This window comes from Pedococcus soli, assembly GCF_054782575.1.
Genome location: NZ_BAAGSF010000001.1, coordinates 1 through 230686, shown reverse-complemented (window position 1 = coordinate 230686; position 230686 = coordinate 1). Strand labels below are relative to the sequence as shown.

At 71.3% G+C, this 230686-nt stretch carries 195 protein-coding genes and 1 other RNA gene (1 of these 196 cut by a window edge); 126 read left to right on the top strand and 70 right to left on the bottom strand.

All coding sequences use genetic code 11. The annotated features are described in order from the left end of the window. The 4 genes from ACYVKF_RS00980 to ACYVKF_RS00965 all read right to left on the bottom strand — a co-directional run. Positions 1-367, bottom strand: partial view of a glycosyltransferase family 2 protein gene (locus ACYVKF_RS00980; RefSeq protein ID WP_056916879.1) — the 5' portion only. It extends 572 nt beyond the left edge of the window; 367 of the gene's 939 nt are visible here — the first part of the coding sequence; the start codon lies at positions 365-367; its stop codon lies beyond the left edge, outside the window. A 138-nt stretch (positions 368-505) separates the two neighbouring features. Further along, positions 506-1942 (bottom strand): hypothetical protein, encoded by a 1437-nt coding sequence (locus tag ACYVKF_RS00975; RefSeq protein ID WP_460964200.1) that lies wholly within the window; start codon positions 1940-1942, stop codon positions 506-508. Beyond that, positions 1939-2829, bottom strand: a complete 891-nt coding sequence (locus tag ACYVKF_RS00970; RefSeq protein ID WP_460964198.1) for a glycosyltransferase family 87 protein — start codon at positions 2827-2829, stop codon at positions 1939-1941. Before ACYVKF_RS00970 ends, ACYVKF_RS00975 begins: the two co-directional genes overlap by 4 nt. Before the next feature lie 131 nt (positions 2830-2960). Next, a complete protein-coding gene (locus ACYVKF_RS00965) occupies positions 2961-3866 on the bottom strand; it encodes a DUF808 domain-containing protein (protein WP_460964196.1) in 906 nt (301 codons plus the stop codon). A 146-nt stretch (positions 3867-4012) separates the two neighbouring features. Between ACYVKF_RS00965 and ACYVKF_RS00960 the strand changes: the two genes are divergently transcribed. Both ACYVKF_RS00960 and asnB read left to right on the top strand, forming a co-directional pair. Then, on the top strand, positions 4013-4984 hold the full coding sequence (locus tag ACYVKF_RS00960) for a glycosyltransferase (protein ID WP_460964194.1): 972 nt from the start codon (positions 4013-4015) through the stop codon (positions 4982-4984). Between the two features lie 70 nt (positions 4985-5054). After that, complete coding sequence (gene asnB / locus ACYVKF_RS00955) at positions 5055-6938, top strand: asparagine synthase (glutamine-hydrolyzing) (RefSeq protein WP_460964192.1); 1884 nt, start codon at positions 5055-5057, stop codon at positions 6936-6938. On the opposite strand, the gene ACYVKF_RS00950 is transcribed toward asnB, so the two are convergent. Further along, positions 6913-8361: an oligosaccharide flippase family protein gene (locus tag ACYVKF_RS00950; protein WP_460964190.1), complete on the bottom strand. Its 1449-nt coding sequence runs from the start codon at positions 8359-8361 to the stop codon at positions 6913-6915. The genes asnB and ACYVKF_RS00950 overlap by 26 nt on opposite strands. Before the next feature lie 151 nt (positions 8362-8512). Here ACYVKF_RS00950 and ACYVKF_RS00945 point away from each other — a divergent pair, with 151 nt between their 5' ends. From ACYVKF_RS00945 to ACYVKF_RS00935, 3 genes are all read left to right on the top strand, one after another. Then, positions 8513-9769 carry a glycosyltransferase gene (locus tag ACYVKF_RS00945; RefSeq protein ID WP_460964188.1) on the top strand — a complete coding sequence of 419 codons (1257 nt, stop codon included), beginning with the start codon at positions 8513-8515 and terminating at the stop codon, positions 9767-9769. Positions 9770-9995: 226 nt separating this feature from the next. Then, positions 9996-11054, top strand: a complete 1059-nt coding sequence (locus ACYVKF_RS00940) for a glycosyltransferase (RefSeq protein WP_460964185.1) — start codon at positions 9996-9998, stop codon at positions 11052-11054. Positions 11055-11214: 160 nt separating this feature from the next. Next, a complete protein-coding gene (locus ACYVKF_RS00935) occupies positions 11215-11979 on the top strand; it encodes a class I SAM-dependent methyltransferase (RefSeq protein ID WP_460964183.1) in 765 nt (254 codons plus the stop codon). On the opposite strand, the gene ACYVKF_RS00930 is transcribed toward ACYVKF_RS00935, so the two are convergent. From ACYVKF_RS00930 to ACYVKF_RS00920, 3 genes are read right to left on the bottom strand one after another with little or no spacing between them, the layout of a single operon-like run. Further along, positions 11976-13040 carry a glycosyltransferase family 2 protein gene (locus ACYVKF_RS00930; RefSeq protein ID WP_460964181.1) on the bottom strand — a complete coding sequence of 355 codons (1065 nt, stop codon included), beginning with the start codon at positions 13038-13040 and terminating at the stop codon, positions 11976-11978. The genes ACYVKF_RS00935 and ACYVKF_RS00930 overlap by 4 nt on opposite strands. Beyond that, the gene (locus ACYVKF_RS00925) at positions 13037-13441 is read right to left on the bottom strand and encodes a DUF2304 domain-containing protein (RefSeq protein ID WP_460964179.1); all 405 of its coding nucleotides are present in this window, start codon (positions 13439-13441) and stop codon (positions 13037-13039) included. The genes ACYVKF_RS00930 and ACYVKF_RS00925 overlap by 4 nt, the downstream gene beginning before the upstream one ends. Beyond that, positions 13438-14148: a glycosyltransferase family 2 protein gene (locus ACYVKF_RS00920; RefSeq protein ID WP_460964177.1), complete on the bottom strand. Its 711-nt coding sequence runs from the start codon at positions 14146-14148 to the stop codon at positions 13438-13440. Before ACYVKF_RS00920 ends, ACYVKF_RS00925 begins: the two co-directional genes overlap by 4 nt. A 280-nt stretch (positions 14149-14428) precedes the next feature. Here ACYVKF_RS00920 and ACYVKF_RS00915 point away from each other — a divergent pair, with 280 nt between their 5' ends. Continuing rightward, on the top strand, positions 14429-15436 hold the full coding sequence (locus ACYVKF_RS00915) for a cation diffusion facilitator family transporter (RefSeq protein WP_460964175.1): 1008 nt from the start codon (positions 14429-14431) through the stop codon (positions 15434-15436). A gap of 14 nt (positions 15437-15450) precedes the next feature. On the opposite strand, the gene ACYVKF_RS00910 is transcribed toward ACYVKF_RS00915, so the two are convergent. From ACYVKF_RS00910 to ACYVKF_RS00900, 3 genes are read right to left on the bottom strand one after another with little or no spacing between them, the layout of a single operon-like run. Continuing rightward, positions 15451-15720: a hypothetical protein gene (locus ACYVKF_RS00910; RefSeq protein ID WP_460964173.1), complete on the bottom strand. Its 270-nt coding sequence runs from the start codon at positions 15718-15720 to the stop codon at positions 15451-15453. Positions 15721-15756: 36 nt separating this feature from the next. Continuing rightward, complete coding sequence (locus ACYVKF_RS00905) at positions 15757-16914, bottom strand: sensor histidine kinase (protein ID WP_460964171.1); 1158 nt, start codon at positions 16912-16914, stop codon at positions 15757-15759. Between the two features lie 22 nt (positions 16915-16936). Then, positions 16937-17611 carry a response regulator transcription factor gene (locus tag ACYVKF_RS00900; protein WP_056918738.1) on the bottom strand — a complete coding sequence of 225 codons (675 nt, stop codon included), beginning with the start codon at positions 17609-17611 and terminating at the stop codon, positions 16937-16939. 394 nt (positions 17612-18005) lie between these two features. Between ACYVKF_RS00900 and ACYVKF_RS00895 the strand changes: the two genes are divergently transcribed. The 11 genes from ACYVKF_RS00895 to ACYVKF_RS00845 all read left to right on the top strand — a co-directional run bounded on the left by ACYVKF_RS00895 (position 18006) and on the right by ACYVKF_RS00845 (position 38200). Further along, positions 18006-23390: an IPT/TIG domain-containing protein gene (locus ACYVKF_RS00895; RefSeq protein WP_460964168.1), complete on the top strand. Its 5385-nt coding sequence runs from the start codon at positions 18006-18008 to the stop codon at positions 23388-23390. A 114-nt stretch (positions 23391-23504) separates the two neighbouring features. Beyond that, on the top strand, positions 23505-24782 hold the full coding sequence (locus tag ACYVKF_RS00890; RefSeq protein ID WP_460964166.1) for a multicopper oxidase domain-containing protein: 1278 nt from the start codon (positions 23505-23507) through the stop codon (positions 24780-24782). Between the two features lie 14 nt (positions 24783-24796). Continuing rightward, the gene (locus ACYVKF_RS00885) at positions 24797-26110 is read left to right on the top strand and encodes a multicopper oxidase domain-containing protein (protein ID WP_460964164.1); all 1314 of its coding nucleotides are present in this window, start codon (positions 24797-24799) and stop codon (positions 26108-26110) included. A gap of 8 nt (positions 26111-26118) precedes the next feature. Next, entirely contained in the window at positions 26119-29340 is a 3222-nt protein-coding gene (locus ACYVKF_RS00880) for a multicopper oxidase domain-containing protein (RefSeq protein ID WP_460964162.1), read from the top strand. Then, positions 29337-29849, top strand: coding sequence for a hypothetical protein (locus ACYVKF_RS00875; RefSeq protein ID WP_460964160.1), 513 nt, complete (start codon positions 29337-29339; stop codon positions 29847-29849). Before ACYVKF_RS00880 ends, ACYVKF_RS00875 begins: the two co-directional genes overlap by 4 nt. Beyond that, a complete protein-coding gene (locus tag ACYVKF_RS00870) occupies positions 29846-31855 on the top strand; it encodes a copper resistance CopC/CopD family protein (protein ID WP_460964158.1) in 2010 nt (669 codons plus the stop codon). Before ACYVKF_RS00875 ends, ACYVKF_RS00870 begins: the two co-directional genes overlap by 4 nt. Positions 31856-31958: 103 nt before the next feature. Beyond that, positions 31959-33389, top strand: coding sequence for an adenosylhomocysteinase (gene ahcY / locus ACYVKF_RS00865; RefSeq protein WP_056918744.1), 1431 nt, complete (start codon positions 31959-31961; stop codon positions 33387-33389). Positions 33390-33540: 151 nt separating this feature from the next. After that, positions 33541-35322 carry a hypothetical protein gene (locus ACYVKF_RS00860; protein ID WP_460964156.1) on the top strand — a complete coding sequence of 594 codons (1782 nt, stop codon included), beginning with the start codon at positions 33541-33543 and terminating at the stop codon, positions 35320-35322. 192 nt (positions 35323-35514) lie between these two features. Further along, positions 35515-36030, top strand: a complete 516-nt coding sequence (locus ACYVKF_RS00855; RefSeq protein WP_460964155.1) for a TadE/TadG family type IV pilus assembly protein — start codon at positions 35515-35517, stop codon at positions 36028-36030. After that, positions 36027-36608, top strand: coding sequence for a TadE family protein (locus ACYVKF_RS00850; RefSeq protein ID WP_460964153.1), 582 nt, complete (start codon positions 36027-36029; stop codon positions 36606-36608). The genes ACYVKF_RS00855 and ACYVKF_RS00850 overlap by 4 nt, the downstream gene beginning before the upstream one ends. Further along, complete coding sequence (locus ACYVKF_RS00845; protein ID WP_460964151.1) at positions 36605-38200, top strand: pilus assembly protein TadG-related protein; 1596 nt, start codon at positions 36605-36607, stop codon at positions 38198-38200. Before ACYVKF_RS00850 ends, ACYVKF_RS00845 begins: the two co-directional genes overlap by 4 nt. Positions 38201-38465: 265 nt before the next feature. Here the strand turns inward: ACYVKF_RS00845 and ACYVKF_RS00840 are convergent, their stop codons facing one another. From ACYVKF_RS00840 to ACYVKF_RS00825, 4 genes are all read right to left on the bottom strand, one after another. Further along, positions 38466-39761 (bottom strand): TadE/TadG family type IV pilus assembly protein, encoded by a 1296-nt coding sequence (locus ACYVKF_RS00840; RefSeq protein ID WP_460964149.1) that lies wholly within the window; start codon positions 39759-39761, stop codon positions 38466-38468. Next, positions 39758-40264 carry a TadE/TadG family type IV pilus assembly protein gene (locus ACYVKF_RS00835; protein ID WP_460964146.1) on the bottom strand — a complete coding sequence of 169 codons (507 nt, stop codon included), beginning with the start codon at positions 40262-40264 and terminating at the stop codon, positions 39758-39760. Before ACYVKF_RS00835 ends, ACYVKF_RS00840 begins: the two co-directional genes overlap by 4 nt. Before the next feature lie 164 nt (positions 40265-40428). Continuing rightward, on the bottom strand, positions 40429-41640 hold the full coding sequence (locus ACYVKF_RS00830; protein WP_460964144.1) for a pilus assembly protein TadG-related protein: 1212 nt from the start codon (positions 41638-41640) through the stop codon (positions 40429-40431). Beyond that, complete coding sequence (locus ACYVKF_RS00825; RefSeq protein ID WP_460964142.1) at positions 41622-42071, bottom strand: TadE family protein; 450 nt, start codon at positions 42069-42071, stop codon at positions 41622-41624. The genes ACYVKF_RS00830 and ACYVKF_RS00825 overlap by 19 nt, the downstream gene beginning before the upstream one ends. Before the next feature lie 233 nt (positions 42072-42304). Here ACYVKF_RS00825 and mtrA point away from each other — a divergent pair, with 233 nt between their 5' ends. The 4 genes from mtrA to ACYVKF_RS00805 all read left to right on the top strand — a co-directional run bounded on the left by mtrA (position 42305) and on the right by ACYVKF_RS00805 (position 48044). Beyond that, positions 42305-42982, top strand: a complete 678-nt coding sequence (mtrA, locus tag ACYVKF_RS00820; RefSeq protein ID WP_056916911.1) for an MtrAB system response regulator MtrA — start codon at positions 42305-42307, stop codon at positions 42980-42982. Between the two features lie 2 nt (positions 42983-42984). Then, positions 42985-44787 (top strand): MtrAB system histidine kinase MtrB, encoded by a 1803-nt coding sequence (mtrB, locus tag ACYVKF_RS00815; RefSeq protein ID WP_460964139.1) that lies wholly within the window; start codon positions 42985-42987, stop codon positions 44785-44787. Further along, positions 44784-46553, top strand: coding sequence for an LpqB family beta-propeller domain-containing protein (locus tag ACYVKF_RS00810; RefSeq protein ID WP_460964137.1), 1770 nt, complete (start codon positions 44784-44786; stop codon positions 46551-46553). Before mtrB ends, ACYVKF_RS00810 begins: the two co-directional genes overlap by 4 nt. Positions 46554-46790: 237 nt before the next feature. Next, positions 46791-48044: a hypothetical protein gene (locus ACYVKF_RS00805; protein ID WP_460964135.1), complete on the top strand. Its 1254-nt coding sequence runs from the start codon at positions 46791-46793 to the stop codon at positions 48042-48044. Positions 48045-48053: 9 nt separating this feature from the next. Here ACYVKF_RS00805 and ACYVKF_RS00800 read toward each other — a convergent pair whose 3' ends face one another. Both ACYVKF_RS00800 and ACYVKF_RS00795 read right to left on the bottom strand, forming a co-directional pair. Continuing rightward, the gene (locus tag ACYVKF_RS00800; RefSeq protein ID WP_460964133.1) at positions 48054-49457 is read right to left on the bottom strand and encodes a hypothetical protein; all 1404 of its coding nucleotides are present in this window, start codon (positions 49455-49457) and stop codon (positions 48054-48056) included. After that, positions 49454-50923 (bottom strand): hypothetical protein, encoded by a 1470-nt coding sequence (locus ACYVKF_RS00795; RefSeq protein WP_460964131.1) that lies wholly within the window; start codon positions 50921-50923, stop codon positions 49454-49456. The genes ACYVKF_RS00800 and ACYVKF_RS00795 overlap by 4 nt, the downstream gene beginning before the upstream one ends. A 194-nt stretch (positions 50924-51117) precedes the next feature. Here ACYVKF_RS00795 and ACYVKF_RS00790 point away from each other — a divergent pair, with 194 nt between their 5' ends. Genes ACYVKF_RS00790 through ACYVKF_RS00760 form a run of 7 tightly spaced genes read left to right on the top strand, consistent with a single transcriptional unit; the run spans position 51118 to position 57910 of the window. Further along, positions 51118-51291, top strand: a complete 174-nt coding sequence (locus tag ACYVKF_RS00790; RefSeq protein WP_056916916.1) for a Flp family type IVb pilin — start codon at positions 51118-51120, stop codon at positions 51289-51291. Between the two features lie 52 nt (positions 51292-51343). Continuing rightward, on the top strand, positions 51344-51589 hold the full coding sequence (locus ACYVKF_RS00785; RefSeq protein WP_056916917.1) for a Flp family type IVb pilin: 246 nt from the start codon (positions 51344-51346) through the stop codon (positions 51587-51589). 49 nt (positions 51590-51638) lie between these two features. Then, entirely contained in the window at positions 51639-52412 is a 774-nt protein-coding gene (gene cpaB, locus ACYVKF_RS00780; RefSeq protein WP_056916918.1) for a Flp pilus assembly protein CpaB, read from the top strand. A 9-nt stretch (positions 52413-52421) separates the two neighbouring features. Then, positions 52422-53624, top strand: a complete 1203-nt coding sequence (locus ACYVKF_RS00775) for an AAA family ATPase (protein ID WP_056916919.1) — start codon at positions 52422-52424, stop codon at positions 53622-53624. Next, on the top strand, positions 53624-55000 hold the full coding sequence (locus tag ACYVKF_RS00770; protein WP_056916920.1) for a CpaF family protein: 1377 nt from the start codon (positions 53624-53626) through the stop codon (positions 54998-55000). The genes ACYVKF_RS00775 and ACYVKF_RS00770 overlap by 1 nt, the downstream gene beginning before the upstream one ends. 11 nt (positions 55001-55011) lie before the next feature. Then, positions 55012-56985 (top strand): VWA domain-containing protein, encoded by a 1974-nt coding sequence (locus ACYVKF_RS00765; protein ID WP_460964127.1) that lies wholly within the window; start codon positions 55012-55014, stop codon positions 56983-56985. A 10-nt stretch (positions 56986-56995) separates the two neighbouring features. Next, the gene (locus ACYVKF_RS00760) at positions 56996-57910 is read left to right on the top strand and encodes a type II secretion system F family protein (RefSeq protein ID WP_460964125.1); all 915 of its coding nucleotides are present in this window, start codon (positions 56996-56998) and stop codon (positions 57908-57910) included. A 116-nt stretch (positions 57911-58026) separates the two neighbouring features. Here ACYVKF_RS00760 and ACYVKF_RS00755 read toward each other — a convergent pair whose 3' ends face one another. Next, the gene (locus ACYVKF_RS00755; RefSeq protein WP_056916923.1) at positions 58027-58677 is read right to left on the bottom strand and encodes a response regulator transcription factor; all 651 of its coding nucleotides are present in this window, start codon (positions 58675-58677) and stop codon (positions 58027-58029) included. Continuing rightward, the gene (locus tag ACYVKF_RS00750; protein ID WP_056916924.1) at positions 58674-60293 is read right to left on the bottom strand and encodes a sensor histidine kinase; all 1620 of its coding nucleotides are present in this window, start codon (positions 60291-60293) and stop codon (positions 58674-58676) included. The genes ACYVKF_RS00755 and ACYVKF_RS00750 overlap by 4 nt, the downstream gene beginning before the upstream one ends. A 125-nt stretch (positions 60294-60418) precedes the next feature. Between ACYVKF_RS00750 and ACYVKF_RS00745 the strand changes: the two genes are divergently transcribed. The 5 genes from ACYVKF_RS00745 to ACYVKF_RS00725 all read left to right on the top strand — a co-directional run bounded on the left by ACYVKF_RS00745 (position 60419) and on the right by ACYVKF_RS00725 (position 65661). Continuing rightward, on the top strand, positions 60419-61180 hold the full coding sequence (locus ACYVKF_RS00745) for a ComF family protein (protein WP_460964122.1): 762 nt from the start codon (positions 60419-60421) through the stop codon (positions 61178-61180). A gap of 325 nt (positions 61181-61505) precedes the next feature. Further along, positions 61506-62174, top strand: a complete 669-nt coding sequence (gene hpf, locus ACYVKF_RS00740; protein ID WP_056916926.1) for a ribosome hibernation-promoting factor, HPF/YfiA family — start codon at positions 61506-61508, stop codon at positions 62172-62174. 90 nt (positions 62175-62264) lie between these two features. Next, the gene (locus ACYVKF_RS00735) at positions 62265-62969 is read left to right on the top strand and encodes a response regulator (protein ID WP_460964120.1); all 705 of its coding nucleotides are present in this window, start codon (positions 62265-62267) and stop codon (positions 62967-62969) included. 28 nt (positions 62970-62997) lie between these two features. After that, positions 62998-64236 carry a winged helix-turn-helix domain-containing protein gene (locus ACYVKF_RS00730; RefSeq protein WP_460964118.1) on the top strand — a complete coding sequence of 413 codons (1239 nt, stop codon included), beginning with the start codon at positions 62998-63000 and terminating at the stop codon, positions 64234-64236. Positions 64237-64308: 72 nt separating this feature from the next. After that, positions 64309-65661 (top strand): MFS transporter, encoded by a 1353-nt coding sequence (locus ACYVKF_RS00725; protein ID WP_460964116.1) that lies wholly within the window; start codon positions 64309-64311, stop codon positions 65659-65661. Positions 65662-65714: 53 nt separating this feature from the next. Here ACYVKF_RS00725 and ACYVKF_RS00720 read toward each other — a convergent pair whose 3' ends face one another. The 4 genes from ACYVKF_RS00720 to ACYVKF_RS00705 all read right to left on the bottom strand — a co-directional run bounded on the left by ACYVKF_RS00720 (position 65715) and on the right by ACYVKF_RS00705 (position 69047). Further along, complete coding sequence (locus ACYVKF_RS00720; RefSeq protein ID WP_460964114.1) at positions 65715-67127, bottom strand: hypothetical protein; 1413 nt, start codon at positions 67125-67127, stop codon at positions 65715-65717. 123 nt (positions 67128-67250) lie between these two features. Beyond that, positions 67251-68171: a hypothetical protein gene (locus ACYVKF_RS00715; RefSeq protein ID WP_460964112.1), complete on the bottom strand. Its 921-nt coding sequence runs from the start codon at positions 68169-68171 to the stop codon at positions 67251-67253. 67 nt (positions 68172-68238) lie between these two features. Next, a complete protein-coding gene (locus tag ACYVKF_RS00710) occupies positions 68239-68877 on the bottom strand; it encodes a cytochrome b N-terminal domain-containing protein (protein WP_460964110.1) in 639 nt (212 codons plus the stop codon). Further along, on the bottom strand, positions 68874-69047 hold the full coding sequence (locus ACYVKF_RS00705; RefSeq protein ID WP_460964108.1) for a hypothetical protein: 174 nt from the start codon (positions 69045-69047) through the stop codon (positions 68874-68876). The genes ACYVKF_RS00710 and ACYVKF_RS00705 overlap by 4 nt, the downstream gene beginning before the upstream one ends. Positions 69048-69180: 133 nt before the next feature. On the opposite strand from ACYVKF_RS00705, the gene ACYVKF_RS00700 reads away from it, so the two are divergent. Then, positions 69181-69468, top strand: a complete 288-nt coding sequence (locus tag ACYVKF_RS00700) for a GNAT family N-acetyltransferase (protein WP_460964106.1) — start codon at positions 69181-69183, stop codon at positions 69466-69468. Positions 69469-69659: 191 nt separating this feature from the next. Next, the gene (gene secA, locus ACYVKF_RS00695) at positions 69660-72647 is read left to right on the top strand and encodes a preprotein translocase subunit SecA (protein ID WP_460964104.1); all 2988 of its coding nucleotides are present in this window, start codon (positions 69660-69662) and stop codon (positions 72645-72647) included. A 104-nt stretch (positions 72648-72751) separates the two neighbouring features. Here secA and ACYVKF_RS00690 read toward each other — a convergent pair whose 3' ends face one another. Both ACYVKF_RS00690 and ACYVKF_RS00685 read right to left on the bottom strand, forming a co-directional pair. Next, positions 72752-73303 (bottom strand): Rv3235 family protein, encoded by a 552-nt coding sequence (locus ACYVKF_RS00690; protein WP_056916933.1) that lies wholly within the window; start codon positions 73301-73303, stop codon positions 72752-72754. Beyond that, on the bottom strand, positions 73300-74067 hold the full coding sequence (locus ACYVKF_RS00685) for a LysM peptidoglycan-binding domain-containing protein (protein ID WP_460964103.1): 768 nt from the start codon (positions 74065-74067) through the stop codon (positions 73300-73302). The genes ACYVKF_RS00690 and ACYVKF_RS00685 overlap by 4 nt, the downstream gene beginning before the upstream one ends. A gap of 181 nt (positions 74068-74248) precedes the next feature. Between ACYVKF_RS00685 and ACYVKF_RS00680 the strand changes: the two genes are divergently transcribed. Beyond that, positions 74249-74791, top strand: a complete 543-nt coding sequence (locus ACYVKF_RS00680; RefSeq protein ID WP_460964101.1) for a hypothetical protein — start codon at positions 74249-74251, stop codon at positions 74789-74791. 180 nt (positions 74792-74971) lie between these two features. Here ACYVKF_RS00680 and ACYVKF_RS00675 read toward each other — a convergent pair whose 3' ends face one another. Continuing rightward, positions 74972-75196 carry a helix-turn-helix domain-containing protein gene (locus tag ACYVKF_RS00675; RefSeq protein WP_056916936.1) on the bottom strand — a complete coding sequence of 75 codons (225 nt, stop codon included), beginning with the start codon at positions 75194-75196 and terminating at the stop codon, positions 74972-74974. A 321-nt stretch (positions 75197-75517) separates the two neighbouring features. On the opposite strand from ACYVKF_RS00675, the gene ACYVKF_RS00670 reads away from it, so the two are divergent. Further along, positions 75518-76123 (top strand): CpaB family protein, encoded by a 606-nt coding sequence (locus tag ACYVKF_RS00670; protein WP_460964099.1) that lies wholly within the window; start codon positions 75518-75520, stop codon positions 76121-76123. Beyond that, positions 76120-77412 carry an AAA family ATPase gene (locus tag ACYVKF_RS00665; RefSeq protein WP_460964097.1) on the top strand — a complete coding sequence of 431 codons (1293 nt, stop codon included), beginning with the start codon at positions 76120-76122 and terminating at the stop codon, positions 77410-77412. Before ACYVKF_RS00670 ends, ACYVKF_RS00665 begins: the two co-directional genes overlap by 4 nt. Before the next feature lie 6 nt (positions 77413-77418). On the opposite strand, the gene ACYVKF_RS00660 is transcribed toward ACYVKF_RS00665, so the two are convergent. Continuing rightward, positions 77419-78738: a hypothetical protein gene (locus tag ACYVKF_RS00660; RefSeq protein WP_460964095.1), complete on the bottom strand. Its 1320-nt coding sequence runs from the start codon at positions 78736-78738 to the stop codon at positions 77419-77421. Beyond that, complete coding sequence (locus ACYVKF_RS00655) at positions 78735-79217, bottom strand: cupredoxin domain-containing protein (RefSeq protein WP_082581033.1); 483 nt, start codon at positions 79215-79217, stop codon at positions 78735-78737. The genes ACYVKF_RS00660 and ACYVKF_RS00655 overlap by 4 nt, the downstream gene beginning before the upstream one ends. A 49-nt stretch (positions 79218-79266) precedes the next feature. Here ACYVKF_RS00655 and ACYVKF_RS00650 point away from each other — a divergent pair, with 49 nt between their 5' ends. The 3 genes from ACYVKF_RS00650 to ACYVKF_RS00640 are packed head-to-tail and all read left to right on the top strand — an operon-like array spanning position 79267 to position 82123. Then, entirely contained in the window at positions 79267-80691 is a 1425-nt protein-coding gene (locus tag ACYVKF_RS00650; RefSeq protein WP_460964093.1) for a WS/DGAT/MGAT family O-acyltransferase, read from the top strand. After that, positions 80688-81686 carry a patatin-like phospholipase family protein gene (locus ACYVKF_RS00645; RefSeq protein ID WP_082553030.1) on the top strand — a complete coding sequence of 333 codons (999 nt, stop codon included), beginning with the start codon at positions 80688-80690 and terminating at the stop codon, positions 81684-81686. The genes ACYVKF_RS00650 and ACYVKF_RS00645 overlap by 4 nt, the downstream gene beginning before the upstream one ends. Before the next feature lie 17 nt (positions 81687-81703). Continuing rightward, positions 81704-82123: a DUF6912 family protein gene (locus ACYVKF_RS00640; protein WP_056916943.1), complete on the top strand. Its 420-nt coding sequence runs from the start codon at positions 81704-81706 to the stop codon at positions 82121-82123. Positions 82124-82155: 32 nt separating this feature from the next. Here ACYVKF_RS00640 and ACYVKF_RS00635 read toward each other — a convergent pair whose 3' ends face one another. Then, positions 82156-82986: an alpha/beta fold hydrolase gene (locus ACYVKF_RS00635; RefSeq protein ID WP_460964090.1), complete on the bottom strand. Its 831-nt coding sequence runs from the start codon at positions 82984-82986 to the stop codon at positions 82156-82158. Between the two features lie 71 nt (positions 82987-83057). Here ACYVKF_RS00635 and pruA point away from each other — a divergent pair, with 71 nt between their 5' ends. Then, the gene (pruA, locus tag ACYVKF_RS00630) at positions 83058-84686 is read left to right on the top strand and encodes an L-glutamate gamma-semialdehyde dehydrogenase (RefSeq protein ID WP_460964088.1); all 1629 of its coding nucleotides are present in this window, start codon (positions 83058-83060) and stop codon (positions 84684-84686) included. Between the two features lie 84 nt (positions 84687-84770). On the opposite strand, the gene ACYVKF_RS00625 is transcribed toward pruA, so the two are convergent. The 7 genes from ACYVKF_RS00625 to ACYVKF_RS00595 form a co-directional block, all read right to left on the bottom strand. Continuing rightward, positions 84771-85262 carry a DUF2505 domain-containing protein gene (locus ACYVKF_RS00625; protein WP_460964086.1) on the bottom strand — a complete coding sequence of 164 codons (492 nt, stop codon included), beginning with the start codon at positions 85260-85262 and terminating at the stop codon, positions 84771-84773. Between the two features lie 64 nt (positions 85263-85326). Next, a complete protein-coding gene (locus tag ACYVKF_RS00620) occupies positions 85327-86235 on the bottom strand; it encodes a 5-oxoprolinase subunit C family protein (RefSeq protein WP_460964084.1) in 909 nt (302 codons plus the stop codon). Next, positions 86232-86939: a 5-oxoprolinase subunit B family protein gene (locus ACYVKF_RS00615; RefSeq protein ID WP_056916948.1), complete on the bottom strand. Its 708-nt coding sequence runs from the start codon at positions 86937-86939 to the stop codon at positions 86232-86234. Before ACYVKF_RS00615 ends, ACYVKF_RS00620 begins: the two co-directional genes overlap by 4 nt. Continuing rightward, positions 86936-87709 (bottom strand): LamB/YcsF family protein, encoded by a 774-nt coding sequence (locus ACYVKF_RS00610; protein WP_460964081.1) that lies wholly within the window; start codon positions 87707-87709, stop codon positions 86936-86938. The genes ACYVKF_RS00615 and ACYVKF_RS00610 overlap by 4 nt, the downstream gene beginning before the upstream one ends. Next, complete coding sequence (locus ACYVKF_RS00605; protein WP_056918774.1) at positions 87706-88224, bottom strand: hypothetical protein; 519 nt, start codon at positions 88222-88224, stop codon at positions 87706-87708. Before ACYVKF_RS00605 ends, ACYVKF_RS00610 begins: the two co-directional genes overlap by 4 nt. After that, complete coding sequence (locus ACYVKF_RS00600; protein WP_460964079.1) at positions 88221-88553, bottom strand: hypothetical protein; 333 nt, start codon at positions 88551-88553, stop codon at positions 88221-88223. Before ACYVKF_RS00600 ends, ACYVKF_RS00605 begins: the two co-directional genes overlap by 4 nt. 105 nt (positions 88554-88658) lie before the next feature. Continuing rightward, the gene (locus tag ACYVKF_RS00595; RefSeq protein ID WP_164488421.1) at positions 88659-88814 is read right to left on the bottom strand and encodes a DUF6131 family protein; all 156 of its coding nucleotides are present in this window, start codon (positions 88812-88814) and stop codon (positions 88659-88661) included. A 270-nt stretch (positions 88815-89084) separates the two neighbouring features. On the opposite strand from ACYVKF_RS00595, the gene ACYVKF_RS00590 reads away from it, so the two are divergent. Genes ACYVKF_RS00590 through ACYVKF_RS00580 form a run of 3 tightly spaced genes read left to right on the top strand, consistent with a single transcriptional unit; the run spans position 89085 to position 96168 of the window. Continuing rightward, positions 89085-93968, top strand: a complete 4884-nt coding sequence (locus ACYVKF_RS00590) for an NAD-glutamate dehydrogenase (RefSeq protein ID WP_460964076.1) — start codon at positions 89085-89087, stop codon at positions 93966-93968. Further along, complete coding sequence (locus ACYVKF_RS00585) at positions 93965-94660, top strand: MOSC domain-containing protein (RefSeq protein ID WP_460964075.1); 696 nt, start codon at positions 93965-93967, stop codon at positions 94658-94660. Before ACYVKF_RS00590 ends, ACYVKF_RS00585 begins: the two co-directional genes overlap by 4 nt. A gap of 14 nt (positions 94661-94674) precedes the next feature. After that, complete coding sequence (locus ACYVKF_RS00580; RefSeq protein WP_056916953.1) at positions 94675-96168, top strand: sensor histidine kinase; 1494 nt, start codon at positions 94675-94677, stop codon at positions 96166-96168. Positions 96169-96258: 90 nt separating this feature from the next. Here the strand turns inward: ACYVKF_RS00580 and ACYVKF_RS00575 are convergent, their stop codons facing one another. After that, positions 96259-96507 (bottom strand): WhiB family transcriptional regulator, encoded by a 249-nt coding sequence (locus ACYVKF_RS00575; protein WP_056916954.1) that lies wholly within the window; start codon positions 96505-96507, stop codon positions 96259-96261. A gap of 427 nt (positions 96508-96934) precedes the next feature. Here ACYVKF_RS00575 and ACYVKF_RS00570 point away from each other — a divergent pair, with 427 nt between their 5' ends. Next, positions 96935-97411 (top strand): hypothetical protein, encoded by a 477-nt coding sequence (locus ACYVKF_RS00570; protein WP_460964072.1) that lies wholly within the window; start codon positions 96935-96937, stop codon positions 97409-97411. Positions 97412-97514: 103 nt separating this feature from the next. Here ACYVKF_RS00570 and ACYVKF_RS00565 read toward each other — a convergent pair whose 3' ends face one another. Both ACYVKF_RS00565 and ACYVKF_RS00560 read right to left on the bottom strand, forming a co-directional pair. Then, positions 97515-97913 (bottom strand): PPOX class F420-dependent oxidoreductase, encoded by a 399-nt coding sequence (locus ACYVKF_RS00565; RefSeq protein WP_460964070.1) that lies wholly within the window; start codon positions 97911-97913, stop codon positions 97515-97517. A gap of 9 nt (positions 97914-97922) precedes the next feature. Then, a complete protein-coding gene (locus ACYVKF_RS00560) occupies positions 97923-102209 on the bottom strand; it encodes an FtsK/SpoIIIE domain-containing protein (RefSeq protein ID WP_460964068.1) in 4287 nt (1428 codons plus the stop codon). Between the two features lie 169 nt (positions 102210-102378). Here ACYVKF_RS00560 and ACYVKF_RS00555 point away from each other — a divergent pair, with 169 nt between their 5' ends. The 22 genes from ACYVKF_RS00555 to ACYVKF_RS00450 all read left to right on the top strand — a co-directional run bounded on the left by ACYVKF_RS00555 (position 102379) and on the right by ACYVKF_RS00450 (position 133522). Then, a complete protein-coding gene (locus ACYVKF_RS00555) occupies positions 102379-103602 on the top strand; it encodes a CpaF family protein (RefSeq protein WP_460964065.1) in 1224 nt (407 codons plus the stop codon). A gap of 10 nt (positions 103603-103612) precedes the next feature. Next, positions 103613-104521, top strand: a complete 909-nt coding sequence (locus tag ACYVKF_RS00550; protein WP_460964063.1) for a type II secretion system F family protein — start codon at positions 103613-103615, stop codon at positions 104519-104521. Then, a complete protein-coding gene (locus ACYVKF_RS00545; RefSeq protein ID WP_460964061.1) occupies positions 104518-105471 on the top strand; it encodes a type II secretion system F family protein in 954 nt (317 codons plus the stop codon). The genes ACYVKF_RS00550 and ACYVKF_RS00545 overlap by 4 nt, the downstream gene beginning before the upstream one ends. Before the next feature lie 22 nt (positions 105472-105493). After that, on the top strand, positions 105494-105694 hold the full coding sequence (locus ACYVKF_RS00540) for a hypothetical protein (protein ID WP_460964059.1): 201 nt from the start codon (positions 105494-105496) through the stop codon (positions 105692-105694). A 3-nt stretch (positions 105695-105697) separates the two neighbouring features. Then, positions 105698-106102, top strand: a complete 405-nt coding sequence (locus ACYVKF_RS00535; RefSeq protein WP_460964057.1) for a TadE family protein — start codon at positions 105698-105700, stop codon at positions 106100-106102. A 62-nt stretch (positions 106103-106164) separates the two neighbouring features. Next, positions 106165-106566 carry a pilus assembly protein gene (locus ACYVKF_RS00530; protein ID WP_460964055.1) on the top strand — a complete coding sequence of 134 codons (402 nt, stop codon included), beginning with the start codon at positions 106165-106167 and terminating at the stop codon, positions 106564-106566. Further along, positions 106563-107033, top strand: a complete 471-nt coding sequence (locus ACYVKF_RS00525; protein WP_460964053.1) for a pilus assembly protein TadG-related protein — start codon at positions 106563-106565, stop codon at positions 107031-107033. The genes ACYVKF_RS00530 and ACYVKF_RS00525 overlap by 4 nt, the downstream gene beginning before the upstream one ends. 402 nt (positions 107034-107435) lie before the next feature. Then, on the top strand, positions 107436-114215 hold the full coding sequence (locus ACYVKF_RS00520; RefSeq protein WP_460964051.1) for a hypothetical protein: 6780 nt from the start codon (positions 107436-107438) through the stop codon (positions 114213-114215). Further along, a complete protein-coding gene (locus tag ACYVKF_RS00515; protein WP_460964049.1) occupies positions 114215-117991 on the top strand; it encodes a hypothetical protein in 3777 nt (1258 codons plus the stop codon). Before ACYVKF_RS00520 ends, ACYVKF_RS00515 begins: the two co-directional genes overlap by 1 nt. Positions 117992-118128: 137 nt before the next feature. After that, entirely contained in the window at positions 118129-119331 is a 1203-nt protein-coding gene (locus ACYVKF_RS00510; RefSeq protein WP_460964047.1) for an acetyl-CoA C-acetyltransferase, read from the top strand. A gap of 60 nt (positions 119332-119391) precedes the next feature. After that, positions 119392-120354 (top strand): methylmalonyl Co-A mutase-associated GTPase MeaB, encoded by a 963-nt coding sequence (gene meaB, locus ACYVKF_RS00505; protein WP_056916964.1) that lies wholly within the window; start codon positions 119392-119394, stop codon positions 120352-120354. Between the two features lie 118 nt (positions 120355-120472). Beyond that, positions 120473-122074, top strand: coding sequence for a serine/threonine-protein kinase (locus tag ACYVKF_RS00500; protein ID WP_460964044.1), 1602 nt, complete (start codon positions 120473-120475; stop codon positions 122072-122074). 68 nt (positions 122075-122142) lie between these two features. Next, positions 122143-123822, top strand: a complete 1680-nt coding sequence (locus tag ACYVKF_RS00495) for an NAD(P)/FAD-dependent oxidoreductase (protein WP_460964042.1) — start codon at positions 122143-122145, stop codon at positions 123820-123822. Next, positions 123819-124259, top strand: a complete 441-nt coding sequence (locus tag ACYVKF_RS00490; RefSeq protein WP_460964040.1) for a DUF4265 domain-containing protein — start codon at positions 123819-123821, stop codon at positions 124257-124259. The genes ACYVKF_RS00495 and ACYVKF_RS00490 overlap by 4 nt, the downstream gene beginning before the upstream one ends. 3 nt (positions 124260-124262) lie before the next feature. Then, a complete protein-coding gene (locus ACYVKF_RS00485; RefSeq protein WP_460964038.1) occupies positions 124263-124847 on the top strand; it encodes a GNAT family N-acetyltransferase in 585 nt (194 codons plus the stop codon). Positions 124848-124894: 47 nt separating this feature from the next. Continuing rightward, positions 124895-125968, top strand: a complete 1074-nt coding sequence (locus tag ACYVKF_RS00480) for a GNAT family N-acetyltransferase (RefSeq protein WP_460964036.1) — start codon at positions 124895-124897, stop codon at positions 125966-125968. 86 nt (positions 125969-126054) lie between these two features. Continuing rightward, complete coding sequence (locus tag ACYVKF_RS00475; protein ID WP_056916970.1) at positions 126055-126363, top strand: thiamine-binding protein; 309 nt, start codon at positions 126055-126057, stop codon at positions 126361-126363. A 132-nt stretch (positions 126364-126495) separates the two neighbouring features. Further along, positions 126496-129588, top strand: a complete 3093-nt coding sequence (locus ACYVKF_RS00470) for an FtsX-like permease family protein (RefSeq protein ID WP_460964033.1) — start codon at positions 126496-126498, stop codon at positions 129586-129588. Further along, a complete protein-coding gene (locus ACYVKF_RS00465) occupies positions 129585-130430 on the top strand; it encodes an ABC transporter ATP-binding protein (RefSeq protein ID WP_056918785.1) in 846 nt (281 codons plus the stop codon). The genes ACYVKF_RS00470 and ACYVKF_RS00465 overlap by 4 nt, the downstream gene beginning before the upstream one ends. Next, positions 130423-131121: an ABC transporter ATP-binding protein gene (locus ACYVKF_RS00460; RefSeq protein ID WP_460964031.1), complete on the top strand. Its 699-nt coding sequence runs from the start codon at positions 130423-130425 to the stop codon at positions 131119-131121. Before ACYVKF_RS00465 ends, ACYVKF_RS00460 begins: the two co-directional genes overlap by 8 nt. Positions 131122-131131: 10 nt before the next feature. Next, complete coding sequence (locus ACYVKF_RS00455; protein WP_056918787.1) at positions 131132-131647, top strand: MarR family winged helix-turn-helix transcriptional regulator; 516 nt, start codon at positions 131132-131134, stop codon at positions 131645-131647. A 123-nt stretch (positions 131648-131770) separates the two neighbouring features. Continuing rightward, positions 131771-133522: an acyl-CoA mutase large subunit family protein gene (locus tag ACYVKF_RS00450; protein ID WP_460964029.1), complete on the top strand. Its 1752-nt coding sequence runs from the start codon at positions 131771-131773 to the stop codon at positions 133520-133522. A gap of 64 nt (positions 133523-133586) precedes the next feature. Here ACYVKF_RS00450 and ACYVKF_RS00445 read toward each other — a convergent pair whose 3' ends face one another. Continuing rightward, the gene (locus tag ACYVKF_RS00445; protein WP_056916976.1) at positions 133587-134234 is read right to left on the bottom strand and encodes a TetR/AcrR family transcriptional regulator; all 648 of its coding nucleotides are present in this window, start codon (positions 134232-134234) and stop codon (positions 133587-133589) included. A 146-nt stretch (positions 134235-134380) separates the two neighbouring features. On the opposite strand from ACYVKF_RS00445, the gene ACYVKF_RS00440 reads away from it, so the two are divergent. The 4 genes from ACYVKF_RS00440 to ACYVKF_RS00425 are packed head-to-tail and all read left to right on the top strand — an operon-like array spanning position 134381 to position 138436. Then, the gene (locus tag ACYVKF_RS00440) at positions 134381-135031 is read left to right on the top strand and encodes a hypothetical protein (RefSeq protein WP_460964027.1); all 651 of its coding nucleotides are present in this window, start codon (positions 134381-134383) and stop codon (positions 135029-135031) included. Next, complete coding sequence (locus tag ACYVKF_RS00435; protein WP_460964025.1) at positions 135028-136026, top strand: hypothetical protein; 999 nt, start codon at positions 135028-135030, stop codon at positions 136024-136026. Before ACYVKF_RS00440 ends, ACYVKF_RS00435 begins: the two co-directional genes overlap by 4 nt. Positions 136027-136080: 54 nt before the next feature. Next, a complete protein-coding gene (locus tag ACYVKF_RS00430) occupies positions 136081-137079 on the top strand; it encodes a tetratricopeptide repeat protein (protein WP_460964023.1) in 999 nt (332 codons plus the stop codon). Positions 137080-137125: 46 nt separating this feature from the next. Continuing rightward, positions 137126-138436 (top strand): ATP-grasp domain-containing protein, encoded by a 1311-nt coding sequence (locus ACYVKF_RS00425; protein WP_056916980.1) that lies wholly within the window; start codon positions 137126-137128, stop codon positions 138434-138436. A gap of 74 nt (positions 138437-138510) precedes the next feature. Here ACYVKF_RS00425 and ACYVKF_RS00420 read toward each other — a convergent pair whose 3' ends face one another. From ACYVKF_RS00420 to ACYVKF_RS00390, 7 genes are all read right to left on the bottom strand, one after another. Further along, positions 138511-138681 (bottom strand): hypothetical protein, encoded by a 171-nt coding sequence (locus tag ACYVKF_RS00420; protein ID WP_157581525.1) that lies wholly within the window; start codon positions 138679-138681, stop codon positions 138511-138513. 69 nt (positions 138682-138750) lie between these two features. Then, the gene (gene pgm, locus ACYVKF_RS00415; protein ID WP_460964020.1) at positions 138751-140394 is read right to left on the bottom strand and encodes a phosphoglucomutase (alpha-D-glucose-1,6-bisphosphate-dependent); all 1644 of its coding nucleotides are present in this window, start codon (positions 140392-140394) and stop codon (positions 138751-138753) included. Continuing rightward, positions 140391-140942 carry a VanZ family protein gene (locus ACYVKF_RS00410; RefSeq protein WP_056916982.1) on the bottom strand — a complete coding sequence of 184 codons (552 nt, stop codon included), beginning with the start codon at positions 140940-140942 and terminating at the stop codon, positions 140391-140393. Before ACYVKF_RS00410 ends, pgm begins: the two co-directional genes overlap by 4 nt. Further along, positions 140939-143494 (bottom strand): 1,4-alpha-glucan branching protein GlgB, encoded by a 2556-nt coding sequence (glgB, locus tag ACYVKF_RS00405; protein ID WP_460964018.1) that lies wholly within the window; start codon positions 143492-143494, stop codon positions 140939-140941. The genes ACYVKF_RS00410 and glgB overlap by 4 nt, the downstream gene beginning before the upstream one ends. Next, positions 143491-144927: a maltokinase N-terminal cap-like domain-containing protein gene (locus ACYVKF_RS00400; protein WP_460964016.1), complete on the bottom strand. Its 1437-nt coding sequence runs from the start codon at positions 144925-144927 to the stop codon at positions 143491-143493. Before ACYVKF_RS00400 ends, glgB begins: the two co-directional genes overlap by 4 nt. After that, positions 144920-146629 carry a maltose alpha-D-glucosyltransferase gene (gene treS / locus ACYVKF_RS00395; RefSeq protein WP_056916983.1) on the bottom strand — a complete coding sequence of 570 codons (1710 nt, stop codon included), beginning with the start codon at positions 146627-146629 and terminating at the stop codon, positions 144920-144922. Before treS ends, ACYVKF_RS00400 begins: the two co-directional genes overlap by 8 nt. Then, the gene (locus tag ACYVKF_RS00390; protein WP_460964014.1) at positions 146629-148731 is read right to left on the bottom strand and encodes an alpha-1,4-glucan--maltose-1-phosphate maltosyltransferase; all 2103 of its coding nucleotides are present in this window, start codon (positions 148729-148731) and stop codon (positions 146629-146631) included. The genes treS and ACYVKF_RS00390 overlap by 1 nt, the downstream gene beginning before the upstream one ends. A gap of 144 nt (positions 148732-148875) precedes the next feature. Between ACYVKF_RS00390 and glgP the strand changes: the two genes are divergently transcribed. Both glgP and ACYVKF_RS00380 read left to right on the top strand, forming a co-directional pair. After that, positions 148876-151464 (top strand): alpha-glucan family phosphorylase, encoded by a 2589-nt coding sequence (gene glgP / locus ACYVKF_RS00385; RefSeq protein ID WP_460964012.1) that lies wholly within the window; start codon positions 148876-148878, stop codon positions 151462-151464. 107 nt (positions 151465-151571) lie between these two features. Beyond that, positions 151572-152000, top strand: coding sequence for a hypothetical protein (locus ACYVKF_RS00380; protein WP_460964010.1), 429 nt, complete (start codon positions 151572-151574; stop codon positions 151998-152000). Here ACYVKF_RS00380 and glgX read toward each other — a convergent pair. Continuing rightward, positions 151976-154135 carry a glycogen debranching protein GlgX gene (gene glgX / locus ACYVKF_RS00375; protein ID WP_460964008.1) on the bottom strand — a complete coding sequence of 720 codons (2160 nt, stop codon included), beginning with the start codon at positions 154133-154135 and terminating at the stop codon, positions 151976-151978. The two genes, ACYVKF_RS00380 and glgX, sit on opposite strands and share 25 nt — an antisense overlap. 34 nt (positions 154136-154169) lie before the next feature. Between glgX and ACYVKF_RS00370 the strand changes: the two genes are divergently transcribed. The 7 genes from ACYVKF_RS00370 to ACYVKF_RS00340 all read left to right on the top strand — a co-directional run bounded on the left by ACYVKF_RS00370 (position 154170) and on the right by ACYVKF_RS00340 (position 159589). After that, complete coding sequence (locus ACYVKF_RS00370) at positions 154170-154655, top strand: hypothetical protein (RefSeq protein ID WP_056918794.1); 486 nt, start codon at positions 154170-154172, stop codon at positions 154653-154655. Then, positions 154652-155431 (top strand): enoyl-CoA hydratase/isomerase family protein, encoded by a 780-nt coding sequence (locus ACYVKF_RS00365; RefSeq protein WP_056916988.1) that lies wholly within the window; start codon positions 154652-154654, stop codon positions 155429-155431. The genes ACYVKF_RS00370 and ACYVKF_RS00365 overlap by 4 nt, the downstream gene beginning before the upstream one ends. Before the next feature lie 3 nt (positions 155432-155434). After that, the gene (locus ACYVKF_RS00360; RefSeq protein WP_056918795.1) at positions 155435-156370 is read left to right on the top strand and encodes a class I SAM-dependent methyltransferase; all 936 of its coding nucleotides are present in this window, start codon (positions 155435-155437) and stop codon (positions 156368-156370) included. A 79-nt stretch (positions 156371-156449) separates the two neighbouring features. After that, positions 156450-157043: an acyltransferase gene (locus tag ACYVKF_RS00355; protein WP_460964004.1), complete on the top strand. Its 594-nt coding sequence runs from the start codon at positions 156450-156452 to the stop codon at positions 157041-157043. A gap of 111 nt (positions 157044-157154) precedes the next feature. Next, complete coding sequence (locus ACYVKF_RS00350) at positions 157155-157676, top strand: DUF2231 domain-containing protein (protein WP_460964002.1); 522 nt, start codon at positions 157155-157157, stop codon at positions 157674-157676. Between the two features lie 21 nt (positions 157677-157697). Then, a complete protein-coding gene (locus tag ACYVKF_RS00345) occupies positions 157698-158381 on the top strand; it encodes a response regulator transcription factor (RefSeq protein WP_460964000.1) in 684 nt (227 codons plus the stop codon). After that, positions 158378-159589: a sensor histidine kinase gene (locus tag ACYVKF_RS00340; protein WP_460963998.1), complete on the top strand. Its 1212-nt coding sequence runs from the start codon at positions 158378-158380 to the stop codon at positions 159587-159589. Before ACYVKF_RS00345 ends, ACYVKF_RS00340 begins: the two co-directional genes overlap by 4 nt. Here the strand turns inward: ACYVKF_RS00340 and ACYVKF_RS00335 are convergent. Beyond that, positions 159573-161093 carry a 1,4-alpha-glucan branching protein domain-containing protein gene (locus ACYVKF_RS00335; protein WP_460963996.1) on the bottom strand — a complete coding sequence of 507 codons (1521 nt, stop codon included), beginning with the start codon at positions 161091-161093 and terminating at the stop codon, positions 159573-159575. The genes ACYVKF_RS00340 and ACYVKF_RS00335 overlap by 17 nt on opposite strands. Positions 161094-161144: 51 nt before the next feature. Between ACYVKF_RS00335 and arfB the strand changes: the two genes are divergently transcribed. Further along, a complete protein-coding gene (arfB, locus tag ACYVKF_RS00330) occupies positions 161145-161630 on the top strand; it encodes an alternative ribosome rescue aminoacyl-tRNA hydrolase ArfB (protein ID WP_460963994.1) in 486 nt (161 codons plus the stop codon). A gap of 8 nt (positions 161631-161638) precedes the next feature. Here arfB and ACYVKF_RS00325 read toward each other — a convergent pair whose 3' ends face one another. After that, the gene (locus tag ACYVKF_RS00325; protein WP_460963992.1) at positions 161639-162412 is read right to left on the bottom strand and encodes a class I SAM-dependent methyltransferase; all 774 of its coding nucleotides are present in this window, start codon (positions 162410-162412) and stop codon (positions 161639-161641) included. Between the two features lie 128 nt (positions 162413-162540). Here ACYVKF_RS00325 and ACYVKF_RS00320 point away from each other — a divergent pair, with 128 nt between their 5' ends. The 8 genes from ACYVKF_RS00320 to ACYVKF_RS00285 all read left to right on the top strand — a co-directional run bounded on the left by ACYVKF_RS00320 (position 162541) and on the right by ACYVKF_RS00285 (position 167866). After that, positions 162541-163476 carry a tyrosine-type recombinase/integrase gene (locus ACYVKF_RS00320; RefSeq protein WP_460963990.1) on the top strand — a complete coding sequence of 312 codons (936 nt, stop codon included), beginning with the start codon at positions 162541-162543 and terminating at the stop codon, positions 163474-163476. 58 nt (positions 163477-163534) lie between these two features. Further along, complete coding sequence (locus tag ACYVKF_RS00315; protein WP_460963988.1) at positions 163535-164083, top strand: hypothetical protein; 549 nt, start codon at positions 163535-163537, stop codon at positions 164081-164083. 632 nt (positions 164084-164715) lie between these two features. Continuing rightward, the gene (locus ACYVKF_RS00310; RefSeq protein WP_460963986.1) at positions 164716-165561 is read left to right on the top strand and encodes a hypothetical protein; all 846 of its coding nucleotides are present in this window, start codon (positions 164716-164718) and stop codon (positions 165559-165561) included. After that, positions 165558-165746 (top strand): hypothetical protein, encoded by a 189-nt coding sequence (locus tag ACYVKF_RS00305; protein ID WP_460963984.1) that lies wholly within the window; start codon positions 165558-165560, stop codon positions 165744-165746. The genes ACYVKF_RS00310 and ACYVKF_RS00305 overlap by 4 nt, the downstream gene beginning before the upstream one ends. After that, the gene (locus ACYVKF_RS00300) at positions 165743-165946 is read left to right on the top strand and encodes a hypothetical protein (protein WP_460963982.1); all 204 of its coding nucleotides are present in this window, start codon (positions 165743-165745) and stop codon (positions 165944-165946) included. The genes ACYVKF_RS00305 and ACYVKF_RS00300 overlap by 4 nt, the downstream gene beginning before the upstream one ends. Positions 165947-166044: 98 nt before the next feature. Next, a complete protein-coding gene (locus ACYVKF_RS00295) occupies positions 166045-166857 on the top strand; it encodes a phage major capsid protein (RefSeq protein WP_460963980.1) in 813 nt (270 codons plus the stop codon). Positions 166858-167050: 193 nt separating this feature from the next. Then, positions 167051-167623, top strand: coding sequence for a hypothetical protein (locus ACYVKF_RS00290; RefSeq protein WP_460963978.1), 573 nt, complete (start codon positions 167051-167053; stop codon positions 167621-167623). Positions 167624-167695: 72 nt separating this feature from the next. Continuing rightward, positions 167696-167866 carry a hypothetical protein gene (locus tag ACYVKF_RS00285; RefSeq protein ID WP_460963976.1) on the top strand — a complete coding sequence of 57 codons (171 nt, stop codon included), beginning with the start codon at positions 167696-167698 and terminating at the stop codon, positions 167864-167866. Positions 167867-168261: 395 nt separating this feature from the next. Here the strand turns inward: ACYVKF_RS00285 and ACYVKF_RS00280 are convergent, their stop codons facing one another. The 3 genes from ACYVKF_RS00280 to ACYVKF_RS00270 form a co-directional block, all read right to left on the bottom strand. Then, entirely contained in the window at positions 168262-169227 is a 966-nt protein-coding gene (locus ACYVKF_RS00280) for an Abi family protein (protein ID WP_460963974.1), read from the bottom strand. Positions 169228-169450: 223 nt separating this feature from the next. After that, positions 169451-170158, bottom strand: a complete 708-nt coding sequence (locus ACYVKF_RS00275) for a hypothetical protein (RefSeq protein ID WP_460963972.1) — start codon at positions 170156-170158, stop codon at positions 169451-169453. A 30-nt stretch (positions 170159-170188) separates the two neighbouring features. Further along, the gene (locus ACYVKF_RS00270; RefSeq protein WP_460963970.1) at positions 170189-170524 is read right to left on the bottom strand and encodes a hypothetical protein; all 336 of its coding nucleotides are present in this window, start codon (positions 170522-170524) and stop codon (positions 170189-170191) included. Positions 170525-170959: 435 nt separating this feature from the next. Between ACYVKF_RS00270 and ACYVKF_RS00265 the strand changes: the two genes are divergently transcribed. The 4 genes from ACYVKF_RS00265 (at position 170960) to ACYVKF_RS00250 (ending at position 175850) form a co-directional block, all read left to right on the top strand. Continuing rightward, positions 170960-171742 (top strand): electron transfer flavoprotein subunit beta/FixA family protein, encoded by a 783-nt coding sequence (locus ACYVKF_RS00265; protein ID WP_056916996.1) that lies wholly within the window; start codon positions 170960-170962, stop codon positions 171740-171742. Between the two features lie 30 nt (positions 171743-171772). Continuing rightward, positions 171773-172732 carry an electron transfer flavoprotein subunit alpha/FixB family protein gene (locus ACYVKF_RS00260; protein WP_056918800.1) on the top strand — a complete coding sequence of 320 codons (960 nt, stop codon included), beginning with the start codon at positions 171773-171775 and terminating at the stop codon, positions 172730-172732. Between the two features lie 229 nt (positions 172733-172961). Further along, positions 172962-175364, top strand: coding sequence for a molybdopterin cofactor-binding domain-containing protein (locus tag ACYVKF_RS00255; protein WP_460963967.1), 2403 nt, complete (start codon positions 172962-172964; stop codon positions 175362-175364). A 9-nt stretch (positions 175365-175373) separates the two neighbouring features. Beyond that, positions 175374-175850, top strand: a complete 477-nt coding sequence (locus tag ACYVKF_RS00250) for a (2Fe-2S)-binding protein (protein ID WP_460963965.1) — start codon at positions 175374-175376, stop codon at positions 175848-175850. Positions 175851-175942: 92 nt separating this feature from the next. Here ACYVKF_RS00250 and ACYVKF_RS00245 read toward each other — a convergent pair whose 3' ends face one another. From ACYVKF_RS00245 to ACYVKF_RS00235, 3 genes are all read right to left on the bottom strand, one after another. After that, a complete protein-coding gene (locus ACYVKF_RS00245; protein WP_460963963.1) occupies positions 175943-177385 on the bottom strand; it encodes a S8 family serine peptidase in 1443 nt (480 codons plus the stop codon). A gap of 146 nt (positions 177386-177531) precedes the next feature. Continuing rightward, positions 177532-178683, bottom strand: a complete 1152-nt coding sequence (locus ACYVKF_RS00240) for a hypothetical protein (RefSeq protein WP_460963961.1) — start codon at positions 178681-178683, stop codon at positions 177532-177534. Beyond that, a complete protein-coding gene (locus ACYVKF_RS00235; RefSeq protein ID WP_460963959.1) occupies positions 178673-179185 on the bottom strand; it encodes a SigE family RNA polymerase sigma factor in 513 nt (170 codons plus the stop codon). Before ACYVKF_RS00235 ends, ACYVKF_RS00240 begins: the two co-directional genes overlap by 11 nt. A 143-nt stretch (positions 179186-179328) precedes the next feature. Here ACYVKF_RS00235 and ACYVKF_RS00230 point away from each other — a divergent pair, with 143 nt between their 5' ends. The 5 genes from ACYVKF_RS00230 to ACYVKF_RS00210 all read left to right on the top strand — a co-directional run bounded on the left by ACYVKF_RS00230 (position 179329) and on the right by ACYVKF_RS00210 (position 184215). Continuing rightward, entirely contained in the window at positions 179329-180513 is a 1185-nt protein-coding gene (locus tag ACYVKF_RS00230; RefSeq protein WP_460963957.1) for a cysteine desulfurase family protein, read from the top strand. Further along, positions 180513-181598 carry a tRNA 2-thiouridine(34) synthase MnmA gene (gene mnmA, locus ACYVKF_RS00225; RefSeq protein WP_460963955.1) on the top strand — a complete coding sequence of 362 codons (1086 nt, stop codon included), beginning with the start codon at positions 180513-180515 and terminating at the stop codon, positions 181596-181598. The genes ACYVKF_RS00230 and mnmA overlap by 1 nt, the downstream gene beginning before the upstream one ends. Positions 181599-181603: 5 nt before the next feature. Continuing rightward, entirely contained in the window at positions 181604-182053 is a 450-nt protein-coding gene (locus ACYVKF_RS00220) for an MmcQ/YjbR family DNA-binding protein (RefSeq protein WP_460963953.1), read from the top strand. Between the two features lie 135 nt (positions 182054-182188). Beyond that, the gene (locus ACYVKF_RS00215; protein WP_460963951.1) at positions 182189-183175 is read left to right on the top strand and encodes a uroporphyrinogen decarboxylase/cobalamine-independent methonine synthase family protein; all 987 of its coding nucleotides are present in this window, start codon (positions 182189-182191) and stop codon (positions 183173-183175) included. Between the two features lie 5 nt (positions 183176-183180). Then, positions 183181-184215 (top strand): DMT family transporter, encoded by a 1035-nt coding sequence (locus ACYVKF_RS00210; RefSeq protein ID WP_460963949.1) that lies wholly within the window; start codon positions 183181-183183, stop codon positions 184213-184215. A 41-nt stretch (positions 184216-184256) separates the two neighbouring features. Here the strand turns inward: ACYVKF_RS00210 and ACYVKF_RS00205 are convergent, their stop codons facing one another. Continuing rightward, a complete protein-coding gene (locus ACYVKF_RS00205) occupies positions 184257-185756 on the bottom strand; it encodes a long-chain-fatty-acid--CoA ligase (protein WP_460963947.1) in 1500 nt (499 codons plus the stop codon). A gap of 166 nt (positions 185757-185922) precedes the next feature. Between ACYVKF_RS00205 and ligA the strand changes: the two genes are divergently transcribed. The 3 genes from ligA to ACYVKF_RS00190 all read left to right on the top strand — a co-directional run bounded on the left by ligA (position 185923) and on the right by ACYVKF_RS00190 (position 190145). Then, the gene (ligA, locus tag ACYVKF_RS00200; protein WP_460963945.1) at positions 185923-188091 is read left to right on the top strand and encodes an NAD-dependent DNA ligase LigA; all 2169 of its coding nucleotides are present in this window, start codon (positions 185923-185925) and stop codon (positions 188089-188091) included. Position 188092: 1 nt separating this feature from the next. Next, a complete protein-coding gene (locus ACYVKF_RS00195; protein WP_056917007.1) occupies positions 188093-188560 on the top strand; it encodes a mycothiol transferase in 468 nt (155 codons plus the stop codon). Between the two features lie 190 nt (positions 188561-188750). Beyond that, entirely contained in the window at positions 188751-190145 is a 1395-nt protein-coding gene (locus ACYVKF_RS00190) for an alpha/beta hydrolase family protein (protein WP_460963942.1), read from the top strand. 15 nt (positions 190146-190160) lie between these two features. On the opposite strand, the gene ACYVKF_RS00185 is transcribed toward ACYVKF_RS00190, so the two are convergent. Beyond that, positions 190161-190904, bottom strand: a complete 744-nt coding sequence (locus tag ACYVKF_RS00185) for a FadR/GntR family transcriptional regulator (protein ID WP_460963940.1) — start codon at positions 190902-190904, stop codon at positions 190161-190163. A gap of 177 nt (positions 190905-191081) precedes the next feature. On the opposite strand from ACYVKF_RS00185, the gene ACYVKF_RS00180 reads away from it, so the two are divergent. The 8 genes from ACYVKF_RS00180 (at position 191082) to ACYVKF_RS00145 (ending at position 200256) form a co-directional block, all read left to right on the top strand. Then, a complete protein-coding gene (locus ACYVKF_RS00180) occupies positions 191082-191609 on the top strand; it encodes a gluconokinase (protein WP_056917009.1) in 528 nt (175 codons plus the stop codon). Continuing rightward, positions 191606-193006 carry a GntP family permease gene (locus ACYVKF_RS00175; protein ID WP_056917010.1) on the top strand — a complete coding sequence of 467 codons (1401 nt, stop codon included), beginning with the start codon at positions 191606-191608 and terminating at the stop codon, positions 193004-193006. Before ACYVKF_RS00180 ends, ACYVKF_RS00175 begins: the two co-directional genes overlap by 4 nt. Positions 193007-193134: 128 nt before the next feature. Beyond that, positions 193135-194250, top strand: coding sequence for a peptide chain release factor 2 (gene prfB / locus ACYVKF_RS00170; protein ID WP_056917490.1), 1116 nt, complete (start codon positions 193135-193137; stop codon positions 194248-194250). Positions 194251-194478: 228 nt separating this feature from the next. Further along, complete coding sequence (gene ftsE / locus ACYVKF_RS00165; RefSeq protein ID WP_056917011.1) at positions 194479-195168, top strand: cell division ATP-binding protein FtsE; 690 nt, start codon at positions 194479-194481, stop codon at positions 195166-195168. 33 nt (positions 195169-195201) lie between these two features. Next, positions 195202-196107, top strand: coding sequence for a permease-like cell division protein FtsX (gene ftsX, locus ACYVKF_RS00160; protein ID WP_056917012.1), 906 nt, complete (start codon positions 195202-195204; stop codon positions 196105-196107). 175 nt (positions 196108-196282) lie between these two features. Further along, the gene (locus tag ACYVKF_RS00155) at positions 196283-197692 is read left to right on the top strand and encodes a M23 family metallopeptidase (RefSeq protein WP_056917013.1); all 1410 of its coding nucleotides are present in this window, start codon (positions 196283-196285) and stop codon (positions 197690-197692) included. Between the two features lie 114 nt (positions 197693-197806). Next, positions 197807-198289, top strand: coding sequence for an SsrA-binding protein SmpB (gene smpB / locus ACYVKF_RS00150; RefSeq protein ID WP_056917014.1), 483 nt, complete (start codon positions 197807-197809; stop codon positions 198287-198289). Further along, positions 198286-200256 carry a DUF2207 domain-containing protein gene (locus tag ACYVKF_RS00145; protein WP_460963937.1) on the top strand — a complete coding sequence of 657 codons (1971 nt, stop codon included), beginning with the start codon at positions 198286-198288 and terminating at the stop codon, positions 200254-200256. The genes smpB and ACYVKF_RS00145 overlap by 4 nt, the downstream gene beginning before the upstream one ends. Before the next feature lie 189 nt (positions 200257-200445). Here the strand turns inward: ACYVKF_RS00145 and ACYVKF_RS00140 are convergent, their stop codons facing one another. The 3 genes from ACYVKF_RS00140 to ACYVKF_RS00130 form a co-directional block, all read right to left on the bottom strand. Further along, on the bottom strand, positions 200446-200619 hold the full coding sequence (locus ACYVKF_RS00140; RefSeq protein WP_460963935.1) for a CsbD family protein: 174 nt from the start codon (positions 200617-200619) through the stop codon (positions 200446-200448). Positions 200620-200773: 154 nt separating this feature from the next. After that, positions 200774-204154 carry a pyruvate carboxylase gene (locus ACYVKF_RS00135; RefSeq protein ID WP_460963933.1) on the bottom strand — a complete coding sequence of 1127 codons (3381 nt, stop codon included), beginning with the start codon at positions 204152-204154 and terminating at the stop codon, positions 200774-200776. Positions 204155-204352: 198 nt separating this feature from the next. Then, entirely contained in the window at positions 204353-204967 is a 615-nt protein-coding gene (locus tag ACYVKF_RS00130) for an NAD(P)-dependent oxidoreductase (protein ID WP_460963931.1), read from the bottom strand. Between the two features lie 92 nt (positions 204968-205059). Between ACYVKF_RS00130 and ACYVKF_RS00125 the strand changes: the two genes are divergently transcribed. Beyond that, positions 205060-205470 (top strand): winged helix-turn-helix transcriptional regulator, encoded by a 411-nt coding sequence (locus tag ACYVKF_RS00125; RefSeq protein WP_460963929.1) that lies wholly within the window; start codon positions 205060-205062, stop codon positions 205468-205470. A 66-nt stretch (positions 205471-205536) separates the two neighbouring features. Here the strand turns inward: ACYVKF_RS00125 and ACYVKF_RS00120 are convergent, their stop codons facing one another. Next, on the bottom strand, positions 205537-206559 hold the full coding sequence (locus tag ACYVKF_RS00120) for an NADP-dependent oxidoreductase (protein ID WP_460963928.1): 1023 nt from the start codon (positions 206557-206559) through the stop codon (positions 205537-205539). A 269-nt stretch (positions 206560-206828) separates the two neighbouring features. Between ACYVKF_RS00120 and ssrA the strand changes: the two genes are divergently transcribed. After that, positions 206829-207195: a transfer-messenger RNA gene (ssrA, locus tag ACYVKF_RS00115) on the top strand. Between the two features lie 126 nt (positions 207196-207321). Continuing rightward, a complete protein-coding gene (locus tag ACYVKF_RS00110) occupies positions 207322-208185 on the top strand; it encodes a phosphatase PAP2 family protein (RefSeq protein ID WP_460963925.1) in 864 nt (287 codons plus the stop codon). Here the strand turns inward: ACYVKF_RS00110 and ACYVKF_RS00105 are convergent. Genes ACYVKF_RS00105 through ACYVKF_RS00095 form a run of 3 tightly spaced genes read right to left on the bottom strand, consistent with a single transcriptional unit; the run spans position 208125 to position 209800 of the window. Further along, positions 208125-208763 (bottom strand): hypothetical protein, encoded by a 639-nt coding sequence (locus ACYVKF_RS00105; RefSeq protein ID WP_460963923.1) that lies wholly within the window; start codon positions 208761-208763, stop codon positions 208125-208127. The two genes, ACYVKF_RS00110 and ACYVKF_RS00105, sit on opposite strands and share 61 nt — an antisense overlap. Positions 208764-208809: 46 nt before the next feature. After that, positions 208810-209184 carry a thioredoxin gene (gene trxA, locus ACYVKF_RS00100; protein WP_056917019.1) on the bottom strand — a complete coding sequence of 125 codons (375 nt, stop codon included), beginning with the start codon at positions 209182-209184 and terminating at the stop codon, positions 208810-208812. After that, entirely contained in the window at positions 209177-209800 is a 624-nt protein-coding gene (locus tag ACYVKF_RS00095; RefSeq protein WP_460963921.1) for an SIMPL domain-containing protein, read from the bottom strand. Before ACYVKF_RS00095 ends, trxA begins: the two co-directional genes overlap by 8 nt. Positions 209801-209931: 131 nt before the next feature. Here ACYVKF_RS00095 and ACYVKF_RS00090 point away from each other — a divergent pair, with 131 nt between their 5' ends. The 4 genes from ACYVKF_RS00090 to ACYVKF_RS00075 all read left to right on the top strand — a co-directional run bounded on the left by ACYVKF_RS00090 (position 209932) and on the right by ACYVKF_RS00075 (position 214183). After that, on the top strand, positions 209932-210636 hold the full coding sequence (locus ACYVKF_RS00090) for a class I SAM-dependent methyltransferase (protein ID WP_460963919.1): 705 nt from the start codon (positions 209932-209934) through the stop codon (positions 210634-210636). A gap of 18 nt (positions 210637-210654) precedes the next feature. Further along, positions 210655-211182 (top strand): hypothetical protein, encoded by a 528-nt coding sequence (locus ACYVKF_RS00085; protein WP_460963917.1) that lies wholly within the window; start codon positions 210655-210657, stop codon positions 211180-211182. Between the two features lie 134 nt (positions 211183-211316). Beyond that, the gene (locus ACYVKF_RS00080) at positions 211317-212690 is read left to right on the top strand and encodes an amino acid permease (RefSeq protein WP_460964682.1); all 1374 of its coding nucleotides are present in this window, start codon (positions 211317-211319) and stop codon (positions 212688-212690) included. A 17-nt stretch (positions 212691-212707) separates the two neighbouring features. Beyond that, the gene (locus ACYVKF_RS00075) at positions 212708-214183 is read left to right on the top strand and encodes a malic enzyme-like NAD(P)-binding protein (protein ID WP_460963915.1); all 1476 of its coding nucleotides are present in this window, start codon (positions 212708-212710) and stop codon (positions 214181-214183) included. Here ACYVKF_RS00075 and ACYVKF_RS00070 read toward each other — a convergent pair. Next, entirely contained in the window at positions 214148-215242 is a 1095-nt protein-coding gene (locus ACYVKF_RS00070; RefSeq protein WP_460963913.1) for an LLM class flavin-dependent oxidoreductase, read from the bottom strand. The genes ACYVKF_RS00075 and ACYVKF_RS00070 overlap by 36 nt on opposite strands. Before the next feature lie 68 nt (positions 215243-215310). Between ACYVKF_RS00070 and ACYVKF_RS00065 the strand changes: the two genes are divergently transcribed. The 6 genes from ACYVKF_RS00065 (at position 215311) to ACYVKF_RS00040 (ending at position 222402) form a co-directional block, all read left to right on the top strand. Continuing rightward, a complete protein-coding gene (locus tag ACYVKF_RS00065; protein WP_304438303.1) occupies positions 215311-215697 on the top strand; it encodes a VanZ family protein in 387 nt (128 codons plus the stop codon). A gap of 213 nt (positions 215698-215910) precedes the next feature. Then, positions 215911-218301, top strand: a complete 2391-nt coding sequence (locus tag ACYVKF_RS00060; RefSeq protein WP_460963908.1) for a DEAD/DEAH box helicase — start codon at positions 215911-215913, stop codon at positions 218299-218301. 128 nt (positions 218302-218429) lie between these two features. Next, entirely contained in the window at positions 218430-218984 is a 555-nt protein-coding gene (locus tag ACYVKF_RS00055) for a YqgE/AlgH family protein (RefSeq protein ID WP_056917022.1), read from the top strand. 77 nt (positions 218985-219061) lie between these two features. After that, positions 219062-219364 (top strand): DUF3039 domain-containing protein, encoded by a 303-nt coding sequence (locus tag ACYVKF_RS00050; protein ID WP_056917023.1) that lies wholly within the window; start codon positions 219062-219064, stop codon positions 219362-219364. Between the two features lie 156 nt (positions 219365-219520). Beyond that, complete coding sequence (locus ACYVKF_RS00045) at positions 219521-220507, top strand: zinc metalloprotease (RefSeq protein WP_056917024.1); 987 nt, start codon at positions 219521-219523, stop codon at positions 220505-220507. A 134-nt stretch (positions 220508-220641) separates the two neighbouring features. Then, on the top strand, positions 220642-222402 hold the full coding sequence (locus ACYVKF_RS00040) for a DEAD/DEAH box helicase (RefSeq protein ID WP_460963904.1): 1761 nt from the start codon (positions 220642-220644) through the stop codon (positions 222400-222402). Between the two features lie 24 nt (positions 222403-222426). Here ACYVKF_RS00040 and ACYVKF_RS00035 read toward each other — a convergent pair whose 3' ends face one another. Beyond that, the gene (locus ACYVKF_RS00035; protein ID WP_056917026.1) at positions 222427-222891 is read right to left on the bottom strand and encodes an Lrp/AsnC family transcriptional regulator; all 465 of its coding nucleotides are present in this window, start codon (positions 222889-222891) and stop codon (positions 222427-222429) included. A 107-nt stretch (positions 222892-222998) separates the two neighbouring features. Here ACYVKF_RS00035 and hppD point away from each other — a divergent pair, with 107 nt between their 5' ends. Further along, positions 222999-224207: a 4-hydroxyphenylpyruvate dioxygenase gene (hppD, locus tag ACYVKF_RS00030; RefSeq protein ID WP_056917027.1), complete on the top strand. Its 1209-nt coding sequence runs from the start codon at positions 222999-223001 to the stop codon at positions 224205-224207. A 99-nt stretch (positions 224208-224306) separates the two neighbouring features. Here hppD and ACYVKF_RS00025 read toward each other — a convergent pair whose 3' ends face one another. Beyond that, complete coding sequence (locus ACYVKF_RS00025; protein WP_056918820.1) at positions 224307-225779, bottom strand: amino acid permease; 1473 nt, start codon at positions 225777-225779, stop codon at positions 224307-224309. Positions 225780-225852: 73 nt separating this feature from the next. On the opposite strand from ACYVKF_RS00025, the gene ACYVKF_RS00020 reads away from it, so the two are divergent. Then, positions 225853-226875 carry an RDD family protein gene (locus tag ACYVKF_RS00020; protein ID WP_460963900.1) on the top strand — a complete coding sequence of 341 codons (1023 nt, stop codon included), beginning with the start codon at positions 225853-225855 and terminating at the stop codon, positions 226873-226875. A gap of 6 nt (positions 226876-226881) precedes the next feature. Here ACYVKF_RS00020 and fahA read toward each other — a convergent pair whose 3' ends face one another. Together fahA and ACYVKF_RS00010 are read right to left on the bottom strand one after the other, a co-directional pair. Continuing rightward, positions 226882-228114 carry a fumarylacetoacetase gene (gene fahA / locus ACYVKF_RS00015; RefSeq protein WP_460963898.1) on the bottom strand — a complete coding sequence of 411 codons (1233 nt, stop codon included), beginning with the start codon at positions 228112-228114 and terminating at the stop codon, positions 226882-226884. Between the two features lie 3 nt (positions 228115-228117). After that, the gene (locus tag ACYVKF_RS00010) at positions 228118-228987 is read right to left on the bottom strand and encodes a hypothetical protein (protein ID WP_460963896.1); all 870 of its coding nucleotides are present in this window, start codon (positions 228985-228987) and stop codon (positions 228118-228120) included. 101 nt (positions 228988-229088) lie between these two features. Between ACYVKF_RS00010 and ACYVKF_RS00005 the strand changes: the two genes are divergently transcribed. Next, positions 229089-230330, top strand: coding sequence for a homogentisate 1,2-dioxygenase domain-containing protein (locus tag ACYVKF_RS00005; RefSeq protein WP_460963894.1), 1242 nt, complete (start codon positions 229089-229091; stop codon positions 230328-230330). The last annotated feature ends 356 nt before the right edge of the window (positions 230331-230686 follow it).

The following is a 230686-nucleotide window of genomic DNA, read 5'->3' as shown; positions in this document are numbered from 1 at the left end:
CGTAGAACCGGTTGCCCTTGGTGAACTGCGCCTGCCCGGAGGCGATCGGGTCCAGCAGTGCGGGGAGGTAGTCGGGGTCCATCTGCGCGTCGCCGGCCATCACCACCGAGACGTCGGCGTCGAGGGCGAGGGCCGTCTCGTGCCCGGTGAGGACGGCGCCGCCGACGCCCTGGTTCTCGAGGAGCCGGATGACCTGGCAGCGGGAGTCGCCGACGGCTTTGGCGGCCTCGGCGGTGTCGTCGCTGCTCGCGTCGTCGACGACGATGATGTGGTCGACGAGCTCCGGCATGGTGCGGACCGTCTGGCCGATGAGGAGGTGCTCGTTGTGCGCCGGTACGACCACGGCGACGGTGAGTCCTCGGTACATGGGTCCTCCAGATTGGCAGTACTGCGAATCTAGGGTCCGGGTCGACGGGGTGGAACAGCCGCGGACCACATGCAGACGTTCACCCTGCTCGGCCCTGACCGAACGGACGATGGTGCGCGGTCGTGCTGCTCGGTACCCCTAGCCGCGCAGCAGCAGGACATAGCCGGCGTCGCGACCGGAGACGCTCCAGCCACGTGACTGCAGAGCCGTCGCGAGCCCGGAGCGCTCCTCCACGAGGGCTGCTGCCGGGTGGACGGAGTCGAACGGGTCCTCCCACCCCGGGCGCGCGTCGATCACGGTGAGGTAGTCGCGCGCCTTGACCGGTCCGTAGAGCTCGGCTCGGGTGTCGGAGGTGTGGGCGAGGTCGGGGTGGCTCCACATCAGCCAACCCCCGAGCAGGTCGCTGTTCCACACGACGGTGCCGGCCGGCAGCGACGAGAGCGTCGTGTCGAGTGCGGCCGGAACCTTCTGGGGGTCGGACGGACCGCCGACGGCGAGGATCGCGGCGAGCGCGATGCTGAGCACGGCGGCGCCGGCCACCACCGCGGCCTCCGACCGCGTCGTCGCGGTGCGTGGACGGCGTAGGGCGGTGTCGAGGGCCTGCGCGGCGAGCGGGGCGAGGATGATCGCGCCGATGGCCACGGTGCGCATCGAGCTGGCACCCCAGCCGACCCCGACCAGCCACAGCAGCAGCTGGACCCGGTCGGGGCGCCGGCGGGCGACGCACCACAGGAGGGGCACGGCGAGGGCCAGCCCGAGGGTGACCACGACCGACGGGCTGGTGAGCGTGGGCAGCCGCCACTCGAGGATGTACGGGCTGACCGCCCGCACCGTCGCAAAGCTCTCGTACAACCTCGGACCGAGCGGAGTGACCGCGGTGACGAGAGCTCCGGCGGCGACGACGGACCCCAAGCGGATCAGGTGTCGGCGCGACACCCTGCGGTCCATGGCCAGTCCGACGACCACCGCCGCACCGACGGTGACCCCGGCAACCCAGGTGCCGTGGCAGCACGCCCACAGCCACATGACCGCCACCAGCCACCAGCGGGTCCGTCCGTCCCCTGCGGTGCGCAGCCAGGCGAGCACGACGACACCGAGCAGGAGGAAGCCGACGAGCTGCGGCCTGGGGCTGAGGCTGTCGGCCGTGCCGAGCACTGCGGCGCTGGCCACGAAGGCGGCGGCCAGCGGCCCGGCGACGGAGCGGCACGCGACGAAGATGACGAGGCAGACCCCGACGCGGGCCACGTGGGTGACCCAGCTGACGGCGGCGAGGCCGCCGAGGTGGTTCGCCAGCGCCATACCGAGCTCGGGGAGCCACTGGTTGAGCACCCAGGGTTCGACCGTGAAGCGCGAGAGCGGGTCCGGGCCCGCGAACTGGTGGGAGTCCCACAGGTGGTCGCCGGCGAGGACGTGCCACAGGGTGTCGGGGTCGGAGATGCCCGAACCGGCATGGCGGGCCAGGCCCAGCAGGAGGACGCCGAACGCCACCAGGGGAGCCCACCGCACCATGCCGGAGGATCGCTGGACGTCGAGCTCGGTGTCATGAATTGCCGTCTGCGGGCCGGCGCCGCTCACGGTCGGTTCGCCGCGCCCTGCACGCGATCCCGCACGCGCGCGGCCAGGGGAGCGGGCTGGTCTCGCTGGTGCCGGTCCCGCTGGATGCGTGGGATGGCGGCCAGGACGACCCAGCAGGCGATGCTCGTCACCGGTGTGGCCACGACCATCGCGACGGGCAGCAGCCACCGGCGCCCGGTCAGCGCTCCTGCGACGACGAGCGCGAGGGCCAGGGGGAGGCGGACGACGAGGGGCAGGGAGAACGCCGACCCCAGGCCGTGGCCTGCTCCGCCGGCGTTGTCGGTCAGGAAGGTCAGCCACTGCGACCAGAGCTCGGGGGAGATGGCGTACGACACCGCCACCACGAGCGCCGTGGCGCCGACGCTGACGCCCAGCTGGCGCCACTCACGACGAACCGCGAACCACACGGGGCCCAGTGCCGGGGTCACCTTCGTCAGGGCCGGGACCGCCCACAACCACGGGTGCTTCAGGCCCCAGAGGGCGCAGAGGGCCAGGAGCCAGAAGATGTTGCCCGACAACGTCTCCGCCAGGCCGATCAGCCAGAGAGGGATGGCCCAGAAGGCCCCGAGCGGACGCAGGAGCCAGGCCAGGGCGCCAGCGGGAGCCGCGACCGTGATGGCACAGGCCACCGGCCACGGCAGCTGGGCCAGGGGCCAGAAGGCCTGGGCGAAGGCGGGGCTGTACAGGTAGGCGTCGACGGTGTTCGGTGCCGCGTCGTACATCGGTCCGTGCCAGGCCAGCCAGTAGGCGTGGGAGTCCCAGCCCAGCCCCAGGCGGCGCACCAGCTCGACGGAGAGGTTCACGGTGAGGGCGGCGACGAGCCAGACGGGGACGGCAACCAGGCACCTCACGAGCAAGGCGCGCAGTCGGGTGCTGTCCGAGGTCACCGCAGGATTATCGCGGTACAGGCGTGGCAGGAGGGATCCACGGCCCCACATCTGTCCGAAGGGACCATCGGGTCCGGGTCGGCGGGTCCGGGTTGGCGGGTCGGGGTTGGCGGGTCGCCTCCCGGTCGCGCTCAGTGCCCGGCGGCCGACCCGCCCCGACTCCGGTGGACGGCCTGGACGACCGCGACGACGACCGCTCCGACGACCAGGCCCAGGATCGCCGACCCCACCGTGTTGGTGAGCCAGCCCAGGACGCCCCCGAGGGCGCCGGTGGCGTCGTGCACCGCTTCCTCCGCATGGTGCACCCACCCGTATGGCGCGTGGAGACCGAGCTCGTCGAGGCCGACCAGGAGGATGTGGCCACCGACCCAGATCATGGCGGCGACACCGACCACCGACAGGGTCGACAGCAACGGTGGCATGGCGCGGACGAGACCGTTCCCGAAGCTCCGACCGGCGCTGGACCCCGACCGGGACAGGTGCAGCCCGACGTCGTCCACCTTCACGATCAGCGCCACGACGCCGTACACGAGCACGGTGATGGCCAGGGCGACCACGACGAGGATGACCGCGCGACTGACGAACGGCTCGGACTTCACCTCGTTGAGCGAGATCACCATGATCTCGCCGGAGAGGATGAAGTCGGTGCGGATCGCGCTGCTGGTGATCTGCTTCTCGTCCGCGACCCGCTCATGACCGGAGTGGACTCCCGCCTCGTCGTGGTGGGCGAGCCGTTCCCAGATCTTCTCGACGCCCTCGAAGCAGAGGTAGGTGCCACCGACCATGAGGAGCGGGGTGAGAGCCCAGGGAAGGAACTGGCTGAGCAGCAAGGCCGCGGGGAGGATGAAGAGGAGCTTGTTCCGCAGGGAGCCGATCGCGATCGTCCTGATGACGGGCAGCTCCCGCTTCGGGTCGATGCCCTCGACGTAGCGAGGAGTGACCGCCGTGTCGTCGACGATCACGCCCGCCGCCTTGGCGCTGGCACGACCAGCGGCGGCACCGACGTCGTCGAGGAGGGCGAAGAGTCCGCCGGCCATCAGGGACTCACGGTCGGGAGGGATGCGGACAGGAGCATGGGTGCGGCCACGCAAGGAGACTACCCGTGGCCGCCCGCGTCGCTCCGGCGCCGGACCCCGCCACCGGTAGGGTTCGGGACGTCCGTGTCCTGTGACCCCGGAGTGCCATGACCCAGCCTTCGACGCCCGGCGCCGTGGTGATGGCGGTCCACCGCCCCGACCACGCTCTGCTCGAGCGGCAGATGCGATCGCTGCAAGGCCAGGAGTGCACGGACTGGACCTGCCACGTCGGCATCGACGGACACGACCCCGCAACCCATGCCTTTGTGGTGGCGTTGGTAGGCGAGGACCGTCGCTTCCACGTCCACCACTTCGACGAGAACGTCGGTGTCTACCGTCACTTCGAGAGGCTTCTGGCTCTCGTGCCCACCAACGAGGTGGGTTGGGTGGCGCTTGCAGACCAGGACGACGACTGGCACGCAACCAAGCTGACGGCCCTCCTCTCGGCTCTGGGGGCACCTGGGGTCACTGCTGTGGTGGGGCGGGCCCGTCTCGTGGAGGACGGGCATGTGACGGGGACCACCGAACGACGGGTGGGGGGATTTGCATCGACACTGCTCGTCAACCACGTCACAGGGAGCCTGGCGGTCTTCCGGCCAGCTGTCGTGGCCGCGGCACTGCCGTTCCCACCGGGGAACGACGCAGCCATCCATGACCACTGGCTCGCCGTCTGTGCGGCCGCTGGCGGCCGGATCGTCCAGATCGACCGCGTGGTGCAGGACTACGTGCAGCACCGTGAGAATGTGATCGGCGAGCCGCGTCGTCACTCCTGGCGCGACGCGATGGACGGACTTCGGGTCTCCGGTGGCCCCCTGCGACTCGTGGACGAGTACGTCGGCGACCGTTGGGTGTGGCGGGTCGAGATGGCGCGTGCAGTCCGTGAGCGTCGGCTGCCGCCCGAGCTGGCCCCTGTGGCCCGAGCAGTGGCGACAGGGGCTCCGGCGGGGGTCCTGGTCCGCGCGGTCCTTCGGGCCGTGGCCCGTCGCGAGGTCACAGTCCTGGAGGGCGTCGCCCTGACGTCGGCTGCGGCGCGGTGGCGCCACAGGAACCTCGACGGCGCTCAAGGAAGACCTGGCTGACCCTGCGTCTCCGAGCCGTAGGTGTCTGCAAGAGTGTGGCCGGAGGGCGATCGACGACGGGGAGGACGACATGTGTGGCATCGCCGGGGTGTGCCGTCGACCTGGTCAGACGAGTGGGGTCGGTGCTGTCGAAGTGGCCCTGGGCTCGCTCAAACACCGCGGTCCCGACGACCTCGGTCTTGAGCGGCGTGACGTCGGAGGCTGCGAGGTGGTCCTGGGGCAGACCCGCTTGGCGATCATCGACCTCACCTCCGGCGGACACCAACCCATGGCCACGCAGGACGGCCGCTACGTGCTGGTGTTCAACGGCGAGATCTACAACTACCGGGAGCTGCGCGCGGAGCTGGAAGCTCAAGGGCGTTCGTTCGTGTCGCAGTCCGACACCGAGGTCCTGCTCGTGGCTTGGCAGCACTGGGGTCGGGCGTGCCTGCCCAAGCTGCGAGGCATGTTCGCCTTCGCCGTGCTGGACACGCTGGAGCAGACCCTCACCTGCGTCCGAGATCCCTTCGGCATCAAACCTTTTCACTACACCAAGGTCGACGGGATCTTCGCCTTCGCCTCGGAGCTTCCTGCTCTCATCGACCTGGTCGGACGCCCCTTCCGGGTGAACGACCGGCAGGTGTACCGCTACCTGCACCTCGGGTTTTACGACGAGTCCTCGGAGACCTTCGTCGACGGCGTCTCGAAGCTGCGGCCCGGGTCGATGATGGTGATCGACGTCGAAGCGGGTCGGGCCTCCGAGCAGGAGCGGTGGTGGTGGCCGTCCGTGGAGGAACGTCGCGACCTGTCGTTCGAGCAGGCGGCGGAGCGGCTCCGCGAGCTCGTCCTGGACTCCGTCCGCCTCCACCTGCGCAGCGACGTGCCGCTGGGTACCGCCCTTTCAGGGGGGATCGACTCGTCCGTGATCGTCGGCGCGATCCGCCACCTCGAGCCCGGCACCGACCTGCACACGTTCTCCTATGTCGCGCGCGACTCGTCGGTCGACGAGGAGCGCTGGGTCGACATCGTGAACGCCCACGTCGGCGCGGTCCCGCACAAGGTGGTGGCGACCCCGGAGGAGATGCTGCGCGACCTCGACGACGTGGTCCGAGCCCAGGGTGAGCCGTTCGCCAGCTCGAGCATCTATGCGCAGTACCGCGTGTTCCGTGCCGCCCACGACGCCGGGGTGACCGTGACGCTGGACGGCCAGGGGGCTGACGAGCTGCTGGCCGGTTACTCGGGGTACCCGGGATATCGCGTCCACAGCCTGCTCTCGCAAGGACGGTTGGGCGACGTCGCGCGCTTCGCCAAGGGCTGGATGGCCGAGCCCGGCCGCACACCCCGCGGACTGGCTATGGCCACCGCGGCTCAGGTCGTCCCGCGTCGTTCACGTGACCGTGTCCGGCTCGCGTCCACGCGCAACAGTGTGATGCGGCGCCCCGATGGGCTCGACGTGCGGAGCGCCGGCGTCCTGCTGGGTGACCCTCCGCGCGGCAGACACCTCGCCACCGTGCTGCGCGATGGCCTCACCGACAGGGGGCTCGAGGCGCTGCTGCGGCACGCGGACCGGAACTCCATGGCGTTCTCCATCGAGAGCAGGGTCCCCTTCCTGCACGTCGACCTCGCGGAGTTCTTGCTGACCCTGCCCGAGGACTACCTCCTCTCGCCCGGTGGCCAGACCAAGCGCCTGCTCCGGGCCGCGATGCGGGGGATCGTCCCTGACGCCGTGCTGGACCGCCGGGACAAGATCGGCTTCGAGACTCCGGAACGGAACTGGCTGAGGACGCTCGACCTTGATGTCGATGCGTGGCTCGAGGGCGCTCGCGCCTACGAGTACGTCGACGTGGACGAGCTGCGACCCCAGCTGCAGGACTGGCTCGAGGGCCGGTCCTCGTCGATGGGCCACGACCTCGTGTGGCGGTTGCTCAACTTCAGCCGGTGGTACGAGCTCATGGGCTCTCGGTTGAGGCGGTAGGTCGTACCCGCAGCACGGAGAGGACGCCCTCGAAGAGCCGGGCCCGATGCAGCAGGGCGAGGCACCCGAGGACGAGAGCCACCTTGACAACCAACCCAACCGGCTCCAACGGCTGCGACGCATTGCGCACCAGGACGGCCACCACGGACCCCGACGCCAACAGGCCGACTCCTCGTGCCAGAATGCGGTACTCGAGCGGGATGGGGTAATGCTTCTGGCTCACTTGGAACCAGAGGCCGAGGAAGGCACAGGACGAGGCGACCGTGGCGAGCGCCGCCCCCAGGGCGCCGAGCGTCGGCACGAGGGCGATGTTGGCTAGGACGTCCACCGCCGCGGCAGCGACCGCCACGCCGAGCTGGGCACGTGTCTTGAGGGCGATGCCCATCCCGGGCGCGAAGACGTAGAGCTGGCCCATCAGCAGTGCCGGCGCGATGAGAGCCACCAGTGGGGCGGACGAGAGGTACGCACGACCGGCGAAGACCGTCGTGAGGTCCGCGGCGAAGGCGTTGAGCCCCACCGAGACCGCGATGCACAGGCCGATGACGCCACTGAACATGTGCGCGAGCTGGCCAGGCGTCTCCTTGTCACGGTAGTGGTTGTAGATCAGCGGGGTGACGGCACTCTGCATGCCGACGATCAGCAGTCCGACGAAGCCGGCCAGACGTGCCGCCATCCCATAGCTGGCAACGTCGCCGAGATCGCCGAAGATGCGCAGCGCCACCCGGTTGAAGTACAGGGTGACGAAGACGCTCAGGCTTGCCGGGATCAGGGGCAGGGAGAAGGCCAGCATGCGGCGCAGGTGGGCGCGGTCCACGACCAGCCGCCAGCTTCCCCGCAGCAGCACCAGGCCGACAATCGTCGCTGCGACACCCGCGATGGTCTGGGAGAGCAGGACGCCGGCCAGCCCCAGGCGGTCGACTACGGTCAGGAGGACCGTCAGGCCGACCGCGACGATCGCGTAGAGCGAGCTGATGACGGCGTAGGTTCGGCTGCGCAGCTCCCAACGGAACTGGTTGAGCACCACGTTGTAGACGGCGGTCGCGGTCACGCTGAGGACGCCGAGCCGGACGGTGTCGGCGAGCCCCTCACGCCCGAAGAGCAAGGTCCCCAACGGATCGGCGGCTCCCAGTCCGACGGCGACGAAGACCAGGAACCCGGCGGCGCTCGTGACCCACGCCGTGCCCGTCATCCGGCGGCGCTCTTCGGCGCTCGCGTCAGCCCGTAGGCGTGCCAGTCCCTGCTGGATCTCCAGCGACATTACGATCGTCACGATGGGGGAGATCGCCAGCATCAGGTCCAGCGCACCGAACTCGTCCCGCGTTAGCACTCGCGCGTAGATCGGCAGCAGGACCAGGCCCAGTCCTTGCGAGAGCATCGCGGGCAGGCTGTAGGTGATGGTGTCGCGAAGCATGGCGCGCAGCACGTCAGACCTCACTTCCGCTGGCGCCGCCTAGGATATGCGCAGCCGTCGAGCGTGAGGGGGACGGCGCTCGCTACGGCGTCGATGATTTCGGGCAGCGGCGGGGGTGCACGACCTCCCTCATCACCCGCCGCGCGTAACCGAGGAGGCGCCCATGGCCCGTGCGAAGGTCTTGTTCATCTCGGACTTCGACCCGTCCGGCCCCTTCATCGGCGCCCTGCGGGTGGACCGGTTCGCCACGCACCTCACCGCGCTGGGCTGGTCGGTCCGGACTGCAAGCCCCGCGGGCATCACCGTCTACACCGAGGACGGCAAGGACGTCCCCGACGGGGCGGTGAGGACCCACTACGAGCGTCCGGTGCGTCGAGGTCTGGGCGGAGTCCTCTACCGAGTCCTCCTGTGGGTCTTCTACCACTGGGTGGCGCTGCCCGACCGCGGTGTGTTCACGGTGCCGAAGATCCTGCGCCACGTGTCGGACCTCGACGACTGGCGCCCCGACGTCATCGTCGTCAGCGGCCCGCCGTTCTCCACCTACCTCGCGGGTCGCCGGCTCGCCAAGCAGTGGGGGGTCCCGTGGGTGGCCGACTACCGTGACCTGTGGACCAACAGCAACTACTACCTCTGTGGCCCGATCCGCCGGCGCATGGACCGGGTCGTGGAGCGGTGGATCCTTCGGAGCGTCGCGTTCACCGTCACGGTCTCCGAGCCGCTCGCCGAGGACCTGCGCCGCGACTTCGGAGTCCGGTGCGAGGTGGTGATGAACGGCTACGAGGCCGACGAGTTCGCCGGCGCGCGGGCTGACCCCACGCCCGGGCTGCCGCTGCGAGTCGTGTATACGGGGGAGATCTACCAGGGCAAGCGCGACCCCACTGCACTGTTCGAGGCGATCAGCAGCCTTGGCGTCGGGCCGGAGACGCTCGAGGTCACGTTCCGCGGCATCACCGTGCTCCCGCTGGCCGACCAGGCGCGGGCTATGGGAGTTCAGGACGTCGTCCGTGTGGGCCCTGCTGTTCCTCGGGCGGAGTGCGTGGAGCTGCAGCGCACCTCGGACGTCCAGTTGCTCCTCATGTGGAATGACCCGCGCGAGGCCGGCAGCTACACCGGCAAGTTGTTCGAGTACCTCGGGTCGGGTCGACCGATCCTCATGATGGGCTACCCCGGTGGTGTGGCGGCCGACCTCATCCGTGAGCGCGATGTCGGGGCTGTGGCCAACAGCCCGACCGAGCTGGCTGCCGTGCTGGGCACGTGGATCGAGCAGAAGCGGGCGACCGGTTCTGTTCCTTCTACTGGGGACATGGCGATTGCCGGTCTGACTCGCCGCGACCAGGCGGCGGTCCTTTCAGGATTCCTCCACGAGATCGTGGTTCCCCAGACGCAGCCGTCCACTTCACCGGCGGATCAACACGGCTGAACCGGCCGGTCCAACTAAGGTGGCGCGCACATGGCGCGCTGGCCGCCAGGTGCCCGCACGCAGACCTTTGATCCGGACGAGGAGGGACGACCACGTGCTCGACCATCGGTGGTTCCGTGCGCTTCTGGCGCGGGTCCTCGACGCGCAGATGGTCGTCGTGCGAGTCAGTTACTCCCTGCACCGACTAGCGGCTCGGGGCCGTCGTCCCCGTGGGTACGTCGTGGGAATGGAGGAGATCGCCGGTCTCCTCTCGGCGATGAGTGCCTCCCTGGACGATGTCTCGACGGTCAACCTCGCATCCAACCCGCTCTACAACCACCGGTATGACGTCGAGTTCGACATCCGGGGGACATGGTCCCTCTACCGCCGAGTCCGCAGACTCGTGGTGGCGCCGTGGGTGATGGGTCGACTGGCCGCGCAGCGTCGCACCTTCATCTACGTAGGCGCCGAGGGGTTTCTCGTGTCCCTCGTCGACGGTCGTGACCGGGAGCTGGCCTTCCTGCGTGATCGGGGACGACTGGTGGTCTGCTACTTCACGGGCTCGGAGGTCCGGTCCCAACCGTTGATGAACGAGTTCGGCAGGAGGCTGGGACGTGACGTGCTCACGACCTACGAACCCTTGGTGTCACCAGGGATCGCGAGCGCGGCTGCCGACCGACACCGTCGCAACCTCGTGGCTGCGGCCGAGCGAAACGCGCAACTCATCTTCAACGCCACGGTCGACCAGATGTCGTACTTCGCGCTCCCTACAGAACCCAGCCCCTACTTCTTCCCGGATGAACGAATCGCACGACGACCCGACAAGTGGCGTGATGTGTCGCGCCCGGTTGTCGTGCACGCTCCCACCTCGCCGGTCATCAAGGGCACCCAGTTGGTTCGTGCTGCCGTGAAGGGGCTCCTCGAGGATGGCTTCGACTTCGAGTATGTCGAGCTGAGCAATCGGCCGAACGCGGAAGTGCTCGCCGCGTTGGAGAAGGCGCACATCGTGCTGGGGCACTTCTACCAGTTCATCCCCGGCATCATCGGCCTCGAGGCGATGGCCGCCAACTGCGTCCTGCTCTCGTCCGCCGACGGGACCATTGAAACCTCCTTGCCGGCCGGCGCCAACGACGCCTGGGTGGTGACCCCTTCGTGGCGTGTTCGCGACAAGCTCGAGGCCGCGCTCAGGCATCCGCAGGAACTGCAGGCTCAGGCTGATCGTGGAACCTCTTGGATGCAAGACCACTGCTCGCGTTCGGTAGATCAAGCGCGCTTGACGCGGCTGCTGAATGACATTGGGGCTTGAGCAACTGAATCCCTTGCTGCATTGGTGTAGTTATCCGCGGACAGTTGATCGGGTGGTTCACGAGTCGAGGTCTCATCCGTTCTGAGATCCTTCGCGGCTCCACGATCCCCGCTTCAGTGAGATAGCGTGCGCTCGATGTTGAGACCGAAAGGCGAGGGCTGTGCTGAATAACCACGGTGAGTATCGGCTGCCGAGGGTTCACCTTGGTAAGAAGCGACCACGCTCCTACGGGGGACTGTTGGAGCGCGCAGATTTGGGCCTACACGCCCAAATCGCTTCTGTTGTCTCTGCGAACGCAACGCCCGGCGCTCGCATCCTCGACATGGGAGCTGGGGAAGGGGCTTTGGCTAAGCGGCTTCGGGATCGGGGATTCGACGTGCGGGCCGTGGATGTCGACGTCGAAGGCTTCAAGGCACCGGGAGTGCCTTTCGAAGTGCTCGACTTCGATGACCCTGCTGCAGTCGACGGCTTCATAAATCGAAATGAAGGCGCCTTTGACGTCGTTCTCGGGATTGAGGTGATTGAGCACGTCGAGAATCAGTGGTCGTATGCGCGGCAGTTGTACCGGCTGCTGAAGCCGGGCGGATTAATGCTTGTTACCACACCCAATGTGACGTCGTGGTTGTCCAGAGCCACCTTCCTGTTCCGCGGTCGCTTCCACCAGTTTGCCGACGAAGATGTGAGCTACGGACACATCAGCCCCATCTCGGCTTGGGAGCTAGATCTGATGCTGACCCGTATCGGCTACCATGACGTGGAAATTCGATCGGCTGGCACCCTCCCGCCGGTCTTCATTACCGGATTCAACAGCGTGACCCTTCTCAGTCTGTTGTTTTTGCCTTTGAGGCCGTTGCTGCGTGGATTCCTCGACGGGTGGTGCATCATGGCAACGGCGCGTACGCCGTCGGCCCAAGAGATTCCCTAGCTGGGTGAGGCCTTCCGCCGCCTCCAAAGTGGATGATCGACCTCACCCGCTGTCGATGCATCGTGATCAGTGGGGGTCAACGCACGCCAGTATGCGGAGAGCCCGACGTTGAGGGTCGTCATGCCGCCCGGGTTCTCGGTGCTGCGCTGCACCACGACAGGTTCCAGCCGGGCGGCAACGCTCCGCCAGTCGACCCGGGCCGTTGCCTGGACGCGGGCACGTTTGGCCGCAAGGGGCTTCACGTTCCGCGCGACCCAGAGCCAGGACTGCAGCTTCTGGCGAGCCCAGCCTTGCCGGGCCGCCATGACGAGCAGGAGTGGCTCGGTGACCAGGAGCGCTGGGAGCACCCGCCGCAGCAGCGGTGCGGGATAGGTCGTCAGAACGGTGACGAGACGGTTCCGCTCCAGCAGGTACATCTTGTCGGGATTCTTGGTGAAGGCGTACGAGTGCGCTGCCACGGCCTCGGGGACGTAGACCACGCGGAGGCCGGAGAGCCAGCACCGCAGGCTGAGGTCCGCGTCCTCGTGGTAGAGGAAGTAGGACCGGTCGAGCCCGCCGAGCTGCTCCCAGACCGTGCGGCGGACCGCGAAGAACGCGCCGCTGATCGAGGCCACGTCGCGGGGCGCCTGGTGGCGCGACGAGGGCTCGCCAAAGCCGCCGGCCCAGCTGATACCCAGGAAGTGCACCGGGTTCCCGGCGGCGTTGACGACGGCGGGGTCGTCGGCCATCACGACCAGGCCGGTCGCGAGGCCCACCCCCGGGTCATGGACCGCGGACCTCATCGCGTCGAGCGCTCCGGGACCGATGACGGCGTCCGAGTTGACGAAGACCAGCACGTCACCGGCGGTGGCGTCCGCGCCGAGGTGACACCCGTCCGCGAAGCCGCCGTTGCCCGGGGCGGTCACGAGCCGGACGCCGGTGAGGTCGGGGAGGGCGGTGACGCCGTTGTCCACGAGGACCACGTCATCGCCTTCGGCCAGCTCCCTGCGGATGGCGGCCAGGCAGGCGGGCAGGTCCGGTTCGTCGCCGTAACCGACGACGACGACGCTGAGGGTGCTCACGTCGCGCGGACCGACTCCGCCCTCGGCGAGTCAGACGCAGCGGCCGAGGCGTCGCGCCGGGACAGCTGGTCGACAGCCGTCTTGAGCAGGGCCACCTCCTCGGCGAGGACGCGGGTGCGCTCCTGCAGCCGCCCCGCCTCGGAGCTCAGCTGCATGATCATCACGAGCATCACCAGCATGCCGAGGAACAGCAGCAAGTTGAACGGGACGGTGACGCCCAGCGCCGTGGCGGCGCGACCGAGGAGGTTCGGGAAGAGCGCCAGGGCTGCAGCGCCGGTGCCGAGGACGACCCACACGAGGGCGTACCTGCCGCGCAGGTACCGGCGGCGCACCATCTCGACGATGACGAGGACGATGAGGAGGCCGCCGGCGACTCCCAGCCAGTAGGCGTCGTGGGTCACTGAGCGCCGTCCGGGGCGAGGGACCAGTCGCGGACGAGGCCGAGGACCACGACGACGCAGGCGCGCGCGAGGTCGATCGTCGACCCGAGGATGCCGCGGCTCGGGTGGCCGCCGAGGCGGGGGAGCATGGCCACGGGCACCTGCGAGACCGTGAGCCCCGCCTTGTGCGCGATGACGAGGGTCTCGAGCGTGTCGCCGAGGTACTCCGCCGGGTAGTGCTGGGCGTACACGCGGATGGCGGCCGGCCCCGCAGCGCGGAACCCGGAGGTCGAGTCGTTGAGGCGCACGCCGAGGATCCACGTCATGACCTGCGCGAGCACCTGCATGGCCCACTGGCGAGGACCCCGGACGACGTAGTCGCCACTGCCGGCGAAGCGAGCGCCGATGACGACGTCGGACGTCGCCAGCCCGTCCAGCAGGACCGGGATGTAGGCGGCGTCGTGCTGGCCGTCGCCATCCACCTGGACGACCGCGTCGTAACCGTTGCGGGCGGCATACCGGAAGCCGGTCCTCATCGCCCCGCCGACGCCCAGGTTGAAGGGGAGCTTCGCGACCATCGCGCCCGCAGCCCGTGCCGTCGCCGCAGTCTCGTCCCTGGACCCGTCGTCGACGACGAGAAGGTCGGCGAAGGGGGCGTTCCGGCGGACATCGGCCACGACACCGGCGATGGCCGCGGCCTCGTTGTACGCGGGGACGACGACGAGCACTCGTGTGCCTCGAGGTGTCCCCGTGTGCATCGCCGGTCCCATCGCCGTGGCTGACTTCCGCGCCCGCGTATGAGGCGTGCTTGACACAGTGCCAGCAGGGGCCGTGCAGGGGGAGAGGCGGACGGTGGTTCTGACCGAACGGCTGAGGTACTGCGGCCGAACGGCACCAACCGTGACAAGTCGGACACGGCGAGCGAACGGATCACGCCTCGGTCGTGGGTCTGCCCGAGCGGCAGGACGCGGCGAGCGGGACCGCGGGCCCACGGATACGCTGACGGCCATGTCAGCCGAGGGTGGAACCACAGCGATCCTTGCGGCCCTGGCCGCCAACGTGGGGATCGCCGTCACGAAGTTCGTCGCGTTCCTGCTCTCGGGTTCGAGCTCGATGCTCGCCGAGTCCGTGCACTCCCTCGCCGACTCCGGCAACCAGGGCCTGCTGCTGCTCGGCGGGAAGAAGTCCAAGCGAGATGCGACCCCCGAGCACCCGTTCGGGTTCGGGCGCGAGCGCTACGTCTACGGCTTCATCGTCAGCATCGTGCTCTTCAGCCTCGGCGGGTTGTTCGCGCTGTACGAGGCGTACCACAAGTACCACGAGAGCCGGCTGCACGGGGGGGCGATCACCAGCTGGCAGTGGCTGCCCATCGCGGTGCTCCTGGCCTCGATCGTCATGGAGGGCTTCTCGTTCCGCACCGCTGTCCGGGAGAGCAACCGGTCGCGCGGCAGCCGGTCGTGGAGGGAGTTCATCCGGTCGGCCAAGGCTCCCGAGCTCCCGGTGGTGCTGCTCGAGGACTTCGCGGCCCTCATCGGTCTGGTCTTCGCCCTCATCGGTGTCTCGCTCACGCTCATCACGGGCAGTGGCGTCTGGGACGCCTTCGGCACCGGTGCCATCGGCCTGCTGCTGGTGACCGTGGCCATCGTGCTGGCGATCGAGATGAAGTCGCTGCTCATCGGGGAGTCAGCGAGCCCCCGGGCCCGCCGACGCATCGAGGACGCGCTCGCGTCCACCGACGGCATCGAGCGGGTCATCCACGCCAAGACCCTGCACCTCGGGCCCGAGGAGCTGCTCGTCGCCGCGAAGCTGGCGGTCTCTCCCGGGTCGGACGCGGCGGCCATCGCGGACGCCATCAACCGCGCCGAGGCAGCCGTCCGGGCCACCGAGCCCGACATGACCCTGGTGATCTACCTCGAGCCGGACATCGACCTCCGTGAGTCAGCGGTGCCGCCCGAGGGCGCCACAGCGGTGCCGCCCGAAGGCGCCACCCCTGCCACCCCGGCCGCCGCCGGCTGATCCGCCAAGGGTCCTCAGCCCGGGGCGTTTCCCTCAGGCATGCCGTCCTCGTCGGTGCCGGCCGGCACGTCCTCGGCGTCGGGGTCGACCTGGTAGTCGCTCTTGATCGCGTCCCAGGCCTCGAGCTTGTCCTCGTCGAGGTCGAGCTCGACCTTCTCCTCGGTGGCGGACGTCGAGGCGGGGGAACCGGCCTCGGCTGCGTCGGTCGTCGTCCCATCAGTGGCGGTCTCGTCCACCTGGGCGTCGGCGACCTCTCCGGGGACGTGGGTGCTCGGCTCGGTCATGGTGTCCCTCTCGCCTGGGTCGGGTGTGGGTCCTTCCTACTGCACGCCATACGGACTCGCACCCGCACGACCTGCCGGGAGGGGCTCCACGCCCCGGACAGGGGGCAGCGCCGGCCACGAGGCCATGGCCGCCCCAGCTCGCGCGGCGGCGCTCGCGGGGGAGTGGTGCGGGCGCAGCGCGTCGGGGACGTCGATGCTCAGCTCGGCACCGCCCTCCCGGGAGGTGCCGGCCACGAGCCACCCGCTGCGGACGCGGGCCAGGGCGTGCACCATGGCCAGGCCCAGACCGGTCTGGGAGTACTCGTCGCGGAACTCGTCGTCGAGCAGGGCCGCCCCGACGGCGGTGGCGGGTCGTTCGCGCCAGCCGTTGATGGTCTCGATCTGCGCCGGGCTCAGGCCCGGGCCCGAGTCGGCCACCCCGAACTGCACCCGCCCGGCGGAGCGGCGGGCGAAGAGGCGGATCGTGGCCTCGGGCCCGGTGTAGCGCAACGCGTTCTCGACCATGGTGTCCAGCACGGCGCGCAGCCGTTCGGGGGCGAGCACCAGCTGGCCGACGTCGCTGTCGAGCTGCCAGTTGCGGTCGGCGATGGTCGACCACCGGACGAGGACCTCCCTCATCGCGTCGTCGAGGTCCACCACCTCGCGGGTGGTCCCGCCCTCGAGCGAGATCGCCCGGACCAGCCGGTCGCACACCCGCTCCAGGCGACGCAGCTCGTCGTCGACGACGACGAGGTCGGCCAGGCGGTCGGAGCGGTACTCGCTGGCGGTGAGCAGGCCGAGGTAGCCCCGGGCGATGGTCAAGGGGGTCCGCAGCTCGTGCGAGGTGATCCGCGTCAGGCGCTCGCGGCTCGCGCTGAGGGCGCGCTCCTTCTCGGCCATCTCCCACACCTGCACCAGGGCCCGCTGCCTGCGCTGGATGTTGTGCATGACCATCCACATGAGGATCGCCAGCAACGGCAGCTCGGTGGTCTCGATCCAGTTGATCTCGCTGCGCATCGCGCTGAGGATGAACTGCACGGTGCTGATCAGCCAGAACAGTCCCAGCGTCGGCAGCGTCAGGCGCTGCTCGCCGAGCCCCAGCCCGTACAGGGTCACGAACACGACGAGTGCGATGTGGAACGGGAGCGTCTCGAAGCCGAGGTAGAGCGGCATCGCGCAGATGCTGGCGACCGCGGTCGCCAGCCAGGTGCCCATCAGCAGGCGCGGGTGGGCAGGCTCAAACGTTGGGGATGCAGTATCCGACACCACGCACCGTCTCTATCGGGGGATGGGGGGACAGCTTGGAACGAAGCCGGCCGATGCAGACCTCGACGAGGTTGCTGCCGGGATCGAAGTCGAGCCCCCACACGTCGTTGAGGAGCTCCTCGCGGGTGCAGACGTCGCCGGCCCGCCGCATGAGGTGGGCGAGCAGCGCGGACTCCCGCTCGCTGAGGACGACCCGGCGGTCGTCGCGCTCGACGATGCGCCGGTTGGTGTCCAGGCGCAGGCCCGGGGTGCCCAGGAACCGGTGGTCGCTGCCGGTCCGGACGTCGGAGGCACCCAGGTGCCGGTTGATCCGTGCGAGCAGCTCGATGAGGACGAACGGCTTCCCGACCACGTCGACCGCACCCTTGTTGAGCGCCTGCACCCGCGCCGACACGTCGTGCATCCCGGTGAGGACGATCACCGGCGGCGGCGAGGGGAGGTCGGGGAGCCGGTCGAGGACCCCCAGCCCGTTCGTGCGCGGCAGGACGAGGTCGAGCAGCATGAGGTCGAAGTCCTGGGCCCGCAGCTGCGTCAGCGCCGAGTCACCGTCGGGCACGCCCACGACCCGGTGACCGACGTCGGACAGGGCGCGCGACAGCAGGACGCGGATCCTCTCCTCGTCGTCCACCACCAGGATCGTGCTCACCCAGGTCCCCTGCTTCCTCGTCGTGCGCTGCCGTGCAATGCACTCCTGCCTGAGGATGACGCACGTCGGGGCATTGGAAATCATGCGTGTGGATGAGATCTGAACGTCTCCTGAGGGAGCAGATGCCGCTCTCTGACGGGTTCCTGACGACTTCATGACAGGTCGATGACGGCGACGTGTCGGGTGCTTGAGTCCCCGATGACGACATCCTGAGGCGGATGTGACGCGCTGCTGAATCTCCAGTGACCGCAATCTCTTTCGGTCGTGACGAAGTCGTGAGGGTTCGCCGGTCGGCGGGTGCAAACGGTCAGCGGCGGCGGAGTCTGTCCCTCGGGGGCGGTGTTCCCCACCGGTGGGGCGACCAGCTCGACCGGCTCGCTCGTTGGAGGTCCTCATGCGCACACGCACCCGCACCGTCGTGGTCGCCCTGCTGGCGATGGTGGCCGGCATCCCGGCAGCCGCACTGCCCGTCGTCGCGCACGCGGCGCCGGCTGCAGTTCCTGCCGCGGCGACGCCCGGAAGCATCACGCTCGCGGTGGCGAGCGCGCGGACCGTCCGGCCGCAGGCCGGCTTCGTCCACGAGGGTGATGCCGTCACGGCATACAAGTGGATCGTCAACGAGGACGCGACGGGCAATCCCGGCACCGCCACCGCCCCGCTCACCGACCAGTGCCTGCCCAGCAGGGCGACCGGCGGGTCGACCAACCCGAACTACGCCGACACCTGCCCCTGGCCGAGCACGCGCAGGACGAGCGGGTTCGCGCCGATCGTGGCCCAGGGCGACGAGACCGACCTCAGCCGCACCAAGGCCCTCGAGGGGCTGCCGCCGGGCAAGTACCTCATCTCGGTGACCGCCAAGGACTTCAAGATCGACGGCGCGCACTTCACCGTCACGCCGGGAGGGACCCAGCAGGTCTCGGTGGCCATGAACCCGACCCCGCTGCCCCTCAGCACCATCAAGATCCAGGTCTTCGAGGACAACGCCCCCGTCGACGGCACCTACGAGGTGGGCGCCGAGCAGGGCCGGGCCGGCTTCACCGCCAACCTCACCGACGTGTTCGGTCCCGTCTCGGTCGACTACTACGGCAACGCCCTCTGCACGGTCTACAAGCACCGCACCGCGAACGCCGCCAGCCCGATCCTCTTCGACGCGGACGACCGCCCGATCGTCGACACCACCCGCAGCACGGGCAAGTGCGTGAGCGACGCCTCCGGCGTCATCACCATCCCCAACCTCGGACCCAACCGGTATGCCGCGCTGGTCACCCCGCCGGCGCCGGTCGCCGGACAGACGTACCAGTGGGTGCAGACGACCACGCTCGAGGGCGCGCACGACCACGACATCTGGATCCAAGAGGGCTCCACCGGTCTGGACACCGAGATCGTCAAGGGCGCCGAGCCCGTGCCGGCGGTGCAGTTCGGCTTCGTCCGGACCAAGGCGCTCCCCTCCGGGACCAGGGCACCCAAGGGCGAGGTCAAGGGCAGCGTCGTCGCCGGTCTGCCCTACGTCGGCGGCCAGGGAGGGCAGGTCATCCCCGAGACCGGGTTCGCCGGGGCGAAGGTGGGCGGCCCGATCAAGAGCCCGTGGGTGGCCCTGTCCGACCTCGGCGCGGGCGACGCCGCGGTCTACGTCGGCCGTGGCGCGACGAACGGTTCCTTCGACATCAAGAACGTGCCCGACGGCGCCTACCAGCTGACCCTCTGGGACGACGACCAGGACTACATCCTGTGGAGCTTCAACGTCACGGTCGTGGGCGGCAACGTCGTCGACGTCGGGCAGAAGATGCTCGTGGGCTGGTTCACCCACATCTACGGCTCGGTCTTCATCGACAGCAACGGCGACGGGGTCCGTGACCCGGGGGAGCGTGGCGTCCCGGGCTTCGGCCTCACCCTGCGCGAGCGCGACAACTCCCTGATGGACCAGTACACCAACACGGTCTCGACCAACACCGAGGGCAGCTACGACATCCGCGAGGGCTACCCCCTGAGCAAGTGGCTGGTCCTCGAGGCGTTCAACACGCGCTACCGCACCACCGGCGTGACCTGGCAGGCCGAGAACGAGACCGAGCCGACCACCCAGCTCGGTGGCCTGGTCGACCTCAGCGTCCTGCCCGTCATCGGCCTCGGTGGCCGCGTCGACTGGGGTGTGGAGCCGGTCCCCGGCGCGGAGAACGGCGGCATCGCCGGCACGGTCACCTACGACGTCACCCGCAACGAGCTCGACCCCGCGGATGCCGCCACCGAGGGCTACCAGCCCGGCATCCCCGGCATCGACGTGCACCTCTACGCGAGCAAGCCCTGCACGGCGACCACCGACGAGGACAAGGCGAACACCTGCCGCCAGGGCAAGGAGATCGTCCCCCTCAAGGTGACCGGTCCCGACGGCACCCTGGTGGACAACCCCGACCCGCAGCGCGGGGCCCTCGCCCGCGGGCCGGAGCTCGCGGACTCGACCACCACGGAGGAGTACGCCCCGCCGCGCGGCTGCACGGCGCGCAAGTACAACGGCGCCGAGCTGACCGACCAGCAGGCCCTGCCGGAGTCGGGTGCCGCCGCGAACCGGATGTGCGTCGAGGCCCCGATGATGGGTTTCACGGCCGGTCCGAGCGACTCGACCGAGGGCGACGGGGCCCAGACCGTCAACGGCAACTACGGCTTCTCCGAGTCCAACCTCAACCTCTTCCCGGTGGGTGACGACCGCAACCCGGCGCCCGACCACGACCTTCCGCTGTACGCGAACCTCAAGGACGCCGGGTACCACCCGCAGCCCCTGACGGCCAGCGACTACATCGTCGGCGTCGACATCCCCGACAACCCGGTCGGCGGCAAGCCGATGTACAAGGTCACGTCCGAGGAGGACATCAACGTCTTCACCGGCGACACCTACCTGCCGCAGGAGAACTACCCCCCGGCCACCCCGGCCATCGCCGCGGACCCCGGCGACCCGCCGGCACCCGAGGTCACCCCTCCCAGCCAGGACCCGTCCCAGACCGGCGGCATCGTGTCCGGCTGCGCCGGACCCCTGCACAAGGTGAACGTGACCGACGAGGACTTCCTCGCCGGGGGCGGCAGCCCGTTCCAGGGACAGGACCGGCCCTCCTGCCAGGACAAGCTCGTCACGGTCCGGGCCGGACAGACCACGGCACCGACGTTCAGCCTCTTCACCGACGTGCCGATCCCGACCCACTTCTGGGGCCTGACGATCAACGACCTGGGGCTGTCCCTCGACAAGCGCAGCGCGAACTACGGTGAGGCGCAGGGGCTTCCGTACGTGCCCGTCGGCCTCTACGACTACGCGGGACGGCTGGCCTACACGGCCCACACCGACTTCAACGGCATGTACGAGGCGCTCATGCCCTCGACGGGCACCTACAACTGCCCCGTCCCGGCCGGTCCGTGCCCGAACATGTACCGGTTCACCGGCAACGACCCGGGTGTGCCCGGCGCGCTCAACACGGACTACAACCCGCGGTTCAGGACGATCTCCGCCACCTTCCAGGGCTGGCCCGGCCTCTACACGGTCACCGACACGGCGCCGACCCAGGTGGCGGCGACGGTGCTGACCCCCGACACGACGGTGGCCAACAACACCGTGTGCGACGTGGACCCCGTGACCCCCCAGCTGTTCGCGGTCGACAAGGTGTACGTCCGGCTCACCGACAGCAACGCCCAGCGGCTGGTCACCATCCGTGGACGCGGGTTCGGTGCCAGCCAGGGTGCAGGCTCGGTGCGCCTCGGGTCCGCCAACGCGAACGTCATCTCGTGGTCCGACGAGGTGATCACGATCCGCGTCGGGGCCAACGCCGCCGCGGGCGCGCAGCAGCTCGACATCACCGCGTCCAACGGCCAGCACGCGACCAACAGCCTGACCCTGCACGTCCTCGACGCCGTCGGCGCCGCGGGGACGACGCAGAACAACCCCCGCATCGCAGAGGTCGCACCCAGCGGTGCCAACACCTACCGCACGATCCAGGCCGCGCTCGAGGCCGCCCGCCCGACGAACGCGACGCCCTACTGGCTCGTCGTCGTCCGACCCGGGGCCGCGACCGCGGTCAACCCCCGCGGCGAGTACTCCGAGAACCTCATCGTGCACAACCGGGTCCAGGTCCAGGGCTTCGGTCCCGGTGGCTTCGCCGCCAACGGCAGCTGGGTGCCCGGCACCATCGTCGACGGCTCGAGCTTCAGCGCCGACCAGGACAGCGGTACAGCCTGGATCGCCCTGCTCAACAGCCTGTCGTACGCAGGTGCCCGAGCGGTTCCTGACGGCGCGGTGTTCACGGTGCTCTCGCCGAGCAGCAACGCGGTGCCCACCGCCTACCCGCTCATGATCGACGGGTTCCAGGTCACCGGGGGCATCCAGGTGGACCAGCCCACGAACGTCAACGTCATCACGGGCGGGGTCAGCACCCCGTACGGCGCCACCGGGGCGCTCATCGCCCAGGGCGGTGGCATCTACGCCCACAACGCCGTGATGGGCCTGAGGGTGACGAACAACGTCATCGTCGGCAACGGCGGTTCGTACGGCGGCGGCATCCGGATCGGGACGCCCTACGCGGGCAACAGCCGGAACTACGGACCGGTCATCTCGCACAACCAGATCCGGGACAACGGCGGCACCAATCTCGCCGGCGGCATCGGCCTCTTCGAGGGCAGCGACGGCTACTCGGTCGACCACAACGCCATCTGCGGCAACCACTCGTCGGAGTACGGCGGTGGGGTCTCGGCCTACGGCTACCAGGCGCACCCCGCGGCGACCAGCGCGGGCTACGGCCCGGGCGGATCGGTGGACCACAACACCATCTGGTTCAACAGCTCCTACGACGAGGGCGGCGGCGTGATGATCGCCGGCGAGCTCCCTGCGGACCCGAACACGCTGTCCGAGGGCACGGGGCCGGTGAAGATCGACTCGAACCAGATCCGGGCCAACCTCGCCAACGACGACGGCGGCGGGATCAGGCTGCTGCAGACCTCGGGGTCGCACATCTCGCAGTCCTCCCCGGAGACCATCTCCATCACCAACAACACCATCGCCAACAACGTCTCGGCCCACGAGGGTGGGGGCATCGCCCTCGACGACGCGGCCTTCGTCGAGGTGGTCGACAACACGGTGGTGAAGAACCTGACTACCGCGACGGCCATCACGAGCGACGGGACCCCGGCCGCGGCCGGTCTGTCGACGGCGAGCTTCAGCGACCCGCTCCTCAAGCGGCTGCGGAACACGAACCAGTTCCCCAGCGCACCGGGAGTGGCTGCAGCCGGGTTCGCCAAGCCGACCCTCCTCGACGACCTGTTCTGGGACAACCGGGCCGGGAGCTACGTGGGCGGCTGGGTCCGAGGGATCGGGGGCACGCTCCCCGACGGCACGACGAACGACACCAACAACTGGGACATGGGCGTCATGGACCTGCCGGGAGCGCAGCTCCACCCGGTCAACTCGGTCCTGCAGACCACCACGGGCACCGACGGTGGGGCCAGCACCAGGGTGAGCACCGACCCGAAGCTGCGGTCGCCGTACGACCTCACGGTGGACGTGCTCGCCGCACGGGCCTACCCCGCCTTCCGGCAGGCGGCCATCGTCACGACGAAGCTCCCGCTGACGCTGCTGGGTGACTACCACCTGGCGACCGGCTCGGTGGCGATCGGTGCCGGGGTCGCCAGCACCGCCGGGCCGCTGCCCGGCACCACCGTCGTGGCTCCGGGCACGGACATCGACGGTCGCAACCGGCCGACCAACCCCGGCAGAAGGTACGACGCCGGTTCGGCGCAGTTCGCCCCCTGAGACACCGGTGCGGGCCTCACCCCCTCACTTGGGGCCCGCACCGGCCACCACCCGAAGCACCACTCACCCGCACCACCACTCACCACCGCAGGACACGGACCAGAGGAGACCACCGTGAGCGACACAACGGCACCGGGCGCGAGCCGCCGGTCCTTCCTGCTCGGCGCAGCCGGCGTCGGAGCGAGTCTCGTCGTGGGGGCGCGCGTCATCGCCCCCAGCCCCGCCCGGGGAGCAGGCCTGCCGGCAGCAGCACCGGCGGCCTCGCCGGCGCGGGTCACCCGCAAGCTCCACCTCGTCGGCACCGACGGCTGGGCGGCCATGCCGGCCAGCGCCCCGGCCGACCTCCCGTTCTTCCCGGACCCGTTGGCCCCACCCGGGTTCAACACCTACACGTTCGGGTTCAGGGACGTGACCGGGATGACCCCCACCCAGGTGGCAGCCCAGCGCGGCAAGGCGCAGATCAGTGCCCCGACCCTGGTGTTCAACGAGGAGGAGGACATCACCATCACGTTGTCCAACCTCGGTCTGGTCCTGCGCCCCGACCTCTTCGACGGGCACACCCTGCACTGGCACGGGTTCGTCAACGCGATCCCGTTGTTCGACGGCGTGCCCGAGCTGTCGTTGGCGGTCCCGATCGGGCGCGACCTCGACTACTTCTACCGTCCGCACGACGCGGGCACGTACATGTACCACTGCCACTTCGAGGACGTGGAGCACGTGCAGATGGGCATGACCGGGATGCTGTGGGTCAAGCCCAAGCAGAACTCGACCCCGATCGGCAACGACCCGTTGGGCACGAAGTACGCCTACAACGACGGCGACGGGTCGACGAAGTACGACCGCGAGTTCGGATTCCTGCTCACCGAGCTGTGGTCGGCCGCGCACTACCGCGACGCCCACATCCAGGTCAGCGACTGGACCGACTACGACCCGTCGTTCTGGCTGATGAACGGCCGCGCCTACCCCGACACCCTGGCGCCGAACGGTGACCCGACCAGCACGGCAGCGGGTCGCCTGCAGTACCAACCGAACTCGTCATTGGTCACCTGCAACGCAGGGGAGCGCGTCCTGCTCCGAATGTCGAACCTCGGGTACCAGAGCCACACCATGACCGCCGACAACATCGACATGACGGTCGTCGCCAAGGACGGGAGCCTCCTGCGCGGCAGGGACGGCACCGCCAACTACCTGTCGACCACGTCGGTCGACATCGGTCCGGGTGAGAGCCGGGACGTGATCTTCCAGGCGCCCGGGCCCGGCGAGTACCTGCTGTACGACCGGCGCTACAGCTACCTCAACAACGGCGGCGGTGGCGGCTACGGCGGCATCATGACGCGGATCCGCGTCGGCGCCCCCGGCACCTACCCCGCCCAGACCAGCCCGAACGCGTGACGAGGGGAACCGTGATGACACCCACCCGCATCCCGAGGCCACGGCGGTCCGCCCGCTGGGCCGTCGGCGCCACTGCCCTGGCGGCCGCGGTCGTGACCGCCCTGCTCGGCGGTCCCGCCCCTGCGCAGGCCGCCGCAGACAACGGCCTGCTCTGCGACACCTCGCCCACGAACACGTTCACGCTCAAGGCCGACGACGACTACATCGCCACCCCCGACGGCAACAGCATCTACATGTGGTCCTACGCGAACGAGGTCCGAGGGCACTTCCAGTTCCCCGGGCCGACGCTGTGCGTGACCAGCGGCCAGAAGGTCACCGTCGTCCTGCACAACACCCTCCCCGAGGCCACGTCGATCGTGTTCCCGGGCCAGAAGGGGGTGGTGGCCAACGGGGCCCCCGCCCAACCGCAGTTCGACGGCGGCGGGTCGCTGACCTCCCTCGTCCAGGCGGCCCCCGCCAGGACCGGCACGGTCACCTACACGTTCACGGCCGGGTCGCCCGGCACCTACCTCTACAAGAGCGGCACGGACGTCTCCAAGCAGGTCCAGATGGGGATGTACGGCGCGCTCGTGGTCCGGCCCGACGGCCACCCGGACCGGGTCAACTCCCGCGCCGACTCGGCCTTCAGCCCCACGCACGAGTACCTGTTCCTCCTGTCCGAGCTAGACCCCGAGGCGCACCTCGCCGTGGAGCGCGGCGGCCCGATCGACTGGACGACGTTCAAGGCGCGCTACTTCCTCATCAACGGCCGGAGCATGCCGGACACGTTGGCACCCAACAACGCCTCGTGGCTGCCCAACCAGCCGTATGGCGCGTTCGTGCACATCCGCGCCTACGACGCGACCACCAACCCGCTGCCCGCGACGATCCGCTACCTCAACGCGGGAACGGTCGACTACCCGTTCCACCCGCACGGCAGTGACGAACGGGTCGTCAACCAGGACGGCCAGCCGGTGCAGGGCGACGGTGGGCAAGACCTGTCGTACCTCAAGTACGACATCGACGTGCAGCCCGGACAGAGCATCGACGTGCTCATGGACTGGCGGGACGTCGAGCACTGGAACGAGCTGACCAACCCGGTCCCGACGAACCTGCCGGCCATCACCGACCAGCTGCTGGTCGGGACGGACACCTGGTTCAGCGAGAGCCCCTACCTCGGTGTGAAGAACCCGCTCCCGGCGAACATCACCGACAACAACGTCTGCGGCGAGTACTACCACGTGGCCCACAGCCACGCGCTCCAGCAGGCCACCAACTACGGCGCCGCCTTCGGCGGGATGATGACGGTCTTCCGCATCGACCCCGTCGCCGGCTGCACGACGAACTGAGGTCGGCGATGAGCACCTACGGTCGAAGCACGAACGTCCCGTGGTCCGCACGCGGCGGGCGCTGGTTGGTCGGCCCCGTCGTGGTCGCCCTGGCCGTGTTCGGGACGGCAGGAGCCGCGGTGGCCCACGCCCCCGCGCACAACCCGGCGCCGAAGCCGGCCGGCTCGACGGTCCAGCGCAGCGGCGTCTCGCCGACGGCACCGACCCGTCGCACCGCGCCGGTCGCGCCGACCCTCGACGCCGCCGACAGGGCCGCCGTCGTCGGGTCGACCACCACCCAGCTGCTGCCCGCCACGGGGCGGGCCGCAGCGGCGGGCACCCTGAGCCCCAGCGGCTGCACGACCACCGGCACCGCCGTCGCGTGCGACCTGTGGTCGCTGCCCGGCACGACGAGCATCCTGGGCCGTTCCATCCCGATCTGGGGCTTCTCGCTGACCGGTGACGCGGGCTCGGCCACGGCCCCCGGTCCACGGCTGGTCGTCCGCACCGGCGACACGGTGACGGTCACCCTCCACAACGGGATCAGCACCGCGATGTCCCTGGCGTTCCCCGGCATCCCCAGCAGCTCGTTCACCTCCGGGTTGTCCGCGTCCGCCCAGGAGGACGGCGTCGCCACCGGCGGCACCGCCAGCTACACGTTCCAGGCGACGCGTCCCGGCACCTTCATCTACGAGGCCGGCCACACGGCCAACGGTTCGCGCCAGGTGGCCATGGGCCTCGCCGGTGCCCTGGTGGTGCTGCCCGGGGACGGGACGGCCTACGGCACCCCGGCCACGGCCTACGACGACGAAGCCGTCCTGGTGCTGTCGGAGATCGACCCGGGACTCAACGCCAACCCGCTCGGCTACGACCTGCGCTCGTTCCACCCGCAGTACCGGCTGATCAACGGCAAGGCCTTCCCGGAGACCGACGCCGTCCCCACCGACCAGGGCCACAAGGTGCTCCTGCGCATGGTCAACGCCGGATCGCGGACCCACGCCATGGGACTGCTCGGCGGCGACCAGGTGGTCGTCGGCTCCGAAGGGCACCGGGCGCCATACCCGCAGCGGCTCACGGTCGCCGCGGTGCCACCGGGGGAGACCCTCGACACCATCACGACCATGCCCACCGGCCCCGAGGCCAAGGTGGCCCTGGCCGAGACCGGCGACGTGCTCGCCAACGCCAACCAGACCGCGGCCGACCCCACCCAGACGGCCACGGGCGGCATGCTCACCTTCCTCGACACGGCTGCGCCCCCACCGGCGACCGACGTCGTCGGGCCGGTCACGACCCGTGTGGTCGCCAGCCCGAACCCGTCCAACGGACTCACCCCCGTCACGGTGTCCGCTGACCTGAGCGACGTCGCCCAGGGTGGCTCGAACATCGTCCAGGCGGAGTACGTCATCGACGACGCGGCCACCACTGGACCGGGCTTCGGCGTGCCACTGACCGGCACGTGGGGTACCTCCACGGTCGTCGGCGCCACGGGCACCATCGACACCACGGTGCTCGCCTCGCTCGACGCCGGTCGGCACCAGGTCTTCGTCCGCGCCCTCGACGCCGCGGGCAACTGGGGCGCGGTCGGTTCGGTCGTCCTCAACCTCCCCAAGACCGGCCCGTCGACCACCAACGGCTCGGCCAGGCCCAACCCTGCAGGAGCTGCCCTCGTCAAGGTCACGGCCACGGGCGACGACACCCTGGCGGGAGGCACCATCAACGGCGCCGAGTACTTCCTCGACACCGCCGGCGCTGCCGGAACGGGCACGGCGCTGACGAGGAACCGCACCGCCACCGTGGTCTCGCTGAGCGCGTCGCTGACCGCCACCAGCGTGCAGGCCCTCACCGAGGGCACCCACCACGTCCTGGTCCGCAGCCACGACTCGCTCGGCCTCTGGGGTCCACTGCTCGACATCCCGCTCGTGGTGGACCACACCGGTCCCACCGTCGACGGGGCCGCGGTCGGGCCGAACCCGACCAACGGCGTCCTCAGCGACCCGGCCAACCCCGGTTACCTGGTGGTCTCGGCCACCCTCACCGACCGCGACGCGGCACAGGGCCTGCAGAGCACCATCGTCGACGCCGAGGCGTTCCTCGACCCGACGTCGACGAACCCACCCGGTGACAGCGGCCTGCAGATGGTCGCCTCCGACGGGGCGCTCGACTCGGTGACGGAGACGGTCTACGGACTCATCCCGATCTCGCAGGTCACCTCCCTGGCCAACGGCCCGCACATCGTGTCGGTCCGCGGCAAGGACGCGGCCGGCAACTGGGGCACGCTGTTCCCGGCCACCCTCACGGTGGACAGGACCGCACCGCAGCTCAGCGCGCTGACGGCCTCGCCCAACCCCACCAACAGCGCCTCGACGCTCACCCTCACCGCGCCGACGAACGAGACGGCCTTCCGGTCCGCCGAGTACTGGCGCGGCACGGACCCGGGCGTCGGTCGCGGGACCACCGTCCCCGTGAGCTACGTCAACGGCAAGATCGTGGTCATGGTGCCGCTCGCCGGGGTGCCGGTCGGCTCGCAGTCCTTCGGGATCCGAGTCCAGGACGCCGCGGGCAACTGGAGCAACGCCCAGTCGACCACGGTCTCGGTGACCAGGGTGATGGCGATCTTCTCGGACAACTTCAACTCGGGCGGCCTCACGGCCTGGTCGGGGAGCACGGGTGGGGTCGCGGTCACGGCCTCGGCCGGGATCCCCAACGACGGGGTCAACCGTGGTCTCGCGGTGACGCTCGCGGGCCGGACCAACAACCGTCCCGGGTACGTCGTCGACTCCACCCCCGCAGGGGAGACGCTCTACGACGCACAGTTCGCGTTCTCCGCAGGCTCGTTGACGACCGGCACCGGCACCAACTCGATCTTCAACCTGTTCGAGGCCAGGACCGCGGCGGGTGGCCAGGTCTACGCCCTGCAGTACCGCGGGTCCGGCGCCACGGCCCAGGTGCGGGTCGTGCTCGACCGCACCGGTGGTCTGGCGGTGGTCAACGGTGGCTGGGTGACCCTCGGCGCCGGGTCGCACGTCCTGAAGACGGCGTGGCGGGCAGGTCCCGCGACAGGGGGCTCGCGCGGCACCCTCGTCCTCAGCCGTGACGGCACCGTGGTCACCACGGTGAACGGCCTCACCACCGGGCTCGCCGTCGACGACGCCTGGCTGGGCATCACCGGTGGGGTCACGGCAGGCAACAACTCCCCGATGGCGGGGACCGCCGCCTTCGACTCCTTCGCCTCCACCCGGGTCGGGCCATGAACCCGGGAACGACGCGGGCGGCCCGTTCAGGGGAGTGGGTCGCCCGCCCGGGCCGGGCAGTCGCCCGGCTCGGGCGCAGGGGCTGGGTCGTGGTGGCGGTCGTCCTCGCCCTCGTGGTCGCGGGTGCGGTGACCTCCCGGATGCTGTGGCACGACCCCGCACAGGCCGGTATGCCGCTCAACGTGGACCTCGAGCAGTCGGCCGGGATCCGCTTCACCCGGGTCGCCGTCGTCGCCGACGGCGGCCTCCTCGAGGCGAGCTACGTCGTCCTCGACCCGGAGAAGGCGACGCGGTTCCAGTCCGACCGCGAGCACCCGCCCGCGATCGAGAGCGAGGAACGTGCCGAGAGCACCAAGCGGGTCGCGCTGATGAAGCAGGGCCACCAGATGCGCGCCGGGCAGTCCTACTACCTCGTGTACAACAACAGCGGTGGCGTGGTCCGCTCCGGCGAGACGGCACGGATCGTCTACAACGGGTTCGTCCTCGAGCACGTGCCGGTGATCGGATGATCCCGCTGCTGCGCCGCTCAGTCGTCCCGGCCGTGGTCGTCGCGTTGGCGATGGCGGTGTTCGCCGGGGCCGGACCGGCGTCCGCCCACGCGTTCCTGGTCTCGAGCAACCCGGCCGACGGACAGGTCCTCGACTCCTCGCCGACGGTCCTGCGGATGCGGCTGAGCGAGTCGGTGCTGCTCGGCTCCACGTCGGTGACCGTGGTCGGCGGGTCGGTCCGCCACGAGCTGACCGGCCTGCGCCTCGTGGAGACCGCCGACGGCGGCGCGGCGGCGAAGGACGGGGCCGACCCGCTCACGCGTCCTCGGGCGGCTGCCTCCTCGGACGAGGCCCCGGTCGAGCTGGTCGCCCCGTTGCCAGCACTCGGTCGCGGCTCCTACCGCGTCTCCCTGGAGACCGTCTCGGCCGACGACCTGCACCGCACCGCGGCCGTCCTGGTGTTCGGCATCCAGCAGCAGGTCTCGGCCGCGGGTCGGCAGGAGGCCGCCCCACGCGTCGACGAGGCCCTGCTGCGCTGGGTCGTGCTCGCCGGCCTGTGCCTCGGCCTCGGGGCCGCACTCGTGCGCCGGCTCGCGACGCCGGCGCGGCACGGCAGCGTGGTCCGGGTCGCCCGCGCCTGCGACCAGGTCGCAGCCGCGGCGTGCGCGGTGGCCGCCCTGACCGCCGTCGGACTGCTCGCCGTGCAGCTGTCAGGGGAGGGGGCTGCCGGCCTCGGCACCCTGTTTGGTGCCTACGGTGCCCGCTGGCTGACCCGGGAGACCGGCCTCCTGCTCATCGGCGCCGCCGCGGTCCTCCGCTGGCGGCGGCTCGCACCCAGAACGGCCCGCCTGGCCGTGGCCTCCGGGGCGGTGCTGGCGACGACGGGCGAGGCCCTGCTCGGCCACGCGGGTGCGGGGGTGACCACCTCGTGGGCCAGGGTCGCCGCCACCGCGCTCCACGTCGGGGCAGCCGCGACGTGGGCGGGTGCCGCGGTCCTCCTCACGGGGTGCGCGCTGGTCCTGCGTCGCGAGGGGGTGCCCGGTCGGGCGCTCGCGCGGGCCCTGCTCCGACGCTTCGGTGTGCCGGCCGCCGCCTGCGTCTCGGTCATGGTCGTCACCGGGGTGGTCCTGGCCAGCAGCGTGGTCGCCTCCGTCGATGCCCTGCTGGTCACCGACTACGGGCGGGTGCTGCTCCTCAAGGTGGCGGCCACCGCAGTCGCCCTGGGGCTCGGACTGGCCCACACCCGCAGCCTGCACCCGAGGCTGCTGGTCGGCCGTCGTCGCGCGGCCACCGCGGCCGTCACTCCGGGCCGCTCCCTGGTCGTCGAGGGCGTCGCCGCGGGGGCAGCCCTCGCGCTGGCGGCGCTGCTCGCGGCCGGACAGCCCGCGGTCGGACCCGCACTCGTCGCCGACCCGGCCGCGCCCTTCGACCCCACGGTGTCCGCGTTCGCCGACGACCTGCAGGAACAGCTCTCGATCCAGCCGAACCGTCCGGGACCCAACGTCGCCGTCATCACGGTCTCCAGCACCCGTCGGCCGGACCCTGCACCGGTGACCGGCGTGACTGTGGCGGTGTACTCCAAGAACGGTGGCCTGCGATCCGCCGGCACCGGTGAACGCTCGGCCCTCGGGCAGTGGAGCGTGCCGGTGACCATGACGGAGGCCGGCGCCGCCGACGCCGTCGTCACCGTGACCCGCGTCGGCGTGCCGCCCACCGAGCTCGCGGTGGACTGGGTGGTCGCCCAAGCCGTCCCACCGCGTCCGGTGGTCTCGCTGGCCCCGCTCCGCGGATGGCTGCTCGCTGTCGCCTGCGTGCTCGCTGCGCTCCTCGCCTCTGCGTGGTCCGTCGCAGGACTGCGCCGCTGGCGCGGTCGCTCTCGGCGGCGCACGGGCCCTGCGGTGGAGTGGTCCGAGGTGCCCGCTGGAGCCCGCGCCACGCGCACATGGGCTGCGGCGACGGCGCTCGCGCCCGACCAGGACCCGGGGGCCCAGCCCGACCGAAGTGGACTCCCGGTACCCAGCCGGTAGACTGGGGGACTGCCGGCGTGGGTGATAACCCGCTCCTTCGATGTTCGCCCAGATGGGCTGCGCCGGGTCCGCAAACCAGCAAGTCAACTTCAGGAGTACTTCCATGTCCTTTGACTACAAGGTTGCCGACCTGAGCCTCGCCGAGGCCGGCCGTCACCAGATCCGCCTTGCCGAGCACGAGATGCCCGGCCTGATGTCCCTGCGCGAGGAGTTCGGGGCGGCCCAGCCGCTCAAGGGCGCCCGCGTCGCCGGCTCGCTGCACATGACCGTGCAGACCGCCGTGCTCATCGAGACCCTGACCGCGCTCGGTGCCGAGGTCCGTTGGGCCTCCTGCAACATCTACTCCACCCAGGACGAGGCGGCCGCTGCGGTCGTCGTCGGCAAGGGCACGCCCGAGGACCCCCAGGGTGTCCCGGTCTTCGCCTGGAAGGGCGAGACGCTCGAGGAGTACTGGGAGTGCACCGAGCAGATCCTCACCTGGCCCGGCGAGGGCGCCAACATGATCCTCGACGACGGTGGCGACGCGACGATGCTCGTCCACAAGGGTCGCGACTGGGAGGCCGCGGGCGCGGTCCCCGCGACCGACGAGCAGGACTCCGAGGAGGTCGGCGTCTTCAAGGAGCTCGTCCGCAAGACCCTCAAGGCCGACCCCACCAAGTGGACCAAGGTCGCCGAGCAGATCAAGGGCGTCACCGAGGAGACCACCACCGGTGTCCTGCGCCTCTACGAGCTCGCCGCCTCCGGTGACCTGCTCTTCCCCGCGATCAACGTCAACGACTCGGTCACCAAGTCCAAGTTCGACAACAAGTACGGCGTGCGCCACTCGGTCATCGACGGCCTCAACCGTGCGACCGACGTCCTCATCGGCGGCAAGGTCGCCGTCGTCGCCGGCTTCGGCGACGTGGGCAAGGGCTGCGCCGCGGCCCTCGCCGGCCAGGGCGCCCGCGTCATCGTCACCGAGATCGACCCGATCTGCGCGCTCCAGGCCGCGATGGAGGGCTACCAGGTCGCCCGCCTCGAGGACGTCCTCGAGACCGCCGACATCTTCGTCACCACGACCGGCAACTTCAACATCATCACCGCCGAGCACATGACGCAGATGAAGAACAAGGCGATCGTGTCCAACATCGGCCACTTCGACAACGAGATCGACATGGCCGGCCTGGCCAAGGTCCCCGGTGTCACCAAGACCCAGATCAAGCCGCAGGTCCACGAGTGGACGTTCGACAACGGGAACTCGATCATCGTGCTCTCCGAGGGTCGCCTGATGAACCTCGGCAACGCGACGGGTCACCCCAGCTTCGTCATGTCGAACTCCTTCGCGAACCAGACGATCGCCCAGATCGAGCTGTTCACGAAGAACGACGAGTACGACAAGCAGGTCTACGTGCTGCCCAAGCACCTCGACGAGAAGGTCGCCCGTCTGCACCTCGACGCCCTCGGGGCCAAGCTCACCGAGCTGACCAAGGAGCAGGCCGCCTACATCGGTGTCGACGTCGCCGGCCCCTACAAGTCGGAGCACTACCGCTACTGAGGCACCGCCTCACGGCACCAGCACCACCCGGTATGCCGCCCGCTCACCCGAGCGGGCGGCATACCTGTCTGTGGGTGCCGGCCACGGCCGAACGGGCGACTCGCCGCCCGTCGGCCACCCCCGGCCCGCCCCGATGTCTAGGCTCGCTGCCATGACGGTGGGGGAGAGGTCGGTGCCGCTGCGCCACCTCGTCGGCGCCCTCGGGCTGGTGTCGGTCGCCGTCGCGGCGACCGGGTGGTCCATCGCCTGGCTCGTCACCGCCGTCCTGCTGGCCGGGCTCTGCCGCCGCCGCGGTGCGTGCGGCCTGCCGGCCGCCCTGCCCGGTGCCTTCGTCGTCGTCACCGTGAGCGCCCTCGTCGCCGGCCTCCTGGCGAGCGCATCCGGGGTGAACCTCCTCGGCTCCGTCGCGGCGAGCCGGGCCGTGCTCGCACTCCTGTCCCTCGCCCTGGGCGTGCTCGCGTGGCGTGCGGCTGGCGACGACCCGGTGCGGCTGGCGCTGCCGTCCCGTGCCTCCGTGCTGCGACGCGGCTGGCTGGCCCCGACGCTCGTCACGGTCGCGCTGGGGGCCGCCCCGGTGCTGGGCCCGCCGTCGCGGTACGGGTGGATCTTCGCCGGCGACCACCTGCGGCTGATGCTCATGGCCGCCGACGAGTGGGAGGCCGGCGGCCTGACCTACGCGACCAACCCGTACCCCCGCGCGATCGTCACGCTGCAGGTGCTGTGCTGGACCGCCGGCGGTGGACGCGTCGACCAGGCCGGGCTCGTCTCGCTGAGTCGTGTCATGGCCTGCGTGCTCTGGCTGGTCCTCGTCATGGTGGTGCTCGGTGCCTCACTGGTCGCCCGGTCCGCGGCCCGCACCTTCGACGCTCCGCCCCGGGCGGCAGGGCTGGCGGGCTTCCTCGCCGGGTGGCTCGTCCTGCTGCCGATGTTCGCGGCGGACTACATGGCGCGGGGGTTCGAGAGCTCGCTGGTCGCGGTCGCGTGCCTCCTGGCGATCGCGGTCGAGGTGCTCAGGCCCGGGGACCAACGATCCCTCGTGGTGGCTGCGTCCGCCCTGGCCGTCCTGTCCCACACCTGGCAGCTCGTCCTGCCCGGGGCCGGCGTCGGCTTCCTCGTGGTGCTCTGGGGCACGGTGCGCGCGGGTTCGGCACGACGGCGCTGGTCCGCCGGGTTCGTCACCGTGGCAGGGGCCGTCGTCGCGCTCCCCGGGGTCCTCGCCCTGCTCAAGCCCGTCGGTGGGGTGCCGGTCAGCCATGCCGCGTCCGGGGGAGACGTCCCGACACCGGTGCTGGTGCCGCTGGCCGCGGTCGTCGTGGCGGTCGCGTACCTCGCGTGGTCGCGCCGTCGGCCGGCGCCGGTCGTGGTGGTCCTGCTGATAGGGGGTCTGACGGTGGGCCTCGCCTTCGTCCTCGCCCGCTCGGTGGGGGTTGCCATCTCCAGCTACTACCCGAACAAGATCCTGTGGGTCGGCGCCGACGTCCTGCTGGCGTTCGTGGGGGTCGCGCTCGCCGTCCTGCTCATGCGGCTCGACGGTGCGGTCGGCTGGCGCCGGGTCGGGCTGGTCCCGGTCGGTCTGGCCTCCGCGCTCGTGGTCGTGGTCGCCGGCCTGTCGATGCTCTCCGCGCCGCTCGGCTCCTGGTCCACGGTGGACGGCGACGAGGTGGTCCACGCCCTGCGCTCGCCGCGGGCCGGGCAGGCGGACGTCTTCCTCACGCGGGAGCCCGGTCCCTTCGAGCACACGGTCCAGATCATGCTCCGCTTCTTCCACGCGGGATCCCGGTATGGCGACCTGCCCACCGGCTCCGTCGCAGAACAGTGCGCGGTGCTCACCGCCTCCGACACGCCGACCGTGCTCACGACCCTCGACCCGCAGGTCGCCCGGGACCGCTTCTCCTGCGCCCCTGCCGTCCGAGTGGTCCCGGTGGACGGCTGAGCCGCACGCCCGAATTGTCCTCGTCCGAACGGCCGTTTTCGCTCATGAGTTCGTCCCCGCCGCCCCGGCTTCGGGTTCCTGGTCACGGTCTGGCGTTGGAGACTCGGTCGAGTACCTGAACTGTGTGGAGCGATCTGGGGGGATCCAGTGCGGCGGCAATGGCGTCGGCGGGGCAAGGCCGACCGGGGGGCGGTGGCCGTCGAGACGGCTCTGGTCTCCCTGCTGCTCATCACGATGCTCTACGGCATCGTCGAGACGTCCTTCGCCTACCGCGATGCGCTCGTCGTCTCTTCCGCCTCACGAGCCGGCGCCCGCACGGCCGCCGGCCTGCCGCGGGACCCGGCGTTCGCCACCAGTGCGGCAGCCCAGGTCACCAGTGCGCTCGGGTCGATGAACCTGTCCCGCGTCAACACGGTCTGGGTCTTCAAGGCCAACCCCGCCACCGGTCTCCCCGACTCGGGCAACTTCAGCACCTGCACGACCTGCGTGAAGTTCGTCCCCTCCGGGTCGACCCTGGTCGTCAGCGGGACGCCCGGCTGGACGTGGGACTCGCAGAACGCCTGTGCCGGAACGGTGGACACGCTGGGGGTCTACGTCCAGTACCGCTACCCGAGCCGGCTGGGGATGTTCTTCAAGAACACGGTGATGACCGAGTCCACCGTGATGCGGCTGGAGCCGTACGACCGCGTCGGGGCGTGCAAGCCATGAGGTACTTGAACGGTCGCGCCCGCGGTGGGCGTGGCGAGCGCGGTGCCTCGATGGTGGAGGCGGCGGTCGTGACGCCTGTCGTCTTCGCGATGCTCTTCGGCATCATGGAGCTCGGGATGCTGTTCAAGGACTACCTCGGCACCCAGGCTGCGATCCGGGCCGGCGTCCGGATCGCCTCGGCCTCACCGCGGAACTCGACCTTCGCCCAGCTCGCGGCCAACGAGGTCCAGGCCAAGAGCTCGGTGGTGAACCCCACCGACTTCCAGGAGCTCTGGGTCTACAAGGCCAATGCTGCCAACGACTTCCCGAGTGGCCGCACCGACTTCGGCAACTGCACCGTCTGCGTGAAGTTCACGTGGGACACCGGCACCGGCACCTTCCGGCCGAGCAGCGACACGTGGGCGGCCTCGGCCCAGAACGCCTGCACGACCGCGGCCGGCGGTCCCCCCGACCGGATCGGGGTCTACGCCAAGGTGCGCCACGGCGCGTTCACCGGCGTGATCCCGACCACGACCATCGCAGAGGGAACCAGCATGAACCTCGAGCCCTTCCCCGCGCTGTCCGGGTGCAAGCCGTGACCCCCTGGGCGTGGGCGGCGCGCCGACGTCGCGCGGCCGGTTCGGGCGAGCGAGGGTATGTCGCGATCATGGTCGGCCTGCTCCTCACGGTCCTGCTGAGCTTCTGCGCGTTCGCGGTCGACGTGGGCAACTGGTACTTCACCGGGCAGCGGGCGCAGCGTGCTGCCGACGCAGCGGCCCTGGGCGGCGTGCCGTACCTCCCCGGTGACCCCTCGTCGGCCTACACGACGGCGCGCGACCTGGCCGCCCGCAACGAGTTCGCGGTCGGCACGGACACCGCGGTGACCCCCAAGGTCGACGGACGACCGACGAGGCTCCGGGTCACCGTCTCGCGGACGGTCAAGAACCAGTTCGGCTGGATGCTCGGGCTGGACCAGACGACGATCACCCGGTCCTCGGTGGCCGACTACGCCGGGCCGGTCCCCATGGGCAGCCCGTGCAACGGCTACGGCGACGACCCGTACCCCGACGGACACCGCAGCTCCAACTGCAACGGCACCGGCCAGTTCTGGGCCAACGTCGGCTCACCCCAGGCACCCAAGTCGAACGGTGACGCCTACCAGAACAGCATGGGCAGCAACACCGACTTCGACACCAACGGGTACTTCTACAGCGTCACCGTCACCAAGCCGGTGGCCTCACTCACGATCGAGGCGTTCGACCCCGCCCTCATCGCTGTGGGCGACAAGTGCGACACGAACCTGTCCGGCGCGGACTCCCTCCCTGCCGCGAGGACCGTGGTTCCCGACCCCGCCACGCGCTACAAGGCCGGCGCGACGTCCGGCGTGTGCACCGGTGACGTCAGGTTCGGTGGCACGGGAGAGGTCGCGACCCAGTTCACGGTCCGCTCGCCCAGTGTCAACCAGTGGGACCCGCTCAGCTACCCGACGATCACGGGGTGCCAGACGACGTACGCGGGCTTCAACGGCAACCTCGGCAACGCCCTCGACAAGGCCAGCGGGTCGTTCAACGCAACCGTCGCCGACAACTTCCGGCAGTGGAAGCAGCTCTGCAAGATCACCGGGGGAGTGACCCCGGGGACCTACCTCATCCAGGTCAAGACCAACGGTGTCGGCAACGACGCGGCCAGCGGCCACAACCGCTTCAGCCTGCGCGCCTACACCGAGAGCAGCAGTGGTGACGACGGGGTCGCGGTCGCCGGCTACGCCAAGATGGCGATGTACGGCAACACCCCGGCCGGCACCTCGAAGTTCTACCTCGCCAAGGTCCCGAGCGGGGCGCGCGGTCAGCTCTTCACCGTCCGCCTGTTCGACATCGGGGACGGTGCGACGCTCGGCAGCACGGTCAAGGTCCTGCCGCCCTCCGAGGTCGGCTCGTCCTTCAGTGGCTGCACCGGCTCGGGAGTGCAGAACGGCGCCCTCACCGACTGCACGATCAACGTCAGCTCGGCCTACAACGGCCAGTGGCAGGAGGTGTCCGTGCCCATCCCGACGGACTACTCCTGCAACGACTCCTCGGCCGTTGGGTGCTGGCTCCGCCTCGAGTTCTTCTACGGCGCCGGGTCCAGCCCCGCGGACACCACGTCGTGGACGGCCAACGTGGCCGGCGACCCGGTGCGCCTGGTCGAGTAGGGCACGGGCGGTCCGTTCGAGCCCCTCGTCGGTCCGCCGGAAACGCGGATCGCCCAAGGGTCTCCGGACGACGTGGCCGCACCCACCATCGCACGACGGTTCCCTGAGCGTGGGTGGGGAGGGCTCCTTGGCGCTCTGCCGCCCGCCAACCTCAGAACTGGCCTTCGGCCCCGGACCCATGGGCTGTGGGAGACGTAGCTCGGGCTTCGAACACGTCAGGGCTGCAGCTCCGTGGCTGCAGCCCTGAGTGCGTGCCTCTCCCTGCCTACCTCGTGAGTCGGGTGGAGACCGGCGTGGGGGGCTGGTTGAACGCACCGTCGTAGGTGATGTTCAGCGTCGCGTTGTTCCCAGAGAAGGTCAGGTCCTTGACGACCAGCAGCGACGTCAGGGTGGTCGTGTCCCCGTTGCCACGGATGTCGAGCGTGGCACCGACGGTGTAGATGGTCCCGGTGATCCCGCCGACCGGGTTGCCTCGGAAGGACAAGGTGCCCGAGTAGCTGCGGTCGGCCAGGATGGCGATCTTCGGCACGCCACTGTTCACGGTGGTCGTGGGGGCAGAGACCCCCAGCGTGGCCTGGCCGGTGAAGTCTGCCCCGGCGCCCTCTCCTGCAGCGCATTGGCGGGGCATGCCCGAGGCGTCCGCGCACGTGAAGTAGAGGGTTGCACCCGTCGCCACGAGGTCCGTCTGGCCGGAGTAGTGGGTGCCGCCCGTGATGACGTACATCCCGCCGCCGATGTTGCACGGGCTCGTGTTGGGGGCGAGGCTCGCGTAGATGCCGGGCCCATCGCTGCAGATGTTGGTCTTCTTGGTCAGTCCGGCCATGCTGGGAGGCATGGGCAGGTCGGCCAGGGGATCGTCCATGGTGGGCTGCCCCTGCAGCGGCTGCGGGGTCCAGTCACCCTTGCTGGGGTAGAGCCACGTGCCCTCGATGCTGGTGGTCCCACCCGACGTGGTCACGTTGACCTCGCCGTTGGGACCGGACCCCGCGTTGCCGTTGAAGGCGACGTTGCCCGCATTGATCACGACGTTGCCGTTCTGGATGTCGTGGTTGTTGTTGCCGAGGATGCACAGGCCGCAGTCGGCCTTGGTGCTCAGCTTGAGCACGGACTGTGCGGAGCGGTTCGCCCGCAGGCTGTTCACCCCCACGAGGCCGCCGAGTGCGGTCGGCACCGAGGTGTCGACCGTGACGTCGGCGACCAGGTAGTTGCCCTGACAGGACAGGACCGCCGACACCTGGGACGACGGGACGCTCTCGCCGTACTGCGAGTTGCGGTTGATGTAGTTGACGGCCGTGGACTTGGCCGTGGTGGACGTCGGGTCGGTGGCCAGCACCGACGCACAGGTCGGGTACGCGCTCGGGTTGCCGAGCACCATCTGGCGCAGCTGGTTGGTGATGGCCAGGGCCCCGCTGTCGGCGCCGGAGGCGAGCGCCTGACGCTTGGCGAAGGTCATCCCGAAGTCGATCGTCAGGCCGGCCATGATGGAGACGGGGATGGCCAGCAGGGCCACCATCATCGCGACGGCGCCACGCTCACCGGTGGAGCGGCGACGGCGGCTCACTTGTACTCGCACGCGAACACCCCTGTGGACTGGAGGTTGATGTTGTTGAACACAGGCAGCGGAACCGGGGGCTTGGACTGGAAGGCGACGAGCACCGTCAGGTTGCCGTAGGACGTGTTGGTGCAGGGGTAGCTCGTCGTGGAGCCGGTGGCACTGGAGGCGCCACTCGCCAGCTGGCAGGTCACGCCGCCGGGTCCGGTCACGGTGACGTCAATGGTGTTGCTGTTCGTCGCGCCGATGCCGATGGTGCTCCCGGCGACCACCGTGCGAACCTGGCTGGCGACGTCGGAGCATGGCATCGGATTGCCCCCCAGCGGTTTGACGATGCCGGCGCGGGCGGCGTCCCGGGCGGAGCTGTTCAACGAGATCTGCTGCGAGAAGACGAAGCCGAAGGCGATGATCCCGTAGATGAACAGGAGCAGGACGGGGACGACGAGCGCGAACTCGACAGCGGAGGCGCCTGACTCCGACGTGCTGCGACGTCGAGCGGTCGGCCTGATCATCACGTAAGACTCCTGCAGTTCGCGTCGTGTATCGCCCAGGTAGTCCCCCAAGCACCTCAGTGTGCTTGGTGCCAGGGGCAGACCCCATCCTCCGAACGGTCAGTGGACTCCGGCGTAAGGCTGATGTGACGTGGCTCCGCCTGCGTGTCTGGACGCTCGGCGTCCTACTGGATGAGGGAGACCGTGCGCTGCAGGTCGCACGGAGCCCCGAGCGGACAGGTGGAGGCTCCGCCCTTGGGGAGCGTGGGGATGTCGACGAGCCGCATGAGGATGTAGTTGTCCTGGGACCCGCCGGTGGACGTCGTCAGCCCGCCCGGGTTGTGGGACGCGCACTCCCCGGTGAGGACGCCCGTTCCGTTGGGGCTCTTCTGGTTGCCGAAGTGGTAGCCGCAGACCTGCACGCCGACCAGGGCCTGGACGGGGTAGATCGCGTTGTTGCCGCCGGCGTTGACGACGGCGCCGGTGTCGCACGGCCCGGGAGGGGTCCCCCCGCAGAAGACCGGGAAGATGACGCGGCGCTGCTCGGCCACCAGGACGTTCCACGAGGTGAGCACCACACCGCCGATCTGCCCCGTGTTGGCGCTGAGACACGACGTCGAGCGCACGGCGCACGAGGAGATGAGGTAGGAGCGCAGGTCGGACGGCGTCCGCGGCGGCGCTGTCAGCTGGCCTGAGACGGGGACGACGTCGGAGGTGCAGCCGTCCAGGGTGGCGGTCGCCATGTAGGCGTTGCTGTTCGACGCGACCTCGGGGCAGTCGACGGACCACCAGTTCCCCGGGTTGGCCACCCCCGGGCACTGGGTGTTTCCCGAGCTCGGCAGGTCCATCTGCAGCACGGTCCCGAACGATGCCTCGGACAGCTGGGCGCCGCACACCGCATACGGACGGATCTTCCCGTTGCCCAGGGTCGAGAGGCGGGCTGTGGCCGTCCGGGTGGTGGTGTAGTCGCCGGAGCGCCCGAAGGCGCCCCCGAAGAAGCTCGGTGTCGAGCCTCGCGACGCATAGGTCACCTGCAGCGAACCGTCCGCCGTGCAGGAGGCCGTGTAGGTGGCGCGCGTGCTGGACGTGCGGTTCTGCTCACGGATCAGGTCGGCGGTGGCGCCTGCAGCGGTTTGGCTCGCTCCGAGGATCGTCGTGCAGGTTCCCGCCGTGCCTCGCAGGACGTTCGCTGCGGCCAGGGCCGCTGCGTCGGCGGAGGTCTGCAGCCGCCTGGTGTCCGCGAAGGACATGCCCAGGTCGACGCTGAAAGCACCGAGCCCCAGGAACGCCAGCATGAGCAGGCCCGCGACGACGGCGATCGCTCCCCGCTCACCGTCAGCTCGCCCGAGGGCCGGTCGCCGGAGGTTGGCCGGAAGCCTCAGGAGGTGAACTCGCATCGGAACACTCCGGTCGACTCGAGGTTGAACGTCGGTTGCATGAACGGCAGGTTGAGCTGGCTGGTGTACTGCAGTCGCACGTACACGTTGTCGCCAGGGGCACTGCCGTCGCAGGCCTTGGTCGTGGCACCGGTGCACGTTCCCGTCGACCACGACGGGGGCGTGGTCGTGGCGCGCTTGATCGTGACGACGACGTCGTTGGGGTTGAGCCAGATCGTCGAGGAGTCGGACTTCGCCTGGCCGGTGAGGTCCGTCCCGGCGTTCCCGGCAGCCTGTCCGGTGCCGCAGGCCGGACTCGACGGCACCACGGACTGCCGGGCCGCCTGCCGGGCCGCGTTGCCGAGGGACAGCTGTTGGGCGAACACGATCCCGAAGGTCATGATGCCGCTGACCAGCAGGACGAAGACCGGCATGATCAGCGCGAACTCCATGGCTGCTGCTCCTGATTCGCGGCGTCGCACGGGTCTGGTGGGGGGAGATGCACGCATGACTGCTCCTGCTGGCTCGCGCCGGGGACCGGCCCTGCCCAGTGTGTGGGCGACCAGGAGAAGTGGGATCCCGCAAAGGGATGAACACGTTGTGCGCGGTCCTGAGACCGGGGGGTGGCCCGTGTGTGATGATTCGGGAGGGAATCTTTACTCGATGTAGGGAGAGGGTTGACGCAGTGAAGGGTCGCGTGCTCATCGTCGATGACGATCTTGCGCTGGCGGAGATGCTCGGCATCGTCCTGCGCAACGAGGGGCTCGACGTGTCGCACGTCGCCGACGGTGGCAACGCCGTGGCGGCCTTCCGCGACAGCAAGCCCGACCTCGTCCTCCTCGACGTGATGCTCCCCGGTCTCGACGGCATGGAGGTCTGCCGCCGCATCCGTGCCGAGTCGGGCGTCCCCATCGTCATGCTGACCGCGCGCACCGACACCGTCGACGTCGTCGTGGGCCTGGAGTCCGGCGCCGACGACTACGTCGTGAAGCCCTTCAAGCCCCAGGAGCTCATCGCGCGCGTCCGTGCCCGGCTGCGCCGTGGTGACGAGCCCGAGCCGGAGAGCCTCGAGATCGGCGACCTCGTCATCGACGTCGCGGGTCACTCGGTCAAGCGGGCCAGCGAGCCACTGTCGCTGACCCCGCTGGAGTTCGACCTCCTCGTCGCCCTGGCCCGCAAGCCGTGGCAGGTGTTCACCCGTGAGGTCCTGCTCGAGCAGGTCTGGGGCTACCGCCACGCCGGTGACACCCGCCTCGTCAATGTCCACGTGCAGCGGCTGCGCTCCAAGATCGAGCACGACCCCGAGCACCCCGAGATCGTCGTCACCGTCCGCGGCGTCGGCTACAAGGCCGGTCCGAGCTGACGATGTCGGACTCGGCCGGACCCGGCCCCGACCGGACGCCGCCGGCGCGGCCCTCGGCCCACGGGGCGCAAGGTCCACCTGCCCTGCGCACCTTCGCGGTGCGCGCCCGCCGGGGGACCGGTAGGGCGCTGAGCCGGCTCGTGCACGCCTGGCGCCGTTCGCTGCAGTTCCGCGTGGTCAGCACGACGATGCTGCTCGGCCTGCTCGTCGTCCTCGGCCTCGGCTCCTACCTCTACTCCTCGATCTCCGACGGCCTGGAGCAGGACCGGATGAAGACGGCCCAGCTCGAGACGTCGCGGCTGACCAAGGTGGTGCAGGACAACTTCGACGGCAGCGGCCGCGCCAGCTCGGGCGACATCAACCTCCAGTCGCAGGACATCATCAAGGCCGCCGCCGCACCGGGCGGTGACAACGAGCGCTACCTCGTCTTCGCCCGCAGCCTCGGGAACACCTCCGACACCACGGTCCAGACGGTCCTCAGCGGGCGGATCGGCCTGTCGAGCATCCCGCGGGACCTCCGCGAGGCCATCCGGCTCGACCCGACCCACCAGCAGGTGACCCTGGTCGGCATCGACGACCCGCAGACCGGCCAGGCCGTCCCGGCGGTCCTCGTCGGGTCCCAGGTCCAGGTGCCCGTCGCCGGCAAGTACGACCTGTACGTCATCTTCCCCATGCAGCGCGAGCAGGCCACCCTCGACCTGATCACCCGCACCTTCGCGATCGGTGGGTTCGCCCTCGTGGCCCTCGTCGGTGCCATCGCGTGGGTCGTGACCCGGCAGGTCGTCAACCCGGTGCGCCGGGCGGCCATGGTCGCCGAGCGGCTCTCCTCCGGCCGGCTCAACGAGCGGATGCGAGCCCGGGGCGAGGACGACCTGGCGCGGCTGGCCGCCTCCTTCAACGAGATGGCCGACAGCCTCCAGACGCAGATCCGCCAGCTCGAGGGGTTGTCCCGCGTCCAGCAGCGGTTCGTGTCCGACGTCTCGCACGAGCTGCGCACGCCGCTGACCACGATCCGCATGGCCGGTGACCTGATCCACGACTCGCGCCGCGACTTCGACCCGACGGTCGCCCGGTCGGCGGAGCTGCTGCACAACGAGCTCGACAGGTTCGAGGAGCTGCTCGCCGACCTGCTCGAGATCAGCAGGTTCGACGCGGGCGCCGCGGCCCTCGACGTCGACCTGGTCGACCTGCGCGACACCGTCGCCCGGGCCGTGCAGTCCGCCCTGCCCCTCGCCGAGCGGTGGGGGAGCACGATCACCGTCACCGCGGAGGGGTCCTGCCAGGCCGAGGTCGACCCGCGCCGGGTGGAGCGGATCCTGCGCAACCTCGTCGTCAACGCCGTCGAGCACGGTGAGGGCCGCCCGGTCGAGATCGCGATCGGTGGCAACGACAGCGCCGTCGCCGTGGCCGTGCGCGACCACGGGGTCGGGCTGCGCCCGGGTGAGGCCGCCCTGGTCTTCAACCGCTTCTGGCGCGCCGACCCCGCCCGCGCCCGCACCACCGGCGGCACCGGCCTGGGACTGGCCATCTCCCTCGAGGACGCCCGGCTGCACGACGGGTGGCTGCAGGCCTGGGGCGAGCCGGGCGAGGGCTCCTGCTTCCGCCTCACCCTGCCCCGGACGTACGGCGAGTCGATCACCGAGGCGCCCCTGTCGCTGCGGCCGGACGACGTCCCCACGTCACGCCGTCGCACCGCCCGCGAGGCCAGCGACGCCCAGGCGCAGACGCCCTCGACGACCGGGCCGGGCGCGAGCACGGCGGTGACCCTGCGCCATACGCCGACGGCACCGGGGGCACCACGGTGAGGCGCCGCGCGGCCGTCGCGCTGGCAGCGGTGGCGGTGACCTTGCTGTCGGCCTGCGGGGGAGGCCTGTCGACGAAGTCCGCGGTCCAGCCCGGCCTCGAGGTGGGGTCGGTGCAGGAGAACGAGATCCGGGTCGAAGCCAACCCCATCCGCCCCGGAGCCTCGCCCGAGGAGGTCGTCGAGGGGTTCATCCGGGCCGCGGCGGCGAGCGATGACCAGTACCAGGTGGCGCGGTCGTACCTCACGCCCGATGCAGCCGGGAGCTGGCGCCCCGACACCTCGGTCGTGGTGTTCGGCAACGAGTCGGTCCTCGACACCAAGGCGTCCGGCGCGGGCCAGGTCGTGGCCAAGGCGACCGCAACAGCACGGGTCGACGGCACGGGTCGCTACGAGGAGCTGCCGACCACGAGCACGGTGGAGGCAGACTTCCGCGTCGTCCAGCGGTCGGGGGAGTGGCGGATCTCGTCGCTGCCCCAGAACTTCGGCACCTGGCTGAGCAACTCCGACTTCCTGCGCCTCTACGACCCGTTCCGCATCTACTTCCTGTCGGCCAGCCAGCGGCGCCTGGTCCCCGACGTCCGGTGGCTCCCGCTCGGCACGGGCCTGGCCACGCGGCTCGCGAGGTCGCTGCTCGCCGGGGCTCCCGACTACCTGCGTGGGGCGGTGCGCAGCGACGTCCCGCCCGGCACCCGCCTGGCGGTCGACGCGGTGACCATCGACTCGGGCACCGCCACGATCGACCTGACCGCGACCCGCTTGGCGGCCGACCCCGCTCAGCGACAGAACCTCGGCGCCCAGTTCCTCGCCACGGTGAGCCAGGCGCCCGGCGTCGACCGGGTCGCCCTCCAGCTGGAGGGGGCCGACCTGCGGGTCCCCGGGTTCGACGGAGCGCTCGACTCGCTCGCGGCCCTCGGGCTGGGCACGCCGGCCGACCCCGAGATCAAGCCCCTGCTGCGGATCGGCACCACGCTGGTGCCGGTCAGCCCCGACCAGGTCGGTGACCCGGTGGCGCGGCCGAGCCCCCCGCCGACCGCCGCCCTGCCCGCCCTCCAGCCCGGGTGGGCCTACCCCGCGGTGTCGCGCTCCGGCGGTGAGGTCGCGGCCGTCGGCGGCGACCGGGCCCAGCTGGCCCGGTGGCGCGGGAAGACCCAGGTCCAGCTGCTGACGTTCGGGTCGAACCTCACCCGGCCGACGTACGACAACCAGGACATGCTCTGGCTCGCCGGGCGGGACGACGACGAGGCCAGGGTCTGGGTCATCGACACCACGACGGACCCGGCGGACGCCGCGAAGGCCGCACCGCACGTGGTCACCGCCTCCTGGCTCGCGCAGCGTCGGGTCGTCAGCCTGCGGCTGTCACCGGACGGCCAGCGGGTCGCGGTGGTGAGCACCGACGCGTCCGGCAAGGTTCCGCGCCTCGACGTCGCCGGAGTCGTCCGCGGCGCCGACCACGTGCCGACCTCGCTGGCGACCCCCTTGACCCTGGCCCCCACCCTGACCCTGATGCGGGACCTCGTCTGGGTCGACGACGCCACCGTCGTCGTCCTCGGGCGCAGGAACCCCGGGCAGGTGCTGCGCCCGTGGACCGTGCCGCTCGGCGGCCAGATCACGGCCGGCCCCGAGATCTCCGGCGCGCAGACCATCACCACCATCAACGGCGAGCGCGGCCTGGTCGTCACCACCGACGCCCGCCAGGTGCTGCTGCGGGCCGGCAGCCGGTGGCAGCGGGTCGGCGAGGGCACCGACCTGCTGGTCGCCGCTCGCTGAGGGGGACCCACGCCGAGGGGGACCCTCCTTGAGGAGGACCCTTGCCGACCGTCGAGCCCTCGCTGAGCCCGGGTGACCCCGCGCTGCTGCGGGGTCACCCGAACGGACCGAATTCCCGGGGTGCCGTGCCCGCCCCGTGCGTGCGGGCCGCCTGCCCGGTTCGCCCGGCCTTGTCTGCTGCGCCGCGGGGGTGGCAGCGTGACGCGCGCCTGTGCAGCGACCCACCGGAGAGGTGACATGACCACGGCCAGCACCGCGACCCCGGCGGCTCGTCTCGAGCCGGCGGCGCCCGTCGTGCGCTCCCGGTGGCGGCCGACCCGTGCCACCTGGGTGCCGGTGCTCGTCTTCCTCGTCTCCAGGATCGTCGACGGCATCGTCCTGGCCGTCGCCGGGCACCGCCAGATCGCCCTCCCCGACCCGGCGCTGCAGCGGCTCGCGGCCGTCGACCACGCCACCCCGGCGGACCCGGGCTACCTCGAGCTCGTCTCGAACTGGGACGGCCAGTGGTACCAGTTCCTCGCCACGCAGGGGTACCACCTGCCGGCGCCCGGGGCGACGAACACCGCGGACGTCCTGTGGTCGTGGGCGTTCCCGCCAGGGTTCCCGATGACCGTGCGCGTGCTCCTCGAGACCACCGGCGTGCCCTTCCCGGTCGCCGTCACCCTCGTCAACCTCGTCGCCGGAGCCGTGGGCATGACGTTGCTGTACCGCCTCGTGGACCGCACCGCCGGGGCGTTCGCTGCAACGAGCCTCGTCGCGCTCACCTGCTTCGCCCCGACCGCACTGCTCTTCCAGGTGGCCTACAGCGAGTCGCTCGCCCTGGCGCTCCTGTGCGCAGTGCTGCTGCTCGTCCACCGCCGCCGCTACTGGTGGGCCCTGGTCGCCGTCGTCGCCCTCGCCCTGACCAGGGTCATCACCGCGCCGCTCGCCGTGGTGGTGGCGGCCCATGCCTGGTCACGCTTCCGCGGACCCGCCGACTCCCGTCCGTCCCGACGGGAGTGGTCCGGTATGGCGGCCCTCGGCCTCGCGAGCGCGGCCGGCGCGTTCCTCTGGGCCTTCGTCGTGGGGCTGGCCGTCGGAGAGCAGACGGGAGCCACCACACGGCCGGGGATGCTGTCCAAGCTCGGCTGGTTCTCCCGACTCGGCGCGGAGTTCGGGATCGGTGGCCCCGTGGTGCTGGCGGGGATCATCCTCGTGCTCGTGCTCGTGAGCCGCACCCCGCGGATCGCCGGCCTGGGGATCGAGCTGTCGACGTGGCTGTGGTGCTACCCGCTCTACATCTTCGGGGTGACCGAGATCCACACCGGCATCCTGCGCTACCTGCTCCTGTGCCTGCCCCTGCCGATGCTCTTCGTCCTGCGGCCGCTGACCGGCCGGGTCCGGCCGCACCACGTCGCGAGCCTGGCGGTGGTCTGCCTCGTCAGCCTCGGCCTCCAGGTCTGGTGGATGAGCCAGTCCTTCGTGGTGACGCGCGACTTCATCATGCCCTGAGCCGGGCGGTCAGGACCCGGGCGCCTTGAGCAGGACGAAGTCGCCCTCCCTGGTGACCACGGTCCAGCCGGCCCGCCCCTGCAGGGCGTCGCCGAGCGGCGACGTGGCCTGCACCAGGGCCATGCCGGCGCCCGTGCTGCGGACGTAGTCCTCCCACCCGGGGCGGACCTTCTCGGCACGGATGTAGCGGTGCAGGTAGTCGGCCGAGTAGATCTCCACCCGGAGGTCGACGACCGGACGCAGGTCGGGGTGCGCCCAGAGCAGCCAGCCGCTGACCGCGAAGTCGTTGAGCACCACCGTGCCGGCGGGGAGGCCGTCGAGGCGTGCGGAGACCGCGTCGAGCCGCCCGGGGTAGGTCTGGGCGACCGAACCCTTGGGTCCGGCCGCGGTGCCGGCGGCGAACAGCACGGCCACGACACCGGCGGCCACGACCGCGGGCCACTCCGTCCTGCCGCGACGCTCGGCGGGGCGCCCCAGGGCTCCTTGCAGGGCCTCGGCGAACAGGGGCGCCGCGAGGACGCATGCCAGCGGCACGAGCCGCCACATCCACAGGGCCATGGCCAGGGCGAGGACCAGGACCCCGTACTCCCACGGCGGCCGGGCCTGCGGTCGACGGATCCACAGGACCGCGGTGACCAGGAGCATCCCGAGCGTGGCGTAGGCGAACACGTTGTTGAGGGGAGTGGCCCGCCACTCCTCGGCGATCCACGCCGCGTTGCCCGCCACGTCGAACGGCACGGTGAGCAGCCGTGGGCCCAGCGGGGTGACGGCCAGGACGGCGGCGCAGGCGAGGTTCAGCAGGAGCAGGCCACGACGCCCCGGTCGCTCCCCGGCCGGCCGGAGGGCGAGGAAGACGGACAGGACGACCCCGAGGAGGAGCCCGAACATCCACAGCGGGTGGCAGCACCCCCACAGCCAGAAGACCGGCACGAGCCACCACCGCAGCCGCCGGTCGTGCAGGGTGCGCCACCAGGCGAGGTAGACCACGGCGAAGAGGACGAAGCTCACGAGCTGGGGCCGGGGGTTGAGGCTGGCCCCGGCGCCGAGGAGCGCCACCACGGCGGCGAGGCTCGCGGGCAGCCGGCCGGCGACCTGCCGGCAGAGCACGTAGAGGGTGAGGTACAGGGCGATGACGGCCACGGCTCGCAGCCACACGACACCCCAGGCGCCCACGCCGTTCACGGTCCAGGCCGCCACCGCCTCGGGCAGCCACTGGGTGGCGACGTAGGGGCGGTCGGCGAAGGACGCCCACGGGTCGGTGCCGACCAGCGACCAGGTCTTCAGGATGTGGTCGCCCTCGCGCAGGTGCCACCAGGTGTCGACCTCGCTGAACGGGGAGGTGCCCCAGGCGATGGCCACGAGGAGCCCGCCGACGAAGGCGACCTGGCCCAGCCTCGTCGAGATCCGGCTCACGACGCCTCCAGGAGCTGGTAGCCGTCGCCGCGGCCGACGACCGACCACCCGAGCTGCTCCACGAGCGCCAGGGCCAGGGGGGAGGACGCGGGAAGCAACGCGGCCCGGGTGCTGCCGTCGGCGACGAACTGCTCCCACCCGGGAGCGGCCTCCATGGCCGCGATGTAGCGCTTCACGTAGGCCGCGTCGTAGGACTCGATGCGCAGGTCGAACACCGGCTCGACCTGCGGTGCGGTGAAGAGCACCCAGCCCGTGACGTCCCCGTCAGCCACGAGGCGGGTGTGCGGGGGCAGCACTCGCAGCTGCTGCTGGAGGGCGGTGGGGACCGCGTGGACCGTGCCGGCCCGGCTGTCCGCGGGGGGGATCGCGACCAGGCAGGCGAGCACCAGCCCAGCGGCCCAGCACCCGAGCTCGCGACGCCGCAGGGCGAAGGAGGTGCGGTCGGGCCTCGGTGCCGCGGGCGAGCCGTGGCCCGAGCCGGCCCGGACCTCCCGGGCGCGGGCGCGGGCGGCGAGCAAGCGCTCGACCTGGCCGGCCAGCAGGGGAGCGGCGAGGAACGCGCCGACGGCGACGGTGCGCTGCATCGTCAGGATGAACCCGATGGCAGCGAGGAAGGGCAGGAGCTGCCACGTGGCGGGACGTTCGCGCAGCCGCAGCCACGCGGCATACGCGAGGGCCAGCATGGCCAGGGCGAGCATCACGTCGGGGCTGTGCACGGAGGAGGGGAACCACTCGGACACGAACTCGCGCCCGTTCGAGCCCACCTGGAAGGGGGTCAGCAGCAGGCGCGGGCCGATCGGCGTGAGCCCCGCGGCCAGGAAGGACACGACGAGGACGGCGACGAGCCGGCCCCACGTGCGTGCCGGCACGGCACGGTCCACGCCCAGCCCCAGGACGACCAGGCCGCCGACGACGAGGCCCAGCACCCACACGCCGTGCGTGCAGGCGCTGACCCAGGTGAGGGGGACCAGCCACCAGCGGGCCCGGTGGTCGACCCCCGTGCGCCACCAGGCGCCGATCGCCAGGACGAGCAGCACGAACCCCGCGAGCTGCGGGCGCTCGGCGAGCCCTCCCCACGCAGCGGCCACAGCGGCCACCGTCACTGGGACCGCGACCTCCGGGCGGCTCACCGTCCGGGTGAGCCACAGCAGGGCCACCACGAGGGCCACCACGGCCACCCCGCGGGCCCACAGGACGGCCGGCAGCCCGAACAGGTCGTACCCCTGCGCCACCACGACGGACGGCAGCCACTGGGTCGGTACGTAGCGGTGCGCGGCGAACGGAGCCCAGGGGTCCGGCGACCCGAACCGCCCACCGTCCCGGAGGAACTCGCCGACCTTCAGGTGGAGCCACGGGCTCGGGTCCGCGACCGAGCGCACCGTGAGCAGGGGGAGGAGTGCCAGCACCGCACCCTGCGCCCACGGACCCCACCGCCGTCGCAGCGCGAAGGTGGCGGAGTCGGGCATGCCAGCCATTCTCGACGCACGCGTGCTGGTTCGGTGAAGTGACTCACCGCATCAACCGAACGGTTGATGCCCATTCCTCGAAGGGCCCACGGGGTAGTGACGTGACAGCCGATTACCGCTGTTCGTGTCTGCTGACAATCTTTTGCCTGCAGGGGCGCCCGCCCCGGCCCGTAGGTCTCGAAAGGACACAACCCATGCTCAAGTTCGTCGCCAAGATCCAGACCCGCTTCGCCAACCGCGAGGAGGGCGCCACCGCGGTGGAGTACGGCCTCATGGTCGCCCTCATCGCGATCGTCATCATCGCGGCCGTGGTCCTCCTCGGCAACAACCTCTCCGGCCTGTTCAACAAGGCTGCTTCCAGCGTCTGACGAACTACCAGGACCGACGGGCGCACTCAGCCCGCGGACCAAGGAGGACTTGGTGAACGCTCGCTCCACATCCCGGAACGCCGTGCGCGGCGCCGGTTGGACGATTCTCGCGCGCTCCACTTCCTTCGTCGGCGAGCTGGACCGTGGTCGCCCCGGTGCACACCGGGGCGACCGCGGAGCCACCTCCGTCGAGTACGCGCTGATGGTCACGTTCATCGCCGTGGTGATCATCGCCGCGGTCACCCTGTTCGGACAGAACCTGATCCAGCTCTTCAACGTCCCGAGCAGCGCGCTCTGAGGCGCTCCATCGCCAGCTCAGCACGACAACCACGAGGACAGAACTCACCATGGGACGCAGACTCGTCGCCATCTTCGCCGCCGCTCTTGTCGCCCTGGTGGGCGTCACGGCGGTCCTTCTCTATGCGCGCGGAGCGGATGCACGTGCGGTGGCTGCCCAGCAGCCCACGAGCGTCTACGTCGTGAAGTCGCTCGTCCCGTCGGGGACCACCCTCAAGGACGCGGTCCAGAACGGGCTCATCATCAAGACCTCCGTCGCCGCGGCCGGTGTGCCGGTCGGCGCGCTCGCCGGCGTCGACGGCAGCAACGGCGGCCTCTACGCCACCACCGACATCCAGCCCGGCGAGTACGTGCTGTCGGACCGCTTCGGTGTCAAGCCCGTGGGGGAGAAGGCCATCACGGTCCCCGCCGGCATGGTCGCCGTGTCGGTGCAGCTCTCCGACCCGGCGCGGGTGGGCACGTTCCTCACCCCCGGGTCCAAGGTCGTCCTCTACGACACCTACTCCCCGGCCGCCACGGGTTCCGGCAACAGCGGGACCCAGGCCGCCGCGACGGGGCAGAGCACCCGCGTGCTCCTCGACGACGTGCTCATCATCGCCATGGGCCAGGCGTCGCTCACCCCCGCCGCCGCTCCGGCCGACGGCCAGGACGCCGCTCCGGCCCCGGTCCTCGGCGCCCTCATGACCGTCGCCGTCACCCCGGCCGACGCAACCCGGCTGGTGCACGGCATCCAGACCGGCACGCTCTACGCCGCCCTGCGCGGAACTGATGCGAAGATCGACCTCGGCAAGGTTGTTTCCGAAGCATCACTCTTCTCCAAGTAGGAGCACGCTATGACCCTGTTGTGGGACGCGGACCCCTCGGCCACGGATCGCTACGACTTCGCTGTCGGTCAGGTCACCCGGGTCGACACGCAAGCCGCCATGGTGCGAGCCCTCGAGGACGCACCCCAGGAGCAGCTCGTCCTGATCGGCCCCGAGGTCGACATGGAGAGTGCCTGCCAGTTCACGGAGTTCGCCCGGGTCGAGCGACCCGAGGTGGGTGTCCTGCTGCTGCGCCGGCGTCTGGACGTCAACGTCCTCGGACAGGCGCTGCGCTCCGGCGTGCGCGAGGTCGTCACGGCTGACGACCTCACCGGGCTCGCCGACGCGGCCCGCCGCAGCCGCGAGCTGACCAGCCGCGTCTCCGGCCACACGGTCGACAGCAGCGCGGGGACCCGGTCGGCGCGCGTGGTCACGGTGTTCTCCGCCAAGGGTGGCGTGGGCAAGACGACGTTCGCGACCAACCTCTCCACCTACCTGGCCTCCACCGGCTCCAAGGTCCTGCTCATCGACCTCGACCTCGCCTTCGGTGACGTCGGGATCAGCCTGCAGATGCTGCCCCAGAACTCGATCATCGACTTGGTGAGCATGGCCGGCCACATCGACGAGCAGGCCATCAAGTCCGTCGTCACCCGGCACGAGAGCGGCCTCGACACCGTCAGCGCCCCCTCGGAGCCCAGCGACGCTGACCGGATCCCCGGTTCGATCGTCGCGGAGCTGATCCGCGTCGCGAAGCGGCACTACGACTACGTCCTGCTCGACACCCCGCCGGCCTTCACGTCCCACGTGCTGGCGGCGTTCGACGACAGCGACGTCCTCGTCCTGATCGCCACCCTCGACATCCCGGCCGTCAAGAACCTCCGGCTCACCCTGGACACGCTGGACCTGCTCGGCAACGACAAGGACACCCGCCTCATCGTCCTCAACCGTTCCGACGCCAAGGTCGGCCTGCGCGCCGAGGACGTGGTCGCGGCGCTCAAGCAGGACATCGCGGTCATGGTGCCCAACAGCGCGGCCGTGCCGGCTTCGGTCAACCGCGGCGTGCCGATCATCCTGGACGAGCCGAAGCACCCGGTGAGCGTCGCCCTGCGCGACCTCGCGGAGCGTTTCCTGCGCGCCCCCGAACCTGCTTCGTCGACCGACGCGAGCGGCAAGTCCACCGACGGCCAGGGTGGCCGTTCCGGCCGCTGGTCGTTCTCTCGCGGAGGTAAGTGATGAGCCTCGCCGAACGGCTCGAGAACGTCCGACGGGGCCAGCAGGCCGCGTCCGGCGAGACCGGCGCGACCGCCACGGCGGCCGCGCAGGAGCGCCAGCGTGTCGTCGACCCCTTCTCCACGGTCAAGGCCAGCGTCCACCAGGCGCTGCTGGACTCCCTCGGGCCGCAGCTGTACGACCCGCACCTGGACCAGTCCGAGCTCGAGACCAAGGTGCGGCACACGCTGCAGGAGGTCATCGACCACGAGGAGACCCCGCTGTCCCTCGCGGACCGCACCCGGATCTCCCAGGAGGTCGCGGACGAGATCCTCGGCCACGGCCCCCTCGAGCCCCTGCTGCGTGACTCGGAGATCTCCGAGATCATGGTGAACGGCCCGGACTCCATCTACGTCGAGCGCGCCGGCAAGCTCTACCCCGTCGAGGCGCGGTTCAGCTCCGACGCCCACCTGCGCCGCACCATCGACAAGATCGTGGGTCGCGTCGGACGTCGTGTCGACGAGGCCAGCCCGCTCGTGGACGCCCGCCTCCCCGACGGCTCCCGCGTCAACGCGGTGATCCCGCCGATCGCCCTCGACGGTTCGCTGCTCACCATCCGAAAGTTCGCGACCGACCCGTTCACCGACAAGGACCTCATCGCCTTCGGCACGTTCACGCCGCAGGTGCGCGACTTCCTGTCCGCCTGTGTCCGCGGCCGCCGCAACATCGTCATCTCCGGTGGTACCGGTTCGGGCAAGACGACGCTGCTCAACGTGGTCTCGTCGTTCATCCCCGACGACGAGCGCATCGTCACCATCGAGGACGCCGCCGAGCTCCAGCTCCACCAGGACCACGTCCTGCGCCTGGAGTCCCGCCCGGCCAACATCGAGGGACGGGGCTCGATCCCCATCCGCGAGCTGGTCAAGAACTCGCTGCGTATGCGGCCCGACCGCATCGTCGTCGGTGAGTGCCGCGACGGCGCCGCCCTCGACATGCTCCAGGCCATGAACACCGGCCACGACGGCTCGCTCACCACCGTCCACGCCAACACCCCACGTGACAGCCTCTCCCGTCTGGAGACCATGGTCCTCATGGCCGGTGTCGACCTGCCGGTGCGCGCCATCCGCGAGCAGGTCGCCGGTGCCGTGGACATGGTCATCCAGCAGGCCCGCCTCAAGGACGGTTCCCGTCGCGTGACGGCGATCAGCGAGGTCGTCGGCATGGAGAGCGACGTCATCACCATGCAGGACCTGTTCACCTTCGACTACAGCGCCGGGCGCGACGAGCAGGGCCGCTTCAAGGGCACCCTCAAGAGCACCGGACTGCGTCCCAAGTTCGCCGCCGAGCTCCAGGACCAGGGCATCGAGCTCGCTGCAGACATCTTCGTCCGGGGGATTTGATGCTCGTTCGTATGCCGCGCAGGTGGGGTGCCGTCCTGGCCCTCACCTCTGCCGCCCTGCTCACGGGCACGGCCTCCGCGGGGGCCGCCTCCGCCCCGGTGGTGAACATCACCGGCATCGAGGCGAAGAACGGCAACCTCATCGGCCTCATCTCCGCAGGCGGCGGTGCCTCCATCGACCCGGGCCTGAAGGTCACCGTGTCGGGCAAGGACTACCCCGTCGACGCGATCACCTCGGGCCAGGGCACGCCGGTGGCGCGCTCGACCGTGCTGGTGGTCGACACGAGCGGGTCGATGGGCGAGGCCGGCATGGCAACCGTGCGTTCCGCCGTCGCCGCCTTCCTCAAGAGCGTCCCGGACGACGTCCGGGTCGGACTCGTCTCGTTCTCCGGCAAGGCCGTCGTCAAGCTGGCACCCACCGCCGACCAGGGCAAGGTGCAGTCCGCCGTCAACGACCTCAAGTCCGACGGTGAGACCGCCCTCTACGACGGTGTGACGCTCGCCGTGAAGACGCTGGGCGCCAAGGGGGAGCGCAGCATCCTCGTGCTCTCCGACGGTGGCGACACCGCCAGCAAGGCGACGCAGGCTCAGGCGGTCACCGCGCTGAAGAGTGCCAAGGTCCGCGCCGAGGCCGTGTCCTTCAAGTCCACCGAGGGCAACGTCTCGGTCCTCAAGGGCTTCGCCTCCGCCAGCGGTGGGTCGGTCGTCTCGGCCGCCAACGCGGGGGCGGTCGCCAGCGCCTTCACGACCGCGGCCAAGACCCTCGCGTCCCAGCTGACCTTCTCCATGCCGCTGCCGCCCGGGGTCACCGCGGTGCAGGACATCAAGATCTCCGGTCTCGCGGCAGGCAAGGCCTTCAGCACCTCCGCGCTGGTCGACTTCGGTGACGGCGTCTCGGCGGCGACCACCCCGCCTGCGGCGTCCACCGACCCGATCGTCGGGCCCACCGAGGACGTCATCAAGGCCGCCGGGACCCAGAGCACGCTGCCGATCCTCGGGGTGTCGCCGATGCTGGGCATCGGCCTCGGTGCCGTGTTCCTCGGGATCATCGCCATCGGCGTCGCCCTGTCCAGCGGCACCATGAAGTCCGGCCGCCAGACCCGCGTCGACAGCATCGACCAGTACGTCGCCCATGGCAGCAGGCCCGCCAAGGCCCCGAAGAACCGCCAGGCGGCGGTGTCGGAGAGCCTGGTCTTCCTCGGCGACAAGATCATGGAGGGCCGCGACTCCACCAGCAAGACGATGGCCCTGATCGAGCGCGCCGACCTGCCGCTGCGTGCCGGTGAGTGGTGGGTGATGCGGATCGTCAGCCTGTTCGTCGGCATCGCCGTCTCCACCCTGTTGCTGCGCGGCGGGCTCGGCATGACCCTGGTCGCCATCCTGATCGGGTTCCTGCTCGGGTGGTTCGCCCCCGCGTTCGTGCTGCGCTTCCTGGCCAAGCGCCGGGCGAACAAGTTCGACCACCAGCTGCCCGACGTGCTCACGCTCATCGCCAGCAGCCTGTCGACCGGCTTCTCCCTGCCCCAGGCCCTCGACGCCGTCGCGAAGGACGCCGCCGAGCCGTCGGCCAAGGAGTTCTCCCGGGCCCTGGCCGAGACGCGCATCGGCGCGGACATCGCCGAGTCCCTCGAGCGGATGTCCGACCGGATGGACAGCGGCAACATGCGCTGGACCGCCATGGCCATCCGCATCCAGCGCGAGGTCGGTGGCAACCTGGCCGAGACGATGCGCACCACGGCGAAGACGCTCCGTGAGCGCGAGGAGCTCGGGCGGCACGTCCGGGCCCTGTCCGCGGAAGGCCGGCTGTCGGCATACATCCTCATCGCGCTGCCGATCGGCATCTTCCTCTACACGATGCAGACCAACCGGGACTACGTCGAGCTCCTCTGGACGCGCCCCCTGGGCCTGGTCATGCTGGCCGGCGGCGTCGTCTCCCTCGGGATCGGGATGTTCTGGATGAACAAAGTCGTGGATGTGAAGGTCTGACATGGGAAGCATGCTGCTGATCGTCGGAGTCGTCGCCATCGCCGGCGCGCTCGTCACGCTGGTCGTCGCCCTGTCGGCAGGGGCCGGTCAGACGACCGGTGTCGCCCGGTCGCTCGAGCTGATCGAGAAGTCCGTCAACCACCAGGAGGTCAGCAAGTCCGACCTGCCGTTGATGGACCGCATCGTCCTGCCGGCCCTGGCCAGGACCAGGTCCCTCGCCGCGAAGCTCTCGCCCAACGGCACCCAAGACGGCCTCACCAAGCGCCTCGACCTCGCCGGCAACCCCGGCACCTGGACCGCCGAGCGCATCATGGGCGCCAAGGGTGCGGCCCTGATCGTGCTGGCCCTCATCGGGTTCGTCCTCGGCGGCCTGAGCGTGCGCGGACTGCTCTTCGCGGTGATCGGCGCGGCCCTCGGGTTCTTCCTGCCGGACCTGCTGCTCATGAACGCCGGCCAGAAGCGCCAGGAGGAGCTGCGGCTCGGCCTCGCGGACGCCCTCGACATGCTCACCGTCTGTGTCGAGGCCGGTCAGGGCTTCGACGCCGCGCTCATGCAGGTGGCCAAGTCCACCACCGGACCGATCGCGGGGGAGTTCGCCCGCGTGCTCTCCGAGATCCAGATCGGCAAGTCCCGTGGTGAGGCGTTCAGCTCGCTCGCCAGGCGCACCAGCGTCACGGAGGCGAAGACCTTCGTCAGCGCCCTGGTTCAGGCGGACCGCCTCGGCCTGCCCATCGGTGCGGTGCTGCGCGAGCAGTCCAACCAGATGCGTCTCGTCCGGCGCCAGCGGGCCGAGGAGAAGGCCCAGAAGGTGCCGGTGAAGATCCTCTTCCCGATGCTCCTGTTCATCTTCCCGGCGCTGTTCATCGTCATCATCGGCCCCGGTGCCATCCGCATCGTCGACACCTTCAGCGGTGGCGGCCTCTGAGCCCAGTCGCTCAGCCCCAGCACAGTGAAACGGCCAGGACCCGAGGGGGCTGGCCGTTTCACTGTGTCCGGGGTCGATGTCGTCGAGGGGGCCGGACAGACCCCTCGACGACCGGCTCAGCGGCGGGTCTGTCCGACCGCCTCGGCGCGGACCAGGCCCAGTCGCAGGGCCGACATGACGGCCGACGCACGGTTGTGGGCGCCGAGCTTCTCGTAGACCTTCGAGACGTGCGTCTTGACGGTCGACTCGCTCATGTACAGGCGCTTGGCCACGGCGGCGATGGAGTCGCCGGCGACGAGCCGGTCGAGCACCTCCGCCTCGCGGGGCGTGAGCTTCGGCTTGTCGCTGGAGTCACGGCGACGCAGCGCCTCGGCGAGACCGGTCGCCATGAAGGCGTCCGGCGCGACGGCGGCGCGACGCACGGCGGCGATGACCTCGTCGGACGGCGCCGACTTCAGGACCAGCGCCGAGGCACCGAGGTCGAGGGCCTCGAGCAGGGTCTCGTCGTCGTTGTGCATGGTGAGGACGACGATGCCCAGCCGGGGGGAGGCCTCCCGGGCTGCTCGCGCCAGCACCAGTCCCGAACCGTCGGGCATGGACACGTCGACGACGAGCACGTGGATGAGGCTCTGTGCCAGCACGTTGCGGCCCTCGGCGATGCCGCCGGCCTGGCCCACGACGGCGAGATCGGGCTCGCTGTCGATCATGCGGCACACGGCCTCACGGACAAGGGTGTGATCGTCGATCACGACGACGTTGATGGTCATGACGGCTGGGGGATCCTTTCGTTGGAAAGCGTGGCTGACGGCGAGGCGCCGCGGGCTCGCATGCGCATGCGGATGGCGACACCGTCACCGGCATACGGCTCGACGACGATCTCGCCCCCCAGGGAGGAGAGGGGGTGCTGGCTGAAGTCACGGATGCCCAGCGAGCTCGTGCCGTTGTGGGCGACCCACAGCTCCACCCGCGGCGCAGCGACGTTGAGGCGGACCTCGACGGTGTCGGCGTTGAGCGAGTGGCGTGCGTCGGCGAGGACCTGCAGGAACAGGCGGTAGATGAGCACCTCGGTGTGGGCGGGGAGGCGGAAGCCGTTCTCGCTGAGGTGCATGCGGGTGGTCACCCCGGAGGTGGAGCCGAAGTTCTGGAGCCGGGCGCCGATGAGGGCGCCGAGCCCGGTGTCGGGGCGCACGGCGATCCGCAGGTCGGCGATGTGCAGGCGCAGGTCGGCCAGCACGCGGGAGACCTCCACGCGCAGCCCGTCGAGGTCGTCGGCCAGCGGGGAGTCGGTGTTGCGGGCGGTGCGCCGCAGGGAGTCGATGCCGAACGCGAGCGCCACCATCTCCTGGGCGATGCCGTCGTGCATCTCGCGGGCGAGGCGCTCGCGCTCCTCCAGCCCGGCGCGCTCGCGCAGCCCGGCGAAGAGCACGGAGAGGTCGATGTTGGCCGCGTGACGTGACGCGACCTCGCCGGCTGCGGCGAGGTCGTCCTCGGTGAAAGGGGTGACCAGGGGGCGGTCGGCCACGAGCAGTCCGAGCCGGTCGCCGTTGTTGTCGTTCAGGGGCACGACGATCACCGAGCGTGCGACGAGGTCGTCGGCCCACTCCGACAGGGTCGGCACCCCGTCGCGCCAGGTGCGGGAGAGCACGGAGCTGGGCTCCATCGGGTCCGGCCACGGTGTGCGGTCGGCGCCGCGGATGGCCAGCGGCACCGCCGGGTCGTCGCCGTAGCCCACGAGGATCGCGCTGCGGGCTGCGCGCATCTGGGTGGCCAGGTCCTGCAGCGCCATCTCCGCCGAGGCGGGGGCGTCGAACCCGGTGTCGAGGGTCTCGGCGAGCTCGTGCAGGCGCCGCAGCAGCAGGCCGGCCTCCGCCGCGATGTTGGGGTCGACGACCGCCTCGTCCTCCTCCTCCTGCATCCGGTGCGACCAGGCACCGAGCAGGCCGAAGACGAGGGAGAAGACCGAGGCCAGCAGGATGCGCTGGGCCTCGCCCTCGGAGTAGCGGTCGAGCAGCAGCACCGTCCCGCCACCGGCGAAGAGGCCGACGAGGAAGACCATGAGAGCGCCGCGCCGCGAGAACCGTGCTCCGGCGTGGTACGCGGGGATGAGGATGAGCACCTTGGACCACGGCCCGGCATACCCCATCGCGATCCCGGCAGCCGCGGCATTGACGCCGAACAGCACCATCAGCTGCACCCGGCCGATGGCCCGGCCGCTGGAGCTGAGGTACTCGAAGCCCGAGGCGGCGAGGTCCAGGGTGATGATGAGCAGGATCCACGGCAGGCCGGTCAGGATCGCGTCGTCGAGGGCGGCGAACAGCACGGCGAGCATCGCGAGACCCAGACGCAACCGCGTGCTGACGGACAGGACCGACACCCAACGCATCCGCGGCCTCCCCTCTCATACTGGATCCCGGCGATTTGTCCACAGGTTGTGCCTCAGACTAGACCGCTCCACAGCGTTACGTGGGGCGAACGAGCACGAACACACCGTGTCGAGACCATCGGGGGGTGTTCGCCGGGCTCTCCTCCCTCGCCGCGGTGGCGTCCCTGGCCCTCCCTCGGACCTGCGCGGTCTGCCGGGCCGCCGACACCGCGCTCTGCCTCGGCTGCCGGGCGCAGGTCGACGCGAGCCGCTGGCTGGACGGACCCCGTCGCTCGAGACCGGACCCCGAACCGGGCGGGTTGCCCCCGGTCCTGACCTCGGGCCGGTTCGAGGGTGCGCTCGCCGCGCTCGTGACGGCCTACAAGGACGACGGGCGGCGCGACGTGGCGCCCGTGCTGTCGGCGCTGCTGGCCGAGGCGGTCGATGCCGCCGCCCGGCAGGACCCGCAGGTCCGCCGCGCTCTGGCCGCCGGGGACGGCCCCGTGCTCGTCGTGCCGGTCCCGTCGTCGGCCGCCTCGCGGCGCCGACGTGGTGACGCGCCCCTCGAGGCGCTCGCGCGCGCAGCGGTGGAGGGTTTCGGTCCGCACGAGGCCGTCGTCGCCGACGCGCTGCGCATGCGGCGACGGGTGGCCGACCAGGCCGGCTTGGGCGCCGTCGGCCGCCACCTCAACGTGGAGCACTCGATGGCCGTGAGGGAGCCGTGGCACGCCCCGCTGGACCGGGCCTCCTGCGTGGTCGTGGACGACGTCCTCACCACCGGTGCCACCCTCGCCGAGGCCGCACGTGCCCTGCGGGCAGCCGGTGCTGGGCCGGTGGTCGCAGCCGCCATCTGCGCCACGCAACGCCGCTCGCGACCTCCCAGCCGTTCCCCAGGAAGCTCACGGTGAACGTTCTGGCAGTCCCGCTGTCGCAACGGTCGGCGGTGGACTACCGTCGGTACATGGCCCCCCTGGCCCCCGTGCAGCACACGAGAACAGGGCGCCGCGGACACGGTCCGGCGGGCGCCCTGGCGCAGGGAGCGGAGCCGATCACGCAGCCGACGGCGACCTTCGTCAGGCTCACCGGCGCGGTCGTCCGACCGCCCATCAGCGGTCCCCTCGGGACCCGCTCGTCCACGCACGCGCCCCCCTCGGTGACAGGGCGGTGGTGCCGCGGTTGATCGGGGCTGTCGCGCCCGACTCTCACCTTCCACCACACCTTTTGGAGGACACCGTGGAGATTGTCGTCACTGGACGCCACATGCAGGTCTCAGACCGATTTCGTGACCACCTCGACGAGAAGCTGACCAAGATCGCGCAGCTCGCCCCCCGCGTGCAACGCGTCGACGTCGTCGTCAGTCACGAGCCCAACAAGCGGCAGGCCAAGTCCTGCGAGCGGGTCGAGATCACCTGTCACGTGAAGGGCCCCGTCGTGCGGGCCGAAGCCTGCCTCGACGACAAGTACGCGGCCCTCGACGTGGCCATGGACAAGCTCATGGAGCGGTTGCGCCGCGCCCACGACCGCAAGCGCGTCCACCGGGGACGCCACGCCCCGGAGTCGGTGTCCGCCGCGACGGCGCGGATCCAGGAGCCGTCGGCCGGCTCCTCCGAGGACCACGCGCACCCGGAGGAGGAGGGTGACCGGTTCGGCACCCAGGGCAACAGCCCCGTGGAGATCCGCGAGAAGATCCACGCCACCGTGCCGATGCCCCTCGACCAGGCGGTGGCCGAGATGGAGCTCGTCGGGCACGACTTCTACCTCTACCACGACGAGGACACCGACCAGCCGAGCGTCGTCTACCGCCGCCGCGGCTGGTCCTACGGCGTGATCCACCTCGACGTCGCCGAGCCCGGCGCGAGCAACGGCAGCGACGCGCCGGTGCCCGTCCAGAAGGTCTCCTGACCACCCCGATCCCAGCGCTGCGGACGGCGCCGGACAATCTGGACTCCCAGGTTGCTCGGCGCCGTCCGTGCGTCGTGCAAGGATGTGCTCGTGAGCAGCGGTTTCGACGACGTGACACCCGTGGTGCACGACCCCATCAGGGTCGTCATCGCGGACGACCACGTCCTCTACCGCCGCGGCCTGCAGATGGTCGTCTCGCAGGACGACGACATCGACATCGTGGGCGAGGCGGGCGACGGCAAGGAAGCGGTGGACCGCACCGTCGAGCTGCTGCCCGACGTCGTGCTCATGGACGTGCGGATGCCGCACACCTCGGGCATCGAGGCCTGCAAGACGATCAAGGCCCTGGTCCCGTCCACCAAGATCATCATGCTGACCATGTCCGACGAGGAGTCCGACCTCTACGAGGCGGTCAAGGCCGGCGCCAACGGCTACCTCCTCAAGGACGTGCCGGGCGAGGAGATCGCCGAGGGGGTCCGGGCGGTCCACCACGGTGACTCGCTCATCTCCCCGTCCATGGCGTCCAAGCTGCTGGCCGAGTTCGCCCAGATGAGCCGGCGCCAGGGTGAGCGTCCCAGCGCCGTCGGCGCCCCACGGCTGACCGACCGCGAGCTCGAGGTGCTGCGCCTCGTGGCCCGGGGACTGGCCAACAAGGAGATCGCGCACCAGCTGTTCATCTCCGAGAACACCGTGAAGAACCACGTCCGCAACATCCTCGAGAAGCTCCAGCTGCACTCGCGCATGGAAGCCGCGATGTATGCCGTGCGGGAGAACCTGCTCGAACCCGGCGAGTGAGCGCGGGCTCCTCCTCGGTGGTGCTGGCGTGACCCTGCCCGAGCCGGTGCGGCTCACCCGGCCCCAGGCCAGGCGGATCGCCCTGGCGGCGCAAGGGTTCCTCGACCCCCGGCCCGACCCGGGGACGGCCACGATGCGGCACGTGCAACGTGTGGTCGACCGCGTGCAGATCGTGCAGATCGACAGCGTCAACGTCGTCGCCCGCAGCCAGTACCTGCCGTTCTTCTCCCGGTTGGGCGACTACGACACGGCGTTGCTCGACCGGGCCCGTGACCGTGCCCCGCGCCGGCTCGTGGAGTACTGGGCGCACGAGGCGAGCCTCATCCCGCCGACGACGTGGCCCCTGCTCGACTTCCGGATGCAACGGGCGCACGCCGACGCGTGGGGCGGGATGCAGCGGGTGGCCCAGGAGCACCCGGGGCTGGTGGCTGCGGTCAAGGCCGAGGTCGTCGCCGGGGGACCGCTGACGTCGCGCCAGGTGGAGGCCGCCCTCGAGCACGACCTGCCCCGCGACCGCGAGCACTGGGGCTGGAACTGGTCCCTGGTCAAGAACGCCCTGGAGCACCTCTTCTGGGCGGGGGAGATCACCTCGGCCGGGCGGACCTCGCAGTTCGAGCGCCGCTACGCCTCGCTCGAACGCGTGCTGCCGCGCGAGGTCGCGTCGGTCGCCGTCGACCCCTCCAGCCGACCCAGCCACGAGCAGGCCTTCCGTGAGCTGATGATGATCGCGGCGCGTGCCCACGGGGTCGGCAGCGAGCAGTGCCTGCGCGACTACTTCCGGCTCAAGCCGGAGCAGGCCCGTCCGGCCCTGGTGTCGCTCGTCGCCGAGGGGCGGCTCGTCCCCGCCGCCATCGAGGGGTGGAAGCGCCCGGCCTACCTCCACCCCGAGGCGCGGCGTCCCCGGCGCGTGCAGGCCCGCGCGCTGCTCAGCCCCTTCGACTCGCTCATCTGGCAGCGGGACCGCACGGCGGCGATCTTCGGTTTCGACTACCGGCTGGAGATCTACGTCCCCGCCCCGGAGCGGGTGCACGGCTACTACGTCCTGCCCTTCCTGTTCGGCGACGAGCTGGTCGCCCGGTGCGACCTCAAGGCCGACCGGTCCGCCGGGGTCCTGCGGGTGCAGTCGGTGCACTGGGAGCCGGGCGCCCCCGCAGCCGCGAGGCCGGCGCTCTCCGAGGAGCTGGGCCTGATGGCGCGGTGGCTGGGCCTCGACACCGTCAGCGTCGGCGGAGTCATCGTCGGCGGTGTCGTCGGTGTCGGTGGCTGAGCTGGCGGGATCCCGTCGAGGGTTGACGAGATCGTGCTGGTCGCCCACGCGGCTGGCACATAGTCTGCGACGGTGACGATTCCTGCCACGGACCGGTCGCCGGCCCCCACCCGCACCCGCCGCGTCCACCGGGCCTGGTGGGTCACCGCGGTCGTCCTGGCCGCCCTCGTGTCCGCCGCGGGCTTCCGCTCCTCCACCGGGGCCCTGCTCGAGCCGCTCGAGTCCGAGTTCGGCTGGTCGCGCGCGACGACCTCGGGCGCCGTCACCGCCAACCTCGTCATCTACGGCCTCACCGCGCCCTTCGCCGCCGCCCTGATGGACCGCTTCGGCATCCGCCGGGTGGTCACCCTCGCCCTCCTGCTGGTCGCCGTCGGCAGCGGCCTCACCGTCGTCATGACCGCGCCCTGGCAGCTGTGGCTGCTGTGGGGCGTCGCGGTCGGGGTGGGCACGGGGGCGATGGCGCTCGTCCTGGGCTCGGTCGTCGCGAACCGGTGGTTCGTCGAGTCCCGTCGCGGCCTCGTCACCGGCGTGTTCTCCGCAGCCGGGGCGGCGGGACAGCTCGTCTTCCTCCCCGGGATCGCCGCGCTCGCGACCGGCCCCGGGTGGCGGTGGGCGGCGCTGGTCGTCTCCGGCGCCGCGGTCCTGCTCGTGCCGCTGGTCCTGCTGGTCGTGCGCGACCGCCCTGCCGACCTCGGCCTGCGTCCGTACGGCGCGGCGCCGGGTGAGGAGCTCGACGAGGCGCCCACGCGGCATACCGGGACGCAGGTGGGGCCGGCGACGCAGGCGATCCGCACGTTGCGCGAGAGCGTGCGCTCGAGGACGTTCTGGATCCTGTTCGGGACGTTCTGGATCTGCGGCTGGTCCACCAACGGGCTGATCGGCACCCACTTCATCCCCGCGGCCCACGACCACGGGATGCCCGAGACCACGGCCGCCGGACTGCTGGCCCTGGTCGGCGTCTTCGACCTCGTGGGCACCATCGCCTCGGGCTGGCTCACCGACCGGGTGGACCCGCGGTTCCTCCTGTTCGGCTACTACGGCCTGCGCGGGCTGTCGCTGCTGTTCGTGCCCGCCCTGCTCGGGCCCGACATCGCGCCCAGCCTCTTCGTGTTCATCGTGTTCTACGGCCTCGACTGGGTGGCCACGGTGCCGCCCACGATCGCGCTGTGCCGCAGGCACTTCGGCGTGCAGCGGTCGAGCATGGTGTTCGGGTGGGTGTTCGCCTCGCACATGGTCGGGGCCGGCGTCGCCGCCTCGTATGCCGGGTGGGTGCGGCAGAGCACGGGCGACTACTACACCGCGTGGCTCACGGCGGGCGGCCTGTGCCTCTTCGCCGCGATGGCGTGCCTGGCGATCTCGCGGTCCCCCGAGCGCGGGTCCTGGAACACCGAGGGCGAGCAGGCGGAGGTCGCCTCGGTGACCTGAGGCGTGCGGGGTGCGGTCAGCGGCGAGTGGTCAGGGCCGACGAGCGGCTCGGCTCAGCCGTTGCGGGCGAGCAGGACGTACCCGGCGTCGGTGCCCAACGCCGTCCACTCGCCGCTGCGGAGCAGCGCCGCCGACAGCGGCGCGGCGTCCGGGACCAGGGCGTAGGTGGCTCCGCTGTCGGCGATCGCCGTGTCCCACCCCGGTCCGGCGGCCAGCGTCGCGACGTGCCGCTGGACGTAGGCGAGGTCGAAGACCTCCACGCGCGGGTCGATGACCGGCGCCAGCTGCGGGTGCCGCCACAACAGCCACCCGCCCAGGCTGTACTCGTCGTACACGACGGTCCCGCGGGGGAGGCGCTCGAGCTGCTGGTCGAGGCCATGGGGCTGCAGGGGCTGGGCCGCGACGGACGGCAGGACCAGCCCGGCCAGGGTCAGGCTGGCCACGACGGCGGCACCGAGGCTGACCAGTTCGGCACGCCGTGACGGCTGCACGTCCTCGCGCTGCGCGGGCCACAGCGTGGCGAGCAGAGGAGCCGCCGTGAGTGCCCCGAGCGCCACCGTCCGCGAGTAGAGGAGGGTCCAGCCGACGGCGGTCGCGAACAGGAGCACGTGCGTCCACGGGACCGGTCGGGTCCGTCGGGCCCACAGGACGACGACGGCCGCGACGAGGGCGAGGGTCACGGCGACCGGAGGCGACGTCAGGGACGGCGGGTTCCACTCGCTGATCAGGCTGGTCGACTCGCCCACCCGGAACGGTGCCAGCAGGAGCTCGGGGCCCACGGGGGTGACGGCGCCGGCAGCGAACGACAGGACCACGACGGCGACCAGTCGGGCGGCTCCGCGCACGGACACCCGCCGGTCGAGCAGCAGGCCCGCCGTGACGGCGGCTCCGGTGGCGAGCCCGGCCACCCACAGGCCGTGGGAGCAGGCCCACACCCAGCTGAGCGGCACCAGCCACCACCGCGCCCGGAGGTCCTGGGCGGTGCGCAGCCAGGCCCACACCACGACCGGGAGCAGGAGGAACGTGGCGAGCTGCGGGCGCGGCGTCAGGCTCGCGGCGGACCCGAAGACCGCCGCGGTGGCGAGGATCGCGGCCGGGAGCACCGGAACCCAGGTGCGGCACACGGCATACACGGTGACGAACAGGAGGGCGATCAGCGCACAGGCGAGCCAGGCGACCCCCGGAAGGCCGCCCACCGCAGCCGCGGCGGCGAGGGCCAGCTCGGGGAGCCACTCGTGGAGCACCCACGTCCGCGTGCTGAACCGGGAGAACGGGTCCGGGCCCGAGAACTGCCACGTGCCCCAGAGGTGGTCGCCGGCCCGCAGGTGCCAGAAGGTGTCGGGGTCCCCGACGGGGTGCAGGCCCAGGCGCAGCAGTACGAACGGGACCAGCGCGAGCAGGACGAGGGGCAGCCAGCGGTCGCGGTTCGAACCCTTGGGCGGGTCACCGTCGCGGACCGTGCTCACGTCGCCCGCCTCCCCCCGTCCGGGGTGACCCCTGTGGCCACCGTGGTGGAAGGTACCCGCCGGACAGGGCCCGCGGCGCGATCCCGCGAGCATTCGAACCGTTCTCGCGAGGTGGCTGGGCGCCTAGCCCTTCGCGCGTGGGTGGGTGCGGTAGTAGTCGCGCCAGATGATCCGGTGCACGGGCACGAGGCGCGGGAGGTCACGCAGGCCGGGGACCAGGGGCAGGAACATCAGCCCCAGGGTCAGCACCATCATCAGGGCCCAGACCTGCGCATCGGCGTTGTCGGACGTCGAGAACGGCGGCACCTGGTACCAGAAGGTGTAGAGCCACATCCACGGCTGGCCGGGGTAGTTGCCCGTCTCGTTCATCATCCCCCACTGGTCGCCACCCAGCTGCTGGGCGCGCGCGGTGTCCTCGAGGTAGGCGCCGTCGCTGAGGAGCAGGATGGTCCGCGTCTGGTCACCGCCGTAGAAGGTGCCGTTCGAGACCAGCTGGCCCTCCAGCCCCCCGCTGCGGGCCGTGTCGAGGAACGACGCGGCGAGGACCGGAACCGTCCCGTAGTCGCCGGCCGCGACCGCGGCAGGGTCGCCGTCGGTGACCTTGGCCAACGCTTCCCCGTATGCCGTGGCCCAGGCGGTGCGCGTGGCCTCCGGGGCCGCCCGCCACCCGGCCACCGCCCCCTTCGTGGCCGCGTCGGTCCGCGTGGCGAGCGGGCCCAGGACCAGGTCCGCGGAGTCGACGGGGATCCGGACGCCACCCCACTTCTGCAGCGGCAGCCCGAGGACCTTCTGGCCCTCGGCGGCGGAGTTGTACGGCGCACCGTACGTGGCGCTCACGCTGGTGCCGGCCAGCTCTGCGGTGGCGGTCGCCACCACGTCGGCCGGAGCAGCCTTGGCCCACCCGGACAAGGTGATCGCGGGCTCGTCGGGGGAGGAGAACACCGCCGCCAGACCGACGGTCAAGAGGCTCACCGCGACGAGTGCGACGACGAACTCCTTGACCAGGTCGTAGGGCCGGGTGGCGAACGAGTGCGAGTCGGGCACGTCACCCTCCCGGTGCGGCCGATGGGGGCCGTGTGCCCTGGTCCGGGCAGGCGTTGCCGTGGCCATCTCACTCACCGTCCCGTGCGTCGATGGGGGGAACCACGCCGTGGCGACGCACCAGGACCACGTGCAGCACGGTGATGGCACCGACAGCGAGGGGCAGCAGCACGACGTGCCACAGGAGCATCTGTCCGGGGTTGAGCACGTTGAACCACGCACCGACGCCGATCGAGTTGATGCCGTCCTTGGCCTCTGCACTGATCCACTGGGAGTCGAAGTTCGACTGGGAGAGGTAGCCGGTGAACGCGGTGCCGATGGAGGTCACGAAGGCGACGACCCCGGTCACCCACGTGAGCAACCGGTTGCCGCGCCAGGCCGCCATCCAGAACTTGCCCCAGAGGTGGACGACCATGAAGGCGAAGAACAGCTCCACGCTCCAGAGGTGGAGCGAGTTCACGAAGTGCCCCAGCGACGAGACGTGCCACCAGGCGGAGCCGCCCACCGCCAGCACGCACCCCGTGGCGACGATGACGGCCAGGGCGGCCAGCGTCAGCACGCCGAACACGTAGATCCACGACGAGACGTACTCCGGTTGCCGGTCGGGGAGCGCCTGCCCGGGGGGCACGGTGTGCTCGATCCGGTCGCGCAGGGCCACCGTCCAGCTGTCCCGGGAGCGGGACGTGCGCGTCTCCCGCAGCTGGCTCACGACGGGTCCTTGACGTCGTCGGCACGATCACGGCCGAAGGGGATGACGAGGGCGAGGACGAAGACGACGACCATCGCCAGGATGATGAGGAGGTTGGCCAGCTCGATGCTGAACGACCCCCAGTGCAGGACGTGTGGTGCAGATGCCAGGCCCACCGCTGCTCCGACCATGTCGACCTCGACTCCTCGAGCGGGTGAACCCGTTCTACCCGTAGGACGATGCTGCGCTCTGCCGAGCCCCCGGCCACAGGGGAGAAGGTCCCGAGCCGGGGTCGTCGTTGACACCTGTGCTTGGCTGTCGGCCATGGCAGACGTCGTCGTGACCAACCACCCGGAGCTGAGCCGCTACGAGGCGCACGTGGATGGAGCACTCGCGGGCTTCGCGGCATACCGGATCGCCCGCGGCCACCAGGTCTTCACCCACACCGAGGTCGACGACGCGTTCGAGGGCCAGGGCGTCGGGGGAGCCCTCGCCCGGGGCGCCCTCGACGACGTCCGCGCGAAGGGTGAGCACGACGTGGTGGCGATGTGCCCGTTCATCGCCGCCTGGATCGACCGGCACCCCGACTACCAGGACCTCGTCGCCCCCTGACCGGGGTGGCCGCCGTGCGCTGGAACCGCGGCGGCGCCCGGCGCGTTCGGCGACCGGGGAGCATTCCCCGTGCCGTGCGTCCACGGGCGCGGACCGACTCGACTAGCCTAGGTCGGGCCGTTGCCACCCGGAGGTCGGCGGCTGCGATCGTCCGGGCGTAGCGGGAGATCAGAAACCTCAGGAGATATTGCGTGTCCAAGATCGTCGAACGACTGCTCCGTGCCGGTGAAGGCCGCATCGTCAAGAAGCTGCACGGCATCGCTGCCCAGGTGAACTCCATCGAGGAGGACTTCACCAAGCTCAGCGACGCCGAGCTCCGCGCCGAGACCGACGTGTTCCGCAAGCGCCTCGCCGACGGCGAGACGCTGGACGACATCCTTCCCGAGGCGTTCGCCGCGGTGCGTGAGGCGTCCCGCCGCACCCTCGGCAAGCGTCACTTCGACGTGCAGCTCATGGGTGGCGCGGCTCTGCACCTCGGCAACGTCGCCGAGATGAAGACCGGTGAGGGCAAGACCCTCGTCGCGACCCTCCCGTCCTACCTCAACGCCCTCGAGGGCAAGGGCGTGCACGTCATCACGGTCAACGACTACCTCGCGGAGTACCAGTCCGAGCTGATGGGCCGCGTGCACCGCATGCTAGGCCTCGAGACCGGGGTCATCCTCGCGTCGATGACGCCGGCCGAGCGCCGCGTCGAGTACGCCAAGGACATCACCTACGGCACCAACAACGAGTTCGGCTTCGACTACCTGCGCGACAACATGGCCTGGTCCATGGACGAGCTCGTGCAGCGTGGCCACAACTTCGCCATCGTCGACGAGGTGGACAGCGTCCTCATCGACGAGGCCCGCACCCCGCTGATCATCAGCGGTCCGGCCGACGCCGCGACCAAGTGGTACACCGAGTTCTCGAAGATCGCGCAGCGCCTGACGCGCGGCGAGTTCGAGTCCGGTGAGGGCGACTACGAGGTCGACGAGAAGAAGAAGACCGTCGGCGTCCTCGAGGCCGGTATCGCGAAGGTCGAGGACTACCTCGGCATCGACAACCTCTACGAGTCCGTCAACACCCCGCTCATCGGCTACCTCAACAACGCCATCAAGGCGAAGGAGCTGTTCAAGCGGGACAAGGACTACGTCAACCTGAACGGCGAGATCCTCATCGTCGACGAGCACACCGGCCGCATGCTCGCCGGGCGTCGCTACAACGAGGGCATGCACCAGGCGATCGAGGCGAAGGAGGGTGTCGAGATCCAGAACGAGAACCAGACGCTCGCCACGATCACCCTGCAGAACTACTTCCGCATGTACGACAAGCTCTCCGGCATGACGGGTACGGCCCAGACCGAGGCCGCCGAGCTCAACTCGATCTACAAGCTCGGTGTGGTCCCGATCCCGACCAACCGCCCCATGGTCCGCAAGGACCAGGCCGACCTCGTCTACCGCACCGAGGAGGCCAAGTACAACGCCGTCGTCGACGACCTGGTCGAGCGGTACGAGCACGGCCAGCCCGTCCTCGTCGGCACGGTCTCGGTGGAGAAGAGCGAGTACCTCTCCGACCAGCTGCGCCGCCGCGGTGTGCCGCACGAGGTCCTCAACGCCAAGCAGCACGAGCGTGAGGCGGCCATCGTCGCCCAGGCCGGCCGCAAGGGCGCCGTGACCGTCGCCACCAACATGGCCGGTCGAGGCACCGACATCATGCTCGGTGGCAACCCCGAGTTCATGGCCGTCGCCACCCTCAAGCAGCAGGGCCTGGACCCGGAGGAGACGCCCGAGGAGTACGAGGCAGCCTGGGACGAGGCACTCGCCAAGGCCGAGGCCGCCGTGCAGGCCGAGCACGACGAGGTCACCGAGCTCGGTGGGCTCTACGTGCTGGGCACCGAGCGCCACGAGTCGCGCCGCATCGACAACCAGCTGCGTGGCCGTTCCGGTCGTCAGGGCGACCCGGGCGAGTCCCGGTTCTACCTGTCCCTGCAGGACGACCTGATGCGCCTGTTCAACGCGGCCATGGTCGACCGGTTCATGACGACGGCCAAGATGGACGACGAGGTGCCGATCGAGTCGAAGATGGTCAGCCGCTCCATCCAGAGCGCGCAGGGCCAGGTCGAGGGTCGCAACTTCGAGATCCGCAAGAACGTCCTCAAGTACGACGACGTCCTCAACCGCCAGCGCACGGTCATCTACGACGAGCGCCGCCGCGTCCTCGAGGGGGAGGACCTGCAGGAGCAGATCCGCCACTTCATCAACGACGTCGTGGGTGGGTACGTCGACGCCGAGACGGCCGAGGGCTTCTCGGACGACTGGGACCTCGACCGCCTCTGGACCGCGCTCAAGACCCTCTACCCCGTGTCGGTCACGCCGGACGAGGTCGTCGAGGCCGCCGGTGGCCGGGGTGCGCTGAGCGCGGACTTCCTGCGCGAGCAGATCACGTCCGATGCGCACCACGCCTACGACTCGCGCGAGGAGCAGCTCGGCGAGGAGGTCATGCGCGAGGTGGAGCGCCGGGTCGTCCTCTCGGTGCTGGACCGCAAGTGGCGCGAGCACCTCTACGAGATGGACTACCTCCAGGAGGGCATCGGTCTGCGGGCCATGGCCCAGCGCGACCCGCTCGTGGAGTACCAGCGCGAGGGCTTCCAGCTCTTCGAGGCGATGAACGAGTCCATCAAGGAGGAGTCCGTCGGCTACCTCTTCAACGTCCAGGTCGACGTCGACCAGCCCGGCGAGCAGGCCCCCGCCGTGCAGCCGATGAGCGTCTCCGACATGCTCGGCGGCGCGAACCTCGCCGGTGACGACCACGCCGGTCACGACCACAGCCACGACGGTCACGACCACAGCCACGACGGTCACGACCACGACGGTCACGACCACGACGGTCACGACCACGACGACCACGAGGTCGTGCACGCCGAGGTGGGCGGCCCCGCCGCCGGAGACGACGAGTCCGGAGCCACGGAGCAGGCCGCCGAGCGCGCTGCCGTGTCCTTCCGGGCCAAGGGCCTCGAGCAGCCCGTCCGCCGCACCCAGGACCTGCAGTACTCCGCTCCCACGGAGACCGGTGAGGTCGAGCAGCGCGGTGGCTCGATCGACGACGAGCTCTCCGCCGAGCAGGTCGCCGGGGCGTCGCGCAACGGCCCCTGCCCGTGCGGCTCGGGCAAGAAGTTCAAGATGTGCCACGGCAAGGCCTGACCGAGCCGAACCGTCGAACGGCGCCGTCCACCCCCCGGGGTGGGCGGCGCCGTTCGCCTGTCCGACGGAAGATCCCGCCCAGCCGCGGTGCGGGTCCCGGACTCTCAACCGACCTGAAGGGCCTCCACCCGCCAGCGACCGTCGAGACCCACCAGCCGCATCGCCAGGGCGCGGACCCGGCCCCCGTCGACGACCACCGCACTCGCCTCGGCCACCCCGTCGGCGGGTTCGCACACGCGAAGGCTCCGCACGACCGTGCGACGTGTGGGCGGCATACCGCGTCGGGCGGAGACCGCCGCGCGGCGGGCGACCACGGCGTAGACCTCGGGGGTGGTCCACCGCAGCAGCTGAGGGGCGGGGCGGACCCCGGCCATCACCTCGACGAGCGCCTGGGCGATGTGGGCCGCCCAGTCGCGCGGGTCGGGGAGGTCGTCGCGACGCGTGGGCTGCTCCCCGAAGACCTCCTCGTCGGTGCGCAGGGAGAAGTCGACCGCGAGGGCGTCCTGCACGTAGGGGGACTCCGCGGACCGCTCGGGGGTCCAGTCGTCCTCGGTCTCGGCGATGACCGGGGGACGGATGCGGGGAGCCGGCACGATCGTGAGCGGCCGCAACGACGGCCGAGCCGCGTGCCGGGCCAGGGTCTGGGCGGCCCTCATCGCGTCGCCACCGCGCTCGTCGTGGGGACGGTCAGGACCTGTCCGGGCCGCAGCAGGTCGGGGTCGTCACCGATCACGGAGAGGTTGGCCCGGTGCCACCGCGGCCAGGCCGCGGCCACCTCGGCGTCCGTCGCGTCGGGGCCCAGGTGGGTGGCGGCGAGGCTCCAGAGCGTGTCGCCGCGCTGGACCACGACCTCGGGCGGGGCCGGGGTGCTCCCTCCGGACGTGACGAGGTCAGGCGTGACGACGGGGCGCTGCACCGGTCTGCTCGGTACCCATCCGGCGGGCGGTACGTCGGGCGCGGGGTCTCCGACAGGGGAGGTGGCGCTGAACCCCGGGAAGGGCGTCGCTGCCTGGGACTGGTCCTGGGACCGGACCCGGGCCTCGACCCGGGCCTGGGACTGGGACTGGGTCTGGGACGGGGACGGGGACGGGGACGGGACCTGGACCTGGGCCAGGGCCGTCGCGGGCCCGAACGCGCTCCCGACGGTGGCGCCGACGAGGACGGCGGCGACCCGACGCGTCAGGAGGGGAGTCCATCGGGCGGCGACGCGGTCCGCGCGGCGGCCGAGTCGACCCGGTGCATGGGCGAGGACCGCTGCGGCGCTCGTCACCAGGAGCCAGCCGCCGAGCGCCACGGCGAGGGAGGCGGCGAGGGCGCCCGTCACCTCGTCCACGGAGGCCGGTCCGGGCAGCATCACCTGGTGGGCGCGGTCGCGCGCCGCGACCACGAGGAGGAGCTCGAGGGCGGCGAGTGCTCCCACCGCGACCCCTGTGGTGACCCAGACCCTCAGCCGTCCGCCCATGGTGTGCTCCCCTCCTCAATACATGCGTTTGCATGCGTTTGCCTTCGATGGAAGGTACTTGTCGTTTCTCCTCTGCGCAAGGGTGGCCGTGACTAGGCTCCCCCGCAGATGCCGCGACCGCGGTCCGGGGGAGGTAGGGATGCGTTGGGACAGCTTGTTCGACGACCTCGCGGCCCAGTGGGAGGCGGAGGAGCGCCGCGAGCTCGATGCAGAGGTGGCCGACCGCACCCGACGCGAACGAGGGGTGCTCGGTCTCTACGAGCGGCTCGCCGCCGCCGGCCCGTCGCCCGTCGGGCTGACCCTGCGGACCGGTCTCGTGGTCTCCGGACAGGTGGCCGACGTCGGCGACGGCTGGGTGCTCGTGGGGGCGCCCGGCGGCGCCGTCTCACTTGTCCCGTTCGCAGGCGTGACTGCGGTGACCGGGCTGTCGTCCAGGGCGGCGGGGGAGTCGGTGGGACGGCGCTTCGGGCTGGGCTACGCCCTGCGCGGGCTGAGCCGGGACCGGGCGGTCGTCGCGGTGATCGACGCCGGCGGCGGTCAGGCGACCGGGACCATCGACGGGGTGGGGCGGGACGTGCTCGAGCTCACCGAGCACGCCCCCGACCTGCCTCGTCGCCCCGAGAACGTCACGGGGCGGCGGCTGGTCCCGTTCGACGCCCTCGTCCTCGTGCGACCAGCCTGACCGGGCTGCTCGGTCGGTGGTGTGCGAGGGGCCTCGACGGGCCGGGTCGGCGACCGGGTCGTCGAGGCTCGCGTGGGCCGTGCCGGGGGCGGCCACCCCGACACCAGGAAGGACCCGGAGCGTGTGCTCCGGGCCCTTCCTCGGGAACGTCGCGGGACCCCCACGGCCCGCGACGACGTCCTACTCGGTGCCCTGCCCGAACGGGTGGGCGGCCACGAAGGTCTTGGTCTCGGAGTACATCCGCTGGATGTAGCTCTCGAGCTCGGCCACCTCGACGCGCCACTGCCCGCGGCCGCCGACCTTGATGGCGGGAAGCTCGCCGGAACGCACGAGGGCGTACGCCTGGGCCGAGGAGATGTCGAGGACCTCGGACACCTCCGACAACTGGATGAATCGCTTGGCCACGATGTGCCGTCCTTTCCCTGCGGTGGTCCCTTGACCCGATCTTGGTGTCTCTTGACTAAATTTTTACCATCTTCGTGCGGCTGCGTCCGGTGGATCGCGAAATTGTCTCATCGTCAACCGTTTGGAGGAGTTGGCCTGCGGCGGTTGTGGATGATTTGCGGCGCTTTGTGGATGTGGGGGGCGAGCCTGCGCCTCGGTGGGCCATGATGACTCCGCTGACGGGGAAACCAGCCAAACCATGCCAAGGGGGACAACGACGTGTCGGACCTTCCAGTGCCCAGGGCCGCCCGGTTGCAACGACCTGCGTGGCGAGACGCCCGCTTGCTGATCGGCCTGGTGCTCGTGCTGACCTCCGTCGTCGTGGGTTCGACGGTGGTGGCGGCTGCTGACGACCGCACGGCGATGTATGCCGCCCGCGAGGCCCTCGTCCCCGGACAGCCGCTCACCGAGGACGACCTGGTGCGTGTGGACGTCCAGCTGGGCTCGCAGCGGGACCGTTACCTGTCGGCCGGGTCCGGGCTGGCTCCCGACCGCTACGTGCTGCGTGAAGTGGCTGCCGGCGAGCTGGTGCCGGCCGTGGCCGTCGGGAGCCTGGACCAGGTCACCGTGCAGGCCCTGACGTTGTCCGTGGACGCCGGGAGCGTCGCCGCCCTCACGGTCGGCAGCCGGGTGGACGTCTACGTCAACCCGGCCGACCCGCGAGCCGCGGGGAACGACGCCTTCACCGGACCGGTCCTCGCGCTGGAGGGGGTGTCGGTCGCCCGCCTGCCGAAGACGTCGGGCGGCCTGTCCGGGGGCGCCGGGGGAGATCGCCCCGTCCAGGTCATGGCGCCGAAGGACCGGATCAAGGACATCATCGGCAAGGTCGACGACGGGGCCAGGGTGACCCTCGTGCCGGCTCCCGGCAGCGGTGGGGGCGGCTCGTGAGCCGGACGGTCATCACCGCGCTGACGGGCGCGGGGGAGTCGGAGCTCGTCGCGTCACTCGGGGCCACGTCCGACTACGTCGTGGCCCGACGCTGTGCCGACCTCTCCGACCTGCTCGCTGCCGCGGCGGCGGGCCTGGGCCAGGTCGCCCTCGTCTCGCCCGACCTGAGGGCCCTTGACCGCAGCGCGCTGCACGAGCTCTCCACGCACGGGCTGGTCGTCGCAGGCGTGACCGAACCCGGGGACGACCTCGGCGAGCGGAGGTTGCGCCAGCTGGGCCTCGCGGTGGTCGTCCGCACCGACGTCGCCGGCCACGAGCTGCAGGACCTGCTCGACGGCCTCGTGGCGCAGGTCGGGGCCACGGGGGTGGAGCCCGGTGCGGAGGACGACCCCGACCCCGGGGCGCTGCCCGGCTCGCGCCGGGGCCTGCCACGCCGGGCTGACGACGACCTCCCGGGCCCGACGGATGTCCCGTGCCGAGTCATCGCGGTGTGGGGTCCGACCGGGGCACCGGGCCGCAGCACGGTCGCCCTGAACCTCGCGGCCGAGCTCGCGGTCCACGCACCCACGCTCCTGGTCGACTGCGACACCTACGGTTCGTCGGTGGCCCAGGCGCTCGGCCTGCTCGACGAGGCACCGGGCATGGCGGCGGCCTGCCGGGCCTCCGACCAGGGCACCCTCGACCTGCCGGCGCTCGCCCGCCTGGCCCCCGAGGTCTCCCCCCGGCTGCGCGTCCTCACCGGTGTCCCGCGTGCGGACCGGTGGACCGAGCTGCGGGCCGCGTCGGTGGAGCACGTCCTCACCACGGCGCGCCGGCTCGCCACCTTCGTGGTGGTCGACTGCGGGTTCTGCGTCGAGGACGACGAGGAGCTGTCCTACGACACCCTCGCACCGCGGCGCAACGCCGCGACCCTCGTGTCGCTGGAGTGCGCCGACGAGCTCGTCGTGGTCGGGGCCGGCGACCCGATCGGCCTGCAGCGGTTGGTCCGCGCCGTGCAGGACCTGGCCGGCCTGCCGAGCCACACGCCGAGGGTGGTCGTCAACAAGGTCCGTGCTTCCGCGGTCGGCGCCCGGCCGGAGCGCCGGATCGCCGAGGCGCTCGGCAGGTTCGCCGGCATGGACGACCTCACCTTCCTCCCGCACGACCAGGCCACGGTGGACGGCGCCATGTTCGCAGGGAAGTCGCTGGCCGAGTTCGCACCGGCCAGCGAGCTGCGCCGGGCCATGGTGGGGCTCACCGAGCCGTATGTCGCGGTGGCGCCTCAGCACCGGCGTCGCCGCCGGCGCTAGCCCGCGTCAGGAGCTGAAGAGCAGGGTCAGACCGCCGACGGTGTAGACGACCATCACGGCCAGCAGGGGCAGCTGGCCCACGACCGCCGCTCGTCGGGGGAACAGCGTGATGGCGCGTTCGTGGGCCAGGACCACGCCCAGCACGTGGCCGGTGATGATCGCGACGACCTGTACCCCGGCGACGAACCCCGGCGCGATGAGCGCCGCGGGCGGGTTGAGCCCGGCGGTGCCGAGCAGGTTGGCTCCGGTCCCGAGGGGGTCCGACATCTTCGCCAGGCCGTTCGTGCCCTCCCACACCCACAGCGACCAGTAGTGCGCGATGAGGTAGCCAGCTGCGATCGGCACGAGGGACGAGGCGAACGCCGTGGCCACTCCGCGCACCGAGACGCCGGCGAGCCGCGCGGACAGGGACGCGGCGGCATACAGGGACCCGGCGACCACGAGGGAGAAGGTGACCAGCGCGGCGGTGCCCCACACCTCGGAGGGCAGGTCGGAGGACTGGACGAAGGAGTACCACCGGGTCTCGCCGGAGAACCCGTCGTACGCGGTGCTGCCGAGCATCACGGAGGTGACGGCGAGCAGCCCCGGCCGGGCCTCGACCTGCAACGGCCCGTGCAGGGGGGTGCGCCACACCCACCGGCCGTCGGTGCGCCGCCCGAGCGGGCTGAGCGTGCCGTAGAGCGAGGACCAGGCGGTGAACGGGTCGCCCGTCCGCAGGTAGGCGGGCCCGAAGAGCAGGCTGAGGACGAGGCTCAGCACCAGGTACCCGAGGATCGCGACGCGCAGCGTGAACAGGTCGGCGTTGTCGGGCGCGACCAGCTCCAGCCAGGCGAAGGCGAGCAGCCCGACTGCGGCAGGCCAGTATCCGAGCCGGTACTCGCTGAGGCTGAACTCCTCCTCGATCCGGCCGAGGGCCAGCAGGCCCCGCCGGATCCAGCGGACCGGGTTGACCAGCCGCCACACCCCGCCGAACAGCATCGACGTGAAGGCCAGGCCGACCCACAGCCAGACGTACACCACGCTGGGGACCGGGTTGTTGGCGTCGTCCTTGCCGAACAGCAGGGCGACGAGGGTCCAGCCCGTGATGGCCAGGGACAGGGCGACGAACAGCCCACGCACCGGCGCCGAGTCCAGGGCCAGCGACACGGTGATCGGCAGGAGCCTTCCGTCCTCCCCACGCAGGCGCGGCTGCTTCCAGAGGGCCCCGAGGGCCACGAACGACACGACGAGGGCCAGGCCTGCGCCGATGAGCAGCAGGTGGAACGGCAGCGGCAGGTCCTCGCGTGAGCCGACGCCGTGGGCCGGCAGGGCCAGCGCCAGGGTCACCGGACGGCGATCTTGAGCAGTCGCAGCTCGGGCTCGTGCGTCTCGACCTCGTACACCCCGGGCTCCTTCCCGGTGAGGGTGACGCTGGTGGCCTGGCCGGCCTTGAGGGCCTTCTCCACCTCGAACCCGTGGATGTGCAGCTCGTCGTCGTGGTCACTCGTGACGACGAGGGTGAGCGTGGTGCCCACGGCCAGGTCGACGGTCGCCGGGGCCGGGGTGACCTTCTTGCCCTGGACGGTGATCGTCAGGGTGCGGCCCGCCGACGTGCTGCTCGAGGAGCTGGTCGAGCTGCCGGAGGTCGTGGTGGACGCGCCGGGGGTCTGGCTGGCTGACACCGACGGGGAGGTGCTCGTCCCGGTGGTCGTCACCGTGGGCTCGTCACCCGAGCCGGTGCACCCCGCGAGGGCGCCGACGACCACGAAGGCCACGGCTCCTCCCACGAGGCGGGTGGAGTGGGGAGCGGCCACGCGCGGCGTCATCTTCGTCACGAATGGAAGTCTAGGCAATGGGTTCTGCCACGATGTGGGGGTGCCGGACCGCCTGAACTCCCTCGATGCGTCGTTCCTCTACCTCGAGGAGGCGACGACGCCGATGCACGTGGGGTCGGTCATGGTGTTCGACCCCCCGAGCGACGGCTTCGACTACGACCGCCTGGTGCAGCTCATCGCGACGCGGATCGCCTTCGTGCCGCGGTACCGCCAGCGGGTCCGGCAGATCCCGGGTCGCCTGGCCAACCCGGTCTGGGTCGACGACGAGAACTTCGACGTGACGTACCACGTGCGCCGCTCGGCCCTGCCGAAGCCGGGGACCGACGAGCAGCTCCAGGAGTTCGTGGCGCGGATCCAGCCGCGGGCCCTGGACCGCAAGCGCCCCCTGTGGGAGGTCTACCTCGTCGAAGGGCTGCAGGAGGGCCGCTTCGCGATCGTCACCAAGTCGCACCAGGCCCTCGTGGACGGCATCAACGCCGTCGACATCGCCCACGTGATCGTGGACGGCGACCCGGCCGCCGAGGGCCTGGTCACCGACACCTGGCGCCCCTCCCGCGAACCCAGCGACGTCGAGCTGCTGACCGGGGCGCTGGTCGACGCGGTCCGGCGGCCGAGCGAGGTCGTGGAGAACATCCGCGGCGGGATCGTGGACGTCAAGGCCGTCGGCACCCGCGCCCTGACCGCCGCGGGCGACGTGGTGGCGACCCTGGCGCGCACCGCGGCCCGCCCGGCCCCGCACTCGCCGCTCAACGCCCACGTCGGCGAAGCCCGGCGCTACGTCATGATCGGCACCGACCTCGAGGACTACCGCAAGGTCCGCAGCCGCCTGGCCCGCGGCAACTACGCGGACGACGTGAGCATCAACGACGTCGTCCTCGCCACGATCTCGGGGGCGTTCCGGACCTGGCTGCTGACCCGCGGCGAGTCCGTCCACTCCGGCACCACGGTGCGGGCGATGGTGCCGGTCAGCGTCTACGACGCCGACGCCCGGCACGTCGGCAGCCGGCTCACCGCCTGCTTCGTCGACCTCCCCGTGGGTGAGCCGGGCCCGTCGATGCGGCTGCACCAGATCGCCTTCGCGATGCGCCAGCAGATGGAAGGTGGCCAGGCGGTCGGGGCGGAGTCGCTCGCGGGGCTGGCCGGGTTCGCGCCGCCCACCCTGCACTCCCTCGGGGCCCGCCTCGGGTCCGCCGTCTCACGACGCCTGTTCAACGTCGTCATCACCAACGTCCCCGGACCCCAGCACACCCTGTATGCCGGGGACGCCAGGATGCTGTCCACCTACCCCGTCATGCCGCTGGCCCGCGGCCAGGCACTGTCGATCGGGCTCACCTCCTACGACGGTGGCGTCTACTACGGCCTCAACGGCGACCGTGACTCGATGCCCGACATCGACGTCCTCGGGCAGAGCGTCGTCGACTCCCTCGCCGAGCTCCTCGACAGCCACCGGTCGCCGAAGCGATGAGCCCGGCGCGCCCTCCTGCGAGGCGTCGGGGCCTGGTCCTCGGCGGCGGTGGGGTGCTCGGCGCTGCCTGGATGGTGGGGGCGCTCAAGGCGCTGCAGGACGAGCTCGGCGTGGACGTGCGCGAGTTCGACGAGTTCGTCGGGACGTCTGCGGGCTCGGTGCTCGCAGGGCTCCTCGCGGCGGGGGTGTCGGTCGAGGACCTGCTCACCCACCAGCTCGGGGGGTCGCTCGTGGACGGACCGCTCGCCGGGTACGTCTGGGACTACGACCGGGACACCGGGGGCGACCGCCCGGGGCTGCCCAAGGTCGGCTTCGGTTCACGAGAGCTGTTGCGCCGCAACGCCCTCCACCTGCGTTCGCTGCCACCGACCGCGGTGCTCTCGGCGATCCTGCCGGAAGGCCGGGGCAGCATCGAGGCGGTGGGGGCGCTCGTCGGCCACGTCGTCCCCACGGGGTGGGTCCCGCGCAGTGGGCTGACCGTCGTCGCCCTGGACTACGACACGGGGGAGCGGGTGGCGTTCGGCCGTGACGGCGTCGACCCGGTCGACCTGCCGTCCGCGGTGATGGCGTCCTGCGCGATCCCCGGGTGGTACCAGCCGGTCCGCATCGGCGCCCACCGCTACATCGACGGCGGCGCGTGGTCCTCGACCAACCTCGACCTCATGGTGGGCCGCGGCCTCGACGAGGTCTTCGTCCTTGCCCCGCAGGTGAGCTTCGTCAAGGACGCACCCACCCAGTGGCGCACACGGGTGGAACGCCAGTGGCGCAACCGCGTCACCCTCCGGGTGCTGCGCGAGCTCGGGCGGGTGCACGGCGACGGCGCCGAGGTGACGGTCCTCGGCCCGGGCGAGGAGGACCTCGAGGCCTTCGGGTCCAACCTCATGGACGTCAGCCGACGCCCTAGGGTGATCGAGACGTCCCTGCGGACGTCGGCGGTCGCCCTGCACGACCCGGCGCCGCTGCCCGACCGCTCCGCCTTTGAAGATGTTGGATGACCCAGCGAGGACGTGGGATGACCCAGACCAGGATCTACGTGCCCCTGGACGCCGACGGCGTCCGCCGACTTGCCGCCGACCGTGAGGTGGCGGGGACGCCGGTCGAGGCCTTCGCCGTCACGGAGCGCCTCGAGCGCATGCTCCCCTCCGGCGACGAGGAGGAGTGGGAGTATGCCGCGCTGACCGAGGCCTTCGAGGCCGCTGACGAACGCCGCGGCACCACGGTCGCCAAGCGGGTCGTCCTCGCCGCGGACGTCGACCCGACGTGGGTCACGTCGCGCGCCGGGACCGCGTTGTCCGCGGTGCAGCTGTCGCAGCCCCTGCCCCTGTCGAGGGTGGTGTCCCTGCACGTCGACGAGACGGCCGGCGACGAGGGCACCGACGACCTGCTGTGGTACGACGTCACCGAGCTCGACGAGGTCCTGCGCCTGCTCTGAGGTCCCGGGGCCGCGCCGGCGGGTCGACACGCTCAGCCGCGGGTGAGGTGCCCTTCGAGGAAGGGGTCGACGAGGGCATGGAAGGCCTCGGCGTCGTCGCGGCGGATGCAGTGGCCCGCACCCTGGACGACCCGGAGGTCGACCGCGGGGTTGCCGATCTGTGCCGCCCTGGCCCTGGCTTCCGGCGTGACCGGGCCGCCCCGCCCCGCCAGCAGCACCAGGGTGGGCACACCGATCGCGGCGACCACGGCGTCCCACGGCTGGAGCAGGTTGGCGATGCCCAGCTCGAGGAAGTCGAGGTCGACCTGCGACTTCGACTCGACCCAGGGTGCGAGCTCGGCCTCGGGCCAGGTCGGGTTGTCGGCGCGGCCCTTCTCGAGCTGACCGGTGGGGTCGTCGGCGAACGCGCGGCACTCGGCGACCCGCTCGCGGACGATCTCGCGGGGCTGCACGCGGAACCTGGTGTCGCGCCACGCGGGGTCCTCGAGCACCGTGGCGGCAACCAGGTCGGGGCGGCGGGCCGCCAGCGCGCCGGCGATGCCTCCGCCCATCGAGTGGCCGACGACGGCGACCGGTCCGCCGTGGGCGGTGACGACCGTCACGAGCGTCCGCTCCGCGGCCGCATACATCGCCTCCATGGGGTCGACGGACCCGAGCTGTTCCGCCGTGAAGCGCGGTGAGCGGCCGTGCCCGAGGAGGTCGACCCCGATGACGCGGTAGGTGGGCGACCAGCGGCGGACGGCGTCGGGCCAGCAGTCGCCGGAGTCGCCCAGCCCGTGCAGGAGCACGACGGTGGGGGCTGCGGGGTCGACCGGTCCGGCCCAGCGGTGGGCGAGCTCGGTGTGGTGAGCGCTGCTCGGCATACGTGACACCATAGGTGGGCCCTTTCAGCCGAACGACCACAGTCGAAGCAACCAGAGGAGCCCCCACCGCCATGGATGCCGTCACCCAGGTGCCCGTCCCCGTCAACGAGACCGTCCTCGACTACGCGCCCGGCAGCCCCGAGCGCGCGAAGCTCGAGGTCGCGCTCGCCGAGCTGGGCAGCACCAGCATCGACCTCCCGCACACCATCGCGGGGCAGCGGGTCGCCGGCACCGGCCGCAAGATCGAGGTGCGCCAGCCGCACGCGCGCCGCAAGGTGCTCGGCACGATGCGCAACGCCACGGTCGGTGACGCACAGGCGGCCGTCGACGCGGCCAAGGCCGCCGCGCCGGGCTGGCGAGAGCTGTCGTTCGACGACCGCGCCGCCATCCTCCTCAAGGCCGCAGAGCTGCTCTCCGGTCCCTGGCGTGCGCACCTCAACGCGGCGACCATGCTCGGCCAGAGCAAGACGGCCTACCAGGCCGAGATCGACGCGGCCTGCGAGCTGATCGACTTCTGGCGGATCAACGTGCACTTCGCCCGGCAGATCCTCGAGCAGCAGCCGCCGCTCAACTCCAAGGGCATCTGGAACCGCACCGACCACCGTCCGCTCGAGGGCTTCGTCTACGCGATCACGCCGTTCAACTTCACCGCGATCGCCGGCAACCTCCCGACGGCTCCCGCGCTCATGGGCAACACGGTCGTCTGGAAGCCCAGCCCCACGCAGCAGTTCGCCGCGCACCTCACCATGGCGCTGCTCGAGGAGGCCGGCATGCCGCCGGGCGTCATCAACATGGTGACCGGTGACGGCCTCAACGTCTCGAAGGTCGCGCTCGCCGACCGCGACCTCGCCGGCATCCACTTCACCGGGTCCACCCCGACCTTCCAGCACCTGTGGCAGGAGGTCGGCGCCAACCTGCCGAAGTACCGCAGCTACCCGCGCCTGGTCGGCGAGACCGGCGGCAAGGACTTCATCCTCGCGCACCCGTCGGCCGACCCGGACGTGCTGCGCACGGCCATGATCCGCGGTGCGTTCGAGTTCCAGGGCCAGAAGTGCTCGGCCGCCTCACGGGCGTACGTGCCGCGTTCGCTGTGGAAGAAGATCAAGGCCGACCTGGTCTCGATCACCGACAGCCTGACCCAGGGCGACGTCACCGACCTGTCCAACTTCATGGGCGCGGTCATCGACGACCGCGCGTTCGCGAAGCACAAGGACGCCATCGACCGGGCGCACGCCAAGGCCGGGGTCGACGTCGTCGCCGGTGGCACCTACGACGACAGCGAGGGCTGGTTCGTCCGCCCGACCGTCCTCGAGATCGACGACCCCGCCGACGAGTCGTTCCGGACCGAGTACTTCGGCCCGATCCTGTCGGTCCACGTCTACCCGGACCGTCAGTACGACAAGGTGCTCGACCAGATGGAGAGCTTCGCGCCGTTCGGGCTGACCGGCTCGATCATCGCCCAGGACCGGGTCGCCATCGCCGATGCCACGAAGCGCCTGCGGTTCGCCGCCGGCAACTTCTACGTCAACGACAAGCCCACCGGCGCCGTCGTGGGCCAGCAGCCGTTCGGTGGTGGCCGCGCATCGGGCACCAACGACAAGGCCGGTGCCGCGCAGAACCTCCTGCGCTGGACCAGCGCCCGCTCCATCAAGGAGACGTTCGACCCGCCGAAGTCGCACGGCTACCCGCACATGGGGTGACCACGCGCCATACGTCGGAAGGCCCAGAACCGTTGCGGTTCTGGGCCTTTCGCGTATGCCGCGTGGCCGGGTGGGCGCCGGGAGTCAGCGCGCGAGCCACTCCTTGACCGTGCTCGCCTCGATGGCGATGGCCTCCTCGATCGGCTTGGCCGCGGCCTTCTCGATCTTGCCGCCGATGAGCGGGATCTTGGCCTTGAGCTCGGAGTCGAGGTGCTCGATGCTGCCCGGGCCGCCGGAGGCGAGGGCGAGCTTGCCGTTGAGGGCGACCGGGACACCGGAGACGGCCATCTCCACGGTGCCGGTGCGGCTGCCGTCGGCGGAGGCTGCACCCCAGGTCTGGGTCTCGACGACCTTGAGGGTCTCGCCCACCATGTTCTTGGCGAAGTCGGGCAGGTCGTCGGCCGGCAGGATGCGCTCGGTGGTGATGACCGCGCCGCCACCGGACTCCTTGATCGTCGCGGTGTACCTGATCGCTGCGGTGGCCGCGCACTTGGCCTCCTGGAAGGCCTGGTCGGTCAGGACCGCGAAGACCTCCTCGGGGGTGGCGGCGTACTCCATCGTCGTGGCGATCTTCATGCGGCTCTCCTCTGGGTGCGCGGGGGACGGACGTCCCGTGCAGGCTCGCGCCAGCGTAGCGACGTCAGGTTCCACGCTGCGCGCTGCGCAGGCGCAGGCGCACGGGTTGTCCCGGGACGAGCTGGGCGGCGAGGTCGCAGGCGTGCTCGGTGAGGACGGCGACGACGGGGTAGCCGCCGGTGACGGGGTGGTCGGCGAGGAACACCACCGGGACCCCGGTGGGCGGCACCTGCACCGCCCCGCGGACCAGACCCTCGCTGGGCACCTCCGTGCCTCCCCGGGTGGACGAGCGCTCGAGCGCAGGACCGGAGAACCGCACGCCGACCCGGTCCGAGTCGGCTGCCACGGACCACCCGGCCGACGTGAGCCGGGCCGGGTCGGCGAGCCAGGCGAGGCGCGGCCCGGGCATCGCCTCGAGCTCGACCGCTCCGGTGAGGGGGGCGCGGACCGGGGCGACGTCGACCAGCAGCTCACCGCCGGGAGCACCGTCCGGGTGGCCGACGGGGACGACGTCGCCGACCCGGAGGGCCGGTGGACCGAGACCGGAGAGCGTGTCGCTGGAACGTGATCCGAGAACCGGCGGGACGGCGAACCCACCGCGGACGCCGAGGTACGAGCGCAGCCCGGCCGTGGCTCGGGTGAGCGTCAGGAGCTGGCCGTCGCGCACGAGGAAGGGCGCACCGTGCCCCACGGGTCGGCTGTCGACGGTGACCGTCCCTGCCGCGCCGGTGACGACGGCCGTGACGCTGCCGACGGCCCGCACCACGAGTCCACCGACCACCTCGACGGAGGCGAGCGCCGGCGCCTGGCCGAGGAGCCTCGCGCCGAGGGCATGCGCGCCGCGGTCGGCCGCGCCGGACGGGCTCACCCCGAGGGACGCCATCCCGGGTCGGCCCAGGTCCTCGACGAGCGCCGTCGCGCCGATCTCGAGGACCTCCAGCTCCGCGTACGGTGACGGGTCGCGCGTGCTCACCGGTCGGCGTCCGCGTCGCGGAACCGCACCCGCAGCCCGGGGCGGAGCAGGGCCGGCGGATCCCGGTCGAGGTCCCACAGGGCGAGGTCGGTGTGGCCGAGCAGCTGCCACCCACCCGGCGACGACCTCGGGTAGATCCCGCTGAACTCGTCCGCGAGGCCGACCGCACCAGCGGGGACCCTGGTGCGGGGCGAGGAGCGACGGGGGACCCGCAGGCGCGGGTCGCCGTCCACCAGGTAGGCGAAGCCGGGGGCGAAGCCCGCAAAGGCCACCGACCACGGCGTGCCCGTGTGGGCGGCGACGACCTCGGGCACCGACAGTCCGGTCAGGCCTGCGACCTCGGTGAGGTCGGCTCCGTCGTAGTGCACGGGCACCTCGACCAGGGGATGGGGTGCCGATGCCCCGTCCGGTGTCGTCGGTCCCGGCTCACGGGTCCTGCCGGCGACCAGGGCCTCCCGGGCCGCCGCACGGACGGCAGGGAGTGAGCCCGGCGAGTCCGCCACGAGCAGCACCGTCCGTGCCCCGACGACGACATCGGCGAGGCCGGCGACGCGCTGCGTGGCCGCCTCGAGCCTCGCGTGCACGGCCAGGGCGCCGCGCAGGTCGTCCAGCTCGACGAGGACCGCCCGGTCGCCGTAGGGGAGCAGCCGACCGGTGTCCTGCTCCGGTCCCGGTCGGACCGGTCCGTCGGGGTCGGGCCTCACCCGCCGGGCGCCCTGACGAAGGGGCTCAGGCGCACCCCGGCCGCCTCGAGGCCGTGCCGCACCGCGCCGGCCAGGGCGACGGCGCCCGGGGTGTCGCCGTGCACGCAGACCGAGTCGGCGCGGACCTCCAGCAGGCTCCCGTCGACGGCCTCGACCACGCCGTCGACCACCAGGCGCACGACCCGTGCCGCCACCGCGTCGGGGTCGTCGAGCACTGCCCCGGGACGACCGCGGGGCACCAGGGTGCCGTCCGCGGCATACGCGCGGTCGGCGAAGGCCTCGAGGACGGTGGGCATGCCGGCCTCCTCCGCCCGGGCGAGCGAGGCCGACCCCGGCAGGCCCACGAGCGGGAGGTTGCCACCGAGGAGACCGAGCGCCTCGACCAGTGCCGCGGCCTGGGCCTCGTGGTGCACGACGGCGTTGTAGAGGGCGCCGTGCGGCTTGACGTAGGTGACGCGGGTCCCTGCGGCCCGGGCGAGCGCGTCGAGGGCACCCACCTGGTAGGCGACGTCCGCGGTGAGGTCGGCGGCGGACACGTCGACGAAGCGTCGGCCGAACCCCGCGAGGTCGCGGTAGCCGACCTGCGCCCCGACGGCCACCCCGGCGGCTGCCGCGGCGCGGCACACCTCGAGCAGGGTCGTGGGGTCACCGGCGTGGAAGCCGCACGCGACGTTCGCACTCGTGACGACCCCGAGCATCGCCGTGTCGTCACCCAGGGTCCACCGGCCGAACGACTCGCCGAGGTCGGCGTTGAGGTCGATGGTGCTCACCGGCGCAGCGCCCGGGCGTGGTCGGCGAGCACGCTGCCGGAGGCGGCCATCCCCGCGGCGAGCCGACGACGGCGCGCGGCCAGGACGGCGAGGAGCCGGTCGAGCTCGGCCTGGAGGGACTCGCGCCGTTCGTCGCGGCCGGCGTCCGCGGGGGCGTCGGCGAGGCCGGTGACCCCCCAGGCCGGTGCGAGCCGACCGTCGGTCTCCCGCAGGCCGGCCGCCTCGGCGCGCGCGACGAGGGCACGGACGTCGGCCAGGGCCTCCGCGAGGTCCGCGGCGTGGTCCTGCAGCGCGGCACCGACCCGGTCGAGCTCGTCCGAGGCAGCGGCCGCCGCCTCGTCGAGGCCGGTGAGCCGGCGGCGTGCGCGGGCGACGACGGTGCCGGGGCGCTGGAGGTCGGGGTCGGCCATCGCGCCGTGGACGGCTCGACCGCTGCTGCGCAACGCGGTCGCGAGCTGTCGCAGGGACCCTCCGACGCGTGAGCAGGAGGCCGGGTCGCCGGCGACGAGCGTCACCGGGCCTCCTCGATCGAGGACGTCGAGGACTCTCGGGGTGGGGGGACGCTGCCGGCGAGGTCGTCAGCGGCAGCGGCGGCGCTGCGGCTGCGCCGGGCGGCGGCGACCCGCAGCCGCCCGGCGACGTCAGCGGCCGACGCATCCACCTCACGCAGCAGGTCGGCGACCTGGTCGAGGTAGTCGTCGAGGCCCGCCTGCAGCTCGCGGTCGCCGACCTCCGGCAGGTGGTCGAGCACCTCGTCGGCCCCGCTGCGGGCGCAGTCACGCAGCGTTCCGAGGGTGGCACCGAGGGCGAGGAGGGCCTCGGGGCGAACCGGGGCGGGCGGCATACCGGTCACTCTAGTGAGGGAACGGGAACGACCCCCGGCGATACCCACATGCCGGAGCAGGGGTGTCGTCGGGGGCCGTCACGTCGTGCAGAGACCCGGTGGGGATCAGTACCAGTGCTTCCGACCGCCGATGGCGTTGCCGGCGCGGCCGAGAAGAGCCAGGACGACTCCGACCACGATGAGGATGACCCCGATCGTGGTGAGGATCGGGATGCTGGCCACCAGGCCGATGATCAGCAGGATCAGTCCGAGGATGATCACGGGGACTCCTTCTGTATGGGTGATGTGACGCAGCGCGCAGGGGAGCGCTGCAACCACACACTCTGACCTGCGCAAACGCAAAGCGCCACTCGGGGAGCGTGGAGCCCGGGAGTGTCGCGGCCCCATCGGCCCCGCGGCGGCCCATCCTCGGCGCCGAAACGCGTCGGAGGCCCGTGAGTCCCGCCGCCGACGAGCGATAGTCTCGTCCCGACGCACAACGAGGTGCGCCCACGCATGCACGACGACCCCGTGAGGATGAAGACCACAAGCATGTCTGCGTCGCTGGAGCAGTCCCGTCAGCAACTCCTGCGTTCCGCTGCGGAGCGCGCCGAGCACGACGGGGGTGAGGTCGAGGAGTTCCTCCGCGCCTACTACCGCCACGTGGCGACCGAGGACCTGCTCGCCCGAGCCCCCGAGGACCTTCTCGGAGCCGCGCTCGCGCACCGCGACCTCGCCAGGAGCCGCCCGGTCGGGACGGCCAAGGTCGACGTGTTCAACCCCGACGTCGCCGAGCAGGGCTGGACGAGCGGTCACACCGTCGTCCAGGTCGTCACCGACGACATGCCGTTCCTCGTCGACTCCGTCACCGCCGAGCTGCAGCGGATGGACCGTGCGGTCCACCTGGTCGTGCACCCGACCATGCGGGTGCGGCGCGACGCCACGGGCGAGCTGGAGCAGGTGCTGCTCGACGGCACGGCCGCGGGGGACGGCGCCGACGCCGGCAGCTTCGGCGAGGTCCGCGAGTCGTGGATGCACCTCGAGGTCGACCGCGACAGCAACGCCGAGGACCTGCAGGCGATCGCCGAGGGCCTGCGCGGCGTGCTGGCCAACGTCCGTGAGGCCGTCGAGGACTGGCCGAAGATGAAGGAGACCTGCTCCGCGCTCGCGGTGGAGCTCGGTGTCAGGCCGCCGCACGGCATACCGGCTGCGGAGGTGGAGCAGGCTCGCGGTCTGCTCGAGTGGCTGGCCGGCAACCACTTCACCTTCCTCGGCTACCGCGAGTACGCCCTGGTGCGGGGCGCCGACGCCGACACCCTCCAGGCGGTCCACGGCACCGGTCTCGGCCTGCTGCGCTACGACCCCACGGGGGAGGGGGTGCTGCTGTCGGAGCAGGCGCGCACCGTCGCGCGGGCGCCGGAGCTGCTCATCATCACCAAGGCCAACTCGCGGGCGACGGTGCACCGCAACACCTACCTCGACTACGTCAGCGTCAAGCAGTTCGACGACGCGGGTGTCGTGACGGGGGAGAAGCGCTTCCTCGGACTGTTCACCTCGAGCGCCTACACCGAGTCGGTGACGCGGGTTCCGGTGCTGCGCGACAAGGTGGCGGCGATCTTCGAGCGCACCGGGTTCCTGCCCGACTCGCACTCGGGCAAGGACCTGCTCGAGGTCCTCGAGAACTACCCGCGCGACGAGCTGTTCCAGGCCGACGAGGAGTCGCTGTACGACAACGCGACCGCCGTCCTGCACCTGCAGGAGCGCCGCAAGACCAAGCTGTTCCTGCGGCGTGACCGGTTCGGCCGGTTCGTCTCGGCGCTGGTCTACATCCCGCGCGACCGCTACAACACCGCGGTCCGCCTGAAGATGGAATCCATTCTCCACCAAGCTTTTCCGGGCGCCACGGTCGACTACACGACTCGGGTCTCGGAGTCCGTCCTGGCCCGTCTCCACTTCGTCGTGCGCGTGCCCTCGGGCGAGTCCATCCCGGCGGTCGACGAGGCCGTCCTCGAGCGCCAGCTCGTCGACGCCACGCGCACGTGGGAGGAGGACCTGTCCGAGGCGGCCCGCGCCGAGCACGGCGAGGAGGCGGCCGCGCGGCTCTCCGGGCTCTACGGCAGGGCCTTCCCCGAGGCCTACAAGGAGGACTTCACCTCCCGGGTCGGTGTCGTCGACATCCGTCACATGGACGCGCTCGAGAACGCCGACTCCACCGGCCTCAACATGTACCAGGAGCCGGGTGCCCCGGCCGGCGAGCGGCGGTTCAAGCTCTACCGCCGCAGCCCCCTGTCGCTGACCCAGGTGCTGCCGATGTTCACCCACATGGGTGTCGAGGTCGTCGACGAGCGCCCCTACGAGGTGTCGCGCGGCGACGGGGTCGACCTGTGGGTCTACGACTTCGGCCTGCGCGTCCGCAACCACAAGGTGTGGTCCGGCGAGGGTGGTCGCGACCGGCTGCGCGAGCTGTTCCAGGACGCGGTCGGGGCAGTGTGGAACGGTCGCGCGGAGTCCGACGGTTTCAACGCACTCGTCCTCGGTGCCGGGCTCACCTGGCGGCAGGTCGTCATCCTGCGCACGGTCGCGAAGTACCTGCGGCAGACCGGGTCGACCTTCTCCCAGGACTACGTCGAGTCGGCGCTCGTGCAGAACCTGCGGCTCGCCGGGCGGCTCGTCGCCCTGTTCGAGGCGCGGTTCGACCCCAGCCGGTATGGCGCCGCGGCCGGAGGGGAGCGCGAAGCTGCCGAGGCCGCGCTGGTCGAGGAGATCACGACCGGGCTCGACGAGGTCAAGTCCCTCGACCACGACCGCATCATCCGCGCGTTCCTCGGCGTCATCCAGGCGACGCTGCGGACGAACTTCTACCAGCGGGACGAGTCCGGGGCCGACAAGACCTACGTCTCGATCAAGCTCAACCCGAAGAAGGTGCCCGACCTGCCCGCCCCGCGGCCGCAGTTCGAGATCTTCGTCTACTCACCGCGCGTCGAGGGCGTGCACCTGCGGTTCGGGCCGGTGGCCCGTGGCGGGTTGCGCTGGTCCGACCGACGTGAGGACTTCCGCACGGAGGTGCTGGGACTCGTCAAGGCGCAGATGGTCAAGAACGCCGTCATCGTCCCCACCGGGTCCAAGGGCGGCTTCTACGCCAAGCAGCTGCCCGACCCGTCGGTCGACCGCGACGCCTGGCTGGCCGAGGGCATCGGCTCCTACAAGGTCTTCATCTCCGGTCTGCTCGACCTCACCGACAACCGCGTCGGCGGCGACATCGTCCCCCCGGCGTCGGTGGTGCGGCACGACGAGGACGACTCCTACCTCGTCGTCGCGGCTGACAAGGGCACGGCCACCTTCTCCGACATCGCCAACGGCGTCGCGCAGTCCTACGGATTCTGGCTCGACGACGCGTTCGCCTCCGGAGGTTCGGCCGGCTACGACCACAAGGCCATGGGCATCACCGCCCGCGGTGCCTGGGAGTCGGTGAAGCGCCACTTCCGCGAGATGGGTGTCGACACCCAGACCCAGGACTTCACGGCCGTCGGCATCGGCGACATGAGTGGTGACGTCTTCGGCAACGGCATGCTGCTCTCGGAGCACATCCGCCTCGTGGCCGCGTTCGACCACCGCCACATCTTCGTCGACCCCACCCCCGTGGCGGCGACGAGCTTCCCAGAGCGCAAGCGGCTGTTCGACCTCCCGCGGTCGTCGTGGGCCGACTACGACGCCTCGCTCATCAGCACCGGTGGCGGCATCTTCGACCGGTCGCTCAAGTCGATCCGGATCACCCCGGAGATGACCGAGGCGCTCGGGCTGGCCAAGGGCACGACCAGCCTGACCCCGGCCGAGCTGATGAAGGCGATCCTCCAGGCACCGGTCGACCTGCTCTGGAACGGCGGCATCGGCACCTATGTCAAGGCGGGCTCCGAGTCGAGCTCCGACATCGGCGACCGGGCCAACGACGCCATCCGCGTCGACGGGAACGCGTTGCGCTGCAAGGTCATCGGCGAGGGCGGCAACCTCGGCCTCTCGCAGCTCGGTCGCATCGAGGCGTCCCTGCACGGGGTGCGTGTCAACACCGACGCGATCGACAACAGCGCCGGGGTCGACACCTCCGACCACGAGGTCAACATCAAGATCCTGCTCACCGACCTCGTGCGCAACGGCGACATGACGCTCAAGCAGCGCAACACCCTGCTCGCGTCGATGACCGACGACGTGGCGCACCAGGTGCTGCGCGACAACTACGAGCAGAACGTCCTGCTGGGCAACGCCCGCGCGCAGGAGCACCCCATGCTTCCCGTGCACCAGCGGCTCATCCACTGGCTCGAGGAGCGTGGCGACCTCGACCGCGCGCTGGAGTTCCTGCCCAGCGACAGCGAGATCGACCGGCGCTTCCAGGACGGCCTGGGCCTGAAGTCCCCGGAGTTCTCGGTGCTCGTGGCCTACGCCAAGCTGGCGCTCAAGGACGACCTGCTGCCGACGGGTCTGCCCGACGACCCGTGGTTCCAGCAGACGCTCACCGACTACTTCCCGGCGGCCCTGCGCGAGCAGTTCGCCGGCGAGCTGGCCGACCACCCGCTGCGCCGCGAGATCATCACCAACTCGGTGGTCAACTCGATGGTCAACCGCGGTGGCATCACCTTCGCCTTCCGGGCGATGGAGGAGACGGGGGCGACGCCGGAGCAGATCGCGCGGGCGTTCGTCGTCTGCCGCGAGATCTTCGACCTGCCGAGCTTCGTGCGCGAGGTGGAGGCGCTGGACAACGTCGTCTCCACCGACGTGCAGAGCCAGCTCTACCTCGAGTTCCGTCGCCTCATCGACCGCTCCATCCGGTGGTTCCTCACGTCGCGTCCCTCGCGGCTCGACGTGGCCGGCGAGGTCGCCCGGTTCGGTGCGGTCGTGCGCGAGTTCGCCCCCAAGGTGCCCGAGATGCTCAAGGGCGCCGAGCTCAAGCGTCTCCAGCGCAACACCGCCAGGCTCGAGAAGCTCGGTGTGCCCGACGACCTCGCCCTGCGTTCGGCCAGCCTGCTCGACCAGTTCTCGCTGCTCGACATCGTCGACATCGCGACCGACACGGGGGAGGAGCCGGCCGACATCGCCTGCCTCTACTTCGTGCTGTCCGAGAAGTTCGGCATCGACGGGATGCTGACGCGGGTCACGAACCTGCCGCGTGACGACCGCTGGGACGCCCTGGCGCGTGGTGCCCTGCGCGACGACCTGTATGCCGTGCTGGAGAGCCTCGTGCGCTCGGTCATGGACACCTCGACGGTCGGTGGCTCGCCGGGCTCGCGCTACGAGGAGTGGGCGAAGGCCAACGCCGAGTCGCTCACCCGGGCGACGACGGCCCTGTCGGGCATCGAGCGGCTCGACCACCCCAACATCGCAGCCCTGTCCGTCGCCCTGCGCACCCTGCGTTCGGTGATCCGCTCCGGAGCCGCCACCTCGTGACCGCGCGCGTGGTGGGGTTGCGGTGCTTCCCCGTGAAGTCCGCGGGCGGGCAGTCGCTGCCTGCCCTCGAGGTCGAGGTCGCGGGTGTGGTCGGCGACCGCGCCTGGGCGGTCCACGACGCCGCGGACAAGCTCGCGTCCGGCAAGCACACCCGCCGCTTCCGGCGGATGGACCCGGTGTTCACGCTCGTGGCGAGCCGGCGCGGGGACGAGACCGTCCTGGTCCTGCCCGACGGCACCGAGCTCGTGGCGGGTGACCCGGCGACGGACCAGTCCCTCAGCCGCCACTTCGGCGAGCCGGTGAGCCTCCAGCGGGAGGGCGCCATACCGCACCAGGATGCGGCACCGATCTCGCTGGTGGGGACGGCCACCCTGGCCGAGCTCGGCCGGCACGAGGGTGACGGCAGCCCGGTGGACCCGCGGCACGTGCGCGCCAACCTCGTGGTCGAGACCGAGCAGCCGTATGCGGAGGAGTCCTGGGTGGGCGGTGAGGTGACCATCGGTGGGGTGCGGCTGCGCATCACCGAACCCACGGAGCGCTGCCGCATGGTCGGGATCGCCCAGGTGGACCTGCCGGCCCGTCCGGGGATGCTCAGGGCCGTCGCGGACCACCACGACCTGGTCGCAGGCGTCTACGCCGAGGTCGTCACACCCGGCCGGGTGGCCCTCGGCGACGAGGTCGTCCGCGCCTGACCTAGGCTGCCCGGGTGCCCACGCTGAACGAGGTGCTCCACGCGTCGACCGACCTTGCCCCCGGTGAGGTCGAGTGGCTGCAGCTGCTCGTCGGGGACTGGCAGCTCATCTCGGACCTGTCCTTCGCCGACCTCGTGCTGTGGGTCCCCGGAGGGCTCGAGGGCTGGCTGGCCGTGGCGCACGTGCGCCCGACGACCGGACAGATGGTGTTCTTCGAGGACGTCGTCGGGCGGCGCACGCACCGGGGTCGGCAGTCGCTGCTGGACCAGGCGTACGCCGATCGCCGCATCGTCCGCGAGCGGGACCCGATCTTCCGTGACGACATGCCGGTGCGGGAGGAGGCCATCCCCGTCGTCAAGAACGGCCGGGCGCTGGCGGTCATCACCCGCCACACCAACCTCGCCGCGATGCGCACGCCGAGCCGCCTCGAGCTGACCTACCAGGCCCTGGCCGACGCCCTGGCCCGGATGATCGCTGCGGGGGAGTTCCCCAACGTGTCGGCCCCCACCGGCCAGCGGCGCGGCGCCCCGCGCGTCGGTGACGGCGTGATCCGCCTCGACGTCAACGGCATCGTGTCGTACGCCAGCCCCAACGCCCTCTCCGCCATCCACCGCCTCGGCCACGTCGGCGACGTCATCGGCGAGCTGCTCGCCAAGGTCGTCGCCGACCTGCTGCGCGACGAGTCGCCGGTCGACGAGTCGCTGGCCGTCGTCGTCACCGGTCGTGCCCCGTGGCGCACCGAGGTGAGCTCGCGCGGCTCGAGCGTCTCGATGCGCGCCATACCGCTGACCGAGGGTGGGCAGCGGGTCGGTGCCCTGCTCCTGCTGCGTGACGTCTCCGAGCTGCGCCGCCGTGAGCGCGAGCTCATCACCAAGGACGCGACGATCCGCGAGATCCACCACCGGGTGAAGAACAACCTGCAGACGGTGGCGGCCCTGCTGCGCCTGCAGGCGCGGCGGCTCCCCGAGGGGGAGGCGGGGCGCGTGGCGCTCGAGGAGGCGGTCCGCCGGGTCGGGGTCATCGCGCTCGTGCACGAGACCTTGAGCCAGGGCTTCGACGAGACGGTGGAGTTCGACGACATCGCCGTCCGCGGCCTGCAGGCGATCACCGAGGTGGCCAAGGTCGAGCACCCCATCACGACGAAGGTCGTGGGCTCGTTCGGGATGCTGCGGGCCGAGGACGCCACCGCGATGGCGATGATCCTGTCCGAGCTCGTGCAGAACGCCGTCGAGCACGGGCTCGCCGACGTCACCGACGGCACCGTGTGCGTCGAGGCGCAGCGGTCCACCGACGACCGGGGTGACGAGGTCCTGTCGGTGACGATCACCGACGACGGGGTGGGGCTGCCGCAGGGGTTCAGGCCGGGGGCGTCCGGCCTCGGGACGCAGATCGTCGAGTCGCTCGTGCAGGACCTGCGCGGGCGGATCGTGTGGGAGCCGGCCGAGCCGCGCGGGACGCGGGCCAGGTTCGTGGCGCGGCTGCGGCCCCTGGGGCGCGACGGCTCCTAGGCAGACGGCTCGCAGGCAGCAGAAGGAGTGCCCCAGCTCGCGGGATCCGCGACCTGAGGCACTCGGAGAGGGTGGGGCAGGGGGGCTGCGTCAGCCGGCGCGGCGAGCGCGAGCGTTACGACGCTTGAGCGCGCGACGCTCGTCCTCGGACATTCCGCCCCAGACGCCGGCGTCCTGGCCGGACTCGATGGCCCACTTGAGGCAGGTGTCGACGACCTCGCAGCGTCGGCAGACAACTTTGGCTTCCTCGATCTGGAGGATCGCTGGGCCGGTGTTCCCGATCGGGAAGAACAGCTCAGGGTCCTCGTCGAGGCAGGCAGCGCGGTCGCGCCAATCCATGAAGATCGTGCTCCTTGTTGTGCAGGGGGAAGTGCGCCGGTCCATGGACCCAGGGATGACGGGCCAGATGGGCACGGCGCGTCATTGCGGGGTGTGCAGGGTCATGCTCCCGGGGGAACAGGGACGACCGGCGAGCCTAGCCGACCCTCGAACCGCGGGGGGGTGAAAGAGGTGCGACTAGCCATTTTGGGGGGCTGGGCACAGTTCTGCCAACGGGCCGTCTCACGTTTCTGTTCCAGCGTCACAGATCGCGTCGCGTTTGGGCACCCCTGAGCGGAAGTAACCGACGTGTAACGGTGAGGTTTTGGTCACATTGCCTCCGTTGCGTGGGTATGACGCCGTGCCCGACCGTGCTCGGAAACCCGCGGGGCACCGTTTCGAAGTGTCCGACCCGTGAGACGACGCCGACCGCGAATACCCTGTGGGGGTGAGCGACCAGCCCGGCCCGACCAGCCCTTCCGCCGCCCAGCCGACCCCGCACGGTGACCGCTCGCCGCGCGCCCGGGACGTCTACCGCGACCTGGCGGCCGCCCTGTCCGGCGCCCAGGCCCTGTCGTTGCTGGGGTTCGTCGCCTTCTACCTCTGGGAGCTGGCGCAGGGGGCCGGCAAGGACGCGGTCCTCGTGGTCATGTCGGCGTTGCTGATCCTTGTCTTCGCCGTCGGCATCGGCGCCCTCGCCCGAGGGTGGTGGCGCGGCGACAACTGGCCCAACACCCCGACCGTCGTCTGGAACCTGTTGCTCCTGCCGGTGGCGTGGAGCCTTTTCCAGGCGGGCCGGTGGGTCGTCGCCCTGCTCCTGGCGGTGGTGGCCGTCGTCGGCATCGTCGCGGCGGTCCGCGCGGACACGTCGGAGGCCTCGGACGGTTCCGACGCTGCCGGCGCCCGACCACCCACCCCTGGCTGAGGGGGTCGGACGCTACGTCACTGATCGCGCCACGCGATCAGTGACGTAGCGTCCGACGCCTCATCCCCAGCCCCCGGTGGAGGAGAACTCCGGGGCGGCGGGCTCAGGCCGACGTGATGCGCAGCATGGTGCGGTCGGTGTGGCCGCGGCGCATGATCTTCTCGATCGTCATGACGATGCGGTACTCGATCCCGTACTTGGGCCTGAGCACCGTGTCGAGCCTCCGCATCGCCTCGGGTCCCTGGACGATCTCGGCCACGGCGGCGACCGTGGGTGCCCCGTCCTCGACGGTGCCTCGCCGGGAGCACGGCTGGAGCTCGACACGGGTGTTGTTGCGCAGCCGCTTGACCTTGCCGCTCCCGCTGGGGGTGGTCACGACGAGGGCGTCGCCCTCCCTCCCGATCCACACCGGGGTCGAGACGCCGACGCCGGTCTTGCGGAACGTCGTCAGGGACACGAACTTCTCGTCGCCGAGGGCGTCGAGGGTGGGGGCAGTGGTCATGTCGCGACGCTACCCCGGTGCACCAGGGCCAGCGAGCGGGGCAGCCGCCGGGCCGTCGACGACCCCGGTGCCAGGCCGGGCGACCTGCACAGGGGTGGCAGATCCCCGCCGCACCAGGTGACCTCGCCCAGGTCGGGCCCGGCGGTCCACGGGGACCCGCAACCCGAAGAGGTCCGCCTCCGCCGAGGATGCGGGGCCGAGGAGGAGGCCCGTGCGGTGGCGTGCGACCTCGAGCGCCGCGCCGCGGTACATGGAGGACAGGGTGCTCGCGGCGGCGCCCACGACCAGGAGCCCCTGGTCACGGTCGGCCAGGTGGGAGACCTCGCGCAGGACCGCCTCGACGGGCTGGTCCAGCAGCGCGTCGACGTCGTCGGCCAGCACCACCAGCGAGGGAGCCCGCCGACGGGCCGCGACGAGGCCGCCGCCGTCGGTGCCGTCGGACCAGCTGAGGACGGCCGGCTCGGCGCGCAGCACCTCCAGCGGGCCACCCCGCGGTGCGACGACCGCGACGGGTCGGCCGGCTGCGAGGTGCCGGCGAGCGAGGAGGAGCAGCGCGCTGGACACACCGGAGCCGGCAGGGCCCGTGACCAGCCAGCGTCGGCCGTCCTGCTGCGGGTCGAGCCCCAGCACGGTCGACTCGTCGCCCCCGATCCCGACGGGCACGATGCCGGCCGGGTACGGCGGCCGGTCCGGGTGCGGCCGGAGCTCCTCCTCATGCACAACCAGGGGCAGCTCGTCCACCCGAAGGGGCGACCGCCCCGGCAGGTCGGCCGTCGGCGGACTGGTCGTCGGCGGGCCTTCCTCGTTGCGCGGCTCCGGCGGCAGGGCGAGCTGGACCTCGTTCCCCTCCATGGTGAGTCCCCGCCCGGGGCAGGTGAGGGCAGCGACCCGACGCGGCGGCATACCGAGCAGGACCGCGTCCGTGGGATCGGCCAGGCGCAGCACGACGCGTCGGGTGACGGTGCCGGCCACCCGGCCCAGGAGGAGGGAGCGGCCGCCTGCGACGACCGCGGTGAGGCCGACTCCCTGCCCGTCCTGCAGGAGAGCGAGCAGCTGGTCGGTGAGGGTGCTGAGGGCGAGGTCGTCGGTCCGGCCGGCGACGAGGTCCCAGTCGTCGACGAGCAGGAGCATCGGCGGCAGGGCGGTCCCCTCGCCGCGGGCCAGGGCGGCACGGCGTTCGGCGACCTCGGTGGCGAGTCGCGAGACCAGTCGTTCGACCCGCCTGGGGTCGGTCCAGTCGACGACGGCACCCACCTGGGGCAGGGCCGACAGGGCGGCCAAGCCGCCACCGAGGGCGTAGACGTGCAGCGACGCGGCGTCGCGTTGGTTGCAGCAGGCCACGGCATGGGTGAGCAGGGCGGTGGTCCGGCCACTGCCCGGTCCGCCGACGACGGCCCAGTGACCGCGGGCGCGCAGGTCGAACGCCAACATCTCGCGCGACTGGCGTTCCGGCACGTCCACCAGCCCGAGGTGTGCGGTGAACGGGTCGTCGGTGGAGTCGAGGGCTGCGTGGGGAAGCTCGACGGGGAGGGGCGGCAGCCAGGCAGGGCTGGCCGCGACGAACCCGCCCGCAGCCGTGGCCTGCCGCACGGTGTCGACGATGACGTCGAGCTCGGTGCGCGTCGCGGGACCCATGAGCGGCTGTGCCCGAGGGTCGGCGCTCCACGCCCGGACGCGGACCGGTGTCGCCCGTGGCTGTGGAACCAGGGCGCCCACGTGCGCGGACTGGAACTCGACCAGGCCCGAACCGCCGACGCGGGCGTAGGCGCGGCCCGGCGTCGAAGGGGGCAGGGCAGCAGCCGCAGGGCTGTCGACGACGTCCTCGGAGTCGAGACGGTCGCGCATGCGCAGAGCGATGCGGAGGTTGACGTTGGCCTTGATGTCGGCGGTGACCACACCCGCGGGGCGTTGGGTGGCGAGGACGAGGTGGATGCCCAGGGACCGGCCGAGGGCTGCAAGGTGGACCAGGCCGTCGACGAAGGCGGGGAGCTCGTCGGCGAGGGCTCGGAACTCGTCGACCACCACGACGAGCCGGGCCAACGGCAACGCAGCTCCTGCTGGACTCGCTTGGTACGCAACGAGATCGGCAACACCGGCAGCTCGCAGGATGCGTTCGCGGCGCGTCACCTCGGCAGTGAGCGACGTCAGGGCGCGGGCGGCCAGCTGGTCATCGAGGTCCGTGACGACGCCGGACACGTGGGGCAGGTCCGCGCACTCCCGGAAGGCCGCCCCGCCCTTGTAGTCGACGAGGACGAAGGACAGGTGGTGGGGCGCGTTGTGCAGGGCGAGGCTCGCGACCAGCGTCCTCAGCAGCTCCGACTTGCCCGCCCCCGTGGTGCCCCCGACCAGGACGTGGGGTCCGTCGGCGGCGAGGTCGATCGAGAAGACCCCGGAGCTGCTCGCCCCGATCGGCACCCTCGTGCGGTGCGGGCGGTCGTGCCAACGCCGTGCCAGGTCGGCGCTGTCCTGGCCCGCCGGTCGATCACGGGCCAGCAGGCCGACGTTCGTGGGCAGGGCAGCCCGCCCGTCCGTCGGTGTGGCGTCACGCAGGGGAGCCAACGACCGGGCGAGCCGGTGCGACCACCCGGGCCCGACGCCGTCCACGACGAGGTCGTGGTGCCGGTGGTCGGTGAGCGAGAGCGTGGGTGCGCCGTTGCCGGAGAGCTCGAGGACGGCACCGGCCTCGTTCGGCAGCTCACGGAGGTCCGAGCCCAGGGCCAGGGTGAGGACGCCGGCCCGTGGTCCGTCGGCGAGAACGGTCGCGAGGTCGGTCAGCTCCCGGGCCCCGACCATCGCGTCGACCACGACGACGGTGGTGGGGCCGTCCCACCGACCGGCCAGGCGGTCGGCCCGGCGGTCGGCACAGCGTAGACGGACGGTGGCTGCCAGGTCGGCGAGGGTGGTGTCGGTGTTGTCAGGCGACCCCCCTCGTCGGGAGCTGTTGTGGCAGTGCGGGATCCGGGTCACCCACTCCCAGGTCGCCCGTTCCGGGGTGTCGGCAAGGATGACGACCTCCAGGTCGGAGGGCGAGTGCATCGTCACCAGCTGGCCCACCAGCGACCGTGCACTGGCGAGGACGGCCGCTCGCTGGCCGCAGAGCCCGAGAACGCCGACGTCGACGAGGGAGACGACGCACGGGACGTCCCGGAGCTGCGGCTGCACCAGGTCCCCGGCCGGTTCGCCACCGGACGTGAGGCGCAGCGAGGCATCGCGACCACACCGGCCGACCGCGACGGTCCACGCGTCGTCGTCGCCGCGACGCCGCTCCCAGATCCGCTCCGTGGGTCCGGAGGCGATCCCCAGGATCGTGGCGGGGTCGGGGAAGGTGCGGTGGAGCGTGCTTGCCTCTGTGCGGCAGGTGGCCTCGATCCGCTCGCGCACGACACGGAGCGCAGCGTCGTGCGCCGCCCGCTCACCGGCATACGTGCGGCGGGCGCCCCAGCGGTCGCTCACCGCGGTGCCGACCATGAGCACCGGACCCATCAGGGCGAAGGCGAGCATGGTCGGGCCCACCACGACGGCGAGGACGCCGGCGACGGGTACCGGCAGGAGGACGGCGACCCATGGCACGCGGGCGCGCCGCGGGGGTGGGGGCGGGGTCGGCAGGGCGATCGTCGGTGTCGGCGCAGCGGTGACGACGCGGGGGCGACGGTTGACGGCCACGGTGCCCTCGCCGGTCGCCCTGGTGGAGGCGGGGACCGCGCCGGTGTGGCGCAGGGCCACCACGGTGTCTCCGAGGTGTATGACGCTCCCCGTGGTGATGGGGACAGGCTGGTCGCCGACGAGCGTGCCGTCGACCCGGGAACCGTTGGTCGACCCCAGGTCCCGCAGGGTGACGCCGGACGCGTCGACACGGATCTCGGTGTGCAGCCTCGAGAGGCTGGGGTCAGCGATCTCGATGGTGGCCTCGGTGGACCGGCCGAGGGTGTGGCGTCCCGGCTGCAGGTCGAGGGTGCGCCCGCACTCGGGGCCGTGCGTGATGGCGAGGACGACCGTGGATCGGGAAGGCCGGCGAGAGCCATTGTCCTGCAACAGATGTGGAGGTTGCAGAGTGACTTCGGCTCCGTCGAGCAACGGCGGCTGTCCCACGACGGCCCCGGGCGCCACCACCCGGCCGGCAACGGCCAGGGACGGTGGCTCGGCCGTCGTGGCGGCCAGAGGTGCGAGGTGGTCGACCAGGGCATCGACGAGATCGGCCGCGGTGGAGCCGGTGACTGCGTCGACCTCCACCTCCACCGTGGCGAACCCGGCGGAGGAACCCGGGGCGCGGTGCGTGACGGTCAGCCGCAGGTGCATCTGCCGGACGCTAGGTCGTCGCCGTGTCCGTTGCGGCCGGTTATCCACCCTTGTGGATTCAGCGGGACGGCGGTGGGCGGTTCGCCCTATTATGCGGCAGACACACCGGGCTCGCGTCCGTGGCGGGGGCCACTGCGGGCACAGACGGCAGCTCGAGGGGGAGGTGACGATGGACGCGGTCCTGACCGTGGAGTCCGAGGTGCGCGAGCTGATACGGCGCTCCGGACTCGACCCCGCGCGCGACACCAAGGAGCTCACCCGACTGGTGCGTGATGCCGTGGCGGACTACGACGAACGCTCGCTGCACGGTGGACTGCCCAGCCTGCCGAACGTCGAGGACGCCGTGAAGTCCGTGATCGACGCGGTCGCCGGGTTCGGCCCGCTCCAGCAGTACTTCGACGATCCCGAGGTCGAGGAGATCTGGATCAACGAGCCGTCCAAGGTGTTCGTCGCCCGCGGTGGGGTGGCCGAGCTGACGACGACGTTCCTCACGGCAGACGGCGTCCGCGACCTCGTCGAACGCATGCTCAAGACCAGCGGGCGCCGGGTCGACCTCTCCAGCCCCTTCGTCGACGCGGTGCTCCCGGACGGCTCCCGGCTGCACGTCGTCATTCCCGACATCACGAGGTCGTACTGGAACGTGAACATCCGCAAGTTCGTCGTCCGGGCCTCGCACCTCGACGACCTCGTGGCGCTGGGCACCCTCACCCCCCAGGCCGCGACCTTCCTGGGTGCCGCCGTCGCCGCCGGGTTGAACATCCTCGTCGCCGGCGGAACGCAGGCAGGCAAGACGACCCTGCTGAACTGCCTCAGCTCCGCGATCCCTGCGCGCGAGCGGGTGGTCACGTGCGAGGAGGTCTTCGAGCTGAAGATCCCCCTGCGGGACGTTGCGTCCATGCAGTGCCGCCAGCCGAGCCTCGAGGGCACTGGCGAGATCCCGTTGCGACGCCTGGTGAAGGAAGCCCTTCGTATGCGGCCCTCACGCATCATCGTGGGCGAGGTGCGGCAGGCCGAGAGCCTCGACCTCCTCATCGCCCTCAACAGCGGCCTGCCCGGGATGTGCACCATCCACGCCAACAGCGCCCGGGAGGCGATCACGAAGATGTGCACGCTGCCGCTGCTGGCCGGCGAGAACGTCGGCAGCCGCTTCGTGGTCCCCACCGTCGCCGGATCCATCGACATCGTCATCCACGCCGCACTGGAGCACGACGGGGTGCGACGGGTCCGGGAGATCGTGGCGGTCCCGGGACGGGTCGAGGCCGACGTCGTCGAGGTCGCCGACCTGTTCGTCCAGCGCGAAGGAGTGCTGCGCCGGGCCGAAGGGTTCCCGCCGCACCCGGAGCGGTTCCGCCGGGCGGGGTTCGATGTCGCCGCGCTCCTGGCGCAGGGCTGAGGACGGCGTCGTGGACGGGTTGCGCGCGCTGGTGAGCGGGGTCGGGGGCAGCGCCACCGGCACCCTGCTCGGGCTGGTGCTGGGCTGTGGTCTGTTCTGCATCTGGTGGTCGGCCTGGGTCCCGGCTCCTCGAGCGGTGGCAACGCCTCGGGTGACCGTGTCGGACCGGCTGCGCGACGAGCTCGTGCAGGCCGGTTACGACTCGGTGGGACCGCGGAGCCTGGTCAGCGCCTGCGTCATCGCGTTCACCCTCGTGGTGCTGCTCGTGGCCGCGACCACCGGGGTGGCCCCCGTGGCGCTCTGCTTCGCAGCCATGGCCGGGTACGCCCCGATCGCCCTGGTGCGGATGCGGGCACGCCGTCGGCGCGCAAGCCTGCGCGAGCTGTGGCCGGACGCCGTCGACAACATCGCGTCTGCGGTTCGTGCCGGGATGGCGCTGCCCGAGGCGCTGAGCCAGCTGGGTCGGCGTGGACCGGAGGAGCTGCGACCGGCCTTTCGCGCGTTCGCCGAGGACTACCGCACGACCGGCCGGTTCCAGGAGAGCCTGGACCTGCTGAAGGTCCGGTTGAGCGACCCGGTGGGGGACCGGCTGGTCGAGTCGTTGCGCATAGCCCGCGAGGTCGGCGGCAGTGACCTCGGTCGGTTGCTGCGGACGCTGTCCACGTTCCTGCGTGAGGACAGCCGGACCCGCGCCGAGCTCGAGACCCGCCAGGGGTGGACGGTGAACGCGGCCCGGCTCGCCGTCGCTGCGCCGTGGATCGTCCTGGCGATGCTGTGCACCCGACCCGAGTCGATCCAGGCCTACGCCAGCCCCACCGGCACGGGTGTGCTGCTCGTCGGTGCTGCCATCTCGGTCGCCGCCTACCGCATCATGATCCACATCGGACGACTGCCCGAGGACGAACGGGTGCTGCGATGACGAATCCCGTTGCGGGCGTCGACGTCTCGTTCCCCGGGGCCCTGGTTGGGCTGGGCGTCGGCGTGGGCCTGCTGCTCGCGTGGGCGGGCCTGCCCCGCCGCCGACGGGCCACGCTCGAGGACCGCCTGCTCCCGTACCTGCGCGACGCGCCCCGACCGTCGCGGCTCCTCGCGGGGCGACCGGGCTCGGGTGCCGGCGTCCTCGGGGTGCTCGCACGGCCCCTTGTTGCCGACCTGGCGCGACGCATCGAGCGGGTGCTGGGCGGCTCGGCCTCCGTGCGACGCCGCCTGTTGCGGGCGGGGCGACCGGCCGACGTCGAGCGGTTCCGGGCGGAGCAGGTGCTCTGGGGTGCGGCCGGTCTCGTCGTGGGGTTGGTCCTGGGGGTCAGCCTGTGGCTGGGCAACGGCGGCTCCGTCGGACCGGCCGTGATCGTGACCCTGTGCGGCGCGGGGGTCGGGGTCGTCGCACGGGACCAGTGGCTCAGCCGTGAGGCGAACCGCCGCGAGGAGAGGATGCTCGCCGAGTTCCCCACCATCGCCGAGCTCCTCGCGCTGGCGGTCGGTGCGGGTGAGGGCGCCGTCGGTGCGCTCGAGCGCGTCTGCCGCCTCTCGCACGGTGAGCTGTCCCACGAGCTCGGCCGCTGCCTTGCCGACGCGCGGGCTGGCGCCAACCTGCCCACCGCCCTGCAGGGTCTGGCCGACCGCACCGGACTCGTCAGCCTGGCCCGTTTCGTCGACGGCATGATCATCGCCGTCGAGCGGGGCACGCCGTTGGCCGACGTGCTGCGGGCCCAGGCCCAGGACGTCCGGGAGACCGGTCGCCGGGCGGTGATGGAGGCCGGGGGCAAGAAGGAGATCGCGATGATGGTTCCGGTCGTCTTCCTCGTCCTGCCCGTCACCGTGCTCTTCGCCATCTACCCCGGCTTCTCGTTCCTGCGGTTCTCCATCTGATGGCTCGACGAAAGGTAGACCCATGACGATCCTGACCAAGGCGCTGACCCGGGCGCAGTACGCGCTCCAGGGTGCTGCGCGCCGCGACGAACGCGGTGACGTGCCGGGCTGGGTGATGATCACGCTGATGACCGCGGGCCTCGTGGCGGTGCTCTGGACCGTCGCCGACGACCAGCTGCGGGCGTTGTTCAACCGGGCCATGGGCACCGTCTCCGGCCCCTGACGCATGGCGATCAGCGACCGCCGGGGGGTCCGACGACCGCGCGAGTCAGGTGCTGCGGTTGCGGACTTCGCCATGGTGTCCGCGCTCGTGACGCTGCTCTTCGTCGCCGTGTTCCAGCTGGGTCTCGCGCTGCACATCCGCAACACCCTGATCTCCTGCGCCTCGGAGGGCGCGCGGCTCGGGGCGCGCGCGGGCGCCACGCCGGAGGAGGGTGCCCAGCGGACCCGCGACCTCATCCGGACGTCGCTGTCCCCACGGTTCGCCGGCGACGTCACCGTGAGCACCACCGAGGTGGGCGGCGTCCGGGTCGTGGTGGTGCGGGTGCAGGCCCCGCTGCCCGTCCTCGGTCCGCTCGGGCCCGACCGGAGCCTCGACGTCGTGGGCCGCGCCTTCCTGGAGTCCCAGTGATCCGACGGCTCAGGCGAGAGGCGGACAGGCTGCGCCACCGAGGCGAGCGCGGCAGTGCCGTGGTGGAGTTCGTCGTCCTGGGCGTGCTGATGCTGGTGCCGCTCATCTACCTCGTCATGACGATGGCGCGCCTCCAGGCCGGGGCGTACGCAGCGTCGACGGCTGCTCGCGAGGCCGGCCGCGGCTACGTCACAGCGACCTCGCAGGAGGCTGCCGAGCCGCGCGCCCTGGCTGCGGCGCGAATCGCCTTCGAGGACCAAGGTTTCGACGAGGGGGAGGGAGCGTTGTCGATGGACTGTGACGGCGATCCGTGCCTGCGGCCCGATGGACGGATCGAGGTGGTCGCGACGGTGACGGTGCCGTTGCCGTTCGTCCCGGCGTTCGCACGCGACGTCGTCCCCCTCGAGGTCCCGGTCTCGGCCAGCCATGTCGCGGTGGTCGACCGCTTCCGGACCCGTCCGTGAGCAGCGTCGACATCCGTCGCGCCCTCGCCCGCCGTGGCGAACAGGGTCAGGTCAGCATCCTCATCCTCGGCTACACCGTCGTGGCGATTCTGCTCGTCGTCGGCACGATCGCCGTCACCTCGGCCCAGCTGTCCCGGATACGCCTGCTCGATGCCGCCGACGGGGCCGCCCTCGACGCCGCGGACTCCCTCGACCTCGGCGCCTACCAGGACGGCATCGGCACGGCGGTTCCCGTCAGCGACGCCACGGTGGCTGCCACGGCGGAGCAGTACCTCGCGGCGCGGCCGCGCCCGGTCGGGATGAGCTCCTGGGGGGTGACGAGGGGCACCGGCAGCCCGGACGGTCGGACGGCAGTGGTCCGGCTGACGGGGGAGGCGGACCTGCCCCTGGTGGGCGGGTTGCTCGACGCTTTGGGGGGTTCGGTGACCATCACCGTCGAGTCCCGGGCCCGGTCGGTCGTCCGGTAGGGCGGGAGGGGAGGGCAGGGGTGAGACGCCGCTACGTCACTGATCGCGGAGCGCGATCAGTGACGTAGCGGCGTCGAAAGGGTGGACCGGGACTGGGCGGTGTCGAGGTCGGCGGCGGCCTGCTCGAAGATTGCCTCACCCCAAGCGTGACGATCCGCGACACCGGCGCCGCGCGTCCACGGGCGACGGCCGTCCGGAATGACGGTGTTTGTGGCGGCGCTGATGGCGGTTCTGTGACAGGCCGTTGACCGCGGCGCCTCCCCGCTGGTTACCTGCAAACAGCACCATTGGCTTGCATTCGCTGGGGATTGGCTGCGAGGGGGAACCTGCGGCCGACCACTTTTCCGGGCGCCCTGACGGGCCGTCCTTCGTCGTGCCCGCACCCGCTCAGGGAGGTATGCCGTGTCGCTGTGGGACGAGCTCCCCGCCGGCGCGCAGAGCTCCGGTGCCCTCGACCAGGTCAGACCGCTCCTGCAGGGGCTGAACGCCACCGACGACGGCCTGCAGACCGACGAGGACGGGACCTGGCACGCCTACACCGCCAGCGGCACGTGGCCCACGCCCATCACCCTCGATCCGGGCTCCGGAGGGTTCGGCAACGGCGGCACCACGAGCACGACCCCCATCGAGTTCCCCGACCCCACGGTCAGCGTCGAGCTCGCCCTGCACCAGTCGGGTGGTGTCGGCGACGGCGGCTGGCGGGTGACCCTGGGCGTGCCGATCGTCCTGGTACGACTGCCGTTCCTGCGTGGCGCCGAGCTGGACGGTCAGGGCCAACTGCGGGCCAACGGCATGCCCGTCACCTTCACCCTCCCCGCCCTGCGGATCCGGGCCAAGCAGCTGAGCGGCCAGTCGGCAGGCGTCGAGCTGCTGTCCGCCGAGACCGGCGGCACGCCGGTCGACCACATCTACGAGTTCATCTCGATGAACCCGCCCCACGCCCTGGTCGGTCCGTCGGACGTCGTCGGCTTCGCCTTCCGGACAGCGGTGCTCGACCTCTCCGGCACCGCCGGCCCCGGGGTGCCGGCCGAAGCGCGCGCGATGCCCGCCGACTGGCAGGGCTTCTGGCTCCCCGAGGCCCGCCTCTTCGTCGCCCCGACCGGGCTCCAGGGTGTCGCGGTGAGCGCGGGTGTGCGCGACCTGTGGATCGGCCTCGGCGTCCACGCGGGCGTCACCGGGATCTTCGAGGCGGAGGTGGTCAACCGCGGCGGGACCCCGACCATGACGGTGAGCTTCCGCACCGCCTCGGGGGAGTGGATCGGCGACCCCGGCACGGGCGCCGCACAGGTGCCGGAGCACGCGACCCTCTTCGTCGACACCGCCGGCGGTCTGGCTCCCATCACCGTCAGCATCGACGTCGACGGCACGGTCACGACCGACGACCGCGTCGAGGTCACCGTCCCCGCGACGGGCAGCCTGTCCATCACGGTCACCGCGACCGACAGTGCAGGGAAGCCGACCACGCGCACCTTCAGCGCGGTGCGGCGCACGGACCCGAGCGGCACCGGTGGCAGCTCGACGGTCACGGTGACGCCGACCAACGCCCGGCCGCACGCCATACGGGAGGTGCCGGGGGCGGGGACCGCCACGATGGTGCGGCTGACCACCGACCCGCCGGTGCCGGCGAACTGGACCTGGGCGGGTGGCTCGGTGGGGCCGTCCGTGACCGCGGACGTCCCCGTCGCGGCGGGGGTCCGTGTGGACGTGACCGCGACGCTCCCGGCGACGCAGCCGCAGGTGATCGACGCGTACTACCTGTTCGCGAAGCCGGATCCCTTCAACCCGACCATCACCGGGGCGCTGCACACGTGGGCGAGCAACTCCGACAACGTGCGCACGGGGCAGGCGTCGACCCGCGACAACGCCGGAGGGTCCGCCCCACTGACCCAGGCCCTCACGCCGGCGGTCATCGCCCAGATCGGTGCCGGCACAGCCCTCACCGTCACGGGGTATGCGTCATGGGAGGGGACCCAGCACGACACCCCCGCGGACGCGGACTACAACCGCAAGCTCAGCGAGCGCCGCCGCGACGTGATGGTGGACCTGTTGCGCAGCAAGGGTTTCACGAACGTCACGGCCGGGAGTGCGGACGGGTTCACCCTCGCGAAGTCGCAGACGACGTCGGTCGAGGGGACCACGCCGCCACCCGCGGCGGGCAGCGGCGCGTGGTGGCGTGCAAGGGCCATCACGGCAGGGAACGGTGAGGAGACCATCACCGCGAGGGTCGAGCGCGTCGTCACGCCGCCGCCGCGCGAGGTGGACCGTACCCCGCCCACCGGTGGCCGGCCGGACTGCTTCCGCAAGATCGGGGTTCGGGTCGAGCTCCTGCGCAGCACCTTCATCCGGGCCGAGGTGTACGGCGAGTTCGACATCGAGACCGCCGCGGAGACCGCCCTGCGCCAGCACGGACAGCAACAGCTGCGCCAGGGCACACGCAACGCCAGCGACGGCATCTGCACGTTCCTCGTCCGGCTGCGCATCGCCGAGGACCGCGACTCGTGGCTGGTCAGCGCCGAGTTCAGGGCGGCGGAGGCGGACCTCGACGGCCTCGCCCAGATGGACCTCGCCCACTCCAACCCCAACGCCCTCAACGTCCTCGGCGCCCTGAGCATCCTCGCGCCGCTCAGCTCCGCCGCAGCCGAGCTGAGCCCGGCCGCCGGCGCGCTCGTGTCGCTCGGGAGCATCGCCCTCGGTGCGAGCAGCCTGATCAACACCCAGAAGATCATCCTGCGCGGCGGCGAGCTCGTCGTCAGCCAGGGGGTCATCGCCCCCGACGGCTCGGCGACCGTCGACCCGGGCGGCACGACGGTGAGCATCCTGCTCGACATCGAGGTCACCTTCACGTTCGACTTGACGATCGTCCGGGTCAACCCGGAGCACCCGGTGACCACGCGCTACAAGGCGATCGGTGTCCGCTCGTCGTGGAACACCGCCCCCAACCCGTCGAACCCGGGCCACGTCGACTACCTGCCGGTCCCGGTGTTCGACCCCAGCAAGGGCTACAGCCTCGACATCCCAGCAGGCGCCCTCACCGCCACCCCGCCGCTCGACGAGCTGCTGCGGGTCCTGGGCTTCCGCGTCAGCCGCGACAACCCGACCTACATGGAGGTGGAGGTCGGGCTCGGCCTGGACCTCGGCATCGTCACCGTCGAGACGGTCCGGATCAGGGCGCGGCTCGACGGTCCTTTCGAGCTCAGCCTCACCAAGCTCGCCGCCTCGATCGACGTGCCGGGGACGTTGCACGGCAGGGGATCCCTGGAGTTCACGCCACTCGGGTTCAAGGGCTACTTCGACCTCACCGTCACGCCCATCAACCTGCGTGCCAGCGCCGTCCTCGCCGTCGAGACCCGCGACGGCGTCACCGGGGTGCTCATCGGGGCCGAGGTCGAGCTCCCCGTCCCGCTGCTGCTCGGCAACTCCGGCCTGGGCATCTACGGCTTCCTCGGCGGTGTGGGGATCAACTACGCACGCAACGAGGCCCCGTATGCCGCGCGGCCGGTGCCCGCCCTCGACTGGCTGCAGGCGCAGCTCGAGCGGGGCACGGTCATGCACCCCGACGGATGGACCGTCACCCCCGGCGGGTACGCGTTCGCGGCGGGCATGCTGCTCGGCACCGTGGACGGCGGGTTCGTCGTCAACCTCAAGGGCATCGTCCTCATCGAGGTGCCCGGCCCTCGCCTGCTGCTGGTCATGAAGGCCGACGTCCTCAAGCTGCCGCCGGTGCTCAAGGACTCCACGCAGAGCGCGACGTTCCTCGCCGTCCTCGACATCGACTTCGGCCGCGGCACGATCACCCTCGGCATCGTCGCCGCCTACGAGATCAAGAGCCTGCTCAAGATCCGCGTCCCGGTCACGGCGTTCTTCGACACCCGCAACCCCCAGAACTGGCTCGTCGACCTCGGCTCCTACGAGGACCGCGTGACGATCGAGGTGCTCGACGTCATCACCGGCAGCGGCTACCTCATGGTGCACGGCAACGGCATCACCATCCCCGTGCTGCCGCCCGTGACCGGCGGGATGGCCATCGCCACGGGGTTCCACATCAGCTGCGTCCTCATGGGCAGCAAGGCGGTGGGGCTCTACCTCGAGGTCGCCGGCGGCTTCGACGCGATCCTCGGGTTCGACCCGTTCTTCCTCGCCGGCAAGATCTACGTCCGGGGCGAGCTGCGGCTGTTCATCATCAGCATCGGGGCCAGCGCGGAGCTCGACGTGCTCGTCGGCCGCACGACCCCGAGCAGCCCCGACGTCACCTACGTCCACGGCGAGGTCTGCGGCGAGGTCGACTTCTTCTTCTTCAGCGTCAAGGGCTGCGTGTCACTCACCATCGGCTCCCAGCCCAGCGAGACCCTGACGCCGCCACCCCTCGTGGCGGGGGTGAGCCTGGTGTCGAGGTCGCCCGCCCTCGTCGAGGGCACCGGTGGCGAACGTGCCATCGACGGCAAGCTGGCGGACGCCCTCGGGGACGGTGTCGCGGGCACGCCGCCCACGGTGCCGCTCGACGCCATACCGGTCGTGCTCTTCAACACCGCGCCCTCGGTGGGTGGGCCGGTGCTGGGAGGTGCGCCGCTCGGCAACAGCGGGGCGCGGCCCTGGGTGCGGCTCGGGGACCGCTGGTGGACCTACCAGGTCACGTCGGTCACGCTCACCGGCGACCTCCAACCGGCCGCTCCCGCGGGCAAGACCCCGAGCTCGTGGTGGAAGCAGACCTCGCCGGCGGATCCGTCGTCCGGTCCGGCGCTGGCCCTGCTCAACTGGCTGCCGACGCCGTTCAGCCGCGCACTGCCGTACGGCGAGGCCCTGACCACGAGCGTCACCGACCGGTGGGGGACGGTGTGCAACCCGGCGGCGCCACCCGCCCCCGTGCTCTGGACGTTCGACGGGAAGGCGCCCGGACCGAGCACCGTCGGGTGGCACCTCACCGGCATCCCCTGGCCCGACCCGCCCGACACGCTGCGCACCCGGCCGGTGCACGCCGACTGCGACGTCACCGAGGCGTGGCGCACGGGCGACCCGGCCATCGACGTCCTGCAGGGCACCAACCCGGCCGTGGTCGTCGGTGACGCCGTCCGCTGCTGCGAGAAGCAGCCGGGTCGTCCCCAGCCGAACCCGCTCAAGGGCTGGGTCGCCACCGCCGGCGCGACGTTCTCGCACCGGGCCGCCGCCACCGACGAGCGCGCCTGGGGCGAGGTCGCCGCGGCGCTGGCAGGCGGAGCGAGCCTCGCCGACGTGCAGGCCACCCGGCTCGGCCAGGGCTGGGACCCGGCGCTGGGTCTGGCCGTCGGGGTGGCCGGCCCGCAGGCAGCCGGCGTGGCAGTGGGTCGGGCGGCGTCCGTCGGGCTCGGCTGCGAGGGACGCATCCTCAGGTCACCGGTGCTCGACTCCGACGAGCCGGCACCCCGCGGCACCGAGTCGGACATGGAGCGGGTCAAGCGGGCGTGGGACCGGTTGAAGTTTCAGCCGAGCGACCTGCGCGACGTCCTGCGGGTCACCCCGGGCGGAGGGGCGGGCGACCTGACCATGCTGCTGCTCGTCCCCGAGGAGGTCTTCATGGACCGCCTCGTCGTCCGGTGGCTCGACGCCAAGGGCCAGGTCCTCGACCAGCGCGGCCTGGGCTCCGACGACCGGGTCGACACCGACAACCCGCTGCCCGGCACCTGGATGGACGGCGACGGGCCGTGGGCCGACCCGATCTGCCGGGCCGGCCAGGTCGCCGCCCGCACGGCGGCACGGGCCACCTGGCCGCAGACCCTGCTGCTGGTCGGCTCGCGTGACCTGAAGGAGGTCGCCACCATCGAGATCGGTTGGGACACAGGGCGGTTCCCGAAGGACCAGCAGCCGCCCGCCTTCCACCTCGTCGCGATGACGGGGGTCGTGACCAGCGAGGCATCCCGCTGGGAGTGGGACAGCTCCGTGGTCTCCAGCGAGCAGGAGGCCATCTCGACCGCGCTGGCCCAGGACCCCGACGACCACGCGCTGCTCATACCGGGCCGCTCGTACACCGTGACGGTCGACTGGAAGGCGGCGTCGGTGAAGCAGGACGCCGAGCCCACGGTGGCCCCGACCTGGGACGGGGGGCACAGCGACAGCTTCCGGTTCGCCGCCGACGGGGCGGACGAGTCGCCGACGGACCTCTCGCCGTGGCTGCTGGCGACGGCGCCGGGCATGGACGACGTCGGCGTCCTGTGCGCCGAGCCGATCCGCATCGCCCTGGCCACCCAGAACGTCACGGCCCTCTTCGACGCCTACGGCAAGGAGCTGCGGGTCATCGTCCTGGCCGCTTCGGGCAAGCACCCGGTGCCGCCGGGAGGCGGGGCCCCGGGGAGCGCGTTCACCGTGCCCCTCGAGGTCGACGGCGTCCACCTCAAGAAGGCCCTCGGGCTGTCCGTCACGACACCGTGGGAGGAGGCGGTCGTCGAGGTGCTCAGCCAGGGGCAGCAGTGCATCGACGTCTCGGGTGAGCGGACCCACCACGACGTCCTCGAGCTGCCCTACGACCTGGAACCCCTCACCGACTACCTCATCGACATCCACGCCGTCCCGAAGGGCGCACCCGCCAGCGCGCGGGCCCTCGTGCACCGGATCGGCTTCACCACCAGCGCCTTCGGCACGGTCGCCCAGCTGGCCGGACTTCTCCGGGAGGAGCGCTGGCGCCATACCGTGGTCCCCGCGATCGGACCCCTCACGGCCCTGCCGGACGCACCCACCGGCGACCAGCTCGACTCCGCGTTCCAGGCCGCGGGGCTCACCGTCCCGCAGACCCCCGGCGCGCCGGTCGTGCAGGTCCTCTGGTCGACCGACGCCGTCCCCGCCCCGCTGGCCGTCGTCGTCGAGTGCAGCGAGACCCTGTGGCGCAACAGGCTCATGCCGACCCAGGTCCAGGGACCGGTCGACTCGGTCGACCCCACGCACCACTGGTGGGCTGCGCGACCGACCGACTGGTTGTCCCTGCAGGCGAGCACCGCTGCGGCACCGGCGGGTTCGCTGCCCGCCGCCGGGATCACGCGCATCATCCGTGGGCCCGGTCTGGGGCGGGCGGTCGTCCTCCTCGGCGCCGGTGCGCGCGGCACGCGGGTGGCCCTCGACCTCGTGGTCGCCGCCGATGCCCTGGCCAACGCCCCCGAGTCCCGGGCGGTCGCCGTCGACGTCCCGCTCCAACGCGCACCCTGGGAGGAGGAGCTCTGATGGCACGCAGGTCCGACTCGTCGCTGTTCCGCGCCAAGGCCGTCCGACTGCCCTGGGCGACCCTCGCCGCTCGGCAGCGCGCGCTCCTGCGCCGGCTCGACCACCTCGAGGCCGGGACGCATGCGGCGTTCGACGACCGCCGGCTTCAGCTGCGCTCCATGGACATCCACCTCAGCTGGGCGTGCGGTCCGGGCCTCGGGGTGCCCCGCAGCGCGTTCACCGTCTGGACGCGCAGTCCGAAGGACGCGCCGAAGCGCACCAAGGCGTTCGTGTCGTCCGACCGCATCCCCCTCGTCCTCTGGGGGCCCGTCGAGGCCGGCTGCGTGCAGGTCACCTGCCGCCCGGTCGACCCCGGCCAGCCGGTCGCCGTGCTGCTGTTCCGCACCGGTGACGACCCCGACCACGTCGTGGCGGCCGGCTCGCTGCAGCCGTCGAGCGCCGACCCCCTCACCATCGTCGTCCGCACGTCCGGGGCGACGTACGCCAAGGTCGTCAACGGCACCGACATCCGCGTCGCCATCGACCCGCTCGAGCGGATCGTCGACGACGACGGGTGGAAGGAGCTCGAGTACGTCGGGCTGCCGGTGGACCAGCCGCTGGCCGGGTTCGAGTACGACACCTCCGACCAGGGGCCCGTCGACCGCCTCATGCCCCCGGTCGACGCGGCCGTCCACCGGCTGCTGCGCGGCGGCCCACCCCTGGGCTGGGCCCCGGTCACCGAGTCCGGCCGGGCCGCGCCGCCTTGGCAGGCCCCCGACCCCAAGCTGCTGGTCGAGGAGGTGCGGCGCGACCTGTTCCCCGAGCTGCCCGCCCTCTACGACCCGGGGGTGCGCGAGTACCAGCAGTTCGCCGTCACCAGTCCCCGGGCCGTCGACCCGCCGCAGCAGGACGGGCGGACGTCGTCGCTCGGCACGACCGCCGACACCGGCCCCTGGCCGATGCTCATGCTGCCGGCCCTGAGCGACCCCTTCCTCAACCTGGCCACCGGGTTCGGCGCGAGCTACACGATGGAGAAGATGGACGACCTGCAGGTGGCGGTGGGCCGTTGCGACTTCCTCGTCACGGCGAAGTACTCCCGGCTGGCACCGCCGGAGCGCGGGGGAGGGGAGTTCGCGGCCTACGCCCCTGCTCCAGAACCGCACCTCCTCGTCCCCACGCCCACGGGGCTCACCTCGGAACGCGCCGGCCTGGTCGGCCCGGTCGTTCCCGACGCGCCGTGGCGCGAGTCCGTGCGGCTCAGCTGGGACCGTGTGCCCAAGGCCGCCGCGACGTCACCGGTGACCGAGTCGGCGCTGGCGAGGTTCGACCTGATGACCGCCGGACCAGCGGTGTCACTGCTGCCGCGACGCGACGCGGGTGGCGACCGGCCGCTGCTCGTCACCCCCGACGGCCCTGAGGGCGAGGCGGGCAACAACCGCATCGCGCTCGTCGACGGGGGACAGGAGATCCCCATCGGCAGCGGTGGCCGCCACCTCGGGTACGCCGTCGCGGTGAGCGACCTGCACGGGCTCTGGTCGCCGTGGCAGGACGTGGCGTGGAACGGGGACGAGCCCGCACCCCAGCCGACCCGCCTCATCTCCGTGGCCCTCGACACCCGGTGGACCGGGTCGTCGTCGTGCCCCGGCACGCTCAAGGCGGAGGTCGCCGTCGAGTGGGAGGAGCGCACGCCCACCCAGGTCGACCTCGTGGCGATCTACTTCCCCATGGCCTCACCGACGGCCACGCCGCCCGCGGGCCTGTCCCCGGATGCCGTCACCCCGCCCGGGTGCTTCCGCCGGGACCTCGGGTTCACGTTCGCCGGCGACACCCCGGTCCCGTCGGGCTGCACCGTCCGACCGCTGTCCGCCGACGGCACCGAGACCGCCGTGCCCGGCCCGGCCCAGGGCGACGGCGGTCGCCGCTACGCCGTGGTCGCCGACGTGCCGACGCTGGACTTCTCCGGCACCGGACGCTGGGGGGTGCAGGTCTGGACCCGGCGCCAGCTCCTCGTCGGCGCCAGCCCTACCCCCTGGGCGCCCGGGGAACCCCACCCCGCCCGCACCAGCGCCGCCAGCCCCGTCCCGGTCGTCCCCCTCCCGCCGCCACCGCTGCCCGGCGTGCCCCTCGGCAGCACCCTCGACGCGCAGGGCTGCAGCCACGTGCGGGTCGCGTGGTCGCTGCCCGGTGGGGCCGACGTGCGTACCTGCATCGTCTGGGAGGTCAACGAGACGTCCCTGCGCCAGCGGGCCGGGCTCGCGCCGAAGGCGCCCGACTCGACCGTCCCCGGCCAGCGGCTGGTCGACCTGCGCAGCGCGTACGACGCGATGACCCCGACCCAGCGCCGCGCCGCCTTCCGCAGGTTCCAGGAGGTCGACGGGGCCGTGCGCACCTACGACGCCACCCTGCCCAAGGGGTCCACCGACATCCACCTCTTCGTCGTCACCACGATGACGAAGTCCGGGGTGGAGAGCCCGTGGCCGGACTCCGGAACGCCCCACGAGCACCTCCAGGCCGTCATGGCGCCACGGCTGCGCCGGCCGTCACCTCCGCTCGCGCGCCCGTCCGTCGCCCTGGACGGCACCGTCACGATCCGTCTGTATGCCGCGAGCGACATCGCGGTGCAACGGTTCAGGCTCCATCGCACCACCTCCGAGGAAGCGGCCCGTGACGTGTCGACGATGGGTCCGGCCTTCGCCGACGTGGTCGTCACCACGGTCCCGTCGCCCGCGGACGTCGACCCCGTGCTCGGCCAGCCGGTCTGGTCGGCCACCTGGACCGGCACCCTCCCGGCGCGGTGGGACCCGTGGCTGCTGCGATCGGTCGCCGTGCCCGTGGACACCGTGCCCGCGAAGGCGGAGCGGGGGCTGCCGTCCGCGGCCTCCGACGTGGTCGCCGTCACCGTCCCACCCGGTGCGCCCGAGCTCGAGCCGCTCACCGCCGAGGTGTGGGGAGGCGACCACCGGGGGGTCGTCGTGCGGTCCGCCACCTCGGCTCCGCCCCGCGTGCTGCCGGCCGGCGTGCACCGCCTCGACGGGTCGGCGGGCGCGGACGAGGTCGCTGCCGTCGCCCTGCCCGACGTCGCGCTCACCGCACTGACCACGCCACCACCCGCCGCCGCGACGACCCCGACGTTCGAGCAGGGCGCCAGGGTCGCGGGACGGACACCGCTCGCCCTGTGGTTCACCCGCCCGATCGCCGGCGACCCGGTCGACGTGCGGGTGCGGCTGGTCGACCCGCTCGGGCGCGAGCTCACCCGGGACCTCACCGTGCCGGGGTGGGTGGAGCCGCCCCCGGACGTCACGGTCTCGCTGGTCGACGTCTTCGCCATCGCCGGCCGCGGCGTGCACGTCGGCATCCGGACCGACGCCAGTGCCCGGCGGCGGCCCCCCTACGTCTTCGAGGTCGTCGCCTCCCAGCGCCTCGTCGGCCCCGTGGTGCTCCCCGACGGCCCCGTCCGCTTCCCCCGCGGCGCCGGTGGTGGCGCGGGTGGAGGCGGTGGCCTCCGTGGCGGGTTCCGTCGTGGGCTGCCGTTCCCGGTCGGGCCGTTCCCGCCGGTCGGTCCCTTCCTGCCGCGGGCGCGGACCCTGACCGGGACGTTCCCGTTCGACGAGATCCCGTGGGCCTCCGACGGGGTCCCGAGGAGCGGCGAGATCGTCGTCGTGCGCAACCGGCTCCGCCGTGGTCTCGGCGCTCCGCCCCCGTACGAGGCCTTCATCCCCCTCACCGGTGCCCTGTCCATCTCGGTCACCGTCGTCAGCCCCGAGGGACAGCGGGTCACGGCGACGGCGACCACGTGAGGTCGCGAGGTGGGTGACGAACCCACCTCGCGGCATACCGGCGTGTGGTCAGGGCCACCCGCCCGGGCGGTCCGACGCCCCGGTGGCCGGACTAGAGTGCCGGGTGAACCACACCAATGGCGCTGGAGGCTTGAACCATGTCTGACCGTCCCGTTTCCGTCATCGTCGCGGGGGCACGCACCCCGATGGGCCGCCTGCTGGGCTCGCTCAAGGGCTTCTCCGGGGCCGACCTCGGTGGCGTCGCCATCAAGGGGGCGCTCGACAAGTCCGGTGTCGCGCCGGAGCAGGTCGACTACGTGATCATGGGCCAGGTGCTGCAGGCCGGCGCGGGGCAGATCCCCGCCCGCCAGGCCGCCGCCAAGGCCGGCATCCCGATGGACGTCCCCGCCCTGACCGTCAACAAGGTCTGCCTCTCCGGCATCAACGCCATCGCCATGGCCGACCAGATGATCCGCGCCGGTGAGGTCGACATCGTCGTGGCCGGTGGCCAGGAGTCGATGACCAACGCCCCGCACCTGCTCGAGAAGTCCCGTGAGGGCTACAAGTACGGCGACGTGACGATGCGCGACCACATGGCCTTCGACGGCCTCTGGGACGCCTTCACCGACCAGGCGATGGGGCTGCTGACCGAGCAGGCCAACACCGGGTCGCAGGAGTTCACCCGCGAGCAGCAGGACGAGTTCTCGGCCCGCAGCCACCAGCTGGCCGCTCGCGCCTGGAAGGACGGCCTGTTCGACGACGAGGTCGTGCCGGTCTCGATCCCGCAGCGCAAGGGCGACCCGATCGAGTTCCGGTCCGACGAGGGCATCCGCGCCGACACGACGACCGACTCCTTGGGCAAGCTTCGCCCGGCGTTCTCCAAGGACGGCACCATCACCGCCGGCTCGGCGAGCCAGATCAGCGACGGCGCCGCCGCAGTGGTCGTTATGAGCAAGGCGAAGGCCGAGGAGCTCGGCCTCACCTGGCTGGCCGAGATCGGCGCCCACGGCATGGTCGCGGGTCCCGACTCGACCCTGCAGCAGCAGCCCGCCCGGGCCATCGCCAAGGCGTGCGAGCGCGAGGGCATCACGCCGTCCGACCTCGACCTGGTCGAGATCAACGAGGCCTTCGCGGCCGTCGGCCTCGCCTCGGCGAAGGAGCTCGGCATCGACCTCGACAAGGTCAACGTCAACGGCGGCGCGATCGCGCTCGGTCACCCCATCGGCATGTCCGGCGCTCGCATCGCCCTGCACCTGGCGCTGGAGCTCCAGCGCCGCGGTGGCGGCGTCGGTGCCGCAGCCCTCTGCGGCGGCGGTGGCCAGGGTGATGCGCTCATCGTCCGGGTCCCGAAGACCGCCTGACTCCCGACCCCCGAGACCCGAACCCTCGAGGCACGAACCCACCGACCGGAGGACCACCGCTTGGCTCCCCGCACCGTCGACGTCCCTGCCCTGGTCGAGTCGGCCAGGGCAGGCTCGCCTCGCGCCGTCGCGCGCCTGATCAGCCTCGTCGAGGACGCCCACCCGGCGCTGCGCGAGGTGATGGCAGCGCTCGCACCGCACAGCGGCTCGGCGCACATCATCGGCGTCACGGGCAGCCCCGGCGTGGGCAAGTCGACGTCGACGAACGCGCTCGTCGCGGCGTTCCGCGCCCGGGGCAAGCGGATCGGGGTGCTGGCGGTCGACCCGTCCTCACCGTTCTCCGGGGGAGCGCTGCTCGGCGACCGGATCCGCATGCAGGACCACGTCCTGGACCCCGAGGTCTACATCCGCTCGATGGCCAGCCGTGGACACCTCGGCGGTCTGTCCTGGACGACCCCTCAGGCCCTGCGCGTCCTCGACGCCGCCGGGTGCGACGTCATCATCGTCGAGACCGTCGGCGTCGGTCAGTCGGAGGTCGAGATCGCCGGCCTCGCCGACACCACGATCGTCCTGCTCGCCCCCGGCATGGGTGACGGCATCCAGGCCGCCAAGGCCGGCATCCTCGAGATCGGCGACCTGTTCGTCGTCAACAAGGCGGACCGCGACGGTGCCGACGCGACCGTCCGCGACATCCGGCACATGATCTCCCTCGGTGACCGCACGGAGCCGAACCTCTGGCGCCCCCCGGTCGTGAAGACCGTCGCGGCTCAGGGCCAGGGGATCGACGAGGTCATGGAGGCGCTCGACAAGCACGTCGCCTGGATGGAGGAGACCGGCACCCTGCGCGAGCGCCGGGTCCGTCGTGCCGGCGACGAGATCGAGGCCATCGCCCTCCAGCAGCTGCGCGCCAAGATGGGCGACCTGCGGCACGGCAGCGGGGTCGACCAGCTCGCTGCGCAGGTCGTGGACGGCGCCACCGACCCGTATGCCGCCGCCGACGAGGTCGTCGCCGCCCTGAGCTGAGCTGCGGACCACCCCCGCTGCCCGGCCGGATCCGTGCAGCGGGGTACCCAGGTGTGCTGGAGTGTCGAGGGGACGCCGCACGCCATAGGGTGATGGGCGACCCGACGAAAGGATCCCTGTGCAGCCCGAGGTCATCGCCGGACGCTACGAGGTCGTGCGCGCCATCGGCAGTGGCGGGATGGGCACGGTGTGGCTCTGTCTCGACACCGTCCTGGGCCGCGAGGTCGCCGTCAAGCGGGTCGGGGCCCTCCCGGGTGAGCCGGCTGCTGCGGCTCGCGCCATGCGCGAGGCCCGGATCGCCGCCTCTCTCAACGACGCGAACACCGTCGGGGTCTACGACATCGTCGACCAGGACGACGCGCACTGGCTGGTCATGGAGTTCGTCCACGGCCAAAGCCTCGCCGAGACGATCCGCGACGTGGGCGCACTGTCGCCGACCAGGGTCGCCACCATCGGGTCCGCCGTGGCCGGGGCACTGGCCCGAGCCCACGAGCGCGGGATCGTGCACCGCGACATCAAGCCCGGCAACATCCTCATGGACCAGGCCGGGACGCCCAAGATCAGCGACTTCGGGATCGCCCGGGCGCAGGCCGACGACCAGCTGACCCAGACCGGGTTCATGACCGGTACCCCCGGCTACCTCTCGCCCGAGCTGGCCCGTGGCGGCGACCCGACGTCGGCGTCCGACGTGTGGGCCCTCGGCGCGACGCTCTACTACGCGGTCGAGGGTCACCCGCCCTACGAGTCGCAGGCCAACCCCCTCGCGACCCTGCAGGCGATCGCCTCCGGGGAGGCACGGCCCATGGAGAAGGCCGGGCCTCTCGCCGGCGCCATCGCCGCGATGATGCACGCGGACCCAGCGCAGCGCTGGGACATGGACACCGCCTCCGAGCGGCTGAAGCGCATCGCCGCAGGGGACACGACCATGGCCCTGCCGGCGGGGACACCCCTCGGGGCCGTCGGCGCAGGGGCTGGCGGCGCTGCGCTCGGGGGCGCTGCCGCCACCGAGCTCATCCCCGAACCGGTCGGGTCGACGCAGCGCCTCCAGCCCGATCCCGTGCCGTACGACGACCCCTTGCCCCCCGGCCCCCCGGCCGGGTACGGCCCCGGGGACGGTGCGGACGATGGCGACGGCCGCAGGCGGCGCTCTCCTCTCGTACCGATCCTCGTGGCCCTCGCGGTGCTGGGCGTGGTGGCGCTCGCGTACCTCCTCACTCGCCCCAACGGCACCGGTTCCGACACGGCCACGACGCCGCCCGTCACCACGACCGCCCCCGCCGTGACCAAGACGCCCTCGAAGTCGACCAGCTCCAGCTCGTCGAGCACGAGCAGCACGAGCACCACCAGCAGCACGACGACGACGCAGACCCCGTCGACCACGACGACCACGACGACCAAGGCGCCCGACAACGAAGGGCTCGCCACGTTCATCAAGAGCTACTACGCCGACGTCACGAAGAAGAACAAGCGGGACCAGACCTTCGCCGAGCTGACCCCGGCCTACCAGAGCACGACCGGTGGGCGGGACGGTTACGAGACCTTCTGGTCGACGATCAAGTCGGTGGACGTGGGCCAGACCCAGGCGGACGCGTCCGTCGGCACGGTCATCGTTCAGCTGACCTTCCACAAGGAGGACGGCAGCGACTCGCAGGAGACGCACCGCATCACGGTGGAGCCCAAGGGCGACTCGTGGTTGATCAGCGGCGACGGCCAGGCCTGATGTCCGCGGCGGCCGCTACCGACGCGTCGCCGACGCCCGCGCGCGTCCGCCCCGCCCTGGTCCTGGCCGTGGCACCCGAACACCTGGCGACGGTCGACAGCGAGTTCTCGAGGTACGCCCGCGACTATGAGATCCGTTGTGCCGACAGCGTTTCCGGGGCGCGGGACGTGGTGGCGGCCGCGCTCGAGGAGGGGCAACCGGTGGCGCTGCTGGGCATCGGCTGGCACCTGCCCGGAGGCGGCAGCGAGCACGCGAGCGGCCTGGAGCTCATGGACGAGCTGCACGCCCTGCTGCCGACCGCCCGCCGCATCTGCCTCACCGCCCGGGGCGACTTCGGGTTGTCGCTGCCCAAGCTGCGCGAGGCCCTGCAGCAGGGGCGCATCGACACCTACCTGCTCGTGCCGCAGGGACCACGGGACGAGGAGTTCCACACCGCCGTCACGGAGTACCTGTCGGACTGGGGCTGGACGGCGTCCACGCCCGAGGTCGAGGGCGTCAAGATCGTCGACGGCGGCAACTCGGCCGAGGTAGCGCGGATCCGTGACTTCCTCGACCGGATGGGCATCCCGCACGGGGTCCACCGGCCCGACAGCGAGACCGGGCGTGCCGTCATCAGCGGCCTGCCCTCGGTGCAGAGCGGCGCGGCACCGGCGTTCCCCGTCGTGGCGTCCGGTGTCATCGGGGTGGGCGGCCAGGTGCTGGAGGGTGCCACCGCGCGTCAGGTCGCCCGCCTCGTCTACGGCTCACCCCAGGTGGTCGACACCGACGACGTCGCCGACCTCGTGGTCGTCGGCTCCGGTCCCGCGGGCCTCGCTGCCGCCGTCTACGGCGCGTCCGAGGGCCTCGACACGGTGGTGCTCGAGGAGGACGCCGTGGGCGGGCAGGCCGGCACCAGCTCGATGATCCGCAACTACCTCGGGTTCCCCCGGGGGATCTCCGGTATGCGGCTCGCGCAGCGGGCACGCTTCCAGGCCACCCGGTTCGGGGCACGGATCTACACCGGCCTCGCGGCCGAGTCCCTCACCCCGGCCTCGGCGCCGGGGGAGGCCCACACCATCGAGACCGAAGGTGGGCCGCTGCGGGCTCGTGCCGTCCTCGTGGCCACCGGCGTCCGGTACCGCCGGCTGGGCATCGAGTCCCTCGAGGAGCTCGTCGGGCTCGGCGTCTACTACGGCGCGGCCACCAGTGCCTCGCGCGAGATGGAGGGCAAGGAGGTGTTCGTCGTCGGTGGCGGCAACTCGGCCGGTCAGGCCGCGGTCCACCTCGCCCGCTACGCGCCCTCCGTCACCCTCCTCGTCCGTCGCGCCGACGTCGCCGCGACGATGTCCGACTACCTCGTGCGAGAGATTGCGGCCACCGCCCGGATCACGGTGCGGACAGCCACGCGGGTGACCGACGGGGGAGGTGACGGGCACCTGGAGTGGCTGGAGCTGACGGGGCCGCAGGGCCCGGCCCGGGTCGACGCCGACGGACTCTTCCTCCTGCTCGGGGCGGACCCCTGCGCCGACTGGCTGCCCGACGCCGTCGAGCGCGACGACCGCGGTTTCGTCTACACCGGCAGGGAGGTGCCCAAGCACCTGTGGACGGGAGGTCGGCCACCGGCCGCCCTGGAGACCACCGTCCCGGGGATCTTCGCCGCGGGCGACGTCCGGGCCGGCTCCATGAAGCGGGTCGCATCGGCCAGCGGTGAAGGGGCCGCCACGGTCGCCCTCGTGCACGCCCACCTCACCCCGCAGGAGACGCCGTGACCCCGCCCGCGCACGCCTGGGTCGCCCTCGAGCAGGACGAGGACGGCTACCCGCCCTTCGAGGCGGAACGGCTCGACGTCGAGGTGCGGCACGACGGTGCGTGCACCGTGCTGGCCGTGCCCGTGTTCACCAGCGGCATCGCCGTCGACGACATCGTCTCGGTCGCCCAGGTCGAGGACGACGACCGCTGGTGGGTCACGGGGGTCCTGCTCGCCTCCGGCCGAGGGACCGCCCGGATCGCCCCGTTGGGCTCGACGACGACCGCGCAGGTCGTGGCCGAGCTGGCGGCGCACGGGTGCGTGGCGACCGCCACCGAGCATGGACTGGTCACGGCGGACCTCCCTGCGGACGTCGACGGCGCTGCCCTCGCCGAGCTCCTCGACACCGGGAGCGCCTCGGGCCGCTGGCAGTTCGACCTGGGCGTCGAGCCCGGCTGAGCCGTGCTGTTCGCTGCCAAGCCGACCCTCACCGGGGAGCGGGTCGTGCTGCGGCCGTTCGAGGAGGGTGACCTCCCGGCGATGACCGAGGCGGTCGCCGACCCGGAGGTCGGTCGGCTCACGGGTTCGTTCCACACCACCGAGGAGACGGCGCAGCCGCCGGACCGGGAGCGGCTGCGCGAGTGGTACGCCACCCGGAACGCCCAGACCGACCGGCTCGACCTCGCGGTCGTCGACCGGGTGTCCGGGGAGTGCGTCGGCGAGGTCGTCCTCAACGAGTGGGAGGAGGCCGACGCGAGCGTGAACTTCCGGATCCTCATCGGTCCCCGGGGTCGTGATCGTGGCCTGGGCACCGAGGCCACGCGGCTCGTCCTGACCCACGCGTTCGAGGTGGCCGGCCTGCACCGGGTGTCCCTGGAGGTGTACGCGTTCAACCCCCGGGCGCAGCGCGTCTACGCCAGGGCCGGGTTCGTGCGGGAAGGGGTGCGCCGCGACGCGCTCCGGTTCGACGGGCAGTGGGTCGATGCGATCCTGATGTCGGTCCTCGAGGACGAGTGGCGTGAGCACCGGGGGCACCCGACCGGCTGACCCGAAAACCCGTTGTGGGGGCGGCGCCACGGGCCGACACTCGTTGCATGACCGCACCGAGCACCTCGCGCACCACGATCACGGCCGCCCACCCCGGTGCGGCCGGTGGTGGATTCGTCGTCCGGCCGCTGGCCGTCGACGACGACGCCGAGGTCGCGGCCGCGCACGTGGCGATGACGGCGTCGCGCAACCACGGCCGCCCGTGGGCGAAGCGGACGTCGTTGCGGGAGCTGCTCGTCGACCTGCGGTCGACGAGCACGATCGAGCGGCTCGAACCGTGGGTGGCACTGGTCGACGGCGAGGTCGCCGGTGTCGGGATGCAGTGGTTCCCGCTGCTCGACAACACCCGTTTCACCTGGGGTGAGGTCGACGTCCACCCCCGGTTGCGACGCCGAGGTGTCGGCGGTGCCCTCGTGGAGCGGATCGTCGACCGCACCCGCGAGGACGGGCGGACGACGGTGCTCATCGAGAGCCACGTGCCCGACGATGCGCGGGAGGACCACCCCCACGTGCGGTTCGCCCAGCAGCACGGATTCGCCCTGGCCAACACCGAGATCCGGCGGCTTCTCGACCTGCCGGTCGACCCGCCGAGGCTCGACCAGCTGGCCCGCGAGTCCGCGACCAGGCACCAGGGCTACCGAGTGGAGTCCTACGTCGGGCGCCTTCCGGAGGGGCTGCGGCAGTCCTACTGCGACTGCTGGAACCAGCTGGCCGTCGATGCCCCCACCGGGGACGTCGACTTCGAGGCCGAGTCGCTCTCCCCGGAGACCTACCTCGAGGAGCTCGACCGCATGACGCGGCAGGGGCGCACGACGATCCACACGGTCGCCACGACGCCGGCCGGCGAGGTGGTCGCGTACAACGACCTCGTCCTGTCGGCTGACGACCCCGACGAGGTGATGCAGTGGGGGACTCTGGTGCGCCGCGAGCACCGCGGTCACCGGCTCGGGATGGCGGTCAAGGTGCGCGGCCTGCAGGAGCTGGCGCGAGTCGCCCCCGCCTCGAAGCGGGTGCAGACCTGCAACGCGGAGCAGAACGCGCACATGGTGGGGGTCAACGAGGAGCTCGGCTTCCGACGCGTCGAGGCCGTGCTGGCCTACCAGCGCCACGTCGGAGGCTGACGCCCGCTGCACCGGAGGCGGGCGTCCGTGGGGGCGCGGGACCGGGTCGGGGAGGAGGACCTGGTCCCGCGGCATACGGTGGGGGCATGCTCGTCGCCTTCTCCGTCGCCCCGTCCGTCGCCGCCGACTCCACCGGCTCGGTGAGTGAGGCCGTCGCGGCCGCGGTCGCCGTCGTCCGCGCCTCCGGCCTCCCGCACCGCACCGACTCGATGTTCACGACCATCGAGGGGGAGTGGGACGAGTGCCTGGCCGTCGTCAAGGGCGCGGTGGACGCCGTCGCCGCCTACGGGCCGAGGGTCTCCCTCGTCCTCAAGGCCGACATCCGCGACGGTTTCACGGGTGAGCTGACGGCGAAGCTCGACCGCCTCGAGGCCGCCATCGACGCGCAGGAGTAGGTGCGGCGTCCGGCGCCCCACGCCGTGAATCGTTGCCGGAATGTGCCCTTCCGGCGCACGTTCTCACCCTAAGGTCGTCCGGGAGGCGCCGAGGATGAGTCGGCGCCCGCTGGCGCGGGGAGGCGAGGGGACATGTGGGCAGCGATCAGGTATCGCCGCGCCCAGGCTGTCGTCCTCGTCCTGCTGTCCACCCTCGTCACCGCCTGCGCGGTGTTCGCGCCCCTCTACGAGCGGGCCCTCGAGCAGTCCCTGCTGCGTTCGGCCGTCGACGGTGCGCCGGTGGCGGACACCGCCCTGGTGGCTCGCGGCGGGCGTTCGGCGATCAACCCGGACCTGAGACCAGCTGGTCTGGCCGCCGCCGTCCCGGCGCAGGTGCAGGCCCTCTACTCGGCACCGATCGGCCAGATGTCCGACGTCATCAACATCGTGCCGCGAACCGGGCTCAAGGCGTCGCCGGGGCGCATGGTCGCCCGTTCCGACATCTGCGCCCACCTCACCCTCACGATGGGGAGGTGCCCGGCGGCCGCCGACGAGGTCCTCGTGTCGGCCAAGGACCAGAAGGCCTGGAACTGGCAGCTGGGCCAGCGCTTCACCACGACCGTGCCCGGGCCGGACACCAACGTCTATCCGCGCCCGCCGGACGCCCAGGCGAAGCTCGAGGTCGTCGGCGCCTACGAGGTGAAGCCCGACCCTAGGTACTGGCTCCGCACGACGCTCGACGGCAAGTCCGGCACCCTGCTCGTCGTCGGCACCGAACCCGTCCCGGCGATCGACGACTTCGTGACCACCGAGGACACGTTCGACCAGGCGTGGGGGCAGGTGACGTCGACCCTGAGCTTCCCCCTGCGTCGCGAGCTGCTGTCCGTGGACAACCTCGACGAGGTGACCGGTGTGATCGGTGCCCGGGCGAGCACCTCGAGCCAGGGTGGTGCCCTCGTCGAGAGCGAGCTGCCGCTGGTCATCCAGGCCGTCTCCGGCGGACAGAAGCAGCTGCGTGTCATCGTCCCCCTCCTCATGGCCCAGCTGGCCCTGCTCGCCGGGGCGATCCTGCTGCTCGTGGGGCAGGCGGCCGTCGAGCAGCGCCGACCCGAGGCCGCACTCGCCCGCCTCCGCGGGCGCAGCCGCGAGGGCGCGGGGAGACTCGTCATGGCCGAGCTCGGCCTCACGGTCTCCTTGGGCCTGCCCCTCGGGTTCGGCCTCGCGGTGGCCCTGTCGGAGGTCGTCCGGCGAACCCTCCTGGCGCCCGGGGTGCCGTTCGAGGTGCCGGTCCTGTCCGTGGCGGCCCTGGCCGCGTCCGCGGTCGTGTGCGCCCTCGCGATCGTCGTCGCAGTGCGTCCCCTGCAGCGGCAGGCGATCTCGTCGCTGCTGCGGCGGGTGTCCCCCAGCCGGGCGGGTGCGTTCGCGGTGGTCGACATCCTGGCCGTGGCACTGGCAGTCTTCGGCATCGTGGGGCTGGCCACCCGCACCCTGACCGGACCGCTGGCCCTGCTCACGCCGACGCTCGTCGCTCTCGCCGGTGGCCTCGTGGTCTCGCGGCTCGCCGTCCCGGTGGCCCGTTCCACCGGCCGGACCAGCCTGTCGCGGGGACGGATCGGCCCGGCGCTGACGGCCTTCGGGCTCCAGCGTCGTCCGGCCATGCGCAAGGTGGTCACCGTGGTCAGCGTGGCCGTCGCGCTGACCGTGTTCGCCGCGAACGCCGTGGTGGTGGCCAACCGCAACTGGACGGCTCGCGCCCAGCTCCAGACCGGGGCCCCGCTCGTCCTCGAGACCGACAGCGTGAACCCCACGACGCTGGCCAGGGCCGCCCGCGCCATCGACCCGTCGGGGGACCGCGTGACCCCGGTGGCCGTCATCAGGCAGACCGCCGCCGGGTCGACCCCCACCATCGCGGTGGACGCGGAGCATTTCGCGTCCGTGGCCTACACCCCAGCCGGCCAGGACCTGCGGCTGGCGGCCCTGAAGCCGCCGCCGGTCGACACCGTCATCCTCAAGGGACAGCGGATCACGGGAACCGTGACCTGGAGGCTGGGCTCCGAGTCGGACGTCCTCTCCGGACCGTCGCCGGCCAGCCCCGCCGACCTCGCACCCGTGGAGATGCGCCTGCTGGTCACCGGGCCCGACGGCACCGCGCTGATCCGCCAGGTGACCACCTTCCCCGCCAACGGGAGCGGCAGCCGGCAGCTGTCGACGCCCCTGCTCTGCCCCGAGACGTGCCGGCTCGCCGGCATCGACTTCCGTCCCACTGACCCGGCAGCCAAGACCGTGTCCGGCACCGTCACCGTCCGTGGCCTCGGCATCGACGGCACGTCCATGGGGATCTCCTCAACGAACAGCTGGAACCCTTTCGCCCCCGTGGCGAGTGGCACGACGGACGCGCTGGACCTCACCAGCCCCTCGCCCGACACCATGGAGTTCCGCCTCCGCAGCACGGGGGTCGCCGTCGCCCGCACGTATGGCGACGTCCCCGCCAAGGTGCCCGGCCTCCTCGCCGGCGGGGTGCCGCCCGGGGGGACTGCGGCGGCGTTCACCGCCCCGAGCCTGACCGGTGCGCCGTTGTCGGTCTTCTCGGCACAACGGCCCGGCGCCCTCCCCGTGGTGGGAGCCCGTGGGGTGATGGTCGACTACGCGACCCTGCAACGGCTCGGCGGAACCCTCACCTCCGGTGGCACCCTGTCGGTCTGGCTGCGCGACCCCGGTCAGGCGGACGAGGTCCGAAAGGCCCTGCGCGACAACGGCATCGGAGTGCTGCGGACCAACACCTACGACGCGGCCAAGCAGCGCCTCGACACCTCGGGCTCCGGATGGGGTGTGCGGCTCGCGGTCTTCACCGGCCTGATGGCCGTCGTGCTCGCCGCCCTGGTCGTCATCGTCATGACGGTGACCGGTTGGCGGGTCGTGGCCCGGGACCTGGCTGCCCTCCACATGGCCGGCGTGCGGATGAGCGTCCTGCGGCGGGCCCTCGTGCGCGAACAGCTCGTCCTCGTCGGCGTCGGCACCGCCGTCGGCACGGTGTGCGGCGCCCTCTCGGCGCTGGTCGCGATGCCGCTGCTCCCGTTGTTCGACGACCCGTCGACCCCGGTCCCGGCGGTGCAGATCGCGCCGTCGGTGCTGGCCATCCTCGTGGCCACCGTCGCCTGCCTCCTCGTGCTGCTGCCCGTCGGGGCGGCTGCCGCGGTGGGCTGCGGTCGACGGATCGCGCTGCGCCGCATCAGGGAGTCCGTGTGAAGGCCGGTCTGGGCGTGAGCACCCGTGGCCTGGTGCACATCTACCGTGCCGAGGGCCACGACGTCGCGGCGCTGTCGGGGGTCGACCTCGTCGTCGACCCCGGCGAGGTCGTCGGGCTGCTCGGTCCCTCGGGCGCGGGCAAGTCGACGCTGCTCACGCTGTTCGGCGGCCTGATGCGCCCCAGCGCCGGGCGGGTCCGGGTGGGGGAGCACGAGCTGTCCACGATGACCGAGCCGGAGCTGGACCGCTTCCGTGCCGCCGACGTGGGGATCATCCTGCAGGGAGCTGTACGCAACCTGCTGCCCTACCTGACGGCCCGACAGAACGTGGAGTTCGCCCAGCGGTCAGCCGTGCGCGCCGGACGTGGGGTGCCGGCGGCCGGTGAGGTGCTCGAGCTCGTGGGGCTTGACCACGCCGCCACCGCACCGCTCGACTCGTTGCCCCCGGGCCAGTTGCAGCTCGCGGCGCTCGCCGTGTCGCTGGCCAGCCGGCCGGGCCTGCTGCTCGGCGACGAACCGACCAGCCAGCTGCACCACACCTCGCGCGACGTCGTCCTCGACGCCCTGCACCGGGTCAACGAGGAGTGGGGCACGACCATCGTCGTCGTCACCCACGACCCCGACGTGGCTGCGCGACTGCCGAGGACCGTCACCATCCGCGACGGTCGCGTCGGCAGCGAGGGTCGCGCCGGCGAGGAGTATGCCGTCGTGTCCGCCGACGGGTCCCTCCCGCTCCCGGCGGCGGCCGTCGACGCGTTCCCGCCGGGCGCCCTCGTGCGGGTGCACCACGTCGACGGGGTCTGGACCCTCATCCCCCAGGTCGGAGGTTCGTCCGATGACTGAGCGCCACTCGTGGGAGCCCGACGAGGAGCTCGAGACCCCGCCGCTCGTCGTGGACGCCGTCACCGTCCGGTACGGCGACACCGTCGCCGTCGACGCGGCCTCGTTCGACGCCTACGCAGGTGAGTTCATCGCGGTCACGGGTCACAGCGGTGCCGGCAAGTCCTCGCTGCTGTGGGCCATCGCCGGGGCGGTGCCCGCCGAGGGCGGGGTCCGGCTCGGCGACGACCTGGTCACCGACCGCTCCCAGGGGGCGTCGCTCGGCATCGAGGTGATCCCGCAGGGGAGCGCCCTTGCGGTCCTGCTCACGGCGCAGGAGAACCTCGAGCTGCCGCTCCTCGCGCGCGGGGTGTCCGCCGAGGACACCCGCCACCGGGTCCAGGCGGCCCTCGCGGCCGTGGGCCTCGAGGAGTCGGGCAGCCACCTCGCCGAGGAGCTGAGCGGTGGACAGCAGCAGCGCGTCGCGGTCGCTCGTGGCCTGGCCCTGCGGGGCCGTGTGCTGCTCGCCGACGAACCCACCTCGGAGCTCGACCACGACAACCGGGAGAAGGTCCTCGCGTTGCTGCGGGCGGAGGCGGAGCGCGGCGCGATCGTCGTCATGGCGACCCACGACCCGGAGGCCGCGGCGCAGGCCGACGGGGAGATCCGTCTCGATGACGGACACCTCGAGACGGTGCGCGTTCCCCGCAGCTAGCCTGCTGCGCGTGCCCAAGCCCATCCGCCTGCCGTTCGACCCGATCACGCGTGCGGCACAGCTGTGGACCAAGCGCTGGGGGCGGACGTCCCAGCCCCTGGCCATGGCCAGCGCCACCTCGATCATGCGGGTCCAGCAGCTCCTCATCACCGACTACGACGCCCTGGTCGGGCGCCACGGCCTGAGCTTCGCGCGGTACGAGGCCCTGGTGCTGCTGGCGTTCAGCCGCGACGGGCGCCTCGGCATGAGCAAGATCGGCCAGCGCCTCATGGTGCACCCCACCAGCGCGACCAACATCGTCCAGCGCCTCGACGCCCAGGGCTTCGTCGAGCGGGTCCCCAACCCCGACGACGGCCGCGGCACCCTCGCCGTGATCACCCCGGCCGGGCGGGATGCCATGGAGGCGGCGACCAAGGACCTGGTCGAGTCGCGCTTCGGCCTCGGCATGCTCACCGCCGCCGAGCACGAGCAGCTCTTCGAGCTCCTGCGCAAGGTCCGCATCGGCGCCGCCGACTTCGACGCCTGACCCAGCCCCGCGCCATACCCCCTCCGGCGTTTGGGTGCCCAGACGGTCGGATTTCCGACCCTCTGGGCACCCAAACCGGCGAGGGATTGGTGATTAGTAGGACGTCCTAGTAAATTGCCGGGTATGACGCAGACCACTCCCGACCAGACCGGCGCCGCGCGCTGGCAGGCGCGCTACGACGCAGCCCAGTCCACCGGTCGGGTGCGCGACGCCGACTTCACCACGCTCTCCGGGATGGAGGTCCAGCCCGCCTACGGCCCCACCGACGGCGAGGCCCCCGAGCGCATCGGCTGGCCGGGGGAGTTCCCCTTCACCCGTGGCCTCTACCCGACCGGGTACCGAGGTCGCACGTGGACGATCCGTCAGTTCGCCGGCTTCGGCAACGCCGTGCAGACCAACGAGCGCTACAAGATGATCCTCGAGCGTGGCGGCGGCGGGTTGTCCGTCGCGTTCGACATGCCGACCCTGATGGGCCGCGACTCCGACGACCCCATGGCGCTCGGCGAGGTCGGCCACTGCGGGGTGGCGATCGACTCGGCCGCCGACATGGAGGTGCTGTTCAACGAGCTCCCGCTCGAGCAGATCACCACGTCGATGACCATCAGCGGCCCGGCGGTCCCGGTGTTCTGCATGTACCTCGTCGCCGCCGAGCGCCAGGGCGTCGACCTCGGGGTGCTCAACGGCACCCTGCAGACCGACATCTTCAAGGAGTACATCGCGCAGAAGGAGTGGCTGTTCGCGCCCAAGCCGCACCTGCGCCTCATCGGCGACCTCATGGAGTACTGCGCCGAGAAGATCCCCGACTACAAGCCGCTGTCGGTCTCCGGCTACCACATCCGCGAGGCCGGCTCCACGGCTGCGCAGGAGCTGGCGTTCACGCTCGCCGACGGCTTCGGGTACGTCGAGCTGGGTCTCTCGCGTGGTCTGGACATCGACACCTTCGCGCCCGGCCTCTCGTTCTTCTTCGACAGCCACCTGGACTTCTTCGAGGAGATCGCGAAGTTCCGTGCGGCCCGCCGCATCTGGGCCCGCTGGCTGCGGGACGTGTATGGCGCGAAGACGGACAAGGCGCAGTGGCTGCGGTTCCACACGCAGACCGCCGGGGTCAGCCTCACCGCCCAGCAGCCGTACAACAACGTCGTCCGCACCGCCGTCGAGGCGCTCGCCGCCGTCCTCGGTGGCACGAACTCGTTGCACACCAACGCCCTCGACGAGACCCTGGCGCTCCCGAGCGAGCAGGCCGCCGAGATCGCGCTGCGCACGCAGCAGGTGATCATGGAGGAGACCGGTGTCGTCAACGTCGCCGACCCGCTCGGCGGGAGCTGGTACGTCGAGGCGCTCACCGACCAGATCGAGGCCGAGGCCGAGAAGATCTTCGACCGCATCCTCACCATGGGCGGCAGCGACCTGACGACCAAGGACACCGAGGGGCTGGCGTCGCTCGTCGCGGAGAACACCGGCAAGCCCGGCAACGAGTGGCCCATGACGCGCGGCATCCTGCGTGGCATCGAGGAGGGCTGGTTCATGTCCGAGATCGCCGAGGCCGCCTTCCAGTACCAGGTGGCCCTCGAGAAGGGTGACAAGAAGGTCGTCGGCGTCAACTGCCACACCGCCTCGGTCACCCACGAGCTCGAGATCCTGCGCGTCAGCCACGAGGTCGAGACCGAGCAGGTGGCGGCTCTGGCCACCCGCAAGGCGGCCCGCGACGAGGACGCCGTCCGTGCCGCCGTGGCCCACATGGTCGAGGTGGCCCGCACCGACGACAACATGCTCCCGGCCATGCTCGACGCGGTCCGGGTCGAGGCCACGCTGGGCGAGATCTGCAACGCCCTGCGCGACGAGTGGGGCATCTACCGCGAGCCGGCTCGCTTCTGACCGGACGGTCGACACCGACCGAGGGTCGGGCGGAGCTGCACACTCCCGCCCGACCCTTACTCGGTCAGCGGTCCTGGGCGGCGCGCGCAGCGCTGGCGGCGCGGTGCAGCCGCGCGTACGCGACGTCGGCGAGCAGCTCGATGAGGCCGTCGACGAACGCCTGGTCCGGCACCCCGGTGGCCAGCGAACGGTGCATCACCGAACCCACCACCACGTCGGCGAGCAGGTCGACGTCGACCATGTCGTCGCGGATCTCCCCGCGCTCGATGGCCCGGGCGACCGACGTCGCGACGAGGGCGTGCAGCCGCGTCGACAGCGACTCACGGACCTGCTTCCCGACGCCTTCGGGGTCGCGGGCCGACTCGGCGAGCAACGCGGCATACGCTCCGCCGGTGGAGGGGTCGCGCAGGAGGCGGGCGGCCTCCTCGATGCCCGAACGCATGTCCTCGGCGAGCGATCCGTGGTCGCCGACCTCGATCTCGTCGAACGTCGCGGCGACGGCGTGGACGGCCAGCTCGACCTTGCTCGGCCACCGCCGGTACAGCGTGCTCTTGGCCACTCCGGCCTTGGCCGCGACGTGCTCCATGGACATCCGCGCGACACCCTTGTCGGCGAGCACCTGGCGTGCCGCGGCCGTGATCGCCTGCTCCGTCGACTCCTCGCGGGGGCGTCCGGGTCGGCGGTGGCGACTGTGCCGGGCTCGAGTGGTCATTAGGGGCGATCATGCCACCGACGTCCCGGTTCGTGGGGCGGAGGATTTGTCCTCCGGAGGCGTCTGGGTCATGGTGGAGGACGATGCCGGTGCGGGGAACTCTCCCGTGCCGGCCCACTCACGTAAGGAATCTGACTGTGTCGAAGGTGGCCAAACGCGCTGTGCTGGCCGTACTGACCGTGGTCGGGATCGTGCTGCTCGGCCTGGGGTCGTGGTTCACGTTCCACCTGGGTCCCACAGGTAGCGCGACGTTCACGACCACGCCCGCGAAGGGGAGCATCGTCGTCGTCGAGCCCTCCGTCCTCAACCGTGTCGACCGTCCCACCACGGTGACGGCGGTGACGCGCGGCAAGAGCCCGGTGTTCGCCGGCCGCGCCACCCCGTCCGACGCCGAGGCGATCGTCGGCGGCGCCGACGTCACGCGCGTCACCGGTGCGCACGTCCGCTCCTGGTCGCTCGTCGCGTCGCAGTCGGGTGCCGGTGCGGCGCCCGCTCTCGCCGGAGCCGACATCTGGCGCGAGGCGGTGCAGGGGAGCGGCCGCGTGCGCCTCCAGGTGCGCCAGGAGAACGCCCCCGAGGCGGTCGTGCTCGCCACCGCCGACGGCAGGCCCGCCGACATCAGCCGCCTGACCGTGACCATCGAGCGCCGCACCTGGTTCTTCCAGGCCCTGCTCGTCAGCCTGGTCGGCCTGCTCGCCGCCGCGGCCGGTGTCGCCGGGCTGTGGCAGGAACGCCGCCGCGGAGCCCGCCCCGCCACGACCGAACCTGCCCGCCCCACCGAGGAGGCGACCGTATGAGGAGCCTGAACACCCCCGCGATCGCCGCCGCCGGGGCCCTCACCCTCGCCCTCACGGGCTGCGGTGCGGGCAGCGCCCTGGTCGGTGTGGACGACGCACCGTCCCAGGTGACGACCACCGCCCCGGTCGACGCGGGCAGTGCCCAGAAGATCGCCGAGCGGGTGATCGCCCAGGCCGACGAGGCCGCCGCGGCCCCCGCCGCGGAGGGCCAGGCCCTTCGTGAGCGGGCCCTGACCGGGAGCGCGCTCGCCGTCGCGAACGCCGCGAGCAAGCTCGAGGTCGACCCCGCGGCCACCACGACTCCCGCCCCCCTCAAGCGGACCGAGGCGCCCAAGGTGCTCGCGGTGTCGCGCGGCACGACCTTCCCGCGCCTGATCCTGGCCCAGACCACGACGGCGACGGGAGCGGCCCGGCTCAACCTGCTGACCTCGCCCGACGCGAAGACGCCGTTCCGCCTGAGCACGTCGGTCACCATGGCGCCCGGCACGCAGGTCGCTGCTCTGGACTCCCTGGACTCCGGTTCCCCCATGGTCACCAAGGACACCAGGCTCGCCGTGGCCCCCGACGCGCTCGTCAAGCAGTATGCCGCCAGCCTCGCCTACCCCTCCCCGGCCAAGGCCGAGGCGGTCGGTACCGATGACCCCTTCGCGGCCTCGGTGCGCGCCAACGCCGCCGCGCAGGCGAGGGCCTTCGGCAAGCTCGCGACGCTCAAGCAGGTGCACGAGGCGCAGCCGGAGCAGACGGTGTCCATCGCGCTGCGCGGTGGCGGCGCCCTGGTGTTCTCCCTCCTCGAGCGCACCGACACGATCACGCTCAAGGCGGGCGGCAAGTCGCTCACCCCCAGCGCCGAGTTCCAGCGCCTGGTGAAGAAGAAGACGCTGACGACCAGTGCCGAGCTCAAGTCGTACGAGACGGTGGTGTTCACCGTGCCCGCCGACGGGACGGCCGGTGTCGTCGGCGCCGACGAGGTGCTGTTCTCCGCCAAGGGTTCCTGAGCCTGCAGGAGGCCGCGTACGCACGAGGTCGCGCGGTGAGGAAGAATCGGGACCATGACTGAGCAGCCGTTCACCGCTGGAGGCCTGCGTGGGGCCGTCGACCTCACCGGCCTGAAGGGCACCACCCCGACCCGGGCTCCGGCCGGGGCCGCCGGCGCCGGTCCGGCTGCGGGCCAGGGGGCGGCGAGCCAGGGCGGCGCCGCGGCCACGGGCGTCCCCGGTCGCTCGGGCCTGGTCGTCGAGGGCACGGACGCGAACTTCCAGGAGGTCGCGAACGCCTCGGTCAGCGTCCCCCTCCTGCTCGTCCTGTGGGCTTCGCAGGTGCCGGAGTCCCGCGCCTACCTCGACACCGTCGTCGAGCTGGCCGGGGCGCACGCGGGTCGCCTCCAGGTGGTCAGCGTCGACGTCGAGCAGAACCCCACGCTGCTGCGCGCCTTCCAGGTCCAGAGCGTCCCGGTGACCATGGGCCTGGTCCAGGGCCAGCCGGTCCCGATGTTCGCGGGGGTCCAGCCGGCCGAGGCCGTGCGCCCGATCCTCGAGGAGTTCCTCGGGCTCGCGGTGCAGCACGGCGTGACCGGCCGGGTCGAGGTCACCGCGGCCGAGCCGCAGGACGGCGACGACGAGGCGGCCGAGCCGCTGCTCCCGCCGCTGCACCAGGAGGCGTACGACGCCATCGAGCGGGGCGACCTCGACGCCGCCCACGCGGCATACACGCAGGCGCTCAAGGCGAACCCCGCGGACGGCGACGCCGAGCTGGGCCTGGCCCAGGTCGGGCTGATGCAGCGCACCGAGGGGGCGGACCTCCAGGCAGCCCGCGCGGCAGCGGCGGAGAACCCCACGGACGTCGCCGCCCAGAGCCTCGTCGCGGACCTCGACATCCTCGGCGGCCACGTCGAGGACGCGTTCCTGCGCCTCATCGACCTGGTGCGTGCCACGAGCGGTGACGAGCGTGAGCAGGCGCGGGTCCACCTCGTGCAGCTGTTCGCCGTGGTCGGGGCGCACGACGAGCGGGTGCGCAGGGCGCGGACCTCCCTGATGAGCGCGTTGTTCTAGACGTCTCCACTTTCGGGCAGGCGCCCCAGCCGACAGGATGGGGCGCATGGCGAACTCGAAGGAACACCTCATCGGCCTGCTCCTCGGCGCGGAGGGTGACTGGCCGCGCGCGTTCGAGACGCTCGCCCAGCGCATGGGCGTCGTCACCGGGCCGGACGGCACCGAGCACCGGGTCTCGACCGAGCGCGTCACGATCGAACCCTTCAACCTGCGGGACAAGCCCCGGCACGACCTCGTGATCGACCGCCTCGCGCACTGGTACTACCACCCGCGCGAATGGCTCAAGAAGGTCGCGCTGATGGACGACGTGTACCTGCTCAACAGCCCGTTCACGTTCCAGTCGATGGAGAAGCACTCGGCGTACTGCGCGTTGCTGCGGCTCGGCATGAACGTCCCCGAGACCGTCCTCGTGCCGTACAAGAACCCCCTCGACAACGCGCGTTGGGCCTTCACCTCCGAGAAGTACAACAAGTCCTTCGACCTCGACCGCATCGCCGACGAGCTCGGCTACCCCATGTTCATGAAGCCGTTCGACGGTGGCGCCTGGCGCGGTGTCTCCCAGATCAAGGACCGGGCCGACCTGCACGAGGCCTACGACGACTCCGGCGAGATGCTCATGCACCTGCAGAAGTCGGTCGACGGGTTCGAGGTGTTCGCGCGGGCGCTGACCATCGGCCCCGAGAGCATGGTCATGAAGTTCCGTCCGGACGAGCCCATGCACAACCGGTATGCCGTCGAGCACGGCTTCCTCTCCGAGGGCGTCGGCACCGAGGCGGTCACCATCGCCCAGACGGTCAACGCGTTCTTCCGGTGGGAGTTCAACTCCTGCGAGATGCTCGTCAAGGACGGAGTGGTCTACCCGATCGACTACGCCAATGCCTGCCCCGACGTCGCGGTGACGTCCCTGCACTACTACTTCCCGTGGGCGATGAAGGCGTTGCTCAAGTGGTCGGTGTTCTGCGTCGCGACCGGTCGCAAGGCCAAGACCCAGGTCGACACCGGGCCGTGGTTCGAGATCGCCGACGACCCCGCGCTGGACTACCAGGCCAAGCTCGCGGCCTACCAGGGGCTCGCGGACGACCACTTCGAGACCGACCGGTACCGCGAGTTCTGCGATGCCGCCCTGCCGCACCTCGACGAGATGGTGCTCGAGTGGGTCGACTCAGCCGACTTCCGCGGGCTCCTCACCGACACGATCCGCTCGACCTACCCACAGCACGAGTGGGACAAGTTCGAGGGCCACTTCGGTGGCCTCACCCGGCTGTGGGTGTCCGACGAGACATCCCGGCTGCGCCCCGGGCCCTCGGCGGCCGACGAGGCCGTCGTCGGTGGGCCGGCGCCGGCCCTGACGGACTGACCGACGGCCCCGGACACGACTGACGGGCCCCGCCGAGGTGGCGGAGCCCGTCGGACGACAGGAGTCGTGGGACCTCAGCAGGCCCGGCACTCCTGCTCGATCTGGTGGCGGCGGGCCTCCGGCTGCATGAGCCTGGGGCGGCGCAGGCCACGGACCCGGTCGAGGGTGGCGAGGTTCGGACCGGTGCTGCTCGCACGCGGGAAGGTGCGGGGCCCGGGCTGGCGTGGGGTGTTCGTGGGCGTCATGTCGGTGTCAACGCCGACGGATGTCCGAGTTGTTCCTCACACCTGTCCGCTCACAGCGAAGCCACGGGTTCAGCCGCGCAGGGCGGCGTCGACGACCTCCTTGGCCTCGGCCTGCACCTGGGCCAGGTGCTCGGGGCCCTGGAAGGACTCGGCGTAGATCTTGTAGACGTCCTCGGTGCCGGAGGGGCGGGCGGCGAACCATGCGCTCTCCGTCGTCACCTTCAGCCCCCCGATCGCCGCGTCGTTGCCGGGGGCCCGGGTGAGCTTGGCCGTGATCGGTTCTCCTGCAAGGGACTTCGCAGCGACGTCCTCCGGGGACAGGGCCGCGAGCTTCGCCTTCTGCTCGCGGTCGGCGGCCGCGTCGATGCGGGCGTAGGCCGGGTCGCCGTGGCGGGCGGTCAGGTCCGCGTAGTGCTGGCTCGGTGACGTGCCGGTCGCCGCGAGGATCTCGGACGCGAGCAGGGCGAGGAGGATGCCGTCCTTGTCGGTCGTCCAGGCAGCGCCGCCGCGCCGCAGGAAGGACGCCCCGGCCGACTCCTCGCCGCCGAACCCGAAGCTCCCGTCGATGAGCCCGGGCACGAACCACTTGAACCCGACCGGCACCTCGACCAGCCGTGCCCCGAGGTCGGAGGCCACGCGGTCGATCATGGACGAGGACACGAGGGTCTTGCCGATGGCGGCGCCGTCCGGCCAGTCGGGGCGCGCCCCACCGAACAGGTACTGGATCGCGACGGCGAGGAAGTGGTTGGGGTTCATCAGTCCCGCGTCGGGGGTGACGATCCCGTGGCGGTCGGAGTCGGCGTCGTTGCCCGTGGCGATGTCGTACTCGTCCTTGCGGGCGATGAGCGAGGCCATGGCCGAGGGGGACGAGCAGTCCATCCGGATCTTGCCGTCCCAGTCGAGCGTCATGAAGCGCCAGGTGGGGTCGACGAGGGGGTTGACCACGGTGAGGTCGATCCCGTGGCGGTCGGCGATCTCGCCCCAGTACGCGACGGCAGCGCCACCGAGGGGGTCCGCGCCGATCCGGACGCCGGCCTCCTTGATGCGGGCGAGGTCCACGACGTCGGGCAGGTCGTCGACGTAGGTGCCGAGGAAGTCGTAGCCCTGCGCGTGCTTGCGGGCCCGCTCGAAGGGGATCCTGCGGACGTCCGCCAGGCCGCCTGCGATCAGCTCGTTCGCCCGGGCGGCGATCACCTTGGTGGCGTCGGAGTCCGCCGGCCCGCCGTGGGGAGGGTTGTACTTGAACCCACCGTCGTAGGGCGGGTTGTGCGACGGGGTGACGACGATGCCGTCGGCCAGGGCGGTGCCGCTGGTGCGTCCCTCGTTGGCGCGGATGATGGCGTGGCTGACGGCCGGGGTCGGCGTGTACCCGTCGCGGTCGTCGACGAGGACGATGACGTCGTTGGCGGCGAGCACCTCCAGTGCCGAGGCCCACGCGGGCTCCGACAGCGCGTGCGTGTCGCGGCCGACGAAGAGCGGACCGTCGTACCCCTGCGACGACCGGTAGTCGCAGATGGCCTGGGTCGTCGCGAGGATGTGGGTCTCGTTGAACGCGGTGCGCAGGCTCGAACCCCGGTGCCCGGACGTGCCGAACGCGACCTGCTGGTCGAGGTCGTCGGGATCGGGGACCAGCGTGTAGTACGCGGTGACGAGATGGGGCACGTCGACCAGGTCAGAGGGTTCTGCGGGCTGTCCTGCGCGCGGGTCGTTCATGGGGCCACTCTGCCAGCGTTGCGGCCGGCTGCCCACCGCAGTCCCACGACGAGGGCGCCGGCGGCCAGGCCCAGCAGGACACCCGTGAGGTTGTCGGCGAGGTCGGTGGTGTCGCACGCGCGGTCCAGGCCGCGGAACACCTGCTGGCCGGTCTCGAACACCACGGGCAGTGCCGCGGCGCCGATGACGACCAGCAGCGCGACGGGACCGCGCAGCCGGCCCGCGACGGCGGCGGCGAAGAACCCGACGGGCAGCAGGAGGAGGACGTTGAGGATGCGTTGGTCGTCGGCGGTGACCGCCGCGAGCCCGAGGTCGACCGCGTGGATGGCGCAGGACCGGTCCGGTGCCAGCACGCCGTTGTCCGCCCGACCGGGCGGCGACATCGTCACGACGGAGGCGAACACGACCGCGCCACCGAACAGGACCCGCTCGAGGGTGACGGCGAGGTGGGCGCGGCCGCGCCACACCCACCACGCCGCCACCGCGGCATACGCGAGGACCACCGGTACCACGAGCAGCGGGATGCGGTAGCCCCAGACGTGGGTCACCCGGCGGTGTCCTCCCCGGCGGTCACCTGGCGCGACCCGGCGACGGAGGACTCGACCGACGCCTGGTCGCCGTTCGACACGGGGGCGAGGTAGACGGCTGACAGGGCGGCCACCCGGACCTCGACAGACCAGGGCTGGCCCTGGGCCCCGTGCTCCTGGGCGGTGACGACCACCTCTGCCTGGCTGGGCGTGCCGAACTCGTCGTAGCCGCTGGTGTCGAGGATGACCTTCCAGTCGCCGGCCCGGGGAACCCCGAGGCGCAGGGACTCCCGCGCGAGGCCGCCGAAGTTCACGGCCACCGCGACGACAGGACCCTGGCGGTCGCGGGTGCCGAAACGCAGGTAGGAGTAGGTGTTGCCGGCGTTGTCGTCGGCGTCGAGCCACTCGAAACCCGCGGGGTCGGAGTCCAGCGCCCAGAGGGCGGAGTTCTCTCGGTAGACGCGGTTGAGCTCCTTGACGAGGTTGTGCACGCGGTAGTGCGCCGCGTGGTCGAGCAGCCACCAGTCGAGCTCGCGGCCGTCGGCCCACTCGGCCTCCTGGGCGAACTCGCTGCCCATGAACAGCAGCTGCTTGCCCGGGTGGCTCCACAGGTAGGCGAGGAACGCCCTGACCGTGGCCAGCTGGTCGTAGCGGCTCCCGGGAGCCTTGCGCAGCAACGACCCCTTCCCGTGGACGACCTCGTCGTGGCTGATCGGCAGCAGGTAGTTCTCGCTGAAGGCGTACATGAGCGAGAACGTCAGGAGGTGGTGGTGGTACTGGCGGTGGATGGGGTTCTCCTTGAGGTACTTCAAGGAGTCGTTCATCCAACCCATGTTCCACTTCAGCCCGAACCCGAGCCCGCCCTCGCTCGTGGGCTTGGTGACGCCCGGCCACGACGTGGACTCCTCGGCGATGATCACCACGCCGGGGACCCGCTTGTAGGCCGTGGCGTTGGCCTCCTGGATCAGGCCCACCGCCTCGAGGTTCTCGTGACCGCCGTGGATGTTGGGCACCCACTCGCCGTCCTTGCGGGCGTAGTCGAGGTAGAGCATCGAGGCCACGCCGTCGACGCGCAGGCCGTCGACGTGGAACTCCTCGAGCCAGTAGACCGCGTTGGCCACGAGGAAGTTGCGCACCTGCATCCGGCCGAAGTCGAAGATGTAGGAGCCCCACTCGGGGTGCCAGCCCTTGCGCGGGTCCGGGTGCTCGTAGAGCGGCAGGCCGTCGAAGCGGGCCAGGGCCCACGGGTCGGTGGCGAAGTGGCCGGGCACCCAGTCGAGGATGACGCCGATGCCGGCCTGGTGGAGCCGGTCGACGAGGTAGCGGAAGTCGTCCGGGCGGCCGAACCGCGCGCTCGGCGCGTAGTAGCTCGTGACGTGGTAGCCCCAGGACGGCGGGTACGGGTGCTCCATCACCGGCATGAACTCGACGTGCGTGAAGCCGAGGTCGGCCACGTAGTTGACCAGGTGCTCCGCGAGGTCGCGGTAGGAGTGGCCCCGTCGCCACGAGCCGAGGTGCACCTCGTAGATGCTCATCGGCTGCTCGTGGTGGTTGCTCCCGGTGCGCTCGGCCAGCCACTCGCCGTCGTTCCAGTCGTACCGCGAATGGACGACCGAGGACGCCGTCGCCGGCGGCAGCTCCGTGGCCTGTGCCATCGGGTCCGCCTTCTCGCGCACCCTCCCGTCGGCGCCACGGATGAGGTACTTGTACATCGTCCCGTCACCGACGCCGGGGACGAACAGCTCCCAGACCCCGGACTCGCCGAGCAGGCGCATCGGGTGGCTGCGGCCGTCCCAGCCGTTGAAGTCACCGGCCACGTGCACGGCCTGCGCCCGGGGCGCCCACACGGCGAAGGACGTGCCGACGACGTGGCCGAGCGGACCGTCGTACTCGCGTACGTGGGCGCCGAGGACGGTCCACAGCTGCTCGTGGCGGCCTTCACCGATGAGGTGCAGGTCGATCGGGCCGAGCGTCGGGGCGAACCGGTACGGGTCGTCCATCTCGTGCTCGACGCCGTCCGCGTAGCTCACGGCGAGGCGGTAGTCCTGCGTCTCGGTCTGGCCCTCGCGCAGCCCGCCCCACACGCCGTCGGACTCGTGCTCGAGGTCGAGGCGGGTGCCGTCGGCGAACCGCACGGCAACGGTGGACGCGAACGGCCGGTAGGCGCGCACGCGCAGCCCGGCCGGCTCGAGGTGGTGCCCGAGCAGGTCGTGCGGCTGCTGGTGGCGGCCGTCGGCCAGGGCGCGGATCGCCTCGGCCGGTGTGGATACGGGCGGCAGCGGCTCGGGGGAGCGGTCCACGGGCGGCTCGGTCGTCGGTGCCGTGGGCGCCGACGGCGAACCAGCCGGCTTCTCGACCAGCGTCTCCTCGGGCGAGGTGTGCGGCGCCACGGCCTCCTGCACCGTCGGTTCGACGGCGGCCGACTCGGCGGCCGTCGCGACCGGCTCAGTGGCGGCAGCGACCGGCTCAGGGGACGCAGCAACCGACTCGTCGGGCGCAGCGACCGGCTCAGTGGCGGCAGCGGTCTTCTTCGCCTTGGGGGCTTTCTTGTCCTTCTTGCCGAAAGGGCTCACGGAAGGTCCTTCCTCGCATCGTCAAGCAATCGGACCACCGCGGTGGTGGGGATGGTCAACCAGGTCGGCCGGTTGCGGGCCTCGTACACGACCTCGTACAGCGCCTTGTCGAGCTGGAACGCGGTGAGCAGCACCGCGTCCTCGCGGGGGTCCCGCCCGGACTGCGCGGCATACCCCTCGAGGAAGGCGCGCTGGGCGGAGGCCACCCACTCGCGGGCACTGTGCCCCGGGTGGGCCTGTTCCCACGAGCCGCCCGCGTAGTCGAAGGACCTCAGCATCCCGGCGACGTCGCGCAGGGCGAGATCGGGCCGGGTGCGCTCGGACAGCGGTCGCAGCGGCTCGCCCTCGAAGTCGAGGAGCACCCAACCGCGCCCAGCCACCTGGAGGACCTGGCCGAGGTGGTAGTCGCCGTGGATCCGTTGCAGCGCGGGCCAGCTCGCGTTGACGGCCCGGTCGAACAGCGTCGCGATGCGTTGCTCGTGGGCGGCCAGCGCGGGGACCTCGGAAGCGGCGGCGACGTATCGCCCGCGCATCCCGGCGACGGTGGTGGCCACGGCCTCGGCGGTGACCGGTTCGGTGGGCATGACCCCGGCCAGCCGGGAGTGGACCTCCGCGGTGGCGGCCCCGAGGTCGCGGGCCCGGTCCGAGAAGTCCTCCGTGGCGGCGATGGCCCGGAGTGCCACCCGCCACGCGTCCTCGGTGCCCGGGAAGAACTCCTGGGCGAAGGCGAGGTGGCCCACGTCGGAGCCCTCACCGTCGACCGACGGCCAGGTGGCCGAGACGGCCCCGACCATGCCGGGGACACGGAGCGAACCTGCCTCTGCGAGCGCGCCCTGCACGACCACGTCGGGGTTCTCGCCGGCCTGGAGCGTGCGGAACACCTTGCAGATCAACGGCTTCGGTGCACCTGACTCGTCGACACAGTCGAAGATGACGGAGGTGTTGCTCTGCTCGCCCGAGAGCACGCGCGATCCCGTGAGCGTCGTCTCCGTGGTCCACGACGGGTGCCGACGGGGCACCACCGCGGGCTCGGGGGTGTCGGAGGCGCTCCCGGCCTGCGGGGTGGTCTGCTCCAGCACGAGGGCCAGGAGCTGGGCTGCGTAGACCGGGTCGTGCACGCCGTCGTAGACCCAGCGCGGCCCGAGGACGCTGTGCTCCATGGTCCCGACCAGCGCGTGCTGGCCGCCCTCGAGCGGCGCGCCACGGTAGGTGAGGGGCACCTGGTACACGACCGTCTCGGGGCCGCCCTCGTCGGCGACGAGGAGGGTCTCGATGCCCACGGTGCCGGCGGGGTCGTCGAGGCGCCACGACCAGAGCTTGCGCAGCACCGGCTGCCGGCCCTTGGCGGCATACCAGCGCTGGCGCGCCATCCACGGGCCGACGAGCTCGAGCTTGGTCGGCGTGACGCTCGCGGTGGTGTGGATCTCAGCCACGGGCAGCACCCGGCACGAGCCGAAGCCAGAAGAAGTCGCGCGACCCGAGGGTCACGGTGATGGTGCCGTCGTCCGAGATCTTCGGGAACCCGTTGCCGCCGAACAGGTCGGCGAGCTGGGCGCCCTTGAACTCGTCGGGCACCCGGATCGTCGTGGCCTGGGGCCGGCTCGACAGGTTGTTGACGCAGAGCACGGCCTCCGAGTCGGCGCCGTCCTCGTGGTCCCACTCGACGCGCAGGAACGACAGGATGGCGTCGTTGTCGGACGGGCAGACCTCGAACGCACCACGGCCGAAGACGGGGTGGCGCTTGCGGATCTCGAGCATCGCGCGCACCCAGTGCAGCAGCGACGAGCTCGTCGCCATCTGGGCCTCGACGTTGACGTTGTTGTAGTGGTAGACGAGCGAGGAGACCACCGGCAGGTAGAGCTTGCCCGGGTCTGCGGCGGAGAACCCGGCGTTGCGGTCGGGCGTCCACTGCATCGGCGTGCGGACCGCGTCACGGTCGTTGAGCCAGATGTTGTCGCCCATGCCGATCTCGTCGCCGTAGTAGAGGCACGGTGAGCCGGGCAGCGACAGCAGCAGGGCGTTGATCAGCTCGATCTCGGCGCGGCTGTTGTCGAGCAGCGGCGACAGGCGGCGCCGGATGCCGACGTTCGCGCGCATGCGCGGGTCGGGGGAGTACCAGCCGTACATCGCGGCGCGCTGCTCCGGCGTCACCATCTCGAGGGTCAGCTCGTCGTGGTTGCGCAGGAAGGTGCCCCACTGGGTGCCTGCCGGGATCGGCGGGGTGTCGGCGAGGACGTCGATGATCGGCGCCGCCTTCTCCTCGCGCAGCGAGTAGTAGAGCATCGGCATCACGGGGAAGTGGAAGCACATCTGGCACTCCGGCTCCTCCTCGGTGCCGAAGTAGTCCACGACGTCGGCCGGGGGCTGGTTGGCCTCGGCGAGCAGGATGCGGCCCGGGTACTCCGTGTCGACCATCTTCCGGAGCTTGGCGAGGAACTGGTGCGTCTTGGGGTGGTTCTCGCCGTTGTGGCCCTCCTCCTCGTAGAGGTAGGGGACCGCGTCGAGGCGGAAGCCGTCGATGCCCATGTCCATCCAGAACCGCACCACGTCGAACATCGCCTCGTGCACGGCGGGGTTCTCGAAGTTGAGGTCCGGCTGGTGGGAGAAGAACCGGTGCCAGAAGAACTGGCGGCGGATCGGGTCGAAGGTCCAGTTGGAGACCTCGGTGTCGATGAAGATGATGCGGGCGTCGGAGTACGGTGCGTCGGTGTCGGACCACACGTAGAAGTCGCCGAACGGGCCCTCGGGGTCCGAGCGCGACGCCTGGAACCACGGGTGCTGGTCGCTCGTGTGGTTCATGACGAAGTCGGTGATGATCCGGATGCCCCGGGCGTGCGCCTGCGACACGAGCTCCTGGAAGTCCGGCAGCGTGCCGAACTCGGGGAGCACCGCTGTGTAGTCGGCGATGTCGTACCCACCGTCGCGCAGCGGCGAGGCGTAGAACGGCGGCAGCCAGAGGCAGTCGACCCCGAGCCACTGGAGGTAGTCGAGGCGGCCGATCAGCCCGGTGAAGTCACCGGCCCCCGAGCCGTTGGAGTCGCCGAAGCCGCGGACGAGCACCTCGTAGAAGACCGCGGTCTTGAACCACTCGGGGTCGTGCTTGAGGCCGGGCTGGTTGAGGTTGAGACCCTGCATCAGAACCTCCGGATGGCGACGATGTGGACGGGCTCGGTCTCGGGACCGAGTCGGACGTAGACGTGCTCGCCCCAGTGCCAGGACGCTCCGGTCAGGAGGTCCTGGGCGGCGATGCCGTCCTCGTAGCCGAGGCCCAGGGCGGGCATGTCGAGGTGGACGGTCGACTCGCGCGTGCTGTGCGGGTCGAGGTTGGCGACGACGACGATGATGTCCTCGCTGCCGTCCGGGAGGGTGCGCCGCTTCGAGAAGGCCATGATGTTCTCGTCGTCGACGTGGTGGAACGTGATGTTGCGCAGCCAGTGCAGGGCGGGGTGCTCGCGGCGGATCTCGTTGATCCTCGTGAGGTACCCGGCCAGCGACTGGCCCTCCTTCGGGCCGCCGGGCTCGTAGTCCTCCCAGTGGCGGTTCTTGTACTGGTACTTCTCGTTGTCGATCTGCTCCTCGGCACCGGGGCGGGCGACGTGCTCGATGAGCTCGTACCCGGCGTAGATGCCGTAGGTCGGCACCAGCGTCGCCGCCAGGGCCGCGCGCAGCTTCCAGGCGGCCGGGCCGCCGAACTGCATGTAGGGCGTGAGGATGTCGTGCGTGGTCGGCCAGAACGACGGACGCATGTATGCCGCGGCCTCACCGGAGAGCTCCTCGAGGTACTCGGTGAGCTCCCACTTCTGGTTGCGCCAGGCGTAGTACGTGTACGACTGCTGGAACCCGACCTTGCCCAGCGAGTGCATCATCGCCGGCTTGGTGAAGGCCTCCGCCAGCCAGATCACCTCGGGGTGCTCGCGGGCGACGTCGTCGATGAGCCACTGCCAGAACTCGACCGGCTTCGTGTGCGGGTTGTCGACGCGGAAGATCTTGACCCCGTGGTCGATCCACACCTGGATCATCCGGCGCATCTCGGCGTAGGACCCCTGCGGGTCGTTGTCGAAGTTCAGCGGGTAGATGTCCTGGTACTTCTTCGGCGGGTTCTCCGCGTAGGCGATGGTGCCGTCGGCCCGCGTGGTGAACCACTCGGGGTTGGTCTCCACGTAGGGGTGGTCGGGGGAGCACTGGAGGGCGATGTCCATCGCCACCTCCATGCCGAGCTCCTCGGTCCGGGCGACGAACGCGTCGAAGTCGTCGAACGTGCCGAGGTCCGGGTGGATGGCGTCGTGCCCGCCGTCGGGCGAACCGATGGCGTACGGGCTGCCCGGGTCGTCGGGCCCGGCCTCGAGCGTGTTGTTCGGCCCCTTGCGGGCCGTCGTGCCGATCGGGTGGATCGGCGTGAGGTAGACGACGTCGAAGCCCATGGCCGCGATGGCCGGGAGGCGCTTGGCGGCGGTCTGCAGGGTGCCGCTGGTCCACTTGCCGGTGGTCGGGTCCTGCACCGCGCCCTCGGAGCGGGGGAAGATCTCGTACCAGGCGCCGTACAGGGCCCGCTCGCGCTCGACGAGCAGCGGGAGGTCGGTCGAGGGGCTGACGTGGTCGCGCAGCGGGCGGGCGGCGAGCTCGCGCTCCACGGAGGGGTCGGTGCCGGCGTGCAGGCGGGCCAGGGGTGGGCGTCGGGTGTCGCGGAGCGCGGTGACCGCGTCCTCGAGCACCGCCTTCTGCGTCGCGTCGCGGGGGACCTCGGCGGCGGCCCGCTCCAGGATGCGGGCACCCTCCTCGAGCATCATCTCGGCGTCGATGTCGGCGGCGACCTTGATGGAGGCGTCGTGCTCCCACGTGCCGTAGGGGTCGGACCATCCCTCCACGCGGTAGGACCACCAGCCGACCGTGTCGGCCTCGACGACGGCCTCCCAGGCGTCGAGGCCGGGGTTCGTGCTCGTCATCGGCAGGACCCGCTCGGTGCCGTCGGGCGCGGTGAGCACCACGGACGCGTTGACCGCGTCGTGGCCCTCGCGGAAGACCGTCGCGGTCACGGTGAACTGCTCACCGACCACGGACTTCGCAGGCCGGGCCCCGCGGTCGACGACGGGGCTCACGTCCTGGACCGGGATGCGGCCGATCGGTGTCTGGGGTGGTCGGGTGGTCGGTGGGGGCGCCGCCTGGGGGCGGGTGCCGGTGCTGCCCGTGGAGGGCGCGTCGGGGGAGGTGGGTGTGGTTGCCGGGGGCGTTGCAGTCACGCGCCCGACGCTACTCGGTCTGGGGCCCCGTGCACCTCCCCGCGCCAGCGCGTGGGCGGCTGGGGTGCCGCCGTCCTGAAACTTTCTGAAAGATCTGCAAGAAGGCGTCATTGCCGGCGGCCGGTGGGCCTATGATCACCCCTCGTGAAGGCGATTCGACGCTTCAGCGTCCGTACTGTCCTGCCGGAGCCGATTGCCGCTCTCGGCGACCTGGCGAGCAACCTCCGGTGGTCCTGGCACCCCCCGACGCGCGACCTGTTCGAGCGCATCGACCCGCAGCGTTGGGCGAAGGTCCGCAAGGACCCCGTCCGCCTGCTGTCGGCGCTCTCGCCGGCCGAGCTCGCCGACCTCGCGTCGAGCAGCGAGTTCGTCGCGGCCGTCGCCTCGGCCAAGGCCGACCTGGACACCTACCTGACCGAGCCGCGCTGGTACCAGGCCTGGGCGCAGGCCCAGGACGAGGACGGTTCGGGCGCCCCGAAGGCGATCGGCTACTTCAGCCCGGAGTTCGGCATCACCGAGGTGCTGCCGCAGTACTCCGGTGGCCTCGGCATCCTCGCCGGCGACCACCTGAAGACGGCCTCCGACCTCGGTGTCCCGATCGTCGGTGTCGGCCTCTTCTACAAGACCGGCTACTTCAAGCAGAGCCTCAACCGCGACGGTTGGCAGCAGGAGACCTACCCCGTCCTCGACCCCGACGGCCTGCCCCTGAGCATGCTGCGCGAGGACGACGGCACCCCCTGCGTCATCACCCTCCAGCTGCCCGGCGGACGGCAGCTGCACGCCCACGTCTGGCGCGCCCAGGTCGGCCGGGTCCCGCTGCTGCTCCTGGACTCCGACGTCCCGGACAACGACGAGGCCGCCCGCAACATCACCAACCGCCTCTACGGCGGTGGCGGCGAGCAGCGTCTGCAGCAGGAGATGCTCCTCGGCATCGGTGGCGTCCGCGCCCTGCGCCTGTGGTCGCGCCTCACCGGCGCCCCGACCCCGGACGTCTACCACACCAACGAGGGCCATGCCGGGTTCCTCGGCGTCGAGCGCATCCACGAGCTGACCCAGTCGGCCGGGCTGTCGTTCGACGAGGCCCTCGAGGCCGTCCGCGCCGCCACGGTCTTCACCACCCACACGCCCGTCCCGGCCGGCATAGACCGGTTCGGCGCCGACCTCATCGAGCTGCACTTCGGCGGTGAGCAGGCGGTCGCCGGCGTGCCGGTCGAGAAGCTGCTGGCCCTGGGCGCGGAGGACTACCCGGGCGGCCAGTCCGGGATGTTCAACATGGCCGTCATGGGCCTGCGCCTCGGCGGTCGCGCCAACGGCGTATCGCAGCTGCACGGTGTCGTCAGCCGCGGCATGTTCGACGGACTGTGGCCGGGGTTCGACGACGACGAGGTCCCGATCACCAGCGTCACCAACGGTGTCCACGCCGGCACCTGGGTCGACCGCCGCGTCTACGAGCTCGCCGACAAGCACCTCGGCACCCACGACCTCGAGCGCGACGACGCCTGGGACCGCATCGAGGAGGTCCCGCGCGACGCGATCTGGGCCACGAAGCGCGAGATGCGCCAGCAGCTGGTCCTCGAGGCCCGCCGTCGCACCCGCTCCTCGTGGAAGAAGCGCGGTGCCAGTCCGGCCGAGCTCGGCTGGGTCGACGACATCCTCGACCCCGACGTGCTGACCATCGGGTTCGCCCGCCGCGTGCCGACCTACAAGCGGCTCACCCTGATGCTGCGCGACCCTGCGCGGCTCAAGCGCCTGCTCCTCGACCCCAAGCGGCCGATCCAGCTCGTCATCGCGGGCAAGTCCCACCCGGCCGACGAGACCGGCAAGCAGCTCATCCAGCAGATGGTCCGCTTCGCCGACGACCCCGAGATCCGCCACCGCATCGTGTTCCTCCCGAACTACGACATCGCCATGGCGCAGTACCTCTACCCGGGCTGCGACGTCTGGCTCAACAACCCGCTGCGCCCGCTCGAGGCCTGTGGCACGTCCGGCATGAAGGCCGCCCTCAACGGTGGCCTCAACCTGTCGATCCTCGACGGGTGGTGGGACGAGTGGTTCGACGGCGAGAACGGCTGGGCCATCCCCACGGCCGACGGCGTCGAGGACGAGGAGCGTCGTGACGACCTCGAGGCGGCTGCGCTCTACGACCTCATCGAGAACTCCGTCGCGCCGCGCTTCTACGACGTCGACGAGACCGGGCTGCCGCAGAACTGGCTGTCGATGATCAGCCACACCCTGCGCACGCTCGGCCCGAAGGTGCTCGCGAGCCGCATGGTCCGCGACTACACCACCCAGCTCTACGGGCCCGCGGCCCGCGCCGGCTGGGCGCTCGACGGTGACACCTACGCGGGTGCCCGCGACCTCGCCGCCTACAAGACGAAGGTCCGGTCCACCTGGCCGTCCGTGCACGTCGACCACGTCGAGTCCTCGGGCGTCTCGGACGCCCCTCAGATCGGCGAGACGCTGCACGTCCGGGCGTACGTCTCCCTCGGGGACCTCACCCCCGACCAGGTCGAGGTGCAGGTCGTGTACGGCACGGCGCGCGACTCCGACGAGCTGCGTGACGTCCAGAGCGAGCCGCTGGCGTTCGTGGAGTCCTACGAGGGTGGTCGCCACCAGTTCGCCGGTGACCTCGCCCTCGCCCGCACCGGCGCGTTCGGCTACACCGTCCGCGTGCTGCCCCGGCACACCGGGCTGGCGAGCACGAGCGAGCTCGGCCTGGTGGCCAACGCCTGACGCCACCACCCGCCATACCCAGCTGTGCCGCGCGCCCTGAGGCGCGCGGCACACCTGTCTGCGGGGAACCTCCCCGAGGGGCGTACCGCGTCTGCCACGCTGCCGGTATGGCGCGTGGTGGGGCAGCGGCGGACGCGGGGGTCAACAGTGCCCGCGGCTGGAGCCGGATCGGTCGGGCGTACGCCGTCGAGGCGGTCGGCCTGCTCGGCGCCGGTGCGCTGCTCACGTATGCCGTGGTGGCCCCGGCCTGGTCCGGCAGCGACTGGTTCGACGGGTGGGGGTACCTCGCAGGGTTGCTCGCGCTCCCGTTGGTCGCGGCGGGAACCCTGGTCGTGCTGTCCGTCCGCTGGCGCGTCGCGCCGGTGGGTCTGCTGTGCGGCGCACTGCTCGCGGGGTGGGCGACGGTGGAGACGCCGTGGTCCGCAGCCGTCTGGTGGGGTGCGGGCCTCGCGCTGGCCCCCGTCGTCGCATCGCTCGTCACGCACCCACGCCCGTGGCGGCGCAGCGTCCGTCAGGTCGCGTCGACCGCTCGGTAGACCTGCAGGCTGGCCCCGCGGACCTCGACGATCCCGGGGTCCACGACCGCCGACCGGGTCGGGTCGGGACGTTCGTCGGAGGAGTCCCAGAGCAGCTCGTACCCCGTGAGGCCCGGCACCGTCGGGAGGGTCACCTTGCCGTCCTCAACGTCCCCGCGCAGGACGAGGAGCAGCGAGTGCTGCTCGAGCCAGGCGCCGTTGAGGTACATCTGCAGGGTCCGGGTGTGGGGGTCCTCCCAGTGGCCGTTGGCCATCGCCTCGCCGTCGGCCCCGAACCACGACAGGTCGGTCGAGCCGTCGGCGTGGACCGCCCGGCCGGTGAAGAACGTCCGTTGCCGCAGGACCGGGTGCTCGGCGCGCAGCCGGGTGAGGAAGCTCGTCGTCTCGAGCAGGTCCTGCTGCCAGTCCTCGAGGTCCCAGTCGAACCACGACACCTCGTTGTCCTGGCAGTAGGGGTTGTTGTTGCCCCCCTGCGAGCGCCCGAACTCGTCACCCGCGTTGAGCATCGGCACGCCGGTCGCGAGCAGGGTCGTGGCGAGCAGGTTGCGCATCGACCGTCGGCGCGCGGCCTCGATGTCGTCCCTGCGCTCGTCGGCGGGGTCCACCGGCCCCTCGACGCCGTGGTTCCACGACCGGTTGCCGTCCGTGCCGTCGCGGTTGCCCTCGCCGTTGGGCCCGTTGTGCTTGGAGTTGTATGCGGTGAGGTCGGCGACCGTGAAGCCGTCGTGCGCGGCGACGAAGTTCACCGACGCAACCGGCCCGCGGTCGCGGGCGCCGAAGAGGTCCTGCGACCCGGCCAGCCGGGTGCCGAGCTCGCGGATGCCGTGGCCTTCGTGGCCGTGCACCTGGGAGGCGACGTCCTGCAGCCAGAAGGTCCGCACGGCGTCACGGAACCGGTCGTTCCACTCGGCGAACGGGGGCGGGAACTGCCCTGTGCGCCACCCGTGGATGCCGACGTCCCAGGGCTCGGCGATGAGCTTGACCCGGGAGAGCACGGGGTCGGTGCGCAGCGCCACGAGGAACGGGTGGTTGGGGTCGTAGTCGTCGTTCTGGCCACGGCCGAGCGCCACCGCGAGGTCGAACCGGAACCCGTCGACGTGGCACTCGTCGACCCAGTAGCGCAGCGAGTCGAGCACCATCTTGCAGACCATGGCATGCCGCAGGTCGAGGGTGTTGCCACACCCCGTCACGTCGATGTCCTGGCCGCGGTCGTCGAGCCGGTAGTAGGCGCGGTTGTCCAACCCCCGCCACGACAGCGACGCGCCCTGCCGGGACTGCTCGGCCGTGTGGTTGTAGACGACGTCGAGGAGCACCTCGATGCCCTCCGCGTGCAGCAGCCGCACCATGCCCTTGAACTCGTCGAGCACTCCCTGCGGATCGGTCGTCGAGGCGTAGGGGGAGTGCGGGGCGAAGAAGCCGAGCGTGTTGTAGCCCCAGTGGTTCGTGAGCCCGCGCTGGGTCACCTCGGGCTCCGACGCGAAGGCGTGCACGGGCAGCAGCTCGACCGCGGTCGCCCCCACCGCCTTGAGGTGGGCGATGACGGCGGGGTGGCACAGCCCGGCATACGTGCCGCGCAGGTGCTCGGGCACCTCGGGGTGGAGCATCGTGAGGTTGCGGACGTGCGCCTCGTAGACGACCGAGTCGGCCAGGGGGGTGTGGGGGTGGCGGTCCTCGCCCCAGTCGAAGCGGTCCTCGACGACGACGCAGCGCGGCACCGCCCCGGCGCTGTCCAGGCTCCCGCGGAGCACGTCGTCGCCCCTGAGCCGGGCGTCGACGGGGTGGGCGTAGACCTCGGGCGACCAGTGGACGTTGCCATCGATGGCCCGGGCGTAGGGGTCGAGGAGCAGCTTGTGAGGGTTGTAGCGCAGGCCCTCCTGGGGCCGCCAGGGACCGTCGGCCCGCACGCCGTACCGCTGGCCCGCGACCACGCCCGGCAGGAAGCCGAACCAGGTCCCGTGGGTCCGCTCGACGAGGGGGAAGCGGCGCTCCGTGGACCCGTCGGTGTCACCGGTCTCGAACAGGCACACCTCGACCGACTCGGCGTGCCCGGCATACACCGCGAACTCGGCGCCGCCCTCGACGAGGGTCATGCCCAGGGTGGGAGGAAGGTCACGCGGGCGCGTGGCAGGCGACATGGTCCTCAGCCTAGGTAGTGGTTACGGTTGGCGCATGACTGATCCCACGTCGCTGCCCAACTTCCCGCCGCCCGCGGACGAGCACCCCCTCCGCGGACGCGTCCTGGACGCACTGATCGACATGGGCCTGTCGCCCGACATCGACGGTGACGGCGACGTCGCGTTCACGGTGCAGGAGCAGCAGCTGTTCGTGCGCTGCACGGAGGGCGACTTCCAGATCATGCGCCTGTTCGGCCAGTGGGCCATCAGCGACGCCGTGCCCAGCGACCCGCTCACGCGCCTGGCCACCTGCAACGAGATCACCCTCCAGCTGAACATCGTCAAGGCCGGCCTCGCCAACGACACCCTGGTCGTCACCGGTGAGCACATCGTCGTGCCCAACACCGACGTGCCCGGCCTGGTCAACGTCACCATCCAGCTCGTCCTCGCGGGCGTGCAGATGTGGCACGAGCGCATCATGGGCGGCGGCGATCCCGGTCCCGGCGCGGGCGAGCCCGCCACCGACGGGGACCCGGCATGAGCGACCTCGTCTCGGTCGAGGTCGAGGGCGGGATCGCCACGATCCTGCTCGACCGCCCCCCGATGAACGCCCTCAACCGGGAGATCCAGGCCGCCCTCGCGGCTGCCGCGGTCGAGGTGGGGGAGCGCAAGGACGTGTCCGGCGTCATCATCTACGGCGGCGAGAAGGTGTTCGCCGCAGGCGCGGACATCAAGGAGATGGAGACCATGTCCTACACCGACATGGCCGACCACTCCGGCGCCCTCCAGGACTTCACACGGACGCTGGCCCGCATCCCCAAGCCGACCGTCGCCGCCATCACCGGGTACGCCCTCGGTGGCGGGTGCGAGGTCGCGCTGGCCTGCGACTTCCGCGTCGCCGCCTCGAACGCCAAGCTGGGCCAGCCCGAGATCCTGCTCGGCATCATCCCCGGCGCCGGCGGCACGCAGCGCCTGGCCCGCCTCGTCGGACCGGCGAAGGCCAAGGAGATCATCTTCTCGGGACGGTTCGTGTCCGCCGACGAGGCGCTCGCGATCGGCCTGGTGGACGAGGTCGTCGAGGCCCAGGACGTGTATGCCGCGGCACGGGCCCGGCTCGCGCCGTACGTCGGTGGACCGGCGTACGCCATCCGCGCCGCCAAGGAGGCCATCGACCGTGGGGTCGAGGTCGACCTGGACACGGGGCTCGAGATCGAGCGCATGCTCTTCGCGTCGCTGTTCGCCACCAAGGACCGCGCCACCGGCATGAGGTCGTTCGTCGAGAATGGCCCCGGCAAGGCGAAGTTCGAGGGCGCCTGACCGATGGGTGCCAGCCGCGCGGACGTCGAGCGCGCCTACGAGGACAACAAGCTCGCCCAGGTGCTCTACCACGACTGGGAGGCGCAGACCTACGACGACAAGTGGTCGATCTCGTTCGACGAGCGCTGCACCGCCTACGCCCGTGACCGCTTCGAGGCGGTCACGGGCCTGCCGGACCCACTGCCCTACGCCAAGGCGCTCGAGCTCGGCGCGGGCACGGGGTTCTTCTCCCTCAACCTCAAGCAGGCCGGCATCGTCGACGAGGTCCACGTCACCGACCTGTCGCCGGGCATGGTCGAGGCGGCCAAGGCCAACGCCGAGAAGCTGGGGTTCGCCGTCGAGGGACGCGTGGCCGATGCCGAACGGATTCCCTACGACGACAACACCTTCGACGTCGTGGTGGGTCACGCGGTGATCCACCACATCCCCGACGTCGAGGCGGCGTTCGCCGAGATGCTGCGGGTGCTGAAGCCGGGAGGACGGTTCGTCGTCGCCGGTGAGCCGACCCGCATCGGTGACTGGTACGCCCGGCGACTCGGGCGGGTCACCTGGCACGCGACCAAGGCCGTCACCGCGCTGCCGCCGCTGCGCGACACCTGGGCCAGGGACGCCGAGGAGCTCGACGAGTCCTCGCGGGCGGCGGCCCTCGAGGCGGTCGTGGACCTGCACACCTTCGACCCCGACGAGCTCGCCCGGACGGCGCTGCGCGCGGGCGCCGTCGAGGTGCGCACCCGCACCGAGGAGCTGACCGCGGCGTTCCTGGGGTGGCCGGTGCGGACCTTCGAGGCCGCCGTCCGACCGGGCGCGCTCGGGTGGGGCTGGGCGATGTTCGCCTACGGCTCGTGGCGTCGCCTGTCGGCGGTCGACCGGGTGCTCGCCCGGGCCGTGCCGGCCAGGTTCTTCTACAACGTCGGCATCACCGGCGTGAAGCCCGGCTGAGGTGGACGCGGCCGACGCCGACATGTCGCCCGTCGACCACGGCCGAGGGGGCGAGCGCGCCGACCGTGGACCGTGGGGTGTGCCCCGACCGCTCCTGTGGCTGCGGTGGGTCGGCTGGGCCCTGTCCCACCGGGCGTTCACGCGGCACCACCTCCTGAGCTACCTGCGGATGGCCCGGGCCAGCGCCCGCTACCCGTCGCTGCGGTTCGAGGGACCGTGCTTCATCGGCCCGGACGTGCGGTTCGAGGTGCGCGAGGGGTACGCCCGCGTCGTCGTCGGCGCCTACACGCACTTCGGTGCGCACGCGAGGGTCCGGGCCCACGAGGGGACGCTGCGCATCGGCGCGAAGTCCGTGATCGGCATACGCAACACCGTGAACTGCTGGCTGGACGTCTCCATCGGCGATGCCTGCCTCCTCGGTGACGACGTCTACGTCTGCGACTTCGACCACGTCACCGAACGCCTCGACGTGCCGATCAAGGACCAGGGCATCGTCAAGTCGCCCGTCCGCATCGGTGACGACGTGTGGATCGGCACCAAGGTCGTCGTCACGCGCGGGACCCGGATCGGTGACCACAGCGTCGTCGCCGCCTCGGCCGTCGCGCGGGGCAGCTACCCCGAGCACTCCGTCGTCGCCGGGGTCCCGGGCCGTGTGGTCCGGACCCGCGCCTGAGCCGTGGACGCGTCCGGGGGAAGTCTGACCTGACTGGCCGCGGCCCTTGAGAAACGGTTGAGATTTCCCGGGCAGGCTGGGAGGCCAACGACCTGACGACCAGGAGTCCTCATGCCCAGCAGCATCTTCGGCCTGCCCGCCCACCCCCTGATCGTGCACGCCGTCGTGGTCCTCGTGCCGCTGGCCGCACTGCTCCTCGGTGCGTCCGCCGTCTCGCCGAGGTTCCGGCACTGGGCCCGGTACGCGTCGCCGGCGACCGCCCTCCTCGGGCTCCTCATGGTGCCTCTGGCGACGAGCAGCGGTGAGAACCTGGAGCGCAACGTCCAGGGGTCCGCCCTGCTGCGCGAGCACACCGAGCTCGGCGACACGCTGCTGCCGTTCATGATCGGGGTGACCGTGCTCGCGTTCGCCCTCGCCTGGCTGGAGCTGCGGGGCACCCGTGGTGAGGGTTCGGCCTCGGCGGCCCGGTCGACCTCTCCCGCCGTCGTGCGGGTCGTCGCCGTGCTCGCCGTGGTGGCCGCAGTCGGGACCCTCGTCCAGGTCGGGCGGATCGGGCACAGCGGGGCGAAGTCGGTGTGGAGCCAGACGTCCACCTCCGGCGGTGGCTCGGACGAGGGCGCACCGGCGCGCTGACGCACTGCCATGCTGGACGACATGGGTGACGTGTCGAGCACCGAGCTGCTCCTGGTCGAGGACGACCGCGGCCTGCGGACCCTGCTCGTGCGGCTCTTCGAGGGCGAGGGGTATGCCGTGCAGGCCGTCCCGGACGTGCAGTCCGGCCTGCACGCGGCCCTGACCGGTTCGCACGCGGTCATGGTGGTGGACCGCCGACTCCCGGACGGGGACGGCGTCGACCTCATCACGCGGCTGCGCAGGCAGGGACTGGCCACACCGGTGCTCGTCCTCACCGCGCACGGCACGGTCCGCGACCGCGTGGAGGGTCTGGACGGGGGAGCCGACGACTACCTCGTGAAGCCGTTCGACTCCGCCGAGCTGCTGGCCCGCGTGCGGTCCCTGCTGCGCCGCCACCTCGACGACGTGGCCGTCTCCCTCCCCCTGGGGACCGCTCGGCTGGATACCGCGACGAACGCCGTCGTGCTCGCGGACCAGACCTCGGTCGAGCTCTCACCGGCCGAGGGGGCGTTCCTGGCCCAGCTGGCCCGGCGCCCCACCCGGGTGTTCTCCCGTGACGAGCTGCGCGACTCCCTCGCCCCGGGCACCACGAGCCTGTCCCTCGTGGACACCTACGTGTACGCCATCCGCCGCAAGCTGGGCAGGGACGTCATCCGGACCGTGCGCGGGGTCGGCTACCGCGCCGGCGAGCTGGGCCGCGGGTGAGCACCGACCCGTTCGACCGAGCCCGACGGGTCATCGCGGTCCAGGCGCTCGCCGGCGTCGTGGCGGGGGTCCTCGTGGCCGGCCTCGCGACCGTCGGCCTCGTGCTGGTCGGTCAGCACCGCGAGGTGCAGTCGCAGCTGTCGTCCCTGCTGGCCGTCCCCGACGCGCAGGCCGTCCCCGGCGGCACCTGGGTGGTCAGCGTCGATGCCTCCGGTCGGCGCACCGCCTCCGTGGGTGCCCCCGGGTCGCTGCCCACGGAGGACGACCTCGCGCAGGCCCGCGGCGGCACCAGGGTGGAGCGCGAGGCGTACGTCGAGGACGGCGAGTACCAGACGCGGACCAGGACCGTGGGCGGCACGGTCGTGCAGGCAGGGGTCGCCCTCGCTCCCTACGAGTCCGAGCGGCACCGGCTGCTCCTCGCCCTCGCCGTCGCCGGTGCTGCCGCGGCCCTCGTGGCCCTGGTCGCCGGTGGGCGGCTCGGTCGACGGGCCGTCGGGGTCTGGGACGACGCGCTGCTCAAGCAGCGACAGTTCATCGCCGACGCCAGCCACGAGCTGCGTACGCCGCTGGCCCGGCTCGCGCTGCGCGCCGACCTGCTCCACGACACGTTGCGCCACGACCCGCCGTCGTCCGAGCTCGCACCCGACGTCGATCTCCTTCGCCGTGAGGCCGCGGCGCTGGCCGACATCGTCGAGGACCTGCTGCACTCCGCCGAGGTGCACGCGTCGCCCGACGCGGGGGAGCTGGTCGACCTCACCGCCCTCGTCGACGAGGTCGTGACCCTCGACCACCAGCTCGCGGCCCGACGCGGCGTGGGGCTGCTGGCCGAGGTGGAGCCGGTGGCCCCTGTGCGGGGCGCGTTCCCCGCACTGCGCCGGGTGGTGGATGCGTTGGTGGACAACGCCCTCCACCACGCTGCCACCACGGTGACGGTGCGGCTGCGGGACGACGGAGACGACGTGGTCCTCACCGTTGCCGACGACGGCCCGGGCATCGACCCCGGCGCGGCGAGCGGCGTGTTCGAACGGTTCACCAAGGGGCCGTCGTCGCCGGGGTTCGGCATAGGGCTCGCCCTCGTGCGCGAGGTCGTCGACCGGCACGCGGGCACCGTCCGCCTGGTCCCGGGGGGCGTCGGGACGACCTTCGAGGTCCGGCTCCGAGCGGTGCCGCTCGAGACGGCACCCCTCGAGGTCACCGGCCCGGCGTGACCCTCGCGTCCACTGCCGGGAAGGTGCGGTCGTGGCGGGCCTGCCGGGCGGCTTCGACCGGCGCCCGGTCGTCGTGGTCCTCGACGAGCTGGGCGAGCCGGTGGAAGTCGACCCGGTGCTCGTCGGCGCGACGCAGGGCGTAGTCGACCGACTGGCCGCGGGACACGAGGAAGGCCCAGTCGCTCGACAGCGCGTTCCACAGGGTGAGCAGCAGCTGGTCGAGGTCCGGGCGGCGGTTCCCGAGCCGCCCCGCCGACCGCTCGCGGGCCACGAGGTCGAGCCAACGCCGTTGCAGCCAGGTGTTCTCGTGGGCGAGGTGAGCCACTGCTGGACCGTCCCACACGGAGAAGTCCTTTCCCGCGCCCCACGACCCCGCACCGAGGGCGAGCTCTCCCGCGACGTGCCCCGCGGCCAGGGCGTTCTGCAGCGTGTCCACGTGGATCCCGTTGTCCCGCAACGCCCGGATCGCCCGTCCCACGAACTGGGGCCCCTCGTGCCACCAGTGACCGAACAGCTCGGTGTCGTACGCCGCCACCACGAGCCCAGGGGCGCCCGTGGCCGTGAGCGCCTGCTCCAGCCGGCCCCGGACCGCCGTGACGAAGTGGCTGACGTCTCGGTCGAGCTGTGCGCTCGCGGCCTGCGGGTCGTACGTCGCCTTCGCGCCGTCCCCACCGTGTCCCACCGCCCAGAGCCGGATCCCCGTTCCGGGGTCGCGCGAGTGGAAGTCCCGGTAGGCCGCGGCGGCCGGGTAGCCGGTTCGCGAGGACCAGACGAGGTTGGTCACCTCCAGGTCCCGGGGGACCGCGACGACACGGGACCCCTCGACCCGCCACGCGGCGTGCGGGTGGCCGCCCGCGTCCCGGACGAGCTGCTCGTCGACGACGAAGTGACCGATCCCTGCGGCGTCGAAGACCGACGCCAGACCGGGCGTCCAGCCGCACTCGGGAGACCAGATCCCGCGTGGTCGCTGCCCGAGACGCCAGGTGCTGTCGGACAACCCTGCCTCCAGCGCCAGGGCGGCGACCTCGGGCAGCAGGAGCGGTAGGAAGGGGTGGGCCGGCGGCCCGCCGAGCAGCTCGACCACGCCGGTGTCACGCAGGGAGCGCAGGACGGGTGACCCACCGCCGCTCCAGCGCGTGGCGAGCAGCTCCTCGGCCCGGGCCGCCACGGCATACTCCCGGCTCGCCGCCGCGCGCCGAGAAGGGTCCGGGTCGAACCCCAGCTCACGGGCCCGTTGCTGCGCCAGACCCACCCACGTGCCGACGTCGCGTCGCATCCGCGGGTGGTCCAGCTGGGCGGCGAGGACCGGGGTGACGCCGAGCGTCAGGACGTCCCGATGTCCCTCCGCCGCAAGGGAGTCCAGCTCTGCGACGAGGGGGACGTAGGACTCGACCCACGCCTGGGACAACCACTCCTCGCCCAGCGGCCACACACCGTGACCCGGCAGCCACGGCAGGTGGGAGTGCAGGACGAGGCAGAACGTGCCCGGCACCGGTGAGGTCACGAGGGAGCAGTCTGCCGTACCCCTCGGGCGCGCCTGTGGTGGAGTGGTGCCGTGACGACGCCCCCCGCCAGCCGGCCGCAGCCGGGTGCCGCGCTCGCGGTCCCGCCGGGACCGGGGCTGCCGCAGGGGCTGCGCATCGACGCCGGGGAGCTCGTGGAGCGGTTCTCGAGGTCGTCCGGGCCCGGAGGGCAGGGCGTGAACACCACCGACAGCAGGGTCGAGCTCGAGTTCGACCCCTCGACGTCGGGGGCCGTGGCCGCGCTGCCAGAGCGCGTGCGGGAGCGTCTGGTGGAGCGGCTCGCCCCGCACCTCGTGGGTGGTCGGATCATCGTCGTCGCCTCCGAGCACCGCGCCCAGCGCCAGAACCGGGTCGCGGCCCGCAAGCGCCTCGTCGCCCTGATCCGCGAGGCCGCCGCCCCGGACCCGCCCCCACGTCGGGCCACCCGCCCCACGATGGGTTCGCGCCGTCGGCGGCTCGACTCCAAGAAGCGCCGGGGCCAGCTCAAGGCCGGGCGTCGCTCGACCGGCGACGGCTGAGCCGTCCGTCAGGGGTTGAGCACCGCCACGAGGTCGAGGCACGCGTCGTCGGCGGCCCCGAGGACGAAGTCGGCTGTCGTGGTCGTCGCCACGAGGTCGCGCAGCTCCTCACCCCATCCTTCGACCGGTGCAGCCAGGGCTTCGGCCAGGGACCCGTGCGCGGCCTCCCGGGCGCGCAGGCGCTCGCCGTGGTGCAGGCCGGCGACCCGCACCCCGCTGCCCGGCAGCCACGCCCGTAGCTCCTGCTCCAGCTCGAGGGCGTCGTACTCCCGCGAGTGGTAGGCGTTCGACGGTGCCTCGAGCCGACCCAGCCCGGGGGAGAAGGTGAGCCGGTTCGGGGTCGACAGCACCACCACACCACGGGGCGCAGCGACCCTCGCCAGCTCCCCGACGTACTCCCACGGCGTCCACAGGTGCTCCAGCACCTGGAGCGACACCACGAGGTCCGCCACGTCGTCCATGAGGGGGAGCGCGGTCAGTCCCGCCCGCACGTATGCCGCCTGCTCACCACCGTGGGTGCGCGCGGCGTGGGCCGCGGCGATGGCGTCGTAGTCGACCCCGACGACCCGGGCGCCGGGCCACGAGGCGCGAAGCACGGAGGCGCCGTACCCCTCACCGCAGCCGGCGTCGAGGACGATGCCCGGAGGCGAGGGCACCCAGCCCGGGAGGGCGGCATACGCGGCCTCGTGGCGCCTGAACCAGTAGTTCTCATGCCAGATTCCGGGGGAAGTGCGCTCGCCGGTGAGCGGAAGAGAAGGCCCTCTGACCTGCAAAAACGCCATTCGCGCTCCTACTGAGATAGACTAGGACGGTTCCGCACAGCGCACCTTGCAACGATAACTAACAGTCCCCGCGACCGGCTGGCACCGGCCACGGGGACCTAGGACGGACCTATCTAGGAGGCCCACCCATGCCCAACATCATGCCGACAGAGTTCGCCCCCTGGGCGACCGACTACGAACTGCACCTGAGCAGCGGGGGCGTGTCACCGAAGACCCGCGAGGTCTACACGCGGGCGGTGCGCCAGTTCTGCACCTACCTGGCCGAGAACCACCCGACCGTAACCGACCCATCTGCCGTTGAACGGCGTCACGTCAGTGGGTGGTTGGCCACACTCACTGAACAAGGTCGCGCGGCCTCGACCCGGAGTGTCCGACTCAAGGCCCTGTCCCTGTTCTGCGCCTGGCTGATCGCCGAAGGTGACTCAGGCATGACCCTCAACCCCTGCGACGGCGTCGACCGGCCGAAGGTCGTTGCCCCGGTCATCCCGATCCCCGACGATGAAGTCATCAGCAAGGTGCTGACGGGCTCCAACGGTCAGTCGTTCGTGGACCGCCGTGACCAAGCTCTTCTTCGACTGCTTGCCGACGCGGGACTACGCCGGTCCGAGGCAGTGGGGATCAATGTCGAGGACATCGATGTGGCGGGTCGACGGGCACTGGTGATGGGCAAGGGCGGCCGCCAGCGGGTCGTCGCGTTCTCGTCCAAGACAGCGCTGGCGGTTAGCAGGTACCTGCGCTCGCGGGGACGTCACGCGGGCGCGTCCTCGAGTGCACTTTTCCTCTCCACGCGGCGCTCTGACCGCCTCGGCTGGCGAATGACCGGCGGAGGTGTGGCCAACATGCTCGCCCGCCGCTGCGAGCATGTCGGGGTTGCCCCGATCCCCCCCCACGCCCTTCGGCACGCCGCGACGCACGCCCTGCTCGGCATGGGCGCGACGGAGCAGGATGTTGAGGAGCAGATGGGTTGGACCGGCGGCCAGATGGTGCGCCGCTACGGGGCCGCCCTGCGCCATGGTCGGGCACTCGACGCCTTCGACCGGTTGATGCCCGGCGACCGCCTGTAGGGCCGCCTGAGGCACCCCCAGCTTGGGGGTGCCCCACGCGGGGCGGCAGGCTTGCACTGTGCCCAACCCGCCTGAGTGGCTGACCGCTGCTGTCGCCGAGCACCGCGGCCGCGAACGGTGTGCCCAGGCTCAGACCGCCCTGCGGCCCTTCCTCAGCCGCCCACACGCCCTGCCGAAGGCCCGAGCCCTCGACATCGCCTGCCCGCGCTCCCACCGCCTCGCGCAGGTTCTCAGGACCCCCGACGGCTTGGTCTACGTTGCCCGCCAGATCGTGGACGTTCACTACGACGCCAAAGAGTTGGACCCCTTCGAGCCCGATGAGGACTTCCCGAACGCACGCGACCCGCACCAGGACCTTTATTCGTCGGGACACATCGAAGATGAAGGTGGAGTGCCAATTCTGACGACGCGCAGGATCCGGCGGACGGCCGTCGTGGACTTCCTCGTCGTGCCCACCATGTTCGCGCCTGAGTCTCCAGACGCGCTCCCAGCGCAGTGCTCGTGCCAGTCCTGGTGGCTCAGCGCGGCGACGTTGCTCGCCATGGTGCCAGCGCGAAGCTCGCGAAGTCGTGTGATCGCCACAGATGCCTTGCTCCTCGACGGATAGCGCTGTGCCGACTAGGCTTTGATCAAACTTCTCGCCCGCTCACCGTAGTTGCAGCGCTGTCGACCTTGGGGCACCGGCCATTCCCGAAGAGGGAGGGCTACCCATGCCCAGGTCCAGTACCCCATCTGAGCGGCGCCTCCAGGCGAAGCTGGCCGCGTACACCTCGTGGTCACGAACGGAAGATCCGAGTGCCCGCACGGGACCGGCTCGGCAGGCGGCGCTCGCTCGCTTTGAACGCGAGGTCGATCCTGACGGTGTTCTTGATCCCGTAGAGCTCGCTCGTCGGGCTGACCAAGCCAAGCGTGCGTACTTTGCTGGACTCGCGCTCAAGTCAGCACAGGCTCGCCGCAACCGAGCGGGCGAAAACCGTTGAACCAGAACGGGAGCGGCCCCCGCGAGTACGAGGGCCGCCGGAGTCTCCCCACCGCCAAGCAGTTCGACGCTGCCCAGCCTACCGACGTACGACGCTTCGCCACCGTCCTAGCTCGTCGCCGGCAAGAACGCGAAGCGCGAGTCCGTGAGGCCCAGGTACTCGTGGCCATGGACCGCCGACGCCGAGAAGAGGCCCGCCGCAGCCCTCCGCTGCGAAACGGCCAGCGCGACCCCCTCGGTCCAACGACAGACGGTGCAGCATGACCTCCCTGACGGTGGACGGTCCCCGCCCAGCGGTGGAGTGGATCACGTCGATGCCCTACCGCCTGACGGACGCCGAGTTCAGGGTGATGTTGCTGCTGGCCTGCGACTCCTTCGACGGCGTCACCACGGCCCCCGGCTACGACAACATCACGCAGTGGAGCGGTCTCCTACGTTCGTCAGTGGCGGCTGCGATCAGTCGACTCTGCGAGTCGACCGAGTCCCGACCCGCACTGCTGCGCAGGGTTGGAAAACGGCAACGGCACACAGTGTTCGCCTTCACTGGTCCGGTCACCCCAGACGACACGTCCTGTCCGGTGACGTCGGACGGGTGGTCAGACGTCTCGTCCGGGAAGACCGGACAAGTCCACCCGTCTGGTTCTGCCGGACGGGTGGCGGGCGACACGCCCGTGGACCCGTCCGGTGACGCCGGACGCACCCTTCCCAGTACTACCCGCGTGGTCACCACTCAGGCCACGGCCACCTGGGTGGGCCAGCGGACCTCATCGCCTGTCGCGTCCGTTCTTGGTCCCCTTCAAGGCGGCCTTGACGCGGAGATGGAGGTCTCAGCTCGCGAAGTCGGGTCACCAGAGGCACCCCTGTGTCCGGTCCGCCGCATGTACGTCTACGCCGTACCCGGCGAACGGCATGCCGTCATCCGTCTCACCGTCGACGAGGGACGCCAGTGGTTCCGTGACCGGGGCATCCACAGCATGTGGAGTCGCCGCTGGCGCGGCCACCAAGTACGTCAAGACCACCTTGCGGACATCACGGCCATGGCCATCCGCGAGGGCTGGTCGATCCGCCAGTACACCACCCAACCACCATCGAGGAGAACAACATGACCCGCTCAGAACGCCTTCAGGAACTGCGTGTCCTCCTGGGTGACCACAGCCTGCCTACCGCGTACGAGCGGATGGTGGACAACGGCGACGGCACCATGACGGTCGTCGAGGTCAACGAAGACGGCGTCACCCAACACCAAGCCATGTGGATGCCTCCCTTCACCGATGAGGAGAACGACGCGTGAGCGACCGAGACGAGCGATACCGCCAGCAGCGAGACCGCTACCGTGCCGCTCTGGTCGAGGTCACCGCGGCCGCCGTCGTCGGCGGCACGACGGCCACGACGGACTTCCTCCCACGCGAGCCTGGGCTCCTCGACGATGTCCTTCGTCGAGCACGAGAACTACGCGCGGAGGTGGACCGGCTGGCACGGCACCAGGCATGATGTGCGCAGGGAAGTGCTGACCACAGCCGCCCGGCCGGAGCCGCGAGCCGTTGAGCCGCGTGCATGGCGAATCTCATTCGCATGCACAGGAGTTCGACATGGCTACCACCATTTCCCGCACCGAGTTCGGCGGCAACGTCTTCCCGCCCGAGGTCGCCGATTTCATCGCCGACTCGATCATCGGCGGCGCACCATTCACCGCATCCCTGACCCGTCGCCCCTCACGCGGCAACCTCGCCATCCCCGTGGTCTCCGCAGTGAGCGGTCAGGGGTGGGTCGCCGAGGGCGCGGACATCCCCGACGTCGACCTCACCACGGGCTCGGAGGTCGTCGCCGTACGCAAGCTTGGAGGGATCGTCCTAATAACGAGGGAAGCTTTTGAAGATGCAACGTGGCCCATCGCCGACGAGGTGGCCCGCGTAGTCCAGGACGCCTTCAGCCACGACCTCGACCTCGGCTTGCTCGCAGGCACCGGGACCGGAGCCAACCCGCTCGGGGTCACCGGCCGGGCCGAGGAGGCGACCGGCGCAACTCTGGCAGCGGCGGTCGCGGCAGCGGTTTCCGACATCGGCGAATCGGGCGGGTGGGCCACCCACCTGGCTCTGTCACCCACGGCCGCGGCCACCGAGGCGGCGCGCGAGGGAGCGGACGGCCACCCGGTCTACCCGACCGGCATGGGATCCCTCCAGGGACTGACCGTCGTTCCCGTGCCCGGCCTGACCAACCCGCTGGTGTACGACGCCGGACGCATCTACGCCGTCGTCGCCCGCGACTTCCGTGTCGAGCGCTCGACCGACTATGCACCGGCCTTCAAGGGCGACAAGGTCGCACTCAAGATCACCGGACGGTTTGGCGCGGGTCTCCCGGTCCCAGCGAAGTCACTCCGACGGCTGACACTCGCCACCCCCTAACCGGGACTCACAACTTCGCGTCCTCGTCCACGGCATGGGGTTGGGCGCGAGGAGCCACGACCGGGCTTGTTCATGGGCCCGGTCGTGGCAGCGCACGAACTTCGGCAGTCACTGCCTCACGCGGAGACATGTACTGGAGTGCTACCGACGTGCCGTCCACGCAAAGAGGATGGATGTTCCCTAGCCTGAGACCATGTCGCAGACACCATCGTGGGCCGCTGGGGTCAACGCCCTACCCGTGGTGCAAGAGGAACTCCGTCGAGCCGAAGACTCTCTGGCGCAACGCTCGTCTTCCTTTGATTCCAAGGCCGGTGTCATCTTGGGCGCTGCGGGCGTCCTCGTCGGTCTGAAGGCGGGGGAAGTAACGGCACTCAGCCTGCTCAGTCAAGTGATCGCAGCATCAGCGGGTGGGGCCGCTGTACTGGCACTCTGGCCTCGGACTGGCGGCGCACTTTCTCCGATGAGGTTTCGAATGGCCTACATCAACCGCAGCACGATCGAAGCCGAACTCGTCGCGCTCGACACGCATCTCGTGATTCTCGAAGATGACGAGAAGCAGTTGCTCAAGAAGGGCCGAAGGTTCAAGGTGGCGGCAGTTCTGCTCGCGGCGGCAGTCTTCGTCGCCATGCTCGGGTCTATGGTGGAGTACGCGCAGGGTGACGGCTCGGGTGGGAAGGTTTGCGTGTCGCATGACAGTGAACGACGAACGGCCGGAGGTCCCTCCTCTGAACCCAGACCCAAGCCTCATCGACAATGTCGAGGGTGACACGCGCGCTAGGAACCGCACACGCGAACGCGCGGAAGAGATTCGCGGCAGTCGACAACCGGAGGAGTCCCCGTGAACGAGTCAGAGACGCCGAAGGCAAGCGACGCCCCAGCCCCCGAGCCGGCCCCGGTCCCTGAACTGCAGAACGACCCCGCCGTCGTAGTGACCGTGCTCAAGGGCAGTGGCGTACCCGACCCCGAGGGAACGGTCTACTTGACCGAGACAAAGGGCACTGACGAATAGCGCGTCCGACGCCCCTCAGCTGAAGCAATGGTGACTACCCGGCTCGCTCGTCGTCCGCCTTGGTGAAGAGGCTTTCCTGCCAGACGACTTCTGGATCTAGGACGAGCACGCCATCAACGACGTGCCCGAGGGGATAGCCCTTGTCGCAACTCATGAAGTAGTCCGCGCTGACCCGGACAGCCGCGCTCTGAACGGTCTTCCGGTCGAGGTGTCCTCCGCTGTGCCGCAGGGGACCGCGTGCGTCGTGGACGGCACCCGCACCACCACTTGTGGTACGTCTGGACGGTGCGGTCGAGGCAGACCGCTCGGTCGGCTAGCGCAACGGCATCACCGTGGTCCGCGTCGTTGGCCGGTTTGGCTTCGTCTTCCTCCGGCCGGGACGGCTTCGTCGCTCCCTACGACCAAACCTGCTCGGAATGCCAGTTCTTTGGGCAGCCCATTTCAGTGTCTGTCCTCCCCGAATCGGCCATGCCGACGGCGATGGTGGACCGGACGTCGGCGCACCAGGTCGTGCCATCACCTATTTGACGCATGAGGTAGCTGAGAACGGTCAGAGCACCGTAGACACGGTTAACGGTGGGACCGGAAGGCTGCGCGACGTGAGCCAGGTCCGTAATGGGTCTGAGGTGTGAGGGTGCGACCTGGACGGTCATGTTGCGGTTCCAGAGCCGCGAGTGGTGGGCGCAGGTGTTCCGCAGGTAGTTGAGGACGCGCATCCAGTTGGCTAAGGCGAGCCCGTTCCCCTGGCCACCAGCGTCAACGACTCCGAAGCTCATGGCGATGGCGTCCCGGTCTCTCCGTTGGGCTCCCGAATACAGATGGGACAGTGAGCCGAAGTCCATGATCTCGGTCAGGGCCCAGATCGGGAGGCGGCCGCCGTATCGCAGGTCGAAGTGCTGCACGAAGTCTTCTGTGGAGCGATCCTTGGCCTTCGACACCATGTCCAGCCACTTATTGTGCTTGCTTGGCGAGCCGTTGCGACCGGGTCGGAGGAACAGTCCGTCGAGGTGGGCCGGCATCTCATGAGCAAATGGATCACGAGCCCCGAGGGTGTGGCCGAGACGGACCCGCATGGCGATCTCGACTCGCTCGATGGCGTCCAGCGTCAGCAACTTGAGACGGCGGTCCATCTCGTAGAGGGCAAGGACCTGATCCAGCGTGGTGCCTGGTTGAAGGGTGCTTGTCCGGCCTCCACCCGGCGCAGGTGACCGAAAGGGGTACCAGTAGCCGCTGAGGCGGTAGTAGCCGATCATCGTCAGCGTGCGTTGAGCGCCAGCAGGGTCCGGCATGACGAGACCCCGAGCGGCAAGCAGCGCCTGCAAGTCTGCGTACGATTTGAACGGCTTGGCGTACAGGTTCACGGCGTGCCCCCAGACAAGAAAACCAGCCCGTGCCGTGAGGCAGAGGGGCTGGCCGTGTTAGGAGCGACGTTAGACGATATTGGCGGGAATTACCAAGTTTTCTTGGTAACTGCTCTAAGGACCGTGCGGGGTCGTGATGGCTTGGACCACGTCCACTCCGATCTTGAGAAACCTGCGGCCGCGCCTATGAGCTTGACCGAGGGTCTTGGCTGAGCCGATGTGACTAGGTCGGTGCCCCACCCCTCGCGTGAAGTCGGTTGATGCACTCGTCGGTGAGGCGTCCCTGGCTGTAGAGGATGGGTTCAGCCACGCCAGCTATGACGCGGTAGTGGCCGCGCGCTTGCGAGCTCATTGCCTCCTTGTCAACCACCTCAGCCAGACCATGGCGGATCAAGGTCTGCAAGATTACGAAGGCTATGGAGCTAGACCCGGTGACGGGTTCCAGATCCTGGGCGCGAAGGTAGTTCATGTGGCCGGGTCGCTGCGGATGATCTGCAGCCAAGTGCAGCATCACCCTCAGGTGTGCCGGTTCGATGTCGGCAAGGATGCGAACCCAGATCGATTCGGAGTCGACCACGGCCGGATCGGAAGCAAGGTTGCCCAGCGACCTACCTAGTGCATCGACCTTGGCTTCCAACGTGGTCCGAGCTGCCGCGTTGAGCGCTTCAGCCAGCAGTGGTATCCCCTCGGGCATCGCAATCAACCGGTCGATGACGTCGTCCACACCAAGGCCAGAGACGGCGGCGGCGGCGGCCATCGTCTGTGCGCTTCGCCGGGCGACCTGCTCTCGCCACTTCTCAACAGCAAGCTCCAGGGCGGGACCAACGGCGGCAGCGGCGAGGCCCATGACGGGATTGGCGGTCGACAGTGCTGCTATGCCCACGGCGATCCCGGAGCGGGCGACCAGCTGTGCTGACTCCTCATCTCGCATCGCCCCACCTTGCCACGGGCTTGGGACAGTTCAAGACCGGTCAATCTCGGAGCGCAGTTCTTCCAATCTTCCCTCGGCGAGAGAAATCGACTCGTTCAACTTGTCGACGATCACCCAGCGGGGATCGGATCGGGCCGGGTCCTCCTGTCGCAGCACGTCGTGGAGTTCCTGACGTAGGCGTCGATCCGTCGCGAGCACCTCTTCGATGACCGGAATTTGTTCTTCGGGGCTGCGCGCCCGAAACTGCCTGCCCAGCTCCTCATGCATGGCGACGGTGTTGGGATGATCCAGGTATCCATCAACCATCTCCGCATCCTCTGCGTCGAAGTTTTCTGGGGTGATCCGGTCGGGATCGTACTTGGCCACAGGGTCTCCTCCGATGGGTTTTTCTGGTCGACAACTGTAAAGACGTCCTTGACGCGAGGGGCGCGCCGGTGCTGTTCTCTCGCCGCCTGATGTGGATACCGAAGTCAGTGGCGGTCATGGCGAGGCGGGGGCTCACATGATCCCAAGTCGACGCAACGATAACTAGGAGTGCCACGCTCCGATCAGGTCCACACCCTGCGCACGGGAGCACAGCGCTCAGCAACAGATACCCAGTAGTTCTCGTGCCACACGCCGGGGACCGTGCGCTCGCCGGTGATGACCAGGGGGACACATGTGTGCACGGTCACCTCCCGACTCGGTGGGAGCGCCCCGTGGTGAGCGTCACGCGGCGCTGGTGTGCCCTCGGCGAGCACGGACTGTAAGGATGGCACCTGACCTCATCTCATTCCCTACCTGGAAGAGGACGATCAGCGCATGAACATCGTCGTCTGCGTGAAATACGTTCCGGACGCACAGTCCGACCGCACCTTCAACGACTCCGACAACACCACCGACCGCGTGGGTGTCGACGGACTGCTGTCCGAGCTCGACGAGTACGCCGTCGAGGAGGCCCTCAAGATCGTCGAGGCCGGCGAGGGAGAGGTCACCGTCCTGACGGTCGGCCCCGACCAGGCCGCCGACGCCCTCAAGAAGGCCCTCCAGATGGGCGCGCACAAGGCCGTCCACGTCAAGGACGACGCGATCCACGGGTCCGACTCCGTGGCCACGTCGCTCGTCCTCGCGGAGGCCGTGAAGAAGATCGGGTCGCCCGACCTCGTCATCACGGGCATGGCCTCGACCGACGGCACCATGAGCGTCGTCCCGGCGATGCTCGCCGAGCGCCTCGGCCTGCCGCAGGTGACGTTCGCCTCCGAGCTGACCGTCGATGGGTCCACCGTGACGATCCGGCGCGACGGTGACGCCGCGTCCGAGACCATCGTCGCCTCGCTGCCCGCGCTGGTCTCCGTGACCGACCAGATCAACGAGCCGCGCTACCCCTCCTTCAAGGGGATCATGGCTGCGAAGAAGAAGCCGGTCGAGGAGTGGTCGCTGGCCGACCTCGGCGTCGACGCCTCGCTCGTCGGCCTCGAGGCCGCCTGGACCAAGGTCGAGTCGTTCACCAAGCGCCCCCCGCGCGAGCAGGGCCAGATCGTCACCGACGAAGGTGACGGCGGCACGAAGCTCGCCGAGTTCCTGTCCGCGCAGAAGTTCGTCTGAGCCGGCCAGAGACAAGGAAAGGAACACCCCATGGCTGAAGTACTCGTCCTGGTCGACCACGCGAACGGCACCGTCCGCAAGACCACCGCTGAGCTCCTGACCATCGCGCGCCGCCTCGGCGAGCCGTCCGCCGTCTTCGTCGGCGACGGCTTCGACGCCGCCAAGGAGGCCCTCGCGAAGTACGGCGCGGAGAAGGTCTACCGCGTGGAGTCCGCCGACGTGACCGACCACCTCGTGGCCCCGCAGGCCGAGGTGCTCGCGCAGCTCGTCGCGTCGGCCTCGCCGGCCGCCGTGCTCATCCCGAGCAACTCCGCCGGCAAGGAGATCGCCGCGCGCCTGGCGATCAAGACCGAGTCCGGTCTGATCACCGACGCCGTCGACGTGCAGGCGGGTGACGGCGGTGGCGTGAAGACCACGCAGTCCGTCTTCGCCGGCTCCTACTCCGTCACCTCGACGGTCACCAAGGGCACGCCCATCGTCACCGTGAAGCCCAACTCCGCCGCTCCCGAGGAGCACGCCGGAGCAGCGGCCGACGAGGTCGTCTCGATCGAGGTCTCCGACGCCGCCAAGGGCGCGAAGATCACCGAGTCCAAGCCGAAGCAGGCCACCGGGCGTCCCGAGCTGACCGAGGCCGCGATCGTGGTCTCCGGTGGTCGTGGCACGGGTGGCGACTTCTCCAAGGTGGAGGACTTCGCCGACTCCCTCGGTGCCGCCGTCGGCGCCTCGCGCGCCGCCGTCGACGCTGGCTGGTACCCGCACACCTCGCAGGTCGGCCAGACCGGCAAGCAGGTCTCGCCGCAGCTGTACGTCGCGTGCGGCATCTCCGGTGCCATCCAGCACCGCGCCGGAATGCAGACCTCGAAGACGATCATCGCCATCAACAAGGACGAGGAGGCGCCGATCTTCGAGCTCGTCGACTTCGGCGTCGTGGGCGACCTCTTCGCGGTCCTGCCGCAGGCCACCGACGCGGTGAAGGCCGCCAAGGGCTAGTCCTCGGCAGACCCCGTAGAAGGGCCCCCGGCCATGTGGTCGGGGGCCCTTCTTTCGGATGGCGCGTGGGCGTCATGCGGTGAAATGTCCGGATCGTGGACATGACCCCATCCGTCCGACCCCTCGGTGCCGAATGTCCGGAAACCAGCACGCGGGGGCCCGCACGCGGGTCCCGTGGATGTCGCACCGTCGCGACGTCATGTGCTCAGCCTGGTGAGAGGACCCGTCAGTGACGACCGTGCCCGCCCAGCCCGCCCAGCCCGCCCAGCCCGCCCGCCCCGACCCACAGGAGGCCGAGCAGCTGCTCGCGCAGAGTCCGCCGGACTCACCACCGGGCGACGGACGACGGGGCCTGTCCCGCCGTGGGTTCCTCGGGTACGTCGTGGCCGGCACGACCCTGGCCGTCGCGGCAGAGCTCACCACGGGAGCCAGGCCCGCTGCCGCTGCGGTCCCGAGCGGACCGCAGGTGGCCGAGGTCTTCGACCTGGGCGACCTGCAGACGAGGTCGGCGCTCCCGACGTCGCAGCTCATCACCATCACCCTGGACGGGAACGGGGTCGCCCACTTCGCGATCCCCCGGATGGAGGTCGGCCAAGGGATCACCACCGCTGCCGCCATGCTCATCGCCGAGGAGCTCGACCTGCCCCTCGACAAGGTCGAGGTGACCCTCGCCCCGGCCCGTCCGGAGCTGGTCTTCAACCAGCTCACCGGTGGCTCCAACACGATGGAGTCGATGTACACCCCGATCCGGGTGGCCGCAGCCGTCGCCAGGGGACGGCTCCTCGCGGCTGCGGCGACCCTGCTCGGTGCCCAGGTGTCCTCGCTGACCGCCCGGAGCGGGGTCATCACCGACACCGCCGGCGGCAGCGCCACCTACGGACAGCTCGCCGCCCTCGCGGCCAGCGCCCAGACGGTGCCGGTCAGGGTGAACCTGAAGTCGACGTCGTCGTTCCGGGTGGTCGGCACCCCGCAGAACCGCGTGGACGCCCGCGACGCCGTGACGGGGCGCAAGAAGTTCACGATGGACCTGGCCGTGCCGGACGCGTTGCCCACGATGGTCTGCCGCCCACCGACGCTCAACGGTTCGGTACGCAGCGTGCAGAACCTTCCCGCAGTCCAGGCCATGCCGGGGGTCACCGACGTCGTCGTCGTGGACACCGGGGTGGCCGTGCGGGCCGCGACGTTCGGCCAGTGCATCGACGCCGTCCGCGCCCTGGAGGTGACGTGGAACCCCGGAACGGTCGCCGGTGAGTCCGACGAGTCGGTGCTGCGCCGGCTCAAGGCCGCCGAGCTGCCGATGGCGGTCCCGAAGGTGCCCCTGCTGGCCAGGACCGTCGATCTGCGGTTCGAGTTCATGTTCCGCAGCAGCGCGGCCCTCGAACCCAACTGCGCCATCGCCGACGTGCGCGCCGGCCGGGCCACGGTGTGGGCGGGCCTGAAGTCCCCGATCGTCGCGCAGCGCAACATCGCGGACGCCCTCGGGCTGCCCCAGACCAGCGTCAAGGTCAACGTCGTCACCGGTGGAGGGTCGTTCGGGCACAAGCTCTTCGGCGATGCAGCCATCGAAGCGGCGAAGATCTCCAAGGCGATGGGCAAGCCGGTCAAGCTCATGTGGCACCGCGCCGACGAACCCCGTCAGGGGCGCACCCATCCGATGGCCACCTCACGCATCCGGGCCACCCTGCTCGGGTCGAACGTGCTGACCTTCGAACAACGCCACACCAGCATCCAGACGGACTTCTCGCACGGGCTGGGGGAGCGGCTCACCGCGATGGCTGCCGAGCTCCCCGCGGGACTGGGCAACCTCGGGTTCGCCCAGTCGATCTTCACGCTGACCCAGGAGCTGCCGTACGACTTCGGCGTGGTCACCCAGCTGCTCAACGAGGTCGACATGGGCTTCAACACCGGCAGCATGCGCAACATCTACTCACCCGACGTCGCCTGCGCGAACGAGCTGTTCGTCGACCAGCTGGCGAAGAAGCTGGGCAAGGACCCGGTGGCCTTCCGGCTCGAGTTCCTCAAGAACGAGCGGGTCAAGGCCTGCCTGCGCAAGGTCGTCGAGGTCGGGAGGTGGGGTCGTGCCATGCCGGCCGGCACCGCGCAGGGCATCGCCGTGCACTCGGAGTACAAGGGCGCGACCGCGGTGCTCGTCGAGATCGACTGCCGTCCCGAGACGGTGAACCGCACCGTCCGGGACGCCGTCACCGGCCCGCGGGTGACCAAGGCAGTCATCGCCATCGACGCAGGGCTCGTGGTCAACCCGAGGGGCCTCGAGGCCCAGATGATGGGCGGCGTCTCCGACGGCATCGCCCTTGCGCTCACGAGCAGCAACCACCTGCAGGACGGTCACTTCCTCGAGGCCAGCTGGGACAACTACTTCTACACCCGGCAGTGGAACGTCCCGCCGACCTTCGAGTGCATCGTCATGCCCTCCGACCGCGACCTGCCCGGCGGTGCGGGAGAGGCCGGTGTCGCGGCCTCTGTCGCCGCGACCGCCTGCGCCTACGCCCGCGCCACCGGGACGGTCCCCACGCGCTTCCCGGTCAACCACGGGACCGTCTCGTTCACCCCGAAGACCTTCGTCCCCCCGGTGCCGGCGTCGCCCACCGACGGCTTGTCCCACACCTACTGAGGAGCCCTGATGGCACAGCACACCTTCACCGTGAACAGCGAGATCGTCACCGTCGACGTGGCGGACGATGTCCGGCTCCTCTGGGTCCTGCGCGACGTCCTGGGCTACACCGGACCCAAGTACGGCTGCGGCATCAACGTCTGCAAGGCCTGCACCTCCCACATCAACGGGAAGGCGTTCAATCCCTGCTCGGTCCGCGTGGGCGACCTCGAGGCGACGGACGAGGTGACGACGATCGAGGGACTGGCCGCCACGGCGCCCGGCGACCTGCACCCGATGCAGGAGGCGTGGCTCGAACGCGACGTGGCCCAGTGCGGCTACTGCCAGCCCGGGCAGATCATGGCCGCGGTGGCCCTGGTCCACAAGGTGCGCGCTGAGGGCCGGGAGATCACCGACGCCGACCTCGACGCCATCCGCAACGTCTGTCGCTGCGGCACCTACAACCGGATCCGTGAAGCCATCCGGGACGGCGCAGCCCGGATGTGAGCCCGTGTATGGCGCCCACGCGCCATACGCACGAACGCCCCGGACCACGCGCGGTCCGGGGCGTTCGGCGTCATCCGCCGGGCTGGGGGTTGTCAGCGGATGGCGTTGGCGGCCGCAACGACGTCGACCAGGCCGTGGCCCTTGTCGAAGCTCGTGCTGCCGTTGGTCCCGGCCTCGTAGGGGGCGCCGTCGGTGTACTTGTAGGCGGTCGACTCGATGGCCGCCTCGACCTGGGCCGGGGTCGCCGACGGGTTCGCCTGGAAGAGCTGGGCGACGATGCCGGAGATGTGCGGCGTGGCCATCGAGGTGCCGCTGATGGTGTTGTAGTCGCCGGCTTCCTTGGGGTCCAGACCCGTGCTGCAGATCGGGAGGTAGATGCGGCAGGAGCTCGTGATGGACTCACCGGGCGCCGAGATGTCGGGGTACGTGGACTGGTCCCCGTTCTTCCCGCGGCTGGAGAAGTCGGAAACGGTGCCGTCGCGGGTACCGGTGTTCTGGTCGAAGAACGACGCGACCGAGAGGATGCCGGGGGTCGGGTCCATGCCGGGCGGGTTGGACAGCGAGGTCGAACCGTCGCCACCGTCGTTGCCGTTGGCCCAGACGCTCACCACACCCTCCTTGACCAGCTCACGCTGGAGCTTGACCGTCGCGGAGTTGGGGTCGAAGGCGCCACCACCGGTCGGGCCGTAGGAGTTGCTCGTCACCTTGATCGGCGGGCACTTCGCCGCGGAGACCCCTGCGCCACAGGGTGCGGCGTGGTTCTCCAGCACCCAGTTGAGGGCGGAGTCGGCGCCGATGATGAACAGGACCGCACCCGTGCTGATGCTGACCAGGCTGGCCCCGGGCGCGGCGCCGTGCATCTTGGTGCCGTCGGAGAGGGTGACGTCACGGCCGGCGACGATGCCGTTGACGTGCATGCCGTGCCCACCACCGGAGACGAGGTCGGTGTCGAGCGGGCCCGCGTCGACAGGGGCGCAGGTGCTCTCGGTGAGCGGCTCGCAGACCATCTTGAGGTTCTTGACGACGGCGGACGTCCCATCGGCGTTCTGCAGGAACGGGTGGCTCGGGTCGACCCCGGAGTCGATCACGGCGACGGACACCCCCTTGCCGTCCAGGCTGGTGCCGTTGGCACCGGTGAGGGTGTTCCGGGCCTCATCGCCGCGGGTGGCCTTGTTGGAGGTCGCGAGGGTGAACGCGATGGGCTGGTTGCCCTCGACGTAGGTCACCCCGGACTCGCCACGGACGGCCTGGATCTGGGCGGGGAGGCCGGTCGCCACGACGACGCCGATCTTGTCGAACGTGGTCACGGGCCGGAGCCCGGCGGCGGCGGCAGCGCGCTTCGCGGCGGCGGTGTCGGTGCCGTGCACGAGGACGGTGGTCGGGGTGGCCGCCTGGAGGGTGCCGAGCTGTGAGGAGAGCCACGGCTGGACGGGGGCGAGCGACGAGCCTGCCGGGAGCAGGCCGGCCGAGGCCGGGGCAGCGAGGGCCACGGTGGCCAGGGCCGCGGCAGCGAGTGCTGCCCGGGTTCGTGTCACGGTGCGCATGGGATCCCTTTCGAGGAGCCGACCAGCTTCTTCGGTGGTCGTGCGTGTGACCGGACAACGAGGGCCCGCACGCCGTGGTTACGCGCGGGTAGGTCAAGGGAGGGTCAAGAACGGCGCGGGCCGGAGCGCGGTCCGGCCTACTCGATGACCCCGAAGCCGCCTCGGGTGCCCCCCAGGGTGACGTCGATCCCGCTCACCTGGGCGGCGTCGCCGTCGACCTGCACGGCATACGCGGTCCAGGTGTCCATCATCGACGCCAGGACGGCCTTGCCCGCCGTGGCCGTGCCGTCGAGGTGCGGCCTCACGTCCCGGGTGCGGCTCGGCGCCACGCCCCAGGCGAAGGTGCGGCCGTCGGTGAGCTGGAAGGTCCCCCTGGCCACGGACGACTCCGGGTCCCTGCCGACCAGGGTGGCGACCAGTCCTGCGGGGTCCTTCACCGTGAGGTCGCCCTGGAGGGTCGCCACGGCGGTTCTCCCGATCCTGGCGTCGGGCACGTCGACGGAGATGACCACGCTTCCCGGGGACCCGGAGGCGGGCGGGCCGGTCCGCGTGAAGTCGTAGGGCGCGAGCGGGGCCGTGCCCTCGCCCACCATGGTCACGGCCAGGCTGGCCGTCCCGGGCTCGGTGCCGAGGACCCACGAGGTCGGCGTCCCCTTGGCGCCCCATCCCACGTCGACGGCAGGGGTCAACGAGTCGAGCGGCTGGGCGAAGGTCACGACGAACGCCGTGAAGTCCCTTCCCCTGGCGAGCGCGACGGTGTGCTCCTGGACCTTCTCCCCGGTCGGCGGGAGCAGCTCGATGGCGTCGGCGACCCCGGGAACGATCCCGGTGAGCACCTGCCGGCCACCCGTGCCGTCGATGACGCGCCAGGTCCCGCCGCTGCCGAGCAGGCCGGCGACGCTGCGCTCGCGGTGACCGCCCCGGACCACGTCGATCGTGAGCACTTCGTCGCCGACCGACATCGTGTATGCCGCATCACCGACCGTCAGCGTGCGGCGCCCCGACAGCGAAGGGGCGGTCTGTGCAGCACTGCCGGACGTCCGTGCCGAGGCGCGCGGTCCGGTGCTGCTCGTGGCCGCCGGGGTGGTGGTGTCGTTGCCGGGGGCTGACAGCAGGCTCGCCCCGACCGCGAGGACGGCCACGGCGGCAGCGGCACCGACCACGGCCAGGCCGGCGGCACGGCGACGGGTGCGGCGGCGTCCCAGGGCCACCACCTCGGTGAGGTCGACGTGCATCGGGGGCGCGGGCTCGTTCCGCAGGAGGTCGAGGGCGTCGCGGTCACTGGACATGGGCGTCTCCCTTGTCGGAGATGAGGACCCGCAGGCGTTCGAGGCCCCGGGAGGAGGAGGACTTCACGGTGCCGAGGCTGACCCCGAGCATCTCGGCCACGGTCCGCTCGGACAGGTCCGCGTAGTGGCGCAGGACGACGACCTCGCGCTCGCGGGCCGGCAGCAGCTGGAGGGCGCGGACGAGGTCCAGCCGATCGCCGGAGCCGTCGGTCGCCGTGGTCGCCGCGGTCCGGGCTGCGGGCTCGCGCGGCTCCTCGACGAGCACGAGGCGTCGCTCCCTGCGCCAGGTGCTGACGACGTGGTTGCGCAGGATCCGGTGGCAGTAGGCCTCCGGCTCGTCGTGACGCACGCGCGGCCACACGACGTACAGCCGGACCAGGGCCTCCTGGGCCGCGTCCTCCGCGCGCGTGGGGTCGCCGGTGAGCAGCCAGGCGGTGCGGAGCAGGCGCGGTGTCACGCGCGCGGCGAAGGACTCGAACGCCCCGTCGTCCCGTGCCCTCATGCGTTCCCCTCCCGAGCTCCCCCCCGCGGACCCGTCCGGGTCGACCACGGCCTGGTGCGCCCCGGCTCCGTGGTGGACCCGGCTGTCGTACCCAACGCCAGACTGGCACTGAAGGTTGAGCGCCTGACGCGTAAACTTCGCAGGTGCCCGCCTACCTCGACCACGCCGCGACCACGCCGATGCTCCCGTCGGCCGTCGCGGCGATGACCGAGCAGCTGGCCATCACGGGCAACGCGTCGTCGCTGCACACCAGCGGCCGCCTCGCGCGCCGCGTCGTGGAGGAGTCGCGCGAGCGCATCGCGAAGGCCCTCGGAGCGCGTCCGTCCGAGGTCGTCTTCACCTCCGGCGGCACCGAGTCCGACAACCTGGCGGTCGCCGGGACGTGGGAGGCGCGGCGCGACGCCGACCCGGCCCGCATCCGCATCGTCGTCAGCGCCATCGAGCACCACGCGGTGCTGGACTGCGTCGACCACCTCGTGACCCACGACGGCGCGAAGGCGACCTGGGTCGACCCCGACGCCTCCGGGGTCGTGACGGTCGCTGCGGTGCGCGCGGCCATCGAGCAGGACCCGGGCTCGGTCGCGCTCGTCACGGTGATGTGGGCCAACAACGAGGTCGGGACGATCCAGCCGGTGGCGGAGCTGGCGGCGCTGGCCCACGAGTTCGGGATCCCGTTCCACACCGACGCGGTGCAGGCGGCCGGCCACGTCCCCGTCGACTTCACCGCCTCGGGCGTCGACCTCATGACCGTGACCGGACACAAGGTCGGCGGCCCCCTGGGCATCGGTGCCCTCGTCGTGCGGCGCGACGCCAAGGTCGTCCCGCAGTCCTTCGGTGGTGGCCAGGAGCGCCAGATCCGCAGCGGCACGCTCGACGTGCCGGCCATCCGTGCGTTCGCCGTCGCCCTCGAGGAGTCCGTGGCCGCCCTCGGCTCCGAGGCCGGCCGCCTCGCGGCCCTGCGTGACCGGCTGGTCACGTCCGCGCAGGCGCTGCCGTACGACATCACGGTCACCGGCGCGTGGGAGGCGGGCGACACCGTGCGCCGGCTTCCCGGGAACGCCCACCTGCTCGTGCCGGGCTGCGAGGGCGACTCGTTGCTCTACCTGCTCGACGCCGCGGGGGTCGAGTGCTCGACGGGTTCGGCGTGCCAGGCCGGGGTGCCCCAGCCCTCGCACGTCCTGCTCGCCATGGGCATCCCCGAGAGCTCGGCCCGGGGCGCGTTGCGGCTCACCCTCGGCCACACGTCCACCGATGCGGATGTCGACGCCGTCCTGGCTGCGCTGCCGGCGGCCGTCGAGCGGGCCCGCAGGGCCAGCGGGGCGGCCTGATGCGCGTCGTCGCCGCGATGTCCGGGGGAGTGGACTCCGCCGTCGCCGCCGCCCGGATGCTCGATGCCGGTCACGAGGTCGTGGGGGTCCACCTCGCGCTCTCGCAGAGCGCGGCCACGTTGCGTGAGTCGGCCCGCGGGTGCTGCACCATCGAGGACGCCGGCGACGCCCGTCGGGTGGCCGACATGCTCGGCATCCCCTTCTACGTCTGGGACATGGCTGCCCGGTTCAAGCGGGACGTCATGGAGGACTTCGTCGCGGAGTACTCCGCAGGGCGCACCCCGAACCCGTGCCTGCGCTGCAACGAGAAGATCAAGTTCTCGGCACTGCTCGACAAGGCCGTGGCGCTGGGCTTCGACGCCGTGGCCACGGGTCACTACGCGCAGGTCGTGGAGAGTCCCGGCGGCGAGCGCGAGCTGCACCGCGCGGTGGACATGGCCAAGGACCAGTCCTACGTCCTGGGGGTGCTCGACGCCGAACAGCTGTCCCGCGCGTTCTTCCCCCTCGGGGACACCGCGAAGCCCGAGATCCGTTCGGAGGCAAGGGAGCGCGGGTTCTACATCGCCTCCAAGCCCGACTCCCACGACATCTGCTTCATCGCCGACGGCGACACGCGCGGCTGGCTCACGTCCCGCCTCGGGGAGCAGGCCGGCGACATCCTCGACGCGGCCTCCGGCGAGGTCGTGGGGGCGCACGCGGGCTCCTACGGCTACACCGTCGGGCAACGCCGAGGCCTGGGCCTGCCGCGGTCCAGCCAGGACGGCGAGCCGCGGTACGTCGTCGGGGTGGACGCCTCGACCAACACCGTCACGATCGGCACGGCAGACCTCCTGGGGGTCAACGCGATCCGCGGCGACCACGCCCGCTGGTGCGGTGCACCCCCCGAGGGTGTGGTGTCGGTCGGCGCCCAGGTGCGTGCGCACGGCGAGGAGGTCCCTGCCGAGGCGTGGGCCTCGGGTGAGGACGTCGAGGTCCGCCTCGGCTCGCGGCTGCGCGGGGTGGCCCCCGGCCAGTCCGTGGTGCTGTACGAGGGCACGCGCGTGGTGGGTTCGGCCACCATCGCGCAGAGCTGGCTCGAGCGCTGACGCGTATGGCGCCGGAGGGGGGTGCGGACGCGAGCGCTGCCGGGGGCGTCGGTGCGGGCGTCGGCGCGGTGCTCCCCGGGCGGGAGATCCTCGAGGGCACACCGCTGGCCCGGGTCCGGGCGCTGTGCCTGGCGTTCCCTGCCACGCAGGAGCGGGCGTCCCACGGTGAGCCCTGCTGGTTCGCGGGTGGGAAGAAGATGTTCGTCATGACCTCCCAGCGCCACCACGACGACCGGGTGGGGTTCTGGGCGGCGGCGCCGGAGGGGGTCCAGGGGGCCCTGGTCGCAGCAGAGCCGGAGCGCTACTTCCGGCCGCCGTACGTCGGCAGCCGCGGATGGGTCGGGGTCCGCCTGGACGTCGACGACATCAACTGGGACCGGGTCGAAGCGGTCGTCGAGGACGCCTGGCGACAGGTGGCACCGAAGCGGCTGCAGGCCGAGCACGACACCCGCTGACCGCCTTCCCTTGCCCCGCTTTGGGTGCCCGGACGGTCGGAATTCCGACCGTCCGGGCACCCAAAGCGGCGAGCGAGGGGCAGGCCCGACCGACGTGGTCAGGAGGTGTCACCGATGCGGTCTAGAGTCGGGGCCGTGGCTCGCGCAACCGGTATCGGCTCCCTTCCCGGCACCGACATCCGCGAGGCCCTCCGCGGGGTCCGCGAGATCCTCGCCGTCGACGACCACATCCCGTACCTCCCGGAGCTGCCGGCCCGCGGACCCGGCGCCGACATGGTCGGACGAGCCGCTGGCCTGCTCGTCGACCTGCACGTCGACCTGCAGCCGGCCGGCTGGCGCCTCGTCGAGCGACCCGGTCACGACGCGTCCCGCACGGGCGCATTCCTTCGCGAGGACCTCGACGAGCTGGCCGAGGCCTTCGACGGCTGGGAGGGGGAGCTCAAGCTCCAGTGCACCGGTCCGTGGACCCTGGCCGCCAACCTCGAGCTGACCCGCGGCGAGAAGGTGCTGGTCGACCCCGGCGCGGTCCGTGACCTCACGGGTTCGCTGGCTGAGGGGATCCGTCTCCACCTCGACACCGTGCAACGACTCGTCCCCGGCGCCCGCCTGGTGCTGCAGGTGGACGAACCCTCCCTGCCGGCCGTCCTCGCCGGCCACCTGCCCACCGCCTCCGGCTACGGCCACCTGCGACCCGTGGACCCGCAGCGGGCGAGGAACGGTCTCTCCGAGGTCCTCGAGGCCGCCGGCGGCCAGGCCACGGTCGTGCACTGCTGCGACCGCGCCATACCGCTGCCGCTCCTGCGGGCCACCGGTGTCGGTGCCGTCGCGCTCGACGTGACCGACCTGACGCCGCAACGGTGGGAGTCGATCGCGGCGACCACCGAACAGGGGGTCGCGCTGTGGGCGGGGTGCCTGGCCACGGACGGTTCGAGCACGAGCAAGACCGCTGCGGGCCTCGTCGAGCGCGGCTGGTCGGACGCGGGGTTGTCCCCGAAGGGACTGGCCGACCTGGTCGCCACTCCGACCTGCGGGCTGGCCGGGCTCACACCCCAGGGGGCCTGGGGCGTTCAACGGAAGGCGGTCGAGGTGGCTGCCGAGTGGACCGAACGAGCTGAGGGCTGACACCGATGAGCAGCACGACGAACACCCCCGCCGTCCCGACGACCGTCGCGGACGCCGGCACCCCGTCGACCCCGACTGCCGGGCGGTCGACGACGCGGGTCCCGTGGCAGGCGAAGTACCTCATGCTCGCGCTGATCTGGGGATCGAGCTTCCTCCTCATGAAGGTGGGGCTGCGCACCATGGCGCCCCTGCAGATCTCGGGGCTGCGGATCTACGCCGGCACGCTCACCCTCGTGGTGCTGCTCGCGGTCACCGGCGGGCGGCTCCCGCGCGAGCCGCGCACGTGGGCGCACCTGACGGTCTCGGGCATCTTCCTCACGGCGATGCCGTTCAGCCTGTTCGCGCTGGGGGAGGAGCGGGTGTCGAGCGCGCTCGCCGGCATCGGCAACGCGACGACACCGATCGCCGCTCTGTTCTTCGCGTTGCTCCTGCTCCCGAGCGACCGGCTGTCCCCGCGCAAGCTCGCGGCCGTGCTCATCGGGTTCGCCGGGGTGGTGGTGATCACCCAGCCGTGGGAGTCGTCCGGCCGCCCCGACCTGCTCGGCTTCGGCATGACCCTCGTGGCCGGTGCCTGCTACGGCCTGGGCTGGACCTACAACCGCCGGTTCCTCGGCAACGCCGACCTGGGCGGGCTGTCCATGCCGACCGCCCTGCTCGTGGTGGGCTCGGTCCTCATGGCGCCCGTGCTCCTCGTCTGGTGGGCGCTGCACCGCGACACGTATGCCGCGCCGTGGAGCGGCCACGCCGACCCCTCCGGGGGTGGCTGGCTCACCCCGCTCCTGTGCGTGCTGGTGCTCGGCGTCGTGGGCACCGGGCTCGCGTACATGCTCCAGTTCGACGTGGTGCGTGGTGCGGGGGCGACCGTGAGCACGACGGTGACCTACCTGATCCCGGTCGTCTCGGTCGTGCTCGGCGTCCTCGTCCTGGACGAGCACCTCGCGTGGCCGCAGCTGCTCGGTGCCGTCATCGTCCTGGTGTCGGCCGTGGTCATCGGCCTGCCCGCCCGGCGCCGTCGGGCACCGGGCGGGACACCGGCCTGAGGCCCTAGGCCCCAGGGCCAGGGCCAGGGCTTTCGGCCGCCTCAGGCCGAGGGCTTGCTGACCTCGCGGCGCAGGATCTTGCCGGTCGGTCCCTTCGGCAGCTCGTCGACGGCCCAGATGTGGCGCGGGTACTTGTAGGCCGCGATCTTCGACTTCACGAACGCCTGCACGTCCTCGAGCGTCGCCGTCGCACCCGGCTTGAGCGCGACCGCTGCCCCCACGTCCTCGCCGAGCAGGTCGTCGGGCACGGCCACGACGGCGGCCTCGAGGACGTCGGGGTGCTCGTACAGGACCTCCTCGACCTCACGCGGGTACACGTTCATGCCACCGCGCAGGATCATGTCCTTCTTGCGGTCGACGATCGTGAAGTAGCCCTCGTCGTCCATGGTCGCCAGGTCCCCGGTCCGGAACCAACCGTCAGGGATGGCCTCGGCCGTCGCCTCGGGGTTGCGCCAGTAGCCCTTCATGACGTTGTCGCCACGGATGGCGATCTCGCCGACGCCGTCACCGGCCGGGACGTCGTTGCCCTCGAGGTCGACGAGCTTCATCTCGCAGCCGGGGATCGCGACCCCGATGGTGCCGGGCTTGCGCTCCCGCGTGGGCATGTTGAACGACGCGACGGGAGAGGTCTCGGACAGCCCGTAACCCTCGAGGATGACGCAGCCGAACTTGTCCTCGAACGCCTTCATCACCTCGTGCGGCATCGCCGAACCACCGGAGCAGCAGGTCCGCAGCGACGTGGCGTCCATGGCGTCGGAGTCGGGGTGGTTGAGGATCGCGGCATACATGGTGGGCACGCCCATCATGATCGTGACCTTCTCGTCGTTGATGACCTTGATGGCCTCAGCGGGGTCGAACCGCGGGATCAGGGCGAGCGCAGCGCCGGCGATGACCGCGGCGTTGAGCCCGACGACCAGCCCGAACACGTGGAACAGGGGCAGGCAGCCCATCACCACGTCGTCGTTCGTCGTCTCCTGGATGTCGACCGCACTGCGGTAGGCGTTGAGGTGGATGTTCCTGTGCGTGAGCTCGGCACCCTTCGGGCGGCCGGTGGTGCCCGAGGTGTAGAGCACGATCGCGGTGTAGTCGTCGTCGCGCTCAGTCGGCTCGGCGATGGGTTCGCCGTCCTCGAGGGCGCCCTCGTCCGGGCCGAGCGGCCCGCACTGGACGATGCGGGTGCCCGAGTTCTTCGCGCCCTCCGTGGCCTCGGCGACGAAGTCCGGCCAGACGAAGGCGACCTTGGCGCCGGAGTTGCTGAAGAAGAAGTCGATCTCGCCGGCCTTGAGCAGCGGGTTCATCGGCACGACGATCGCCCCCGCGAGCAGCGACCCGAAGAAGACGACGGGGAACGCCGGGACGTTCGGCAGGATGATCGCCACCCGGTCGCCCGGCTCGACCCCTGCGGCGCGCAGCGATCCGGCCACCTTGGCCGCCATGGCGTGCAGGTGGGCGTAGCTCAGGTCGTTGCCCCTGAACTTGATGGCTGCCTGGTCGGGCGTCTTGCGCGCCGTGGTGACCAGGTTGGTCGCGAGGTTCGTCATCTGGGCTCCGCATCGTCGGGGAACTGGTCCACTCATCCTTGCGGCTCCGACCGGGTTTGGCCACGGGGCCGGGGGACCACGCCGTCGTATGGCGCGTGCCCGGGGGTCGAGCGCAGGCGTCGGCCGCGGGCGCGGCCACCCGGGGAACGTCGGAGCCGTCCCGGGAGTGCCGCGTCCGTCCTCCCCACCGTCGGTGGGGTGCGGCAGGATGACCCCCGTGAGTGAGATCGTCTCGACCAGCGTCCCGGACCAGGCCCGTCACGAGTGGGCCGACCTCGCGGAGCAGGCCAGCGCGGCCCAGTTCGCATACCACGTCAAGGACGCACCGACGATCAGCGACGGGGACTACGACGCGTTGATCCGCCGGCTCAACGAGCTCGAGGACGAGCACCCGGAGCTGCGCACGCCCGAGAGCCCGACCCAGCAGGTCGGGGGAGCGGTGTTCAGCACCGACTTCCAGGCCGTCGACCACCTCGAGCGCATGCTGTCGCTCGACAACTGCTTCTCCCCGGAGGAGCTCGCCGCGTGGGCGGCCCGGGTCACGCGGGACTCGGGGACCACGGACTTCCACTACCTGTGCGAGCTGAAGATCGACGGCCTCGCCGTCAACCTGCTCTACGAGAAGGGCCGCCTCGTCCGTGCGCTCACCCGTGGGGACGGCCGCACGGGGGAGGACGTGACCAACAACGTCCGGACGATCGACGGCATACCCCACCAGCTGGCGGGCACCGACCACCCGGCGAGGGTCGAGATCAGGGGGGAGGTCTTCTTCCCGATCGAGGGGTTCGCGGACCTCAACGCCTCGCTGGTCGAGGCGGGCAAGCCGCCCTTCGCCAACCCCCGCAACTCCGCGGCGGGGTCGTTGCGGCAGAAGGACCCGCGCGTCACCGCGAGCCGCCCGCTGCACATGCTCGTCCACGGCATCGGCTTCCGTGAGGGCCTCGAGCTGACCCGGCAGTCGCAGGCCTACGAGCTGCTGCGCGAGTGGGGGCTGCCGATCTCGAGCCACTACAAGGTCGTCGACACCATCGAGGACGTGCAGGCGTTCGTCGTGCACTTCGGCGAGCAGCGGCACAGCGTCGAGCACGAGCTCGACGGCATCGTCGTCAAGGTCGACGAGGTGAGCGTCCAGCGCCAGCTCGGGTCCACCTCGCGGGCGCCGCGCTGGGCGATCGCCTACAAGTACCCGCCGGAGGAGGTCAACACCAAGCTGCTCGACATCCAGGTCGGCGTCGGCCGCACGGGCCGGGTCACCCCGTTCGGCGTGATGGAGCCGGTGCTCGTCGCCGGCTCGACCGTGGAGCGGGCGACCCTGCACAACGGCGACGAGGTGCGGCGCAAGGGCGTGCTCATCGGCGACACCGTCGTGCTGCGCAAGGCCGGTGACGTGATCCCCGAGATCCTCGGCCCGGTGGTGGAGCTGCGCGACGGCACCGAGCGCGAGTTCGTCATGCCGACGCACTGCCCCTCGTGCGGCACCGCCCTCAAGCCGGAGAAGGAGGGCGACAAGGACATCCGGTGCCCCAACGCCCGGACCTGTCCGCACCAGCTGCGCGAGCGGCTCAACGGGCTGGCCGGACGCGGTGCCTTCGACATCGAGTCGCTGGGCTGGGAGGGCTCGATCGCCCTGCTCGAGTCAGGCGTGCTGGAGGACGAGTCGGGGTTGTTCTCGTTGGGGGAGAAGGAGATCGCACAGGTTCCCCTGTTCACCCGTGCGGCGAGGAAGACCGATCCCGAGGACGAGGTCGTCGACGGGCGGATCCTGTCGGCCAACGGTCGTCGACTGGTCGAGAACCTCCAGCAGGTGAAGGACCAACCGTTGTGGCGGGTCATCGTCGCCCTGTCGATCCGCCACGTGGGGCCGACGGCGGCGCGCGCCCTCGCCCAGCACTTTGCCTCCATGGACAAGATCCGGGCAGCCAGCCTCGAGGAGCTCGCCGCCGTGGAGGGCGTCGGCGGAGTGATCGCCGAGGCCGTGCGCGAGTGGTTCGACGCGCCCGGCAACGACTGGCACGTGCGCATCGTCGAGCAGTGGGCCGCCGACGGCGTCCGCATGCAGGACGAGCGCGACGAGTCGGTGGAGCAGACCCTCGCCGGGCTGACCATCGTCGTCACGGGGTCGCTGGAGGGGTTCTCGCGCGACGAGGCGAAGGAGGCGATCCTGACCCGCGGCGGCAAGGCCTCGGGGTCGGTCTCCAAGAAGACCGACTACGTCGTCGTCGGTGAGAACGCCGGGTCGAAGGAGGACAAGGCGCGCGAGCTCGGGCGGCCCATCCTCGACGAAGCCGGGTTCCGGCGGTTGCTCGAGGACGGCCCGGGCCCGACGGAGTCCTGACGTGATCGACACCGAGACCTACCTGCGGTTCTGCGACGAAGCCCTGCTCGGCATGCGCGACCTCGTCCTCGACCTCGGGGACGACCTGGCCAACACCCGACCGGACATCCCCGGCGCCAACAGCCCCTTCGCGATCCTCACGCACTGCCTCGGTGTGGTCGCGCGCTGGGCGTCCACGGTCAACCTCGGCCAGATCGTGCCCCGCGACCGTGAGGCAGAGTTCCTGGCGGTCGGCGCCGTGACCGACCTCGCGGCAGACGTCGACCGGATGCGCACGTCCCTGCGGGGGTGGGTGGCCCGGACGAACCCGCAGGCGCCCCCGGTGAACCCGACGACGGGCCGCCAGGACTGGTACGCCACCACCCAGGGCGGGGTGCTCTTCCACGTGTACGAGGAGCTGTCGCAGCACCGCGGTCACATGGAGGTCACGCGCGACCTCCTGCTGGCGCAGGCCCGCGGCGAGTCCTAGCCCCCGCCGCCTCCCACCATTCCTCCGGCGATGCCCGTCCCGGCGGTGCCGAGCGCGGCGCCGGGCGGGCCCGGCGGGCGCGGCGCCCGGCGGGGCCGGCGGACGGGGCACCGGGCGCACACGGCATACGGGTGGTTTGTGTGACTGACCCACATTGAGCAGGCACGACGCCGGGCGAAGCATGACGGGCATGCGCCCGACAACGACGTCACGCCGGCGGATCGCCGCCCTCGCCACCACTGCCACCCTCGCCCTGCTGGGCGGACTGGCCACCGCCGCTCCCGCCTCGGCGGACAAGCCGCAGGGCGGGCACTGTGCCCGCCAGTCCAAGGTCGCGGTCCCGGGGGCCCAGGCCCAGAAGGTGGCCTGCCTCGACGACCTCACCACGGCCGGGACGGTCGCGTCCGGGCACACGAACCCGAACGACTGGGCCGGCCTGAACGCCGCCGGCACCGTGAACCCGGCGGGTGTCCCCGGCATCCAGGTCGACGGCTACTTCCCGGACACCTCGACGACGAACACCAACAACGGCTGGAACCACGACTCGCAGTTCGTGCTCCGGCTCCCCGACCACTGGAACGGGGGCCTGGTCGTCAGCGGGGCGCCGGGCACGCGGGCGCAGTACGCGAACGACTTCATCATCAGCGACTGGGTGCTGAGCAAGGGCTACGCGTTCGCGTCCACAGACAAGGGCAACACCGGTGCGGCGTTCTACCGGGACGACAGCGCCCCCGGTGGCTCGATCCGCGAGTGGAACTCCCGCGTCACCCAGCTCGCGGTGGCGGCGAAGTCGACCCTGAGGAAGGTCTACGCGAAGTCCCCGAAGCGCACCTGGATGGTCGGCATCTCCAACGGTGGCTACCTCACGCGCTGGCAGCTCGAGAACCGACCCGACCTCTACGACGGCGGGGTGGACTGGGAGGGCACCCTCTTCCGCGCCGAGGGGCCGAACCTCCTGACGTACTTGCCGACTGCGCTGAAGAACTACCCCAGGTACGCCACCACCGGCGACCCCGCTGCCCACGACGCGATGATCGCTGCCGGGTTCGCCCCGGGGTCGGAGTTCCTGTGGCCGTTCCACCACGCCTACTACTGGGACCTCACCCAGCGCATCTACCGCGAGGAGTTCGACCCCACGTGGGACGGCGCCCTCGACGCCGGCGTGCCGTTCTGCGCCAGCGGGACCCCGAGCTGCGACGCCGACTACGACTACGCCTCGCGGCCTGAGGCGGTGAAGGACGCGGTGAGGTCGGTGTCGCTCACGGGGAAGATCGGCAAGCCGATGATCACGATCCACGGAACCCTCGACACGCTGCTCCCCGCGGCCACCGACTCCGACGTCTACGACACCCTGGTCGACCGGGCCGGCTCAGGAGCCCTGCACCGCTACTACCGGGTCGAGGACGGGACGCACACCGACGGGCTCTACTCGGCCTACCCGGACCGGCTGCGCCCCCTGCTTCCCTGTGCGCGCAGCGCGTTCGACGTGCTGACCGCCTGGGTGGGGCGCGGTATGGCGCCGCCCGCCGACGGGCTCGTCCGTCGCCCGGCCGGCGAGGACGTCGTCAACACCTGCGCCCTCTGACCCACCGCCGGGGCCTCAGTCCGCGGCGGTTCCCTCGGGAGCCGCCGCGGTCCTGCGCACCGCCTCGCTCGCCTCGGTGATGATCGCCGTCATCGCCTCGGCGGCGGCCCGTCCGTCGCCGGAGCCGATGGCCTGGGCGACGTCGCCGTGCAGTCGGATGGCCACCGGGTTGGGCCGGGCCGGCATGAGCTGGTGGTGGGTCCGCCCCGAGAGCACCTCGGAGACGACGTTCGACAGGGCCGCGAGCATCTCGTTGCCGGACGCCTCGAGCATCGTCGTGTGGAAGACCTGGTCGGCCTGCAGGTAGGCCTCGAGGTCGCCGGACTTGGCGTGCACGGTCATCCGCATGACGGCGCCCACCATGGCGCCGCACTGCTCGGGGGTGGCCCGGTCGGCGGCGAGCTCGGCCGCCACGGGCTCGAAGCCACGCCTCAGCTCGCCGAGTGAGAGCAGCTGGTGCTCACGGTCCGGGCCGTCGAGGCGCCAGCGGATGACCCGGGGGTCGAAGACGTTCCACTGGGTGCGCGGCCGGACGCGGACCCCGAGGCGGCGCCGGGTCTCGACCAGGCCCATCGAGGAGAGCACGCGGACCGCCTCCCGCACCACCGAGCGGGACACCCCGAAGCGCTCGTCGAGCTGGTCGATCCGCACCACGGCGCCCACCGGCGTGGTGCCGGAGACGATCTCCTGCCCGAGGGCGTCGAGGACGTTGGCGTGCAGGCCGGCTCCCGGGGTGGGCGGGCCGTCGGTGGGAGGCATGGGGCCAGCGTGCCAGAAGAGGACGACACGAACACTGAACGCCAATAAATAAGATTTGTTGAGCCTGAAGTCTTGTCAAAACTGATCTGATCATGGACTCTGGTGGACGGAAGCCTCGATGCCGAGGTCCTGCACCCCCACGCACGAACCTGCTCACCGGACAAAGGAGTCGCGGACATGACCAGCCCCACCAGACCACCCCTCGTCGTGATGATGGGGGTGTCCGGCTCCGGGAAGACGACCGTGGGCGCAGCCCTCGCGCAGCGGCTGCGGGTCCCGTTCGCGGACGCCGACGACTTCCACCCGCCGGAGAACATCGCCAAGATGGCCGCCGGGATCCCGCTCGACGACTCCGACCGCGAGCCGTGGCTCCAGACCATCGCCGCCTGGCTGGGCGAGCACGCCGCCACCGGCGGGGTCGCCAGCTGCTCGGCGCTCAAGCGGGCCTACCGCGACATCCTCACGTCGGTCGCCCCGCAGACCGTCTTCGTCCACCTCCACGGTGACCGCGACGTCCTCGCCGCGCGGGTGGCCGGCCGTCCGGGGCACTTCATGCCGGCGGCCCTCATCGACTCGCAGTTCGACACCCTCGAACCCCTCCAGGCCGACGAGATCGGCCAGGCCCTCGACGTCGCCCAACCCGTCGACATCCTCGTCGAGCAGTCGCTCGACGTCCTCGCCACGAAAGGTGCGTCGCTCGCATGACCACTGACCTGTTCACGTTCCTGCAGCCGGCCCTGGCTGCGGCCGACGTCCCGGACATCCCGGCTGCGCGCCTGGTCCCGGCGGCCCTGATCGGGATCGCCGTGATCGTCGTCCTGATCACGAAGTTCAAGCTCCACCCCTTCCTCGGCCTGACCCTCGGCTCGCTGACGGTCGGCGCCATCGCCGGTGTCGCGATGGCCGATGTCGTCGCCAGCTTCACCAAGGGCTTCGGCTCGACCGCGGCCAGTGTCGGCACCCTGATCGCGCTGGGCGCGATGTTCGGCAAGCTGCTCGCCGACTCCGGGGGAGCGGACGAGATCGTCGACACCATCGTGGGGCGCTCCTCGGCTCGTTCGCTCCCGTGGGCGATGGCCGGGGTCGGTGCGCTGATCGGCCTGCCGATGTTCTTCGAGATCGGCCTCGTCCTGCTGATGCCCGTGATCTTCCTGGTGGCCCGCCGCTCCGGCCTGTCGGTCATCAAGGTCGGCATCCCGGCCCTCGCGGGCCTGTCCGCCATGCACGGCCTCGTGCCGCCGCACCCCGGTCCGCTGGTGGCGATCGACGCCCTCAAGGCCAACCTCGGGATCACCCTGGCCTTCGGTGTGCTGGTCGCCCTGCCTACGGTCGCGATCGCCGGCCCGCTCTTCGCCCGGTTCGCCGGCCGCTGGGTGGACGTCCCCGCCCCGGAGATGTTCGACACCGCCGACGACCGGGAGCAGCGCCTGCAGCGACCGACCTTCGCCGTCACCTTGTTCGCCGTCCTCACCCCGGTGGTCCTGATGATGGGCAAGGCGCTCGCCGACATCTTCATCGCCGCCGACGACAACCCGGTCCGCACCGTGCTCGACTTCGTCGGCACCCCGCTCGTCGCGCTGCTCATCGCCGTCATCGTCGGCATGTTCACCCTCGGCCGCGGCGCCGGCATGGGCACCAAGGAGCTCTCGACCTCGCTCGAGAAGTCGCTGCCGCCCATCGCCGGCATCCTGCTGATCGTCGCCGCCGGCGGTGGCTTCAAACAGACCCTCGTCGACACCGGCATCGGCAACCTCGTCGCCGACTGGGTGCAGAACAGCGGCCTGTCCGTGCTCCTGCTCGCCTGGATCGTCGCGGTGCTCATCCGCCTCGCGACGGGCTCGGCGACCGTCGCCACGGTCACCGCCTCAGGGATCCTCGCGCCCCTGGCCGCCGGCATGAGCACCTCCGAGGTGTCGCTGCTCGTGCTGGCCATCGGCGCCGGCTCGGTGTTCTTCTCCCACGTCAACGACGCCGGCTTCTGGCTGGTCAAGGAGTACTTCGGCCTCAGCGTCGGCCAGACGATCAAGTCCTGGTCGCTGATGGAGACCGTGCTCTCGGTGTCCGGCCTGGTGTTCGTCCTGCTCCTGGGCCTGGTCGTCTGACCGCGGCTGCCTGCCCCCTTCTCGCTTTGGGTGCCCAGACGGTCGGAACTCCGACCGTCTGGGCACCCAATGTCGTGTCGGAGCGGGGCGGTCGGCGCGGTGCGGCCGGTGCCATAGAGTTGGTCTTCGTGGCCGTCGACTTCCAGCAAGAGATCAAGAACCTCCGCACCACCATGGACTCCGTGCGTGAGGTGACCGACCTGGCATCGCTGCAGGAGCAGATCACCGACCTCGAGGCCAAGGCCTCCGCGCCGGACCTCTGGGACGACCCCGACGCCGCGCAGGTCGTGACCTCCGCCCTCAGCCGGGCCAACTCCGAGCTCGAGCGCGTCAAGAGCATGGACTCGCGCATCGACGACCTCGAGGTCCTCGTCGAGATGGGCACCGAGGACGGCGGCGACGCCGACACGATGGCGGAGGCCGAGCGTGAGCTCGTCTCGCTGCAGAAGGCGGTCGGCGAGCTCGAGGTCCGCACGCTGCTGTCGGGGGAGTACGACGAGCGCGCCGCGGTCATCACCATCCGCGCCGGAGCGGGTGGCGTCGACGCCGCCGACTTCGCCGAGATGCTCATGCGCATGTACCTGCGATGGGCCGAGCGCCACAACTACCCCGCACAGGTGATGGACACGTCCTACGCCGAGGAGGCCGGGCTCAAGTCCGCCACCTTCGAGATCAACGTGCCCTACGCGTTCGGCAACCTCTCGGTCGAGGCCGGGACGCACCGCCTGGTCCGGATCAGCCCGTTCGACAACCAGGGCCGTCGCCAGACGAGCTTCGCCGCGGTCGAGGTCATCCCCCTCATCGAGCAGACCGACTCCATCGAGATCCCCGAGAACGAGATCAAGGTCGACGTCTTCCGCTCCAGCGGCCCCGGCGGCCAGAGCGTCAACACGACCGACTCGGCGGTCCGCATGACCCACATCCCCACCGGGATCGTCGTGTCGATGCAGAACGAGAAGTCGCAGATCCAGAACCGCGCCGCCGCCCTGCGCGTGCTCCAGTCCCGCCTGCTGCTGCAGCGCCAGGCCGAGGAGGCCGCCGAGCGCAAGGAGATGGCCGGCGACGTCAAGGCCAGCTGGGGCGACCAGATGCGGTCCTACGTGCTGCAGCCGTACCAGATGGTCAAGGACCTGCGGACCGAGTTCGAGGTCGGCAACCCGTCCTCGGTGTTCGACGGCGACATCGACGGCTTCATCGAGGCGGGCGTGCGCTGGCGCAAGGAGCAGCAGAAGCTCGCCGAGTAGTCCTCCCCACCGCCGTGACGGCGACGAGGACACCTCGGGCTGCCCTGGGCTGAGCCTGGGCTGACCCTGGGCTGACCCTGGGCTGACCCTGGGCTGCCACGCCGAGCGGGCGCTGCTGCGCGGCATACGCCGGCGCGCGACCTATCCTCGGGTGCGTCGTGCGTGGACGCCCGCGCGTGACAGGTATGCCGTCCCATCCAGCCCCCCGGTAAGGCTCACGTCCCGCGCATGATCCGTTTCGAGAACGTCAGCAAGGTCTATCCCCGGTCCAGCCGACCGGCGCTGAGCGACATCAGCCTCGAGATCGAGCGAGGCGAGTTCGTCTTCGTCGTCGGGTCCTCCGGCTCGGGCAAGTCCACGCTCCTGCGCTTGGTCCTCAAGGAGGAGGGCGTCACCCAGGGTGCCGTCCTCGTCGCGGGCCAGGAGGTCGGGCGCCTGCCGCAGCGCAAGGTGCCGCGCCTGCGCCGCGAGATCGGGACGGTCTTCCAGGACTTCCGCCTGCTGCCCAACAAGACGGTCTACCAGAACGTGGCCTTCGCGCTGCAGGTCCTGGGACGGTCCCGGCACGCGATCCGCCAGGTGGTCCCCGAGACGCTGGAGATGGTCGGGCTCGACGGCAAGGAGAAGCGGCTGCCGCACGAGCTCTCCGGTGGTGAGCAGCAGCGCGTCGCCATCGCGCGCGCGTTCGTCAACAAGCCGCCGATCCTGCTCTGCGACGAGCCCACGGGAAACCTCGACCCGACGACCAGCCTCGACATCGTCCGCCTGCTCGACCGGATCAACCGGACCGGCACGACGATCGTCATGGCCACGCACGACGACGACATCGTCGACCAGCTGCGCAAGCGCGTCGTCGAGCTGAAGAACGGCCACATCATCCGCGACGAGAACAAGGGCGTCTACGGCAGCGGTCGCTGACCGCACGCCACGGACTTCGGGAGACCTCACCCCATGCGACTGCAGTTCATGCTCAGCGAGATCTGGACCGGCCTGCGCCGGAACCTCTCGATCGCCGTCTCGGTCATGCTCGTGACCACGGTCTCGCTGTACCTCCTCGGGCTGGGGCTGCTGCTCCAGCGCGAGGTCGACACCCTCAAGGGCTTCTGGTACGACCGCATCCAGGTCTCGATCTTCATGTGCGGTGACGACTCCGCCGAGCCCAACTGCGCCGGCCGGGGAGTGACCGACGAGCAGCGGACCGCGCTCAAGGACCAGCTCGACCAGATGAAGCCCCTGGTCAAGAACGTCTACTTCGAGTCCGAGCAGCAGGCCTACGACCGGTTCCAGGAGCAGTTCCGCAACAGCCCGCTGGCCAGCAGCATCCGGGTCGGGGACATCCCGCAGAGCTACCGCGTCCAGCTGTCCGACCCGACGAAGTACGACGTGGTCGTCAGCGCCTTCCAGGGCGCCCCGGGGGTGGGGCGCGTCCAGGACCAGCAGAAGACGCTGGACAAGCTGTTCACGGTGATGAACGGCGTGACCGTGGCGTCGTTGGGGCTGGCGTTCATCATGATCATCTGCGCCGTGCTGCTCATGGCGACGACGATCAGGCAGGCCGCGTTCACCCGCCGAAGAGAGACCGGCATCATGAAGCTGGTCGGGGCGAGCAACCTCACGATCCGGCTGCCGTTCGTCATGGAGATCGTCCTCGCGACCCTGGTCGGGGTGGGCGCCTCGGTCGGCCTGCTCTACGCGACGATCCACTACCTCACCGGTTACGTGGCCCGCGAGCTCCCGGACGTGGCGATCGTCGGAGCGGGAGACGTCTGGGTCGTCGCGCCGACGCTGGCCGCGATCATGCTCATCATCGCGATCGTCACCTCGTGGGCGACGTTGCGCCGGTACCTGCGCGTCTGAGGCGCGTCCCTGCTCGTCCGCGACCGTCGGCGGCCGGCCCGGGTGGCCGCCGCCGTGAACCGGCAGACCTGGCCACTCGGCCGACGTGGCCCACTCGGCCGATCGGTCGATTCACAGGCACGAATCGACCGCCAATCCCGAGAAACTGGTGTGCCCTGTGTTACCAATGAGGCCTATGAGCGCCATCCCCCCGCGCCGTCGCGCCACGCACCCCGTCCGGCTCACCGCCCTGGGCCTCGCCGCGGTCTGCTCGGTCGCCCTGGCGACCCCGTCCCTCGCCGCGGCAACGACCGCGACGACGACAGCAGGAGCCGTCACCGCGGCGACGACGGGGCTGGGCGCGAGCGCCCCGGGAGCCACCGACCCCGACAAGGCGAAGAAGAAGGTCGACAAGCAGGTCGACGCGCTGCAGGGCCAGCTCGAGGACACCTCCGCGGACCTGCGCGACGCCTACCTCGCACTGGAGCGCACCCGGGCCGCTCTGCCGGCCGCCCAGGCCGTGCTCGACAAGGCCACCGCCCAGCAGTCCGCGGCGGACGCCCACAACGACGAGATGGCCGTGGCCCTCGGGGTCGCCGAGGCCAACCAGGCGCGCGCGGTCGACCAGCTGGCCGGCACGCGCAAGGACCTGTCCGCCACCCGCACCCGGGTCGCCCGCTTCGCCTCCCAGCTCTACCAGGACCAGGGGATGGGCCAGCTGTCCGTCGCGCTGAGCGCGACGACCCCGGAGGACTTCGCCAACCGCATCGCCCTCACCGACACGGTGATGGACGTGCAGAACCAGTCCATCACCAGGCTCGCCACGGCCCAGGCCGCTGCGCGGGCGCAGGAAGCCCACATCGCGGCGCTGCGGGCGCAGGTCGCCGCGGCGAAGAAGGCCGCCGAGGTCGCCCTCGCCCGCGCGACGCAGGCCCGCGCCACCGCGGCCGCCGCGAAGGCGAAGCTCGACGCCCTCGCCGTCCAGCAGGCGGCGCAGTCCAGGGCCCTCGAGGCCAAGAAGGGTGCGGAGAAGGCCAAGCTCGCCGCGGCCGAGAAGGAGCAGGCCCGGCTCAAGGCCGTCCTGGTCGCCCGCGCCAAGGCCGCCAAGGCCGCGGCTGCGCGCCGCGCCGCGGCGGAGGCGCGTGCCCGGGCCGCCGCACGCAAGGCGCACCGCCCCATACCGAGGTCGACGCTGCCGTCCATGCCGAGCTCCGGCGGCTTCCTCAGCGCCCCGTCGCCCGCGCCCATCTCCTCGGAGTTCGGGATGCGGTTCCACCCGATCCTGCACTATTGGCGCCTGCACGCCGGTCGTGACTACGCGGCCAACTGCGGGTCGCCGATCCGCGCGGCGGCCGACGGCCAGATCATCTCGGCCGGCTGGGGCGGCGGCTACGGCAACCGCATCATGGTCGACCACGGCGTCCTGCGCGGCGTCGACCTCGTCACCACGTACAACCACATGGAGCGCTACGCAGTGCGGTCCGGTCACGTCTCGCGCGGCCAGGTCATCGGCTACGTCGGGACGACCGGTTCGTCGACCGGCTGCCACCTGCACTTCGAGACCTACGAGGACGGGACCCCCAAGGACCCGCGCCGCTGGCTCTGACCCGGGTCCGACAAACCCGTCGTCGTCCCACCCCCTCCAACAGGTAGCGTTGACCTGCTGACCGACGACCGGCCGGCGACGAACCGTGCACGTGTCGACAGACGGGATGGGGCAATGCCCAAGGCCAACGACGAGGGTCGCAAGGTGGTGGCGAGCAACCGCAAGGCGCGCCACGACTACCTCATCGAGGACACCTTCGAGGCAGGCCTGGTCCTCATGGGCACCGAGGTGAAGAGCCTGCGGATGGGGCGGGCCTCGCTCATCGACGGGTATGCCGCGTGGCGCGGTGACGAGCTCTGGCTCGAGGGCGTGCACATCCCTGAGTACGTCCAGGGCACGTGGACCAACCACACCCCGCGCCGGCGCCGCAAGCTCCTGCTGCACCGCAGCGAGCTCACCAAGATCGCCCGCAAGTCCTCCGAGAGCGGCCACACCATCGTGCCGCTGCAGATGTACTTCAAGGACGGCATCGCCAAGGTCGAGATCGCCGTGGCCAAGGGCAAGCGGCAGTACGACAAGCGGCACGCCCTGCGCGAGCGCCAGGACAACCGCGAGGCCCAGCGTGCGCTGGGCGCGAAGGGGCGCCCACAGGTATGAGCCGGGTCGGGGGGGCTGGTCGGTACCGGGTGCTGGCCGCCTGGGCGGTGGCGCTCGGGTTCGCTGCGCTGGTCCTCTCCGGCGGCGCCGCGTCCGCGGCCTCGTCGGACGACCTCGCCACGAAGTTCCACGTGGACTTCACCGTCAACCAGGACGGTTCGGTCGACGTCGCGGAGAACATCACCTGGCACTTCCCCGCCGGCGAGGACCGGCACGGCATCGAGCGCTTCATCACCGTCCGCGCCGGGTACCAGGACCGCACGGACACCTACCGCGAGTACCCCATCAGCGACATCAGCGCGTCCTCGCCCTCCGGCGCTCCCTCCGACGTCTCCGTCAGCGACGCCGCCGACGGCACCTCCGTGCGGATCCGCGTCGGCGACCCGGACCAGACCGTGTCCGGGACGCAGAGGTATGTCGTGCGCTACCACCTCGCCTCGATCGTCAACGGGTTCGACGACCACGCCGAGTTCTACTACAACCTCGTCGGGCCGGCGAACGACAGCACCTACGAGGACGTCAGCGCCTCGGTGACCGGACCCGGAGCCGCCGACCGCGCCGAGTGCTTTCTGGGGGAGCTCGGTTCCACCGACCGCTGCCAGGCCACCCCGGGCGCGACGGCGCAGTTCAGCGCCGCTCGAGCCGAACCCGGCCAGGGCGTCTCGATCCTGGCGTCGCTGCCGCTGGACGGGTTCGGGTCGCTGGAGCCGGTCCTGCACCAGGGTGAGGTGTCCAGCGATGGTGGGGTGATCACGACCCAGACGTCCAAGGCCCTCGGGGCGCTGGCCCTCGGCGCCGGGGTCACCCTGCCCCTGCTGGCAGCCGGCCTGATGGGCACCCTCGTCTACACGCGCGGCCGCGACGAGCAGTACGCCGGGCTCACCCCCGGCCTGACGCCGGGCCTCGCCCCGGGCGCCACGGGTGCCCAGGGCGCGGGCTCTGTCCCCGGCAGTGCGGCGCAGGCCCCCGTCGTCCGGGCCGGGAAACGGGTCGTGGCCGTGCAGTTCACCCCGCCGCAGGGGGTGACCCCCGGCCTCGTGGGCACCGTCATCGACGAGACGGCCAACACCGTCGACGTGTCCGCGACCCTCGTCGACCTCGCCGTGCGCGGCCACCTGACCATCGAGCCGATGACCTCGGGGATGTTCAAGAGCAAGGACTGGCGGCTCACCCGGACGACGCCGACCGCCGAGCAGGCGACCGTGCCGCTGCTGCCGTACGAGGAGGCCCTGCTCGGCGGTGTCTTCGCGACGTCGCCGGTGCGCGACCTGTCGGACCTCAAGAACACCTTCAAGCCGACCCTGACGCGGGTGCAGTCGCTGATGTACGACGAGGTGGTCCGCCGCGGCTGGTTCCGCCGCTCGCCCCAGGCCCAGCGCGGCGCGTGGACCACGCTCGGGGGGCTGCTGATCTTCGTGCCCGTGTTCGTGGGCATCTGGCTGGGTGGTCCGTTGATGAGCCTGGGCGCCAGCAGCGGGTTGGGGGTGCCGCCCGGGATCGCCCTCGTGGGGGGCGCGGTGGTGGCCGGTGCCATCGTGCTGTTCCTCGGCCGACGGATGGCGGCTCGCACGGCCGAGGGCAGCGCGGTGCTGGCGCAGTCCGAAGGGTTCAAGCAGTACCTCGTCACGGCCGAGGCCTCCCAGATCAAGTGGGAGGAGGCGCAGGACGTGTTCAGCCGCTACCTGCCCTACGCCATCGTGTTCGGCGTCTCGTCGCAGTGGGCCTCGACGTTCGAGAAGGTCGCCGAGGCCGCGGCAGCCGCGGGCCACGTCGTGACGCCACCGCTGTGGTACCTCGGTGGGGACATGAGCTCGTTCGGCGGGATCGCCGACGGCATGGACTCCTTCGCGACGACCGCCGGTGGGACGTTCACCAGCACCCCGGGCAGCTCCGGCGGGTCCGGCTTCTCCGGTGGGGGCGGGTTCTCCGGCGGTGGCGGCGGCGGTTCCTCAGGCGGCTCCTGGTAGGCGGCCGGCCACCACCGATCCTTCGCTGCCCCCAACGAGGCGCCCCGCCATACGCGGCCCTGGTCCCGACACGACGAAGCGGGGGTTGTTCGGCGACACCGGGTGAAATATCTCCCGGTTCGCCGAACAACCCCCGCTTCGCGCACGTGCCGCGCACGTGTGGCGCACGTGTCGCGCAGTGCGTGTCGGTCAGTGCTTGAAGGCGTCCTTGACCTTCTCGCCGGCCTGCTTCACATCGGCCTCGGCCTGGTCGGCCTTGCCCTCGCCCTCGAGGCGCTCGTTGTCGGTCGCCTTGCCGGTGGCTTCCTTCGCCTTGCCGGCGAGGTCGTCCTTGGTGTTGTCGAGCTTGTCCGTGAACCCCATGTTGCGCTCCTCGTCATCGAGTGACGCCGGGTGGTGGGCCCGGCGGCTGTGCACGACAGGCCTGGCCTGCCGACCGATCTCACTTGCACGGGAGGTGGCCGCTTCTTGACCGCCGTGCCCTTCGACCGTAACCCGCTGACGGGATATCCGCAGGTCAGGAGCCGAGCACGAGCAGGAGGTCGCCACCTTCGACCTGCTGCTGGGTGCCGATCGCGAGCCGCGTGACGGTCCCCGCGACCGGGGCGGTGATGTTGGCCTCCATCTTCATGGCCTCGATCGTGGCGACGACGGCGCCGGCCTCGATGGCCGACCCCTCCTCGACCTGGAGGCTGACGACCCCGGCGAACGGGGCGGCCACCTGGCCCTTGTCGGACGGGTCGGCCTTCTCCGCCGCCTTGACGTCGACCGCGACCTTCTCGTCGCGCACCTGGACGGGCCGCAGCTGGCCGCCCATGGTGAACATCACCGTCCGCAGGCCGCGCTCGTCGGCGTCGGAGACGGACTGCAGGCCGATGAGCAGGCGCTTGCCCGGTTCGAGGTCGATCTCGTGCTCGTTGCCGACCTCGATCCCGTGCAGGAACTCGCGGGTGCCGAGCACCGCGAGGTCGGAGTAGGAGTCGCGGGACTTCTCGAAGTCCTTGGTGGGCCCGGGGAACAGCAGGCGGTTGAGCGTCTGGCGGGGAGCCGCGCGCAGCGCCTCGGCGTCCTCGTCCGACAGGTCCGACACCCGGGGCTTGGGGTTGCGGCCCTCGAGCGCCTTGGTGCGGAACGGCTCGGGCCAGCCGCCGGGCGGGTCGCCGAGCTCGCCGGACAGGAACCCGATCACCGAGTCGGGGATGTCGTACTTCGTGGGGTTGGCCTCGAAGTCGTCCGGGTCGGCCTTGGCGCCGACCAGGGCGAGGGCGAGGTCGCCGACCACCTTGCTGCTGGGGGTGACCTTGACGATGTTGCCGAGGATCCGGTTGGCCGCGGCATACGTGTCCTCGACGGCCTCGAACCGGTCGCCGAGCCCGAGCGCGATGGCCTGCTGGCGCAGGTTGGAGAGCTGCCCACCGGGGATCTCGTGCGTGTAGACGCGGCCGGTGGGGGAGGGCAGGCCGGACTCGAACGGGAAGTAGAGCTGCCGGACGGCCTCCCAGTAGGGCTCGAGGTCGCAGGCCGCGCGCAGGTCGAGGCCCGTCTCGCGCGGGGTGCCGTCGGTCGCCGCGATGAGCGCCGACATGGCGGGCTGGCTGGTGGTGCCGGACATCGAGGCGCTCGCGACGTCGACCGCGTCGACGCCGGCGTCGATCGCGGCGAGGAGGGTGCCGAGCTGGCCACCCGGGGTGTCGTGGGTGTGCAGGTGCACCGGCTGGTCGAACCGTTCGCGCAGGGCCGTGACCAGGGTGCGGGCTGCCGGCGCGCGCAGCAGGCCGGCCATGTCCTTGATGGCGATGATGTGTGCCCCGGCCTCGGCGATCTGGTCGGCGAGGCGCAGGTAGTAGTCGAGCGTGTACAGCTTCTCGCCCGGGTTGGTCAGGTCGCCGGTGTAGCAGAGGGCGACCTCGGCGACGGCGGTCCCGGTGGCCCGGACGGCGTCGATCGCCGGGCGCATCTGGTTGACGTCGTTGAGCGCGTCGAAGATGCGGAAGATGTCGATGCCGGTGGCGGCCGCCTCCGTGACGAACGCGTCCGTGACCGCGGTCGGGTATGGCGTGTAGCCCACGGTGTTGCGCCCGCGCAGGAGCATCTGCAGCGGCAGGTTCGGCATCGCCTCGCGGAGCTGGGCGAGCCGGTCCCACGGGTCCTCGGCCAGGAACCGCAACGCCACGTCGTACGTCGCGCCACCCCAGGCCTCGACGCTGAGCAGCTGGGGGGTGAGCCGGGCGACGTACGGCGCCACGTGCATCAGGTCGCGGGTGCGGATGCGAGTCGCGAGCAGCGACTGGTGCGCGTCGCGGAACGTCGTCTCCGTCACCCCCACGGCCTCCTGGGCGCGCAGGGCGTCGGCGAACGCCTGGGGCCCCTCGCGCAGCAGTCGGTCACGGGCGCCGGGCGGGACCGGTGCGGTCGTGTCGAGGGTCGGCAGCTTGGACCGCGGCGAGACCCGGGTGCGACCCGGGCCGTGCGGCTGGTTCACCGTGACCTCGGCGAGGTAGGTGAGCAGCTTGGTGCCACGGTCGGCGGAGATGCGGGCCGTCCGCAGCTCGGGCCGCTCGTCGATGAAGGCGGTCGAGAGCCGTCCCGCCTGGAAGTCCGGCTCCTCGAGGAGGGCCTGGAGGAACGGGATGTTCGTCGAGACGCCACGGATGCGGAACTCCGCGAGCGCACGGCGGGCGCGTCGCACGGCCGTCGGGAAGTCGCGGCCCCGGCAGGTGAGCTTGACGAGCATCGAGTCGAAGTGGGCGCCGATCTCGGCGCCGACGAACACCGTGCCACCGTCGAGGCGGACACCTGCGCCACCGGCCGAGCGGTAGGTCGTGATGCGGCCGGTGTCGGGCCGGAACTCGTTGGCCGGGTCCTCGGTGGTGATGCGGCACTGGAGCGCGGCGCCACGGATCTGCAGCGACTCCTGCGACAGCCCGAGGTCGGCGAGGGTCTCGCCGCTGGCGATCCGCATCTGCGAGCTGACCAGGTCGACGTCGGTGATCTCCTCGGTGACCGTGTGCTCGACCTGGATCCGCGGGTTCATCTCGATGAACACGTACCGGCCGTCGGGCGCGAGGAGGAACTCCACCGTGCCCGCGTTGACGTACCCGATCTCCTTGGCGAAGGCGACCGCGTGCGCGCACATCTCCTCGCGCAGGGCGGGGTCGAGGTTCGGCGCCGGGGCGATCTCGACGACCTTCTGGTGGCGGCGCTGCACCGAGCAGTCACGCTCGAAGAGGTGGATGACGTTGCCCTCGCCGTCGGCGAGGATCTGCACCTCGATGTGCCGCGGGTGGACCACCGCCTCCTCGAGGAAGACGGTCGCGTCGCCGAACGCCGACTCCGCCTCGCGCATGCAGGCCTCGAGGGAGTCGCGCAGGTCCTCGCGCCGCTCGACGCGCCGCATACCGCGTCCGCCACCGCCGGCCACCGCCTTGGCGAACACGGGGAACCCGATCTCCTCGGCCCCCGCGATGAGCTCGTCCACGTCGGTGCTGGGGGCGGCGCTGCGCAGGGTCGGCAGGCCAGCCTTCTTGGCCGCGGCGATGGCGCGCGCCTTGTTGCCGGTGAGGTGCAGGACCGAGGCGGGCGGACCGACGAACGTCACACCGGCGGCGGCGCAGGCCTCGGCCAGGTCGGGGTTCTCCGAGAGGAAGCCGTAGCCCGGGTAGACGGCGTCGGCGCCGGCCTCGACCGCGGTGCGCACGATGCCTTCGGGGTCGAGGTAGGCGCGCACGGGGTGGCCGGCCTCGCCGATCTCGTACGCCTCGTCGGCCTTGAGCACGTGCTCGGACTTGCGGTCCTCGTAGGGGAAGACCGCGACGGTCTTGGCGCCGAGCTCGGTGGCGGCCCGGAAGGCGCGGACCGCGATCTCCCCTCGGTTGGCGACGAGCACCTTGGTGAACACGAGACCTCCTGCGAGAGCTGCCGGCAAGACCACTGGGACGAGCGTGCAGGGGAATCCTAGTGAGCGTTCGCTGGCTGAGACCGGGCGACCGCGATGCGGACAGCCCAGCGGGCGGGCCGGTCGAGTCCGGTCCGCCCGCTGCGGTGGTTCAGTGGTGGTTCGGTCGTATGGCGCGAGGGCGCCGGGGTGGGGGCGGCGTCAGTTGGCCGCGGTGAACCGCTGCCGGCGGTGGCGAGGCTGCTCGAGCTCGTCGACGAGGGCGACGGCGTAGTCCTCGGCGCTGATCTGGTCGCCGGCGGGGGAGTCGAGCCCGAGGGTGAACGTCCCGGTCCGCTCGCCGGGCAGGATCACCGGTGCGGGGGAGAAGAAGGTCCAGTCGAGGTCCTGCGGTGCCGCGCGGAAGAGGTCGAGGGCGGTGGCGCCGGAGGTGGCCTCGGCGAGGTACTCCGCGGGGAAGCCGTCGCTGTCGAGCAGGCGGGTGCCGTCGGGCAGCAGGAGGGAGCCGGCACCGCCGACGAAGACGACGCGGGTGTCGCCGGCGTGGTCGATGAGGTTCTGGGTGGCGGCCAGCCACGGCTCGTGGCTCTCGCCGGTGCGGCTGGGGCCCGTGGCCGACACGATGACGTCGTGGGCGCTCGCGGCCTCGGTCACGGAGGCGGCGTCCCCGAGGTCGCCCCTGACGGACTCGACGCCGTCGATCCCGGTGTCGGCGCCGCTGCGCGACAGCGCGGTGACCTGGTGGCCGCGGGAGACGGCCTCGCGGGCGATGCGGGTGCCGATGGTGCCGGTGGCTCCGAAGAGGGCGATCTTCATGGTGGTTCAGCTCCTGGAAGTGGGGTGGACATGCTGTCGGGCTCGACAGTAACAATTGGTTACTGAGTACTTCAACGTGCTATAAGTACCTCATGGTGACCAAAGCATTCCCCGGTGGGACGACCCTCGCCCGTCCGGACCGCGGCGACGCGTTCGACCCGAACTGCCCCACGCGCGTCGTCCTGGACCGCATCGGCGACAAGTGGACGGCCCTGGTCGTCGGGGCGCTGTCCACGGGGGTGCTGCGCTTCACCGAGCTCCGCACGGCGGTGGGGGGTGTGGCTCCCAAGGTGCTCACCCAGACGTTGCGCGCCCTCGAGCGGGACGGGCTGGTCACCCGTACCGTCCACGCCCAGGTCCCGCCGAGGGTGGACTACGAGCTCACCGACCTCGGCAGGTCGCTCGAGGAGCCGTTGGCGATGCTCACCGACTGGGCCGAGGTCCACGTGGCGCAGATCCTGGCCGCCCGCGAGCGGACCGAGGCGTCCGCCGCCCCGGCCTGATCCGGTCCTGCACGAGGACGCCCCCGACCGGTCACCGGTCGGGGGCGTCAGCACGGGAAGGGACGCTCAGAGCCGCACGACCATCTTCCCGGTGTTGCCGCCCGCGAGGAGGCTGCGGAACCCGTCGACGGCACTCTCGATGCCCTCGACCGCAGTCTCCCGCCACGCGATGCGGCCCTCGGCCAGCCACCCGGCCATCTCCCTCTCGAACTCCGGCCGCAGGTCCTCGTGGTCGCTGACGAGGAAGCCGCGCAGGGTGAGCCGCTTGCCGATCGCCTGGAACAGGTTGCTCGGGCCGGGCACCGGCTCGGTCGCGTTGTAGGCGCTGATGGCACCGCACATCGCCACGCGTCCACCGAGGCGCAGCGCCGAGATGGCAGCCTCGAGGTGGTCGCCACCGACGTTGTCGAAGTAGACGTCGATCCCCTCGGGCGCCGCCTCCTTGAGACCGGCGGCGATGGGCTGGGCCTTGTAGTCGACGACGCGGTCGAAGCCGGCCTCGTCGACGGCCCAGCGGACCTTGTCCGGGCCGCCGGCCGAGCCGATGACGAGGGAGGCGCCCTTGAGGCGGGCGATCTGGCCGACGAGGGAGCCGACGGCCCCTGCTGCGGCGGACACGAACACCCGGTCGCCCTCACGGAGCTCAGCGGTGCGGACCAGGCCCGCGTAGGCGGTGCGTCCGGTCATGCCCATGACTCCGAGGTAGGCCGAGGGCGAGGCGAGCCCGGTGTCGACGACCCGGGCGTGACGGCCGTCGACGAGGGCGTGGGTGCGCCAGCCGTACGGGTGCAGGACGGCGTCTCCGACCTCGACGGTGGCGCCGGTGGCGTCGGTGACGTCCCCGCCGACCGCCTCCACGACGCCGACGGCGTCGCCGGTCATGGGCTGGTCGAGCTCGAACGGCGGCACGTACGACCTGACGTCGTTCATCCGGCCCCGCATGTACGGGTCGACGGACAGGAAGGTGTTCCGCACGAGCAGCTGGCCCTCGGCGGGTTCGCCGAGCTCGGCCTCGACGAGGGCGAAGTCCGCGTCGACGGGCTCGCCGTGGGGGCGGCGGACGAGGTTCCACTGGGTGCTGGTCGCCATGGGGTGCCTTTCACGAGGGGGTGGCCCGAGAACTCCGGGCCGTTGGACGCAACCTGCTCCCCGCCGACGGTGTTCCCCGTATGGCGCGCGGGTGGGATGTCCCACACGCCTGCCCCGGCGGCACACGGGAAGGTCGCCGGTGGCCGGGAGGAAATGGATGCAGGGGGTGGTGGCGTTGGACGCTAGGATTGACCACGACAACTGAACAGCGTGTGTGTGAGCACCCCGTGCGTCGAGCAGCAGCCTTGTGAGCCGCGGCACCGGAGCATGGGGGTGATCGGTTTCGACATTGGTCGGCATATCAGGGGAAGCGGGTCGAGGATGCCTGGTTATCTCGTAAACGCTCCCGGCAAACCAATAGGTGCCAATTCCAAGCGCACCGACTTCGCCCTCGCCGCCTGAGCGAGCCACGAAGTCCGTCAGCCTGAGCTAGTTCTCGACTCAGTGTCTGGCGTCAACTAGAGAACTTGCTGCGCAGTCATGTCGGGGGACTGCGCGGGACTCTTACTCGACTGGGCCTGTCAGCGGACGTGTGCGCGCGAGCGCTGGGGCCGAGAAAATCCACAGCGCACTGCACCCGGAGAAGCCCTGGTTTCCCGTCAATGGACGCGGGTTCAATTCCCGCCACCTCCACCACTCGTGCCCACACACACGCACCAGCTGTCAGAAGGGCCCGGCTCAGGCGCCGGGCCCTTCGCCGTTCCCGGGGAGGCCTCCTCGCCGTCCCCGGCGGCCACCCGCCTGACCTGCGAGGATGGCGCGATGCTGCGCGACGACACTGCCCACGAGGAGCGGATCGGGTCCCGCGACCTCGCCGCGTGGCCCACCCCCGTCGGCCGCGCGGTCGCCCGCGCCGGTCTGGCCCTCGGTCACGGCGCCGTCCGGGTCGGGACGTGGAGCGCGGCCAACGTCGTCCTGATCGTCACGGCGCTCGTGGGCGGGCTGGCCGTCGTCGCCCTCACCGCCCTCACCGCCGAGGTCTACGAGTCCGTCGTCGAGGCGGACGGCCTCGCCGGCCTCGACCACCCGGTCCTCGACGCCGCCATCGGGTGGCGCACCCCCGGGCTGGACCACGCCGTGACCCTCTACACCGACGTCGGTGGACCGGTCGGGATGCCGGTGCTGGCTGCTCTCGCCACAGCGGTCATGGTGTGGCGCTGGCGGTCACGAACTCCCTTGGTGCTCATGGTGATCGCGGCCCTGGGGTCGTTGGCCATGACCATCACCGGGAAGCAGCTCATCGGGCGGGCCCGGCCTCCGCAGTCGCTGGCGGTGCCGCCGTTCGAGACCTCCCCGTCGTTCCCCAGCGGGCACACGCTCAACGCGACGGTGCTGACCGGGATCGTGGTCTACCTGATGCTGCGCCGGCTCGAGTCGGCGCGGGCCCGGACGGCGACCGTCGTGGCCGGGGTGCTGTTCGTCGGCTCGATGGGGCTGAGCCGGGTCTTCCTCGGCCACCACTGGCTGACCGACGTGGTGGCCGGCTGGGCGCTGGGCCTGGCCTGGGTGGCTGTGGTCGTGACCGCGCACCGGCTCTACCTCACCGTGCGCCGGGCGACACCGGGTCACGCGGGGACGTCGGCCACCCAGTGGTCGCCCTCGGGGCGGAACCCGAGTCGCTCGTAGTAGGGGTTGACCATCCCGGAGGGCGTGACGATCTGGCGGATCCCCTTGCCCCGGAACATCCCGCTGCTGCGGTAGACGAACTCGCCCGGCGAGAAGTCGCGGAACCGCGGGGTCACGTAGTCCAGCTCGACCCGGGCGATGCCGTCGCCGGAGTCGCGCACCACGACCACGCCGACGGTCTCGTTGCCCCGCTCGACGAGGTAGGCGCTGCGGCCGTCGCCGAGCCCACCCGTGCCGGGGGAGGCGTCGAACCGCGGGAAGTAGCGGGCGATGTCGACGGCCTGCACCTTGAGGAAGTGCTGCAGGTACGACTCGTCAGGACCGACGGCGACCACCTCGTACACCTTCTCGTCGCCGCGCTCGCGCACCAGGCGGACGATGAACCACACGTTGATGCCGGCGATGACGAGGTTCATGGCCACCATCGGCCAGACCATGAGCATCGCGTTGAACACGGTGAGCGTGCAGCTGGCGACGAGGTTGAGCAGCCGGAAGCGCAGCACCCTCGCCTGGAGGAGGGAGAAGACGAGCAGTGCCGAACCGGCCCACCCGAGAGCCTGAACGGACCACGACGTCATGGCTCAAGTGTGGCGCACCGACGGGGGTGGGCCGGACCACGACGGGTCAGGCCTGCTGCTGCGCCTTCTGGGCCTCGACGTCGGCCTTGACGGCCTCCATGTCCAGTCCCTGCACCTTGGTGATGACGTCCTCGAGCATCGGCGCGGGCAGTGCGCCGGCCTGGGCGAAGACGAGGATGCCGTCCCGGAACGCCATGAGCATCGGGATCGACGTGATGTTGGCGGCGGCGGCCAGGGCCTGCTCGGCCTCGGTGTCGACCTTGCCGAACACGATGTCGGGGTGCTGCTCGGAGGCCGCTTCGTAGACCGGCCCGAAGCGCTTGCACGGGCCGCACCACTCGGCCCAGAAGTCGACGAGGACGGTGCCCTCCTCGAGGATCGTCTTCTCGAAGTTCTGCGCGGTCAGGGTCGTGCTAGCCATGTGTCTGCTTCCAGTCCCAACGGACCACGACGGTCGCGGTCACGGTGTGCTCACCCAGCTCGACGGAGGTGTCCGCCACACGGCCGGCCATCATGGCCATCCGCGGCTGGGGTCCACCCTGCACAACGTCACAGAGCTCGCGGACCTTCCCCAGCTCGCGTCCGGCCAGGGCGGCATACTGCTCGGCCTTGGTCCGCGCGTCGAGGAAGGCGGCCTCGCGCGCCCGGGCGTGGAGGGGTTCGGGGTCGGCCACGTCGAGACCGATGTGGTCGATGCTCAGCGCGTTGCCGGCCGCGCCGACGAACGCCTCGACGAGGGTGCCGACCAGGTCGGCGTCCCGCACGGTCACCGAGAGGTTCTGGTATGCCGTGTAGCCCACGACCGTGACTCCCTGCGGGTCGTGCCGCGGGTGCACGCCGGTGTCGGTGGTGCGCAGGTCCGCGGCGGCGACACCGTGGTCACGGGCGGCCTGGCCCAGCCCGCTGGCCCGGCTCCCGGCGTCGGACAACGCCGTGGACACGTCGTCGGCGTCCACGCGCACGCCCACCCGCAGGCGCACGACGTCCGGGACGGCTGAGGCACGTCCGGTCCCGCTGACCTCGATCTGGCTGCTCATCCGCCCAGCCTAGGCCGGGCAGGCGGGCTGGCGGAGGGCTGGAGGAGGGCGGGGAGGATCGGAGGAGGGCTGCTGTCGGCAACTCGTGGTTGGCTGGTCGTCGTACCGTCAGGAAGGACAGGCACGACCGCATGACTCAGCGCACCGACACCTCGACCAGCCCTCTCGGCACCACGACCTCGCAGGACCTCGACCTCGACCTCGACCAGGTCCGTCGCTACTGGGACGACTTCGCGGCCGAGTACGACACCTACCCCGACCACGGCCTGCTCGACTCCGACATCCGGGCCGCCTGGAAGGACCTGCTGCGCACCTGGCTGCCAGCCCGTCCCGCCCGGGTCGCGGACCTCGCGTGCGGCACCGGCTCGATGACCACGCTGGCCGCCGAGCTCGGCCACCAGGTCAGCGGGGTCGACCTCTCGGGGGAGATGGTGGCCCGGGCGCGGGCGAAGACCGCTCCGTTCGGCAGCGCCGTCGAGGTGGTGCAGGGTGACGCGGGTGCTCCGCCGCTGGCCGAGGGGACGTTCGACGTCGTGCTGGCGCGCCACATCCTCTGGACCCTGCCCGAACCCCTGGCCGCCCTGCGCTCGTGGGTGCGGCTGCTGCGTCCCGGCGGCCGCCTCGTGCTCGTCGAGGGCCGCTGGGGGATGGAGGACGCGGCCGACCAGGCGTCCACGTCCTGGCGGTCCGGGGTGCCGTCGGTCGAGCTCGCGGCCGTCGTCCGTGAGCTCGTGGGGGAGCCGTCCGTCGTCCAGCTCACGGACTCGACCTACTGGGGCAAGGAGATCGAGCACGAGCGCTACCTCCTGACCGTCCAGCTGGGCGCGACCCCATGAGCCGGCGGAGTGCCCGCCGTGGCTGAGCAGGCGGCCGGACCCGGCGACGTGGGTCAGGTCGCAGGGTCCGTCGCAGGGTCCGTCTCAGGATCCGTCGAGGGGTCACCCGCGGCGGCGAGTCGTGCCGTCCAGGTCGTCGGCTGGGCCTTCGTCGTCCTCGCGGCGCTCATGGTCCCGTGGACGGCCTACCTCACCCTGCACCTGCCGAGCTCGCAGGCCGCCGCCCACTACGACCTGGCCTGGGGCGGGTTCGACGTGGCGATGTTCGTGGCCCTGGCCGCCACCGCGTGGTCGGCGTTGCGGTTGCACACCACGCTGCCACCGCTCGCGGCCGTCACGGGGACGCTGCTCGTCGTGGACGCGTGGTTCGACGTCGTGACGGCCCCGGCCGCGGACGACCGGTGGGTTGCCGTCGCCATGGCCGTGCTCGTCGAGCTGCCCCTCGCCGGCGTGTGCCTCTGGCTCGCAGTCACCGGTCACCAGCTCGTCATCCGTCGCCTGCGTCGACGTGTCCGCGGACGCCCCGGTTTGCGTCGAGAGGGCTGAGCCGCCACAGTCCTCGGGTGAGTCATTCGAGCAGTAGCACCGCGACCGACGCCTCCACCCCGGAGCCGGACCCGACCTCCGGAGGGCCCGAGGGGAGCCACCTCCAGGCCGGGCTCAAGCCCCGGCACGTCACGATGATCTCGATCGCCGGGGTCATCGGGGCAGGCCTGTTCGTCGGTTCCGCCAAGGCGATCGCCACGGCCGGCCCGGCCGTGCTCATCGCCTACGCCCTGGCCGGCACCCTCGTGGTCCTCGTCATGCGCATGCTCGGCGAGATGGCCACGGCGCAGCCCGACACGGGGTCGTTCTCGACGTACGCCGACCGCGCCCTCGGCCCGTGGGCCGGCTTCTCCATCGGCTGGCTCTACTGGTGGTTCTGGGTCATCGTCATCCCGGTCGAGGCGACCGCCGGGGCCTTCATCCTGGGCGACTGGTTCCCCGGGGTCCCGCAGTGGGTGTTCGCCCTGCTCATCACCGCTCTGCTCGTCGTGACGAACCTGTTCAGCGTCGGCAACTACGGCGAGTTCGAGTTCTGGTTCGCCCTCGTCAAGGTCGTCGCGATCGTGGCGTTCATCACCGTCGGCGTGCTCGCGATCTTCGGGATCCTGCCCGGCTCGCACACCTCGGGCATCGGCAACCTCACCCAGCACGACGGGTTCATGCCCAACGGCTTCGGCGCCGTGCTCTCGGCCATGCTCGTCACGATGTTCACGTTCATGGGCACCGAGATCGTCACCATCGCCGCCGCGGAGTCGCCCAACCCCGAGTCCGGCATCCGGCGTGCGGTCAACTCGGTGATCTGGCGGATCAGCCTGTTCTACCTCGGCTCGATCTTCGTGGTCGTCGCCCTCGTGGCCTGGAACGACCCCGCGCTGGTCGACGGCAACTCCGGTTCGTATCAGGTCGCCCTGGAGCGGATGGGCCTCGGAGGCCTGACCACCGTGCTCGAGTTCGTCATCCTCACGGCGGTGGCGAGCTGCCTGAACTCCGCCCTCTACACCGCCTCCCGCATGGCCTTCTCCCTGTCCAGCCGCGGCGACGCGCCGGCGGGCTGGTCCCGCACCACGAGCCGGGGCGTCCCGGCCAACGCGATCATCGCGAGCTCGGTCGTCGGCTTCCTCGGCGTGATCGGCAACTACCTGCTGCCCGAGAAGATCTTCGGCTACCTGCTGGCCAGCTCCGGGGCCATCGCCCTGTTCGTCTACCTCGTCATCGCACTCTCCCAGCTGCGGATGCGCCGTCAGCTCGACGACGCGGGCACGCAGCCCGCCGTGCGCATGTGGCTGTACCCGGGCCTGACCTACGCCACGATCACCTTCATCGTCGCGGTGCTCGTCCTCATGCTGGTCCAGGAGGGCCACCGCCTCGAGCTCGGGCTCAGCCTGGCGCTCGCCGCCGTGATCCTCGCGATCGGTGTCTCCCGGAGGGGCGCCGGCGGTCACGGACCCGCCGGAAAGGGACCGGTCGGCGAGACCGAGCAGGTCCCGGTTCGGCCTACCCCCCGGTAATCGGGACAATGCACGGCATGACCGCCGTGCCCTCCGTGTCCAACTCCATCACCGTCCGTCTGACGCTCCCTGCCCGCGCCACCGCGGTCTCCGAGCTCACCGGGATCATCGAGAAGAGCGGGGGGCTGGTCACCGGGCTCGACGTCACGGCGTCGGGTGCCGGCCGCATCCGGGTCGACGTCACCGCAGCAGCGCGGGACACCACGCACGCCGACGAGATCGTCGAGCAGATGCGCGCCGTGCACGGCGTCGAGATCGGCAAGGTGTCCGACCGCACCTTCCTCGTGCACCTCGGCGGCAAGCTCAAGATCGAGTCGAAGGTCCCGATCCGCAACCGTGACGACCTTTCGCTGATCTACACCCCCGGCGTGGCCCGGGTGTGCATGGCGATCGCCGACAACCCGGCGGACGCACGCCGCCTGACCATCAAGCGCAACACCGTCGCGGTCGTCACCGACGGCTCGGCCGTCCTCGGACTGGGCAACATCGGCCCGCTCGGGGCGCTCCCGGTCATGGAGGGCAAGGCGGCGCTGTTCAAGCGCTTCGCCGACATCGACGCGTTCCCGATCTGCCTCGACACCCAGGACACCGAGGAGATCATCACCGCCGTCAAGGCGATCAGCCCGGTCTTCGCCGGCATCAACCTCGAGGACATCTCGGCGCCGCGGTGCTTCGAGATCGAGGCCCGGCTGCGCGAGGAGCTGGACATCCCCGTCTTCCACGACGACCAGCACGGCACCGCGATCGTCACGCTCGCCGCCCTGCGCAACGCGTTGCGCGTGGTCGGCAAGGAGCTCAGCGAGTCCAAGGTCGTCCTCAGCGGTGCGGGCGCCGCCGGCACCGCGATCCTCAAGCTGCTCCTCAAGGCCGGGGCGCAGGACGTCGTCGTCGCCGACCAGTACGGCGTGGTGCACAGCGCGCGCGAGGACCTGGCCGCGGACGGCCAGGAGAACCTCCGCTGGGTGGCCGAGCACACCAACACGCGGGGGCTGACGGGGACCCTCAAGGAGGCCGTGGGCGGCGCCGACGTCTTCATCGGCGTCTCCGCCCCGGGCATCCTCACCGGCGACGACATCGCCACGATGAACGACAAGGCGATCGTGTTCGCGATGGCCAACCCCGAGCCGGAGGTGGACCCCGCAGCAGCCGCCGAGCACGCTGCGGTCGTGGCCACGGGTCGTTCGGACTTCGCCAACCAGATCAACAACGTCCTGGTCTTCCCGGGCGTCTTCCGCGGCCTGCTCGACGCGGCGTCGACCTCGATCGACCTCGACGTGATGCTGGCCGCCGCCAAGGCGCTGTCGGAGGTCGTGCACCCCGACGAGCTCAACGCGGCCTACATCATCCCGAGCGTCTTCCACCCGGACGTGTCGAAGGTGGTCGCTGCCGCCGTCAAGGCAGCGGTGCTGGGGCAGAGCCCCGAGGCGGTCGAGCGCGCAGCGGTCGCCGAGGCAGGGTCACCCACGGGCGACGAGGCCGAACTCCTGCGCTAGCAGCTCCAGGCTGCGCAGCTTCGCGTCGAGGTCGGGCGTCGGTGCCACGAGGGTGATCTCGTCGGCGCCCGCCTCGTCCGCGAGGGCCGTGAGGCCCTTGGCGACGTCGCCGGCAGGACCGGCGAAGACCCGCCCCTCGAGGCTCGGCGCGATCCGGGCGAAGTCCTCGGAGAGCCGGAACTCGCGGATGTCGGCAGCGCTGGGTCGGGTGGTGTCGCCACTGCGGATCCGGCGCATCTGCAGGGCCCAGCCGGCCCGGAAGTCGGCGGCCACGTCCTCGTCGTCGGTGGCCAGCGCGAGCACGGAGATGATGACGCGGGGCGTGTCACCGACCAGGCCGGGACGGAAGTTCCGGCGGTACGCCTGCAGCGCGTCGACCGCGAGCTCGGGTGCCATGTGGTGGGCGAACACCGTCGTCATGCCGTTGGCCGCCGCGAACGACGAGCCCCACCCGCTCGACCCGAGCATGAGCAGCTCCGGCGAGGTGTCCACGACCGGGGTGGCCAGGACCGCCTTGAACGGGTGGTCGTCGGGCCAGGTGTCGGACAGGAAGGCCAGCAGCTCACCGGCCTGCTGTGGGAAGTCGTCGGCCGACAGGGCCTCCCGCGAACGACGCAGCGCGAACGCCGTGAGCTGGTCGGTGCCCGGCGCCCGCCCGAGGCCGAGGTCGATGCGCCCCGGGTGCAGCATCTCCAGCGTCTTGAACCACTCGGCCACCTTGAGGGGGGAGTGGTTCGGCAGCATGATCCCGGCCGCGCCGACCCGGATGCCCGAGGTCTGCCCCGCCAGGTGGGCGATGAGGATCTCGGGGGAGCTGCTCGCCAGCCCGGCGAAGCTGTGGTGCTCGCTGATCCAGTACCGCGCGTAGCCGAGCCGGTCGGCCGCCTGCGCCACGCGGGTGCTGCGGGCGATGGCGTCCTGGGCGCTCTGGCCGGCGGGGACGTCGACGAAGTCCAGCAACGACAACGGCCGGGTATGCGGTGTGGCGGGCTCGGGGGCTGCCGTTGCGGTCAGGGGGTCGGTCGCCGTGGCGGTGGTCGGTTCGTTCGTCGCAGTCACGTGGTGGGCAACACCGAGCGGCCGTGGCCGATTCCGCGGCGGGTGACCACGCCGCATACGCTGACCGGGTGAGCCTGCCGACCGACGTGAGCGAGCGGCCGGGGCGGACGGTGTCGCCGTGGTCGGCCTCGCGCGTGGCCGCGCTGGTGGTGGTCGCCGTGCACCTGGCGGCGCTGTACTGGCCGCGGGTCGACATCGTGGGGCCGGTGACCTGGACCGACAAGGTCGTGCACGTGCTGCTCTTCGGGGTGCCGACGGTGCTGGTCCTGAGGGCCTGGCCACGACGCTGGGCGCTGGTCGGGCTGCTGGCCCTGCACGCACCGGTCAGCGAGCTCGTCCAGCACTTCCTGCTTCCGAACCGGTCGGGGGATCCGTGGGACGCCGTGGCCGACCTCGGGGGAGTGGTGCTGGGGGTCACGCTGGCCGTGGTCGGAAGGCGTCGCCGGCGCTGGTAGTATTGGACTGCTCAGTTCGGCAGGCGCCTGGCAGCGCCACCGGAGGCACAGTGGCCTCACCACGTTTTCCCGACTCCGACTGAGCCCCACCGGATGACAACTGTTGATCCGGTCCAGCGGGCGCTGATGCGCCTGAGGCTCGTCTTCACCGTCGCCCTCGCCAGGTGGCTCGAGACGTGTCTACCTCGAGCACCTGAAGTGAGTTGAATATCTGTGCCCAAGAACCAGCGATCCGGCGCGCCCAAAAAGGCCCGTTGGACCCCTGACCAGAAGGCTGCCGCGAAGAAGGGCCCCAAGAAGGCCCACCGCGGACAGTCGGCTGCAGGCGGAGCTGCCGCCTCCCGTCCGGCCCGTGACGCCGACCGCCTGGCGCGTCGCGAGTTCAGCCGTGACGACAGCCGCGGCGAGCGCCGCCCCACCACCGACCGCGGCCCCCGCCGCGAGTTCAACCGTGACGACCGCCCCGCGCGTTCGTTCAACCGGGACGACCGGCCCCAGCGCCGCGACTCCCGTGACGAGCGCCCCGCGCGCTCGTTCAACCGTGACGACCGGCCCCAGCGCCGCGAGTTCAACCGTGACGACCGCCCGGTCCGTCGCTTCGACCGTGACGACAACCGTGGCCCGCGCCGCGAGTTCTCCCGCGATGAGCGCCCCCAGCGCAGCACCTACTCCCGTGAGGACCGCCCCGTGACCCGCTTTTCCAATGATGACAACCGTGGCCCGCGTCGTGACGCCGGCCGTGACGACCGCCCCGCTCGCACGTTCAACCGTGACGACCGTCCGGCCCGTACGTTCAACCGGGACGAGCGTCCCGCGCGTTCGAACGACGACCGCCCGGCCCGCACCTTCAACCGCGACGAGCGCCCCGCGCGTTCGTTCGACCGTGACGACCGTCCGGCCCGCACGTTCAACCGTGACGACCGTCCGGCCCGTACGTTCAACCGGGACGAGCGTCCCGCGCGTTCGAACGACGACCGCCCGGCCCGCACGTTCAACCGTGACGACCGTCCGGCCCGCACGTTCAACCGTGACGACCGTCCGGCCCGCACGTTCAACCGCGACGACAACCGCGGCCCGCGCCGCGAGTTCGACCGCAACGACCGCCCGCAGCGCTCGTTCGACCGCAACGACCGTCCGCGCTTCGAGGACCAGGTCGACCCCGAGGCCGAGCGCATGGAGGCCGACACCTGGGTCAAGGCGACCCGCAAGAGCGTCGACGGCCCCGTGAACGTCGCCGAGGACAACGGCTTCGCCGCCCTCGGTCTCTCGAGCCGCCTCGTCGAGCGCCTGGCCCGCGACGGCATCACCACGCCGTTCCCGATCCAGAACGCCACCATCCCGGACGCCCTGGCCGGCAAGGACGTCCTCGGCCGCGGCCAGACCGGCTCCGGCAAGACCCTGGCCTTCGGTCTGCCCGCCCTGTCGCGCCTCGACAACGGCCAGAAGGCGTCCCCGCGTCGCCCCCGTGCCCTCGTCATGGTGCCGACCCGTGAGCTCGCGATGCAGGTGTCCGACGCGCTCGAGCCCCTCGTGCACGTCCTCGGCCTGCGCCACAAGCTCGTCGCCGGTGGCCTGTCCTACACGACGCAGATCAACGCCCTGAACCGCGGCGTCGACCTGCTCATCGCGACCCCGGGTCGCCTCAAGGACCTGGTCGAGCGTGAGGCCGTCATCCTCGACTCCATCGAGATCTGCGTCCTGGACGAGGCCGACCACATGGCCGACATGGGCTTCATGCCCGAGGTCACCGCGATCCTCGACCAGATGCCGAAGGGCGGGCAGCGCATGCTGTTCTCCGCGACGCTGGACAAGGGTGTCGACAAGCTCGTCGAGGGCTACCTCACCGACCCGGTGACGCACTCCACCGACGACGCCAAGGCCTCGGTCACGACGATGGAGCACCACGTGCTGCTCATCGACCCGATGCACAAGAAGACCATCACCGCCGAGGTCGCCAACCGCTCGGGTCGCACCGTGGTCTTCGTCCGCACCAAGCTCGGTGCCGACCGCGTCGCCCTCCAGCTGCGCGAGCAGGGTGTCTTCGCGGCCGCCCTGCACGGTGGCCTCAACCAGGGCGCCCGCAACCGCGTCCTCGGGGCGTTCCGTGACGGCAGCCTCCCGGTGCTCGTCGCCACCGACGTCGCCGCACGCGGCATCCACGTCGACGACGTGTCCGTCGTCCTGCAGGTCGACCCGCCGGCCGACCACAAGGACTACCTGCACCGCTCGGGCCGTACCGCCCGCGCCGGTGACAAGGGCACGGTCGTGACCCTGGCCCTCCCGCACCAGCGCCGCACGATGGAGCGCATGGCCCGCGAGGCCGGCATCGACGCCGTCCCCACCAAGGCCGTCCCCGGTGACGAGCGCCTCGCGGCGACCGGCGCCGTCACCCCCAGTGGCATCCCGGTCCCCGAGGACCAGGTCCGTCGCGTCCTCGAGGGTGACAAGCGTGGTGGCCGTCGTCCCGGTGGACACGGTGGCCCGCGTGGCGGTGGCCCCCGCGGTGGTGGCCCCCGCGGCCCCCGCCAGGGTGGCGGCAGCCGCTCGTACGGCAGCGACCGCTCCGGCGGCCCCCGCGGCGAGCGCAGCAGCTACTCGCGCTGAGCACCGCCCTTCGGTGACTGACGCACGCTGACCCCAGCGGGCACCATCCGTTCACCGAGCATCACCCGAACAGCCAGAGCCCCGGTCCCTGTGACCGGGGCTCTGGCGTGGGTGGGCATGATGGGGGTGTGGACGCTGACCTCTCGGGCAACCTGCTCGTCGCGACACCCCAGATCGAGGACGGGGTGTTCTGCCGCAGCGTCGTCCTGCTCCTGCACCACGACGCCGAGGGCGCCCAGGGCGTGGTGCTCAACCGCCCCATGGAGGCGCGGATCGACGCGGTGCTGCCGGACTGGCAGGCGCACGCGACGGCGCCGGCCGTGCTGTTCGAGGGCGGTCCGGTGGGCCTCGACAGCGCGCTCGGGCTCGTCACCGCCCCCGGTGACGTGGAGCCGATGGGGGTCAAGCGCCTCTTCGGCGGACTGGGCCTGGTCGACCTCGACACCCCTCCCGCGATCGTCGTCCCCGAGGTGGCCGGGCTGCGGATCTTCGCCGGGTATGCCGGGTGGTCACCCGGGCAGCTCGAGGAGGAGATCAGCTCGGGGAGCTGGTACGTCGTGGAGTCCGAGGGCCGCGACGCGTTCGACGCCGACCCGGCGCAGCTGTGGACGCGGGTGCTGCGGCGCCAGCGCGACCACCTCGCGTTCGTGGCGACCTTCCCGGCCGACCCCGAGATGAACTGACCCGCTCCTCCCGGAGGCGGCCGGGGCGAACCCGGCGGGGGAGGAGGGTGGTGGCTCGGCGTCATACACTCGGACGCATGAGCGAGCCCCAGATCCCCCTGGACGACCCGCTGGCCCCGTCGGCCCAGCCCTCCACCTCCACCGCCGTGCTGGAGCGCGAGCAGGTCGAGGAGCAGCTCCAGGAGCCCGGTGACCACGAGCGGTTCTCGCACTACGTGCGCAAGGAGAAGATCCTCGAGAGCGCGCTGTCGGGCGAACCCGTCGTCGCGCTGTGCGGCAAGGTCTGGGTGCCCGGCCGCGACCCGAAGAAGTTCCCGGTCTGCCCGACGTGCAAGGAGATCTACGAAGGGCTGCGGGCCCCGCAGGACGGCGGCGAGTGACGCAGTTCGCGGCCGACAGGTTCCGGACCTGCCGAAACGCTGGCTGACTCTTTACCTCGACCTGTCGGCCCCGACCTCGCCGCAGACGTTCCCGCTCCTAGCGTTCCACGGTAGCCACCGACCGACCCGGACGGTGCGCCCCGTGAAAGGACGCTCATGAAGCTTCGCCCACGCATCGCCCTCACCTCCCTCGTCCTCGGCATGACCGCCGTCGGGCTCGGGCACGGCGCCGCCGTCGCCCAGCCGATGGCCGGCGAGAACACGGTCGCCGCCTCCTGCGAGACGCACACCGACGCCGTGAACACGGCCAGGTCGGCCAAGGGAGGCAACCGGGTCGACCCGCACGAGTTCAGCCAGGCGCAGGTCGACCGGCTCGAGGCGCAGTACCGCAAGGACGCTGCGGCCAAGGGTTTCTCCACCTCGAGCAACGGCAAGCTGGCGAAGTCCGACAGCCGCAAGCCGGTGGCGACCGCTGCCTTCGCGGCGACCACCGTGGACGTCTACTGGCACGTCATCACGAACGGGACCAGCGGCAAGCTGACCACCTCGCAGATCAACAGCCAGCTCACCGTCCTCAACAACGCCTACGCGTCGTCCGGCTTCTCGTTCCGCCTGGCCGGCACCGAGACGACGACCAACGCCGACTGGTTCAGCATCGCCTTCCCCGCGAGCGGCGCCGAGCCCAGCGACGCGAAGGCCATGAAGACGGCCCTGCACAAGGGCACCAAGGCTGCGCTGAACCTGTACTCGACGACGTTCTCCGACGGCACCCTCGGCTACGCCCAGTTCCCGTCCACGAACAACACCACCCTCGACGGCGTGGTCCTGGACTACCGCAGCATCCCCGGCGGCAGCCTCTCGCCCTACAACGAGGGCGACACCGCGACCCACGAGGTCGGCCACTGGGTCGGGCTCTACCACACCTTCCAGGGCGGCTGCTCGGGCAGCGGCGACTCGGTCGGTGACACCCCGGCGGAGGCCTCCCCGGCCTTCGGGTGCCCGACCGGCCGCGACACCTGCACGGCGACCGGTCTGGACCCCATCAAGAACTTCATGGACTACACCGACGACTCCTGCATGAACACCTTCACCGCGGGCCAGACGACCCGTATGCAGAACCAGTGGCTCACCTACCGCGGCTGACTCCAGCCACGGCAGCTGACCGACGCCGACACCCGGCCTCCGCGGGTGCAGACGTCTAGCACATCCCGAGGCCCCGGCAGCGATGCCGGGGCCTCGGCATGTCGTTTCCCGACACCGGCTAACGTGGCCGCCCTATGAGTACCGCCGCCGCCTCCCACCTCTCACCAGCGTTCCCGGAGCGGGCGGCGTGGGGCACGGCGTCGAAGCTCCGTGCCTGGCAGCAGGCCGCGCTGTCGTCCTACCTCGAGGCCGACCCCCGCGACTTCCTCGCGGTGGCGACGCCGGGGGCCGGGAAGACGACGTACGCGCTGCGCCTGGCCACCGAGCTGCTGGGCCGCGGCACCATCTCGGCCGTCACCATCGTGGCGCCCACTGAGCACCTCAAGACGCAGTGGGCCGAGGCGGCCGCCCGGGTCGGGATCCACATCGACCCGAAGTTCTCCAACTCCTCGGCCCGGCACTCCAGCGAGTACGACGGCGTCGCGCTGACCTACGCCCAGGTCGCCAGCCGCCCGTCCCTGCACCGCACCCGGACCGAGTCGGCGCCCACGCTCGTGATCCTCGACGAGATCCACCACGGCGGCGACAACCTGTCCTGGGGTGACGCGATCCGTGAGGCGTTCGAGCCCGCCGCCCGCCGGCTGGCGCTGACCGGCACGCCCTTCCGGTCCGACACCTCGCCCATCCCGTTCGTCACGTACGCCGAGGACCGCGACGGCATCCGCCGTTCGTCCGCGGACTACACCTACGGGTACGCCGAGGCGCTGCGCGACGGAGTCGTCCGGCCCGTCCTCTTCCTCGCGTACGGCGGGGCGATGCGCTGGCGCACCAAGGCCGGCGACGAGATCGCCGCCCGCCTCGGGGAGATGCTCACCAAGGACTCGATGGCCCAGGCGTGGCGCACCGCGCTGGACCCCAAGGGCGAGTGGATCCCCTCCGTCCTCGCGGCGGCCGACAAGCGCCTCACCGAGGTGCGGCGCGGGGTCCCGGACGCCGGTGGCCTCGTCATCGCGTCCAACCAGACCGCGGCCCGCGCCTACGCCAGGATCCTCGAGGCGATCACGGGCGAGAAGGTCACCTCGGTGCTGTCCGACGACGCGGGCTCCTCGGAGCGGATCGAGGAGTATGCCGCGGGCGACTCGCGCTGGATGGTGGCCGTGCGCATGGTGTCCGAGGGGGTCGACGTGCCCCGGCTGTGCGTCGGTGTCTACGCGACCTCCACGTCCACGCCGCTGTTCTTCGCCCAGGCGGTCGGCCGCTTCGTGCGCGCCCGCCGCCGGGGTGAGACCGCCTCGGTCTTCCTGCCGTCGGTGCCGGTCATCCTCGAGCACGCGGCCCGGCTCGAGGACGAGCGCGACCACGCCCTCGACCGGGTCACCAAGGACGACAACAGCGCCTCGGCGATGTGGGCCGAGGAGGACGCCCTCATCGATGCGGCCAACCGGACCGCGCGGACCCCGGACATGGACCAGATGACCTTCGAGGCGCTGGAGTCCGACGCGGAGTTCGACCACGTCCTCTTCGACGCCAAGCAGTTCGGGTTGAACGCGGTGGTCGGGTCCGACGAGGAGCAGGAGTACCTCGGTCTCCCTGGCCTGCTCGAGCCGGACCAGATGTCGTTGCTGCTGCACGAGCGCCAGACCGCCCAGCACGGACGCCGTCCCAAGGCGGCGGACGCGCAGGTGGCCGTCTCGGCCCACCGCGCGCTGGCAGCTCAGCGCAAGGAGCTCAACAAGCTCGTGGCCGCCTACGCCCGCAAGAACAACGCGCCGCACGGGGTCGTGCACAACGATCTGCGCCGCGCCTGCGGAGGCCCGTCGCTCGACGAGGCCACCTCCGAGCAGGTCACCGCCCGGATCGACAAGATCCGCGCGTGGTTCGTCGGCCGCCGCTGACCTCGACCCGCTGGGCGGTGGGCCTCAGCCCCCGGACTGGACCAGGGGCAGGGTGCGCAGCGGGATCCGGGTCGCCAGCGAGATCGTCGTGTTGGCGCGCACGACGTGCTGGTCGTCCACGACGGCGTCGATGACGCGCTGCAGGTCCGCGTTGTCGCGGGCGACGATGTGGATGAAGACGTCTCCGGAGCCGGTGATCGTGTGGGCCTCCAGCACCTCGGGGATCGCCTCCAGGTGCTCCACGACGGGGGAGTGGCCGCGACCCTGGCGGATCTCGAGCGTGCAGAAGGCAGAGACGGGGTAACCCATCGACGCAGGGTCGAGCTGCGGGGCCCAGGACCGGATCACGCCGCGCGCGACGAGGCGGTCCAGCCGCGCCTGCACCGTGCCCCGGGCGACGCCGAGCTCGCGGGACGCCCCGAGCACGCCCATCTGCGGGTGGTCGGTGAAGAGGGCGAGCACGCGCCGGTCGAGGTCGTCGAGGATCATGGTCACATTGTCCACCCAGCCGGGCTGAACGGCAGGCACTCTGCGCACACTGTGCAACGCGGCGGTGCACGGTTGCACACAGGACACGCAGCCGCCACGCTGCAGCCATGACGGACACCACCCTTGACCTGACCCCCCAGGAGCGCGAGGCGAACCTCGACATCGAGCAGCTCAAGCAGCTCGTCGGGCTCGTGGAGTACGACGAGACGAAGGACCCGTTCCCGGTGACCGGGTGGGACTCCATCGTCTTCGTGGTCGGCAACGCCAGCCAGACCGCGCACTACTACCAGTCCGCGTGGGGCATGGAGCTCGTCGCCTACAGCGGCCCCGAGAACGGCCAGCGCGACCACAAGTCGTTCGTGCTCAAGTCCGGCTCGATCCGGTTCGTCATCAACGGCGCCGTCAGCCCCGACAGCCCGCTCATCAAGCACCACGCCAAGCACGGTGACGGCGTCGTCGACATCTCGCTCGAGGTGCCCGACGTCGACAGGTGCGTCGCGCAGGCCAAGTCCGCCGGCGCCCGCGTGGTGCGCGAGGCCGAGGACATCACCGACGAGCACGGCACGGTCCGCATCGCCTCGATCGCGACCTACGGCGAGACCGTGCACACCCTCGTCGACCGCTCGGGTTACACCGGTCCCTACCTGCCCGGCTACGTCGCCAAGCAGTCCACGTGGGTGAAGCGTGAGGGCGCCCCGAAGCGGCTCTTCCAGGCCCTCGACCACATCGTCGGCAACGTCGAGCTCGGCAAGATGGACGAGTGGGTGACCTTCTACAACAAGGTCATGGGCTTCGTGAACATGGCCGAGTTCATCGGTGACGACATCGCCACCGACTACTCGGCGCTCATGTCCAAGGTCGTGGCGAACGGCAACCACCGCGTCAAGTTCCCGCTCAACGAGCCGGCGATCGCCAAGCGCAAGAGCCAGATCGACGAGTACCTCGAGTTCTACGACGGTCCCGGTGCCCAGCACCTCGCCCTGGCGACGAACGACATCCTGCGCACCGTCGACGAGCTGCGCGCCAACGGCGTCGAGTTCCTCGACACTCCCGACTCCTACTACGAGGACGAGGAGCTCCGTTCGCGCATCGGCGAGGTGCGTGCCCCGATCGAGGAGCTGCAGAAGCGCAAGATCCTCGTCGACCGCGACGAGGACGGCTACCTCCTGCAGATCTTCACCAAGCCCCTCGGCGACCGCCCCACGGTGTTCTTCGAGATCATCGAGCGGCACGGTTCGCTCGGCTTCGGCAAGGGCAACTTCAAGGCGCTGTTCGAGGCCATCGAGCGCGAGCAGGACGCGCGCGGCAACCTCTGAGCTTCGCAGCACGGCCGTGAGGGCCGGTATGGCGCGTGGTCACCACGCGCCATACCGGCCCTGCGTCGTCTCCACCCGCCCGACTGGGCGCTGGCTCCGTCAGTCCCGCTGGGCGAGTCGGGCGTTGCGTCGGCCGTAGACCAGGTAGATCACCAGGCCGAGGACCATCCAGATGAGGAACCGCGACCAGGTCTCGAGCGACAGGTTCGTCATGAGGTAGAGGCAGGCCAGTGCCGACAGCACGGGGATGACGGGGTTGAAGGGGACACGGAACGGCCGCTTCATGTCGGGTCGGGTGCGGCGCAGGATCGGCACGGCGATGGAGACCACGACGAACGCGAACAGCGTCCCGATGCTCACGAGGTCGGCGAGGTCCTTGAGCGGGATGAAGGCCGCGAGCAGCGCGACGAGGACGATGGTGCCCATCGTGATGCGGTAGGGCGTCCCCCACTTCGGGTGGACCTTGGCCACCGCAGGCGGCAGCAGCCGGTCGCGGCCCATCGAGAAGCCGATCCGCCCCATCGCCACGATGTCGACGAGGATGACGGAGGTGAGCCCGGCCACGGCCGCGATGGAGATCAGCGTGGCTGCCCAGCCCGCACCGACGGCCTTGAAGGCGCTCGCGATCGGGGCGCCCTCGTCCAGCTGGCCGTAGGGGACCATCCCGGTGATGACGAGCGAGACACCGATGTAGAGCACGGTGCAGATGCCGAGGGTGCCGAGCAGGCCCAGGGGGAGGTCGCGGCTGGGGCGCTTGGTCTCCTCGCCGAGGTTGGCCACCGCCTCGAAGCCGGTGTAGGCGAAGAACACGACCGCGGCAGCGGTCAGGACACCGGCGAACCCGAAGGCCGTGGGCTCGATGCCGAAGACGGCCTGGCTGAGCGGCTGCTTGATGCCGGAGACCCCTGCCTTGACGGGTTCCGCCGGAGGGATGAACGGGGTGAGGTTGGCGCCCTTGACGAAGAACGCGCCGGCGATGATGACGAAGAAGCAGATGGCGACCTTGATCGCGACGAGGGTGTTCGTCACGCGGGCGCTCTCGCGGATGCCCACGACCGCCACGACCCCGAGGACGAGCACGATGGCGACCGCACCGAAGTTGACCGGCGCCTGCTCCCCGAACAGGGACGTCGGCAGGTCGAACAGCTGCCTCATGTAGCCCGACCAGCCGCGCGCGACCACCGCCGCACCGAGGGCGAACTCGAGGATGAGGTCCCAGCCGATGATCCACGCGAAGACCTCGCCGATCGTCGCGTAGGCGTACGTGTACGCGCTGCCGGCCGTCGGCACCGCGGCAGCCATCTCGGCGTAGCAGAGGGCCGCCAGCAGGCTGACCACCCCGGCGATCGCGAACGAGATGACGACGCCCGGGCCCGCGTGGTTCTTGGCCTCGATCCCGGTGAGGGTGAAGATCCCCGTGCCGATGACGATGCCGATCCCGAAACCCATCAGGTCGCCGGCGCCGAGGTGGCGCCTGAGCCTGCTGCCGCTGCTGCCGTCCTCGGTCCCCGGGTCACCCGCCTGGGCCAGGACGTCCTCGACGGGTTTGGTGCGAAGGATCGAGTCACTCATGGGAATTCACCCTAGGTGGGGCCCGGTGGTGCCGCTCGTCGGCGCAGGGCCGGGTGCGTGAGAGGCTGAGCCCATGCAGACCCCCGAGCGCGCCGGCTGGTTCGACGACCCCGAGAACGACCAGCAGCTGAGGTACTTCGACGGGGTGGTGTGGACCAAGCACACCACCCCGCGTTCGACGCGGCAGGCCTCCTCGGCTCCGGGCCAGCCCGGTCAGCAGCAGTTCCCCGGGCAGGGCCACCCGCCGCAGTACCCGGGGCAGACCCAGTCGGGTGCGGGCACGGCTGGTTCGGGCGCAGCGGGTGGGACGGCGCAGCCCCCCGCGCAGGCAGAGGGCCAGGGCGCTTCGTCCACGCCGCCGGGCGGTGGGTGGCAGGCGCCGAACCCCCAGTTCCCCGGGACCCCCCAGTCCGGGCAGTGGAACGCCCCGCAGGCGCAGCCCGGCCAGCCGGTCGGGTCCCAGGCCGGCGGGCAGTACCCCGCGCAGCAGCCCGGGTACCCCGCGCCGTGGGAGACCCCCGGGTACGGCGGCTTCGTCACCGGTCCGGCCACGCCCGACGGTCAGCCGCTGGCGACCTTCTGGCAGCGGGTCGGCGCGTACCTCATCGACGCGCTCATCCAGTTCCTGCTCGTCGTCGTGCTCGCCGGGTGGCTCCTGGTCCGCGCCCTCGGGCCCGTGCTGGACGACTTCCGCCGGGCCGTGGAGTCCAACGACCCCGCTGCGTTCGAGTCGATCAACACGTCCAACCTCGGCTACGGCTCACTGATCGCCTTCGCGCTGGTCTCGGCGGCGATCCAGTTCGCCTACAGCGTCCTGTTCCTGTCCCGCACGGGCGCGACCCCGGGCAAGGCGGCGCTCGGCCTCAGCGTCCGGCTCCGGGAGCGCCCCGGTGTCCCGAGCCTCGGGGTCGCCGCCCGCCGTTCGTCGGTCCAGTCCGGGCTGAGCCTGCTGTCCAACATCCCGGTGCTCGGCAACTTCGCCGGGCTGGCCGCCCTCCTGGACCTGCTGTGGCCGGCGTGGGACGACAAGAAGCAGGCCCTGCACGACAAGGTGGCCGCCACGAACGTCGTCAAGGGCAAGCAGCCCCGCCCCTGACGCGTCTCAGCGGGCAGGGGTGATCGTCCCGCGCACCTCGCCCAGTCCCACGCGCGCACCGTCCGGCCCCGGCGCCCAGCCGCGGATGACCACGGTGTCGCCGTCCTCGAGGAACGACCGGGTGCTCCCGTCGGCCAGCTCGATCGGCTCGGTGCCGTTCCACGAGAGCTCCAGGAAGCTGCCGCGGGTGTCGCGCGCGGTACCGGAGATCGTCCCGGAGCCGAACAGGTCACCCGGGCGCACCATGGCCCCGTTGACGGTGAGGTGGGCCAGCATCTGGGCCGGCGACCAGTACATGTCCCGGTACTCGGGGCGGGTGACGACCGTCCCGTTGAGCTCCACCTCGTAGTGCACGTCCAGCCCGTACGCCGCGCCGCTCCCGACGAGGTATGGCAGCGGCGACGGGTCCTGGGCCGGGATCGGGAGGCGGGCGGCCGAGAGCGCGGCGAGGGGCACCACCCAGCCGGAGATGCTTGTCGCGAACGACTTCCCGAGGAACGGGCCCAGGGGGACGTACTCCCACGCCTGGATGTCCCTGGCGCTCCAGTCGTTGAGGAGCACGACGCCGAACAGGTGGTCGTCCGCGTCGTCGACCGCCACGCGGGCGCCGAGGGGAGTGGAGCCACCCACCACGAACCCGAGCTCGGCCTCGATGTCCAGCCGGATGCTCGGCCCGAACGTGGGGGCGGTGTCCGACGGCGCCTTGCGCTGCCCGGTCGGCCGGACCACGTCCGTACCGGACACGACGACGGTCCCCGCCCGGCCGTGGTACCCGATGGGCAGGTGCTTCCAGTTCGGCGTGAGCGGCTCGGAGTCGGGGCGGAAGATCCGGCCGACGTTGGTCGCGTGGTGCTCGCTGGCGTAGAAGTCGACGTAGTCGGCGACCTCGATCGGCAGGTGCATCCGCACGTCCTCGAGCGGGACGAGGTGGGGCTCGACGCAGTCGCGTCGGGTGTCGCTGGTGAGCACCTCGACGAGCCACGCCCGGGCCGCGTCCCACGCGGGCCTGCCCCGGGTGAGGAAGGGGTTCAGGGAGGGGGCGAGCCAGACCTCGCCGGACTCCATACCGGCCTGCTCGGCGCACGCACCGGCGTCGAGGACATGGTCACCGATCCGCACCCCCACCCGCGGGGCCGAGCCCTGCGTCGAGAACACTCCGTAGGGCAGCGTCTGGAGGCCGAAGGGGTGGTCGGCGGGCAGGTCCAGCCACGGTGCGGGGGTGGTCGCGTCCTGGGTCATGGGTCAGGCTCCTTCGATGAGGCGACGCGCCGTGAGCTCGCCGATCGGGTCGGTGACTTCACAGCATCCGTATGCCGTGAAGGTCCTGCGTAGGGCGGCGGCGCCGTCCGCGTCGAGGAGGGCCGTGCGCTCCACCAGCGTGTCGGTGTCGCGCTCGCGGAGCGCGTCCGTGACGTCGTCGGGTGGGCCGCCGGTGACCGCGGCGTGCACGGCGAGGAGCACGTTGAGCAGTCCGTGCTGCTCGCCCTCGGACCGGGCCCCGCGCACGAGGTGGTGCAACCCACCGGTGAGCTTGAAGGGCACGCCCCGCTCGACCGCGGCCCGCACGAACCCCGCGAGCTCGTCCTCGTCGGGCCACGCCCACGTCGGGGTGGCACCGGTCCGGAACTTGGCCTGGACCGTGCCCTCGCCGAGAGCAGTCCCGAGGTCGTCGAGGGCCCGGGCCTGCTCCGGCCCCCGCGGCACCTCGAGGGTCACGGGGAGGCCGTCGAGGTCTGCTTCGCGCCACTGGGGGGACCACGCCATCTCGACGCCGACGGCGGTGACGCCGCCGGCCGCGGAGAGCAGGGCGACCGCCTGCTCCACCTCCCGGGTGGTGACACCGGGACGGGCGACCAGGGCCACCTCGAGGACGGGGGACACCGCCGAGGCGCTGGCTGCCGCGACCTGTTCGAGCGCGGTCGCCGACGACACGGGGACCAGGAGCGGACCGACCAGCCACGCGTACGCCGCGGCACGGTGGAACCGGTGCAGGCGCACGGCCTCGTCCAGCGGTGCGTTCCCCGGGGGGAAGACCGCGGCGTCGTCGACGAGCCGGGCGAACAGTCCCCGGTCCGCGACGCGCGGAAGGGCTGTCGTCGACGGCGGTGTCATGGCGGCGAGGCTACTAGGGTGGCAAGCGGCCGAGGACCCGGCCCGAGGTCCCTGCGCGACGACGCGACGGGACCGGCGACGAGACCACGACGAGGTGGACAGTGGCGCACTACCAGGCCATGGGGAACATCCCGCCCAAGCGGCACACGCAGCACCGGCGACCGGCCCGCGGCGGCCGACCCGGCGAGCTCTACTACGAGGAGCTCATGGGGGAGGAGGGGTTCTCCTCGGACTCCTCCCTGCTCTACCACCGCAACATCCCCTCGACCGTGGTCGGGGCGCGCGAGTGGTCCATCGGTGACCTCTCCACGACGCCGAACCACCCGCTGGTGCCGCGTCACCTTAAGCTGCACGACCTGTTCGCGCCCAAGGACGTCAGGAACACCGACGTCGTGACCGGGCGTCGCCTCGTGCTCGGCAACGGCGACGTGCGCATCTCGTATGCCGTGGCCGGCGCCCCGAGTCCCTGGTACCGCAACGGGGTGGGCGACGAGTGCGTCTACATCGAGCGCGGTCGGGCCCGCGTGGAGACGGTGTTCGGCGCGTTCGACGTCGCCGAGGGTGACTACGTCATCATCCCGAGGGCGACGACCCACCGGTGGATCCCGAAACGGTCCACCAAGGACCCGCTGCGGGCGTACGCCATCGAGGCCAACTCCCACATCGCGCCGCCGAAGCGCTACCTGTCGAAGTACGGGCAGCTGCTCGAGCACGCGCCGTACTGCGAGCGGGACCTGCGCGGCCCCGCAGGCCCGCTGCTGGCCGAGGACGTGGGGGCCAGGGCGGACGACGAGTCCGAGGTCTTCATCAAGCACCGGGGCAACGGCCCGGGCGGGATCGTCGGGACCGTGCACACCCTGCCCTTCCACCCGCTCGACGTCGTCGGCTGGGACGGCTGCCTCTACCCGTACGTGTTCAACGTGCGCGACTACGAGCCCATCACGGGGCGGGTGCACCAGCCGCCGCCGGTGCACCAGGTCTTCGAGGGCTGGAACTTCGTCATCTGCAACTTCGTGCCGCGCAAGGTGGACTACCACCCGCTGTCGATCCCGGTGCCGTACTACCACTCGAACGTCGACAGCGACGAGATCATGTTCTACGTCGACGGCGACTACGAGGCGCGCAAGGGATCGGGCATCGGCAAGGGCTCGATCTCGGTGCACCCCGGCGGCCACGCGCACGGCCCGCAGCCGGGGGCGAGCGAGGCGTCCATCGGCACGGAGTACTTCGACGAGCTCGCCGTCATGGTCGACACCTTCCGCCCGCTGGAGCTGGGGGAGGGCGGCCGCGCGGTCGACGACGGCGAATACGTGTGGTCCTGGAGCCGTCCACGCACCTCCTGAGGGCGCGGAGACGCCTCCAGCACCAGGGCGCTCGGACGGAAACCGTTGCGCTGCAACGGTTTCCGCTCCCCACAAGCACGGATCGAGGGCGATCCAGCCGCCGATCGGGGGCGTGCGCACCTCGATTTTGGACTCTCGCCGATCATGGTCTACAGTTGGGTCATCGCCGAACGCCAAGCGCGCTTCGATCCAAGGCTTCCTGCACAGGGAGAACGGATTTGACGCCCAAGTTGCGAGGCGAGTAACCTTGAACGGTTGCCCCAAACACCCGGCCGGAAACGGCGAGTGGATGGTGTGCGTCCGATCCTTGAGAACTCAACAGCGTGTCAAAAATCGATGCCAATTACCTCGTCTCT

Coding starts and splice junctions, on each gene's coding strand:
- ACYVKF_RS00860 (WP_460964156.1), top strand. CDS start 33,541: ATGACGGTGGGGGAGAGGTCGGTGCCGCTGCGCCACCTCGTCGGCGCC.
- ACYVKF_RS00655 (WP_082581033.1), bottom strand. CDS start 79,217: ATGACGCCGCGCGTGGCCGCTCCCCACTCCACCCGCCTCGTGGGAGGA.
- ACYVKF_RS00915 (WP_460964175.1), top strand. CDS start 14,429: ATGTCAGCCGAGGGTGGAACCACAGCGATCCTTGCGGCCCTGGCCGCC.
- ACYVKF_RS00540 (WP_460964059.1), top strand. CDS start 105,494: ATGACGATCCTGACCAAGGCGCTGACCCGGGCGCAGTACGCGCTCCAG.
- smpB (WP_056917014.1), top strand. CDS start 197,807: ATGCCCAAGGCCAACGACGAGGGTCGCAAGGTGGTGGCGAGCAACCGC.
- ACYVKF_RS00045 (WP_056917024.1), top strand. CDS start 219,521: ATGAAGCTTCGCCCACGCATCGCCCTCACCTCCCTCGTCCTCGGCATG.
- ACYVKF_RS00310 (WP_460963986.1), top strand. CDS start 164,716: ATGACCTCCCTGACGGTGGACGGTCCCCGCCCAGCGGTGGAGTGGATC.
- ACYVKF_RS00095 (WP_460963921.1), bottom strand. CDS start 209,800: ATGAGCAGCCAGATCGAGGTCAGCGGGACCGGACGTGCCTCAGCCGTC.
- ACYVKF_RS00960 (WP_460964194.1), top strand. CDS start 4,013: ATGACCCAGCCTTCGACGCCCGGCGCCGTGGTGATGGCGGTCCACCGC.
- ACYVKF_RS00760 (WP_460964125.1), top strand. CDS start 56,996: ATGCTGCTGATCGTCGGAGTCGTCGCCATCGCCGGCGCGCTCGTCACG.
- ACYVKF_RS00885 (WP_460964164.1), top strand. CDS start 24,797: ATGACACCCACCCGCATCCCGAGGCCACGGCGGTCCGCCCGCTGGGCC.
- ACYVKF_RS00105 (WP_460963923.1), bottom strand. CDS start 208,763: ATGACGTCGTGGTCCGTTCAGGCTCTCGGGTGGGCCGGTTCGGCACTG.
- ACYVKF_RS00155 (WP_056917013.1), top strand. CDS start 196,283: ATGAGCGCCATCCCCCCGCGCCGTCGCGCCACGCACCCCGTCCGGCTC.
- ACYVKF_RS00830 (WP_460964144.1), bottom strand. CDS start 41,640: ATGCGAGTTCACCTCCTGAGGCTTCCGGCCAACCTCCGGCGACCGGCC.
- ACYVKF_RS00240 (WP_460963961.1), bottom strand. CDS start 178,683: ATGTCCAGTGACCGCGACGCCCTCGACCTCCTGCGGAACGAGCCCGCG.
- ACYVKF_RS00420 (WP_157581525.1), bottom strand. CDS start 138,681: ATGACGCCCACGAACACCCCACGCCAGCCCGGGCCCCGCACCTTCCCG.
- ACYVKF_RS00460 (WP_460964031.1), top strand. CDS start 130,423: ATGACTGAGCGCCACTCGTGGGAGCCCGACGAGGAGCTCGAGACCCCG.
- ACYVKF_RS00010 (WP_460963896.1), bottom strand. CDS start 228,987: ATGACACCGCCGTCGACGACAGCCCTTCCGCGCGTCGCGGACCGGGGA.
- ACYVKF_RS00080 (WP_460964682.1), top strand. CDS start 211,317: ATGATCTCGATCGCCGGGGTCATCGGGGCAGGCCTGTTCGTCGGTTCC.
- ACYVKF_RS00435 (WP_460964025.1), top strand. CDS start 135,028: ATGAGGAGCCTGAACACCCCCGCGATCGCCGCCGCCGGGGCCCTCACC.
- ACYVKF_RS00145 (WP_460963937.1), top strand. CDS start 198,286: ATGAGCCGGGTCGGGGGGGCTGGTCGGTACCGGGTGCTGGCCGCCTGG.
- ACYVKF_RS00765 (WP_460964127.1), top strand. CDS start 55,012: ATGCCGCGCAGGTGGGGTGCCGTCCTGGCCCTCACCTCTGCCGCCCTG.
- ACYVKF_RS00325 (WP_460963992.1), bottom strand. CDS start 162,412: ATGGCGTTTTTGCAGGTCAGAGGGCCTTCTCTTCCGCTCACCGGCGAG.
- ACYVKF_RS00175 (WP_056917010.1), top strand. CDS start 191,606: ATGACCACTGACCTGTTCACGTTCCTGCAGCCGGCCCTGGCTGCGGCC.
- ACYVKF_RS00690 (WP_056916933.1), bottom strand. CDS start 73,303: ATGAGGGCCGCCCAGACCCTGGCCCGGCACGCGGCTCGGCCGTCGTTG.
- ACYVKF_RS00510 (WP_460964047.1), top strand. CDS start 118,129: ATGTCTGACCGTCCCGTTTCCGTCATCGTCGCGGGGGCACGCACCCCG.
- ACYVKF_RS00235 (WP_460963959.1), bottom strand. CDS start 179,185: ATGAGGGCACGGGACGACGGGGCGTTCGAGTCCTTCGCCGCGCGCGTG.
- ACYVKF_RS00320 (WP_460963990.1), top strand. CDS start 162,541: ATGCCCAACATCATGCCGACAGAGTTCGCCCCCTGGGCGACCGACTAC.
- ACYVKF_RS00365 (WP_056916988.1), top strand. CDS start 154,652: ATGAGCGACCTCGTCTCGGTCGAGGTCGAGGGCGGGATCGCCACGATC.
- ACYVKF_RS00625 (WP_460964086.1), bottom strand. CDS start 85,262: ATGAAGATCGCCACGACGATGGAGTACGCCGCCACCCCCGAGGAGGTC.
- ACYVKF_RS00445 (WP_056916976.1), bottom strand. CDS start 134,234: ATGACCACTCGAGCCCGGCACAGTCGCCACCGCCGACCCGGACGCCCC.
- ACYVKF_RS00905 (WP_460964171.1), bottom strand. CDS start 16,914: ATGGGCACCTGGCTGGCGACCGCGGTCGCCAGCATCTGCGCGATGCCG.
- ACYVKF_RS00020 (WP_460963900.1), top strand. CDS start 225,853: ATGCAGACCCCCGAGCGCGCCGGCTGGTTCGACGACCCCGAGAACGAC.
- mnmA (WP_460963955.1), top strand. CDS start 180,513: ATGCGCGTCGTCGCCGCGATGTCCGGGGGAGTGGACTCCGCCGTCGCC.
- fahA (WP_460963898.1), bottom strand. CDS start 228,114: ATGACCCAGGACGCGACCACCCCCGCACCGTGGCTGGACCTGCCCGCC.
- ACYVKF_RS00965 (WP_460964196.1), bottom strand. CDS start 3,866: ATGGCCGGCGGACTCTTCGCCCTCCTCGACGACGTCGGTGCCGCCGCT.
- trxA (WP_056917019.1), bottom strand. CDS start 209,184: ATGGCTAGCACGACCCTGACCGCGCAGAACTTCGAGAAGACGATCCTC.
- ACYVKF_RS00090 (WP_460963919.1), top strand. CDS start 209,932: ATGACTCAGCGCACCGACACCTCGACCAGCCCTCTCGGCACCACGACC.
- ACYVKF_RS00535 (WP_460964057.1), top strand. CDS start 105,698: ATGGCGATCAGCGACCGCCGGGGGGTCCGACGACCGCGCGAGTCAGGT.
- ACYVKF_RS00040 (WP_460963904.1), top strand. CDS start 220,642: ATGAGTACCGCCGCCGCCTCCCACCTCTCACCAGCGTTCCCGGAGCGG.
- ACYVKF_RS00560 (WP_460964068.1), bottom strand. CDS start 102,209: ATGCACCTGCGGCTGACCGTCACGCACCGCGCCCCGGGTTCCTCCGCC.
- ACYVKF_RS00275 (WP_460963972.1), bottom strand. CDS start 170,158: ATGCGAGATGAGGAGTCAGCACAGCTGGTCGCCCGCTCCGGGATCGCC.
- hppD (WP_056917027.1), top strand. CDS start 222,999: ATGACGGACACCACCCTTGACCTGACCCCCCAGGAGCGCGAGGCGAAC.
- ACYVKF_RS00125 (WP_460963929.1), top strand. CDS start 205,060: ATGGTGACCAAAGCATTCCCCGGTGGGACGACCCTCGCCCGTCCGGAC.
- ACYVKF_RS00035 (WP_056917026.1), bottom strand. CDS start 222,891: ATGATCCTCGACGACCTCGACCGGCGCGTGCTCGCCCTCTTCACCGAC.
- ACYVKF_RS00305 (WP_460963984.1), top strand. CDS start 165,558: ATGACCCGCTCAGAACGCCTTCAGGAACTGCGTGTCCTCCTGGGTGAC.
- ACYVKF_RS00295 (WP_460963980.1), top strand. CDS start 166,045: ATGGCTACCACCATTTCCCGCACCGAGTTCGGCGGCAACGTCTTCCCG.
- ACYVKF_RS00450 (WP_460964029.1), top strand. CDS start 131,771: ATGACGCAGACCACTCCCGACCAGACCGGCGCCGCGCGCTGGCAGGCG.
- ACYVKF_RS00870 (WP_460964158.1), top strand. CDS start 29,846: ATGATCCCGCTGCTGCGCCGCTCAGTCGTCCCGGCCGTGGTCGTCGCG.
- ACYVKF_RS00205 (WP_460963947.1), bottom strand. CDS start 185,756: ATGACGAACCTCGCGACCAACCTGGTCACCACGGCGCGCAAGACGCCC.
- ACYVKF_RS00345 (WP_460964000.1), top strand. CDS start 157,698: ATGGGTGACGTGTCGAGCACCGAGCTGCTCCTGGTCGAGGACGACCGC.
- ACYVKF_RS00475 (WP_056916970.1), top strand. CDS start 126,055: ATGCTCGTCGCCTTCTCCGTCGCCCCGTCCGTCGCCGCCGACTCCACC.
- pgm (WP_460964020.1), bottom strand. CDS start 140,394: ATGAACGACCCGCGCGCAGGACAGCCCGCAGAACCCTCTGACCTGGTC.
- ACYVKF_RS00360 (WP_056918795.1), top strand. CDS start 155,435: ATGGGTGCCAGCCGCGCGGACGTCGAGCGCGCCTACGAGGACAACAAG.
- ACYVKF_RS00265 (WP_056916996.1), top strand. CDS start 170,960: ATGAACATCGTCGTCTGCGTGAAATACGTTCCGGACGCACAGTCCGAC.
- ahcY (WP_056918744.1), top strand. CDS start 31,959: ATGTCCTTTGACTACAAGGTTGCCGACCTGAGCCTCGCCGAGGCCGGC.
- ACYVKF_RS00250 (WP_460963965.1), top strand. CDS start 175,374: ATGGCACAGCACACCTTCACCGTGAACAGCGAGATCGTCACCGTCGAC.
- ftsX (WP_056917012.1), top strand. CDS start 195,202: ATGCGACTGCAGTTCATGCTCAGCGAGATCTGGACCGGCCTGCGCCGG.
- ACYVKF_RS00880 (WP_460964162.1), top strand. CDS start 26,119: ATGAGCACCTACGGTCGAAGCACGAACGTCCCGTGGTCCGCACGCGGC.
- ACYVKF_RS00895 (WP_460964168.1), top strand. CDS start 18,006: ATGCGCACACGCACCCGCACCGTCGTGGTCGCCCTGCTGGCGATGGTG.
- ACYVKF_RS00600 (WP_460964079.1), bottom strand. CDS start 88,553: ATGCCGCCCGCCCCGGTTCGCCCCGAGGCCCTCCTCGCCCTCGGTGCC.
- ACYVKF_RS00130 (WP_460963931.1), bottom strand. CDS start 204,967: ATGAAGATCGCCCTCTTCGGAGCCACCGGCACCATCGGCACCCGCATC.
- ACYVKF_RS00635 (WP_460964090.1), bottom strand. CDS start 82,986: ATGCCGAGCAGCGCTCACCACACCGAGCTCGCCCACCGCTGGGCCGGA.
- ACYVKF_RS00805 (WP_460964135.1), top strand. CDS start 46,791: ATGACCACGGCCAGCACCGCGACCCCGGCGGCTCGTCTCGAGCCGGCG.
- ACYVKF_RS00835 (WP_460964146.1), bottom strand. CDS start 40,264: ATGATCAGGCCGACCGCTCGACGTCGCAGCACGTCGGAGTCAGGCGCC.
- ACYVKF_RS00425 (WP_056916980.1), top strand. CDS start 137,126: ATGGCGAACTCGAAGGAACACCTCATCGGCCTGCTCCTCGGCGCGGAG.
- ACYVKF_RS00120 (WP_460963928.1), bottom strand. CDS start 206,559: ATGGCGACCAGCACCCAGTGGAACCTCGTCCGCCGCCCCCACGGCGAG.
- ACYVKF_RS00705 (WP_460964108.1), bottom strand. CDS start 69,047: ATGGTCGGAGCAGCGGTGGGCCTGGCATCTGCACCACACGTCCTGCAC.
- ACYVKF_RS00220 (WP_460963953.1), top strand. CDS start 181,604: ATGGCGCCGGAGGGGGGTGCGGACGCGAGCGCTGCCGGGGGCGTCGGT.
- mtrB (WP_460964139.1), top strand. CDS start 42,985: ATGTCGGACTCGGCCGGACCCGGCCCCGACCGGACGCCGCCGGCGCGG.
- ACYVKF_RS00575 (WP_056916954.1), bottom strand. CDS start 96,507: ATGGATTGGCGCGACCGCGCTGCCTGCCTCGACGAGGACCCTGAGCTG.
- ACYVKF_RS00825 (WP_460964142.1), bottom strand. CDS start 42,071: ATGGAGTTCGCGCTGATCATGCCGGTCTTCGTCCTGCTGGTCAGCGGC.
- ACYVKF_RS00770 (WP_056916920.1), top strand. CDS start 53,624: ATGAGCCTCGCCGAACGGCTCGAGAACGTCCGACGGGGCCAGCAGGCC.
- ACYVKF_RS00430 (WP_460964023.1), top strand. CDS start 136,081: ATGACTGAGCAGCCGTTCACCGCTGGAGGCCTGCGTGGGGCCGTCGAC.
- asnB (WP_460964192.1), top strand. CDS start 5,055: ATGTGTGGCATCGCCGGGGTGTGCCGTCGACCTGGTCAGACGAGTGGG.
- pruA (WP_460964088.1), top strand. CDS start 83,058: ATGGATGCCGTCACCCAGGTGCCCGTCCCCGTCAACGAGACCGTCCTC.
- ACYVKF_RS00940 (WP_460964185.1), top strand. CDS start 9,996: ATGGAGGAGATCGCCGGTCTCCTCTCGGCGATGAGTGCCTCCCTGGAC.
- ACYVKF_RS00380 (WP_460964010.1), top strand. CDS start 151,572: ATGGCGCGTGGTGGGGCAGCGGCGGACGCGGGGGTCAACAGTGCCCGC.
- ACYVKF_RS00470 (WP_460964033.1), top strand. CDS start 126,496: ATGTGGGCAGCGATCAGGTATCGCCGCGCCCAGGCTGTCGTCCTCGTC.
- ACYVKF_RS00290 (WP_460963978.1), top strand. CDS start 167,051: ATGTCGCAGACACCATCGTGGGCCGCTGGGGTCAACGCCCTACCCGTG.
- ACYVKF_RS00480 (WP_460964036.1), top strand. CDS start 124,895: ATGACCGCACCGAGCACCTCGCGCACCACGATCACGGCCGCCCACCCC.
- glgX (WP_460964008.1), bottom strand. CDS start 154,135: ATGTCGCCTGCCACGCGCCCGCGTGACCTTCCTCCCACCCTGGGCATG.
- ACYVKF_RS00025 (WP_056918820.1), bottom strand. CDS start 225,779: ATGAGTGACTCGATCCTTCGCACCAAACCCGTCGAGGACGTCCTGGCC.
- ACYVKF_RS00555 (WP_460964065.1), top strand. CDS start 102,379: ATGGACGCGGTCCTGACCGTGGAGTCCGAGGTGCGCGAGCTGATACGG.
- ACYVKF_RS00945 (WP_460964188.1), top strand. CDS start 8,513: ATGGCCCGTGCGAAGGTCTTGTTCATCTCGGACTTCGACCCGTCCGGC.
- ACYVKF_RS00350 (WP_460964002.1), top strand. CDS start 157,155: ATGCCCAGCAGCATCTTCGGCCTGCCCGCCCACCCCCTGATCGTGCAC.
- ACYVKF_RS00910 (WP_460964173.1), bottom strand. CDS start 15,720: ATGACCGAGCCGAGCACCCACGTCCCCGGAGAGGTCGCCGACGCCCAG.
- ACYVKF_RS00640 (WP_056916943.1), top strand. CDS start 81,704: ATGACCCAGACCAGGATCTACGTGCCCCTGGACGCCGACGGCGTCCGC.
- ACYVKF_RS00545 (WP_460964061.1), top strand. CDS start 104,518: ATGACGAATCCCGTTGCGGGCGTCGACGTCTCGTTCCCCGGGGCCCTG.
- ACYVKF_RS00565 (WP_460964070.1), bottom strand. CDS start 97,913: ATGACCACTGCCCCCACCCTCGACGCCCTCGGCGACGAGAAGTTCGTG.
- ACYVKF_RS00370 (WP_056918794.1), top strand. CDS start 154,170: ATGACTGATCCCACGTCGCTGCCCAACTTCCCGCCGCCCGCGGACGAG.
- cpaB (WP_056916918.1), top strand. CDS start 51,639: ATGGGACGCAGACTCGTCGCCATCTTCGCCGCCGCTCTTGTCGCCCTG.
- ACYVKF_RS00110 (WP_460963925.1), top strand. CDS start 207,322: ATGCTGCGCGACGACACTGCCCACGAGGAGCGGATCGGGTCCCGCGAC.
- ACYVKF_RS00260 (WP_056918800.1), top strand. CDS start 171,773: ATGGCTGAAGTACTCGTCCTGGTCGACCACGCGAACGGCACCGTCCGC.
- ACYVKF_RS00210 (WP_460963949.1), top strand. CDS start 183,181: ATGAGCAGCACGACGAACACCCCCGCCGTCCCGACGACCGTCGCGGAC.
- ACYVKF_RS00075 (WP_460963915.1), top strand. CDS start 212,708: ATGACCGCCGTGCCCTCCGTGTCCAACTCCATCACCGTCCGTCTGACG.
- ACYVKF_RS00790 (WP_056916916.1), top strand. CDS start 51,118: ATGCTCAAGTTCGTCGCCAAGATCCAGACCCGCTTCGCCAACCGCGAG.
- ACYVKF_RS00680 (WP_460964101.1), top strand. CDS start 74,249: ATGCGTTGGGACAGCTTGTTCGACGACCTCGCGGCCCAGTGGGAGGCG.
- ACYVKF_RS00190 (WP_460963942.1), top strand. CDS start 188,751: ATGCGCCCGACAACGACGTCACGCCGGCGGATCGCCGCCCTCGCCACC.
- ACYVKF_RS00750 (WP_056916924.1), bottom strand. CDS start 60,293: ATGCGTTGGGTGTCGGTCCTGTCCGTCAGCACGCGGTTGCGTCTGGGT.
- treS (WP_056916983.1), bottom strand. CDS start 146,629: ATGCAGGGTCTCAACCTCAACCAGCCCGGCCTCAAGCACGACCCCGAG.
- ACYVKF_RS00875 (WP_460964160.1), top strand. CDS start 29,337: ATGAACCCGGGAACGACGCGGGCGGCCCGTTCAGGGGAGTGGGTCGCC.
- ACYVKF_RS00515 (WP_460964049.1), top strand. CDS start 114,215: ATGGCACGCAGGTCCGACTCGTCGCTGTTCCGCGCCAAGGCCGTCCGA.
- ftsE (WP_056917011.1), top strand. CDS start 194,479: ATGATCCGTTTCGAGAACGTCAGCAAGGTCTATCCCCGGTCCAGCCGA.
- ACYVKF_RS00590 (WP_460964076.1), top strand. CDS start 89,085: ATGTCTGCGTCGCTGGAGCAGTCCCGTCAGCAACTCCTGCGTTCCGCT.
- ACYVKF_RS00755 (WP_056916923.1), bottom strand. CDS start 58,677: ATGACCATCAACGTCGTCGTGATCGACGATCACACCCTTGTCCGTGAG.
- ACYVKF_RS00700 (WP_460964106.1), top strand. CDS start 69,181: ATGGCAGACGTCGTCGTGACCAACCACCCGGAGCTGAGCCGCTACGAG.
- ACYVKF_RS00775 (WP_056916919.1), top strand. CDS start 52,422: ATGACCCTGTTGTGGGACGCGGACCCCTCGGCCACGGATCGCTACGAC.
- ACYVKF_RS00050 (WP_056917023.1), top strand. CDS start 219,062: ATGAGCGAGCCCCAGATCCCCCTGGACGACCCGCTGGCCCCGTCGGCC.
- ACYVKF_RS00140 (WP_460963935.1), bottom strand. CDS start 200,619: ATGGGGTTCACGGACAAGCTCGACAACACCAAGGACGACCTCGCCGGC.
- ACYVKF_RS00180 (WP_056917009.1), top strand. CDS start 191,082: ATGACCAGCCCCACCAGACCACCCCTCGTCGTGATGATGGGGGTGTCC.
- ACYVKF_RS00645 (WP_082553030.1), top strand. CDS start 80,688: ATGAGCCCGGCGCGCCCTCCTGCGAGGCGTCGGGGCCTGGTCCTCGGC.
- ACYVKF_RS00795 (WP_460964131.1), bottom strand. CDS start 50,923: ATGCCCGACTCCGCCACCTTCGCGCTGCGACGGCGGTGGGGTCCGTGG.
- ACYVKF_RS00185 (WP_460963940.1), bottom strand. CDS start 190,904: ATGCCTCCCACCGACGGCCCGCCCACCCCGGGAGCCGGCCTGCACGCC.
- ACYVKF_RS00850 (WP_460964153.1), top strand. CDS start 36,027: ATGAGGTACTTGAACGGTCGCGCCCGCGGTGGGCGTGGCGAGCGCGGT.